This is a genomic window from Microbacterium salsuginis (assembly GCF_012524205.1).
Classification (GTDB): Bacteria; Actinomycetota; Actinomycetes; order Actinomycetales; family Microbacteriaceae; genus Microbacterium; species Microbacterium salsuginis.
The window spans coordinates 1-230,686 of record NZ_JABACI010000003.1; the positions used below are offsets into that span (position 1 = coordinate 1).

Genomic DNA, 230,686 nt, shown 5'->3' on the forward strand with positions numbered 1-230,686 from the left:
GGGGTTGCGGCACCCCCCTATCCCCCCCCCCCGGGGGGGGGTTGGGGGGGGGTGCGGGCCCCCCCGCCCCCGCCACCACTCAGGCCGCCGAGACTCCCGAAGTTCCGGCGATCGACGTGCACGGAACCCCCTCGCGCACACGCCGGCCTTCACTCTATGTACTGGGAGTCTCAAGTCTCAAATCACCGCGGAGCCGTGCGTCATCTGCCACCACGACGATCCGGAAACCGGAGATCCGTCGGGTTTCCGGATGCCGCGGCGCCCAGCATCCGGAAAGTCACGCATAGTCCGGTTTCCGGATCCGGCAACCCGCTGAGGTCAGCAGCATGCTGCACGGCCGAACGCCCCGAGCCACCGTCGATACGGCGGCTCGAGGCGCTCGGTGGAGCGTCAGCCGACCGTGCCGAAGACGCGCAGCTCGGCGACGTTCAGGATCTGGCCGTTCACGAGCCGGATGTAGCGGTACGCGCTCTGCTCAGCGACCGTCCATCGCTGCCACTCGAGGACTTTGGCGGGAGCGGCCGGAGTCAGCCGCGTCCACGTCTGCCGGTCGTTCGAGCCCTCCAGCCGCATGTCGGCGATGCGCGAGGTGCCGTATCCGTCCTGGCGCACGAGGAGCTCGGCGCCTGTCAGCGACACCGCGGCCCCTTCGCCGAAGTCCCACACGTTTCCGTACACGCCCGAGTTCAGGCGGGTGTCGGAGTGGCTGGCAGGGTCGCCGTCGAACATCTTCGCGGTGTACTGCGTCCAGGCGTTGTCGACGACGCCGTCCGGGCGCAGCACCTGGGCGGCGCGGAACGCGTCGTCGATCAGGCCCGCGTCGCTCGAGAGGAACAGCTTCGAGCCGTCGGTCGTCGCCGCGACCGGGTCGGCCGTCCGCCCCTCGGGCGTGGTGAACGTGAGCACGAACCCGACCCCGCCACCCGCCGGCGCACCCGTCGGGATCACTGCCGTCGCGACCCATTCGCCCGGCGCGGGCGAGGTGATCTGCGCCGGCTCACCGAGCACGGTCACCGCGATCGCGGAGTTCTCGGCAGGCCCCGTCATCCGCAGCTCGACCCGGTCACCGGCGACCACGCGGCCGGCGACCGCGTCGGGCGACGACATCACGACGGAGTCTATCGAGCCCACCGCTTCGGTGCGGACTCCGTCGATGCGGACGTCGGCGAGGCACCAGATACCCGGGAATGTCGGATCGGAGGGGACGCCGGGCTCATCGACCTGCAGCTTCAGGAAGCGGAACCGCTGGTCGCGTGTCTCCTCGCGCGTGGCGACCCACTCGATCGACGCGTCCTCACCCGCGTTCGGGCGCTCGGTGAGCAGCGTCCACGTCACCAGGTCGTCGGAGCCGTACACGTTCGTGCCCGCCGAGCGGTTCGAGAACGTGTCGCGCGCCTGGAACCCGAACGCGTCCGCGCTGACCCGGAAGCCTGGACCGAAGTCGAACACGACGCTGCTCACGCGCTGGTCGCCCCAGTGCGTCTGGTTGTCGCCGTCGGCGATCGCGCGCAGCTGCGCCGTGCTGAGTCCGGGGGCGCTCACGATTCCGGTGAAGTCGAGCGATCCATCGGCCAGAAGCGGCGTGAGCGGCTCGAGCTCGGCGATCGCCGTGCCCAGCTGCGCCAGCAGGCCGGCGAACTCCGCGGCATCCGCGGTGCTTCGAGCCTTCTTGATCTCGGCGCGCAGCCCAGCCACGCGCTGCCAGCTGGCCGTCGTGTACATCTCGCGTTCGCCCTCGATGCGATCCTGCAGCGTGCCGATCGCAGCGGCACGCGTCGCCGCGACCGTCAGCGAGACCGGCAGCCCGGTGACCGCGGTGCCATCCGACGCGACCACGAGCATCTCGTGCGCACCCGGCCGCTCCGGAGTCAAGCTCACCGACGCACCCGACAGCACGGCACCGGTCGGTGCGCCTTGCAACGACAGCTGCACATCGCCCGCGGCATCCGTGGCCGCGAACGCTCGCGTCCACGGCTCACCCGCCACCAGCACGGCATCGATCGCAGGAGCGTCGGCGAACATGGGCGGTGTCAGCACGCCGTTCGCCTGCGCGAGCACCGAGGCGACGTCGACGTGCGCGTCCGATCCGGTTGCACGAAGGAACAGGATGTTGTCTCCCACGGCGCCCGGAGTCTTGTCGAGATGCAGGTCGAGCCAGACGTATCGCCACTCCCCGCCGGTGTCGGGCACTACGATCTCGGCGAACGGCGCCTCGATCGTCGTGCGAGCGACCTCGAGGCGCGCGGCGCCGTCGCTGCGCACCTTGACCCCGACGAGCGACGTCTTGGTGCGGTCCGACCAGATGGCGCGCCGTTCCGAGAGCCACGCGTCGTCGGCGGCGGCATCGAGGCGGATGAACTCGGCGCTGTCATCGGCATCGCGCACCGCACCGTCGCCCAGCGGCGTGCCGAACGTGCCGACCGACAGCTCGGCGCTCTCCGCGAGCGGCGCCACCGTGCCTTCGTCGCCGGCGAGCTCCTCCGGGAAGGCGACCCAGTACTCGGCGCCGGTGAAGTCCGATCCGCGGTCGTTCCAGAAGTTCTGGATGCCGGTGCCGTAGTAGTACAGCGGCCCGTCGCGGTCCTCGTACAGCTGGGCGACGTGCGGCGCTTCGGCTTCGACGTCGACACCGGCGACGTAGCGGTACTGGAGGTACAGCTCGCTGAGCGGGTCCTGCAGCCGGCCGCGGTAGGCCTGCGAGATCGCGCCGCCCTCGTTCGCGGCGACGTAAGGGATCTCCTTGCCCATCATGAAGGCGTAGAAGGTGTCGGCGCCGGCCAGGATGCGGTTGTCGAGGAAGTGATACGGCGAGACGGCGTCTGCGGCATCGGACACGGTGCCGTGCACGGGATCGATCTTCGTTCCCTGGTTGTCGACGATGCGGGCGAGAGCGATCAGGATGTCGACGTCCCCCTGGCCGTGCGCCTGGTCGCGCAGCATCTCCATGTGCTGCACGAACGAGGTGCCGGTCGTGTTGCGCGGGTCATCGGCGGGGATCTCGCGGAAGATCGAGGCGAGCGCGCCGTTGACGTCGCCGCCGTAGAGGTCGTGCTCGCTCTCGTATCCGGCGTTGACCGTGAACCACTCGACGCGCTCGGCATACAGCTCGGCGTCGTCGAGGAAGACGGCCGCGGCCACCATGCCGATCACACCGTAGAGGTGCTGGTTCCACAGCCGGTTCGGCGAGAACAGGAATGTGTCCATCACCGGGCGCACGAGGTTGTCTTCGATGCGCTGCTGGTCCGCATCGGTCCATCGCAGGTCATAGCCGTCGAGCTCGGTGTTCACCGGCTCGGTGCCGCGCAGGATCTCGGCGGCGATGACCATGTGGTACAGCGGCACGCCGGTGTGGATGTGCGCGTCGCCGAAGTACGCGTACTTCGCGGGATCCAGGCTGCTCCAGGTCCGCAGCACGTGGAGCGCGTTCGCCCGGTGGCGCTCGTCACCGGTCACGACGTACTCGAGCGCCTGCGCCATGGCACCCAGGCTGTCGCGCAGGGCCATCGAGCGCATTCCGGCGTTCGCATACGCGTCGTTCGTCGGCGTATCCGTGCCGGGCCGCGCGAGCTCCGCGCGGAAGCCGGGCGCCGCGTAGCGCGTCTGCGTCATCGCGTCGTAGTAGCTCGCCCACGGGTCGACTCCCGCGAGCACCTGCGTGCGCATGTTCTCGAGGTGGTCGGCGGTGAAGCCGATCCCCGGATGCTGGAACCCGGCGTCGCTGACCGTGCGGACGATCTCGGGCGGTGCGGGGATCTCTTCCGCGGCGGCGGCGGGGGTGATGGCCACCGCACCTGTGAGGGCGAGCGCCCCCGCGGTGAGGGCCGCGATGAGCGGGCGGATTCGGCGTCGTCGTGCGATCTTCATCGATCCTCTTCTGGGTCTGCGCCGTCGGCTTCGACGGCGGGTGAACGATCGGGGAGAGAGGTGGATAGCGTTTGCCACTCACGATGGCGTGCTCGCGCCGAACCGTCAAGGGGAAGATTCAGGATGCCGCCGCCGGCGTCGAGCGCAGGCTTGCGCGCTCGACATCCACCGTCCAGCCGCGGCTGTCGAGGTCGTCGGCCCGCACGCCGAAGAACAGCCCCGTGAAGCGCAGGGGCGGGCCGTGGTCGTCCGACAGCGTCCACGCGGGATGGACACCGGGCACCGGCATCCACTCCCCCTCTGCGCCCGAGACGGCGAAGATCAGAGCTGGACCGTCGAGCGAGGCGCGCAGCCGCAGCGGCCCGGGCGGCACCGCGATCGGCGAGGATCGGGCGGTCGCGGAGCCGTCGCGTCGCACCACGCGCGCATGGCGTCCGTGCTCGGGGTCGAAGCCCACCTGCAGCCAGATCCAGCCGGCACGGTCGTACCAGGCGATGAGCCCGGCAGCTTCGCGCACGGTGCCTGGCTCGGCGTCGAGCAGCACCTCGAACTCCGTGCGATGCTCCTCGGCGCGGGTCAGGATCATCGATTGGTCGAAGACCGATCCGGGCGAATGTCCGCCGCGCAGGCGCAGCCATCCGGGCCGCGCCGCGAGATCGGCGACCGGCGAAGGCAGCGCGGCGCGCAGGGTCGACCAGCGCCGGTCGTCCAGGCGCGGCGCGTCGAACTCCTCGGTCCACTCGCGCATGCCCGCCGCGGCATCCGTTCCCCCGTCCGGGGCGCCCACCCGCACCTCGACGTGCGCGTGATGCCCGCCGCCCACGAGCCGCAGCCAGCCGTCGCCGTCGAACTCGACCCGCTGCAGACAGGTCTCGCGGCCGAGCGTGCTGTACCGCTCGCCGAGGTGGAGGGTCGGCCGGCTCGCCAGATGCGCGAGCACCCAATGCCCGTCCGGCGTCTGGACCAGCTCACCGTGACCGGCCTTCTGCAGCGGATGCCCGGGCGCGTCCCGCGTCGTCAGCACCGCTTCCTGCGGGTCGCGCTCATAGGGGCCAAGGAGGTGACGCGACCTCGCGGCGGTGATCCCGTGGTTCCAGCCGGTGCCGCCGGCGGCGATGAGCAGGTGGTACCAGTCGCCGATGCGGTAGAGGTTCGGTCCTTCGACCAGGCCGTCCTCGCGGTAGATGACGGCGGCCTCGCCGGTGGTCCGCCGCTCGTCGGGCAGGTACTGCTCGAGGACCAGCCCCGAGAAGGACGCGTGCTCGGGACGATGGTCCCACTGCACCCCCACGATCCAGTGCGTGCCGTCGGTGTCGTGGAAGAACGAGAAGTCGAAGCCGCGCGATCCGAGGTGTACGGGCTCGCTCCACGGACCGGTGATGCTCGGGGCTGTCACGAGGTAGTTGTCGATGTCCTTGTCGTCGCCGTCCATCGTGCGCACGATCGAGTACGCGAGCCAGAACAGGCCGTCGGCGTGCGACAGGCTCGGCGCCCACACGCCGCCCGAGTCGGGCACGCCGCGCAGGTCGAGGTCGAGCGCGTGGCCGATGGTGGTCCAGTGCACCAGGTCGGTCGAGTGGTGGAGCCGCACGGCCGGGTGGTACTCGAACGTGCTCGTCGCGATGTAGTAGTCGTCGCCGACGCGCAGGATCGACGGGTCGGGGTTGAACCCGCGCAGGATGGGGTTGCGGATCACCGGCACAGCACCACCGCGCTCACGGCGCCGGGTTCGCGAAAGGGCGGCCCTCGACGAACCGCTCGACCTCGGCGAGCGCCGCTTGTCCCAGCCGGCGCAGCTCGTTGCCGGTCGAGCCGGCGAGGTGCGGCGTGAGGAACACGTTGGGCAGGGAGTACAGGGGATGGCCCGGCGCCAGCACTTCGGGATCTGTGACGTCGAGGATCGCCCGCAGTCGTCCGCGCTGCAGCTCGGCGACGAGGGCGTCCTGGTCGATGAGCGCACCGCGCGCGGTGTTGATGAGCGTGGCCCCGTCGGGCATCGCCGCGAGCACGTCGCGCGAGATCATGCCCCGGGTCGCGGGCATCTCGGGCGCGTGGACCGACAGGATGTCGCAGCGCCGCGCGAGCTCGGCCAGCTCGCCGACCAGCTCCGCACCCAGCCGCTGCGCGGTCTCGGCGGTGGCGTACGGGTCGTACAGCAGCACGCGCACATCGCTGCCGGCGAGCTTCTCGGCGACGAGCGTGCCGATGGTCGACGCGCCGACGATGCCCACCGTGGCGCCGTACAGCCCGGTGCGCGGCAGCTCGGCCTCGCGGTCGATGAACCGCTGCTCGGCGCAGTACTGCCGGGACGCCCAGAACGCGTCCTTCGCGGCGAGCGTGATCATCGCCTGGGTGAACTCCGCGACCGGGATCGCGTTGGCGGCGCGGGCGGTGGAGATCCGGATGCCGCGGCTCGCGGCCGCCGCGTCGAGCGGACCGATTCCGCCGCCCCAGTGCACGACGGCCCGCAGCGCGGTGAACGGGTCGAGGTCGCCGGGCGCAACGGGCGCGAGTCCCCATCCCGCGATCAGGAGCTCGACGTCGGCCGGCTCGGCGATCGCCGCGAGCGAGGTCACGGCGGGGTCGATCTCGATCAGCTGCAGCAGCCGGGCGCGCTCCGATTCGCCGAACACGAACGGCACGAGCGCCGGCGCCATCGCGAACGCGGCCCTCATGCGCCCGGCTCCGGCGCATCCCGGTCGTTGAGCGGGCGAGGAAGGAGCGAGACGAAGCGCCCTGCACGGCTGTCGTCACCGCGTCCCGGGCGTTTCGTCTCATCGCCGCGCTCCTCGCTCAACGAGCGCAGAGGTTCCACGCCGAGCTCGTCGGTGCGCCATTCGTCACGCCATTCGAGCCGCACGCGGCCGTCCTCGATCCGCAGCGGCAGCCACACCGCCGGCGACTCGGCCAGCAGCTCGGGCGTCCAGCGGTCGCCGACGTAGACGTATCCGTCGCCGACCGGCGCGACGACGCTCACCTGCGACTCGTAGGTGCGCGTGCCGGCGGGGGCCATGGGCTGCCAGTCCGCCCACGGTCCGGTCAGAGCCGGAGCGCTCGTGTACATGTTGTCGTTCATGCTCCACCCGGTGAGGTCCGAACCGAAGAGGTAGTACGTGCCCTCGTGACGCACGAGGGTCGGCGACTCGTAGCCGATGGCCGGGTTCGCCTGCTGACGAAGCGTCGCGACGACGGACTCGACGGCCAGGTAGTCGTCGCGCAGGCGGTAGATGTGCAGGCCGTGGTCGCGGTCCTCCGACAGCAGGTAGCCGACGCCGTCCTCCTGGAAGACCCCGATGTCCCGGCTGATGTTGCCGAGCGGGCGCTCGCTGCCGACGTAGGCGTAAGGGCCCTCGGGTCGGTCCGCGACCGCGTATCCGACGCGCGCGAACGCGTAGTCCGCGGTGTCGATGTGCAGGAGCATCACCCACGTCCCGTCCGGGCGCTGCAGCGCCTTGGGTCGCTCGACGATGCGGTCCGGCCCGATGTCGCCGTCGCCGGCGACGAGCGCGTCGCCCTCGAACGTCCACTGCGCGAGGTCGGCCGACGAGTAGCAGGCGACCGCGGTGAACCGGTCGCCGGCGGTCTTGTCCTCGCCCCACGCCAGCCAGCGCCCGCCCACCCGCTGCAGGCCGATGCCGTGCAGCTGCGCCGTGCGACCGCGATCGTCGACGAACACATGCCCGGGCCGGATCACCCCGCGCTCAGCCACGGGGCACCCGCAGCACTCGGGCGCCGATTCCGGCCGGGGCCGCGATCGTCAGGGCGTCGCCGGCGGCCGAGAGCTCCCACGCCGTGTCGCCCGCCGGGAAGATCGCCTCGGCGCCTGCAGCGCCGGGGATCGTGAAGACGCGGGATGCGGCATCCCGATCCCATACGAAGATCAGGTCGTCGTCTGCTCCGCGCAGGCCGAGGCACACGACGTCGTCGTCCCACGCGGGGAGCCCGAGCGGCCAGAACGGCGTCGCGTGTGCGAGCGCACCGCGCAGCCCCTTGTGCAGCGTGACAGCCTCGGCCATGCGCGCGCGCTGTTCGGGGCGCAGGTCGTCGAGGAAGCCCGACAGGTACAGCCTGCCGCTGAGGCCCGTGACGAGCGTGAACACCGTCTCATCGTCGCTCATCGTCCGCGCCGGATAGGCCCAGTTGCCGCACTGCTCGGGCAGGATCGACACCGGCGCCGACGCCGCGATCGGCGGGTACAGCGTGAAGTCCTGCTGGTCGCTGGTGGACTGCAGGTGCGTGACGGCGAGCAGCGAGTAGTCGGCCCGCATGGCGCCCGAGCTGCAGTTCTCGATGCGCAGCGACGGATGCCGCTCCTGCACCCGCAGCAGCCAGTCGCGGAACGCGCGGGTGTGGGCCAGCAGCCCCTCGCCCGCCGAGGTGGCGTTGCGCTCGGTGCCGGCACCGGGGTTGATGTTGTAGTCCAGCTTCAGGTAGCCGATGCCGTACTCCTCGACGAGGTGGTCGACGGTGGCATCGAGATGGGCACGGGCAGCCGGATGCCGCAGGTCGAGGTGGTAGCGGCGGTCCTCGCGCACGCGCCGGCCGAACCGCTGGAAGAAGGCCTCGTCGGGCAGGGCCGCTGCGGCCGGGCTGTCGATGCCGACGACCTCGGGCTCGAGCCACAGACCCGGCACCATTCCGGCGAGGCGGATCTCGTCCGTCACGCCGCGCAGGCCGCCGCGGAAGCGGGCGGCGGCCTCGCGCCACTCCCCCACGGTCGACCACCAGTCGCCGGCCTCGGGGTCGGCGAACCAGCCGGCGTCGATGCAGAACACCTCGGCGCCCGCCTCCGCGGCCCGCCGCACCAGCGGCAGCAGGGCCTCGGTCGTCGGCTGGCCCATGAGGGTGTTCATGAAGTCGTTGTAGACGACCGGCAGGTCCTGCGCCTGGGCGGTGCCGCGCAGCCAGCGCCGGTAGCGGGTGAGGTGCGCGATCGCGTCGTCGCGTCCGTGAGCGGATGCCGCGAGCGCGACCGGCACGGCGGTGAAGGTCTCACCCGGCAGCAGCTCGGCGGCGAAGTGATGCTCGAGATCGGTCGGTCCGAGCAGCGACAGCACGCCGCCGGATCGGGTCTGACAGAGGTCGACGTGCCAGCCGGCGCTGGTCTCGACCTGCCAGGCCAAGGCCTCGGCCGCGCCGGCGTGCCCGTTCGAGGCCGGGTCGGCCGTGGCATCCGTCGTCGTTCGCACGAGGTAGCCGACGGGCACGTGCTCGCCGCTCGACCACGCGCCGTGGCTCGTGAGGGCGAAGTGACCGCGGCCGTCCTGGCCGTGGAGCGCGAGTGAGATGTCGGGAAGGAGCTCTCGCACCGGCGTCTCGTGCCAGCGGTTCTCGGCGAGCCATTCGCTCTCGGCGCTGCCGAGCACGAATCCGGCGAGATCGGCCTGCGAAGTGCCGAACCCGACGGTGGCCGACGACACCGCCGTCACGACGACCGGCGCGGACCCGGCATTGCGCACCTCGTTCTCGACGCGCACCGCAGCGGTTCCCGCCGGCGTCGTGAGCGTCGTGCGCACCTCGAGGCCGCTGACCGGGTCGCGCTGGTCGATGACGGCGCGGGTCTGAAGGGCATCCGAGACGACCCGCGGCGAGCCGTCCTGCACGCGCAGTCGTTCGCCCACCGACGACCGCCAATAGGCCTGGCTGGTGCGGCCACGCTGCTCGCCCGAGGTGAAGATCTCGACCAGCCCGATCGCGGCGCTGCCGAGATGCGCCGTCGCCACGGAGCGCAGCGCCACCGGAGAGTCGGCGGTCCACGTCAGCTCGAACTGCCCGATGCGGGCGCGCACGGTCGTCGGCGGGGTCTCGACCGGACCCGCGGCGGGGTGCCGGTCGGCGGTCGTTTGGTGGGAGATCTCGGTCACGGAGTCCGTCTCGTCTCGTCGTTCAGGAAAAGCGCAGGGCGTCGTTGCAGATGTGGATGCCGACACCGAGGAGGGCGGGAAGGAACAGGGCGAACGGCGCCCCGATGACGGGCAGAGCCGCGAGCGCGACCCCGAGGCCGAGCATCAGCAGCCAGCTCAGGGCGACGTGCGGGCGCCGGGCGATCGCCTTGGTGGCGGCGGTGAGCAGCTCCACCGGCGACCCGCCGCCGCGCACGGCCGCGACCGCACACACGGCGATCACGAGCGCGAGCACGATTGCGGCCGCGGCCGCGGCGAACAGCAGCATCGCGTCGGAGCCGCCGAAGAGGGCGAGGTCGTAGCCGAGCAGCAGCACGAGGGCGCTCAGCGCGATCGCGGCCCACGCGAGATTCCGTGCCCCTCGCGCGAACGAACGCCAGAACTCGCGGCCGGCGCCCCCGTCCACCCGCTCGGCGAGCAGTCTTCGCGAGCTGCGCAGCAGCGCGTACACGGCGGGAACGAGAGGGAGCAGCGACAGCGCGCCCAGCCACAGCGAGAGATGCGTGGGCTGCCACCCGATCAGCAGCGAGAACACGACGGCGGGGACGAGGCATGCCGCGAACGAGACCGACACCACGAAGTACTGGAACACGGCCAGCATCAGCTGGGCGACGGCACCGTCGAGCGCGAGCACGGCACGCAGGCGTGCGAACCCGCCTACGGGACGGGAAGGGGTGGGCGCGGCGGTCATCCCTTCACCGCCCCGACGGACATGCCCTTGATGAAGTAGCGCTGGAACGCGGCGAAGATCGCGACGGACGGGATGATCGCCAGGATCGCGCCGGTGTAGATCAGCTGCCACTGCGACGTGAGCAGACCCACCATGCGGTTGATCGCGACGTTGATCGTTCCCGCCGACGACGAGTCGAGGAACACCAGCGGGATGAAGAAGTCGTTCCACAGCCCGAGCGCCTGGATGATGACGAACGCCGAGGTGACCGGCAGCAGCATCGGGAAGACGATCGACCAGAAGGTGCGGAACTTGCCGGCCCCGTCGATCGAGGCCGCCTCCTCGACCTCGATCGGGATGCCCTTGATGAAGCTGCAGTAGAGAAGGATGCCGAAGCTCGCCGCACCGCCGAGGTGCACCAGGATCACGCTCGTCAGGGTGCTGTAGAGGCCGACGTCATCGAAGCCCTTGACGAGCGGGATCATCCGCACCTGGAACGGGATCATGAGGCCGGCGATGAAGAGGACGTAGATCCATCGCGACGTGCGGCCGCCGACGCGCTCGATGCCGTACGCGGCCATCGGCACGATGGCGACGAGGAGCACGACCGTGGCGACCGTGATGATGAGGGTGTTCACGAGCGCTTCGCCGTAGTCGGTCTGCTGGAACAGCTGGATGTAGTTGTCGAGCGTGAACTCGGTGGGAAGCCCCATCGGGTCCATCGTGATCTCGGAGTACGACCGGAACGAGTTGAGTAGGGCGTACAGCACCGGGCTCGCGACGATCAGCACGAGCACCGCGAGCACGACCATGACGACGATCTGGCCGGGGGTGAGCTTCTTGCGGGTGCGGTCGCGGCGCGGCTTCTGTCGCTTCTCGCCCGGGGCGACGAGCAGTTCGGTCTCGGTGCTCATGCCTGGATCTCCCTCTTGCGCATGTAGGCGTTGGCCGCCACCGTGCTCACGATCACGACGAGGAACAGCACGATCGCCGCAGCGCTGCCGAACCCCGCGCGGTACTCGCCGAAGCCGACCTTGTAGATGAAGAACGCCATCGTCTCGCTGACGAACCCGGGACCTCCCGAGGTGAGGACCATGACCTGGTCGAAGATCGTCCACCCCGCGATCATCGCGAGGGTCATGTTGACGGTGACCGCACCGGCGAGCATCGGCCATGTCACGTGCCGGAACACCTGCCGGCTGTTCGCCCCGTCGATGCGGGCGGCCTCGATGAGGTCCTGCGGCACCGACTGCAGGTTGGCGAGGTAGATCAGGGTGGTGTTGCCGCCGAGCGTGAAGCACGTGATGAACAGGATGACCCACACGACGATCGAGCTGTCGCCGAGCCAGTCGCGAGCCCAGTCCGGCAGTCCGATGTCGCGCAGGAACATGTTCACGGCACCGAAGTTGTAGTTGAGCAGGTACTTCCAGATCGTCGCGAGGATGAACGCGCTCACGAGGGACGGCAGGTACACGGCGGTGCGGAACAGGCCCTGCCACCGGCCGACCTTGTCGAGCATGAGAGCGACGGCGAGCGAGATGGCGTTGATGATGACGGCCGAGCCGAGCCCGAGGATGAGCGTGTTCTTGACCGCGTTCCAGAACCGGCCGCTGACGAGGATCTCTTCATAGTTGCGGCCGCCGACGTAGTCGTAGTCGGGGCTGATGCCGTCCCAGTTCGTGAAGCTCAGCTGCAGGGACTGCAGCGAGGGCACGATGACCATCAGCAGGTAGATGACCATGGCCGGCGCGATGAAGCCGAGCATCACCCACCGCGCGGCGCGGAACCGGCGCACCCGCCGCTGCTGCGGCTCGGGTCCTCGCGGCAGGAACGGGACGTCGTCCGGGGCGCCCTCCGGCGCACCGTCCAGCGGTCCTTCTCCGCTCAGCCGCACGGCGGCGCCGACGACCTGGGTCTGGCCCGGCAGAGCGCTCTGATCAGTCATGGAGGCCTCCTCGGCTCCGTGGCCGCGGGGGCCCCGGGGGGGGCCCCCGCACCCCGCACCGTTTGGGCAACCCGCCGGCGCACTTTTCGTTTCTGGGGGCCGCGTGGGCTCGGGGCGCGGGTGGCGGGGGCGCGCGGCCGGGGCCCCGCGACGGTTTCGGTCAGCCCGCGGCGACCGTCTTGTCGAACTCTGCCTGGACCTTCGCGATCGTGTCGTCGATCGAGCTCTGTCCGTCCTGCAGCTCGATCCGCGCCTGGCGGAAGAAGGTGTTGAACGCGCTGAACGTCGACAGCTCCGACACGTTCTCGAACCACGCCAGGTTCGGGTTCTCCAGCAGGGCGAAGTAGTCCTCGGCACCCGGGATCGACGTGTTGCGCTCGATCTCGTCGGCCGCGACGATGTTGGGCGCGAGCCAGCCGTTCTCCTCCATGAGGTTCGCGGTGTCGACCTGGTAGAAGAACTCCAGGAACTCCGTAGCCGACGCCAGCTGGGCCTCGTCCTCGGCCGCCTGTGCCGAGATCGCGAGACCGCCGGCGGTGTCGCCGTTCACGGCGTTCTTGAGCACGTTGATCGCGCCGTCCTCGTCCGGGACGATGAACAGCCCGGCGTTGAACTCGGGGTCGACCTTGTTGATGTCGTTGAGCCGACCGATGCCCGCCGACGACGTCGCCATGACGGCCATGTCGTTGACCAGCAGCGTCGTGGTCTGCGCGTCGGCGGTGGACTGCCACCCCTCGAGGACGTACTCGTTGGTGATGTCGACCAGCTCCTGCAGCGGCTCGCGCAGGTCTTCGATCGTCGCGTCGCCCGCGGCCGCCGCGTTCCAGAAGCCGCCCTCGTCGGACCACTCGGCGAAGTACGGCGCGGCCAGCTGCTTCCACAGCTGGTCGCTCGGCCACACCTCGGCCGCGGCGGTCGCCAAGGGCGCCTGCCCGTTCGCCTTGATGTCGCCCAGCAGGTCGAGGAAGTCCTGGTACGTCTCGGGCACCTCGAGGTCGTTCTCCTCGAAGTAGTCCTTGTTGTATACGATGTTGAGCCCGATCTCGCCGTTGAGCGCGCTGTAGGGCACCGTGTAGACGTTCCCGTCCGAGGCGGTGCCGACCGCCTCGGGGTCGATCAGCTCGGTCACCGAGTCGGGAATCGGGGCGAGCTTGCCGGCGTCGACGTAGGTCAGGGTGTCGCGCATGTCGACCACTGCGGGCCAGTTGCCGGTGGCATCCATCGTCTTCAGTGCTGTCGCGTAGTCGCTGCCCGCCGGAAGCGGGTCGAGCTGGACGGTCGTCGTCTCGCTCTGCTCGTTGAACGAGTCGACGACGGACTCGACGACCGAGTTCCAGGTCTCGTCGCCGGTGGCGTAGAGGAAGCGGATCGTCGTCTCCTCGGTGGTGGCGTCACCCTCGTTGCTCGGGGCGGCGCAGCCGGCGAGCGCGAGGCTCGCGGCGGCGATTCCCGCGGCTCCGAGGATCCAGGCCGAGCGGCGGCCCACTCGGGCGCGCACACCTGCCCGCGTCGTTACGTCGTGCATGTGATCTCCCTTGATTCGTGCCGGAACGTTTCCGTCCGGGCGAGCGTACCTCAAAGTGGACAACGTTTGCCACTTGTTTGCGAAATTGCCTCGCGAAGGGCGGAACGGCGCTGTTCAGCGCCCGTCGAGAGGCACGCCATGGAGGATCGGCGTCGCGCTCAGGGCGACGGCATCCCTCCCGTCCGGCTCGTCGAGAACCAGCGCGAGGGCCGCGCCCCCGAACTCCTCGAGCGGCACCTCCACCGTGCTGAATCCGGGCAGCACGTCGCCCAGCATCGGCACGTGGTCGAAGCCGGTCACCTCGATGCCGTCGGGGAACTCCACGCCCAGCTCGCGCAGGCGCGCGATGACGCCGACCGCCATCGCGTCGCTCATCGCGGCGATGACGTCGAAGTCGGGGAGGCGATCGCGCAGCTCGTCCACGGCGCGGTAGCCGCCGTCGCGCGAGAACTCGGTGTGCACGACGTCTCGGTCGTCGACGGCGATCCCCCGCTCGGCGAGGCCCTCGACGAAACCTCCGACGCGCTCGAGCGCGGTGACCTCGGCGTCGGGGCCCGACACGATCGCGAACCGGCGCTTGCCGGCGTCGGCGAGGCCTTGCGCGAGGCGCCGGGCCGCGCCGCGGTTGTCGACGGTCACAGTCGGAAAGCCGAGATCGTTGTCGCCGATCACCACGACCTTCGCGCCGTGCTCGCTCAGCACCGAGAGCTGTTCCTTGACGGATGCCTCGCGCCCGGCGTCGACCGTGCGGCTCGTGGCCATCACGACGGCGAGGTGGCGCTCGCCGCGCAGCTGCGTGAGCAGCTCGATCTCGCGGGCCGAGTCGTCGCGGGTGGTGCGGACGGCGACCGAGACGCCCCGCTCCTCCGCCGCGTGCATCATGCCCGAGATCATGGTCGCCGACCCGAAGTCGTCGATGTCGCCGACGATGAATGCGACCGTGCGCGACCGACCCCCCTTGATCGTCTGAGCCGCCGGACTCACCGCGTAGCCCAGAGTGCGCGCGGCCTCCTCGACGCGCGTGCGCAGCTCGGGCGAGCCGCTCTGCTTGCCGCGGACCCCGCCGTTCAGCGCGCGCGAGGCGGCCGGAACCGACACGCCCGCGAGCCGGGCGACGTCCGCGAGCGTGGCGGGCTTGGCGGTTTTCGACATCGGCTCCCCTGGACTCGTGCTGATAACGCTATCCAGTATCCCCGATGCTCCTCGCCGCCCCGCCGGGACCGCGCTCGGCCTAATCTCGGATCCGGAAACCGGAGAATCGTCCCGTTTCCGGATCCCGGGGGCCTCAGCATCCGGAAACTCGCACGAAGTCCGGTTTCCGGATCCGGCAACCGGGGAACGAGCGACGCACAAGGCCCCGCTCGTTGAGCGAGCGAAGCGAGACGAAACGCCCCGAACCGCCGTCGCACGCCCGGGGGCGTGCGGGACGCGCCGTGGGTCAGCGGACGACGGCGGTCACTGTCGCAAGGCGAGCGAGCACCTCGTGGCTGATCGAGCCGAGCAGGAACCGGGCGAGCACGCCGCGGCCGTGGGAGCCGACGACCGCGAGCCGCGCGGATCCGGCCAAGTCGTTGATCACCTGCGAGGGGTAGCCCCGCTGCACCTTGCGCACGATCTCGAGGTCGGGGTACTGGCCGCGCAGCCCGGCGAGTGCCAGCGCCTGCGCCTCCTCGGTCAGCTTCTCCATGTTGTCGAGATACTCCACCGGGTACACGCCCATGTTGCGCGGGGCCTCCAGCGGGGTCCATACCGAGACGGCGATGAGCGGCTCGCCGAGCCGGTCCGCCTCGGCCGCGGCGAACGCCACGGCCTTCTCCGACACCGGTGAGCCGTCGACCCCGACGACGACTCCCGAGCGGTCCGACACGTCCACATCGGGCACCACGACGACGGGGCAGCGCGCGCCGGCCGCGATCCGCAGTCCGTGCGCGCCGCGAGCGCGCCTGCCGCCTGGCCCGTCGTAGTCGCTGCCGATGACCAGGAGCGACGCGTCGGCCGAGGCATCCGTCAGCACCGCCACCGGGTTGCCGCGGTCGACGCGCATCAGCACCTTCAGCCCGAGACGGGGAAGACCGGATGCCTCGGCTTCCACGCGCTCGCGGGCCTCGGCGACGGCGTGGTCGAGGACGGCGTCTTCGCCCACCGCTCCGATGGCGCCGCCGACGACCTCGATCAGCTTGAGCGGCAGGCGATGCGCGGCGGCGCGCTTCGCCGCCCACTCGACCGCGCGGTGCGAAGCGGGCGCCGACGTGACTCCGACGACGATGGGATCGGCCATGATGGGCTCCTCTCGGATGCCCTCAGAGTAGACCCACGGAGCATCTCGGCACGCCTTCCACACGGCTGCGACGCCCCGGGCCGGAACCGCGTTCTGCGGCGCGGGTCCAGGAATACGAATCCGCAGGTGCGGACGCACCGCACGACACGCCGAGGGTCGGCGCCCCACCCCGGGGTGTCGGCGGGAATCTCCGCACCTGCGGATCCGATTCTCTGCTCGCGGTCGACGGATGCCGTCGGCACCGCTCGCGCGGTGGGTGCGGTCTCGGCAAGGGGTAGCAGCGCGGGCGGCTCCCCGCGCGCAACGGCGCCCCGGGCCTCAGCCCGGGGCGCCGTGCGTGGCGGCGGTGTCGCTAGGTGATCACCGCTTGCCGGTCAGCTCGAACGTGAGCGTCGCGACGTTGCCGGCGACGTCGTACACCTGCAGTTCGTTGGTTCCGACCTCGGCGCCGTACTTGCCGGGCTTGACCGCGTTCAGGTGCGAACGGGTCTTGTTCGGCAGGTCGGTCTCGACGCCGTTCAGCACGACCTTGTCGACCTCGCCGGCATCGAGCAGATCGAAGAAGATCTTGCTGTAGACGCCGTCCTCACCCTTCGACTGCTTGGCGACCGTGATCGTCGGAGCCGTCGTGTCGGGGGCGGGCGGCACCGCGATGTCGGTCCGCTGCGGCGGCAGCTGAGCCTCGTCGCCGAGGTAGAAACTGGCGAAGCCCATCTGGTCGTAGCCGTTGTTCTTGTTGGCCACACCGTTGCGGTACATCGGGTCGTGCATCAGCGTGCGGATGCCGTACTCGGTGGGCGCGAGCGTCGTGACGATGGCCAGGCGGTTGTCGCTCGCCCGCAGGACGAGCTCCTCGCGCCAGTCCCCGAGCAGATCGCCCTTCAGCGTCGGCGTGCTCTTGTTGCCCGTCGACGTCAGACCGGTCGCCAGATACGAGGTCGTCGCGAACGTCAGATCGTCGACGCTGTTGACGGTGGCGCCGTTGACGGCCATGTGCGTCAGCCCGCCCCCGAACCAGATGGCGTTCTGACCCTGGCCGATGCCGCGAGCGGTCGCGGTGGTCGTGAGGATCTCGCCCGTGACCATGCTCCTGACCTCGGTGGTCGCCCCGGCCGAGCCGGCCTGTGCGCCCGGCCAGCGGTTCGAGTAGTTGCCGGCCACACTGCCCTCGTCATCGCTGGCCGCGTAGACGCCGTAGAGAAGCGAGTTCTCGTAGACGACCTCGCCGTTCTCGTCGAGCCGCTTTCCCTTCATCGGGTCGTAGCCCGCGGGCCCGGGGATCCAGCCCAGGTGGTGGCCGGTGCGCATGTCGTCGAGCAGGTGCTCCTCCATGCCGGACCACTCCCGGATGTTGTTCTCCTTGTCCACCGGGAGCAGCGCCCCACGATCGCCGTGGCGCAGCGGCGCCCAGACGTTCAGCGGATTGTTGCGCACCTCGTCGGTGGCGAACTGGAACTGACCGGCGACCGGGGGAACGCTGTTCAGCCCCTCGATCGTGGGCATGATGTCGCCGTTGAGGACCTTGGGCAGGATCTTCGTCTTGTCGGCGTTCAGCCCGAGGACCATCGCCTTCAGCACGACCTCGTCCCACCCGTCGCCGTCGAGGTCGGCCGACTTGGTGTCGTGGTTGCCGCGGTTCTGGTAGTCGTACGCCGTTCCGCCGAGCGACCAGTACTGCTCGTCCGCCGAGTCGAAGCTCGCCTGCAGATTGACCTCGCCGTCCACGATGTTGAAGGCCGCGAGGGTCGTGCGGTGGTAATACCCGCGCTGCGACACGGCGTACTTGTTCACGCCGTCGAGGGCCGCGACGACGCCGACGTAGCGGTTCGCCCGGTTGCCCTGCGCGTCGCCGTACGAGGCCGCCTTCCACGGGTTCTCGAGCCAGTAGGCCTCCTTCTCGGCCATGATCTGCGCCTTGTAGTCGTTCACCGAGCTGCCGGCGCCCGGTCCCGGGAACGCGAGGTAGGAGTAGTTGCCTCGCTGGGTGGCGGGCGTCATGGCCCAGTTCTCACCGTCGACGCTCGCCTTGTAGGTGTGCGGGTACTGCTCGCTGTCGATCAGCGAGCCCACGCCGGCCTCGGCATCCCATTCGAATGCGGAGAAGAACTCCTGATCGTCCTTCGCCGGCCCGATCGGCCCCACGTGGTACGTCTTGATCCACCGCTTGAGGGCGGGGTCGTTCGGCCCGTCGTTGCCGCCGCCGACCGTGGGGCTGCGGTACGAGATCGTGAAGCTGTTCAACAGGGACCAGTAGGTGTCGAGCGCCTGCTCGTCGCCGCTTGCGAAGTACTCCTTGAACTTGTCGGTCGTGGAGTTGAGGCCATCCTCGCCGCCGACGACGCCCGAATCCGGGTAGACGACGGTCTGGGATGCTTCGTCCCAGTTGCCGATGCGCGTGCCCAGGGCGGTCTTGAGCATGAGCTCGGACTTGCCGTCTCCGTCGAAGTCCTCGGCGAACAGCGTCGTCTCGTGGTCGTTGGCCGCACGGACGTTGTAGCCCATGTCGATGCGGAACAACAGCGTGCCGTCCTGCTTGTAGACGTCGATGTACTCGGGAGCGGTGGTGGTGTTGCTGCCGTTGAAGATCGGCTCGGAGTACATCGGATCCTGCTGGGTGCTGCGCCACTTGACGACGATCTCGTACTCTCCGTCGCCGTCGAAGTCGCCGACCGTCATGTCGTGCGTCGAGTACGGCGCGCTCTGCGACGTGTGGATGGCGCCGGTGTCGGTCTTCGCGTAGGGCAGGCTGGTGCCGCTGTCGAGCTGCTCGACGTACTGGATGAACTTGGCCTCGAGCTCGGCGTAGAGCGCGTCGCCGATGATGCCGTCGGCGCCCAGGGTCGCCGTCGGCTGCCATGTCTCCGCGTTGTGGACGTTGAGCTTGTCGACCCACGTGCCGAGGTCGGCCGCGGTGACGGGCGTCTTCTCGGAATGGGGCTCACGGAAGGCGCGGAGCAGATCCATGTCGACGGTGTACCAGTGCTGACCGCCGGTCTCGGGAACGACCATGTTCGCGGCGTTGAGGTTCGTGCCGGGGCCGAACCGCTGGCCGCGGTAGGTGAAGTGCGCGAGCGGCACCGGAGCGGGCGCCGGCTTCAGCGGGATGTAGTGCGCGGCGCCGCGGTTCTCCTGCCCCGGCTGGCCGGCCAGGTTCGAGAGCATCGGCACGCTCATGCCCTGGCGCTGGCCCTCGACGCCGTCGACGACCGGAGCGACTTCGTACATCGACGCGACGGATCCGTCGGGATCGGTGTAGTTCGACGGAGTGACATTCTCCTTCACCACGCCGGGGTTGGTGTCATACGCGCTCTCGGGCTGCACGTCGCGCGGCTCGATGGTCGCGATCTTCGCGAAGTCGGCGGTGCCGTCCTTGCGGTACACGTTCCACGAGAGGCCGTCGGGCTCGTCGCCCAGGAATCGCCAGCTGAGAAACACCCCCTCCGGAACCTGAGCGGCGACCAGGCCGCGAGTCAGCTGCTCGACGGGGCGCAGCTCGGGCTCCGGTGGCGCACCCGCCGCGGGTGGGCTGAAGGCGATCAGCGAAGCGCCGATCGCCAGAGTCAGGGGTAAGGGAACGAATTTGCGCAGTGATGTTCGCACGTGATTCTCCTCGTTGAGCGTTGTCGCCCATCTTTGGGCAACCGCTTTCCCGAGTCATGATCCTCCACCCGTCCCCTTCACGCAAGAGAAAGTTGGATCGTTTCATCGATTCCTCATGGATCGTTTCATCGATCCGCCGGGGCCGAGGCGCGCGCGGAAGCTCGAGGTCGAGAAACCGCGGAGAGGTTGAGACACCTCATGCGGCGCGGTTTCTCAACCTACGCAGGGTTTCTCAACCGGCGTGTGGTGTCTCGCCGGCGCGGGCGGCGGCCTGGGCAGCGCAGTGCGGGCGGCGGTGCGGGCAGCGCAGCGCGGGCACCGCAGACCCAGCACGACGGGCGAGGGAGGAAGAGCGGGGACGGATGCCGGGCGTCAGGGGCGCCACGGCCAGGGCCAGTCGCCGCGAGGATCGGGCTCGGGTTCCGGCTCGGGCTCGGGCTCTGGCTCGGGTTCCGGCTCGGGCTCCGGTTCCGGCTCGGGTTCGGGCGCGGAGCCGGGATCGGGGCCCGGTGCCGGTGCCGGCTCGGGCGGGGGTGCGTGCTGGGGCGTGCCGTCCGAGTCGGGCTGCGACCGTGGGGCCGGCGCCTGCGGACGCTGCTCGGCGGCTTCGCGCAGTCTCGCCTGCTCTTCGGCGAGTCGCGCCTGCTCGCCGCGGAGCGCGACCACCGCTGCCCCATACGACTCCATGGCTGCCAGCGCGGCATCCTCATCGACGGCGACCGCGGCGTCGTGCGCGGCGACGACCACCGCATCCCGCAGCGACGCCCCCGTCAGCGGGTTCTCGGCGACGATCCGCTCGGCGAAAGCGGGCAGTCCGCCTCCGAGAGCCAGGAGCGCCGTACGCAGTGCCGCCGTGCGGTCGTCGAGCGATGCCGCGTCCGCACGCACCGCTGCCGCCGCCGCGGCGAGGCGCTCGGCGTGGTCGCTCGCTTCGCCGGCTGCGGCGAGGAGCGCTTCCGGATCGGCGTCGTCGAGGTCGGCACCCTCGTAGGCGGCCGGTGCTGCCGCGGGCGGCCCGGCCAGCTGCGCGGCGAGGGTGTCGAGCGCGCCCTGAGCGACAGCGCGGGCCGGTTCGTCCGACACACCAGCGAGGGAGGCGAGCACCGGGCCCGTTCGGCCCACGGTCGGTGTCGCGGCAGCGGCGAGGGTGCCGTAGGCGGCGGTCGCGGCATCCGTCTCCTGCTCCGCGGAGGCGACCGCAGCCTCGGCCTCGGCGAGTTCTGCAGCTGCCGCGGTGAGGCGATCGCGCGCCTGCGCCGATTGCACGGTGAAGATCCCGGCGACCGCCATGCCCGAGACGACGACGACGGATGCCGCCGCCACCGCCCACCTCATCCGCCCGTGTCGTCGGCGCGAGGCGATCCACACCGGCGCCGGCACGGGTTCTGGCAAAGGCTCGGGCAGCATCACGCTGTCGAAGTCGGCGGGCTCGGTCACCCGCGCGGCGGCAAGCCCCTCTGTCGAGAGCGCGGAACCGGATGCCGCCGGCACAGCCGGCGCGAACACCTCGGTGAACCCCACGATGCCGTTCACCGCGAGCACCGGATCGGGCGCCTCGCGCGGAACCGCAAGACCCGGAACCTCCGGACGTGGCATCGGGGGCAGAGGCGTGGCATCGGCCTTCACCGTCGCCGAGCCGCCGCCAGGGCTCCGCGGCACGCGCGGTGCCGCAGGGTCGAACGGAGCAGCCGCCCGCGTCGTCACCGCCTGCGGCACCCGCGGTGCCGCAGGGTCGAACGGGGCAGCAGCCCGCGTCGCGTCCGCCCGCGGCGCGCGCGGCACGACGGGTTCGAGTGGAGCGACCGTCGGAGCGGCCTCCGGCAGGGGCGCCGCGGTCGCACCGAAGTGGGCGATCGCGAGGGCGCTGGCGGCGGCGAGCGCCGTCGGGCGCGACCGCTCACCCTCCAGCGGCGGGCCGAAGAGTCGGGCGAGCGCCTCTTCGCGTTCCCGCTCGGCGTGACTCGCTCGATCGAGTTCTGCATGTGGGGCCGACGCACCGCCCCATGATGCGTCGGCCCTTCCCCGGATCCCCATGATTTGCCCCGTCCTGTACCGGACGGGGCCAGCGTACGCGCGAGGACACCCCCGGTCATGGGGGAAAACCCCGCTCCTCCGAAGCCGCCCGTGGGGACCCTGGGGGTGGATGCCGGCGACCCGTCGTGGACGAGGTCCGGCACCACCCGCACCGGTCGTCAGCGGCTCGTCCGGCCGCGGCGCCATCGCGTCGCAGCGAGAGGAGCCGCCGCGTTCATCACACCCGCGCGTCCTTGCGCGGCTTGATGAACGAGCTCGGCTCGCGCTTCTCGCGCTTCGCCGCGCGCTTCTCCTTCATCGACATCTTCGCGACCTTCTTGCTGCCGCGTTCCTGTGGTGACTTGCTCGACATGATGTCCTCGCTTCCCCTTGTCGGCTGGCGGTGAACCTCCGACCATAGCCCCGTTCCACAGGAAGTCAATTCGCCCTCCTGCCCCCGCCGGACGGCCCGTCGAGAGCCTCGCCGAAGCCCTGGCGAAGCCACCGACTTGCCTTTTCCCAGGTCCCGGCTATGGTGAGGGCCATGACCTCGATGCCCCGTCTCGCCGCCTCGGAGGGTCCCTCGGACGCCTCCGTCGTGACGTGGGCTGCCGACATCGCCGGGACCCGGCATGAGGTTCTTCCGCCCCGGCGTGCCGCGGCACGTGGCCGGTTCATCCCTGCCACGTCGCGCGCTGCACCCCCGTAAACCCCTTCCCTCGAAGGGCCATCCCGGTCAACCAGCGCGTCGCATCTGCGGCGCGTTTCTCTTTTTCAGGAGCCGTCATGACGAACACTTCGAACGACGTCCGCGTGCCGGATGTCGACACCACCCGCCAGCAGCTCGAGGAGCAGCTGCAGGAACGACTCGACGTCCTCGCCGAGCTCGCCCCGCGTGCCCTGCCGGGCGTCGACCCGGTCGCCTACCAGGTCGTGGAATCGAACCGCCTGGTCGTCGAGCAGATCGCCGCCGCTCTGAACCGGCTGGAGGCCGGCACGTATGGCCGGTGCACCCGGTGCGGTGGCCCCATCGCCGCCGCGCGGCTGGAAGTCCTGCCGTACGCTGCCGCCTGCATCGAATGCCAGAGCCATGCGGACGCCGCGTAACTCCAAGCCGACCCGGATACCGGCTCGCGCGCCGCTCAGAAGGCGTTCGGCCCGGCCGTCGACGAAGCGAGGAAGACGTTGAGAACGGATGCTGCGCCCGCGGTCGTCCCGTCGACCACACCGATCCGCAGCGCGCTGACCGCGTACTCTCCGTCCGCGACCGGGTACGGCGGCGCGGGCTGCGGCGGCTGATCGGGCTGCGAGTTGACCGTCACCGAGACCAGTTGCGAGATCAGGTCGAGCTCGCCGTCGAGGGCCCCGAGCGCCGTCGTGACGGCGCCGAAGAGCGTCGTGGTCATGGTGCCGATGAGGCCGGTGGCCGGCGCCACCAGGGAGTTCTGCAGGACGCCGGCGAGGGTCGGGAGGAGGTTCTCGACGATCAATCCCTCGAGCGAACTCAGAATGATGGCGACCAGGGCGTTCACCGGCGCGAGAAGGGCACCGAGGATCCCGGTGTTGAGAGCCTCCGCCGTCACGTCGATGTCGGGCGCCGCGTAGCCGTCCTCACCGAGCAGGCCGCCGACGGTGCCATCTATGGTCACGCCGACATCCACCGCGTTGACCGTCACGATCGCGAGCTGGGCGCGAATGATGGCACTCACCTCGATCGACACCGACGCGTCGAGCACCATCTTGGCCGCAGCGCGCTCGAGGTCATACAGCAGCCCGGTCTGCGTCGCGGGATTGCGCAGGAGCAGGCCGACCCGGTCGACGAGTGCCGTCAGCACTTCGGAGCTGAGCACCGAGGTGTTCGGTGCCAGCCCGTTGAGTCCATCGGAGCTCTCGTGAACCTCTCCGACGAGCGTCGCGAGATCCACCGTCACGGTGCCGGCCGTCAGATCCACGCTGACGACCCCGTCGGTGAGCGGCGCATCGAGAAGTGCCTGCAGCGGCGTGGCGTCGACCGCAATGTCGACGCTGTCGATCGTCACCGTCCCGAGCGAGAGCAGCGCGTTGTTGATGAGCCCGGTGAGCAGAGGGCCGAGCCCGGCCACGACGGCGTTGCCGAGCGCAGTCTCGGCCGCACTTACCGTCGTGTTCACTCCGGTCAGCAGCGTCCCGACCGCCGTGTCGGCGGTCGCGCTCAACGCCGCGCCGGCGGGGCTCTCGAATCCGAGGTCGAGTCCGGACACCAAGTAGTCCCGCTGCACCGCGGCGGCCGGCCCGCTCCAGCGTTCTTCGCAGCCGTCGACCGTCGTGCTCGAGGCCACGGCGCCGACGCCGAGCGTGAGGTCGGCGATGCCGCCCAGCGCGGGGCCGATGCCCGGCAGCTGGCTCAACTGGAACGTGCCCATCGAAGGCGCGGTGCCGGCCTGCACCGCGTCCAGGTCGATCGTGCCCTGGTCGGTCACGGCGCCCGCGGCGCCGGTCGACGCGCCGTCGGGCAACGCCTGACCGTATTGCGCGTAGGAGCCGACCCCGGCATCCAGCGGCAGCGTCAGGCCCAGGTCGGCCGAGATCAGTCCGCCGAGCGCTTGCAGCGCGATCGGCGAGACGTACGCGTCCGCACCGAGCGGCGTCGAGCCGGCGGGCTGAGCCGAAGACGTGGCGCCGTCGTTGGCGACGACGATGCCGCTCAGCCCCGCCACCGGATCGAGGCTCTCCCCCACCAGCGATCCCGACAGCACTCGGCCTGTGCCCTGCGACGTCAAGCCTTCCGTCACCGAGCAGTCGAGCGTCCCGATCGCGCCGTTCACCCATTCCGGGTCGTTCCACGCGGCGTCGGTGGCCACGACGGGCACCAGCATCGCGGCCACCAGTCCGGCTGCCGCGACCGCGGCCGACAGCATCCGTCGACGGAGCGATACCCGTGACGCCCGGCGAGTCCGGGAGAACTCAGGCATCGGTCACCCCCCGCACGCTCATGCGACCGGCCAGCACCTGCACGGCGCCCAGGCCGAGCAGGCCGAGCGCCAGCAGCAGCGGGCCGAGCGCGTCGGCGCCGGTGGGCGGGAGCTCGGCTGCGGGAGAGTCGCCGGATGCTGCGAACCCGAAGCCCACCTCACCCTCGAGGCCTTCCAGCCCTGAGTCGGCCGCTTCGGCCGGCGTCGAGATGGTCACGAGGAAGTACCGGGACTGGTCGACGAGCAGCGGGTCCAGCTGCCACTGGTCGCCCGTGGTGGGTGAGGCGACCTCGGCGACGCGCGTGGTGGGCAGCAGCAGCTCGGCAGGTCCGGCGCACGTCGGTTCGGCCGTGAGTCCGGTGAAGGACTGGTCGCATTGCGAGATCGCGATGCGCAGACCCATCGGATCGTCGACGAGAGCGCCGGCCGCACGAAGCGTGAGCGAGAACTCCCGCGAACTCGACCCGTCCAGGGTCGCTCGGATCTGCCAGTGGTACGCCTCGCCGGGGACGATCGGATCGATCAGTTGCGGGGTGTCTCCCCACGCGAGGCGCAGCTGTCCTGGCATCCCGTTCTCGGCGATCGCGGTGAAAGCCGCCGCGGCGTGCGCACCCGAGACAGCCATGCCAGCGGCGAGGAGCGCCGCGCCCAGCAGGCGCAGCGGTCGCCACCACCACGACACCCCGGATGCCGCCATCACATCTCCCGTTCCCGTGCCGGCCACAAGCCCCACGCGATGACGCCGGCAAGCACGAGCGTCATCGCTCCGAGTGCGACCGGCGTCTGCAGGGCGACGAGCGCCGCTCCTGCACCCGGCATTCCGAACAGCACCCGATCGGTCTCGGAGACGACGTAGGGCTGCTGGTCAGGCGTCTCGTTGTCGTCGCCCTGCAGCACGACGCTGCGCTGATCCGCTTCGCCGGCCACAGGATCGATCGCGATGATCCGGTGGGTCACTGGCAGCGCGTCACCGGAACGCTGCACCGTGATGACGTCGCCGATCTGCAGCTCGTCCGCCGAGACGGGCGCGCTGACGGCGGCCGCGCCCTGCGGCAGGGCCGGCGCCATCGATCCCGTGCGGAACACGATGACCGACAGGCCGAGCAGCTGCGAGGCCACGAACCAGATCACCGCCACGAACCCGATGACGCCGACGACCCAGAGGCCGATGTCCTTGGCCCGCTCCCCCGTCGAAGGGCGTGATCCATCGGCGGGGGCAGCGGCGGCGTGACGAGCGCGCGGCCGGAGGCCGGCGGTCGTCATCAGACCGACGTCGAGAGGAACTGCCAGGCGGGTGCGACCGTGCGGCCCTGGAGCGTCTGCGTCAGGGCGTTGTCGGGCAGCGAGATCTCGAAGCAGTAGTAGTGCACGTCATCCCCTCCGCCCGAGATCGGCTGGTCGGGTGCGCCGGCGCTGCCCACGCCGCCCGCGGCGACGATCGGGATGACGCCGGCCGCGTCGAAGAACGCCTGGTCGCACGTCGGCGCCGCGTCCGCGGCCGCCTGGATCTCGAGCGCGACGCGCACCTGCAGGCTCGTCCACAGGGTGCCGGCGGGGTCGTCGATCACCACGCCGGTCGCCGGCAGCGCACCGAGCAGATCGACCGTGCCCGCGATCGAGGCATCCGACGTCTTCAGCGCGACAGGCGCGTAGAAGGTCTCGCCCGGAGTGAGGGCGAGGATGTCGTCGCCCGCCGTGAGCGGAGAGAACACGAGTTCGCCACCGGGGTTGTCGGGCTCTTCGACCCAGCCGGTCGTGCCTTCGCCGTTGGTCGGACTGAGCGTGTTCTGCAGCACGACGAACTCGCTCGTCCCGATGCCGGGTCCCCCGTCGGCGCCGCCCCAGACCCATTCCGAGTCGGTCCAGCTGGCGAGGGTCATGGTGCCGCCGACGCCGAGGACGAGGCCCCCGGCGAGGACGGCGAGGATGCGCCGACGGCGCAGGCTCTTGCTGACTGATGTCGTGCGGTTGAGTGCCACGGGGAAACTCCTTTTCGCGTGCGGAATCGGCACGCGAAGATTCCCCTGTCCGGCGCGAGGTGCCGGGCTGGCGCTCCCCGACGAGTGCCGCTGCGAGGAATGTATAGCGCCGCGAACCGCCCATCTACCGGGGGTTTATCGCCCACCTCGCCCATTGAGGGTTTGCTGAGGAAGCTGTCCGGTCGCCTCGCGTGACGGCGCCCAGACCCGCGCTCTGGATCCACGGGACCTGTCCGGTTCACGCCTGCGGCGGAAATGAGCGGAACCTGAGCCGCACCTCGTTCCTTGAGCGAGGGCACCCCGTTCGTTGAGCGAGCACCCACCCCGGTCGTTGAGCGAGCGAAGCGAGACGAAACGCCCCGAACCACCCGTCCACACCTGGTTCAGGGCGTTTCGTCTCGTCGCTGCGCTCCTCGCTCAACGACCGATCCGGGTTCAGCGCGTTTCGTCCCGTCGCTGCGCTCCTCGCTCAACGACCGGTCCGGCTACAGCGCGAGGCGCTCCCGGACCACGTCGGCCAGTGCCTCCGCGTGGCGCGATGCCTCGTCCTCGGACGCGGCCTCGACCATGACGCGCACCATCTCCTCGGTGCCCGACGGGCGCAGCAGCACGCGGCCCGACAGACCGAGGTCGGCGGAGGCGCGGGCGACGGCATCCTGAACGATCTCGTCACCGACACGCGTGCGGTCGACGCCGCGCACGTTGATGAGCACCTGCGGGTAAACGGTCATGATCGACGCCAGCTCAGCGAGCGTCTTACCGGTGCGGGCCATCTCGGCCACGAGGTGCAGCCCGGTCAGCACGCCGTCGCCGGTCGTGGCGAACTCGCTCATGATGACGTGGCCGGACTGCTCGCCGCCGAGCGAGAAGCCGCCCTCGGTCATGCGCTCGAGCACGTAGCGGTCGCCGACCGCGGTGGTCTCGACGTGGATGCCGTGGGCCGACATGGCTCGGTGCAGCCCGAGGTTGCTCATCACGGTAGCGACGAGGGTGTCGTCGGCGAGCGCGCCGCGCTCCTTCATGGCCACCGCGAGGATCGCCATGATCTGGTCGCCGTCGACCACGCGGCCGGCGGCGTCGACGGCGAGGCAGCGATCGGCGTCGCCGTCGTGCGCGATGCCGACGTCGGCCCCGACCTCGACGACCTTCTTCGACAGCACGTCGAGGTGGGTCGAGCCGACACCGTCGTTGATGTTGACGCCGTCAGGGTCGGCGCCGATGACGGTGACGCGGGCGCCGGCGTCGCGGAAGGTCTCAGGAGAGACTCCGGATGCCGCGCCGTGTGCGCAGTCGAGGACCACGTGCAGACCGTCGATGCGGTGCGGCAGCGATCCGAGCAGGTGCACGACGTAGCGGTCCTCGGCGTCGGCGAAGCGGCGGATGCGTCCGACGTCGGCGCCGGTCGGCTGCAGCTTCGGCAGTTCGAGCGCCGCTTCGATGCGGGCTTCGACGATGTCGGGCAGCTTGACGCCCCCGCGTGCGAAGATCTTGATGCCGTTGTCGGGGGCGGGATTGTGGGATGCCGACACCATGACGCCGAAGTCGGCGTCGATGTCAGCGATCAGGTACGCCGCTGCGGGAGTGGGCAGCACGCCGGCGTCGAGCACGTCGACGCCCGATGAGGCGAGCCCGGCCTCGACTGCGGCGGAGAGGAACTCACCCGAGACGCGCGGGTCGCGCGCAACGACGGCCGTGGGACGACGGCCTTGAGCGCGACGCGCCTCGGCGGAACGGCCCTGGCCCAGGACGACGGCAGTCGCCTGGGCCAGGGTGAGCGCGAGATCGGCGGTGAGGGGGCCGTTGGCCAGCCCCCTCACCCCGTCCGTGCCAAAGAGCGGCATACGGAGCGAGATCCGATCAGCGCTTCGAGTACTGCGGAGCCTTGCGGGCCTTCTTGAGACCAGCCTTCTTGCGCTCGATGACGCGCGCGTCGCGCGAGAGGAAGCCGGCCTTCTTGAGGGTCGGGCGGTTGTTCTCTTCGTCGATCTGGTTGAGCGCACGGGCGATGCCGAGGCGCAGCGCGCCGGCCTGGCCCGAGGGGCCGCCGCCCGAGATGCGCACGATGACGTCGTAGGCGCCGGTGAGGTTGAGCACCGTGAACGGGTCGGTGATCAGCTGCTGGTGCAGCTTGTTCGGGAAGTAGTCCTCGAACTCACGGCCGTTGACGGTGATGGTGCCCGAGCCGGGGATCAGTCGCACGCGGGCGATGGCCTGCTTGCGGCGTCCGACGGCTGCGCCGGGAACCGAGAGCACGGGGCGCTCGGCGGCAACGGCTGCGGTCTCGTCGACCGGGGTCTCGGTCGAGTAGTTGGATTCGGTGGTTTCTTCGATCTTCGCCACGAGTGTGTCCTTGTCTCTACGGCGCTTACTGGGCGACCTGGTCGAAAACGTACGTCTTGGGCTGCTGCGCGGCGTGCGGGTGCTCGGCACCGGCGTACACCTTGAGCTTCGACAGCTGGTTGCGGCCGAGGGTGTTCTTGGGGAGCATGCCGCGGACGGCCTTCTCGACGGCGCGGACGGGGTTCTTCTCGAGGAGCTCCGAGTAGGTGACCGACTTGAGGCCGCCCGGGTAGCCCGAGTGGCGGTAGGCCTTCTTCTGCTCGAGCTTCTGACCGGTCAGGGCGACCTTGCCGGCGTTGATGATGATGACGAAGTCGCCGGTGTCGATGTGGTTCGCGAAGGTGGGCTTGTGCTTGCCGCGAAGGAGCGTGGCGGCGTGCGAGGCCAGGCGGCCCAGGACGACGTCGGTCGCGTCGATGACCAGCCACTCGCGCTGGGTTTCGCCAGCCTTGGGGGTGTAGGTGCGCGTCACAGTAGTGCTGCTTTCTTGATTCGAACGGAGAGGCTCGTGAATCCCGCTCCGGGGTGGTTTCCTGGTCGATGACCGGGGAAACACGCCAGTGGAGGGCTCACGTTCGTGGTGTCGGGTCAGCTGAGCCGCACACCAAACGTCGAGTCTACGGCATCCGGATGGCTCGGCCAAACCGCCCTTCACGTGCCGTCCCCACCGCCGTAGCCTGTGGGTCCCATCCGACTTCGAGGAACGGTGATCGACATGGCGCTCAACCCGGCGATCAAGACTCGGCAGAGCCCCCTGAGCCCCGCCGGCGAGGGCAAGGGCTTCGGGCTGGCGGTTCTCGAGCAGGGCGCGAGGCTCCTGCAGGAGACCACGCCGCTGCACGGTTTCGACGTCTACGTGGTCGGCTTCCATCCCGCGAAGGAGGATCCCGCCATGCAGATGGAAGCTCACCATTACTGCCGCGTGGTCAACGACGACTTCCTGCAGTGCACGATCTTCGACGGCAACGCGCGGGATGCCAACCTCGTCGGCATCGAGTACATCGTCTCGGAGAGGCTCTTCGCGACGCTCCCGGAGGACGAACGCGACTCCTGGCATCCGCACAACTTCGAGGTGCTCTCAGGTCAGCTCGTCGCCCCGGGGCTTCCTGCGGCCGCAGAGCACGCGTTCATGAAGCGGTTGATGAACAGCTATGGCAAGACCTGGCACACCTGGCACACCGGAAGGCACGACACCGGCGGCGGTCACGAGTTGCCGGTGGGCGACGCGATGCTCATGTGGTCGTTCAATCGCGAGGGCGAGTGCGATCCAGCCCTCGCAGCGGATCGCGAAGTGGCGATGGACCTCGATACCGCGAAGACGCGCGAGCAGCGGCAGGACCTCGTCGAACTCGCACACCCGCAACGTGGCGTGGACACCCTGAAGGACCGCTTCACGGGCACGACGTCCGTGCCCGGGGTCGTGGACGCCCACGGCGGGCCGGCCCCGCACGGCGATACCGGCTCCTGAGAGAGGGTGCGTGCGAGCGGGCCTGCGCGCTGACCGGATACAGGAGAGCCCGGGCCGTCGGGGGCCCGGGCTCTCGCTGTGCTCCTCAGACGCTGCGCCGGCGACGAGTGCTGAGGACCCCCAGAGCCCCCAGAACAAGGAGGAGCATCGCGACCAGTAGCCACGCGCCGGCCGAGAGCGCCGCGCCGGTGGCGGCGAGCGGGCCTGGAGCCCACGCGTGGAACGGATCGGAGTCGGTCAGCCGTACGGGTGCGCCGTCGGCATCGGTGACGACGACGGGGGTGCCGTCCTCGCCGAGCTGCGGCTCACCCGTCGGCACGCCGGCCTCGTCGACCGCCGGGATGACCGGGGTGACCTCGACGGTGACGGTGTCGGCGTGACGCTGGTCGTCGGCGAGGGTCAGCGTGCCCTCGGCGAAGAACGAGGCTCCCGGGGGGATGAGCCCGTGCCATGTGCCGTTCGCGACGAAGTCGTACGCCGCGGGCCCGCCGAACGCGCTGAGGTCGGCGGTCCACCTGCCGATGGCGGGGCCCTCCCCCGTGACGTCGGCGAGGTCGATCGCGGTGAGCCACGTGGAGCCCGTGTTCGTCACCACCCAGCGCACGGTGTTGGCGGCGCCGGCCTCGTACTTCACCGCGTGGCCGCGGTCGTTCGCGTCCTGCGCGGCGTCCACGAGCGGCTTCACGGGGGTGATCCAGTCGCCCTCGGCATCCTTCACCGCCGGGTCGGCCTTCTCACCGTCGTACTTGATCACCTGCACACCCGACGTGAACGCGTTGTAGTCGTCGGTGTCGGAGGCGGGGATTCCGGATGCCGCGCCACGCGCGTCGACGGTCGCCCGGTCCACGTGCGGCTCACCGCCGGCGAGCGTGAGTGTTGCCGTGCCGGTGATGACCTCGCCCGGCTGCCACACGGCGTCACCCGTGAAGGTGTCGTCCCACGCGGCCGACCAGACCGCGCCTTCGCGGACGGCGACGAGCTCGTCTCCGTTCGGAAGGGTCCACACCAGCGACTCGATCTGCGCGCCCGAGACGTTGTCGTCGAGCAGGACGACATCGGCGAGGTCTTCGTCACCGGTGTTCGTCACGCGCAGCACGATCGTGCGCGTCTCGCCGTTCTCGTACAGCTCGCCATCGGCCATGGTGTCGGCGTCGTGCGCGATCTCGGTGCCCTCGCCGTCGCCCTTCTCGATGTCGACGTACGGTCCGACGCCGGTCCAGGCGTGGAACGGGTCGTCGTCGTCCACGGTGAACGGCACGCGCTCCTCGGGGTTCTCGGGGTCGGGCACGGTGGCACGCACCGGCTCGGCGCCGTCGAGCAGCGGCTCGCCGTTCGGCGTCGTGCCGTCATCACCGACCGCGGGCACCACGACGGTTCCCACGACGTCGACGGTGTCGGCGTGACGCGTCTCGGCCTCGAGCGTCAGCTGACCCTCGGCGAAGAACGACGCTCCGGGAGGCAGCAGCCCCTGCCACGGGCCGGACTCGGTGAACGAGTAGTCCGCGGGTCCGCCGAACGCCGACAGGTCGGCCGTCCAGTCGCCGGCGATCTGCGGGCCGGCGTCGGTGACGTCGGTCAGCGTGATGTCGGTCAGCCACGTGTCACCGGTGTTGGTGACGACCCAGCGCACCGGGTTGGTCACTCCCACCGGGTACTCGACGGCGTGGTCGATGTCGTTCGCGTCCTGCGCGGCATCCGTCAACGGCTTCTCGGGAATGACCCATCCGTTGTCGTCGGTCACGACGGGGTCCGGTCCCAGGCCGTCGTACTTGATGACCTGGATGTCGCCCGTGAACCCGTTGTAGTCGTTCTGGTCGCCGACGGGGATCCCGGATGCCTGGCCACGAGCCGTCACGGCGGCGCGGTCGACGTGCGGGGCCGAGCTCGCGCCCAGCGTCAGCGTCGCGAGACCGGTGATGGTCTCTTCCGGCTGCCACACGCCGGGCCACGACGCGGTCCACACGCCGGTGGCCTCGTCGAGCGCGGCCGCGAGCGTCGTGCCGTCGGGCAGCGTCCACCCCAGGCCCTGCACGGTGCCGCCCGAGATCGTGGCGTCGGTGAGCACCACGTCGACGAGAGGCTCGTCGCCGGTGTTGGTCACCTCGATCACGACCGTGCGGGTCTCGCCCGGCTGGTACGCCTCGCCGTCGGCAAGGGTGTCGGCCTCGTGCACGATCTGCGCGCCGTCGTCTCCGGCCGTGCCGTCACCCTTCTGGATGTCGACGATCGGGCCGACGCCGGTCTCGGCGTGGAAGGGGTCGTCGTCGTCCACGGTGAAGGGCGAGCCGTCGTCGTTCGTGGCGGGCACGGGAGTGCCGCCATCGAGCGCGGGCTCGTCGGTCGGGATGCCGTCGCCGTCGGTCGCGGGCACCACCACGGTGCCGACGACGTCGACCCGGTCGGCGTGCTGCGTCTCGGCGGGCAGGGTCAGCGTGCCCTCAGCGAAGAACGAGGCGCCGGGAGCGAAGAGCCCCTGCCACGGGCCGTCCTCGGCGAACGAATAGTCCGCCGGCCCGCCGAGCGGGCTGAGGTCGGCCGTCCAGTCGTCGCCGATCGCGGGACCGGCGAGCGTCGTGTCGTCCAGGGTCAGGTTCGTCAGCCACGTGTCGCCGGTGTTGGTGACGACCCAGCGCACGGCGCGCTCGGTGTTCACCGGGTACGAGACCGCGGTCTCGGGCGTGTTGGCGTCCTGTGCGGCATCGGCCAGCGGCTTGGCGGGCACGACGGGCTCGCCGTCCGTGTCGGTCACCTGCGGGTCGGCCTTCTCGCCGTCGTACTTGATGACCTGGATGCCGCCGGTGAAGGCGTTGTAGGGGTTCTCGTCCGCGACGGGCGTGCCCGACAGTGCGCCGACGGCGTCGACGGTGGCGAGGTTCTGGTGTGCACTGTTCCGAAGGGCACCGTCCCCCGCGTCGATCGTCAGTGTCGCGACACCCACGATGACATCCCCCGGCGCCCACGTGGCGGTGCCCGGCTCGAAGGTCGCCGCCCATGTCGCGGTCCACTCGCCGGTCGCCGCGTCGAGCGCGGCCGCGGCGGAGGAGCCGTCGGGGTAGGTGAAGACGAGGTTCTCGACGACCCCGCCCGCGAGGGTGGTGTCGCTCAGCGCGACCTCGCGCAGCGGCTCGGGTCCGGTGTTCTGCACGCGGATCACGATGTCGCGCGTCTCGCCGGGCGCGTACGTCTCGCCGTCGGCGACCGTGTCGGCCTCATGTGCAATGGTGCCCGCGTCCGCGTCGCCGTCGCCCTTGCTGATCGCAACGCTCGGCGTCACGGTCGTCGGGTTGACGATCTCGACCTCGACGACGGTCGCGTCGCCGATGGTGAGAGTGGCGCCGTTGGATGCCGCGACCCCGTCGATGCGCAGCGCCGGGGTGCCCCACGCGGCGCCGGCGGGCAGCCAGCCGGCCGCGGGAGTGACCTCGGTGATGGTCACGACGGTGCCGGCGGGCAGCGCGGGCGAGGTCGTCGTCTGGCCGTCACGGACGCGCAGCTGGCCGTTGCCGGCCGCCGAGGTGTAGTCCACGACGAACTCGGGGTCGCCGATGACGAGCGACTGGCCGGGGCCGGTGACGTCCTTCGCGATCGAGAACTGGCCGTTGAGCGGTGTGGTCGGGTTCTCGAGCAGCACCGCCGCGACCACGTCGTCGACGATCGTCAACGTGGCCGTGCCGTCGCCGTTGTCGACGATGCCCGTGCCGGAGAAGACTGCCGGCGACCACTCGACGTCGGGCAGCGCGGCAGGCGCCTGCTCGCGCAGCAGCACCTCGGTGCCGGCCGGGATATCGGCGGGGCCGATCGCGACCTCGCCGTCGTTGACCGCGGCGAGCGCGGTCCAGGTGGTGCCGCCGTCGATCGAGTACTCGATGACGAACTCGGTCGCAGCCGGCACGCGGCTCGCACCTTCACCGGTCACATCCTTCGTCACGGCGAACCCGCCGGCGAGCTCGGTGGTCGGGTTGGTCAGCGTCACGTCGGCGGTCGTGCCGTCGCCGATCGTGATGACGGCGGTGCCGTCGGCGCGGTCGCCCGTGCTCCAGCTGGGCGTGCCGAAGCCGACGCTGGGGCCGGCCCCGGTGATCGAGAGCTCGCTCAGGGTGACAGGGGTGCCGTACGGGATGGCGGGCGAAGTCGCGGTCCAGTCGTTGCCGGCGTCGAGGGTCAGCTGACCGCCGCCGCCCGCGTAGGTGTACGCGACGGTGAAGGTCGCGTCCGCCAGCTCGGCCGAGTCGAGGTCGAACGCGCCGGTGACGGCCTTGGTCACCTCGAAGGCGCCCGGTGAGAACAGCGTGTTGGTCACGCGGAAGGCGAAGTTCGATCCGGTGCCCTGCAGGCGGTAGAACCCGTCGTGCTCCGCGCCGGCGGGATCGGTGATGGTGACGTCCTTGAGGCCCTCGCCGTCCTCGGTCACGCTCACGCTCGACCCGACGGGCAGGGTGATCGGCGGTGATGTCTCATCCGGGCTCAGCGTGACCGAGCTCGGGTTGAGCGGCAGCGGGTCGCCCCGGAAGTCGCGCGCGGCCAGACCGATGGTGAACTCCTGTGCCGGCGCGGGGTCGCCGCCGTCACCGATGAGCTTCTGCACGGTGAACGCCACGTCGGCGCGGAAGCCGGCGTCGATGGTGTGGTCGTTGTAGCCGGGACCGGTGACGGTGACGGATGCCTCACCCCCGGCATCCGCGTTGGAATCCGTCGTGGTGCTGCCACTGCCCTGCTCGGTGAAGACCGTGTCGGCCCAGTCGACGTCGCCGAAGAGGTCGGCGTTCGGGCCGCGCAGGGCGAGCGTGCCGTCCTCGGGCTTGACGAAGACGACCGTGTAGTCGCCCGAGGGCTCGAAGCCGTCCTCGTCGGAGCGGAAGTAGTACTCGCCGGTGGGGCCGGTCGTGGTCGTGGCCACGACGTTGCCCTCGGCATCGTGCAGTTCGACGATGACGCCTTCGATCGACGGCTCGTCGGCGTCCTGCCCGCCGTCCTGGTCGGCGTCGAACCACACGCGGTTGCCGATCTCGACCGGAGCCTGCTGGGCCAGGAGCGACACCGAGCCGAGGCCGCCGCCCTTCTGGAAGGTGCCGTCGGGGCTCGCGGTGCCGCCGCCGTCGCCGGTCAGCTCGTAGCCTGCGACCGCACGGCCGTCGGTCACGTCGTACCAGGCGAGGCCGGCGAGGCGGATGCCGGTGAGCGGGTCGTACGTGGTGCTCACGACGGTGCCGGTACCGCGCTGGCCGCCGACGCTGCCGAGGGCGATCTCGCGGTGGGTGCTGCCGTTGCCGACGTTGATGCGGTCGTTGTAGAACTCGCGCCCGCCGGGGCCCTCGTTGACGCCACCGGTCGTGCCGGTGCGGTCGTCCGCGACGGCGTTGTTCTCGAACGTGAAGGTGCCGTCGCCGTCCGGCGCGGCGATCAGGATGTCGCCGCTCGAGCCGGTCTCGTACATGCCGCCGATCGACGCCTCCGACGACAAGTTGCGGTTGCCGCCCTGCAGAGCGGTGCGGTCGGTGAAGGCGGCGGTGAGGTAGCCGTCCTCGTCGATGTAGAAGTCGCTCAGCACGGGCTGCGGGTAGATCTGCCACCCGCCGTTGCTCTGCGAGACGCGGCCACCCGACCACGCCCAGGTGTCGGTCCAGGTGTTCCAGCGCTGCGACTGCGGCGCGAGGGTGTTCTGGTAGACGTCGCCCTTGGCGTACCCGAGGCCGACGCTCGCGACATCGGTGAAGGAGCCGAGCTCATCGATCGGCGCGGCGAGCACGTGGGCGCTCAGACCGGCCGCCGCGGCCGACTGCCCGGGCTGCGCACCGGCGTCGGTCTCGCCGCTGTCGACGTAGCCGACGTAGACGCGGTCCTGGGAGATCTCGACCGCCCACGGGCGCTCGCCGACTCCCAGCCCGAGGTCGTACGACTCGTAGCTCGTCGGCGGGGCGTCGATGTCGGAGACGTCCAGCGCGTAGAGCTTCTTGTCATGCAGGTTGACGAAGTACAGCGTGTTGCCGTCGGGGCTGAGCGTCACGCCGCCGAAGCCGATCTTGCCGGTGTGGGCGAAGCCGTGCGCGTCGCGCGTCGGCGTGGTCGGTGAGCTCAGGCCGCGCTGAGTGTTGGTCTGCGCCGCGCCCAGGTCGATGCCCAGGTCGGTGACGTCGAGCCACGGCGTGACGGATCCGGCATCCGACAGCTCGCCGTTCTCGTCGAGCACGTCGCTCACCCGGTAGATCCCGCCGAGGCCGAGCGAGCCGAGGCCGCTCTGACGCTTGTACGTGGCGAAGGCGAGGATGCTGTCGCTCGCCGGCTGGTAGGCGAGCGCGTTGACGGCCCCGACCTCGCCGAAGGTGGCGAGCGTCACGCGATCGGGGAAGCCGCCCGGCTGTGCACCGGTGTAGTTGCGCTCGAACGGCGTACCGGCGATGGCCGGTCCGTCGATCGAGGCGGAGGTGCCGCCCTCGGAGGCGAGCGGTGAGCCGGCGCGCTGGATGGCCGTCACGAGGGGCGCGGCATCCTGCGCGTAGTCCTGGGGCACGTTCAGTGCGAAGTCGACGTCTTCGGCGCCGGCCTCGACGAACTGGACGCTGGTGCCGTTGGTCGCGTCGCCCGCCGCGGTGCCCGAGGGCTCGAAGCCGTCGGGCCACCCCGAGAACTCCACGCGCAGCGGGGTGCCGTCCTCGAGCTCGGTCGTGTCGAGCTGGTACGACCCGTCCGCCGACGTCAGCGCGGTCGCCGTGACGTCGCCACTGCCGTCGACCGCGGTCACCGTCACCCCGGCGATGCCCTCGTCATTGGCGACGCCGCTGCGCCCAGCGGCTCCGCTGTCGAACGCGCCGTTGGCGTTGAAGTCGCGGAAGACCGTGCCGGTCACCTGTCCGGGCGCGGCGTGTGCGGGCGCCGTCGTGACGACGACACCGCCTACGGCGAGCGCGGCCGCGGTGAGGGCGGCCAGTGGCGCGCGCCACCTGCCGCCGTTCGGCTGCGACGTGATCCGGCGTCTGAACGCGGTGCTCATGCGGTGTTGTCCCCCTGGTTGATGCTGCGAATTCGTCCCGAGTCGTCCGCACGCGTCCGGTGCGCGGGGGCGCATCGGACGCGTGCGGACAGTGGTGTGTCTGCCGTCGGGCACGACGTGCACACCTGTGTGCGGGCGGTCTGGTCGTCGGGCACGACGTACAGACCTGTCTTCGGGTGTTGCCATGCTGGCGGCGGGGGCGACGACTTCGTCCAGGGTGGGGCGGATTTCACCCTCGGTTTCACCCTCGGCGTCGACGGTGCTCCATCAACGGCCCAGAACCCGGGGCCTGGCCACCGGGCATGGTTACAATCCCGTCATGCCCTCCTCCCCCGCTGTGCTTCGGCGCGCCCTGGTGACGGTGACCCTCACCGCCGCCGTCGTCGCCGGCGCTGCGGCGTGCGCGCCCGAGCCGGCAGCGGCTCCGGCCACCGTGCGGGTGCCGGGCGATGCCGAGACGATCTCGGCCGCGGTCGAGCTCGTGGCCGAGGGCGGGCTGATCCTCGTCGAGCCGGGCACGTACACCGAGCAGGTGCTGGTCGACAAGGCCGACGTGACGCTCCGGGGCCTCGACCGCAACGAGACCGTCATCGACGCCGAGAACATCCGGCCCTACGGCGTGGTGGCGGTCGCCGACGGCGTGAGCATCGAGAACCTCACCGTGACCGGCGCCACCTTCTACGGCGTGCTGGTGACGGGCATGCACGACGAGTCCGGACCCACGGCGCACGGCGTCGACGGCTACTCCCGGCTGGATCCCGAGCAGTTCCCGCCGGTCCAGCGCTTCGCGATCGACCATGTCACGGCGTACAACAACGGGCTCTACGGCCTGTACGCCTTCGACGCCCAGCACGGCGTGATCCGCGACTCGTACGCGTCGGGTTCGGCAGACAGCGGCATCTACGTGGGCCAGTGCCGTGACTGCGACATCCGCGTCACCGGCAACGTCGCCGAGAACAACGCCGTCGGGTTCGAGAACGCCAACGCCTCTGACAGCGTCGTCGTCGCCGGCAACCGATTCAGCGGCAACCGCGTCGGCATGACGTTCCTCTCGAACTACCAGGAGGCCTTCGCGCCGCAGCGCGGCAACGCGGTGACCGGCAACCTCGTGTCGGGCAATACGGCGACGGATGCCCCGGCCCACGCCGAGGGCGGCTTCGGGGTGGGCATCGGCATCTCGGGCGGCACCGCGAACATGTTCGACCGCAACCGCATCGAGAGCAACCCTCGCGCGGGCGTGGTGCTCTCGAGCACCGAGGATCTCGCGACGCTCGACAACCTCTTCCGCGGTAACGCGATCGCGGGCAACGGCGTGGGCATCGCCAACGCGTCGTCGTCGCGGGCGCCGGCGCGCGGCAACTGCCTCGAGGGCGAGGCGCCGTCCACGCTCCCGCTCGAACTGTTCGCCTCGTGCGCACCGGGCGTCGATCAGCCGACCGCCGACGCCGCTTCGCTGCCGGCACCCGAGGTGCCGCCCGGCGTGAGCTTCATGAAGGTCGCGCCTCCGCCGCCGCAGCCGTCGATGGAAGATCCCGAAGCGCCGGCCCGCGTGCTTCCCGACGTGCTTCCCGCCCTTGATCTCGGAACGATCGAACTGCCCCCAGCGGACTTCCTCGGTGAGCGCTCTCGATGGTGACGCGGGCACATTCCGTTTTCGGCATACGGGTTCTGGGGGCGGTCGCGGCGGCGGTGATGGCGCTGTCTCTCGCGGCCTGCGCGCCCGCCGACGGCGCCGACTTCCCCGCCGGTGACGCACGGCCCCTGACCACGGAAGAGGCGCAGACCCTCGCGGCCATGCGCTTGCGCAACCTCGATGCCGGCACTCGGACGGTCGCCTTCGAGCTCGCACAGACGGACTCCGAGTTGGCGTTCGACGGCTGGTTCGACTACGAGTCCGGCGTCGGCTACGGGCTGACCGCGGGCGCGGCGGACGAGCTGGTGCTGTGGAACACCCGGGCCGTCGGCACCCATCCGGCGACGACGGATGCCGCTCCCCTGCCCATTCCCGACACCGACCAGTTGGCCACGGCGTGGCAGGGCAGCGCCCTCGATCCCCAGGCCTCTCGCCTCGACACGGTGCTCGCGACCATCGGCTCGCTCGGCGCCGACCGGCCCGAGAACCCGCTCCTGCTGCAGCAGAACGGCACGCTGTGGCTCGGCGAGCGCACCGTGGACGGCACCGAGCTGACGGTCTACGCCGGCCCCCCGTCCGATGAGGCACTCGAGCCTGGCGAGACGGCCGATCCGGATGCCGCCACCGTGCGGTACTGGATCGACGACCGCGCGACCCTCCATCGACTGGACGTGCGGCTGGGCGGTGAAGAGGCATGGACCACCGTCCGCTTCGGCGCGGCTGACGACGTGACGCTCGGCGACCCGTTCGCCGACGCCGAGGGCACGGACGGAGCGTCCGGATGAACGACGAGCAGCCGCCCATGCCCACGCCCGCGCCACCCGCGTCGCCGGCGTCCGCCCCGCCGCGCGGCATCAGCCGTCGCGCGCTCCTCCTCGGCGGTGGCGGCCTCGGCCTGGGCGTCGTCGCGACCGCCGTCGCGGTGTCGACGGCCCATGCCCCTTCGGCCGAGCCGGCAGCCAGCGCGACATCCCCCGCCGAAGGCGGCCCCGTTCCCGCGCACGGCGCACAGCAGGCGGGCATCGCGCGCCCCGCGACGCCGCAGCGCAACGGTCTGGTCGTCGTCGCCGACCTGGATGGGAATCCGGATGCTGCGACCGTGCTCGCCGCGCTGGCCGCGGCCGGCGCGGCCGTCGACGCCTGCACCGACCCCGACCGCTTCGACCCGATCGTGCTCCCCGACGGGCCCGGCGATGTCACCGTCACGGTCGGGCTCGGGCCGCGCCTCGTGCGGGCCATCGATCCCACGCTCCCTGGCGCCGACGAGCTCCCGGTGTTCCTCAGCGACCAGGGCCTCGCCGCCGAGGCGACCGGCGGCGATCTGCTGATCGCGGTGTACGCGAGCGACGCCGCGGCGCTGCATCCCGTCGCCGACCGGGTGCTGGCCGCGATCCCTGGCGCTCGCCGACGCTGGGCCCAGCAGGGGGTGCGCGGATCGGGCTCGGGCACGGTCGTGCGCAACCCGCTCGGCTACCACGACGGCATCATCGTGCCCCACACCGAGGACGAACTGGCCGAGAGCGTGTGGATCCCGTCCGGGCCGGCGGCAGGCGGCACCGTGGCGGTGATCCGGCGGCTGCGGCTCGACATCGCCGGGTTCGCCGCACTCGCTCCCGGCGCGCAGGACGCCGTCATCGGCCGCGAGCGCGCCACCGGTGCTCCGCTCTCGGGCGGCTCACGCGGCGATCAGGTCGACCTCGGCGCCAAGACCCCCGAGGGCGAGTACCTCATTCCGGCTCGCGCCCACGCGCGGGCCGCGCACCCGTCGTTCACCGGAAGCCCGCTCATGCTGCGCCGCGGCTACGCCTTCAGCAACGCGGGACCCGAGCGCGACGACGGGCTGCTCTTCGTCTGCTTCCAGAACGACCTGCAGACGTTCGTGCGCACGCAGCATCGCCTCGACGAGACGGACGACCTCATGGCCTTCACGCGCGCGACGGCCAGCGCGTCGTTCCTCATCCCGCCGGGCCGTGTCGGCGGCGCACCGCTCGGCGCGGCGCTCGCCACCGGGGGCGGTTCGTGAGCCGCGCGTGGCCGGCGCGGGTCGTCCTTCCGCTCGCCGCCGTCAACCTCACCGCCCTCGGTGCCCTCACGGCGCCGGTCGTGGCCGGGCTGCCGCTCAAGGTCGCCGCCGCGGTGCCCGACGACCAGCGCACGTCGACGCTCGCCACACTGGTCGCGCTCGGGTCGATCGTGGCCGTGGTGGCGTCACCGCTTTTCGGCGCCCTCTCCGACCGCACACGCGGCCGGTTCGGGCGCCGCATTCCGTGGATCGTCGGCGGCGCGATCGTCGGGCTCGGCACGACGGCCGGGCTCGCGATGTCCACCGACCTCGGTCCGGTCACCGTGTGGTGGATGGCGACCCAGGCCGCCTACAACGCCGTGCTCGCCGGCACGTCGGCGCTCCTCGCCGACTCGGTCACCGAGCGCGAGCGGGCGTCGGCGAGCGGGGTGTTCACCGCGGCATCCTTCGTCGGAACCCTGCCGCCGCTGCTACTGATCGCGGTGCTGCCTCACGAGGTCTCGACCGTCATGTTCGTCATGCCGGTGGCCGCGATCCTCGCAGCCGTCGCGTGCGCCGTGATCGTCCGCGATGCTCCTCTGACGCAACGGCAAGGGACGACGGATGCTGTGGCCCCGGCATCCGCTCATGACATATCCGCTGCCGACACATCCGCCGACGGCACCTCTCCCGACAACATCTCCCCCGACCACGCCCCGAACCCGCGCCCCGGTGCCGCCTTCGTCGCGGTGTGGGTGCAGCGGTTCGCGGTCGGTGTGGCGTTCTCGCTGATCGCGGCGTTCACGCTCTACCTCGTCTCGGACCGGATGACCGGCGACGACGTGGCCGCGGCATCCCCCGCGTCGCTCGCGACCCTGCTCGGCGGCGCCGGAGTCGTCGTGGGCGCCCTGGTCGCCGGGGCGTGGGCGTCGCGCCGCGGCCGCTACACCCCGGCGCTCGTCGCGGGGGCGGTGCTGCTCGCCGCGGCCGGAGTGCTCAAGGCAGTCGCCACGACTCCGGTGACACTGTGGGCGGCGGCGCTGTGCGCGGGGCTCGGTATGGGCTCGATCCTGGCGCTGAACTTCGCGCTCGCGATGCGCAGCGTGCCGGCGGCGCGCACCGGCACCTACCTCGGGGTGCTCAACATCGCCGAGACGCTCCCCCAGCTGATCGTGCCGCTCGTCGCTGCGAGCCTCGTGCGCGTCGGCGGGGTGGATCCGTTCTCGGGCGGCATCGACAACTACGTCACGCTCTACCTCATCGGGGCGGCCGTCGCGCTCGCGACGATCTCCCTGCTCCCGGCGATGCGGGGCATTCTTCGCCAGCGAGCGGATGCCGCGGCGGCGCCGGTCAGCGCAGGTCGTGGGCCGACGGGCTGAGCTCCCACGCGGCCAGAACCGACAGCGCCTCGTCGCGGCTGCCCACCTCGAGCTTGCGGTAGAGCGCGCGCAGCTGCGACTTGACCGTGTTGCGCGACACCGACATCGCCGCGGCGATGTCGTCGAGCGAGCTGTGATGCGCCAGAGTCGCGGCGACCGCCAGCTCGCGCTCGGTGAGGCGCGGTCGTACGCCCCGGCCCCCGATCACACCGGTGTCTCGGGCCCGGCGCAGCAGATCGATGAAGTCGTCGTCGTAGGAGCCGGCCGCGGTGCTCGACATCGCGGCGTTCAGCATCGCATCCACGGCGGCGATCGGCGTGAGCATGACCGGGAGCGTCAGACCTCGGTCCTGCAGGAAGGCGGCCAGGCGCCGGAGCGCGACGTGCACGTGGTCGGCTCGCTCTGATCGCGGCGCGGACGCCTGCGCGAGTGAGATCGCGCCGGCGAGGAGCGCCAGCTGCTCGCCGCGCACCCGCGACGAGACCGCGTCGTCCGCGTCTTCGTCTCCCCAGCCGGTGAGCAGCTGCATCGCCCGTTCCAGGTCTCCGCGCGCCAGGGCGACCCGGGCACGGCCGACCCGACGGCGCGGGCTGTCGGGCGCTTTCGCGAGCAGATCCTCGGCGGCCGTGACGTTGCCGCCGGCGAGCTTGACGAGGGCGCTGGTGTACCGCAGCTCCGCGATCATGTCGGAGTGGACGGCGTGCCGGGCCTTCTGATCGCGCAGCGTCGTGTCCAGGTGCACCTGCGCGGTCTCGGGCGTTCCCTTGAGAAGCGCGATCAGCGCGTCGAGGTCGGCCAGCACGGCCCAGTGCTCGATGGTGCTGCGGTGCCGCTCGAGCGTCGCCAGGTGCTGGGCGGCGGCATCCGGATTTCCTTGTTCCAGCGTGAGGTAGGCGCGCGCCACGACGGCCAGGCTGCCGGGGTAGCCGTCGACCCAGCTGTCGGGCCAGACCCGCGTGCCCGCGTCGGCCAGCACGGTGGTCGCTTCGGGCATGTCTCCCCGGACCGCGAGGGTGCCTGCCTGCAGGGCGAGGCCCTGCAGTCCCGCGAGCAGCCCCTTCGCGTCGCTGACGGCCGTGGACGCGCGGAAGCACTCGAGCGCATCCGCCGACCGGCCGGCGTAGAGTAGGGTCGTGCCGAGCTGGTTGTAGAGGGTGGGCTCGTTGCGGCCGAGCAGATCCCGCTCCGCAGGCCCCATCGTTCTCATGAGGTCCAGGCCCGCCACGGCCGCCGTCAGCGCCGGCGCGGCTCGGCCCGACACGCGATTCGCGGCGCTCTCGATGGTGAGCAGCAGCGCGCGATCGGCGGGCCTGCTGCGGGAGCGCTGCCTGCGCGCGCCGTAGACGGCGAGGGCGAAGTACTCGAGGGCTCGCAGGCGCTGGTTGCCGTTCGCGTTGGCGCTGATCGCGAGCACGATGCTGATCAGCGGTAGGTTGCGCAGGGTCATCAGCGGCACGTCGGCGAAGAGCAAGCCCAATCCGGAACGTCCGCCAATGATCTCGTTCCAGCTCTCGCGCACGATGTCGGTAGCGAGGTCCCAGTCCTTCCAGGCGACCGCGATCCGCATCGCCGGGAACGGACGCCGCGCCGCCAGGTGCCAGCCCGCGATGCGCAGCTCGAGTTCGCGGAGCGTCGCCGGCTGCAGCTCTCGCCGCGTGTAGCGCACGATGATGCGGCGGAACACCGGCGAGAGCTCGAAGCTGCGGATGCCTGACGCGTGGGGCGAGGCGGCGTTCCAGATGCCCAGTCCCTCGCGCTCGGCCCGATCCAGGAGCGCTGCGGCGTCCGGCTCGCCCGTCAGCTCGACGGCGAAGTCCGTGTCGATCGCGTCGGTCAGGGCGATCCGCTGCATGAAGGCGCCGAAGCGTGAGTCCACAGCCGAGTCGTGCAGCCGCAGCAGGGATTCGATGCGCGCCTCGATCGCGGCGGAGCTGTTCTCGGTGCGCGGGTCGGCATCGAGTGCCACCACCCGCGCGACGGCGGGGGTTGCGCCGAACTCGAGCACCTGGCGCACGCGCTCCGACCGCTCGGTCACGCCGAGCACGGCAGCCGTCTCGGCGATCGTGAGCTCGAGGTCGGTGGGTCCGATCCGGGTCACCGCGATGCTGAGCGCCAGCCCCGATTCGGTGAAGGCGTTCGACGTGCGCGTGCTCGTCTTGACCGACAGCTGCGGCAGATCCGCCAGCAGACGCAGGATGCCGCGGATCGTCTTTTCGTCGAGGTATTCGCTCTGATCGATCACGATGGTGAGCCGGCCGCCGATGCGGCGCAGGCCCCGTTCGAGCAGCTCCCACGGGTCCGCGACCATCAGACTCGCGTCCGCATAGGCGAGCGGGTTGCGCTCGTCGATCAGGCCGAAGTCGTCGAGCGCGTGCGCCACCAGCGAGACGAACCGGGCCGGCGCGGCGCTCTCTTCGCGCAGCCGCAACCACACGCCGTCCTCGTCGGTCGTCGTCGCCCACTGCGCGAGGGCGACGGTCTTGCCGTAGCCGGCCGGTGCGTGCAGCACGGTCAGCGGCGCCGCCGAGTCGAGCGCGGTCAGCAGGCGCGGCCGAGCGATGATGCCCGGAGGCAACCGTGGTACCCCGAAGAAGGACATGTCGAAGCACCCCCCAAGGTAACGGCAGTCCGCCGCCACTCTATAGGGCAAGAGAGCTCGTACCGCTCCTTGAGCGGCAACCCCCGCTCGTTGAGCGAGCGAAGCGAGACGAAACGCCCCGAGCCCCCGCTCCTCAGCCCCTCCCGCTCGTTGAGCGAGCGAAGCGAGACGAAACGCCCCGAGCCCCCGTCACCACACCAGCAGCGCAACCCCGATCGCGTTGAACACGACATGCGCGACCACTCCGGCCGCGAGCCGGCGAGTGAGGGCGAACAGGATGCCGCACCCCACGCCCACGAGAAGCGGGACGAGCACCGTGCTCCAGGCGACATTGCCACCCAGCGGCGAGACGTGCAGCGCGACGAAGGCCGCAGTAGACACGGCGATGCCGACGACCGCCGCCATGACCCGGCCGAGCGACGCGCACAGGTCGAGGAGTGCGGCGAGCACGACTCCGCGGAAGAACAGCTCCTCGACCACGGGGGTGATGAGCACCGCACCGATCGCGAACACCACGATGGCAGCCACCGACACGACGCCGAATCCGCCGACCAGGGTGCCGCTCGTCGGTGCGACGAGCTCGATGATCGCACGCATGATCAGGCCGGCAGCCAACCCCAAGACGGCGTCGGTCCACCGCCACCCGAGCACCACGCGGCGGAAGAATCCCCGCGACGCGGCGAGCGTGATCGCGAGCACCGCCGCGGCCACGAGCGGTGACAAGAGCACCACGATGTCGAGCGCCCGCGCGACCCACGGTTCCGCCGCCACGCCGCGCCAGCCGGCGACGACGAGCGCGGCGATGAAGCTGCCCGCAACGGCGAGCAGGAGGGCGACCCATGGCCGCCGGTAGAACGACGATGACCCCGGGCTCGCGCCCGGGGTCATCATGGAGTCGTTCGTCAGTTGCTGGCTGCCGCGCGGCGACGGGCAGCGACTGCGGCGACGGCGATACCGCCGAGGCCGAGGGCGCCGACACCGGCCCAGATCATCGCAGCCGGAACCGAGCCACCCGTTGCGGGCAGTCCGCCGCCGGTGCCGCCACCGGCAGCTGCCACCGTGAGGGTGACCGAGCCGAGGACCTCGCCACCAGGTGCGGTGACGGTGACGACGTACGAACCGGCCGTGGTCGGCGCGGTGAAGGTCGCCGAAGCGCTGCCGTTGACGACAGTCTTCTCGACCGAGGTGCCGGTGCCCGAAGCAGCGACGATGGAGGCGAGCGTGCCCCCGTTGGCGCTGAACGTGACGGTGGCGTAGTCGCCGAGGTCGTTGGCGGTGATGGTCACCGACTGGCCCGGCGTGAGAGTGGTGTCAGAGGCGACAACCGGAGCGTCGGCGGGGTACGCCGTTGCTGCTGCGGCCGAGCCGAACACGAGGGCGGCAGTAATGCCGACCACGCTGAGTACCTTCTTGAACATTTGGTTGACTCCCGACAGTCAGTGAACGATGCGCGGCGAGGTGCCTTGCGTGCGTCTTGTGATGACGAACCCCGGAGGGAGGGGTTGCCTCACCTTGGCCACTCTAACGAGACGCTCAGGTGATTTCCAGGCGGGGCCAGTTACGGCTCTGTAAACATAACCTCACGGGAATGTCCCCCACATGGGGGACATTCCAGACACTCTGCACGTGCCCATCCAGCATGAGCTGGCATTCTGGCAGCTGAAGTCACCGATTCCGTGCAAAACGTCAGCGCTCTGTTTCCCTAGATTTCTTGAACCCCGGCCCGATGAGGGGACTTAAGTCCAGAAGCTGCCCAATATGACGAGCGCGACCCATGTCGCGTTGTACACGGCATGTACAAGAACGGCCGCCCAGATGCGCCCGGTCAGCAACACGAGCGCTGAGCACGTCAGCCCGAGCATCAGCAACGACACCGCTTGATCGACCGGCAGAGCTACGCCGGTCAGCGCGTGCAGCGCGACGAAGATCGCGGTGCTGGCGAGACCGGCCACGACACCGGCGGTCACTTTGCCGAATGGTCGGCGCATGAGCGTGTACAGCGCGACGAGCACGACGGCACGGAAGAAGAACTCCTCGAGCGGAGCCGCGATCACGACGGATGCCACTCCCTCGGTCAGCCACCACGAGGTGGGTATGCGGCCGTCGACGAGCGTCACCGATGGCAGCGAGCCGTCTCCACGTAGTGCTGCGGCGAGCCATCCCTGGACCGCCCGCAGCAGCAAGGCGAGCGCGACCCCATAGAGCAGATCGAGCCAGCGAATGCGCAGCAGTCCGATCGGCCGAGACCTGGTGAAGGCCCACACCACGGGCACCAGCATCCCGATCCAGACCACGGCGAGGGCGGCTGTCGCAGCGAGCGGCGATTCCCAAAAAGTGTCGATCAAGGTTCCCGCGAGCAGTGTGACGCCGAGCGAAATGAGGGCGATCGCGAGCAGGCCTTCCCGCCAGGCACGCACCGTCTGCCCACCGAGCCGCCAGTCGGTGCGCCGCTTGCGAACTCTGCCCGCGCGATGGCCGGTGTGTGTCTCAGGCACGGCTGATCCGGTCGCGGGGTCAGTAGGCTGGTCGAGCACTCGCCCACGTTATCCGACGCGCAGGACGGCTCCCTTGTTCGAGATCCTCACGGTGTGCACGGGCAACATCTGCCGGTCTCCCTTGGCCGAGCACTTGCTGCGCGCACGCTTGGCCCCGTATTCCCCCCTTGTCGCGAGCGCCGGAACGCGCGGTCTCGCGTCCGCGCCGATGACCGACGAGGCCGTACGGCTCGCCGTCGACCTCGGCGTGCCGGCCGAGGTCGCCGCGACGCACCGGTCCCGCTTCCTGCTCGACGCGATGCTCTCCCAGCCCGACCTCATCCTGACGATGACGCGCGATCACCGGCGCGAGGTCGCCGAGCTCGCTCCCGCACGGTTGCGCTCGACTTTCACGATCCGCGAGTTCGCGCGGATCGCCTCAACTATGAGTGACGACGAGCTGCAGACGGCTGCCGCTGACGGCGGCATGGATGCCGCGGCCCGCGTCAGGGCTATGGGCCTAGGAGTTGCGGCGCGGCGCGGGCTGACCATGCCCCCGACGAGTCCCGATCAAGACGATGTGATCGACCCCTATGGGCGGTCGTGGCAGACGTATCAGCTGTCGGCCTCGCAATTGGCGCCTGCCATCGGTCACGTGGTCCGCGCGGTGTCGCTGGCTGTCGCACCAGCCGGCTGAGTCGCGGGCGCCGGGATCCCGTGTGGCGCGTGTGACAAAATGAGCCGCAACCAACGCCCGCGGGGGCCACCGAAAGGCGGACATGGAGCTCACCGACTACATCCGGATCCTGCGCAAGAACTGGGTGATCATCGTCGTCGCGACTCTCGTCGGCGTCGGCGTGGCAGCCGTTTGGTCGCTCACGCGCACGCCCGAGTACGAGGCATCGAGCACGGTTTTCGTGTCGACGCAGTCCGGCGGGTCGATTCAGGAGCTTCAGCAAGGCTCGACCTTCACGCAGGGAAGGGTGCAGACCTACGCCCAGCTGGTCACCACCCCGATCGTCATGAATCCAGTGATCGCCGAACTCGAGCTCGAGACCACTGCCGGCAGCCTCGCCACGCAGGTGACGGCATCCGCAGCCCTCAACACGACCCTGATCACGATCACCGCGACCGACACCGAGCCGGTCCGTGCAGCCGAGACCGCCAACGCGCTCGCCGCGTCGCTGACGGCGGCGGTCGCCGAGATCGAGTCAGTGCAGGGCGCTGACGGAGCGACCACCAGCCCAGTACGGCTGTCGCCGGTCAAGAACGCACTGCCGCCGCTCGAGCCGTCGAGCCCGAACGTGCCGCGCAACCTCGCGATCGGCGCGCTCGTCGGTCTTGCACTCGGCATCGGCATCTCGGTGCTGCGTGCCGTGCTCGATTCACGCATCCGCACACCGCGCGACGTCGAGCAGCTGACCGACCGACCCATCATCGGCACGATCGCATTCGACCCGAAGGCTAGCGAGCGCCCCTTGATCGTGCACGCCGACCCCCTCAGCCCTCGCGCCGAGTCGTTCCGCGTGATGCGAACGAACCTGCAGTTCCTCGACCTCGGCGACAAGTCGTCCTTCGTCATCACGTCGAGCGTCCCCACCGAGGGCAAATCCACCACCACGATCAACCTGGCGATCGCCCTCGCTGACGCCGGCAAGCGCGTCGCACTGCTTGACACCGATCTGCGCAAGCCGAAGGTCGCCGAGTACCTCGGCATCGAGGGCGGTGTGGGCTTGACGGATGTGCTCATCGGCCGCACGCGCATCGGCGATGTCATGCTCCCGTGGGGTGGCCGCCAGCTGTACGTGCTGCCCGCCGGCAAGATTCCGCCGAATCCCAGCGAGCTGCTCGGCTCGGAGCGTATGCGCGCCCTTCTCGAGGTGCTCGAGCGCGACTTCGACGTCGTGCTGTGCGATGCTCCCCCGCTTCTTCCTGTGACGGATGGCGCGATCCTTGCGAAGGCGACGGGCGGCGCCATCGTGATCGTGGCCGCTGGCAAGACCAACCGTCAGCAGCTGGCGGGCGCGCTCGATGCCCTTGAGACCGTTGGCGCCCACGTAGCCGGCGTCGCGATGACCATGGTACCGACGCGCGGTCCCGACTCGTATGCGTACGGCTACGGGTACGTCGCCTATGGGTACGTCGACGACTCCAAGAACGTCAAGTCCGGCAAGACGCCCAAGAAGGCCAAGTCCGCGAAGCCGGCGCAAACCCCGAAGCAGCCGAAGCCGCAGGCTTCCGCGACGGCGGGGCCGCTCCGCTCGTCGACCGCTGCTCCGGCCGCGCCGGCGCCCGCACCCGAGGCGACGCGGAGCGCGTCATTCGCCCCGCAGCCCGTCGCCGCGGCCCCTGCCCCATCGCCCCGCCCGCCTGCGGCTGATCCGGACCCAGACGGCGAGGCGCTGACGATCGACGACATCATCCGAGAGTCCGGCGGTTTCACCAAGCCGTCGGCCTGAGCGGAGCAGCCGCATGAGGTCCTGGGGCGCTTCGCGCTGGATCGCTGTCGCGGCAATCGCGGTGCTTGCCGTCGTCGTCGGCGCCCTTGCCTTCGCGGCATACCAGCGCGCGAACCCGGAGCCGACGCCCGCCGAGCCCGGCCCCGTGCCGTCGTTCGATCTTGGAGTGCAGACGCAGACTCCCACACCGACGGCACCGGCTGCGGTGCCGGTCGCCCTCGACGCGCAACGGTACCTGTCGGTGGGCGGGGAGCAGTGGTGGCGCGCGACCGCCGGCGCGTGCAACGGCCCTGCTCCAGTCGTGGAGCGCTCGCCCGACGGCGGCCAGACATGGGTCGACGTCACACCCACGTACCGCGGCATCGCCCAGGTGCAGTCGCTCGACGCGTTCTCGGCCCAGGACGCCGAGATGGTCGCCGCCCTGGCCGGCTGCGAGACGCAGGCGCTCCGTACGTACACGAACGGGGAGTTCTGGGAGTCGTATCCCGATGTGCTCGCGGCCTCGCGTTACGTGAACCCAACGGATGCCGCAACCGTCGTCCTCCCAAGCGGCCCGGTCGCCGCGCCCTGCGCGCAGGCGTCGGGGCTACGCGCTTCAGGTGACACCGTGGCCGTTCTGTGCGACGGTCGCGCCTGGAACCGGGCTGACACACAATGGCTGCAGCTCGCACCAGAGAACGCCATCGCGCTGACGCTCGACGGCTCCGACGTGATCGTCGCTCATACGGCTCCAGACTGCGCCGGAGTTGCGGTGTCCCGCGCCACGCCCGAGTCGTCGCCCCCGGTCGCCTGCGCCGAGGGCGTGGATGCTGCCGTTCCGACAGCGATCGACCTCGCCGGCTCCGATCTCTACCTCTGGTCCGCCGACTCTCTGGTTACGGTCCCGATCCCCTGAACCGCGTTCGTCGAGCGAGCGAGGTACGAGCGAGACGAGTGCGCCGACAGCTACTCGTTCGTTGAGCGAGCGAGGAACGAGCGAGACGAAGCGCCGCGACGTGAGAACGACTCGGGGCCAATCCCCTGCCCTCCCTCGCTTGACACCACACCACCCAGCGCTCATCATGGCTTCAGCACGGCGTCACTGGGGTCGCCGATCGCATCTGTCCGGATCCTTCCCGCGGATCCGCCTGGGGAGCAGAGGTCACTCATGTTCGGCTCGCGTCGTCGCGTCCGGTTCATCTCGACCTCCCGTCGCGCCGTCTGCGCGCTCCTGCCACGCCCCCGTGCGACTGGCTCAAGCAGCCCGTCTCTCTCGGTGAAGACGCACTAGCCGAGACCCTCATCCGTGCCCACCGCGCTCCCGACAAGCGCGGTGGGCGCACCACCTCGTTCTCCCGCTGGCCCTTGAGCGAGCGAAGGGACCGTGCGTCTTTGGGAATGCGGTAACGTGCGAATCTCAAGATGAGCTCGCTCTCATAATGACCACGCCCTCTGCCGCGCACTGCTACGACGAGGACAAGAATGCCCACCTCGTACATCCCACCGAAACGTTCGACTGGTAACCTGCCGATGCTGGTACAGCACCCCACGGCTGAACGAGAAGGCACTGTGACGTCGAATGCTCCCCTCGACGCGACGACGATGACGCAATCCGACCCCGCCCAACCGGAGGTCTCTGCTTCAGCGCGCCAGCGTCACGTGGCGGTCCCTGGAACGCTGTCCCGCACGCCGACACCTTGGCGGCGCGCGTACGCTCTGCGACTCTGGCTCAGCGATCTGTTCGTACTTCTGTGGGTGGCTTACGGCACGCAACTCTTGTGGTTCGGATTCGGCGACGCGCTAGTAGCGGCCCGGGAGGATGCACGATTTCCTGAGGTGTCCTACTGGCTCTTCTCCGGAGCACTGGTCGTTGTTTGGATGTGGGCTCTTTCCCTGTCCGACTCCCGCGACCACCGCGTCATCGGTGCGGGCACTACGGAGTATGTACGTGTCGCCAGAGCCAGCCTTGCGCTTTTCGGCGCGATCGCGATCATTGCCTTCCTCGTCCGGATCGACATCGCACGCGGGTATCTCCTGATTGCCCTGCCCCTCGGAATCCTGACACTCGTCTTTGAGCGCTGGATTTGGCGCCAGTGGCTGCTCGCGCACCGCACAATGGGTGAGTATTCTGCTCGCGTCATTCTGGTCGGATCGCTTGAGTCCGTTTCTCAGATCGCTCACGAGCTTCAGCGGTCGTGGAGCGCAGGATACGTTGTGGTCGGTGCATGCATCCCGTCCGGCAAAGTTGCCGAAACGATCCCCGGCACAGAGATCCCGATCATGGGCAACGTTGAGAGCATCGAACGTGCTCTCGCGGCGACTGATGCCGATACCGTCGCTGTCACGAGCACTGATGATCTTCCCCCAGCGAAGGTCAAGCAGATCTCGTGGGCTCTCGAGCCGGGGCATCAACACCTCGTTCTCGCCCCTAGTATCACAGATATCGCGGGACCTCGACTGCACACACGCCCTGTAGCAGGCCTGCCGCTCATTCACGTCGAAACACCAAAGTTCAGCCGCGGCCAGCGGTTCGCCAAACGCTCGTTTGATGTTGTCGCCGCGACGCTGCTGATACTGCTCGCCTCACCTGTTCTCATTGCCGTCGGATTGGGCGTCAAGGCGACAAGCCCGGGCCCGCTCCTGTTCCGGCAAGAGCGAGTCGGACTTCGGGGAACGCCGTTCCAGATGCTCAAGTTCCGCTCAATGCGCGTCGGTGCCGATGCCGAGCTGAACGCACTGCTCAAGGCTCAGGGGACGAGCGAGAAGCCCCTGTTCAAGGTGAAAGATGACCCGCGGATCACGCCTATCGGTCGTTTCCTCCGTAAGTACTCGCTCGACGAACTTCCCCAACTCTTCAATGTGCTCAGCGGATCAATGAGCATCGTCGGACCACGCCCACAAGTCGCGGCGGAGGTGGCGCTATATTCGGACGCCGCCCGTCGCCGCCTGCTCGCTCGGCCCGGCATTACGGGGCTATGGCAAGTGAGCGGCCGGTCTGCGTTGGGGTGGGAAGACGCGGTAAAGCTCGATCTTTACTACGTTGAGAACTGGTCGCTCGTGGGCGATGTCGCGATCCTCGCAAAAACGGTGCGAACCGTCCTGTTCCCTGGGGAGACTGCTCACTAGATGCGCCGCCCAGGAACGTCCGTCGAATAGTGACTCGTGATGAACCGGGAGGACCTCCCGGTTGACCAGTGGAGCGGTCTAGTTTTCGCACACGGGCCCGGGAAGATCCTCGTGACAAATACGAACGCTGTCCCGGCACCACGCCGACGTCTTTCGAGCCCTGAGCTCGGGACGCTCATTCGGGTGTCCTGGCACAACATCGAACGCCGCCGCGGCCACTTCCGCGACGTTCTCGCCAGCCGACCTCGAGAATGCGATGCAGGCTTTCCGAGCAGATCGCCAGCAGCTGAGCGAGTTCAAGAGGGCGAACCTCGGTCAGGCCTCCGGCGCTTCAGCGCGAGTCCAACGCCTCGCTTTCTCGCGACGCCACACTCGCCGGTAGTCTGCTATCGAACTCATCAACGGCGGGATGAGACCGTCCAGTCCCGTGAGGAGCGCAAGTTCGATGAGATCGCCTGAAGTGGAAACCGTTCATTGGAACCCTCGAATCCCTGTGGTGGCGGGGCGGATCGGAAAGTTCGTTCCCATCCGCAGGCGGGCGCAGAACTTCGGTGATCTGCTGGGCCCAATAGTGGTTGAAGGGCTAAGACCGCAGGTGCCACCCCCCGCCCGACGGCGGCTTGTGGCAGTCGGTTCGATTCTTCACCTAGCGGAGGATGGCGACGTCGTTTGGGGCACAGGCAGGAATGGCAAGATTCCTGTAGACCGCCACACTTTCCACTCCCTGGACGTGCGAGCTGTCCGAGGACCGCTAACACGAGACTTCCTCCTAGGGCGAGGAATAGAAGTGCCAGAGACGTACGGCGACCCGGGGCTCCTTATCCCGTTCGTGATGCCTGAACTGAGCCAACCGCGCGTGCGTTCGGGTGTGACCGTCATTATGAACTTCAACGATGCGCGCGAGCGCTCTGTCCCCGGGAGTAACATCCCGAGCCAGATCCGCGTTCTGTCTGCTCGGTCGCCAGTCAAGACATGCCTGCGAGCCATCAGCGAGAGCGAGTTCGTGATCGGTTCGTCGCTGCATGCGATCGTTGTCGCAGACGCCTTGGGCATTCCGGCACGGCTCGTACGCTCCAGCCGTGAGCCATTGTTCAAGTACGAGGACTATTTCTCGGGCACACGGCGCGACCTGTCATTCGCCGCGACCATCGGCGATGCGCTACGGATGGGCCCCCACGAGCCACTCACATTCGATCTGAGCGAACTCCTAGATTCCTTTCCGCGCGATCTATGGACACTGGACGGCTAGGGCCGATGCCTCAAGACAACACCGCCAGCGACGGGACTATCCGCGTGTTGCAGTCCGCAAGGAGGCCGCGCGCGCACACAAATCCCTTCATCACGCAACTGATGGCGTCAGCGAACCCCGCGCAGGTCAAGATGATTCCGTTCACCTGGCGTGGGGCCATTTTCGGGCGGTATGATCTCGTCCATCTCCACTGGCCTGAGTACCTCGTCCGCGGAGAGAATGTTGCCATCCGGGTGATAGCCCGAGCCCTCTTTGCCGTCTTCCTCGCTCGCATTCGCATACTCCGAATACCCATCATTCAAACGGTACATAATAAGGACGCGCATGAGACGGGCTCCGCACGCGAGCGCCGACTGCTGACCAAACTCACGGATCGAGTCAGTGCTCGCATTTTCATGGTGCCCGATGGCGATATGGGGCCAACAGATTTCTTCATCCCCCACGGGCATTATCGCGACTGGTTCGCAGAGATCGAAAGCTCGCCGGTTGTGCCAGGCCGCATAGCATTTGTTGGGATAGTTCGTCCCTACAAAGGTCTAGACGAACTCATCCGTGCCTTCGCTGGACTGTCGGGGAAGTATTCACTCACCATTAGCGGGCGGGCCCTCTCTCAAGGTTACGAGGCGGTTCTGCGCGAGCTCGCTTCTTCCGATCGTCGCGTATCCCTAGACATTAGACATATCGATGACGTCGAGTTAGTGAATCGCGTGACTAGCGCTGCGCTGATAGTGCTGCCGTACCGCGACGTATACAACTCGGGTGCACTGCTGCTGGCGCTGTCCCTGGGGCGCCGCGTGCTCGTCAGGTCATCGCCAACAGTCGACGCCCTGGCGCGGGAGGTTGGCCCGGGATGGATTGAGACATTTGACGGACCGCTCTCTCCGAAAGACCTTGAGCTAGCAATCTCAAGACGACCCCAGCGTGCCGACGAACGGCCGAACCTTGACCGAAGAGATTGGCAGGGCATTGCTGAAAGCCATCGGGCCGCGTACACAGCGGTACTTCGACGGCGGTCGATCGGGACCAACTGATCTATCCATCAACCAGAACCTTGGGCACATGTGACCCATGCATGTGGCCGGAACTTTTGTCCGAGTGATCTAGAAAGATTAGGCAAGGAACTAATACCGAGTGACTATCGCAACCCTCGAACGTTTTAGTTTGTCGTCGCCGCTCACTCAACTCCTCGATACGGCGACCGCGAACGGCCTAAGCAACATCTTCAATCCGAGCATCACGACTCATCGCGACGCAACACTGATCGCCTTCCGTGCGGAGAGCTTTCCGGGAGAGCGACCGTTCCGGGCATATCTGATGATTTCCACAAGAGATTCCGTCTCACTAATAGATTTGACAGCAGCATCGGCGAGCGTGGGAATACCTAAGACGGCGGACCCTAAGCTTGTCAATCTGGGCTCAAGCGTGTATGTCACATTCAACACCGGCCATGTGCATACCGGCCAGAACGATATCTACCTCCAGAAGGTGTTTCCAGAATTAGCCGCACCGCAGCGATGCGCGCTCGGACACCGCCGAGATGTTGAGAAGAACTGGGGATTCTTCATCGGCACCGACGGAACCCTGGGCGCGCTCTATTCGCTTTCCCCGTTGAACATCTTGCGTTTGACCACGGGGGAACTGGGCTCCGACGATCAACTCCATTTTGAGATGTTGACTGATGCGCCGCTCGCGAAGCGATTCCCAAACATCCACATCGGCTCACAGCCGATTATTCTGCCGAACGGACACGCAATCGTCGTCGCGAATCAGCAGCGGCCAATCCCGGGCCTACGGCGGAAATTCTACTTCGGCCGGCTTGTCGAGGTCGATCTTGCGGGTGGTTCAATAGCACAGCTAAGCCCTGCACGGCTTATTCACTCCTGGACGTCCATGCGGCCACAGTGGAGACGTCACAATCCCAACCTCATCTCGGCCACATACTTTTCGGGCCTCAGCGTCGCAGGCGATTCCTTCATTCTGAGTTATGGGATCAATGACAAACGTCCCGGTCTCGCACACGTGCCGATCGACTACGCCTGGGGTGCATGAGTGTCGTCGAATGATGATCTAGGACGAAAGTTCGCAGGTTCGGCGGGCTGGGTCTTCGTCGAGCAATGGTCGTCGAAGCTCATCTCGCTTCTACTATTTGCGATACTCGCGCGGCTACTAACGCCGAGCGACTTCGGCCTCGTCGCATTAGCAACAACCTTCGTCGTGTTCTTGCAGGTGCTCGCAAACTCGGGCTTAGCGAACGCGCTTGTCCAAAAGAGGTCCTTGGACGAGAAAGACGCCGCAACCGTCTTCTGGACGTCCCTCGGGATATCCGTGGTCGCGTATGGGTCATTGGTCCTTGTCGCGAATCCACTGGCGGCCGCGCTCGGCGAGCCGCGACTGGGGCCGGTTCTGACTGTGATTGGGCTCTCGGTGCCGATTTCCGCCCTCTCCCGCACCCCGGCCGCGCTCTTGGCGCGGGGCTTTGGATTCAAGAAGCTCTCTCTTCGGACTATCGGAGCCAGCATCGGCGCGGCCGCGGTGGCACTGCCACTGGCGCTCTTCGGGGCTGGTGTGTGGGCGCTGGTGGCCCAGACCGTCACTGAGGCGATCATCGCTGTGGTCCTGCTTTGGGCCTCGACAACGTGGCGCCCGAGCTTCGCCTACTCGCTGACGTCCTTGCGATCGCTCTGGCGGACCGGACTCAGTCTCCTCGGGATCGAGCTACTGGATGCGATCCAATCACAGATCGACAAGTTGCTGGTCGGGGTCTTGTACTCGACCACCGATCTTGGAATCTATTCACTCGCGCAGCGCATCGGTCTGATGCTGCAGGAACTCACCACGACTGTCGTCTCGAGAGTCTCGCTCACGACGTTTTCTCGCGCACAGGAAGATCTCACGCGAGTCGAGAGGATCTTCCGCCAGCTAACCTTCGCCACCGCCACTCTGAGCTTCCCCGTGTTCGCGATGATCGCGGCACTTGCCACGCAGATCGTCCCGTTTGTATTTGGCCCCGGCTGGGATGCGGCGGTACCTCTCATTTGGATCATGGCCGGAGGCTGGGCCTTCGCATCTGTCGCGACGTTCGATCGGGGGGCGCTCGTGGGGACTGGGAACGCTGGCGTCGCCCTCTGGGTGGCCTTGATCCAGAACCTCGCATCAGTCCTGTTGGTCTTCGTTTTCGCTCCCTTCGGCGTTGCAGGAATCGCGTTCTCCCGTTTCGCTCGCATCTTGACGTGGCCTGTTCGGTTATGGGCGCTCCATCGATTTATCGGACTTCACACGTGGCATTACGTCTGGCAAGTCCTGAAGTGTGCGCTCGCCGTAGCTCCCGCAGTTGTCGGCATTGCGATGCTTCAGACGACGCCGTGGGCCAGCGGCGAATCTGCTTTCTGGACTTTCGCTTTGCCGTTGGGCCTGGCTGGGTTCGCGCTCAGCGTAGGCCTTAACTGGGCGCTAGCGGGTGCGGAGAACCGCACCGCACTAGCTCGCCAACTCCGCCTGATTTTCAAGAAGCGAGGTATGTGATGCCTGATGTCGTCCATTGGAACCCTGTTCGGTGGGGCCGCGCAAGCACTTCGGGCCTCGGTCGATGGGTGCCCGTCCGGCGCGGATTCCGCAACTTTGGAGATCTCCTTGGCCCGATGATCGTGGAGAGAATACAGAAGAAGCTTGAGCTCGGGCGTGCAGTGGCACGCAAACCTCGGCTCCTTGCCGTCGGCTCGATCATGCGTCTCGGAGAGCAAGGTGATGTCGTCTGGGGCACCGGAATAAACGGTAAGACAGTCGACTCGGCTGTGTTCCCAAGGTTCGATGTGCGCGCCGTCCGGGGGCCTTTGACGGCGGAGGCATTGCGCAAATTCGGGAACGAAGTCCCCCACGTATTCGGTGATCCCGCTCTACTGATCCCGCACCTTTGGAGCGACCAGGAACTCGGCATTCAGCGAGGAACGGGTGGGACAGTTCTCATGCCGAACTATAACGACGCCGAGAATTGGCCAACTGCGGCCGTCGATCCGCGGGGGAATCCGCACAAGCGCATTCAACTCCTTGCGTCGGCCAACCTCGTGGTTGCGAGTTCTCTACACGCCGTCGTCATCGCCGAAGCGTACGGCGTTCCGACGGTACTCGTTCGGTCTTCCCGCGAGCCTACGTTCAAGTACGAGGACTACTACGAGGGAACTGGCCGACGTCTCCCTGCCATCGCGTCGGACTGGCGCTCGGGCTTAGAGGCGTCGCCCGCGCCGCCAATCGATGGTTGGGACTCGGGCAAGCTAATGTCTAGCTTTCCGTCGGACCTCTGGCTTCCGAGAACGAAGCGGTGAATCGAGCTCGGGGCCGGTTCTGGCACGTCGAGCAGAGGCTTTTCCGCGGAAGGCCAAGCGACACCGCGCTGCCGCTTGCTGCGATGTCAGTGTTATCCGTTCGCTACAAGGCGGTTCGCGGTCCGATGGGCGAACGTCTCAAAATGGAGTCGGCGGTACTTCTGTGCGGCACCCATGTACCCAAGCGCGAAGAACAATAGAACCAGAAACTGCCCCCGCAGTATCCCCCAACCCGTGCCTGCGACTATGAGAATCCCTGGTGTCGCTGCCACCAGAGCAATCGCGTAGCTCTTTGCCGGCGACGAGCCAGGCAGGTTTCGAAGCGACTGCGTCATCAAGAGGATCAGTGGGATTCCAAGCAGGATGCAGCATATGAGGCCAAGCTCAGCAAGTGCCAGGAGGAACGCCGAGTGTACTGGGAGCCCGCCCGCTGCCAGACTGTCGAACCGGCCGACGACCTCGAGATAGTTGTTCGGACCCACTCCGAGCCACAGCGTCTGCGAGATTTGCTCGATCGCCGCGGCCATGAGTCGCGGCCGCGATCCCCCATCCGGGTCGTACTGAGACCGCAGTATGAGGATGTCGACAATCGGGATCGCGACGATTATCGCAACCAGAATGACGGCAACGCGCTTGCTAAATCTGATCCCGGGGCCGAGTACCAGCCATGTACCGATCAGTATTCCAATCGCGACCGTATTGGCGCGGCTGAAAGTAAGCGCGGTCAGGACCGCCGCCGATGAAACAGTAACTACTGCCCATCGCCTCGCTGCCTTATCATCCGAGCGAGTAACGGGTAGAAGAATCATGACCAAGAGCAACATGATCTTCCCCAGGTTGCCCGAATGACCGGCAGCCCCACTCACCCGTGCGAGCTCGGTGATACCGGCCTCTACCGTTCCAACGGCGCGCACGCCCGCAAGTTGCAACACGACGAAAAGAGCGTGCCAGCCGACGATGAAGGCGGCAACAATCGCTATGAAGCGCTCCGTAGGCAGGCCGGACTGAGCCGCTGATTGAGCTACTGCTGCCCCGACACCCCAGGCCAGGACAGCTGCTCCCCAATGTAAAACTCCGCTGAGTGTATGGGCGTCCGTTTGGCCCTGCGCGACCGCGAGCACACCTACAAACGCAAGGAACATCCAGTAAAGAACCGGAACATTCCGAACCGTCTGAACCGGAAGCGCCAGAAGCCCGCCCAGGAGTGCGAGCTGGTATGTCGCCAGCGTGATGGTGGGCGCGGCAATCGCCGTGTTCGCGGTCGCTTGTCCGAACGTAAGGAGATCAATGACGGGCAGACAGACAGCTGAAACTACGACCACAAAGCTCGCTGCGGCGCCACCGGCGCGGTGCCAGACAATGAAAAACAGCGCCACCGCGATCCCGAGACAGATGTACGCGATCATCTAAGAGCAGGTCCCGGCGTCTGGCGGACTCGTGGACTGCGTCCTTCCTTGCCTCTAGTCATTGCGAGCTCGAGCCAGCGCCGTGGTACGAGTCCAATAAGCCCGATGGCGATCGGACCGACCCCCGGAAGACGCCGTCGCTTCCAGATACTTGACAGCACTTCCTTGACGCCCCTGCTTGATCGGGCATTCAACGCGTATCGGAGCGTCTGGGCAGCCGCGAAATCGACGAAGACTCGATCGTCGCGCAGCGCTTGTCTGGCCCAGCTCAAAGAGGACTGCCAGTCCGAGCTCGCCGAGATCGACTGGGAAGACCCTGTTTGGATCCTCACGACGACTTCGGGCACCTGAATAAACGCAACGTCACCGCTCTCGCCTAGGCGGACGAGCCAGTCCCAGTCCTGATGACGGGGAAGATCCTCGCGCCATGGGACCCTTAACGCCAGTTCGCGAGGGCACATCAGCGTCGATGTGTACATGGATGATCGGCGGACGTTTGGTTGCCTATTTCGAAAGAGGTACTCATCGATCGGTTCGTTCGGCGCGATCAACCGCGCCGGACCGGCTTTAGATGGAGACGAGCCGGTGTGCTTCACATGAGCGTGTCGACCGCTGACGACATACAGTCTCGGATCCCCGATGGACTCGAGCGTCTTCAGTTGGAGGCGAAGCTTAGATGGCAACCACTCGTCGTCATCGTCGAGAAACGCAACGTACCGCCCGGCGCTGGCCGCGACACCGACATTCCGTGCGTAGCCGCCGCGTCGACGCCCTCCAGTCCAGAGTGCCACGTCCGTATCGAGCCCAGTAAGGGCTTGTTCGTCTAGGGAGTCGTTCACGACGACGACTTGCACGGTCACATCCGCGTCCTGCGCCCGCACGCTCCGGATGGCACGCTCCAACTCTGGACGTCCAACGGTCGGAATGATGACCGAGACGTCGATATCACTAGCCAACCCGGGACGATTGCTCACCCGCTACCCCCGCCGAATCGCTCAGCCTGTCGCACGTACGCTACGACTCCACCCTCAGCTTATCGTGATGGCCAACCACCTCCACCGAACGATCGGCAACGTGAGGATCCAGAAGCACCTCTTCTGTCTGCTAGGAATGAGTCCGGCCCAGAACTCGATTGGATAAGCATGCGTCTGTCTGTCATCGGTTGCGGATACCTCGGGGCCGTGCACGCGGCAGCGATGGCATCGATCGGGCACGAAGTGATCGGCATTGACGTCGACGAACGAAAGATCGCGACTCTTTCAAGAGGTGAGGCGCCGTTCTTCGAGCCGGGACTGCAGGAAATCCTCACCGACGGCATTGCGTCGGGGCACTTGCGGTTCACGACCGACATGGCCGAGGCATCCGGGGCGGAAGTACACTTCGTCGGTGTCGGAACCCCGCAGCAGAAAGACGGGTATGCGGCCGACCTCTCTTACGTCAACGCCGCGATCGACGGACTGCTACCGTTCCTCTCTCCCGGGGACATCGTGGCCGGCAAGTCGACGGTTCCTGTCGGTACCGCAGCTGACCTGACACCCCGCGTCGAGGCCACCGGTGCGACCCTGGTCTGGAACCCCGAGTTTCTTCGAGAGGGATGGGCCGTTCAGGACACGATCGACCCCGACCGTCTCGTTGTCGGCGTACCCGCGGGTGAACCTGGCGTGACCGCTGCTGGCGTGCTGCGGGAGGTATACCACCCGGCGGTGGCCAAGAACACTCCATTTATCGTGACCGATTTGGCGACGGCTGAACTCGTGAAAGTGGCTGCGAACGCCTTCCTCGCCACGAAGATCTCGTTCATCAACGCGATGGCCGAGATCGCCGAGGTGACTGGCGCCGACGTTACCCAGCTTGCGGACGCGATCGGGCACGACTCGCGCATTGGCCGCCGCTTCCTCGGAGCCGGCATCGGGTTCGGCGGCGGTTGCCTGCCGAAGGACATCCGCGCGTTCTCCGCCCGCGCTGAGGAACTCGGACGTGGCGAGTCGGTGGCGTTCCTCCGCGAGGTCGATGCGATCAACCTCCGTCGGCGCGATCGTGCGGTCGACCTAGTCGTGGACGCGTTTGGGGGTTCCGTCTTCAAGAAGAACGTCACGGTTCTTGGCGCGGCGTTCAAACCGCACAGCGACGACATCCGCGACTCCCCCGCCCTGGACGTCGCGGTGCGACTGCACGGTCTCGGTGCTTGGGTCACGATCACCGACCCCGCGGCTCTCGAGAACGCGGAGCGCATGCACCCGCAGCTGAACTACGTCGCAGACCGCGACGAAGCCCTGCGCGGAGCGGATGCTGTCATCATCGTCACCGAGTGGGACGAGTACCGTCGTCAACTCTCCCCTCAGCACGCGGGCGAGCTCGTGACGGGCAAAGTCATCGTGGACGGGCGGAACTGTCTCGACGCGTCAGCGTGGCGCGCGGCGGGGTGGGAGTACTACGGGATGGGACGGCCATAGCAGCGATATCAAGCGATCGACCGAAGATTGCGCTGGTCAGTGTCGTCGTCGACGTCGTCCTCGCTCGCGGGCAATGGCTCTTCCTGGTCCCGACGGCGAACGATGCGCCCAACTAACAGGCCGACCGCAACGGCGACGACGACCCACACGGCGCCGACGACGATCAGGACTCCCCAGTCCATCTGAACTCCCCAGCCGCTCGGGGGCCCCAGTGTCCCCCAAACGGTGGACATAGCATACGTCGCTCTGCCAGCTCCCGCTAGAGACAACACTCTGCGAGCGGTCCCGCGCCACAACCGCCGCATAGGGCCTTTGCACACCGGCGAGACCTGCGGCTAGCGGTCGTTTCTGGTTGCCGTGCTGGCCCCTTTGTTCGCCATCCTCAAGGCGCTACCTTGTGACCGAAGGCCCTGTGCACGGCGAGACGAAGGATAGACACCATGAAGCAGCGTCCCCTCGGAGTGACCCTCGTCGCGATCATCGCGTGGCTGTCGGGCTTCCTGCAGATCATCGGCTCGATCATCGTGATCATCGCAGGCGTCTTCGTCACCTGGCCCGCCATCCTCGGATGGATCAGCCTGGTGATCGGCGCCGTCACGCTCGCGGTGGGCGTCGGCCTCTGGCGCGGCAACCCCACCGCCCGCACGATCGCGACGATCGTGTTCGTCATCAACATCGTGCTCGAGGTGCTGGGCATGTTCAACGGCGAGAGCCTGTGGTCGGCGATCGCCGGCTCGGCTCTGTCGATCATTGGACTGATCCTGCTCTACACCCGCTCGGCTCGGGAGTACTTCGGCTCGTAGAGGAAGGGCGGGGCGCACGTTTCGTCTCGCTTCGCTCGCTCAACGAACGAAGGTGGGCGCACGCTCAACGACCGGGGGTGGGGGCTCGCTCAACGAACGAAGGGGGGCGCGCGCTCACCGAGCGGACGGGGGGACTCGGTTTCTGGGAACGCTCGGGCGGGCGTCGTAGGGTGGTGCGGTGACCGCTTCTCCGCTGCCTCCTTCTGCGCGCACCGCGGGTCGCATCTTCGCCTGGGTCCTCGCCGGCCTGCTCATCGCCGCCGTCGTCGCGCTCGCGTGGATCGGCGTGCGCGGGGCGCTCGCATACGGACACCTTCGCGATGCGCAGGCCGCAGCATCCGGGGTCGGCGCTCAACTCTCCGACCCGGCAGCCGCCGCCGATGTCGTCGCCGACATCGCACCACACACCGCCGCCGCACGCGGGCTCACCTCCGACCCGGTGTGGAGGTTGGCCGAGGGCGTGCCGTGGGTCGGCCCGCAGCTCTCCGCCGTGTCGAGTGTCGCAGCGTCGCTCGACGAGATCGCCTCTACGGCCCTCGCCCCGCTGGCAGAAGCCGCATCGGGATACTCTGTCGGGGCCCTCAGCCCGCAGGGCGGTCGCATCGACCTGACGGCGATCACGCAGATTCAGGATGCCGCGCGCGCAGCGGCCGACGGAATCGGCGCGGCTGCGGCATCCGTCTCAGGCATCGACCGCGCGCCGCTGCTCTCTCCCGTGCGCGATGCCGTCGACGAGGTCGACACCCTGCTCGCCGAGACCGACGTCGCAACCGGCGCCCTCTCGCGGGCGAGCACGCTGTTGCCTTCCATGCTCGGCGCGGAAGGACCCCGCAACTACCTCGTGCTGTTCCAGAACAACGCGGAGTGGCGCTCGCTGGGCGGGATCCCTGGTGCGATGGCGCTACTGCATACCGACGGCGGGGCGATGAGTCTTGCAGCTCAGGAGTCGTCAAGCGATTACGCGCGCTACGACACATCGGTGCTCCCGCTCGGCGACGAGATCACGCCGATCTACGGCGAGCGTCCAGGCCGCTGGATCCAGAACGTCACCCAGGTGCCCGACTTCGCCGTCTCGGCGGCTCTCGCTCGCGAGATGTGGGCGCGTGAGCACGGCGGCCAGCAGGTCGACGGCGTGATCGCCCTCGACCCCGTCGCCCTGTCATACCTTCTCGCCGCGACCGGCCCCATCGAGCTGCCCACCGGCGACGTGCTGACGGCTGAGTCGGCGGTGTCGCTCCTCTTGAACGACGTCTACCACCGCTACGAGCGCCCGCGCGACCAGGATGCGTTCTTCGCCGCCGCCGCGGCGGCCGTGTTCGACCGGCTTGCCAACGGTGGCGTCGACCCGGCCGCACTCGTTCAGGCGCTCGGCAAGGCCGGCGACGAGCAGCGCCTGCTGCTGTGGAGCGCGCACGAAGACGAACAAGCACTCCTCGCCGACACCACTCTCGCCGGCGGACTGCCGGTGACGGATGCCACCACCGCGCGTTTCGGCGTGTATCTGAACGACGGCACCGGGTCGAAGATGGACTTCTACCAGACCGCTACGAGCACCCTCACGTGGAACGAGTGCCGCGTGGATGCCGCAGGGCTCGCGGTCGGCGATGCCACCATGTCGGTCACGATCGCGAACAACGCTCCGGCCGATGCGGCGAACTTGCCTTCGTATATAACTGGCGGCGGAAACTTCGGGGTACCGGCCGGAGTCACTCGAACAGTCGCGTACGTGTACCTGCCCGAGGGCTGGGAACTGGCCGACGCGACCACGTCGGACGGGTCAGGTTTCGGCGGTGGCATGCACGACGGCCGGCGGGTCGTGAGTCTCTCGGTCGACCTCGCCCCCGGGCAGTCCGTGACCGCGACGATCACTGCCCAGACCACGGCTCCGGGAGCACCGACGGTCGAGGTGGTAGGCACCCCCACGATCACCGCTCCCGCTGAAGTTGCCTCGACCTGCGGCACTCCGTAGGATCAACCTGATGATCGCCACCCGTCTGCGCACCGCTCGCCGCGCCGCCCTTGTTGCCGCGCTCGCGACGATCGCAGTCGTCGGCGCTCCGGCCGCCGCGCAGGCGTCCACGATCTATCCGCCGTCGGGGGCCTGCACCACCAGCCCCGCCACCGCGCAGCCGGGCTCGACCATCGACTTCGAATGCGCCGCCGGCACCTTCTCGAGCAACGAGAGCGTGACCGTCACCGTCACTGGCGAGAACGGCGCAGGCGCCACCATCGGCATGGTGCGCTTCGCGATCTCCACCGCGAGCGAGGTCGTCACATCGCAGACGAACGGCTCGCTCTCCCCGCTCGACATCACGCTTCCGTCGAACGCCAGCGGCACCTATAACATCGCCGCGATCTCATCGACCTCGGCCGGCGGCACCGCAGCCGTCTCGATCACCGGAGCCAACGGTCTGCCCGTGACCGGCCTCGACAGCGGCTCGATGCTCGGCCTGTGGATCGGCGGCGGCGCCCTCGTCGCCGCGGGTGCAGCACTCGGTATCGCCGCCATCGTGCGACGCCGGCGCGACTCCGACTAAGAGCGGCTTCGGCGGTTCGGGGCGTTTCGTCTCGTCGCTGCGCTCCTCGCTCAACGACCGGGGAAGGTAGCTGCGTTTCTCGCTCAGCGCGGAGCTGGTTGGGGCGTCGGCCGTCACCGGTATGGTCGGGGCCATGACGGTCCCCGTGTCGACGTCGCTCGAGCGCACCTACCGGTACCTTCGAATCGGTCTCGCGGGCACGATCGTGGTCATCTTCGTCGCGGTCGGCCAGGCCGCAGCATCCGTCGGCTGGCTCACCTCGGTGAGCGACTACTTCTACACTCCCGCGCGCAACGCCATCGTCGGCGCCCTCGTCGCCGCGACCCTGGCCCTTGTCGCACTGTCGGGCCGCGGGCCGGAACGCGCGCTACTTGACGCCGCCGCACTGTTCGCACCGCTGATCGCCGTCGTGCCCACGCCGGTGGCGGCCGGCGCGATCGTCGGCGTCGTCACCACGTGCACCGAGCGGTGCTTTCCCGCCGAATACGAACCGGATGCCGCCAACGGCGTGGGCACCTACCTCGTGGTCGGCACGCTCACGGTGCTGATCGCCGTGCTGCTCGCGGCGCTGCGGCAGGTCTCGCTCGCAGCGATCCGGTTCTCGCTCGCGATCGCGGTGGTCGTGCTGATCGTCGTAGGGGTGACGTGGGCGTTCGCGCGCAGCGCGTTCCTCGAGTACGGGCACTTCGTCGCGACGGTCGCGTTCTTCGCGCTGTTCGCCCTTGTGGCGGTGCGGAGCGCCTTCCCACGGCGCGGCGTGACGCCGGCGCCGGTCTATCGCGTGCTGTACACCGCGATCGCGGTGGGGCTGGCGATCGTGCTCGTGGCGTACATCCTGCTGCTGGCGTTCGCCGATCCCCGCGGCATCCCGGTCGTGCTCATCATCGAGACGGCCGCGCTGGTGCTGTTCTTCGCATTCTGGGTGGTGCAGGGCGTCGAGAAGTGGGACGAGCCCGACCCGTCGCTGCGGTAGTCGACGCGGCCCGCGGACACGGGCCGGGCGGCGCCGACGGGTCGATCAGAGGTCGAGAGGATCCGTGCTCACGGCCGAGGACTGAAGCTGACGCGCATGAGCCGGCTTTCAGCCCAGTCTTCGAGCCGAGTCGGGCGGATGGTGCCGGGGTCGTGAGGTTGATTGAGATCCGCGACGATCTCCGCCAGCACGGCCCGGCGTTCAGCTGGGTCGGTGACAGGCGTAGCCCGAGCAGGCAGATCCGCGCGAATCCCGTTCTTGAGGTGGAACGTGAAGTCGGGATTGGCGAGAAGGTTCGCGTACCAGCCGGTAGCGGCACCGCCCGCACCGCTGCACAGGTATGTGGCTCCGGCAGCGCGGTAGAAGAAGATCTCGATGCGGCGTGGCCTGCCGGTGCGGCGCCCCTGCGTCGTGATGTCAATGATCCGCTCGCTGGTGCCGGCGGCTGGTGTGAACTCGATGGCTCGCCGGATGCGATCGGGCAGATGTGCCAACGACGCCTCACGCACGGATGCGTTCCATCCGGTCGTGCCTGCAGTGCTCATGCGGCCTCCGCCGGAAGGGCGGGCCCCAGCAGGAGTCCACCGTCGATGACGTACTCCGCCCCCGTGATGAACGATGCGTCGGAGGACGTGAGGAACAGGAGAAGCCGGGTGACATCGGCCGGCTCTCCCAGGCGGGGGATGGCGAACGGTTCGGGTGAATAGAAGTCGGCAATGGCCGCGGCGGCCCCGGCTGCGGGTTCTTGGATGAAGGGGGTCGCGATCACGCCGGGGTGGATCGTGTTCACGCGGATGCGATCCCGGCCCAGCTCGAGCGCCGCCGTTCGGGTCAGGCCACGCACGGCCCACTTGCTCGCGACGTACGGCGCATAGTGCGCCGTGCCACCCAGGCCCATGGTTGAGCCGATGTTGACGACGGCTCCCCCTTTGGCGCGGCGCAGAGCGGGCGCGGCGACCTTGATGCCGAGGAAGGTCCCGGTGAGGTTGATGTCGAGGATGCGCGACCACGTGGCCTGCTCCGTGTTCTCGATCGGCACCGGAGGATTCTGGACGCCCGCGTTGTTGACGAGCACGTTCAGGGCGCCGAAGGCGCTTTCGGTGGCTCGCACAGCGGCAGACCATGAATTCTCGTCGGTGACGTCCAGGTCGGTGAAATGAGCGCGGGTCCCGAGCTCATCAGCGAGAGCTGCGCCGCGTTCGGTATCGATGCCGCCGATCATCACGTTCGCTCCTTCCTGGTGGTAGGCGCGCACGTGGCTCGATCCCTGACCACCGGTCCCACCGGTCACGAGCACGGTCTGGTCGTGGAAACGGTTCATCAGCTGTTCCTTCGGTACGTCTGGGACTGACCGGGCTCGCCGGGGGACGAACGGGACGGACGATGGTGAGTCGGATGACTCACCACTGCCCCGATGCTAGATCGCTGTCGGTGGTGAGTCAAGCCACTCACCTCGTATGCTCGATGCATGAGCAGCGTCGTGCCGACATACCACCAGCGCGTCGCCCAGGAGAAGCGCTCACTGATCGTGGCGGCGGCGACCGTACTCTTCCTCGAGCTGGGTTACGACCGGACGACTCTCGCGCGGATCGCAGAGCGGTCGGGCGTCTCGCGGGCGACCCTGTTCAAGCAGTTTCCAAGCAAGGCCGCCCTGTTCGACGCCATCGTCACCGAGTCCTGGTCGACCGCTGACGACGAGGACGCTCCGCCGACGGGCAACTTCGTCGACGGCCTGAGCACCCTCGGTCGCCGCTACGCCACGCTGTTGAGCCGACCCCAGATGACCGACCTGTTCCGGATCGTCATCGCGGAACTTCCGCGATTCCCTGAGCTTGCCCATGCGCAGTTCTCGCACGGGAAGATGCCCTACTTCGAGTCCGTACGCAGCTATCTCCTTGCTGAGCACGAGGCGGGAGCGGTGCGTATCGAGGACGCCGAGCTCGCAGCCACCCAGTTCCTCGGCATGATCTCCAACTACGTCTTCTGGCCGAGACTCCTCGTCCCGGGCTGGGAGGTGAGCACCGAAGGCGTTACTCAGGTGGTTGACGAGGCCGTCCGCACCATCGCCGCCCGGTACGCCGCGACGGGGCCAGCATCGTCCCTCAACGACTGAGCCGAGTTATCCACAGTTTCGATTTCATCCCGCATGATGTCCGAGGTGTCTCGTATATTCGTTCTATGACAGATCACCTCGCTCCCCTCGCTGCAGCGGTCGATTCCGCGCGCGAACTCTGGGGCGAGCGGGCGATCGAGTCATTGGCGCCGGGAGCCGTGATGAAGCTCATGGAGGGGCTGGCCGAGGCACAACGGCTTCTTGATGCGGGCAGGGCGCGTGTCGCGGCCGAGATCGCCCGGCAGTCACGACCCGAGCTCGGTCCCGCCGGGCTGGCGAAGACGCAGGGTTTCCGCAATCCCACGGCGCTCATCGCATCAGTGACGGGCACAGGGGCGGGCGACGCATCCCGGCTCGTGAAAGTCGGCGAGGCCACCGCCCCGCGCATGACGCTGTCGGGTGAGCAGAAACCGGCGCGGCATCCGTTCGTCGCCGAGGCCCTGGCGGCGGGGCGCATCGGCTCCCCCGCCGCGAGCGCGATCATCACGATGCTCGACCGGGTCGCGCTGCGTGCGACACCCGAGGCTGTCGCCGACGCCGAACGCACCCTCGTCGAGAAGGCGCCGGGTCTCGCCGCCGACCAGTTCGCGAAGCTCGTCACCCGCGCCGAGGCCTTCCTCGACCCCGCCGGCGTCGCACGCCGCGAAGACGAGCTGCGCGCCGACCGCTCCACGCACATGTACGAAGACCGCAACGGCATGCTCGTCGTCAACAGCAAGTTCGACCCCGAGCACGGCGCCCCCGTCAAGGCCTACATCGAGGCGTACGTCACCGCCCAGCTCGCCGCGCAGCGGGATGAGACGGCACCGGATGCTGTGCGCCCGACCATCCCGCAGATGCAGGCCGACGCGCTCGCCCACCTGGCTACGCATGCGCTCGGCTGCGCCAGCAAGGACCTCCCTGTCCAGGGGGCGACCGTGGTGGTGCGCATCGACCACGCCGACCTCGTGAACGAGACCGGATACGCCACCATCGACGGGCTCACCCAGCCGGTCTCGGTCGCCACCGCACGGCGCATGGCGGGTGGTGGGGCAATCATCTCCTGCGTACTCGGTGCGGACAGCGAGGTCCTCGACTGGGGACGCCGCAAGCGCCTCTACACAGAGCCGCAGAAACTCGTACTCGTCGAACGCGACGGCGGCTGCGCGATGTGCGGAGCCCCACCGTCCCATACCAAGGCCCACCACCTCAGATGGTGGGCCAGGGATGCCGGACCCACCGACATCGCCAACGGGGTACTGCTCTGCGAGTCCTGCCATCACCGGATCCACGACAACGGCTGGGACATCCGCATCGAAGGCATCGGAACCCGCGCGAAGGTCTGGTTCATCCCGCCCGCCCACGTCGACGCCGCCCGTACCCCACGCCTCGGCGGCCGCGCCCGCTTCGACTACGCCGCCTGACGCCCCCGCTCGTTGAGCGAGCGAAGCGAGACGAAACGCCCAACCCCCGCTCGTTGAGCGAGCGAAGCGAGACGAAACGCCCCGAACCACCGTCGACCGCGCTCGGGGCGTTTCGTCTCGTCGCTGCGCTCCTCGCTCAACGACCGGGGGCAGTCAGTCTCCTGCTCGACGCCGCACGCGTTCGGCTTTGCTCCAGCCGCTCACAGCCTCTAGGCCTCCGGCGATGAATGCCTCGCGCTTGTCGTGGCTCCATCCTTGGATGCGCTTCTCCCAGCGGAAGGCCTCGTCGATGCGCTCGTACTCACCGCTCCACGCAAGCGTCACAGGCAACCGCCGGCGCGTATAAGCCGAGCCGAAGCCCGCGTTGTGCTGGTCGACCCGCAAAGCCAGATCGCGCGTGCTTCCGACGTAGAACGTTCCGTCGGCGCACCGCAGTATGTACACGTATCCCATGCTGTGAAGCGTGCCGCGCGACGACCGACGTGATCGCATGCCCGCAGAATCTGTGCAGTGCCACGCCCACCCTCGCCGCTGGGGAGGAACCCCGCCCGTTGAGCGAACGCCCACCCCCGCTCGTTGATGGAGCGAATCGAGACGAAACGCCAACCCCCGCTCGTTGAGCGAGCGAAGCGAGACGAAACGCCCCGAACCATCGTCGACACCGCGCTCGGGGCGTTTCGTCTCGTCGCTGCGCTCCTCGCTCAACGAACGACACCGCCCACCCCCAATGCGTTCCTCTCGTCCTCAACGAACGACACCGCCCCACACCCAAGACGTTTTGTCCCGTCGCTGCGCTCCTCGCTCAACGAATGACACCGCCCCACACCCAAGACGTTTCGTCTCGTCGCGGCGCTCCTCGCTCAACGAACGGCACCGCTCGCACCGATACCCGCGCTCGGGGCGCGACACCGCGCTCAGGGGACGGGACGTTGCCGGGGGCGACGGGCCAGCAGCACGATGCCCAGACCCACGGCGGCACCACAGAGGTTCGCGAGGATGTCGCGCAGGCTCGGCGTGCGCTCCGGCAGAAGCACGGCCTGGGCCAGCTCGATCGCGACCGTCGCCACCAGGGTGATCCCGAGCACCAGGGGCGCGCGTCGCGGCAGCACCAGCGCCAGCAGCGCACCCAGCGGCACGAAGAGCACCACGTTCGCGGCCGTCTCGATCAGGTCGTACGTCAGGAACGGCACCGCCCGCGCGATCTCCGCGAGCAGACCCGCCGCCGCACGATCGACAGGCACCGGCCAGAACGCGATCAGCGCAAGAGCCACCACATAGAGCGCGAGCCACAGTCGCGCATCGCGCCACACCCGGGCTCCGGCATCCATCGGGTCATCTCCCTCATCGGGCGCCGCCCCGATGCCGCGCGTGACGCCACGATACCCCGCAACGCCACACGGATCACGCCACGCCGGTCTGCGCCTCCACGATGCGACGAACACCCGCGAGCGGCCGTGCCGTCACGAGGATCGGCAGATGATCGCTCAGCCCCTGCGGCAGCGTCCGCACCCGATCGATCTCGAAGCCGATCGACGTTGCGAAGTCGTAGTGCCCGCGAAAGAACCGGTACCGCGTGTACGTGCGCGAATCGCTGAGGTTCAGCTCGTACCCCTGCTCGCGCACGTGCTGGCTCAGATGCTCCTTGAACACCGGATAGTTGTAGTCGCCGACCATGAGCGACGGCAGTCCCTCGCCCAGCTGCTGCAGCTCGGTGAGCGCCGTGCGGATCTGATGCCGGCGCAGCGAGTTCAGCGCGGTCAGCGGCGCCGCATGGAACGAGGCCACGATGATGTCGAGATTCTCGTCGATGTCATGCAGCCGGACGCCCAGCATCCGCTCCTCCGCCGGCTTCAGCACGCGATCGTGCAGCGACTTCTTCAGCGCCAGCGCCCGCACATCGACCGCGCGATACGTGTTCTCGCGGTAGTACACGGCCAGTCCCAGCCGGTTGCGCTGCGTGGACTCGGCCAGCCGCAGACCCGAGATCTCTTCGGGCAGATCGGAGGTGTCGGCCTCTTGCAGGCAGAGCACGTCGGCTCCGTGACGCTCGACCAGATGGACGAGCTCGCCCACGGCGCGATGCTTGCGCAGGTTGTACGAGATGACCTTCATGTCGGCCACCAGCCTAGGCCGGGCCGGTGTCGAACGGGTGACCGGCCCATGGATACGGCGGGGTCTCACAGTAACCTCATGCACCATCGCGCCCCATTCAACGAGGGACGGTTGTGTACCATCGGGGTACTTGTCGCATGCGTCGGGGGCCGCTGCTGGGGGGCTGGGGCCCGGGGCAGGAGATCGCTCGAGAGGACCCACCGCGTATGACCTCCCCCACCGGTGACCCCCAGACCGCCGTCATCATCGAGGATGACCCCGAGATCCGCCAGATCCTGGCAGAGGTGCTCGAATCGGTGGGGTTCTCCACGGTGTCGGTCGGCAACGGCATCGACGGCGTGCAGGCCGTGCTCACCTACAAGCCGCTGCTCACGACCCTCGACGTGAACATGCCGGGGATCGACGGCTTCGAGGCGGCCAAGCGCATCCGGGCCCAGTCCGACACGTACATCATCATGCTGACCGGCCTCACCGAAGAGGCCGACGTCGTCGCGGGCCTCGGCGCCGGCGCCGACGACTACCTGCTCAAGCCCTTCCGTCCGCGCGAACTGCGCGCCCGCATCGACGCCGCGATGCGCCGAGCGCGTCCCGGCGCCGCCACGGCATCGACGACCGCCCCGCCACAGGGCGACGTCGGCCCCTCCATCCCGGACGCGGGACAGGCGACCACTCGGGTCTCCGGTTCGGCGCCCGGCGCACCCGCACCCGACGCACACGTCGCGGGCGAGGCATCCGGTCCCGCGCTCGACCGCTCCACGGCCGAGACCCCCACGGCCGGCGCGACCGCAGCGACAGGGGCTGCAGCATCCGTCACCGGTCACGCCGGCACGAACGACGGCGACGCGGGCGAATGGCTCGAGCACCGCGGCCTGCGACTGCACCCCGAGAACCGTATCGTGACGATGAACGGCGACGAGCTCGACCTCACGCGAACCGAGTTCGACCTGCTCGCGACGCTGCTGGAGTCCAAGCGGCGCGTGCGCAGCAAGGCCGACCTGACGCTGGCGCTGCGCGGCGAATCCTACGTCACCAGCTACTACGTGGGGGATGCCGACAAGCGAGCCGTCGAGGCGCACATGACGAATCTGCGCCGCAAGCTGGGCGAGAGCGCCGCCCACCCGGTGTACATCGAGACGGTGCGAGGCGTCGGCTACCGCCTCACCTCCGAGACGGCCTGAGCCCCGCGGCCACGCACGAGCAGCGGCCACGCACGACCTGTCAGCGACAGGAAGCCGGAAGAGGAGGCATCCGTTCTCAGAAGACGGATGCCTCCTCTTTCTCCCCCGGCGCCGCGCTCCCCAGCTGGCGGCGCTCCCCGGTATCTGATGCGGTTCGGGTTCGCATCAGACGCTGGACGCGGGTTTTCGACCCGAGTCCAGTGTCATCGACCAAGCGCAACGCCCTGTTGTGGCATCCGCCGCTCCAGCGCAAGGTTCGCGCAAGAGACCCGCAAGGCGCAGGGCAAGCGCTCGCCCTCGCCGCCCATAGAATCGCCACATGGCGACCGGGGGGCTGGCGAAGGCGACGTTCGCCGTGCGCGCGCCTGATCCGCGCACCCGCTCGGTGTGGCTGACGCAGCTGGTGCTGGCCGCGAGCGTCGTGATCATCAACCTGCTCGTGCTGATTCTGCAGCCGGCGGTGTTCGTTCGCTGGAACTACGGGGTCGGTGTCGCCCTCGTGCTGGTCATCACTCTCGCCGCGCTCGCCATCCCGTGGAGCCGGCTTCCTGCGATCTGGGTGCTCGCGGTGCCGTTCGCCGACGCGATCGCGATCGCACTGATGGCCGCGACCACGGACCTGCGGTTCGGATACCTCTGGGTCTTCCCCGTCATGTGGGTCGGCATGCACTTCGGCGTGATCGCCCTCGCGGCGCTGCTCGCCACGGTCGGCGTGGCGCTTCTCGTCGAGACCGTGATGGACCCGGGCGCCGAATCCGCCTTGCGCGTCATCATCGTGCTGCTCTCACTCACCTTCATCGGCATCACGTCCCACCTGGCCCTGCGTCGCACACGGTCGCTGCGACGGCTCCTGGGCCGCCAGGCCAAGCGGCTGACCGTCACGGCGCAGCGCCGCTCCGGCCAGGAGCGTCGCACCGCCGAGATCCTCAACGGCATCGACACCGGCATCGCCCGCCTCGGCGACGACGGCCGCGTCCTCGCCGTGAACGACGCCTACTCCCGCCTGTACGGACTCGACCCGCGTGACCCGCTCCTTCCGGCGCGATCCGTGGAGTACACGGGAATGCGCGGGATGCCGGTGCCCCTGGCCGAGAGACCCTTCACACGCGCACAGCGCGGTGAGACCTTCACCGACGCCTCGGTGTGGCTGTTCACCCCCGAGGGCGAGTGGCGCACCCTGTCGATCACGGCGAAGCGGCTGGGGACCGACGGCGAGGAGGGCTCCGGCATCCTGCTCGTCGTGCACGACGTGACGGCCATCACCTACGCGCAACGGGAACGCGAGCGCCTGACGGCGGTGGCGTCTCACGAGCTCAAGCACCCGCTCACGGTGATGATCGGCAACGCCGAGCTCGCGCTCGAGGTCGACGACCTCACGCCGCGTACGCGCGGACGTTTCGAGGCGATCCTGCACGCGAGCGAGCGGATGCTGGAGATGACCAACAGCATGCTCTCGGCGTCACGCAAAGACCTGAGCGGGCGTGATGACTTCGACGACATCGATCTGCGGTCGATCGTGCTCGACTCCGTCGCGTCATTCCGCCCGACCGCGCGAGCGAACGACGTCGAGCTCGAGGTCGACGCATCCGAGCCGCTGCCCGTGACCGCCGACGGCTTCCGCCTGCGGCAGGTGATCGACAACATCGTCAGCAACGCGATCAAATACACGCCGCCGGCCGGCCGCGTGCGCATCGTCGGGCACGCGGACGGAGACACGATGACGATCACGGTCGCCGACACCGGGATCGGCATCCCCTCCGCCGACCTGCCCCACGTGATGACGCCGTACTTCCGCAGCACGCAAGCGCGCGAGACCGCCACCGGCACCGGCCTCGGCCTCGGGATCACGCGCGAGATCGTCACGGCGCACGGTGGCACCCTGACCATCGAAAGCGAAGAGGGCGCCGGCACCACGGTGACCGTGTCCCTCCCCCGCGGTGCCCACACGGCGCCGGCAGAGAGACCCGTATGACCGACATCCTCGCCGGAGCCGGCCTCGAACTGGGCATCGCCCAGGCGGCGATCACGACGCTCGCCACGATCCTGACCATCGGGATCGCCTTCCTCGTGAGGCCGAGCACGGCCACACTGTACTGGGCGTTCGCGTTCGTGCTCGCCATGGCCGCGACGTACGGCGTCGTGATGGGAGACCTCAGCGACAACGAGACACTGCGCCGCGCGTCGCTCGGCGCTCTGCTGGGTGCACCGGCGCTGCTGTGGTCGGGCTTCCGCGCGCAGTGGGGCCTGCGCCCGCATGTGTGGACCGGACCGGCCCTGGCGGTGGCATCCGCTCTCGCGCTCGCCCTCGCTCCCGACCCGGCATGGTTCGTGTGGGGCTATCGCACCGCCTTCCTCGCGGCATCCGTCTTCGCGGGTCTGTTCCTCGTGGACTGGGCACGGGCTCCTGCGCGCCGCGGCGACCGGCTCGTGCTGCCGCTCGCGATCGCCTCGGCCGCGTTCGTGGTGGTCGGGCTCGCATCGTTCGTCGCCGGGTTCTTCTTCCCGCCGTCGGACGGCGACGACTTCGTGCTGCAGCGCGTGATCTCGTCGGTCGGGATGCTGGCGTACGTCGCCTGTGCACTGGTCGCCGTCGTCGGGCTGCCGACGCGCGACGCCTCGTTCTCTCCCCCGGGCGGCGGCACGTCGACCGAGTGGCAGCGGTTCGAGCGGACGGCGTCGGAGCGCCTGCTGCGCGCGCAGCAGACCGCCGAGGCGTGGTCGGTGGTGTACCTGCGGCTCGACGACGCCGTCGACATCCGCCAGACCGCCGGTGCGAGCGCCTTCGGCCGGCTCTCGACGCGGTTCGAGGAGGAGGTGCGCGCGATATTCCCCGCCGAGTCCGACATCGCCTCACCGTCACCCGGCTCGGTCGTGGCGCTGGTGCCCAGACCGGATGCCACGGTGCGTGAAAGCCTGCGTGCCGCTCTCGAGCGCGTGCCGCAGCTGGATGCCGAGGGCAGTCTGCCGATCCGCCCCACCGCGAGCGCCGGCTGGGCGCCGGCATCCATCCTCGGCTACGACCTCGACGCCCTCGTCTACACCGCCCGCGAGGGCGCCGCGCTCGCCAGCGAGAAGGGCGGCGATCGCTGGGAGCGCGTGGGCGCGACGGTGGTCGACCGGCTGATCAATCGGTCCGAGCACCTGTGAGCGCTTCGGTCGCCGTCTGCGTCGCGGACAGCGGCGTCACTCCCGGTCGCGGCGGGCCCGCGTCTGCTCCGCGCGCTGGGCGAGAAGCTCGTCGGCGGGGTAGCCGACCTCGGTGAGCGTGAGCCCCCGCGCCGCGAGCACCTTCACGTCGGGCACGCGGTCACGCGCGTCGCGGATGTCGACGACATCCTCCGCGTCGAGCCGGCCCTCGCCCACGGCCACGCACGCGCCGACGAGCGCCCGCACCATGCTGTGGCAGAACGCGTCGGCCTTGACGTTCGCGAACAGCACGCCGGCGGCGTCCCGGTGCCAGTCGAACTCGAGCAGCGTGCGGATCGTCGTCGCCTCTTCGCGGGGCTTGCAGTAGGCCGCGAAGTCGTGGAGTCCGACGAGGGCGCGAGCCGCAGCATCCATCGCCTCATGATCGAGGGATGCCCGCACCGAGGTCGTGCGATGACGCTCGAGCGGGTCATAGCCGGTGACCGTGTCGGCGATGCGGTACTCGTAGCGCCGCCACACGGCTGAGAAGCGCGCGTCGAATCCCGGAGCGGCTTCGACGGAACGCGTGACCGCGACGTCGGAGTACGCGCCGACCACGCCCGTCATGCGGGCCGCGAGCGCCGTGACGCGGTCCTCTGGACCCGGCGTATGCCCCGCGCGCGGACGACGGGCGAGCAGCCGGGCGTCCTGCGCGTCATCGAGGTCGACGTGCGCGACCTGGCCGCTGGCGTGGACTCCAGCATCCGTCCGCCCCGCGACCACCAGACGCGGGTCCCCGCCGAGCACACGGCCGAGCGCGGACTCGAGGGTCTCTTGGATGGTGCGCAGCCCGGGCTGGCGGGCCCACCCGCGGAAGTGCGTGCCGTCATACGCGATGTCGAGCCGGATCCGCACGCACCCAGCCTACTTGCGGGTGCCGCACAGACCCTCCGTCGTAGACTTGCCGTTCCCCCCTCGAGAGAACCTATGACGTCGACTGCGCCCGCCGAACGCCCCGCACGGTACCGGGGTCTCGATGGGCTGCGCGCGATCGCGGTGACGCTGGTCGTGGTCTACCACCTGTTCCCGCCGGCGCTGCTGCCGGGCGGGTTCGTGGGCGTGGACGTGTTCTTCGTCATCAGCGGATTCCTCATCACGAGCCTGCTCCTGCGCGAGCACGACACCACGGGACGCATCGGACTGCGCGCCTTCTGGCAGCGCCGCGCCCGCCGCCTTCTGCCCGCGCTCGTGCTCGTCGTGGCGGTGTGCTCGACGCTCGCGTGGCTGATCGGCGGCGACGTGCTCGTGCACCTCGGCGCGCAGGTCTTCGGCGCGGCGACCTTCAGCTACAACTGGGTCTCGATCGCGGGCGGCAGCGGATACTTCGCCGCCGCCACGCCCGAGCTGTTCCGCAACTTCTGGTCGCTCGCGGTCGAGGAGCAGTTCTACGTGCTGTGGCCGCTGCTGTTCCCGCTCTTCCTGCTGCTCCCCCGTGCGTGGGCTCGCGTCGGGGTCTCGCTCGCGCTGGCCGCGGCATCCGCCATCTGGATGGGCACCGCCGTCAGCCGCGGCGACGACCTCACGCGCGCGTACTTCGGCACCGACACGCACGCGTTCGGCATCCTCCTCGGCGTGGCGCTCGCGTTCCTCCTCGCGCCGATGCTCGCGCGACCGGCGGCGGGGTCGGGGGCGGCGCCGTCCGCCGCGGTGGTCACGCAGCCGGCGCTGGATGACACGAGCGTGTCGGCCGGATGGAAGGTCGTGATCCCGCGACTCGGGCCCGGCGCGCCCGCGGGCGGCACGACTCGACCGGCGTGGGTGGACTCGCGCGGCGCCCGCGCCGTCACCGGTGTCGCCGGCATCCTCGCGGCCCTCGGCGTGATCGGCGTGGCGATGCTGCCACCGGCGGACTCGGCGGCCACCTTCCCCGGTGCGCTGCTCGCCGCGAGCGTGCTGACCGCGGTCGCGATCGTGGCCGGAGTGTGGCCGGGCTCGTGGTTCGGCGGCGCGATCGACATCGCGCCGCTGCGGTGGGTCGGCGACCGCTCGTACGGCATCTACCTGTGGCACTGGCCGCTGCTCGTCCTCGCGGTCGCGGCCTTCGAGGGCTCGGGGACCTCGGCGGGCGTGCCCGTGTGGATCGGCCTGGCGGTGCTGGCGACGACGGCCGCGGCATCCGCTCTGTCTTATCGCTTCGTCGAGATGCCGGTGCGTCGGCGCGGCCTGCGCGGATCGGCGCGGGTGCTCGCCGCGCGCCTGCGCAGCGGACCGCGCGCCCGCATCCGGGCGATCGGCATCGCCGCCGCAGGAGTCGTGTTCGTCGCCGGCACCGGCGCCGCGATCGCCGCCGCCCCGCCCGTCTCATCCAGCGAGGCCGTCGTCGACGCGGGCCGCGAAGCGCTCGAGCTGGCCCAGCGCGAAGCCGAGAGCAGCGCCTCGCCCGCGGCGACGGAGACTCCGGGTGCCACCCCGACACCGCAGGCGACGGATGCTGCAGACCCGGCCGCCGTCCACGTCCCGGGCGACCGCATCACCGCCGTGGGCGACTCGGTCATGCTGGCGTCGGCGAAGGGGCTGCTCGAACGGCTGCCCGGCATCGAGGTCGACGCCGAGGTGTCACGGTCGATCTGGGCGGGTCCCGGCATCCTGGAGTCCCTCGCCGCGAGCGGCCGCCTGCGCCCCTACGTGGTCGTCGCGCTCGGGACGAACGGCCCCGTCAACCTCGAGTCGCTCGAGAAGATCGCCGCCGCCGTCGGCCAGGAGCGACATCTCGTGCTCGTGAACGCGTATGCACCGCGGGACTGGATCCCCGGCGTCAACGCCGACCTGCAGGCCTTCGCCGACGGGCGGCACAACGTGAGCATCGCGGACTGGTCGGGGGCGATCACGCCGCGGCTCGATCTGCTCGCCGGCGACCACGTGCATCCCGGCGGCGAGGGCGGGCGGCTCTTCGCCGACACGATCGCCGAGGCCGTCGACGCCGCCGAGCGCGAGCGCCTCGAACGTCGCGCGAATGCCATCCGCAGCATCGAGGCCAACCTCGGCGTCGACCTCACCCCGTAGCCCGCAGGGCGCTCCGCGAGGCGGCCGCATCCCCCGGGTTTGCTCCGATGTCGAGGTTGAGAAACCACACGTAGGTTGAGACACCGTCTCTGCCACGCTTTCTCAACCTACGCACGGTTTCTCAACCTCAACCCCGCGACGAGACGTCGCGGCGACGGGTAAGAGCCCTGCCGCGGCTCACGGCGCACGGCGCACGCCGAGGTCGACGTCGGCGTCCCGGGTGACGACACCACACATAGGTTGAGAAACCACACGTAGGTTGAAACACCACCCGTACCGCGGTTTCTGAACCGATACACGGTTTCTCAACCTCAACCGCCGCGCCAGGACGCGCACCTCCTCGCGCGCCAGGACGCGCACCTCCTCGACAGGCAACGCGCCCCCTCGGCGCGAGGGCGGGGCGGCGCGCACATCACGCCACCCCCACGCACCCTCAACCATCGCCCCAACGCAGCGAGACCCGCGGCCCCGAAGGGCCGCGGGTCTCGCGGGTGCAAGGGATGCCGGAACAGGATGCTCCGGCACGGCCGGGCGGCGACGCCCGGCGGTCCGATTACTCGGACTTCTCCTCGGCGGGTGCCTCGACGGCATCCTCGGCCGCAGCCTCAGCGGCAGCGCCCTCCTCCGGCGACTCCGCGCCGGCGTCGGTGGCCGATTCCTCGGGCGTGGTGTCCTCGATGGGCGCGTCGCTCACGTTCGACTCCTCTGCAGCGTTCTCGTCGGCGGCCGGGGCCTCCGATGCGGCGGGGGCGGCAGCATCCGCCTTCGCAGCCTTCTTGGCGGACGGCTTCTTGGTGACGGGCTCGAGGACGAGCTCGATCACAGCCATGGGCGCGTTGTCGCCCTTGCGGTTGCCGACCTTCGTGATGCGGGTGTAGCCACCCTCACGGTCGGCGACCAGCGGCGCGATCTCGGTGAAGAGCTCGTGCACGACGGACTTGTCGCCGATGACCGACAGCACGCGACGGCGGGCGTGCAGGTCGCCGCGCTTGGCGAACGTGATGAGACGCTCGGCGAGCGGACGCAGGCGCTTGGCCTTGGTCTCGGTCGTCTTGATCGACTTGTGCGTGAAGAGGGCCGCGGCGAGGTTCGCAAGCAGCAGGCGCTCGTGTGCGGGACCGCCTCCGAGGCGGGGACCCTTCGTGGGCTTGGGCATTCTCAGTTACTCCAGTGGGAAAAGTCGGTCGATGTGACAGACGCCTCGGGCCGAGGCATCCGGTCAGACGGTCTCGTCGTCGTAGCCGCCGTAGAAGTGCGCACCGTCGAACCCGGGGACCGAGTCCTTCAGCGACAGGCCGAGCGAGACGAGCTTGTCGCGCACCTCGTCGACCGACTTCTGACCGAAGTTGCGGATGTTCATGAGCTGCGTCTCCGAGAGGGCGACGAGCTCCGACACGGTGTTGATGCCCTCACGCTTGAGGCAGTTGTACGAACGGACAGACAGGTCGAGGTCCTCGATCGGCATCGACAGCTCGTTCGACAGGACGGTCTCGACCGGCGCGGGGCCGATCTCGATGCCCTCGGCCTCGACGTTCAGCTCGCGCGCCAGACCGAACAGCTCGGTCAGGGTGCGACCGGCCGACGCGACGGCATCACGCGGAGCCATCGACGACTTGGTCTCGACGTCCAGGATGAGCTTGTCGAAGTCGGTGCGCTCACCGGCACGCGTCGCCTCGACGCGGTACGAGACCTTCAGGACCGGCGAGTAGATCGAGTCGATCGGGACCTGACCGGCCTCGGCGTACTCGTTGCGGTTCTGCGTCGCCGAGACGTAACCACGGCCACGCTCGATCGTGAGCTCGAGCTCGAACTTCGCGGTGTCGTTGAGGGTCGCGATGACCAGCTCGGGGTTGTGCACCTCGACGCCCGCGGGAGCGGAGATGTCGGCGGCGGTGACCTCACCGGCGCCGGTCTTGCGCAGGTACGCGGTGATGGGCTCGTCGCGCTCGCTGGAGACGACCAGCTGCTTGATGTTGAGGATGATCTCGGTGACATCCTCCTTCACACCCGGGATGGTGCTGAACTCGTGGAGGACGCCGTCGATGCGGATCGACGTCACGGCCGCGCCGGGGATGGACGACAGGAGGCTGCGACGCAGCGCGTTGCCGATCGTGTAGCCGAAGCCGGGCTCCAGCGGCTCGATGACGAAACGGCTGCGGAACTCCCCGACCTTCTCCTCGGTCAGAGTGGGACGCTGTGCGATGAGCACTATGTGTTCCTTTCGATCACGTGCCCGCTATATGACACGTGCGGTGGGTGAGGTGTTGAGTTTTACTCGTGGGATGCCCCGATGGAGGCATCCCGAAACGAACGGTTGCCGGGGCACCAGTGACGGTGCCCCGGCTCCGAGAGATCAGACGCGGCGGCGCTTCGGGGGACGGCAGCCGTTGTGAGCCTGGGGCGTGACGTCCTGGATCGAGCCGACCTCGAGGCCGGCGGCCTGCAGCGAGCGGATCGCGGTCTCGCGACCCGAACCCGGGCCCTTCACGAAGACGTCGACCTTTTTGACGCCGTGCTCCTGCGCCTGGCGGGCAGCGGACTCCGCGGCCATGCCGGCGGCGTACGGCGTCGACTTGCGCGAGCCCTTGAAGCCCACGCCACCCGACGACGCCCAGCTGATGACGGCGCCCGACGGGTCGGTGATCGAGACGATCGTGTTGTTGAACGTCGACTTGATGTGGGCCTGGCCCAACGCGATGTTCTTCTTCTCCTTGCGGCGCGGCTTGCGCGCGGCGGTCTTGGCCTGTGCCATTGCTTTGCTCTCCTAAACCCTGGGGGCCGCGCCTTAGCGCGCCTTCTTCTTGCCGGCGACGGTGCGCTTCGGGCCCTTGCGGGTACGCGCGTTGGTCTTCGTGCGCTGACCGCGCACCGGGAGGCCGCGGCGGTGGCGGATACCCTCGTAGGAGCCGATCTCGACCTTGCGGCGGATGTCGGCGGTCACCTCACGGCGGAGGTCACCCTCGACCTTGTAGTTGGCCTCGATGTAGTCGCGGAGCGCGACGAGCTGGTCGTCGCTGAGGTCCTTGACGCGGATGTTCTCGTCGATCTCCGTCGCCTTGAGGATCTCGTTCGAGCGGGTACGGCCGACGCCGTAGATGTAGGTGAGTGCGATCACCACGCGCTTGTCGCGCGGGATGTCCACGCCAGCAAGACGTGCCATGCGGTTCTCCTAAGGAGTGAGTGGAGGTGTGGAGCAGCACCGGTGCCCGGGCCTCCGCCCGAGGTGTCCCCCGCGCCCCTGTCGGGACGCGGGTTCTGATGCTGCCGTGTGTATTGAGTTATGAGATTCGGGATGCCGCGCGTTGCGGCATCCGTCAGCCCTGGCGCTGCTTGTGACGCGGGTTGCTCTTGCAGATCACCATGACGCGGCCGTGGCGGCGGATGACCTTGCAGTGGTCGCAGATGGGCTTGACGGAGGGATTGACCTTCATGATTTCCTGTTTCGCTGTCTTCGCCGGGCAGGCTTCACCCTGTCGGGCACGCCTGGGGCGTTACTTCTCGACCGGTCTAGCGGTAGCGGTAGACGATGCGGCCGCGGGTGAGGTCGTAGGGGCTGAGCTCCACGACCACGCGGTCCTCCGGGATGATGCGGATGTAGTTCTGCCGCATCTTGCCTGAGATCGTGGCGAGCACCTTGTGTCCGTTGGTGAGCTCGACGCGGAACATCGCGTTGGGCAACGCCTCGGAGATCACGCCTTCGATCTCGATGACACCGTCTTTCTTCGCCATATACTCGCTTACGCTTCTGCAGACCGGCCGGTCTGCGGTGGATGGGGATTCGGTGCGGCGACACGCCAATATAGGCGCAACGCACCAAAGATCAATCATACGTGATAACGGATGCCTCGGCAAACCGGCCCGGCCGCGGCATCCGTTCGAGCTCTTTCCCGCGGTGCTGCGACCGGGTGCGGCGTTGAGAGACCCCGTACCGGTTGAGAAACCGCATAGAGGTTGAGAAAGCCTCCGCGGCGTGATGTCTCAACGTACGCGTGGTTTCTCAACGTCAAGGGCGGGCGGGAGACTGCGCACGTCCGCTCCTCCCCAGCAGGGGCGACGGTCCGTGGGATCCACAGATCGAGCGGCGGTCGGGGACGATGGGATGCCGGGCGCCGAGCATGAGGGAATGACCGCCGTCAGCAGCACCGCGACCACCGCCGGCTCAGCGATGGTGCAGCCGTCGCCGGTCGAGCTGTACGCCGTTCGAGAGACCGCGTTCGGCGCCCCGAGCTTGCGGGATCGGCAGCGGTACGTGCGTGTCCGCGCGGGCGTGTACGCGCCACGCGCCGCGTGGGAGGGGCTCGCGCCATGGGAGAGATACCTCGCACGTGTGCACGCATACGCGCTCGTATCCCCCGGCGCCGTCTTCGCCTACGAATCCGCGGCTGCTCTCCGCGGCATGCCGTTGTTCGGCGAAGCTCGCGACATCCACGTCTTCGCTTCCGAGCGCACGTCCTCGCGCCGGTTCGGTGACGTGTGCGTTCACACGGGTGTCGACGGACGGGTGGTCGAGCGGCTGCAGGGATTCGCACTCACGTCAGCGGCGGACACGGCGATCGATCTGATGCGCGTGCTGCCGCCCGCCTTCGGGCTCGCGGTCGGCGATGCCACCATCTCTCGCGCACAAGACGGTGGCGTCACCACCGAGATGCTCCTGACCCTCGCGGAAAGTCAGGAGTACCGACGCGGACGAGGCCGTCTCGCATTGCTCCTCCCCCTGCTCCACCCGGGCGCCGAGTCCCCCGGTGAGTCCGTCAGCAGGGCAGTGATCCTGTGGTCAGGGTTCGAACCGCCCGAGTTGCAGGTCGTCTTCCGAATGGACGGCTTCAGCGATCGCGCGGACTTCGCGTGGACGAGCGTGCGTGCGATCGGCGAATCCGACGGCTTCGGGAAGTACGTCGGCGAGACCCGCGAGGAGACGATACGCAGGGTGCGGGAGGAGAAGCGGCGCGAGAGTCGCCTGCGTCGCCAGTGCAGCGCATTCGACCGCTGGGAGATGAACGACGCGATGCGGGTGACGCCGCTCGTCGACAGGCTCGACGCCATGCGGATCCCGCGGATCGCACGCCCTCGCACCGGCCTCCTGATCATGACGAACAGCCGGTCCTTCGCCGCCGCCCGTGCTGTCCCCACTCCCGCGCACCCCGGCTCCGACTCGAGGTCGAGAAACCACGTCTAGGTTGAAACACCCCACGCCGGGCGCCTTCTCAACCTACGCATGGTTTCTCAACCTCCGAGTGGTTCCTCGACCACGGAGGGAGACGGATGCCACGACCGACAGCATCCCACCACCCACCACGCGGCCGGACCCGCTGCCACGCTCCCGGCCCCGACTCGAAGTTGAGAAACCACGTCTAGGTTGAAGCACCCCGCGCCGGGCGCCTTCTCAACCTAGGCATGGTTTCTCAACCTCCACGTGGGCACCAGCGACGGCGAGGGGCGAGGAGGGAAGGGAGGAGAGAGGGAGGAGCGCCGCCGGGGTTACTCGAAGAGCGTGGCGAGCTGCCCGGGCTCGGGAAGCTGGCTGTTCGAGATGACCTCGCCGTTCACCGCGACGGTGGGCGTGCCGATGCCCTGCGAACCGGGCTGGATGGGCGTCTGGGGCGTCATCTCGGTGACGTAGCCGGCGAACTTCCCGTCGTTCACGCACGAGTCGATGCCGGTCACGCCGACGCCCGACGCGATCTCGAGGATCTCGTTGTTCGTCAGGCCGCTCGAGCCCTCGGCGGGCTGATTGGCGAACATCGCCTGCAGGAACGGCAGCGACGCGTCGGGGTCCGCCTCGGCGACGCAGTACGCGGCGTTCGCGGCACGCGTGGAGAACTGCGTGCCACGCGACTGGTCGTCGAGGATCGAGATCGGGTGGATGCCGAGCGTGATGCTGCCGTCATCGACCATGCTCTCGATCTCGGCGCCGTACACCTGCTCGAACTGGTTGCAGATGGGGCACATGAAGTCGACGAACGTGTCGAGGCGGTTCTCGCCGTCGCCGACGAGGATCGCGCCGGTCTCGACCTCGATGCCCGCCGAGGTGGGCGGGTTGACGTCGGTCGGCACCGGCTTGGGCGCGGACGCGTTGTTCAGGGTCACCACGAGCACCGCGACGAGCACGAGCGCCACGACGACCGCCGCGCTCACCCAGATCGCGAACCAGTTGACCTTGCGTGCACCCTGTGCCATCTCGACTCCTTGAAACCTGTGATTACGCGAACTCGCGGGGCGTCACGCCGAACGGCGCCAGGCCCGCGGCTCCCCCGTCGGGTGCCGTCAGCACCCAGATGCCGTCATCGTGCACCGCGACACTGTGCTCCCAGTGGGAGCCGGCCGTGCCGTCGATGGTCGAAACCGTCCAGCCGTCGTCCTCGACGAACGTCGCCTGGTCGCCGATGACGACCATCGGCTCGATCGCGAGCGCGAGGCCGGGCCGCACCTCGGGGCCAAGATCGGGCACGCGGTAATTGAAGACCGACGGCGACTCGTGCATCTTGCGGCCGATGCCGTGACCCACGTACTCCCGCAGGATCCCGTAGGGACCGGCATCGGGCGAGTTCGCCTCGATGTACTCCTGGATGGCAGCGCCCACCTCGGCGAGGTGCTTCGCGGTCGCGAGCGCGGCGATGCCGGCCCACAGCGAACCCTCGGTGACGTCCGACAGGCGCTGCCGCTCGGCGACGAGCTCCGGGCGTGCAGCATCCGGAACGACGAACGTGAACGCGGAATCCCCGTTCCAGCCCTTGTACTCGGCGCCCGCGTCGATCGACACGATGTCACCGGGCTCGAGCACGCGGTCGCCGGGGATGCCGTGCACGACCTCCTCGTTCACCGAGGCGCAGATCGTGTGGCGATACCCGCGCACCATCTGGAAGTTCGACTTCGCCCCCCGGGCGACGATGACGTCGGATGCCGCGGCATCCAGTTCCGCGGTGGTGACCCCGGGTGCGATCAGGCCGCGCACCGCATCGAGGGCGGCCGCGGTGATGAGCCCGGGCTCCACCATCGCCCGCAGCTGGGCGGGCGTCTTGTAGATCGAGCGACGCAGCGACACGGCTACGCGGCCGCGGAGCGGGCGAGCCCGCGCGCCTCGAGCGCCGCGATGATGCGGCCGGTGATCTCGTCGAGCGAGCCGACGCCGTCGATCCGGTCGACGATGCCGCGCGTGCGGTACACCTCGAGGATCGGCGCGGTCTCACGCTCGTAGATCGCCAGGCGGTTCGCGATGCCCTCTTCGGTGTCGTCGCTGCGGCCCTGCTCGGCAGCGCGCTGCGACAGGCGGGCGATGCTCTCCTCGCGGGGGACGTCGAGCTCGATCACCGCGTCGAGCGCCTCGTCGCGGCCCTCGAGGAAGTCGTCGAGGCTTGCGACCTGTGCGACGTTGCGGGGGTAGCCGTCGAGCAGGAACCCGCCCGCGGCATCCGCCTGCGCGAGACGGTCGCGCACGACCGCACTGGTCAGCTCGTCGGGCACCAGGTCACCCGATTCGATGATCGCCTTGACCTGCTGGCCGAGCGGGGAGCCGGCCGTGACCGCGGCGCGGAAGACGTCGCCGGTCGAGACGGCCGGGATGCCGAAGGCCTCGGCGATGCGCACGCCCTGCGTGCCCTTGCCCGAACCCTGCGGGCCGACGATGAGAAGCCGCGTCATCGGAGAAGCCCTTCGTAGTGGCGCTGCTGGAGCTGGGCGTCGATCTGCTTCACCGTCTCGAGCCCGACACCCACGATGATCAGGATCGAGGCGCCGCCGAACGGGAAGTTCTGGTTGGCGCCGACCGTCGCGAGGGCGATGAGCGGGATGAGGGCGATGAGACCCAGGTACAGCGAGCCGGGCAGCGTGATGCGCGTGAGCACGTAGTCGAGGTACTCGGCGGTGGGACGACCGGCACGGATGCCGGGGATGAACCCGCCGTACTTCTTCATGTTGTCGGCGACCTCGACCGGGTTGAACGTGATCGCGACGTAGAAGTACGTGAACCCGACGATGAGGAGGAAGTAGACCGCCATGTAGATCGGGTGGTCACCGTTGGTGAAGTACGTCTGGATCCACTGCACCCAGCCGGGGATCGAGTTGTCGGCGCCGGGCTGCATGTTGAACTGCGCGATGAGCGCCGGGATGTAGAGCAGCGACGACGCGAAGATGACGGGCACGACGCCGGCCATGTTGACCTTGATCGGGATGTACGTGTTCGTGCCGCCGTAAGTGCGACGGCCGACCATGCGCTTCGCGTACTGCACCGGGATGCGCCGCTGCGACTGTTCGACGAACACCACCAGCGCGACGACGACGATGCCGACCGCGAGCACGAGGAGGAAGACCTCGAAGCCGCGCGAAGCCCAGATCGCGCCCATGGCGGTCGGGAACGTGGCGGCGATCGAGGTGAAGATGAGGAGCGACATGCCGTTGCCGATGCCGCGCTCGGTGACGAGCTCGGCGAACCACATGATGAGGCCGGTGCCGGCGGTCATCGTGATGATCATGAGCAGCTGCGCCCACCACACGTCGTTGGTGAGCAGCTGCTCGCACTCGGGAACTCCGGTGGTCCCGAAGAGCTGACCGCTGCGGGCCACGGTGACGAGGGTCGTCGACTGGAGGAGCGCGAGGGCGATCGTGAGGTAACGCGTGTACTGCGTCAGTCGCGCCTGGCCCGCCTGTCCCTCCTTGTAGAGGCTCTCGAAGTGAGGGATGACCACGCGCAGCAGCTGCACGATGATCGTCGCGGTGATGTACGGCATGACGCCGAGCGCGAAGATCGACAGCTGCAGCAGCGCACCGCCCGAGAAGAGGTTGACCAGCGACAGCAGGCCCTCGGTGCCCTGTGACTGGTCGAGACACGACTGCACATTCGGGAAGTCGACGAACGGCGCGGGAATGTGGGCGCCGAGACGGTACAGGGCGATGATCGCCAGAGTGAATGCGATCTTCCGCCGAAGGTCGGGAGTGCGGAAGACCCGCGCGATGGCGCTGAACAAGAGGACTCCTCCAGAGGGGATGCCGGCACGCACGGCGACGTGCCGACGTCCAGGGTAACCCAGTGGGGGCCGGAGCAAGCTCCGACCCCCACTGTTGACCGCTTACTTGACGGTGCCGCCTGCGGCGACGATCTTCTGCTCGGCAGAACCCGAGACCTTGTCGACCGCCACGTTGAGCTTCACCGAGATGTCTCCGGTGCCCAGCACCTTGACCTTCTCGTTCTTGCGCACTGCACCCTTGGCGACCAGGTCGCCGACGGTGACGTCGCCACCGGCCGGGTACAGCTCCGCGAGCTTGTCCAGGTTCACGACCTGGTACTCGACGCGGAACGGGTTCTTGAATCCGCGCAGCTTCGGGGTGCGCATGTGCAGAGGCATCTGCCCACCCTCGAAGCCGACCTTGACCTGGTAGCGGGCCTTCGTGCCCTTGGTGCCACGGCCGGCGGTCTTGCCCTTCGAGCCCTCACCGCGACCCACGCGGGTCTTGGGGGTGTTCGAGCCGGGGACCGGACGGAGGTGGTGAACCTTCAGCACGCCGGGGCGCGACGCCGGAGCGTCGGCCTTCGGAGCCGCCTTCTTGGCCGGAGCCTTCTTGGCGGCGGGCGCCTTCTCAGCCTTGTCGGCAGCCGGCTTGGCGGCGGCCTTCTCGGCGGCCGGCTTTGCCGCAGCCTTCTTCGCGGGAGCCTTCTTGGCAGGAGCCTTCGCCTCTGCCTCGACGGCCTCGTTCTTCTCGGCCTTCTCAGCCATCAGTCGATCTCCTCAACCTTCACGAGGTGAGCAACGGTCCGCACGTAACCGCGCGTCTGCGCGTCGTCGGGACGGACGACCGAGTCGCCGATCCGCTTCAGACCGAGCGAACGCAGCGTGTCGCGCTGGTTCTGCTTCTCACTCACCTTGGACTTGACCTGCGTGACCTTCAGACGCGCAGCCATCAGACACCTGCCTTCGCAGCGGCCGCGGCCTCAGCCTCGGCACGGACGAGACGGGCGGGGGCGACCTGGTCGAACTCGAGTCCGCGACGCGCGGCGACCGCACGGGGCTCCTCGAGCTGCTTCAGGGCCTCCACCGTCGCGTGGACGATGTTGATCGTGTTCGACGAGCCGAGCGACTTCGACAGCACGTCGTGGATACCGGCGCACTCGAGGACGGCACGCACCGGGCCACCGGCGATGACACCGGTACCGGCAGCGGCCGGGCGCAGCAGCACCACACCGGCAGCAGCCTCACCCTGCACCGGGTGCGGGATGGTCGAGCCGACGCGGGGCACGCGGAAGAAGTTCCGCTTGGCCTCTTCGACACCCTTCGAGATCGCCAGGGGCACCTCGCGGGCCTTGCCGTAGCCGACGCCGACCACACCGTTGCCGTCGCCGACGACGACGAGCGCGGTGAAGCTGAAGCGACGACCACCCTTGACGACCTTCGACACGCGGTTGATGGTGACGACGCGCTCGAGGAACTGGCTCTCGTTGCGGTCGCGACCCCCGCGCTCACGGTTGGGGTTGCGCTCGCGACCGCCGCGACGCGGCTCGCGCTCGCGCTCGGCGGGCGCCGTCGCGGCGGCGGCCTCTGCGGTGGCGGCCTCGGCCGGAGCCTCGGCAGCAGCCTGCTCGGTCACGATGTTCTCCTTGTTGTCACTCACAGGTTCAGACCTCCCTCGCGGGCGCCTTCGGCGATCGCGGCGACACGACCCGCGTAGCGGTTGCCACCACGGTCGAACACGACAGCCGACACACCGGCGGCCTTCGCGCGCTCGGCGAGAAGCTCGCCGACCTTGCGGGCCTTGGCGGTCTTGTCGTCTTCGGACACGCGCAGGTCGGTCTCGAGCGTCGACGCCGAGGCCAGCGTGTGGCCCTTGCTGTCGTCGACGATCTGGACGAACACGTGGCGTGCCGAACGGGTGACGACCATGCGCGGACGCTCGGTCGTGCCGACCACCTTCTTGCGAAGGCGGGCGTGACGACGCGCGCGGGCGTCGGTCTTCGTCTTAACAGCCATGGTTACTTACCACTCTTTCCGGCCTTGCGCCGGACGACTTCGCCGGCGTAGCGCACACCCTTGCCCTTGTACGGCTCGGGCTTGCGGATCTTGCGGATGTTCGCAGCCGCCTCGCCGACGGCCTGCTTGTCGATGCCGCTCACGGTGAGCTTGTTGTTGCCCTCGACCGTGAAGGTGATCCCGGCGGGCGGCTCGACCAGGACGGGGTGCGAGAAGCCGAGGGCGAACTCGACCGAGCTGCCCTTCTGCGCCACGCGGTAACCCGTGCCGACGACCTCGAGGCCCTTGGTGTAGCCCTGGGTGACACCGATGATGTTGTTGTTGATGAGCGTGCGGGTCAGGCCGTGGAGCGAACGCGACTCGCGCTCGTCGTCGGGACGGGTCACGATGACCTGGCCCTCTTCGACCTTGACTTCGAGGGGACGGGCCACGGTGAGCGCGAGCTCGCCCTTGGGGCCCTTGACGGCGACATCCTGGCCTTCGACCGTGACGGTCACGCCGGCGGGGATGTCGATCGGAAGACGACCGATTCGCGACATGTCAGATCACCACACGTAGGCGAGGACTTCCCCACCCACGCCCTTCTGCTCGGCCTGACGGTCCGTGAGGAGACCGGAGGAGGTGGACAGGATGGCGACGCCGAGGCCACCGAGCACGCGGGGGATCTCGGTCGACTTCGCGTAGACGCGGAGGCCGGGCTTCGAGACGCGCTTGATGCCGGCGATCGACCGCTCGCGGTTCGGGCCGTACTTGAGCGTCAGGGTGAGGGTCTGGCCGACGCGGGCGTCACTGACGTCCCACGCGGCGATGTAGCCCTCCTGCTTGAGGATGTCGGCGATGTGGGTCTTGAGCTTGGAGCTCGGCAGCGACACGGAGTCGTGGTGCGCCGAGTTCGCGTTGCGCAGACGGGTCAGCATGTCTGCGACCGGGTCTGTCATTGTCATGAGTTGATTCCTTTGTTCAGGAGGTTTCGGCTGCCGTTACACGACAGACGACCTTCCATGATGACGATGTTCAGTTGTGGAGATCGGATGCCCCGGCCTGCGCGGCGCGCCGGCCGAGGCATCCGCGAATCACGCCTGGTCTTCGTTGCGGAAGGGGAAGCCGAGGTGGCGCAGCAGCGCACGGCCTTCGGCATCCGTCTTCGCCGACGTCACGACCGTGATGTCGAAGCCGCGGACGCGGTCGATCTTGTCCTGGTTGATCTCGTGGAACACGGACTGCTCCTGGAGACCGAAGGTGTAGTTGCCGTTGCCGTCGAACTGCGAGCCCGACAGGCCGCGGAAGTCGCGGATGCGGGGAAGCGCGAGGTTGACCAGACGGTCCACGAACTCCCACGCGCGGTCGCCACGGAGGGTGACGTGCGCGCCGATGGCCTGTCCCTCACGCAGCTTGAACTGCGCGATCGACTTGCGGGCTTTCGTGACGACGGGCTTCTGACCGGTGATCTTGGTGAGGTCGTCGACCGCACCATCGATCACCTTGCTGTCGCGAGCGGCCTCACCGACACCGGTGTTGACGACGACCTTGACCAGCCCGGGGATCTGCATGACGTTCGGGTATCCGAACTCCTCCTGCAGGGCCTTCTTGATCTCGGTGTTGTACTTCTGCTTCAGGCGCGGCTGGATTTTGCCAGCGGGCGCGGCAGTGGCGGTGCTCATATTCAGAGGTCCTTGCCTGACTTCTTCGCGTAGCGCACGCGGACCGTGCGCTTCACGCCGTCCTTCGTCTGCTCCTCGACGCGGTGGCCGACACGGGTCGGCTTCTTGGTCGAGGGGTCGACGACGGCGACGTTGGAGATGTGGATCGGGGCTTCCATCGTCTCGATGCCGCCCGTCTTGGTGCCGCGCTGGGACTGGCCCACACGGCTGTGCTTGGTGACGTAGTTCACGCCCTCGACGATGACGCGGTTCTGCTCGGCCAGGACCTCGAGGACCTTGCCCTGCTTGCCGCGGTCGCCGCCGCGCTCGGGCTTGGCGCCCGAGATGACCTGAACCAGGTCGCCCTTCTTGATCTTCGCCATGATCAGATGACCTCCGGGGCCAGCGAGACGATCTTCATGAACTTCTTGTCGCGAAGCTCACGGCCGACCGGTCCGAAGATGCGGGTGCCGCGGGGCTCCCCGTCGTTCTTCAGGATGACGGCGGCGTTCTCGTCGAACTTGATGTAGGACCCGTCGGGACGACGGGTCGACTTGACGGTGCGGACGACGACGGCCTTGACCACGTCGCCCTTCTTCACGTTGCCGCCGGGGATCGCGTCCTTGACCGTCGCGACGATGATGTCGCCGACGCCGGCGTAACGCCGGTTCGATCCACCGAGCACACGGATGGTGAGCAGCTCCTTGGCGCCGGTGTTGTCGGCGACCTTGAGGCGGGATTCGTTCTGAATCATTGCTTACTTCGCCTTCTCGAGGATCTCCACCAGGCGCCAGCGCTTGGTGGCGCTCAGCGGGCGGGTCTCGTTGATGAGGACGAGGTCGCCGATGCCGGCGGTGTTGCCCTCGTCGTGCGCCTTGACCTTCGAGGTGCGACGGATGACCTTGCCGTAGAGGGGGTGCTTCACGCGGTCCTCGACCTCGACGACGATCGTCTTGTCCATCTTGTCGCTGACGACATAGCCGCGGCGGGCCTTGCGGTAGCCACGGGCGTCGGCGTCGCGCACGTCGTGCGCGGACGACTCGTGGCCGGCCGCCTGCTCGACGACTGCAGCCTCGGCAGCCTTCTTCTTGGTCTCAGCCATCACTCGGCCTCTTCCTTCGTAGCCTCGTCAGCGGCATCCGCCTTCTTGGCCTTCGTCTTCTTCGCCTTGGTCGCCGTCTCCACGGGGGCGGGAGTGGCACGGATGCCGAGCTCGCGCTCACGGATGACGGTGTAGAGCCGCGCGATGTCGCGCTTGACCGCACGGATGCGGCCGTGGCTCTCGAGCTGGCCGGTGGCCGACTGGAAGCGCAGGTTGAACAGCTCTTCCTTGGCCTTGCGCAGCTCCTCGACCAGGCGCTGGTCTTCGAACGTGTCGAGCTCGCTCGGGGCGAGCGTCTTGGTGCCGATCGCCATTACGCGTCGCCCTCCTCGCGCTTGATGATGCGTGCCTTGAGAGGCAGCTTGTGGATGGCACGGGTCAGGGCCTCACGAGCGAGTTCCTCGTTGACGCCGGCGACCTCGAAGAGGACGCGACCCGGCTTGACGTTTGCAACCCACCACTCCGGCGAACCCTTACCGGAACCCATGCGGGTTTCGGCCGGCTTCTTGGTGAGCGGACGGTCGGGGTAGATGTTGATCCACACCTTGCCGCCACGCTTGATGTGACGGGTCATCGCGATACGAGCGGACTCGATCTGACGGTTCGTCACATACGCGGGCGTGAGCGCCTGGATGCCGAACTCGCCGAAGGAGACCTTCGTGCCGCCGGTGGCCTGGCCGCTGCGACCCGGGTGGTGCTGCTTGCGGTACTTGACCTTGCGGGGGATGAGCATTACGCCGACGCTCCTTCTGCCACGGGGGCCTCGTTGCGGCGGTCGCCGCGCGGACCGCGACGGTCACCGCGCTCGCGCGCCGGCTTCTGGTTCGCCTGCTCGCGCGCGAGCTCCTTGTTGGTGAGGTCGCCCTTGTAGATCCAGACCTTCACGCCGATGCGGCCGAAGGTGGTCTTCGCCTCGTAGAAGCCGTAGTCGATGTTCGCGCGCAGCGTGTGCAGGGGCACACGACCTTCGCGGTAGAACTCCGAGCGGCTCATCTCGGCGCCGCCGAGGCGGCCGGAGACCTGGATGCGGACGCCCTTGGCGCCGGCGCGCTGCGCGCCCTGCAGGCCCTTGCGCATCGCGCGGCGGAACGCCACACGTGCGGTGAGCTGCTCGGCGATGCCCTGCGCGACGAGCTGAGCGTCAGCCTCGGGGTTCTTGACCTCGAGGATGTTCAGCTGGATCTGCTTGCCGGTGAGCTTCTCGAGGTCGGCGCGGATGCGCTCGGCCTCGGCGCCGCGGCGACCGATCACGATGCCCGGGCGGGCGGTGTGGATGTCGACGCGGACGCGGTCACGCGTGCGCTCGATCTCGATGTTGCTGACGCCCGCGCGGTCGAGCGAGGTCGTCAGCAGGCGACGGATCTTGATGTCCTCGGCCACGTAGTCGGCGTAGCGCTGTCCCGGCTTCGTCGAGTCGGAGAACCAGCGGGACACGTGGTCCGTGGTGATGCCGAGGCGGAAGCCGTACGGGTTTACCTTCTGTCCCATTACTTGCTCGCCTTCTTGGTCTTGGCAGCCGGGGCCGACTCAGCGACCTCGGGCGTCGAGAGCACGACCGTGATGTGGCTCGTGCGCTTCTTGATCTGGAATGCGCGACCCTGGGCGCGGGGGCGGAAACGCTTGAGCGTCGTGCCCTCGTCCACGTACGCGTTCTTCACGTACAGGTCCTGCTCGTCCAGGAACTCGCTGTCCTTGTCGGCCTTCACGCGAGCGTTCGCGATCGCCGAGGCGACGAGCTTGTAGATCGGCTCGCTCGCACCCTGCGGCGCGAACTTGAGGATGGCCAGGGCCTCCTCGGCCTGCTTGCCCTTGATGAGCGCGACGACACGACGAGCCTTCTGAGGGGTCACGCGGATGTGTCGCACGCGTGCGATGGACTCCACCATTTCTCTCTCCTCTTGCGTCGCCTTAGCGGCGACGGCCCTTCTTGTCGTCCTTCACGTGGCCGCGGAAGGTGCGGGTGGGCGCGAATTCGCCCAGCTTGTGTCCGACCATGGTCTCGGTGACGAACACGGGGATGTGCTTGCGACCGTCGTGCACGGCGATCGTGTGACCGAGCATGGCCGGCACGATCATCGAGCGGCGCGACCAGGTCTTGATGACGTTCTTGGTACCGGCTTCGTTCTGGACGACGACCTTGCGAAGCAGGTGCTCGTCGACGAAGGGGCCCTTCTTAAGGCTACGAGGCATCTTCCTCTACTCCTACTTGCGCTTCTTGCCGGCGTTGCGACGACGGACGATGTACTTGTCACTTTCCTTGTTCGCGTGACGGGTGCGGCCTTCGGCCTGGCCCCACGGCGAAACAGGGTGACGACCACCGGAGGTCTTGCCCTCGCCACCACCGTGGGGGTGGTCGACGGGGTTCATCGCGACACCGCGGACGGTCGGGCGGATGCCCTTCCAGCGGTTGCGGCCGGCCTTGCCCCAGTTGATGTTCGACTGCTCGGCGTTGCCGACCTCGCCGACGGTCGCGCGGCAGCGCGCGTCGACGTTGCGGATCTCGCCCGACGGCAGACGCAGCTGGGCGTAGGGACCGTCCTTGGCGACGAGACGCACCGAGACACCGGCCGAACGCGCCAGCTTGGCACCGCCGCCGGGGCGGAGCTCGATCGCGTGGATCACGGTACCGGTGGGGATGTTCTTCAGCGGCAGGTTGTTGCCCGGCTTGATGTCAGCCGAGGCACCCGACTCGACGATGTCGCCCTGCTGCAGCTTGTTCGGCGCGAGGATGTAGCGCTTCTCGCCGTCGAAGTAGTGCAGGAGCGCGATGCGCGCGGTGCGGTTGGGGTCGTACTCGATGTGAGCGACCTTCGCGTTGACGCCGTCCTTGTCGTTGCGACGGAAGTCGATCACGCGGTACTGGCGCTTGTGGCCACCACCGATGTGACGCGTGGTGATGCGACCCTGGTTGTTGCGGCCACCGGTCTTGCTCAGCGGGCGGAGGAGCGACTTCTCAGGCGTCGATCGGGTGATCTCGGCGAAGTCGGCCACCGACGAGCCGCGGCGACCCGGGGTCGTGGGCTTGTACTTGCGAATAGCCATATCTCTAGTCCTCTATCCCGACCGTCAGCCGACTGCCGTGAAGATGTCGATGGTGCCCGACTTCAGGGTCACGATGGCGCGCTTGGTGTCCTTGCGCTTGCCGGTGCCGAAGCGGGTGCGACGGGCCTTGCCGACGCGGTTGATCGTGTTGACCGCGGCCACCTTGACGCCGAAGATCTTCTCGATCGCGAACTTGATCTCGGTCTTCGAGGCGCGCGGGTCCACGAGGAACGTGTACTTGCCCTCGTCGATGAGCCCGTAGCTCTTCTCCGACACGACCGGCTTCAGGATGATGTCGCGCGGGTCCTTGTTGACGGCGATGTTGCTCATGCCGAGACCTCCTCGGTGGCGCCGGTCTTCGACGCGACGAACGCGTCGTAAGCGGCCTTGGTGAAGACGATGTCGTCCGAGACGATCACGTCGTAGGCGTTCAGCTGGTCGGAGTACAGCACGTGCACGTACGCGAGGTTGCGGACGCTCAGCGTGGTGAGCTCGTCGTCGCGATCGATGACGACCAGGACGTTCTTGGTCGCGCCGAGCGCGGTCAGCACCGTCGAAGCGACCTTCGTCGAGGGGGCACCCTCGATGCCGAAGGACTCGACGACGTGCAGGCGCTCGCCACGAGCACGGTCGCTGAGCGCGCCCAGCAGGGCGGCGGCGATCATCTTCTTGGGCGTGCGCTGCGAGTAGTCGCGCGGCTTCGGGCCGTGCACGATGCCACCGCCGGTCATCTGAGGCGCGCGGATCGAGCCCTGGCGGGCGTTACCCGTGCCCTTCTGCTTGAAGGGCTTGCGGCCGGCGCCCGAGACCTCACCGCGACGCTTGGTCGAGTGGGTGCCCTGGCGAGCCGCCGCGAGCTGCGCGACGACGACCTGGTGGATGAGCGGGATGTTCGTCTTGACGTCGAACAGGGCGGCGGGCAGCTCCACGGAGCCGGCCTTCTTGCCGTCTGCCTTCACGACGTCGAGCGCGAGAGTCGAGTCAGCCATGAGTTCAGGCACCCTTCACTGCGTTGCGGACGTAGACGATGCGGCCACGAGCACCGGGGACGGCGCCCTTGACGAGCAGCAGACCCTTCTCGGCGTCGACGGCGTGCACCGTGAGGTTGAGAACGGTCACGCGCTCGCCGCCCATACGGCCGGCCATGCGCATGCCCTTGAAGACGCGGCTCGGGGTCGACGAGGCGCCGATCGAACCGGGCTTGCGGTGGTTGCGGTGCGCACCGTGCGAAGCGGAGACGCCCTTGAAGTTGTGGCGCTTCATGACACCCGCGGTGCCCTTGCCCTTGCTGGTGCCGACGACGTCGACCAGCTGTCCGGCCTCGAACGTGCCGTCCACCGTGAGCTCCTGACCGAGTGAGTAGTCAGCAGCGTCCGCGGTGCGGACCTCGGTGAGGTGACGACGCGGGGTGACGCCGGCCGCTTCGAAGTGAGCGGTCGCGGGCTTGTTCACCTTGCGGGGGTCGATCTGCCCGTACGCGATCTGCACGGCCTTGTAGCCGTCCTTCTCGGGCGTGCGAACCTGGGTGACCACGTTCGGGGCGATCTCGATGACGGTGACGGGAACGAGCTTGCCGTTCTCGTCCCAGACCTGGGTCATGCCGAGCTTGGTGCCGAGCAGGCCCTTGGAAACCTTGTTGTTGATGTCAGCCATGTCGAACCTCAGAGCTTGATCTCGATGTTCACATCGGCCGGGAGGTCGAGACGCATGAGCGAGTCGACTGCCTTGGGCGTCGGGTCGACGATGTCGATCAGACGCTTGTGGGTGCGCATCTCGAAGTGCTCGCGGCTGTCCTTGTACTTGTGGGGGGAACGGATCACGGCGATCACGTTCTTCTCCGTCGGGAGGGGCACCGGGCCCACGACCGTCGCGCCCGCACGGGTCACGGTGTCGACGATCTTGCGTGCCGACGAGTCGATGACCTCGTGGTCGTACGACTTCAGGCGAATGCGGATCTTCTGTCCCGCCATTGTCTGCTCACTCTCTTTCCGCGTCATACCTCTCGGGCATTGGACGCACGGGGCGCTTGCGCGCCGGGCACTTTCTCCTCGCGGGTGCGCGAGGAATGCTGCACCGCTGTTCTGCTGTCAATCCGGATGCCGCGCCGAAGCGCCGCTCCCGGCATCCGTTCTCCGGACCGCACGCGGAACAGTGCTCCGCGATATGGGGAAGGATTCGAGATGTGGTGGTTCTGCTGCCCGCGGCCTAGGACCCTGCGAACTCGAGGAGTTCGCCGCCTATGCACTGCCCTGGCAGTGATCCGGTGCACGCCGAAAGGGGCGCCGGAATGTGGAACCTCATTAGTCTACGTGCAGCCCGGGCGTGTCGCAAACTCGGGCGTGTCGCGGGGCGAGTATGCTCGGCGGCTTCCCAGCCTGGCACGTGCGCCGGGGAACGCCAGAGGCGGCCGCGCCCTGCGCGCGACCGCCTCCGTCTGTGATTGCGTCCCTATTAAGAGGCGACCCGGCGTCGGTACGCCACGATCGCGAGGGCCGCGAGGCCCATCAGCAGCGCAGCGCCGCCGGCGATCGGCAGGATGGGGCTCACGCCGCCACCGGTGACGGCGAGGGCCGGCGGTGCGGACGGCGTCGAAGCCGGCTCGTCGCCTCCGCCGATCGGCGGGTTGGCGCACAGCGCCGTCGCCTCGGGGTAGGTGATCGCCGTCTCGTAGTCGGGGTTCACGTGGAACTCGACCGTGACGCCTTCGCGCGTCCACGCGTAGTTGCCGTCGGTTTCGACGTACTCGCCGTCGACGAGCGCCCAGCCCGGCCACATCTTCGGCGCGCTCGCCGAGGCGCCCGGCCACAGGAGCGTGCCCGCGAGCGGCTGGTTCTCGACGACGTAGTCCTCGCCGTCGGGGTTCACGAAGGTGATCGTGACGGGCGTCTCGCTGTCGACCTCGTAGCCCTCCGGCAGCGACACCTCATAGCCGAGGTACGGCACGTCGCCCAGACAGACCGACTCGATCTCACCGGGCACGAGCGGGCACTCGGCCAGCTCCTCCTGTGTCAGATCGCGGGTCCGCGTCTCGGTCACGACCGTCGGCTCACCGATCGGGTTGCCCTGCCAGTCGACGAGGGTCGTGGTGACCTCGCGCGTCTGCTCGACGGTCGTGTCGCCGCACTCCCAGACGCCGTCCTCCCACTCGGTCGTCACAACCGTGGTGTCAGGCGGGCAGTCCTGCTGCTCCTCGTCGGTGAGCGGACGCTCGGTGACCACCGGCTCGGCGACGACGGGGGTGCCGAGCACCCACTTCTGCGCCTGCTCGTCCCACACGTAGGGCGTGGTCGTGGTGGTCGTGGTCACGGTCGCGACGTCGGTCTCGCAGTCGAAGGTCGTCTCGACCTTGTCGGACTTGAGCGGTGCGGGCTGCTCCGGCTCCTGCTCGGGCACGTCGCCCTTGCACACGATCCAGTGCGACACCTGCGCTTGCTGGCCGCCATTGTTGATCGGCGACGCGTACGCGGTGCCTGCAACCGGGTTCTCGATCACGTTGTTGAGGTTGCCCGACTTGACGACGAGCACCACCCACTGGTTGCCCCACCAGGAGTCGTCGTACTCGTTGAGGGTGACGGTCAGACCACCGTTGGTGAGCTTCCCGTGCGAGTTGTTGATGTCGTTGCCTTCGTGCTTGTAACACTTGGCATCGAACTCGGAGAACTCCTGCTCCCAGTAACTCGTCTTGTTCTGCTCCTGTCCCGCGTCCTGAATCACTCCGACCTTGCCCACCAGAGCGGGCTCTTCGGCGGAGGCCGCGGATCCGACGAGCGGAGCCACGATCAGGGATGCGGCCAGAGCCACACCCGCCAGAACAGTGAACGACTTCGATTTTTTGCGCGCGTAAGGCACAGCGTTCCTTCCCCAGTCGGCGCGCGCGAGCGCGCCGTTCACCGACGCGCCGAGGCGCGCCGTCATCCCAGCGGCACACGAGGTGCCGTCTTCCCAGCGGCGCGCGATACGCGCCGTACTCCCAGCAGTGCGCGAACGCACCGTATTTCCCATACCGACGCGCGGGGGCGCGTCGTCCCTTGCCCCAGGGGGCAGTTCCGGCCGTCTTGATGTGCGGGTGACACACGGCCAGCCCGAACGCTCTTCGGGTGAGCGCACGGACGACGGCGAACCGTCGCTCGTGCACACTATCGGCTCACGCGCGCGCACCGCTACCCGAATCACCGATTCGTTACGGATGCCGCCGGGCCGCGGCATCCGTCACCGCTCACGGGCGGCGCGCACACGCGAGCCCCTCGCCGTCGGGGGCGAAGGGCTCACGCGCCCGGTGTGACCCGGGAGCGGGAGAGAGCGGACCTTGGGGGCCACCCGCCCTCTTCCGCGGCTCAGAGCTGAGCGGCGGCCTCCCCTCGGCGGCGCCGAGCCACGACGAGGGCGGTCGCACCCGTCAGCATGGCCAGCAGTCCCATGACGACCAGGATTGGGGCGGGCTGTCCGCCACCGGTCGCCGGCAGCACCGGCGGGACGGGCGGAGCCGGAGGCGCCGGGGGCGCCGGGCGGACCGGCACCTCCACCGTCGAGCAGTCGTTGTCGGGGTTGCGGTCCAGCTCCGTCGCGACGCACGCGGTGTTGACGATGGTGCCGCCGGCCTTCGCCGCCACCACCTCGACCGTCACCACGATCTCGGCCACGTCGTCCACACCGAACGCGGGAACGCGGACGCTCAGCACGTTGTCGGCATCGACGAGGTCGGGCGCGTTCTCGTTCACCCAGCCCTCGGGCATCGCCACGGCGGTCACCTTGAGACCCTCCGGGATCTCGTCGCGGACGATCGCGTCGACCGCGTCGCGGGTGCCGTTGCTGGTCACGGTGAGCACGTAGTCGAACGTGTCGCCCGGCTTCACCGTTCCCCCCTCCGGCAGGCTCGAGGCGGTCTTCTCGATGTCGAGGTCGTCGTAGTGCACGGTGCCGCACGCGTCATCCGTGTCGGAGTGCTCGCCGGCCGTGACCGTCGCCGTGTTGACGATGCCGATGCCGTCCCCGCCCTCCTCGCAGGGGCCGGCCTGGACGGCGGGCGCGTGCACTTCGAGGTCGACGACCACCGTGTACACGTCCTGGCTGCCGTCCACGCGAGGCGCGAGCTCCTGGCCCACGGCGAGATCGGCCGTCAGAGAGCTGTCCAGGTCGAACGAACCGGACGTCGGCCCGGTCCAGCTCGCCGAGGTGTACTCGATGCCCGGAACCTCATCGAGCGTGTCGATGAGGTCGTACTCGACGGGGACGACGACGCTGTTGTTGCGCACGATGATCTCGTACGTCACCGTCCAGCTGCCGTCCTCGTTCTGCACGGAGCCGACCAGCTCCTTGTCGAACTCGATGCCCTGATCGACGTGCTCGTTCACGATGGTGCAGACCACGTGCTCGCCCTTGTCGAGACCGCGCAGCATCGCTGCGCCCGGCTCGCTGTCGGTGAGCGCGATCGCTCCGCTGTCGTCAGACACGCACGACCACATGCCCATCTCGAACTCGTCGAGACCAGCCATGTCGCCGATGACCTCCTCGGTCAGCGCGAACGGGTCGCCCGGCAGCACCGGCGTCGGTGCGACATCGCCGCCCGCCGGGTTGGTGACCACGTCACCCTCCTCGGGAGTGCCGAACAGCTGCCAGTTCGTGTCGGACACCGGGGCGCCGTCTACGACCTTCACCAGCGACAGCGTCGGACGTTCCGCCGTGTTGACGAACTCGCACCAGACGATCTCGTCCGGCATCGTGAAGCTGCCCTCGCGAGCGTCGACATCCAGCACGACCGTGTCGCCTTCGGTCCAGCACATCAGTCCGGAGGTGTAGTCGGCCGGATCGCCGGCGACAACCTCGATCAGCTCTTCGACCGTCACCTCCGAACCGATGGTGGCGTCGGCGACGATGGCGTTGGCCACGTCGGTGAACTCCCCCACGGTGCCCGTCGACGTCGAGGTGTCGGTCACCGTCGTGTCGGCGTCGATCGAGAGCTCGGCGGTGTCGCCGGCCTGACCGTTGACCCAGGTCTTGACCAGGTGCACCTTCGCGGTCTGCGACTCGTTGACGAACCAGCACTCGATGTCCTGATCGCCGGTGACCTCGAGCTGGAAGCTCCGGTTCGTCGGGTCATCCGAGGTCGTCGTGCCGTACTCGCAGGCGAAGGTGCTGACGTACACGCCGTCACCCTCGACCACCTCGGCCATGTCGACGACGTCGCCGACACGCACCTCGACGGTCACCGCGTTCGCCGTGTCGGTGAACGTGGGGCCGGTCTCGGCGATGACCGTCGAGACGTCGCTCGCCGAGTCGCCCGTCGCCGGGTCCGCCGAGAGGGTGGCCGTGTCACCGGTCAGGCCGTCGATCCACTTCTTGTAGAGCGTCACGTCCACCGTCTTCGCGGTGTTCGTGAAGGTGCAGACCACGTCGGCGTCGACGGCGGTGAAGGTCGCCGACAGATCGGTGACCGTCTCGTCCGCCCCGGTGCACGCGATCATCGTGTCGTACATGCCCTGGTTGTCGCCGAGCACCTCCGACACCGTGACCTCGTCGCCGATGCGGACCGTCTCGGTCACGACGCCGGCATCCGTCTCGGAGCCCGCGACGCCCGTCGCGATGCTCTCGCCGGTCGTGCCGTCGATCGACAGCGTGGCCGAGTCGCCTGCGAAGGCGTTCACCCACACCTTGTCGACCGTGACGTCGATCTCCTTCGCGGTATTGACGATGGTGCAGGTGACCGGCCCGGTGACCGTGATCTCCGGGATGCTGGTGCCCGTGCCGTTGGCGTTGTCCGAGCACGACCACGTCGAGCTGTACTCGCCGGTGTTCGTGTTCGGCAGCGACTCCGAGAGCGTCACCTTCTCGCCCAGCCGGACCGTCACGGTCGCGGCGTTCGCGTTGTCGGTGCTGTTGCCCTCTGTGGCGACCGAGGTCGAGGCATCCGTCGCCGCTCCCGTGATCGAGAGGTCGGCCTCATCGCCGGCGAACGCGTTCACCCACTGCTTGATCAGCGTGATGGTCGCCTTCTGGGCCGCGTTCGTGAACGTGCAGACCACGTCCGAGTCCGGGACGGTGAGGCTGAACGACCGGCCGGTGCCGTCGCCGGTCGTTCCCTGAACGGTGCAGGCGTACGTCGACGTGTATGTGCCGATGCCCTCGACCGTCTCGCTCATGGCGACGGTGTCGCCCACCCGGACGGGGATCGTCACGACGTTCACGCCATCGGTGAAGGTCGGTCCGGTCTCGGCCGTGACGGTGGAGACATCGGTGACGGGGTCGCCCGACGCGAGGTCGGCAGACAGCGTGGCCGAGTCGCCGGTCACCCCGTCGATCCACGCCTTCTCGAGCGTCACGTCCACCGTCTTCGCGGTGTTGGTGAAGGTGCAGACCACATCGCCGTCCGGTGCGGTGAAGCTCGCCGAGAGGCCGTCGACCGTCTCTTCGACTCCGGTGCACACGATCGACGTGTCGTACGTGCCCTGGTTGTCGCCGAACACCTCACCGACCGTCACCTCGTCGCCGACGCGCACGGTGGCGGTGACGACGTCGGTGTCGAGCTGCTGCATCACGCCCGTGGCGATGCTCTCGCCCGTCTGGCCGTCGATCGACAGCGTGGCCGAGTCGCCCTCGAAGGCGTTCACCCACTTCTTGTCGACCGAGACGTCGATCTCCTTCGCCGTGTTGACGATGGTGCACGTGACATCCTGCGAGACCGTGATCTCGGGGATGCTGGTGCCGGTGCCGTTGGTGTTGTCCGAGCACGACCATGTCGTGGTGTAGTCGCCGGTGTTCGTGTTCGGCAGCGTCTCGGACAGCGTGACCTTCTCGCCCAGCCGGACCGAGACGGTCGCGGCGTGCGCGTTGTCGGTGCTGTTGCCCTCGGTGGCGACCGAGGTCTCGGCATCCGTCTTCGCTCCCGTGATCGAGAGGTCGGCCTCGTCGTTCGCGAACGCGTTCACCCACTGCTTGACGAGGGTGACCGTGGCCGCCTGTGCGGTGTTCGTGAAGGTGCAGACGACGTCTTCGTTGGGCACGGTGAGGCTGAAGGACGTACCGGTGCCGGTGCCCGTCGTCGTGCCCGCGGAGCACTCGTAGACGGACGAGTACGTGCCCGTTCCGGCGAGAATCTCGCTCAGCGCGACCGAGTCGCCGACGCGGACCGTGGCCTCTGCCACGTTCACGATGTCGGTGACGGTGCCGGGTGCGCCGGTCGCCGTCGAGGTGGCGACGTCGCCGCCCGCGTTCAGCTCGGCGGTGTCGCCCTCGATCGCGTCGACCCAGCGCTTCTGCAGCGTCACGGTCCGCTCGACGGCGGTGTTGGTGAACGTGCACTGGACGCCGTTCTGCGACGCCGGGTAATCCGGCACCGAGATCGCGCCGGCCGTGCCGGTGTTGTTCGACACCGTCGCTCCGACGCAGGAGAGCGTTGACGTGTACAGTCCGGCGTTCGTGCCCGCCAGGGTCTCGGCGAGGGTCAGGTCGGAGCCGGGCGCGACCGCCACCTGAATGACCGGCCCGTTCGTCGGGGCGGTCGAGGTGCCGTTCGCTGCGGCGTCGCCGCCGATCGCGATGTCGGCCTGGTCTCCGGCGAACGAGTTCACCCAGACCTTCGTCAGTGTGACGCTCGCGAACGGAGTGTTCACGAACGGCGTCTGGATCGACGGATGCGGCGCCTCCTGCGTGATCGAGAACGCCTTGGGCGTCGGATCGAGCACGTAGTTGGCGGGTGCCGCGGTCTCTGCGACCGAGTAGTCGCCGGTCGGCAGGTCCTCGACGAGGATCTCGCCGGCGTCAGGGTCTGCGTCGTTCAGGCCGTTGTCGACCACCGTCATCGGGAAGTCGTCCGCCCACGGGGCCGCCGCGGCTGCGCCGCCGGTCGCGGTGATCGCGAACGTCGCCCCGCCGAGCAGCTGCCCTGCGCGATCGTGCTTGAGCCACGACACGCTTCCGAGCGGGTCGACGAACGTCACGGTCTTCGACTCCGCATCCCCGAGCGTCACGACCTGCGGCGTCGTGTCGAGCAGATAGCCCGGGGGCGCCGCGGTCTCGGTGATCGTGTACTGACCCGGCAGCACATTGCCGCTGAAGACGATCTCGCCCTTGGCGTTCGTGGTTCCCGTCGTCGAGCCGGTGCCCGTGACCGGGTTGGGCGAGATCGAGAACTCGGCACCCGCCAGGGGCCCGCCGTCCGGATCGGTCTTGAAGATCGTCAGCGTCGCGCATGTCGACGGCACGTTGACCGAGATCGGCGCGACCCAGTCGGAGAGCGCCGAGGTGTCCTCGGGCGAAGCGCTCGACCGGACGTTCAACACACCGAAGTTGCCGCTGCAGCCCTCTCCCTCGAAGAGGTCGGTGATGTTGATGGCGATCTCGGCGAACGTCCCCGCCTCACGGACCTCGCCGGACAGGTTGTCGATGTCGCCCTGATTGACCTGTCCGACGAATCCGCCGGTGGAGCCGAGCGACTCCCAGCTGTCGCCGTCCCACACCTCGGCGTCGACGAGCGCGATGGTGTTGTTGCCGGTCTGCTCGATGGTGAGCCGGAGATCCCCGACAGTGCGGTTCGGCACGGGGCCGAACGAGTTGGCCAGCTGGTTCAGTTCGACGTGATACGACACCGAGCCCGTGTTCTCCGCACGCTCGAACCCGAGGTAGGCGTAGATGTCGCCGCCGACGGTCTGCGTGTACGCGTAGACGTTGCCGATGTCGCTCTTGCCCTGGGCGTTCTGCCCCTGTGTCTGCGCGAGAGTCCAGGGCCAGTCGTTCTCGCTGGCTCCCTGAGTGAACTGGGTCGAGTCGTCGTAGCCGTCATCCGCAACCGGCTGGCCGCCGACGGTCGCCCAGTCGAGTGTTCCGTCGCCGTCGAGACAGAGGTTGCCGTCGATCTCGAACCCCGCGACGGGCGATCCTGCGACGGGCCATCCCTCACAGGGCAGCGCCAGCAGTCCGATGTCCTCCGCAGCGAGCGTCTGCACCTCGGGTGCGACCTCGGGGGCGGCATCGGCCTGCTTCGCGGCATCCGTGACTTCCGTCTCGGTCTCCGTCGGCTCAGTCGGTGGAGCCGGGTCTTCGGCCGGCGGTGCTTCGGCAGCGGGCTCCTCGACCGCGGGCTCCTCGGGAGCCGGTGTCGTGGCATCCGGTGCCGTCTCTTCCGTAGGCGCAGCCTGTTCGGTCGTCGCGGTGTCGCTCGGGGTCACCTCCTCGGCCACAGCCGGCGAAACGCCGGTGAAGACGAGTGACCCTGCGACGATCGCCGCAAGTCCCCCCACCCACCAGCGCTTCTGAAGAGCGATCTTCCGCTCGGTTGTCCGCTGCTCGCGCAGGCCGCGGCGCACTCCCCCAGAAGTGCGCACAAATGTACGACTGAACATCAACTTCACCCTTGGTCGAAACGACGCAGGGTGCCCCAAGTCGGAGCCCCTCCCCAGCACGTCTCGACTCGAGGTACGGCGGATCTTCCCCAGAAGATCGGTAAATTCCCCAACACGAACCGAAACGTGTTCCCGGGGTCAAGCTATGCCTGGAGTGCGGTCCCGTCAAGTACCCCCGTGGACAGTTTTGATCGCCCGAGTATCGGATATATGTCCTCCGCGGACATGCCTCTGAGCCCCTCGTCACGGACGAGGAGCTCAGGCACTCGGGTGTACCCGAAGGAGAAGGAGGGGGGAGATCTTGGAGGTTTCCACCCCCTCCCGCTGTCACTCCGTAGGCGCCTCCTCACCACGTCTGCGCTGCGTGACGAGGAGCGTCAGCGCTCCCGTCAGCATGGCCAGGAATCCGAGCCCCAGCAGGAGCGGCGCCGACTCGCCACCGCCCGTGACCGCCAGCGCGGGCGGGCCGTCCGGTGCCGGAGGTGCCGGAGGTGCCGGCGGAACGGGCGGTGCCGGCGGCGGCGGAGGCGGCGACTTCTTGACGTTCACGAACGGCATGCCCAGCGCCGGGTTCGGCGTCGCATCCGAGATGGTGAACATCTGCGCGCCCGCGGCGAGGTCGTACCCCGCCGGGGCGACGGTCTCGACGACCGAGTAGGTGCCCGTCGGCAGGTCGGTGACAAGGAACTCGCCGGCGTCGGCGTCCGTGTCGCGACCGGTGTATCCGGGCTGCCCGGTGTTGTCGAGCACCGTGATGGGGCCGGCATCGAGCTCCCAGGGAGCACCTGCCGCATCGCCGCCCGTCGCGGCGATCTGGAACGTCGCTCCACCGAGCAACGCCCCCTCACCATCGTGCTTGAGCCAGGTCACACTGCCGAGCGGGTCGACGAACGTCACCGTGACGTCCTGTTCAGACCCGACGGCCACCTGCTGGGAGGCGGACGCCGGCAGCAGGTATCCGGAGGGCGCATCGGTCTCGGTGACGGTGTACACCCCGTGCAGGACGGTGCCGTCGAAGCTGAAGGTTCCGTCGTCGCCCGTCGTGACCTCGAGGCTCCCCTCACCGGTGAGCGGGTTCGGCGAGATCGTGAATGTCGCTCCCGCGAGCGGCGCACCTGCCGCCGACCTCTTGACGATCGTCAGCGAACCGGGCTTGTCAGGAATCTCACCGATGCAGACGATCCAGTGCGACACCGTCGCCTGGTTCCCGCTCGGGTTCGGCGGCGACGCGTACGCCACACCCGACTCCGGGTTCACGACGACGTTGTTGAGGTTGCCACCCTTGATGATCAAGGCGACGAAGCCCTCACCGTCCCACATCTCGTCGAACGGGTTCAGCGTCACCGTCAGTCCGTCATCGGTCACACTGCCGTAGATGCTGTCTTCGTTGCCGAACTTGAAGCACACGGCGTCGAACTCGGCGTACCGGTCCTCCCAGTACGTCTCGTTGTTCGCCTCGTTCGTCGCGGGTTCGAGCACCCCGACCACGCCGACCAGCGGCGCTGGGGCCTCGGCCTGAACCTCCAGCGCCTGGACCGCGGGCGCAGCTTCCGGCTCGACCGGTGCGTCCGCGACGGGGACTGCGTCCTCCGTGGTCGCGGCCGGGTCGGATGTCACCGGCTCTTCGACAGCGGGCTCCGTTTCGACGGGCCCCTCCGTGACCGGCTGCTCCTCGACCGCCGGCTCGATCGGTGCCTCTGCGGGCGCTTCGACCGGCTCTTCGACAGCGGGCGCTTCGGCCGGCGGCGGCGCGGGCGCTTCGGCTGCGGCATCCGGTGCCGGCTCCTGCTGCGCGATCTGCGCCTGCTCGGTGCCGGGCGTATCGGGCGGTGTGCCCTCGTCGGCCGAAGCCGGCGCGACGCCGGAGAAGACGAGCGCACCCGCCAGCAGCGCGGCGAATCCCCCCACTCCCCAGCGGTTGCGGAGCGCGATGCCCCGCTCGGTTGCCCGCGATCCGCGCAGGCTGCGGCGCATGTCCCCAGTGTTCGAGGCGCGCACGAAAGTACGACTGAACATCATCTTCACCCTTGGTCGAAACGACGCAGGGTGCCCCAGGTCGGAGCCCCTCCCAGCACGCTCCGACTCGCGAACAGATACATCCGCTGAACTCGGGTGGATCCCACATCCCCCGAAGTTCGGCTATCTCCCCAACACGAACCGAAACGTGTTCCCAGGGCTAACGGTAAGCCTGCCTTTCCCGGGCGTCAAGCATTCGCGGCATTCCTCTCGGGCCCGCGCCAACGCAGAAGCGGCCCGGGATCACCCGGGCCGCTTCGTGACGGAGTGCTTCTACTCGTTGCCGACTGCCTTGTCGATGTTGTCGCGCACGCCGTCGACGTGCTGGTCGATGCTGTCGGGGGCGACCTTCTTGACGAAGTCCGCGGCGGCGTCGAGCACGTTGTCGCTCACACCCTCCGCCTGCTCGGACTTGATCACGTCGTCGATCTTGTCTTTGTTCTGCTCCAGGAAGTCCTTGCCCTGGTTGACGAGGTCGTCGATACCCATGTCTGCTCCTTCTCCGCCCCCGAGCGGGGCATCCCCCGCCATTCTGTCGTGACGAGCGGACTGCGCAACAGATGGGGGCGCTCGACGACATCAGCGGATGCCGCACGCCGCGGTGTCGGGCGCGCACCGGACACCGACGGATCGAGTCCAAGATGATTCACCCGGCCCGGGAGGGAACGCGAAAGGGGCCGGGCCCGAAGGCCCGACCCCTGTCGGTGCGGATGCCGTGGGCACCCGGAGAAGAGAATCCGAAGTTACTTCAGGATCTTCGTGACCGTGCCGGCGCCGACGGTGCGGCCACCCTCACGGATCGCGTAGCCGAGGCCCTCCTCCATGGCGATCGGCTGGATGAGCTCGACCGTCATGTCGGTGGTGTCGCCGGGCATGACCATCTCGGTGCCGTCGGGCAGCGTGATGACGCCGGTGACGTCGGTGGTGCGGAAGTAGAACTGCGGACGGTAGTTCGTGAAGAACGGGTTGTGACGGCCGCCCTCCTCCTTGGACAGGATGTACGCCGTGCCCTCGAAGTTGGTGTGCGGGGTGACCGAACCGGGCTTCACGACGACCTGGCCGCGCTCGACGTCGTCACGCTTGGTGCCGCGCAGGAGCAGACCACAGTTCTCGCCGGCCCAGGCCTCGTCGAGCTGCTTGTGGAACATCTCGATACCGGTGACGATCGTCTTCTGCGTCGGGCGCAGACCCACGATCTCGACCTCGGAGTTGATGGCCAGCGTGCCACGCTCGGCGCGGCCCGTGACGACCGTGCCACGGCCGGTGATGGTGAAGACGTCCTCGATGGGCATGAGGAACGGCTTGTCCTTGTCACGCACCGGGTCGGGGATGGACTCGTCGACGGCCTCCATGAGCTCGAGAACGGACTGCGTCCACTTCTCGTCGCCCTCGAGGGCCTTCAGGCCCGAGACGCGGATGACGGGAGCGTTGTCACCGTCGAAGTCCTGCGACGACAGCAGCTCGCGGACCTCGAGCTCGACGAGCTCCAGGATCTCCTCGTCGTCGACCATGTCGGCCTTGTTCAGCGCGACGAGCAGGTAGGGAACGCCGACCTGCTTGGCGAGCAGAACGTGCTCACGGGTCTGCGCCATCGGGCCGTCAGTGGCCGCGACGACCAGGATCGCGCCGTCCATCTGGGCGGCACCGGTGATCATGTTCTTGATGTAGTCGGCGTGACCCGGGGCGTCGACGTGGGCGTAGTGACGCTTCGGGGTCTCGTACTCGACGTGCGAGATGTTGATCGTGATGCCGCGCTGGCGCTCCTCGGGAGCGGAGTCGATCGACGCGAAGTCGCGCTGCACGTTGGTGGCCGACGGGTACTTGTCGGCGAGCACCTTCGAGATCGCGGCGGTGAGCGTGGTCTTGCCGTGGTCGACGTGACCGATCGTTCCGATGTTCACGTGCGGCTTGGTGCGCTCGAACTTGGCCTTAGCCACTGGGTCCTCCTCAGGACGTTCGTGTAGAGATTTCCGGACGCTGGTGTGCGCCGGTTCTCTACGGGGATTTCTCTAGCTTAGTAGAGAGGTTTCTGTTGGTTCTGTGTGAAGTTGTGCTCCGGGATGCCTCGTCTCGGAGGCATCCCGGAGGTCAGGGCTACTCGCCCTTGGTCTTCTGGACGATCTCGTCCATGACGTTGCGCGGGACCTCGGCGTAGCTGTCGAACTCCATGGAGTAGACGGCACGGCCAGAGGTCTTCGAACGCAGGTCGCCGATGTAGCCGAACATCTCGGACAGCGGCACGTTGGCACGGACCACCTTGACGCCGGCGGCGTCCTCCATCGACTGGATCTGGCCACGACGCGAGTTCAGGTCGCCGATGACGTCGCCCATGTACTCCTCGGGCGTACGCACCTCGACGGCCATGATCGGCTCGAGGATGACCGGGTTCGCGCGGCGGACGGCCTCCTTGAAGCCCATCGAGCCGGCGATCTTGAACGCCATCTCGGACGAGTCGACGTCGTGCGACGCGCCGTCCAGGAGGATCGCCTTCACGCCCACCATGGGGTAGCCGGCGAGCACGCCGACGTTCATGGCGTCCTGGAAGCCCTGGTCGGTCGGGCTGATGTACTCGCGCGGGATGCGGCCACCGGTGACCTTGTTCTCGAACTCGTACGTCTTGTCGGCCGTGACCTCGAGAGGCTCGATCGTGAACTGGATCTTCGCGAACTGACCCGATCCACCGGTCTGCTTCTTGTGGGTGTAGTCGTGCTTCTCGACGCTCTTGCGGATCGTCTCGCGGTAGGCCACCTGGGGCTTTCCGACGTTGGCCTCGACCTTGAACTCGCGCTTCATGCGGTCCACGAGGATGTCGAGGTGAAGCTCGCCCATGCCCTTGATGACCGTCTGGCCCGTCTCGGAGTTCTGCTCGACGCGGAACGTCGGGTCCTCTTCGGCGAGCTTCTGGATCGCGAGACCCAGCTTCTCCTGGTCGGCCTTGGTCTTGGGCTCGATCGCGACCTCGATGACCGGCTCGGGGAACGTCATCGACTCGAGGACGACCTGGTTGGCGCTGTCGGACAGCGTGTCACCGGTGGTGGTGTCCTTGAGGCCGATCACGGCGTAGATGTGACCGGCGGTGACGGAGTCGACCGGCATCTCCTTGTTGGCGTGCATCTGGAAGATCTTCCCGATGCGCTCCTTCTTGCCCTTGGTCGCGTTGACGACCTGGGCGCCGGAGTCGAGGTGACCCGAGTACACGCGGATGTAGGTGAGGCGACCGAAGAAGGGGTGCGTCACGATCTTGAACGCGAGCGCCGCGAACGGCTCCTCACGGTCGGCGTGACGCTCGATGATCGTCTCTTCGTTCTTCGGGTCGCGCGCCTCGATGGCGGGCACGTCGAGCGGCGACGGGAGGTAGTCCACGACCGCGTCGAGCATCGGCTGCACGCCGCGGTTCTTGAACGCCGAGCCGCAGAGCACGGGGTAGAGCTCCGAGTTGATCGTCATCTTGCGGATGGCGGCCTTGATCTCGGCGACCGTGAGGCCCTCGCCGCTGAAGTGCTTCTCGAGGAGCACCTCGTCGGACTCGGCGACGGTCTCGAGCAGCATCTCGCGGTACTCGGCAGCCTTGTCGGCGAGGTCCGCCGGGATCTCCTGGATCTCGTACTTGGCGCCCATGGTCACGTCGCCCTTGGCGTCGCCGGGCCACACCAGTGCGCGCATCTCGACGAGGTCGACGACGCCGACGAAGTCGTTCTCGGCACCGATCGGCAGCTGCAGCACGAGCGGCTTGGCCTTGAGGCGGTTCACGATGGTGTCGACGGTGAAGTAGAAGTCCGCGCCGAGCTTGTCCATCTTGTTGACGAAGCAGATGCGGGGGACGTCGTACTTGTCGGCCTGGCGCCACACGGTCTCGGACTGGGGCTCGACGCCCTCCTTGCCGTCGAAGACGGCGACCGCACCGTCGAGCACGCGGAGCGAGCGCTCCACCTCGACCGTGAAGTCCACGTGGCCGGGGGTGTCGATGATGTTGATCTGGTTCTTGTCCCAGAAGCAGGTCACGGCGGCAGACGTGATCGTGATGCCGCGCTCCTGCTCCTGCTCCATCCAGTCGGTGGTGGCGGCGCCGTCGTGCGTCTCGCCGATCTTGTGGTTGACGCCCGTGTAGAAGAGGATGCGCTCGGTCGTCGTCGTCTTGCCGGCATCGATGTGCGCCATGATGCCGATGTTGCGGACCTTGTTGAGGTCGGTGAGCACTTCTTGTGCCACGGGGGTGTCCTTACGTGTGGTGACGGATGTCGTGGGCCCGCCGCTCCCGTGGATCCACGGGAGCGGCGAGCTGCTGGCTTACCAGCGGTAGTGAGCGAAGGCGCGGTTCGACTCGGCCATCTTGTGGGTGTCTTCGCGGCGCTTGACCGCGGCACCCAGGCCGTTCGAGGCATCCAGGATCTCGTTCTGGAGGCGCTCGGTCATCGTCTTCTCACGGCGGCCCTTGGCGTAGCTGACGAGCCAGCGCAGGGCGAGCGTGTTGGCGCGGTGAGGCTTGACCTCGACCGGCACCTGGTAGGTCGAGCCACCCACGCGGCGGCTCTTGACCTCGAGCGTCGGGCGCACGTTGTCGAGCGCCTTCTTGAGCGTCGCGACGGCGTCCTGGCCGTTCTTGGCCTCGACGCCGCGCAGGGCGGTGTAGACGATCGACTCGGCGATCGACTTCTTGCCGTCGACGAGGATCTTGTTGACGAGCTGGGTGACGACGGGGGCGCCGTACACCGGATCGTTGACGACGGGGCGCTTGGGGGCCGGTCCCTTACGAGGCATCTAACTCAACCCTTCTTCGCGCCGTAGCGACTACGGGCCTGCTTGCGGTTCTTGACGGCCTGGGTGTCCAGGGCGCCGCGAACGATCTTGTAGCGGACACCCGGGAGGTCCTTCACACGACCGCCGCGCACGAGCACGAGCGAGTGCTCCTGCAGGTTGTGGCCCTCGCCGGGGATGTACGCGGTGACCTCGGTGCCGTTGCGGAGCTTGACACGGGCGACCTTGCGCATCGCCGAGTTCGGCTTCTTGGGCGTGGTCGTGTACACGCGGGTGCAGACACCCGCCTGCTGCGGGTTCGCCTTGAGCGCCGGCGCCTTGGTCTTCGAGACCTTGGGCGAGCGACCCTTGCGAACCAACTGCTGAATGGTTGGCACGTTCTCTCCTATGTTGTGCTGCACGGTGACAGCGTTCGTGTCTCCCCCGCTGCATCCGGATCTTGCGATTCGTGACGCGGCGGGCTCACATTCATCCACCGGCGCGGCAGGATGGTGCCGAGCGTTACGTGGGTGGATATGCCGTGGGGGTGACCTGTTCGCAGGCCGGTCCCTGAGATGTGGGCGAGCAGCGTTCCGCCCGCATTCCTCGGCTAGCGCCCAGGCACGGCGGACGGAGCGCGTGAGCGCACACCCGATCCATGATACGTGCGTTTCGCGGGCCGGGCAAACGAGCGACGAGATCCCCGGAGGACGCTCAGCCAGAGACGAGGACGGCGACGAGCGACACGACCGCCACGAGGGCGACGACGGATGCCGCGGCCACCACGATCACCGCCAGTCTGCGGTCGCGACGGCGCGCGGCTGCGGGGTCGCCGAGGCCCTCGATCCCGGCGTTCGGGGCGTGTGCGCGGGCCGGCGCGCGCTGCACGCTCGGCGGTACGGCGCGCGGCGTGTAGACGGCATCCGCGGCCGGCGCCACGGCCGCACGCGCGGGCGCGACCGAGGCGGCGGACTCCGTGACAGCCGGCTCGGCGGGGGCGTCCGTGGCCGGAGCGGCTTCCGCGCGGCGGCGGGACTCGCGGCGCACGACGATCGTCGAGCCGTCGTCGGGATCGACGGGGGCCGGCGCCTCGCCGGATCGGCGCGGGCCGGCGGTTCCTGTCGCGTGGCTCTGCGGGCGTGGCACGGCATCCGTCGTCCGCGCGCTGCTGCGCTTGACGGACAGCACGGTGCCGTCGTCGAAAGGCTCGGGCTCGGTCGGCGCGAACCGCCGCTGCGACAGGACGGTGGACTCGTCGTCCGGGTCGAGGTCGGTGGCGCGACGGGGCGACACCGTGGTCGACTCGTCGACCGGGTCGGGAGCGACCGCACGGCGCGGGGTCAGGACGGTCGCGTCGTCGAAGGGCTCCGGCTCGGCCGGCGCGGCCCGTCGCTTCGACAGCACCGTGGACTCGTCGACCGGGTCGGGATCGACCGCGCGGCGTGGCGATAACACGGTCTCGTCGTCGAAGGGCTCCGGCTCGGCCGGCGCTGCCCGTCGCCTCGACAGTCTCGTCGACTCGTCGACCGGGTCGGGATCCGCGGCGCGGCGCGACGAGAAACGGGTGGCTTCGTCGAGGGGCTCCTCGTGTCGCATCCGCCGTGCGGGCTGCGTGCGCTCGTCGGGCGCGTCCGTCACGTGTCGCTCCGCACGAGGCGCACCTCGGCGTCGCCCAGCAGGAACCGGTCACCCGCCTCGACCTCGACCCCGGGCGGGGCCTCGACCTCGGTGCCCATGAGCGTCGCGAACAGCACGCCGTTCGTCGAGCCCAGGTCGGTCACGTACCAGCGATCGTCGCGCAGCTGCAGGCGCGCGTGGGTCTTCGAGACGGTCCCGTCCTGGATCGGAATGAGCTGCGCTCCCGGATGAGCCGGGTCCGGCGCGGGCCGGCGGCCGAGGATGACGACCTCGGAGCCGATCTCGACGGGGTTGCCGGTGGGCGGCACGAGCGACCAGTGCGTGCGACGGCGACGGGCGATGATCGTCTCGTCCATGACGTCGTCGTCGTCCGGGATCTCGGGCCGGGCGTGCTGCGCCGAGACCGACGCGCGCGCCGAGCGCGGTCCACCCGCGTCGGGCGCTCCTGCCACGGCCGAGACGGGACCGGAACTCTCGGCGAAGGCCTCCGGCTCGCTCAACGGCGATCGCGCAGGGGCCCACGGCTCGGGGTTCTGGTCGACGGGGGCGCCGCGCGGCACACGCACCACCGGCGGACGGGTCAGGCCCCCGACGGGGTCGCCCGTGGCGGATGCCGGTGGCGACGAGGCGCCCACCTCGTCGGAGGCCAGCATCGCGGGGATCGGCGGCACGGCGGGCTCCGCGGGCACGGCCGACCTCGGAGCCGGCGCACCCGGGATCGCGCCCGTGACCTCACTGCTGAGATCACCGGCATCGGCCGCGAAGCCTTCCCAGCCCTCGCCGGAGGTGCTCGAGACCGGAGCGGGGGCCGCACCGGAGTCCTGCCCCGACGCGCTGCCGGGGCTGGGCAGCGGCGGCGGGGCCCACCCGCCCGCGGGTGCCGTGAACTCCGCGGTCGGGGCGGGGGTCGGAGCAGGGGCGGGCGAGCTCGCCGCCGGAGCGGGCGAGAACGAGGCGGGTTGCGCGGGAGAGAATCCGGCGGGCGAGGCAGGGGTGAATCCGGCCGCCCCGGGGGGCGGCGGCGCCGAGCTGGGCGGCGCCGGCGCGAACGAGGGCAGCGGTGGGAGCGTGGGCGGGGTGTCGCTCGAGCGCCGCGGGCCGGAGCCCGCCCGTGAGGCGTGGGCGACCGGCGCATCCGACTCCCGGCCCACCCAGCGGGCGCTTCCGAAGCCGACGATCGTCGCCCACACGGGCAGCAGCAGCACACCGAGCACGGTCATCCCGATGCCGAAGCCGAACGCGACGTTGAGGCGATAGATCGCCAGGGCGAAGACGACGATGAACGCGATCTGGACGACCGGCACGAAGGCGAGCACGACCAGCCACGGCGAGAGGCCTGCGAGCTGCAGCAGCACGACGGTGTTGAGGATCGGCACCCACGCCTTCCACGGCTCGACCCCCGACTTGCGGAACACAGCGGAGAGCGCGAGCCCGACCCACACGTAGAGGGCGGCGACCAGCAGGAGGCTGAGGAGCATCCCGAAGATGACTCCAGAGGCATCGGTGGCGTTCATGGCATGGGACGCGCGGGCTCTGCCCGTCGTCTCCCCCTCTCGGCGATTCGCAGGCCGGCACCGGATTCGGATGCCAGCGGACGGAGCAACGATCTCAACGATACGGTCGCGAGCGCCCCGCGCCAGAAACCGCGCTCGCGTCGCAGTGCGCGTCGTTCGGCGTCGACAGTGCGCCAGTACTCCTCGGCCTCGGCGGGGTCGAGCGTCGCCGACGAGAAGACGGCGCGGTCCGCCGCTGTCGCGAGGGCCGCACCCGACGGCGAGGCGAAGGCCTCGGCGAGCTCGCTCCGCGTGAAGGCGCGCGGGGCTTCGCGCCCCGAGTCGACCGCGGCATCGACGTACTCGTCCCAGCCGCCGGCGATGCGGGATGCGGGAACCGCAGCCCGTCGCCGCGACCGCCGTCGCGACGCCTTGGCGCCCAGCACGATCAGGAACGGCCCGAACGCCAGTGCGAGCACCAGCGTGACCACGCCGGTGATCCGCAGCACCGGCCACAGCCACGCCAGATCGACGGCGGCCTCCTCCTCGGCGGCGCGATCCGACGCGGAATCCTCCTGCGTGGGATCGGGGGGCACCACTTCTTCGACCGAGTCGGGGCGCACTTCGGTGACGTTCTCGGGGTCGCGCTGCTCGGTCACATCCAGGCTGGGCGACTGGTCGTACTGCGGCGTCACGTCGACGGCGACCCACTCGCCGTCCGCGGACTGCACTTCGGTCCATGCCGCGAGATCGCCGGCACGGCAGGCGCCCTCGTCGCAGGCCGACAGCTCCGCGTCGGACGCCTCGAGCCGTGCCCCGAGCACGACCCGTGCCGGGAATCCGAGCTCGCGCGCCATCAGCGCCGCTGCCACGGCGAACTGCTCGTCGTCACCGACGGCGGCGACGAAGTTGCCGGACGCCTCGGCACGAGGATCGGTCTCGCGCTCGAGCAGCCGCGAGAACATCGTCTCCACGCGGGCCAGCGAGTGCCCCGACGCGCTCGGCTGGAACGAGTAGTCCGACAGCTGGGTGGCCCATGCCGGAAGTGCGTCTTCCTCGCCGGATGCCAGGCCGTGGCTGAGGTAGCCGCGCTCGCGCATGAGCGAGACGAGGCCGTCCAGCCGCGCTCCGCCGGTGCCGGTGCCGTGCCGGTCCATCCACGTGCGCAGGCTCTCGGGGGTGGCGACACCGCCGGGCGGACCGCCCGGCGCCTCGAGCTCCGACAGCTCGGCGGCAGCCGGCTCCACGCCGTTCAGGACGAACCGGTCGCCGGGCTGCAACCCGCCGCCGGCGGTCTGCACGCCGGCTGCCGCGGTGGCGTTGTAGTAGAACCGATCGGCGAGCGTCGCGGCCCGGGGCCCGCCGAAGTCGACCGTCCGCAGACGCCCGGCTGTCGGCATCCAGATCCCGTCCCATGCCTCGATCGAGATCGCGGCGCCGACCGGCTCGCCCTCACCCGCGTCGAGCGCGGACGGCACGCGCACGAAGCGTCCGGCATCCGCGGTTCCGTCTCCGCCGCCGGGGCGGTACACCTCGCCGTCGTAGGCATCGAGCGTCGCCAGGCGGACGCGGTCGGGAAGGGCCGCCCCGTCGACGGGGTCGACGCGGAACAGCAGCTCGCCGACGCGCTCGTCGCCGAACAGCGCGCGGTACTGCGCGAGTGGGCTGACCTCTGCCGACAGGTCGATGTCGGGCCCGATCGCGGAGCGCAGCACGTCGCGGTCGGCGCCCCGTGCGGCGAACGGCACGACCACGACCGCGATCGTGAGCGCCACGGCCGTCAGCCCCGCGCCCAGCAGCGTGCGGCGGCGGTCGGCCGGCGACGTGCGGCGCGAGACGCGGACGCCGCTGGATGCCGCAGCCCGCTGCAGCGCCCGCACGCGCTGGTCGTGCGTGCGCCACGCCAGCCACAGCAGGCACGCCAGCAGTGCGGCCACGCCGATCGCCGTCTCGACCGGGGCGTACAGGGCCACCGGGCCGAGCCGCAGTGGCGCGCTCACCGTCGTGCGACCGAAGAACAGCCCGAACGACACCATGCCCAGCGCCACCGGCACCGCGGCGTACGCGGCACGGTTCTCGCGCCACGCCAGGAGGAGGACGACGCACGTGCCGACGAGGAACACCACCAGCGCGGGCACGAGCAGGTTGCGATACGAGCCGACCGGGAGCTCGACCGTGACGAGGTCCTTCCAGCCCAGCACGAGCCCGCTCGCGAGCTCGCCCAGGCCCCGCAGCAGCTGGTCGGGAGCACCCAGGCGCGACGGCACCGCGAGCGGAACACCCAGCAGCAGGACTGCGACCGCGAGGGCTCCGGCGACGATCCAGCCGTTCCACCGCCAGCGCCACGCGGCCGACGCGATCAGCGCCGCGACGCCGGCACCGACCGCGACCAGCACGAGGAGGCTGGTCGAGCGGTAGATCGGCCACGCGGCGACGGCGGCGATCGCCACGATGACGGCGGCGAACACGGCTCCCGCCGCCACTCGAGGCACGAACCGGGGCGGCCGCACACGCGGCGAGACGGCGGGCGGCGTCGGGGCGCTCACGAGGTCGCCCCTCTCAGCAGCAGGCCGGCGAGATCGTCGAGCGTTCCGACGGTGAGCACCGACAGCCCCGACAGCGTCTGCATGCGCGGGTGCGCGCTCTCATCGCAGATGACCCCGATGACGGCGGTATCACTGGGGAACGCCAGCGCCGCCTGCTGCAGGCGCGTGAGGGTCACGCGCGAACCCACCACCACGAACGCGATGGAGAGCCGCTCGCCGGACTCGGTGGTGAGGCGGCAGACCTCGCCCACCGGCATCGTGTTCTCGAGCAGCTCGACCGAGCTGAACCCGTCGAGCATCGGACGCGGTGCGGCGGCCGGCACGCGGCGGATCGCGCGCAGCCGGCCCCGCACGACGCGGGGGATCTCGGAGCCCGTCACGATCGTCACGTCACGCGCATCGTGCACGGCGCGCAGGCCGAGCGACGCGGCGCACGACACGGCGAGCTCGAACTCATCCGCGTCGGCGTACTCCGCCTGGGACGCAGCGAGCACGACGGCCATGCTCGAACGGCGCGACTCCTCGTACTGGCGGACCATGAGCTTGCCGGTCTTGGCCGTCGAGCGCCAGTGGATCTGGCGACGCGAGTCGCCGGGGGCGTACTCGCGGATCGCGTGGAACGACATGTCGGCGTCGACGAGCCGGCGCGTCGGGCTGCCCTCCAAGTCGCGGATCAGGCCCGCGCTGGTGGACGGCAGCAGCGTGGTACGCGGGTGCACGTACACCTCGTGCACGTCCTCGAACGCGTGCTCTCGGCGCAGCAGCCCGATGGGATCACTGCGGACGGTGGTCGCCGGGCCGACGGTGACGACGCCGCGGCGCAGCCCCGGGATGTCGAGGGGCTGCGCGACGGTGTGCCCGGGGCGCAGCAGCGGAACGCCGAACTCCACCAGTCCGGCGCCGACCGGGATGTCGATGCGGCCGGGCAGCGCGATCCGGTGACCGTCATTGCGCACCACGATCTCGCCTGTGACGCCGTCGCCCGCGACGACGCGCTCGTGCGTGAGCGAGAGGTCGACATCGTATGCGCGGGCCCCGAAGAGGAACGGCACGGCGGTGACCAGAAGGACGACGGATGCCGCGCCCGCGACCATCCACTCCACCCAGCCGAACACCAGACCGAGCACGAGACCCGCGGTCGCCGCCACCGCGACGAGCGTGCCCGCGGGACGCACGGTGCGCGAAGCCCAGGTCGCCGCGGCCGCGATCGCCGCCCCGGTCGCCCGCGACGCGCTCGTCCACCACACCGCGGCGCGCACGAGCGCGCGTGCGCGGGGCGACGCGACGCTCGTGGCGGTCGCGTGCGTGCGCCCGGTCATCCCACTGGACTGGACCGTGCGTGTCAGACGCGACTCGGTGAGGCTCATGCGGCTCCGGCTCAGACGGCGGCTTCGCGACGGGCGGGGGGTGCGACGTCGAGCAGCACCTGCCCGACCACGGTCTCCTGGGTGACGCCGTCGAACTCGGCCTCGGGGTGCAGGATCAGGCGGTGCGAGAGCACCGGCACAGCGAGCGCCTTCACGTCGTCGGGCGTCGCGTAGGTGCGCCCCTGCGACGCCGCGCGCGTGCGCGTGGCCTTCGAGAGCGCGAGGGCTCCGCGGATGCTGACGCCTAGCCGCACTTCGTCGGCCGCCCGTGTGGCGTCCACCAGCCGGGCGATGTAGTCCAAGACCAGCGCGTCGACGTACACCTGGGTGGCGAGGTCGGCCATGCCGACGAGCGCCTGCGGCGTGATGATCGGCGACAGGTCGGCCGTTGCCACGGCTGCACCGTCGAGGATGCGGACGGTCGCTGCGTGGTCGGGGTAGCCGAGCGACGTGCGCATCATGAAGCGGTCGAGCTGCGCCTCGGGGAGGCGGTAGGTGCCCGCCTGCTCCACCGGGTTCTGCGTGGCGAGCACGAGGAACGGCACGCCGACCTGACGCGAGACGCCGTCGATCGTGACGCGCCCCTCCTCCATGACCTCGAGCAGAGCCGACTGCGTCTTGGGGCTCGCGCGGTTGATCTCGTCGGCCAGCACGATGTTGGCGAAGATCGGGCCGGCGTGGAACTCGAACACGCCCTCCTTCTGGTCGTACACACTCAGACCCGTGATGTCGCTCGGGAGCAGATCGGGCGTGAACTGGATGCGCGTGTTGACGCCCTGCACCGACTGGCCCATGGCGCGGGCCAGCGAGGTCTTGCCGGTTCCGGGGACGTCCTCGAGCAGGACGTGACCGTCGCTGAGCATCGCGGTGAGGACCAGCTCGACCACGTGGCGCTTGCCCAGCAGGGCGCGCTCGACGTTGTCGGCGATCTGCCCGAACGTCTGGGCGAACCAGTCGGCCTGATCCTGAGTGATGGTCATGTCGTGATGTCCTTGCTGTTCTGGCTTGGAGGCGAGGGCGGGTCGGCTGGAGCGGCTCCGGCTCAGGGGGCCGGTGCAGGCCCGGGTGGCGTGCCAGGGTCGGGTTGCGTGCCTGGGTCGCATGCCCTCTTCGGCAGGGTCTGGGAGGCCGGATCGAGGTTCCACGCCGCGTCCCAGCCGGCGCTGACGGTGACACCTTCGACGCTGACCGCGCCGGCCGGCACCGTCCACGAGCCCGCGGTGTAGGGCAGCGCCGCGTTGTTCTCGTCGCGGAAGACGATGCCGGCGTCCGACCACGTGAACGAGGCGTCGCCGTTGCTGGACTGCGAAGTGCGCTGCAGCGAGGTGCCGGCGGTGCAGGACTGGATCGACCAGCTCGCCTGCACCTGGTACGGGGCGCTCCCGGCCGCCGGGACGACGGGCGCACGCGCCGACTCATTGCCCCAGAACTTGTGCCGGTAGTACACATTGATGCCCGGGTCCCGGTCGTACACCGGCGTCCCGTCGTTCCAGCCCTCGAAGTGCACCTCGTTGCTGCGCGGCGGGTTCTCGGTCGAACTGGGCGTCCCGGTGATGCGCCACTGCGCCTGCTGACCCTGGACCACGGGACGGCGATCGACGACGAACGTGTATCCGCGGGGCGCCGCGCCGCTCTGGGTCGCCCGGACGCTCGCCTCGGCGCTGCCTCCGCCGTACACGGCACCGCCGTACCAGGATTCGACGCACACGAAGAAGCGGTACTCGTCGCCGTCCTCGAGCCCCGGGAAGGACGCGTTCGCTCCGCCTGCCACAGGGTCACAGCGGTGCCGGTCTTCGTATTGGACGATGTGGTAGCGCAGCTCCGAACCGGTGCCGTTGGGCTGGGCGGTGGCCACGGCGTTCACCGTCGCGAATCCGTCGCCGGTGGACTGCGAGCTGAGCGACAGGGTCACGTTCTGGGGCGCGCCCACGCCGTTGGCTTGGACCGTGACGGTTTCGCCCGACGGCCGCCCGCCGAGGCCGGGAGGCAGCGAGAACCGCGAGTACGGGGTGATCGAGACGTTCGTGAGCGAGTTCGAGCCGACCCGGAAGCGGGGCACGTCGACGCGCTCCGAGTTGCCCACCGGCACGCGGACGGTCTCGCCGGCGGGGCTCGAGATCTCGAGCGTGCCGGTCTCGGCGCCGTCGACGCCGTGGATCGCGAGCGAGATGACACCGCCATCGCCGTCGGTGACGACCGGCGACCACTCGACGCGCGACGGACTGCCCGGGGTGTCGTACGCCCACGCGACGGTGCGGACGCTGCCGCGCGACTCGCCCACGCTGTTGATCGCCCATGCCTCGTAGGTGCGCTGCTCGCCGTTGGGCGCCGGGATCGGCGGGCACACGCCGTCCGCCCCGCAGCGCGCGACCTCGGCGCCGCCCGAGCGCACGACGAACCCGCTCAGCGACGGATAGGCCTGCCGCGCCTCGCCCGGGTCGACGCGCAGCGTCACCGTGCCGTCGGCGTAGCCGGTCTGCGCGACGCTCGACGGCGTCTTGGGGTAGCCGAGCAGGTCGAGCATCACACGTCCGTCGCGCTCGGAGCTGGTCACGCGGCCCTGCGCGTCGCGCACCGAGAACGCGGCGGTGCACGTCGCGCCCGGGGCATCCCCCGTCCACGATGCCGTCACGTTCGTGTCCGAGGCGACTGCGAAGGCCACCCCGACGCACGCGCCGGTCGGTCGCACGCCGACGACCTCGAGGGGTGTGCGCGGGAGCGGGTTGACCTCGCCGCCCGCGCCGATCACCGAGAAGCTGCACGACGAGCCGGAGCTCTGCGAGCACTGCTTGACCACCGAGCCGCCCTGCGGCAGCGTCGACGGCGCCGCGCCGACGCGCAGGATCAGCCGCGCGGGTGCCACCGCAGGATGACTGGTGACCGAGACGAGCGCGGCCTCCTCCGACCCGGGCACCGCGGCGTCGGCGCCGGTGACCGTGAGCACGGAGCCTTCCTGAGTCACATCGAACGATCCGCCGCCGTGCTCGACGGCGTACTGGATGCCGTCCCAGTCCTCGCGCAGCTGCCACGTCGTCATGTTGCGCAGGTCGAACGTCGCCGTCTCGCCCGGCCCGACCGTGATCGATCCCGGCCGCAGCACTGGCTGCGGGTCCTGCGGCTGCACCGTGACCGGCACCGACAGGTACGTCCAGTCGTCCTTGCCCGCGATGCGCACCGGCACCTGACACGCGTCGACCCAGGGCGCTCCGGCGCCCGCGTCGTAGCGCACCACGGTGCCCGACTCCACGGTGCAGGCGGCCTCCGCTCGCGCCCCCGAGACGCGCACGTCCGGTCCGACCTCGATGCGGCTGCCGCGCGGACGGGCCACGAGCTCGGCCATGTCGAACGTGGTCGACTCGGTCTCGCGCACCTCCGGCGACGCTGCGCCCGCGCGCAGGGTCAGAGCCAGATCGTCGTCGCCGGGGACCTTGAGGAATCCGTAGGTGGTCACCGTCTCGGACTCGTCGCCCGCCTGGGCGCTCTCGCCCGTGACCGCGAACGGGATGAGTCGCGTCGTCGCCGGCAGCTCGCCGCGCAGCTCGGTGCCGTCGACAGTCACACCCTCGGGCTCGCCCCACAGCGACACCTCGAGATCCGAGATGTCGCCGCCGGACCACGTGACCTTGCCGTCGAGCACATCCACGCCGCGAGGGAAGTCCTCGCGGGACTCCACCGTGAGGATCGTGTCGGAGACGATGGGGTAGTCGGGCACGCTCTCGCGCACGACCCGCACCACGATGAGCCCGCGCCCAGTGTTGCCCGACGTCGACTCGACGTCGTAGAGGAACGACATCGTGCCCGGCTCGGCGCCGGCCTCGATCACGACGGTGGCATCGTCGACCGTCTGGATGCGGTCATCCAGGCGGGCATACTCGGGGTTCTCGCTGCCGTCGACGAGAGACGCCGGCACGTCGGGGCGGATGTCGGTGACCTTCAGCGCACCCAGCGTCGGGTCGAGGTCGTTCGACAGCGGGCTGACCCGGATGGTGTTGCCCTCACCAGCCTGCACCTGCACGTAGTCGGTGAACGTCACCGGACTCGGGTTCGCCTCGCCGTCGAGCACGCCGACGCGCACCGCGCCCTCCGCGGTCTCACCGAAGGCGTCCACCACCCGGTAACGGAAAGAGACCTGTCCGCTGTCGCCCGGCACGCTCGAGTAGAGAATGGATGCCCCATCGGCCGAGATCGTCGCGGAGCCCCGCTCGGGCTGCTCGACGATGCGGTCGAGCGTGACGACATCCCCGTCGGGATCCATCCCGAAGCCGTCGAAGTCGACCAGCGCCGATTGCCCGCTCAGCACGCGGCCCTCGAGCGTGTCGGCGGAGGGCGCCCGGTTGGCGTCATCGTCGATCACGCGGACGCGCACCATCGCGGTGTCGGCGAGCGCGGGGGCGCCGGTCGTGAACACCGAGTAGTCGATGCCGTACTCCCCCGGCTCGGAGGGCGCGAGGTAGCGGAGCACATCGCCTGCCGCGAACGCGAGCGCGGCATCCGTCGACGACGTCACCTGGGACGCATCGAGGGTCGGACGACCGCCGGCGGGCGAGATGTCGTTGTCGAGCACCGGGATGTCGATCTGCGCGCCGGCGCGGACGACCACCGTGTCGTCGATCGCGATCGGCGACAGCTCGGGAGCCGGCGGCAGCAGGTAGACCGTCGCCTCGCCCTGCACGCGGGAGCCCTCGTCCTCGGTGCCGTCGCTCACGACGTACGACACCGTGCCCAGGCGGCCCGGCCCGCCGTCGGGCGTGGTGCCCGACACCCGGAGGTAATTCTGACCCACCGCGTCCACCGACAGGGTGGCCCCGGCATCCGCCGTCGCGACGACGTCACTGAGCAGCAGCACGCGGTGCGTCGGGTTCGAGACCGCGTCGAACACGTCGAGCGTCGCGTCCTGCTGCGGGTGCACGAAGGCCACGACGGGCGACGTCGCCAGCTGGGCGGGAGCGTCGGCGGGGAGGAGGGTGATGCGCGCGGTGCCGGTGGCGTTGCTGGTGCCGTCGGTGACCGTGAAGTCCACGCGGTACGTGCCCGCGGTCTGGGCGGCGAAGTCGAACGACGTCGAGCCGCCGATGACCGTGGCCGTCGCCGCGGCGTCGTCGAGCACGCGCACCGAGTCCAGCGACAGGGTGCCCGCCGTCCCGGTGACGTGGTCGGCCACATCGACCGTGATGCCCGAGACGGCGGTGTCGACGACGGCGAACGACTGCGCGGCGAGCTGGGGCTGCGGCGAGACCCTCACCACGAGAGACTTCACCGCGGTCTGCCCGAAGGTGTCGGACACGGTCACCGCCAGCTCGATCTGCTGCTCGCCGCCCTCGCCGGTGTCGCTGTGCTGGTAGACGACGTCGCCGCCGGGGGTCGCGGCGACGCTTCCCACGCCGGTGACGTTCTGCACGCCCAGGAGCAGCAGCGGATCACCCTCGGGGTCGACCCATCCGGGCAGCACCGGCACCGTCACCGTACCGCCGCGTGCGACCTCGGGCTCGGGCCATTCCACGAGGCAGCGGTCCACACCGCACCACTCCGGCGCGCTGTTCACGGACGGCGCCGTCACCGAGAGCGTCACCGTCGCCGGCTCGGAGATCAGCCCGTCCTGCGCCGTGCCGTCCGAGACGACGTACGAGAACGTCGCCGACCCGCTGGCCTCGGGGTCCAGCCGCACCGCGAACCGCTGGCCGTCGTCGGTCACGGTCACCGTGCCGAATCGAGGGTCGAGTCCGCTGACCGACCGGGGATCGATCGCGAGCACGTCCTCGTTCGGGTCGTGGTCGTTCATGAGCACCGGCAGCGACGCCAGGCTCCCGGCGCGCACGCCGAACGAGTCGGGCTCGGCGATGGGCGGCTTCGGGTCGAGGACGACCTGCAGCTGCTCATCGCTCGGCACGGCGTCGGGGTCGGTGCGGTCATCGAGCGACCAGTCCTGACTCGAGGCGATCAGCTCGCCATCGGGCACCGACCATGCCCATCCCGACCGTGTCTCGTTGAGGATCATCGCCGAGCCGGTCGCGACGAAGATCGGCCGTCGCTCGTCGGGCATCGACTCCTCGCCGTAGGCCAGCGGGATCGTCTCGCCGCCGGAGCGCCACAGCGTCCCGCCGGTCTCGCCCTGCGGCAGCCACGCCGCATAGACGTCGCCGTCGTGCGGCACCGGCTGGGCAGGCGTGCCGAGCACGGCGCCGGTACCGGTGCCGACCTCGACATCCATGTCCGAGCCATCGACCGGCACGCGCACGAGCGACGTCTCGTCGGCGAGGTACACGTCGGAGCCGGTCGCGTCCGGCGCGCCCACGACGACAGCGCCGGTCGTGGGAGCGGATGCCGCAGCATCCGTCCCCCGCAGCCAGACGTCGCCGTCCTCGGTGTCCACGACCGCCCACGTGTCGCCCGCGGCGGTGATCGCGGGCTCCGTGATGCCGTCCGCGTCGAGCGGGTCGCGGCCGCGCACGGCCGCGTCGTCGATGTCCCAGCGCAGCACCGAGCCGTCGGCGCGCGAGTAGCTGAAGAGCACGCCGCGCTCATCGACCGCGATCGCGTCGGCGGCGTACTGCGGGGCATCCTCCTCGTCGGACGGGAACGGATCGAGCTGAGCCGCCCCGCCGGCCGAGAGCAGCCCGGCGAAGACGGCCCCCGAGTCGGTGAGGTAGGCGACGTAGTCCCCCGCCGTCACGACGTCGGTGGTGCCGGCCGGGGTCGAGGTCGACGCCTGCAGCGCCTCCTCGTCGAGGTCGGTCGGCTGCGCCTCGTCGATGCGCGTCACCTTGCTGAAGCTGTCGCTGAAGAGGTACGCCGCGTCGCCGGTCTGCACGACCTGGTCGGGGTTGCTGATGCTGCGGACGGTGTCGAGCTCGCCGATCGAGGTGTTCACGCGCGCGTAGCGGCGGCCCTCGCCGGTCTGCAGCGCCCACACCGCTGTGTCGACCTCGGGCGTCTCCTGGGCATCCAGGCCCGGCCACACCACGCTGACGCCGATCACGACCGCGACGGCGGCACCCGCCGCGACCAGTCCGGCGATCGTCCTGCGCCGCATCACAGCACGCCCGCCACGAAGAGGGTCGCCACGACAGCAACGGCCCCGAGCACGAGACCGGCTCCGATGCCTGCGACCCACGGCAGGGCGCCGCGCCGCCGTGCGGCCGGAGCCGAGATGTCGGTGTCTTCATCGCGGGCCAGCGCCGCCACGCCGGTGCCCGAGCGCACCTTGCGGGTCGAATCGCGCTCGACGCGCGACCGGGCCGGGCCCCGCAGCGCCGAGTCGCCGAAATCCACGGGGGCGGATGACGGAGACCAGTCCGCGTCGGGAACCTCGAGCGGCGTCGGGTGCTGGCCGAGCTCGGCCTGCACCTGGCGCAGCGCCTCGCCGAATGCACGGGCGGACGGCTGCCGGCTGCCCGGATCGCGGCTCATCGCCGTGGCGAGCACGCGCTGCAGCGACGCCGGCACGTCGGCGCGCGGAATCTCGACGTATCCCGCGCGGGCGATGCGTCGCCGCAGCAGCTCCTTGGTGTTCTGGCCGCGCTCGCGTCGCTCGAACGGACTGTGGCCGGCCAGCAGCGAATACACCGTCGCCCCAAGGCTCCACACCTCGCTGCTCACCGTGCCGGCCGTCTGCTCGGCGACGACCTCGGGCGCGCTCCACGGGATCGACATCGCCAGCACCTCGTCCGCGGTCCGCCGCAGCAGCGACGACGAGATGCCGAAGTCGGCGAGGACGGGAGTGCCGAAGGTCGTGATGAGGATGTTGCTCGGCTTGACGTCGCGATGCACGAGGCCCGCGCGATGCGCCGACTCGAGCGCGCTGGCCATGCGCACGCCGATCGCGAGGACCTCCTCGACCGGGATCCGCTCGACCCGGTACCGCTGCGCGAGCGATCCCGGGCAGTACTCCATGACGATGTACGGGCGGCCGTCCGCTGAGATGCTCGCCTGGTACACGGTCACGATGGAGGGGTGCGCCGACAGGTGCGCGAGGACGTCGGCCTCGGCGTTGAACATGCGGCGCAGCTCGGGATCGCGCACATCGCTGGGCATCACCTTGACCGCGACGTTGCGCCGGGGCATGTCCTGCTCATAGAGGAAGACGTCGGCGAAGCCACCTGATCCCAGTGGGCGTATATAGGCGAGTCCGGGCAGGATCGGAGGCGCCGAAGGAAGCCGTGTGGCCACCTCACCTCCAGCTGCCGACGATGGGCCCGTGGGCCTATGCCAAGGACGACTCCTGCCGAGAAGCGGCAGCAAACTCGGCAATGCTAACAAAGCCACCTGCGAGAGTGCCGCGCACACCCCTCCCGTCGCCCCTCACACCATGCCCCTTGTACCCGGCGGCGTCGATGCGAAAACACCAGTGCGTCACCCGACACGCCGGGCCCAAGCATCCGTCACCGGCGCGCCGTCGTTACGGACTGGTGTTTTCGCACCCAGGTGAGGCAGCAGGGCCGTGAGCCGGGACAGACGACGGATGCTGCGTCCCGCGGCCCGCGCCTTTGCCGGCCCGCTTGCGAAAACACCAGTGCGTCACCCGGCGCGCCGGGCCGAGGCATCCATCACCGGCGCGTCGTCGTTACGGACTGGTGTTTTCGCACCCGGGTGAGGCAACAAGGGGCGCCGAGCCAGCAAGGGAACGACGGATGCCGCGGGCCGCCCCGTCGCGAAGCCCACGCTCCCCGCGGCCCGCCGCTCTCCCCCGGCCCGCTTGCGAAAACACCAGTCCGTCGCGCGACACGCCGGGCCGAGGCATCCGTCACCGGCGCGTCGTCGTTACGGACTGGTGTTTTCGCACCCGGGTGAGGCGGCAAGGGGCCCCGAGCCAGAACAGACGACGGATGCCGCGGCCCGGCCGGTCACCAGGTGAGGCCGGCGATGCTCCGGTGAAGATTGCGGGCGACCGCCGCGAGGATCGCGCTCTCGACGAGCTCCCAGTCGTGGATGATCAGCGCATAGTCCAGTCGGAGCGTCACGAACCCGAGAGCCATGGCCGCGGCATCCCGAACGCGATCGCGGTGTCTGGCCGGTCCGTCGTGGGTGCCACCGTCGGCCTCGATGATCAGGCAGTCGCCGAGCACGAAGTCCACCCTGCCCACGCCGGGTATCTCGACCTGGCTCGCGACGGAGATGCCGTGCCGATGCAGTCGGAGGCGGAGCAGCGACTCGAGACCGCTGTCGGCGTCGCTGCGGGCGAAGTCGACCAACCAGCGCCACTCCTCGGGTACGAGGCCGCGAAGTCTCTCCCGTCCCGAGCGATCGAGGAGCCGTTGCCGGCGTGCGGATTCGAGGGCGGCGAAGAAGACTTCACGCCCCCTGCACCGAAGGATCTGAAGAAGGCACTGGATGACGCCCACTCAGTCCAATGCGAGGTCGTCGACCGGGATGTCGCGGTGGAACACGCAGCACGACTCCCCCTCGAGGTCCGGATCGATGACCAGCCGTGTCGGATGGTGGCCGGGGCGCACCCACGTATGGACCCGTTCGCCCTCGTCATCGTCATCCTCATCGTCGTCGTCCAGGATCCACAAGCCCCACGCCCGCCCCGCGCTGACGCACGCCACCCGCCCTCGATGGCTGAGCGCTTCGATGACCGCGGGTGTGGTGTCAGGGAGTGCGTAGACGCCGTTCCGCGGTCGGAGCAGCCGCCCCTCCCGTACAGCGTGCGTGAGGTCGCTGCGGCCGACGCCCGGCCTCACCAATTGCGACGTCCGCGCAGTGCCGCCCAGAGCGCGGACGGCCTCGACGGCTGATTCGACCGACATGACGACGAGCCTGCTCGCGCCCGGATCATGGTGGTGCGGCTCGGCCAGATCTGTGCAGAAGTCCCGCCGTACACCCCCTGTGGAGGAGCCGATCGCCGCGCCAGGAGTCTCGCGTGCCTTGCCCGGTTGCGAAAACACCAGTGCGTCACCCGACACGCCGAGCCCTGGCATCCGTCGTCGGCGTGTCGTCGTTACGGACTGGTGTTTTCGCAACCGGCCCGGAGGGGTGAGCGGCCGATCGGGCTGAGGGCGCGGGGCAGGCGCGAGGCAGGTGCGGGGCGGGTGGGGCGAACGAAGGACGACGGATGCCGCGCCTCAGGGCAGCTGCGGATCGTTCGGGTCGAACGGGGCATCGAGAGAGCGCGTCAGCTCGGCGAGCATCGCCTCGATCTGCGGCTCGACGAACTCGGTCACCGCCGCCTGGATCCGCAGCCGGTGGTGGAGCAGAATCGTGCAGACCTCGCGCCCGACCATGTTGGCGTAGTCGTCGGCGAGGCCGACCTCCTGCCGCAGGGCCGCCTTGGCCTCCTCGGTCAGCGGCGGAAGCGCCGGAATTCCGGCGGCCGCCTCTTCTGCCATGCCCGCGATCGTGAACAGGAACGGCGCACCGGGCACGGGATCGGGATCGAGCGGCAGACCCTCGAACTCGGGGTCGAGGCCCTCGGCCGGCCGGTAGCTGCGCGCGCGGTTGCGCGCCGCCTGCTGGTCGAGCTCGGCCTGCAGCATCGGCAGGTTCAGCGACGTGTACTCGGCGACCGCCCGGTCGACGATCGTCTTGATGCGGGTCGAGAGTCCGTGTTGCACACCGTGCGGCACATCGGCGCCGAGCCCTGCGGCCGACAGCACCGGCGATCCGAAGCAGCGGCGGCACGGCGCCACCCGCCCACGGTGCGTCGCGGGCTCCCAGCGGGGAAGCCACGCGAGCCAGGCGTCCACCGCCTGGCTGACCTGGGTCTCGAGCGACCGCTCCACGGCTCCACGGTAGCCTCCCCCCGGTTCGTTCGTCACAGATGTACGCGGAATCGGGCGATTCGCGTGCACATGTGACGAACGAACCGCAGGGTTGCGGGGGCTAGGAGGCGTCCTCCCAGGGCCAGCGGGGGCGGTGGGCACGGGTGCGCACGAGCGCGATGCCCGACCACGAACACACGAACGCGGCGGCTGCGACGGCCACGCCGAACCACGAGGTCGCGAGGCGCCCGGCGACGGCGGTCGCGACGGCCAGGTCCGCGCCGGTCACGAGCGCCGCGAGCCATACGCCGCCGACGTACGCCACGAAGCAGGCCAGCGTCGTCCACGCGGAGCCCCAGAACGACGGATGCCCCGGCCGGGCGCCCCGACCAGGGCCCGAGCCGTCTTCGCCCCGCGGAGACCTCGGGGCTTCCGCGGCTGCCGGGGTCGCGGCATCCGTCCGGTCCGCCCTTCCGATCGCGGCCCACAGCCCGCCGGCGAAGGCGAGGGTCGCCAGCGCAACACCGGTCGCACCCGGGATCTGCCCGAGGCCCGGGGTCGCGATGACGTCCTCGCTGGTCGCGAGGCTCGTCATACCGAGACCGAAGATCGCGAGCGCCACGAAACCGATGGTCGCGAACGCGAGCGCCGTGAGCGGGCGGACGGGACCGCCTTCACCCTGCGGCGACTCGCTCATCTACATCCGCGACGGCTACTGGCGGACGAGCTGCGGGCCGGCCTCGAGCGTGCGCTCGTACTCGCGCTGCGCCTCGATGTTGAGTTCGGTGACCCGCTTGCCGCGGGCGGCGACCCACGCGCCGAACCAGATCGTCAGCTCGCGGCCGATCACGAACGCCGCGATCGCGAGCGGCGCCAGCAGTTCGGCCTCGACCAGCTCAGCCCCCTCGCGCGCGGTGAGCATCCAGAACGGCGCCTGGAACAGCGCGCCCAGGATGTGGCCGCCGTACGCGGCGATCCCCACCAGCAGGCCGAACACGACCCACGCGCCCCAGCGGCCGCGGTTGATGATCGCGCCGAGCAGCCAGAAGGCCAGGAAGAACACGATCACCGGGATCCACAGCGACCAGGTGCCGAGCGCCTCGAGTGCCGTGGTCGCCACGTTCTCTCCGGTGACGTCGCCGGCGAGCGCGCCGAAACCCATCCACGCGGCGAAGTACAGCACGGCGAACGCGAGCGCGGCGAGCAGGCCGATCGCGCCGGCCGCACCACGATTGCCCCGCGGGCGAGGCGCCTCGGGAGCCTGCACGAAGATCGGCTGCGGAGCGAAGGCGGCACTGCCGATCGCGCCCTCGGAGACGGGCTCGCTCGGCGTCACCACCGGGGCGTCGACGACGGTCGGTGCGTGGTCAGTGCCGGCGGACGAGTACACGGCCGTGTCGGACGGCGTGCTGCGGTAGTCGAGGGATGCCGCTTCCTCGGACTCCCACGGGTCGGGCTCTGCGGGGGTGCTGTCGGCGGCACGGGCGTCAGCGGTCGACGCGGCGGTGCCGGGAGCCGCCGAGGCGACGTCGGGCTCGGAGCCGGAGGCGTCGGAACCGGCGGTGCCGGTGGTGTCGGGCGCGTCCGTCTCGGCGGACGCGGCGGAGCGCGCGGCGGCATCGCGCCGGGCGGCCTCCGCCTCGGCGAGGCCTTCGTTGGCGCGACCGACGACGTCGTCGACGTTGCCGGGCTCTTCGACGGGCTCGCCGTAGGACGACTTGGGGTCACTCATCGCAGGCACTCCTCACGCGGGGACAGTTCCCGCAGTGCGAGAGTAGCCGCCGCTCCCGCGCACACGTCGGAGGCGTGCCGTGAGATTCCGGCGCGGTGCAGCAGGTGTGCAGAGCGGATGCCCCTACCCTGGCGCCATGGCACTCCGAGCATCGCGGCTCGCCGCAGCCGCGGCATCCGTTCTCGTCGCCGCTCTGCTCTCGGCGTGCGCCCCCGACCCGGGCGGCGCCGACCCCGATGACACCGGCCGCGCGAGCTCGTCGCCCACGTCGTCGGCGTCCGGCACGGCGTCGCCCGGCGCGACACCCACCCCCTCTGCGACGGCGAGCGCCGACATCCCCGACGACTGCCTCGCGATCGTCGACGACGACGTGCTGTCGCAGCTGGACGGCATCCCGCTCAACGCGGCGGCCTTCGCCCCCACCGGGCCGCAGTCCGACGGCAGCCTGATCTGCGTCTGGCGCGACCCCGCCGCCGACACGACCGGCCTCATCACGACCATCTCGTACCTCTCGCGAGGGCCGGAGCTGGACATGCTCAACCAGCTCGCGGACGAGGAGGGCTTCACCTGCTACACGCCGGACGGCGGCACGCGCTGCGAGAAGACCTGGCAGAACGAGACGTATCCGGTCACCGACGGCCGCACGCTCTTCTGGCGCGACGACATCCTCGTCGACACGCGGTTCTCGAACCTCGCACCCACGGGGTACACGGCCTCGATCGTCGAGAGTCTGTTCGGCTAGCGGCGGAGTCCGCTCAGTCCCACACGTTGCCGTCCAGCCGGGGACCGTAGTCCTCGGGATGCCAGGGCGACTCGACGCTCGCCAGCCACAGGTCGTCGCGCAGGGTGTGCTCCTCGAGCACCTCGCCTCGCGTCCGCGTGCACACCAGAGCCCCGTCCGACGTCGTGCACGAGAACCCCTGCCCCGCGAAGGCTGCCTCGGCGATCGGCCGCGCGTCGGCCGGCACGCGCGACAGGGTCGTGACGATGCTGCCCGAGGCGAAGTTCCACTCGCATGTGACCAGCACGTCGGGCGTCACCGCCTCCACGAGCGAGGCGGCTTCGGTCGCGGGCGGCGTCGCTGTCTGATTCAGCAGCGATCCGCCCCGCCAGGTCAGCTCGTTCCACAGGTCGTCGGGGTACAGCGTGCGGCAGTCGATCGCGCCGCCTTCGGCGGCCTGCATCGCCGCCGAGGGCTCGGATGTCGTGGCGGGCGCGGGCGATGTCGCGCGCCGCAGCGTCTCGCCGATCCACGCCACCGTGACGGGCACCATGGGCAGCGACAGCCACACCAGCGCACCGACCACCGCCGCGCAGATCACGCCGGCGGGCACGGCGATCCACGAGTTGCGCCCCCCGATCCGCGCCATAGGCCCCCACCTCCGGTTACACGGTAAGCCGCGACGACGGATGCCCCGGCGCGGCGCGCAGCGAGTGCCCCGTGTCGGCCGCGGGAAGCGGATGATACTGCCCGGTGCCGCCGGAAAGAACCCCCTCGGTCGGGCGACGGTGAGCGGCGACGGTATCGGGACGACGCGCACCCGGTCAGGCCTCCCCCGATCGGTCCACGGCGTCGGCACGAGCAAAGGAGCACGAGATGACAACGCAGGAGATGGGATCCACCGCGGGTGGCGAGAACGCCGGCGGCCCGCGCGAACGCGCCGTCGAGACCGTCGCCGAGGTCGACGCCGCCGCGATGCACGTGGCGGAGGTCGCGGGCGACGAGGCGGGCCGGGTGGCCCGGGACGCGAAGGAAGCGGCGCGCGGATTCTTCGACGAGACGCGGATGCAGCTCTCGGAGCAGGCCACCGCACAGCAGCAGCGAGCGGCGGAGGCCCTCCGCTCGACCGGCGATGAGCTGTCCGAGATGTCGCGGTCCTCGTCCGGGAGCGGTCTGGCGACCGGCCTGGTGCGCAGCCTCGGCGATCAGACGAAGTCCGCGGCGTCGTGGCTGGAGCAGCGCGAGCCGGGCGATCTGGTGCGCGAAGTCCGCGGATTCGCACGCCGGCACACCGGTGTCTTCCTCGTCGCCGCGCTGGGCGTCGGGCTGGTCGCCGGCCGGCTGACGCGGGCGCTCCTCTCGGACGGAGACGGTTCGGGCGGGGCATCCGGCTCAGCGGCCGGTGCCCAGGGTGGCGCCCCCCGGGCTACACCGGTGGGCGTAGCAGGAGCGACGGGCACGGGCGGAGCGACGGGCACCGGAGCATCCATGCCGGCCGGCACCGAGGCGGCCACCGGCTCGGCCACAGGCACCGGCGCGCCGCTCGGGGGAACGCCGATCGGCGACTCCCTCGCCGCGGGCGCGAGCGACGCGTCCACCGTGCGGCGAGGCATGAGCCGGCCCGACGTGCCTCAGACGGGTACGGGCACGCAGGACGAGTGGTCGCCGAGCGGCGGGGCGCAGCGATGACCGACATGCCGACGCCGTCTCAGCAGAAGGCGGCGACCACATCCGTCGGCGAGCTCGTCGGCGAGGTGTCGCGCGACCTGTCGGAGCTGATGCGGAAGGAACTGGAGCTCGCGAAGGCCGAGCTCGCGGATTCCGCCAAGAAGGCCGGCGCGGGCGCGGGGCTCCTCGGCGGGGCGGGCTACGCGGCGATGATGACGCTGCTGTTCCTGTCCATCGCACTGTGGTGGGCTCTGGGCACCCTCGTCGGCGGCGGATGGTCCGGCGTCATCGTGGCGGTGCTGTGGGCGATCATTGCCGGCGTCCTGTACGCCGTGGGCATGAAACGCATCAAGTCCGTCCGCGGGGCGCCCCGCACCGTCGAGACCGTCAAAGAGATCCCCGAAGCACTGAAGAGGAACGAGGAGAACCGATCATGAGCAACACCGAACAGATCCGTGCCGACATCGAGGTCACGCGCGACGAGCTCGGACGCGACGTCGACGCCCTGGCCGACAAGGTCACGCCGAGCAAGGTCATGGAGCGGCAGAAGACCCGGCTGCGGCGCGCCGTCGACGACGTCAAGAGCCGCGTCATGGGCGTGGCGGAGGACGTCGGCGACTCGGTGGCCTCGGCCACCGACTCGGCGGCGCACGGCATCGGGGATCTTCCCGGCGCCGCGGCGAGGAAGGTGCAGGGCGCGCCGCTCGCCGTGGGCCTCGCCGCGCTGGCCCTGGGCTGGGTCGCCGCGTCGCTGGCACCGCCCACCGACAGCGAGCGGCGGATCGCCCGCTCGCTGCGTGACGCCGCGCAGCCCCTGGTCGACAGTGCGGCAGAGAGCGCCCGCGAGCTGGCGGCCGGGCTGGAACAGCCGGCGCGGGATGCCGTCGAGCAGGTGAAGGCGAGCGCCGAGGACGCGGCGAACGAGGTCAAGGAGGAGGCGCGCGTCGCCTCCGACCACGTGAAGGAGAACGTCGGCCCGTCGAGCGGCGGCTCAGCGAGCGGCGGATCAGCCGGCGGTGACTCGTCGAGCGGCGGATCGACGACCGGTGCGGCCGGCGGCCAGTACGGAGGGTCGCAGCCGGCGGGCTGAGGCATCCGTCCACACACGACGAAGGGCCCCGGTGAACCGGGGCCCTTCGTGCAGGCATCGAGATCTCGATACGCTTGCTGGCGCTCGTTACTCGATCTAGACCCGCCTCGGGTCAACGCTGGCTAGCGCTCGCATTGACCCGAGTCGCGTCTAGTTGTAGTCGGTCGTGAAACCGTCGGTGGAGAAGCTGTCGAAGTCGACGTAGCTCAGGTCGGCATCCGAGTAGGCGCCGTCCGAGGCGAAGATGCGGTTGGGGTACCGCTCGCTCTTGGCCTCCTCCGTCGCCTCGACCGTGACGTTGCGGTACTTCGCAAGTCCGGTTCCGGCGGGGATGAGCTTTCCGATGATGACGTTCTCCTTGAGGCCGACGAGCGGGTCGCTCTTGCCCTCCATCGCCGCCTGGGTGAGGACGCGCGTCGTCTCCTGGAACGACGCGGCCGACAGCCACGACTCCGTCGCGAGCGACGCCTTCGTGATACCCATCAGCTCCGGACGACCCGACGCCGGGCGCTTGCCCTCGGCGACAGCCTCGCGGTTCATGTTCTGGTAGCGCTTGAAGTCCACCAGCTCACCCGGCAGCAGCGTGGTCTCGCCGTGGTCGACGACGGTGACCTTGCGCAGCATCTGACGGACGATGACCTCGATGTGCTTGTCGTGGATCGGCACACCCTGCGAGCGGTACACGCCCTGGACGCCGTTCACGAGGTACTTCTGCACCTCGCGGGCACCCTGCACGCGCATGACCTCCTTGGGGTCGAGCGTTCCGACCTGCAGCGGCTGGCCGACCGTGACGTGCTGGCCGTCCTCGACCAGCAGCGTCGCGCGCTTGAGCACGGGGTAGACGTGCGGCTCGTCGCCGTTGTCGGGCGTGAGGATGACCTTCTTGCTCTTCTCGGTCTCGTCGATCGTGATGCGGCCGTCGGCCTCCGCGATCGGCGACGCGCCCTTGGGGGTGCGGGCCTCGAACAGCTCCTGCACGCGGGGAAGACCCTGCGTGATGTCATCCGCCGACGCCGAACCACCGGTGTGGAAGGTACGCATCGTCAGCTGCGTTCCGGGCTCACCGATCGACTGGGCCGCGATGATGCCGACGGCCTCGCCGATGTCGACGATCTTGCCGGTGGCCAGCGAACGGCCGTAGCACTTCGCGCAGACGCCGACCGCCGACTCGCACGTGAGCACCGAGCGCACCTTGATGGACTCGACACCCGCGCCGACCAGCTTGTCGATGAGCACGTCGCCCACGTCGTCGCCGGCAGCCGCCAGCACGTCGCCGTTGGGCGCCGTGACGTCGGCCGCGAGCGTGCGGGCGAACACCGAGTTCTCGACGTTCGCGTCGCGCACGAGCTCGCCGTCCGCGCCGGGCGCGGCGATGGTGAACTCCAGGCCCTTGGCCGTGCCGCAGTCCTCCTCGCGGATGATGACATCCTGCGAGACGTCCACGAGACGACGCGTGAGGTATCCCGAGTCGGCCGTACGGAGGGCCGTGTCGGCCAGACCCTTACGGGCACCGTGCGTCGCGATGAAGTACTCCGCCACCGACAGACCCTCGCGGTACGAGGAGATGATCGGACGGGGGATGATCTCACCCTTGGGGTTGTTCACCAGGCCTCGCATACCGGCGATGTTCCGGATCTGCAGCCAGTTACCACGAGCACCCGACGACACCATGCGGTTGATGGTGTTGTCCTCGGGGAAGTTCTCGCGCATCGCGGCCTGGACCTTGTCGGTCGCCTCGGTCCAGATCTTGATGAGCTCCTGGCGACGCTCGGCGTCGGTCGTGAGACCCTTCTCGAACTGAGCCTGAGCCTTGGCGGCCTGCTTCTCGTACTCCGCGACGATCTCGCCCTTGTTGGGGGGCGTGAGGATGTCGCTGAGCGCCACCGTGACACCCGAACGGGTGGCCCAGTAGAAGCCGGCGTCCTTGATGCGGTCGAGGGATGCCGCGACCTCCACCTTGGGGTACTCCTCGGCCAGCTTGTTCACGATCTGCGACAGCTTGCCCTTGTCGGCCTGCTCGCGGACGAACGGGTAGCCCTTGGGGAGCGTGTCGTTGAAGATCGCCTGGCCGAGCGAGGCGTCCACGAGACCGTGGCGCTCGTAGCCCTCGGGGGCTTCGCCCTCGAGGAAGGTCAGGCCGGGGACGCGGATGCGGACCTTGGCCTGCAGGTCGAGAGTGCCCTCGTCCTTGGCCAGGATCGCCTCGCCGACCGAGCCGAACACGCGGCCCTCACCGGCTGCGCCCTCCTTGACCGTGGTCAGGTGGTGCAGGCCGATGATCATGTCCTGCGAGGGCAGGGTCACCGGGCGGCCGTCCGACGGCTTCAGGATGTTGTTCGAGGCGAGCATCAGGATGCGGGCCTCGGCCTGGGCCTCGACCGACAGCGGCAGGTGCACGGCCATCTGGTCGCCGTCGAAGTCCGCGTTGAAGGCGGCGCAGACGAGCGGGTGCAGCTGGATGGCCTTGCCCTCCACGAGCTGCGGCTCGAAGGCCTGGATACCCAGACGGTGCAGCGTGGGCGCGCGGTTGAGCAGCACGGGGCGCTCGCGGATGATCTCCTCGAGCACGTCCCAGACCTCGGGACGCGTGCGCTCGACGGCGCGCTTGGCGGCCTTGATGTTCTGCGAGTGACCGAGGTCGATCAGGCGCTTGATCACGAACGGCTTGAACAGCTCCAGCGCCATCTGCTTGGGCAGACCACACTGGTGCAGCTTCAGCTGCGGACCGACGATGATGACCGAACGGCCCGAGTAGTCCACGCGCTTGCCGAGCAGGTTCTGGCGGAACCGGCCCTGCTTGCCCTTGAGCATGTCGCTCAGCGACTTCAGCGCGCGGTTGCCGGTGCCCGTGACGGGACGGCCGCGGCGGCCGTTGTCGAACAGCGCGTCGACGGCCTCCTGCAGCATCCGCTTCTCGTTGTTGACGATGATCTCGGGAGCACCGAGATCGATCAGGCGACGGAGACGGTTGTTGCGGTTGATCACGCGACGGTACAGGTCGTTCAGGTCGGAGGTCGCGAAGCGGCCACCGTCCAGCTGCACCATCGGGCGCAGCTCCGGCGGGATCACCGGGACGACGTCGAGCACCATCGAGGCCGGGCTCATGCCGGTCTGCAGGAACGAGTTGACGACCTTCAGGCGCTTGATCGCACGGATCTTGCGCTGGCCCTTGCCCTCGGAGATCTGCAGGTGCAGGCTCTCCGACTCGGCGGCCAGGTCGAACGCCTCGAGGCGACGCTTGATCGACTCCGCACCCATGTGGGCCTCGAAGTACTGACCGAAGCGGTCCTGCAGCTCGTGGAAGATCTCGTCTTCACCCTTGAGCTGGCCGACCTCGAGCGTGCGGAAGTCCTCCCACACCTTCTCGAGACGGATGATCTGGTCGTCCGCGTTCTTGCGGATCTGAGCCATCTCCTTCTCGGCGGCGTCCTTGACCTTCTTCTTCTGGTCGGCCTTGGCACCCTCCTCCTCGAGCGCGGCGAGCTCCTCCTCCAGCTTCTGGAGGCGGGCTGCGACACGCGCGTCGCGGCGGTCACCGAGCGTCTTCAGCTCGAGACGGATGTTGTTCTCCTGCGTCGCGAGGTCGCGGTGACGCGCGTCCTCGTCGACCGAGATGACCATGTACGCGGCGAAGTAGATGACCTTCTCGAGGTCCTTCGGCGCCATGTCGAGCAGGTACCCGAGGCGCGAGGGCACACCCTTGAAGTACCAGATGTGGGTGACCGGCGCGGCGAGCTCGATGTGGCCCATGCGCTCACGGCGGACGGAGGACTTGGTGACCTCCACGCCGCAGCGCTCGCACACGATGCCCTTGAAGCGCACGCGCTTGTACTTGCCGCACGCGCACTCCCAGTCGCGGGAGGGCCCGAAGATCTGCTCTCCGAAGAGGCCGTCCTTCTCGGGCTTCAGGGTGCGGTAGTTGATGGTCTCGGGCTTCTTGACCTCACCGTACGACCAACGACGGATGTCGTCAGCGGTGGCCAGGCCGATGCGAAGCTGATCGAAAGTTGTTGATTCGAGCACTAGTTCTCAGTTCTCCTGTGTCGGAATTCTGTCGTTGCCTGGCCGGGTCAGATCTCGTCGATCGACGAGGACTCGAAACGGCTGGAGATGTTGATGCCGAGCTCTTCAGCGGCGCGGAAGGCCTCGTCGTCGGTGTCGCGCAGGTTGACCTCCGTGCCGTCGGCCGAGAGCACCTCGACGTTCAGGCAGAGCGACTGCATCTCCTTCATGAGCACCTTGAAGGACTCGGGGATGCCGGGCTCCTGGATGTTCTCGCCCTTGACGATCGCCTCGTACACCTTGACGCGGCCGAGGATGTCGTCGGACTTGATCGTGAGGAGCTCCTGGAGCGCGTACGCGGCGCCGTAGGCCTCGAGGGCCCACACCTCCATCTCACCGAAGCGCTGACCGCCGAACTGCGCCTTACCACCGAGCGGCTGCTGGGTGATCATCGAGTACGGGCCCGTCGAGCGCGCGTGGATCTTGTCGTCCACGAGGTGGTGCAGCTTCAGGATGTACATGTAGCCGACCGAGATCGGAGCCGGGAACGGCTCGCCGGAGCGGCCGTCGTACAGCAGCGTCTTGCCCGTCGAGTCGATGAGCCGGTCGCCGTCGCGCGTCGGGTTCGTCGAGTCGAGCAGACCCGCGATCTCCTCCTCGAACGCACCGTCGAACACCGGGGTCGCGACCTTCGTGCCGGGCGCGGCCTCACGAGCCTCCTCGGGCAGGCGCGCGGCCCACTCCGGGTTGCCCTCGACCTTCCAGCCCTGCTTGGCGATCCACCCGAGGTGGGTCTCGAGGACCTGGCCGAAGTTCATTCGACCGGGGATGCCGAGCGGGTTGAGGATGACGTCGACCGGGGTGCCGTCGGCGAGGAAGGGCATGTCCTCGATGGGGAGGATCTTCGCGATGACGCCCTTGTTGCCGTGGCGGCCGGCGAGCTTGTCGCCCTCGGTGATCTTGCGCTTCTGGGCGATGTAGACCACGACGCGGCGGTTGACGCCCGAGCCGAGCTCGTCGTCGCCGTCCTCGGCGTTGAACTCCTTGACGGCGATGATCGTGCCCTGCTCACCGTGGGGCACCTTGAGCGACGTGTCGCGCACCTCGCGGCTCTTCTCGTTGAAGATCGCGCGGAGCAGACGCTCCTCGGCCGACAGCTCGGTCTCGCCCTTGGGCGTGACCTTGCCGACGAGGATGTCGCCGGGGCGAACCTCGGCGCCGATGCGGATGATGCCGCGCTCGTCGAGGTCCTTCAGCAGGTCGGGGCTCACGTTGGGGAGGTCGCGGGTGATCTCCTCCTTGCCGAGCTTCGTGTCGCGGGCGTCGACCTCGTACTCCTCGATGTGGATCGAAGAGAGGGTGTCGTCCTTCACGAGGTCCTGGCTGAGGATGATCGCGTCCTCGAAGTTGTGACCCTCCCACGTCATGAACGCGACGAGGAGGTTCTTGCCGAGCGCGAGCTCGCCGTTCTCCGTGGCCGGTCCGTCGGCGATGACCTCGCCCTTCTCGACACGGTCGCCCGCCGAGACGATGACGCGCTGGTTGTAGCTCGTGCCCTGGTTGGAGCGGTCGAACTTGCGCAGGAAGTAGTCCTGCGTGCCGCCCTCGTCCAGCTGCACGGTCACGACGTCGGCCGAGACCTCGATGACCACACCGGCCTTCTCGGCGGTGACGACGTCACCGGCGTCGATCGCGGCGTAGCCCTCCATGCCGGTGCCGACCACAGGCGACTCCGAGCGCAGCAGCGGGACTGCCTGACGCTGCATGTTGGCACCCATGAGGGCGCGGTTGGCGTCGTCGTGCTCGAGGAACGGGATCAGCGAGGTCGCCACCGACACCATCTGGCGCGGCGAGACGTCCATGTAGCCGATCTCCTCGGCGTGGAACAGGTCGACCTCGCCACCCTGGCCGCGACGTGCGAGGACGCGGTCCTGCGCGAAGCTGCCGTCGGCCTTCAGCTCGACACCGGCCTGCGCGACGATGTAGTCGCTCTCTTCCGAGGCCGTCAGGTAGTCGATCTGGTCGGTGACCTTGCCGTTGACCACGCGACGGTACGGCGTCTCGATGAAGCCGAACGCGTTGATCCGCGCGAACGAGGCGAGCGATCCGATGAGGCCGATGTTCGGGCCTTCCGGCGTCTCGATCGGGCACATGCGGCCGTAGTGCGAGGGGTGGACGTCACGGACCTCGACGCCCGCGCGCTCACGCGACAGACCACCGGGGCCGAGCGCCGACAGGCGGCGCTTGTGGGTCAGACCCGCGAGCGGGTTGTTCTGGTCCATGAACTGCGACAGCTGCGAGGTTCCGAAGAACTCCTTGATCGCGGCCACGACGGGGCGGACGTTGATCAGGGTCTGCGGCGTGATCGCCTCGATGTCCTGCGTGGTCATGCGCTCGCGGACGACGCGCTCCATGCGCGACAGACCGGTGCGGACCTGGTTCTGGATGAGCTCGCCCACCGCGCGGATGCGACGGTTGCCGAAGTTGTCGATGTCGTCGATGTCGAGACGGATCTCGGCCGTCTTGCCACCGCGCACGCCGTCGAACGTGACGTCGCCGCGGTGCAGGCGCACCAGGTACTTGATGGTCGCGACGATGTCGTCGACGGTGAGCACCGAGTCCGACAGCGGCTTGTCGAGGCCGAGCTTGTGGTTGATCTTGTAGCGACCCACCTTGGCCAGGTCGTAGCGCTTCGGGTTGAAGTAGAAGTTGTCCAGCAGCGCGCGGGCGGCCTCGGCGGCCACCTGCTCGCCCGGACGCAGCTTGCGGTAGATGTCGCGCAGCGCGTCTTCCTTGGTGAGGATGGTGTCCTTCGACAGCGTCTCCTCGATGGACTCGAAGCCGGCGAACTCGGTGAGGATCTCTTCCGAGGTCAGGCCCAGCGCCTTGAGGAACACGGTGACGGACTGCTTGCGCTTGCGGTCGATGCGCACGCCGACCTGGTCGCGCTTGTCGATCTCGAACTCGAGCCATGCACCACGGCTGGGGATGACGCGCGCCGACACGATGTCCTTGTCGGAGGTCTTGTCGGGGGTCTTGTCGAAGTAGACGCCGGGCGAACGGACGAGCTGCGACACGACGACACGCTCGGTGCCGTTGATGATGAACGTGCCCTTGCCGGTCTGGAGCGGGAAGTCGCCCATGAAGACCGTCTGGGTCTTGATCTCACCGGTCTGGTGGTTCATGAACTCGGCCTCGACGTAGAGCGGGGCCGCGTACGTCTTGCCGCGCTCCTTGCACTCCTCGATGGAGTACTTCTCGGGCTCGAGGTACGGGTTCGTGAACGAGAGCTGCATCGTCTCGCTCAGGTCCTCGATCGGCGAGATCTCCTCGAAGATCTCCTCGAGACCGCTGACCTCGGGCACGTCGGTGCGACCGGCGGCCTTCGCGTCCGCGACGCGCGCCTTCCATGCCTCGTTGCCGACCAGCCAGTCGAACGACTCGGTCTGCAGCGCGAGAAGGTCGGGGACCGTCAGCGTGTCGGAGATCTTGGCGAACGAGAGGCGGGATGCTCCGCGTCCGTTCTTGAGGGTGGTGGTGGGGTTGGATGCGTTGCGCGCAGCAGCCAAGGGGATTACCTCCGTGGGCCCGGTGGGGCTCGTTTCCTTGTCGTCAGGTGGAGTGCTCTGGTCCCCGAAACCCGCGCGGCACACCTCGCGATGAGCAAGGGGGCGCAGGCACAGCCGACCACCATATGAGGGCAGGGGGAATCCAAGAGCGCAAGGACCCACTATACGCCCGATGACGCGCCGTGTCCACTTGATTCTTGAAAAGTTCCGGATGCTGCGGTATAAGCCCGCTCCACGGCCCGCGCCTGCGTGCACGGCGCCCCTGCCGTGCACGCAAGCGGAGTGCTAGTGCCCTGCGTTGCCGCGGCAGGCGAGCCCGGGGTTGACCCCGACGTCGATGCCGGCGCTCACGAACATCCCGTAGCTCTGGATGCCGTGGTAGCCGTGCTTCTGGTTGCCCCGCATCGCGAGGGCGTCGTCGTCGAAGCCCTCCGGGTTCCCCTCGACGGAGTCCACCGTGTCCTGTCCGCTGAACGCGCACTCGGACGAGGCGTGGGATGCCCCTTGCGCCTCGCCGCCGTTGCCGGTGGCCTCCCCTGCGTTCGCCGCGCCGGCTCCTGCCAGCACGAGCCCCAGCGCGAGAACGCAGCCTGTGACCAGTCGCTTCATGTTCCTACCTCCCAGATTCGGAGCCGCGGATGCGGCCCTCCCCGGCGCACAAGCTACGCCCTCCCGCTCCCCGCGGGAAGACCCGCTCTCGCGGCGCGCGTCAGGGAACGGGGACGAGGGCCACCAGTCGCACGTCGGGGCCCTCGAAGTAGCAGGTCTGCAGGATGACCGCGGCGCCGAAGCCGGCGGTGGCCTCTGCCGCGTTCTGACCGGGGCGGCCATCCCTGCTCCCGGCGACCGCGTAGCGGCCGTCCAGCCCCTGACCGGCGAGGTCGACGAGCTGGCCCGGCTCGAGCCCGAGCACGACGTCGCCGCCGCAGTTGTTGTGGGCGCCGACGATGGGGGCGCTTGCGCCGGCCAGATCCATGCGCACCCACAGGCACTGGTCGAGCTCGGCTTGGTAGCCGCTGGTGTGGATGCCGATCGTGTGGACGGCCGGGGTGATCGGCAGCGGCGCGGGAGGCGACTCCACCGGCGGCGGCGAGGGGACCGCGGGCGGTGCGGCGAGCGCGTCCGGGGTCGGCGGCGTGGCGGCATCCGGTCCCGCCTCCACCGGGGCGACAGCATCCGGATCCGTCCCTACTGGCGCTGTCTCGCCGGCAGCGGGCCCGGGCGCCGGAACGGTATCGACGGCCGCCGCCGTCGCGGCAGGCTGCGCGGTCACGGACGACGGCGAGGCGGCCACGGCACCGGGCAGGATCCACCCGGCGGCGGCGATCGCCGAAGCGGCCAAGCCGACCACGAGCCCGCGGACGGCCACGCGCCGCCGGTTCGCGCGATGCACGTCGCGGAACGGATCGGCCGGGGCGCTCATCCTGCCGCCAGCGCGTACGAGTTCGCCATGGCGGCGACGTCGTCGACGTAGACGTCGAGATGGTTGTAGCTGAAGATCGCCGTGCGCCAGCCGTCGACGCTCGACATCTCGCCCGAGTGGCACAGGTACCTGGCCGCGGCGAGCGCGGCGTCGTCGATCTGATTGGGATCGCTCGCGCCGTCGCCGTTGGCGTCGGCCCCCCACCGCGACCACGTGTCGGGGATGAACTGCATCGGACCGACGGCGCGGTCCCACACCGTGTCGCCGTCCCATGCGCCGCCGTCGGTGTCGGCGATCGCGGCGTTGCCGTTGCCGTCCAGCTGCGGGCCCCGGATCGCCGGCATGGGGTAGCCCTCGTCGCCGAGCACCGCACCGCCGTGGCGGCCGTGGTCGGTCTCGATCGCGCCGATTCCGGCCAGGGTGTTCCAGCCGACGCCGCACCCCGGCTGCTCGGCGTCGATGACGAGCTCGGCGGCCGCGTAGGCGTCCAGAGCGCGGCGCGGGATGCCGGTGGCGGACGCGACGCGGCTGCTCCACGCGTCGTCGACTCGCACGCGCACTGCGGCGGGCGCCGGCGCCGCCTCGGAGGATTCGGCGCCTGCTCCGGAACCGACCTCGCCCGACACCTCTATCGCGGTGGTCGGCGCCTCGACCGGCTCCGATCGCTGGGCCATCGACACGCGGCTGAGGTTGGTCAGCCACACCGCGGCCACGAGGACCAGAGCGATCCCGACGGCCACGCCGGCCCTCGCCAGCACACGGGTGGAGCCTGCGCGGTTGCCGCTCACGACCCGTCTCCCCCACTCCCCGGCGGTGTCGCCTGTCCGGTCGGCGTCGGGCTCGCCTCGGACAGGATCAGCGTAACGCGCACGCCCAGCCTCAGCACAGCCCCGGCGCCCGGTTCACTGCGCATCACCAGGGTCGAGCCGGCGGCGCCGGGGGTCGTCCCGGGGGTCTTGACGGACAGGAGGATGGCGGGAACGGTCCCACAGGGTCCATGATGTGCACATGACTGGGGTACGGCACCCCGTGATCCGCACTCCCGACCAGCGGCTCCGGGTGTTCGTGAGCTCGACGTTGCGCGAGCTCGCTGAGGAGCGCGAAGCGGTCAGGGCGGCCATCGAGCGGCTGCGGCTCGCGCCGGTGATGTTCGAGCTGGGGGCGAGGCCGCATCCGCCGCGGGAGCTGTATCGCTCCTACCTCGCGCAGAGCGACGTCTTCGTCGGCATCTACGGATCGAGCTACGGGTGGATCGCGCCCGACGAAGAGGTGTCGGGACTCGAGGACGAGTACAACCTCGCGCCGCGCGCGATGCCCAAGCTCATCTACGTCAAAGCCGCCGAGCAGCGCGAAGAGCGCCTCGCCGGGCTCATTGCCCGTATCCAGGCCGACGACACCGCCGCGTATCTGCACTTCGAGCGCGCCGAGGACCTCGAGGATCAGGTCGCGGCCGATCTTGCGATGCTGCTCGCCGAGCGCTTCGACGAGTCGCGACTGGCCGAGATCGACCCGCCCGAAGCGGGGGGATCTCTCGTCGGGAAGGTGCCTGTCCCGTACACGACCACGATCGGGCGGGATGCCGACATCACGGCCGTACGCGATCTGCTGGCTCGCGGCACGGACCGCGTCGTGAGCCTCATCGGCCCGGGCGGCATCGGCAAGAGCCGGCTCGCCATCGAGACCGCGCTCGCATGCGAGGAGCTCTACCCCGACGGCGTGTACTTCGTGCTGCTGGAGGGCGTGCTCGAGGCAGGCCTGCTGCTGCCGACGATCGCCTATTACCTCGGCATCCGCGACAACGGCGAAGCCGCGCTCGAGGAGCGCATCGCGCACGCGCTCGCCGAGCGCAAGGTGCTGATCGTGCTCGACAACTTCGAGCAGATCGTCGAGGCGGCGCCCGCGCTGGTGCGCCTGTACAACGTCGCGCCGACCGCGACCTTCCTCGTGACGAGCCGCATCGTGCTGCGCATCCGCGGCGAGCGCGTGTACGAGGTGCCGGCGCTCACGACGCCGGTCGGCCACGCGCCGGCCAGTCTCGACCCCGACACCCGGACGGCCGCCGTCGCCCTCTTCGTCGATCGCGCACAGGCGATCGACCCGGCGTTCGGGGTCACGGCCGACAACGCGGGTGCGCTCGCCGACATCTGCCGCTCGCTGGAGGGACTGCCGCTGGCGATCGAGCTGGCGGCGGCGAAGGTGCGCATCCTGAGCCCCGCGGGTATCGCGGAACGGCTCGGCGAGAGCCTTCCGCTCCTGACGGCGGCGGTGCGCGACCTTCCCGAGCGCCACCGCACCATGCGCGCCACGATCGACTGGAGCGTCAGCCTGCTGCCCGAGGAGCAACGGGATCTGCTGGAGGACCTCGGCGTCTTCGCGACGCGCTTCACGCTCGACGCAGTCGAGGCGATCGGCTCGGGCCGCTCATGGGACGGTCAGGCGATCGACGCTCTGGCGGCGCTCGTGGACGGCTCGCTGGTCAAGCAGCACGACATGGGCGGCCGTCGTGTCTTCGCGCTGCTCGCGATCGTGCGGGAGTACGCCCTCGGCCGGCTCAAAGCGCGCGGCGATGCCGACCGCGTCCGGCTCGCGCACGCCGACCACTACTGCCGCCTCGTCAAAAGCGTCGCACCCGACCTCGGCGGTCTCGGTCAGGCCGAGGCCGTCGCGCGCCTCGGCCTGGAGCTGCCGAACCTCCGCGCCGCCGTGCGCCACCTCGTGTACACGAACCGGCTCGACGACGCCGGGGACTTCGCGTGGAGCCTGCTCATCTACTGGTGGATCTCGGGCTTCTTCGCCGAGGTGCGGCTGTGGATGCTCGAGCTGCTCGAGAAGCAGCATGAGCAGCCCATCACACAGCACACCCGGGCCGTCGCCTGGTTCTTCGCGCTGTGGGGCGAGATGTGGCAGCGCCCGAGCGAGCAGGTGGTCGCCGGCCTCGGCGAGTGCGTGCGGCTGTTCACCGAGAGCGGGGATCAGGATGCCGCTGCCATGGCGCTCGCGGCGCGCGCGACGGCGCGTGTGCAGCTGTCCGACCCCGACGCCGACAAAGCCGAGGCAGAGCTGCGCGCCGCCGTGACGAAGCTGCGGGAGCTGGGGAACGGGTGGGCCGAGGCGATCACCGAGGTCTCACTCGGGCGCCTCGCGTGGGTGCGCGGCGCGACCGACGACGCGCTGGCCCACTTCGATCGCGCGACCGAGGTCGCCGAGGCCGGCGACGACCTGTTCACGACATCCGTCGCGGGCAATCTGCGCTCACGCCTGAACTTCCAGCTCGGTCGCATCGAGCGGGCCGAGGAGGAGTTCGTCCACACGCTGCTGCTGTCGATCCGGTTGCACTACGACGAAGGCGTCGCGTACGGACTCGAGGGCGTGTGCGCGGTCGCGGCGGCGCACGGCGAGGCGTGGCGCGCCGCCGCGCTCGCGGTGGCCGCGGGCGAGATCCGCCGCCGCATCGGCATCTTCGACGTCGAGGCGTTCACCGTGCACACCCCGTACCTCGAGATCCTCCGTGGCCGCGATCCGGCGAGCGTCGAGGCCGGCGAGGCCGCCGGCGCCGAGCTGACGCTCGCCGAGGCCGTGCACCTCGCGCTGCCGGCATCCGTCTACGCAGAGGTCGCCGACGCGCTGCGCACCTGGTGACCCCTCTCGGCCTCACTCTCAAAGGCGGTTCGTTCGCCACCTGTGTACACGAATCGCCGAGATCGGCGTACATAGGTGACGAACGAACACCGGTGGGGGAAGCGACGGGACGGGAGCGCGGGCGGTCAGGCGGGTGGGCGGGCGTGGCGGAACCGGATGCGGGTGCCCGGCCGGGCCTGCGCGATCAGGTCGAGCGCAGCATCCGTCACCACCGCGATCACGGGGTAGCCGCCGGTCACCGGGCCGTCGGCGAGGAGGATCGTCGGCCGGCCGCTCGGCGGAACCTGCAGCGCACCGGGGACCATCCCCTCGCTCGGCAGCTCGTCGTCGCGCGTGCGGGCCAGTCCGGGACCGTCGAGGCGCACGCCGACCCGGTCGGCGTCGTTCGACACGGTCCAGACCGCCTCGAACAGCGTCTCGAGCGCTGCCGCGGTGAACCAGTCGGCGCGCGGACCGGGAGCCAGCGCGACTTCGAGCTCGTCGTCGTGCGGTGCACTCCACAGGCTGGGCGGCGCGACGGGGATCGGACCGACCGCGTCGGGACGGATGCCGACGATATCGCCGCCGCGCAGCGCCCGCGGCCCGAGCCCCGCCAGCAGGTCGGTCGAGCGCGATCCGAGCGCCTGGCGCCCGTCGAACCCGCCCCGCACCGCGACGTACGCCCGCACGCCGTGCGCGAGCCAGTCCACGTGCAGCTCGGCGCCGGCGGGCCATTCGTGCGCCTGGTACGGGTCTATCTCGTGCCCGTCGAGTCTCAGCGGTCCCCACGCGCCGACCACCGCGACCCACAGGTCGCGCTCGGCGATCGCGCGCAGCCCGCCCATGGTCACCTCGATCGCGGCGGCGTCCTCGGGATTGCCCAGCAACCGGTTCGCGGTGCGCAGCGCTGCGCGGTCGAGCGCTCCCGACACCGCCACGCCGACCGACCCGGCACCCGGCCGTCCGAGATCCTGCAGGGTCGCGAACAGGCCCGGTTCGACGATGCGGATGCCGGGAGTCACGCCCGGCTGCAGGTCAGCTGCCGCTCGAGGTGCGTCGACGACAGCTGATCCGCCACGAGGGCTGCCGACAGCCTGCGGCCGGGCACGACTCTCGTCACGTCGAGAGGAGAAGCGCACGCGGGTGCCGGGGGCGAGCAGGGCCGGGACCGCCGCGTCCGGGTCGAACAGCCGGGTGCCGGTGGTGCCGATCAGTCGCCACCCACCCGGCGTCTCACGCGGGTAGGCGCCGGTGAAGGCGCCGGCCAGGCCCACCGCACCGGCCGGCACGCGCGTGCGCGGCGACGACAGCCGCGGCACATCGAACGGCCACTCCGGGCTCACGAGGTAGCCGAAGCCCGGCGCGAACCCGGTGAACGCCACCGTCCACTCCGCCGCCGCGTGGCGCCGCACGAGCTCGTCGGCGCTCACGCCCAGCAGCGCCGCCGTCTCGGCGAGGTCGGCACCGTCGTACACGATGTCGAGTTCGACGATCGGCTGGTCCGCCGCCGCCGTGGGTCCGGCGTGCGCGGCCGCGGCGGTCGCCCATGAGCGCGCCGCCGGCACCGCGAGCACGCGCGGATCGACGCGCACGAGCACCGTCCGCGCGGCGGGCACGATGTCGATCACGCCATCCGGTCGCGATGCCTCGAGTGCGGCGCGGACCGCCAGCACCTCCTCGAGAGACGCGACCTCGAGGAGGAGCGCGCGCTCCCCCATCGGCCGCGCCGTCACACTCACCACGGCGCCCGCACCTCCACCCCGGCGCCGTCGAGCGCTGCGCGCACCGCGCGGGCCATGGCCACGGCGGCGGGCGAGTCTCCGTGCAGGCACAGCGACGCGGCCGCGGTCGACACGAGGGTCCCGTCGACGGCCTCGACCTCGCCCGTGAGCGCGAGCCGGACGGCGCGCGCGGCCACCTGGTCGGGATGGTCGAGCAGGGCTCCCGGCTCGGTCCGGGGGACGAGCCCGCCATCGGGCCGGTAGCCGCGGTCGAGGAACGCCTCGTACAGGAAGGGAAGGCCGACGGATGCCGCGGCCCGCGCCATCTCGCCGCCCAGGCCGAGAACGGGCAGCGGCCGGCCGAGGGCGCTCGAGATTCCGGCGATCGCGCGGGCGACGGCATCCGCCTGCTCCTGATCCCCGATGACCGCGTGATAGAGCGCGCCGTGCGGCTTGACGTAGCGCAGGTCGGCGCCGGCCAGGCGAAGGGCGTCGAGCTGTGCGGCGACCGTGGCGGCGAGGGCGGACGGGTCGATCGCGACCGGCACGCGGCCGAAGTTCGCGCGATCCGGGTAGGAGGGGTGAGCTCCGACGGAGACGCCGAACCGCGCGGCCAGGGCGATCGCCTCGTGCATCGAGGCGGCATCCCCCGCGTGCCCGCCGCACGCGATGCTGGCGCTCGAGATGACGGCGAACATCGCCTCGTCGTCGGCCGTGGGCACGCCGTCGACGGTCTCGCCGAGGTCCGCGTTGAGGTCGATCGCCGCCATGCCACCACGGTATCCCCGGCCGCCGCCCCGCCGCCGCGGCCTGCGTCCGCGACGCCGCCCGTCCCGCCGCCGCGGCCTGCGTCCGCGACGCCGCCCGTCCCGAGCGCGCGGCGGCCGCACCCCACTCCGTTCGTTCGTCACCTGTGTACGCGAATCGTGCGGTTCTGCGTACACAGGTGACGAACGAACCCCGGAGGTCCGGCGGCGCCCCGGCCGCCGCGGGGTCATTTCGCCCAACGAAAACGGTCACGCGTTACGGATGCGTAAAGGCTGGCGGGGAAGCGGTGCGCAAAGAGCCCTCGGCAGGCAGGATGGAGCAATGGCCCGAAACACTGAACGTCTCGCGGCCGGGGCGCCGCTGCTCCAGGTGCGCGACGTCGCCGTCCAGTTCCAGACCATCGACGGTCCGGTGCACGCCGTCGAGGGCGTCGACCTCGACCTCGCCGCGGGTGAGACGCTCGCGATCGTCGGCGAGTCCGGTTCGGGCAAGTCCACCACGGCGATGGCCGTCATCGGGCTGCTGCCGGGCAACGGCAAAGTCACCCGCGGCAGCATCATGTTCGAGGGCGAGAACCTCGTCGGCGCCTCCGAGGGCGTCATGCGCAGCATCCGAGGACGCTCCATCGGTCTCGTGCCGCAGGACCCGATGTCGAACCTCAACCCGGTCGCCAAGATCGGCACGCAGATCGCCGAGACGCTGCTGGCCCACGGCCTCGCGACCCGCAAGGACGTCGACCGCAAGGTCGTCGAGACCCTCGCCGCCGCCGGGCTGCCGAACGCCGAGGACCGCGCCAAGCAGTATCCGCACGAGTTCTCGGGCGGCATGCGCCAGCGCGCGCTCATCGCGATCGGCCTGGCCTGCGATCCGAAGCTGCTGATCGCCGACGAGCCCACCAGCGCCCTCGACGTCACCGTGCAGAAGACGATCCTCGACCAGCTCGAGCGCATGACGAGCGAGCGCGGGACCGCGCTCATGCTCATCACCCACGACCTCGGGCTCGCCGCCGAGCGCGCGTCGCGCGTGGTCGTGATGAACCGCGGCCGCATCGTCGAGCAGGGGCCGGCCCGGCAGATCCTCGAGGACCCGCAGCATCCGTACACGCAGGCACTCGTCAAGGCGGCGCCGTCCGTCGCGGCCGTGCGGCTGCGTCCCGAGGCGTTCCGCAAGCCGGCGCCGCAGCCCGACATCGCGCCTGAGATCCCGTCGGAGACGGCACCGGATGCTACGGCGGCAGCGATCACCGAGCCCCGGGTCACCGAGCCCGGCGCCGCCGCAGCCGCCGTCGACAACATCGTCGAGGTCGAGGGGCTCACGAAGATCTACAAGATCCGCGGGCAGAAGGAGGACTTCGCCGCCGTCAAGGACGTGTCGTTCGCGATCCCGCGCGGCGAGACCGTCGCGATCGTGGGCGAATCGGGCTCGGGCAAGACCACGACGGCGCGCATGATGCTGAAGATCATCGAGCCGACCGAGGGCGCGATCCGCTTCGACGGACAGGACGTGGCGACGCTCAAGGGTCGCGAGCTGCGCGAGTTCCGCCAGCGCGTGCAGCCGATCTTCCAGGACCCGTACTCGTCGCTGAACCCGATGTTCTCGATCGAGCGGATCATCTCCGAGCCGCTCGAGTTCTACAAGCGCGGCTCGTCGAAGGAGCGCTCGGCCCGCGTGCGGCGGCTGCTCGACGACGTCGCTCTGCCGCAGACGATGCTGAGCCGCTACCCGTCGGAGCTGTCGGGCGGCCAGCGTCAGCGCGTCGCCATCGCTCGCGCCCTCGCGCTCTCGCCCGATCTCATCGTGTGCGACGAGCCGGTGTCGGCCCTCGACGTGCTCGTGCAGGACCAGGTGCTGACGCTGCTGCGCGACCTGCAGCGCGAGTACGGCCTCAGCTACCTCTTCATCTCGCACGACCTCGCGGTGGTGCGCCTCATCAGCGACTACGTGTGCGTCATGAAGGACGGCGCGCTGGTGGAGGCGGCATCCTCCGAAGAGATCTTCACCAACCCGCGCGATCCCTACACGCGGCGCCTGCTGGCGTCGATCCCCGGCAACGAGCTCGACATCGCCGTCTGACCCGGGGTCTGACCGGCCGCAATGCGGGCCGTCAGCGCGCGCGGGTGCGGGGGTCCATCGCCTCGCGCAGAGCCTCGCCGAAGAGGGTGAAGCCGAGCGCGGTCACGGTGATGCAGATGCCCGGCAGGAACGCCAGCCACGGCGCGATCGCGAGCTCGAGCTGCGCGTAGGTGAGCATGCGGCCCCACTCGGCCGTCTGCGGCACGTCGCCCCCGAGGCCGAGGTACGACAGCGCGGCCGCCTCGATCACGGCGGTCGCCAGCGACAGCGTGCCCTGCACGATGACGGGTCCGACAGAGTTCGGCAGCACGTGACTCATCGTGATCGTGCCGCGGCCGAGGCCGAGGGTCTGCGCCGAGAGCACGTAGTCGGCGTTGCGCTGCTGCAGCATCGACGCGCGCAGCAGTCGCGCGAACACCGGCACCTGCACGACCCCGATCGCGATCATGACGGATGCCTGGTTCTGGCCGATCACGGCTGCGATCGAGACGGCCAGCAGCAGCGAGGGGACGGAGAGCAGGATGTCGACGATCCGCATGATCAGGGTGTCGACCCAGCCGCCGAACATGCCGCACAGGAATCCCAGGATCATGCCACCGACCAGGCCGATCGCGGTCGATATGACGCCGATGAGGAGCGTCGCCCGCGCGCCCCAGATGAGCTTCGACAGGACGTCGCCGCCGAAGCGGTCGAGCCCGAGCGGGAACTCGGGGATCTCGCCGGGACCGGGGATGTGCGTCGGTGTGATGAAGCGCTGACCGGGCAGCTCGGTCGGCCCGTACGGCGCGAGCCACGGCGCCAGCAGCGCCACGAGCAGGAACACCGCGATGATCGCGGCACCCACCCACGCGCTCGGGTTGCGGCGCAGCCGGCGGAACACGGCGCGCCAGAACCCGCCGCCGCCGGTCCTCGCGCCGAGCAGCTCCTTGTCGTCGACGGAGGTGTCGTCGACGGGCCCGCCGCTCGGGGCGGGGGGAAGCATGGCGGATGTCATGAGACCCTCACTCTCGGGTCGATGAAGCTGTACGACACGTCGACCGCCAGGTTGATCACGGCGTAGCCGATCGCGATGAAGATGATGAAGCCCTGCAGCACCGGATAGTCGCGCGTGAAGATGGCCCGGGCCAGGAACGAGCCGATCCCCGGATAGGCGAACACCGTCTCGGTGAGCACCGCGCCGGAGATCAACAGACCCACCTGCAGACCGACCGTCGTGATCACCGGCAGCATCGCGTTGCGCAGGATGAACCGCGTGCGGATCGTCGAGCGCGAGATGCCCTTGGCCATGCCGGTGCGCACGTAGTCCGAGTTCTGCACCTCGAGCACCGATGCCCGGGTGATGCGAACGATGATCGCGAGCGGGATGGATGCCAGAGCCACCGCGGGCAGGATCAGGTGCAGGAACGCGTCCCACGCGGCATCCCATTCCCCCGTGATGATGCCGTCGAACACGTAGAAGCCGGTGTAGTGCGTCGCGTCGATGCGAGGGTTCTGGCGTCCTTCCGAGGGCAGCCAGCCCAGCTGCACCGCGAAGACCCACTTGAGCATGAACGCGAGGAAGAAGACGGGGATGGTGATGCCGAGCAGGCTCGCGCCGACGAGGATGTGGTCGGACGCGCGCCCGTGGCGGCGGGCAGCCAGATACCCGAGCGGGATGCCGATTCCCACGGCGAGGATGATCGCCAGGAAGCTCAGCTCGAGGGTGGCCGGCAGGCGCCGCAGGAACTCGTCGATGACGGGCTGGCGTGTCTGCAGCGAGGTGCCGAAGTCTCCCGACAGCAGCTGGCCGAGCCACGTGAAGTACTGGACGAACAGGGGCTCGTTGAAGCCGTACTGCTCATTGATCCTCTCGACGGCCTCGGGCGTGGCGCGTTCGCCGAGCAGCGCGACGGCGGGGCCGCCGGGCAGCGCGCGAACCCACAGGAACAGCAGGACGGACAGGCCGAGCAGGGTCGGTATCAGCAGGAGCAGCCGGTGGCCGATGGTGCGTAGCACGGGGTGAATCTCCGGGGGAGGACGGCGGCGCGGAGCCGCGGGACGTCACGAGGGAGGCGGCGGGATGCCCCGGCCCGGCGTTCGGGCACCGGGCCGGGGCATCCGTCTCCGTGCTACTCGCTCAGCTCGACCAGGTTGTAGACCTCGTCCTGGACGGGGCTGGCCGGGTACGAGGTCACGCGCGGCGCGAACGCCAGCGTCGGGACCGGGTGGGCCAGCGGCACGCCGGGCAGGAACTCCATGATCTGCTCGTTGACGTCGAGGTAGGCCGCCTCCTGCTCCTCCTCGGTGGCAAGGCCACGGGCGTCGGTGAGCGCCGAGGTCAGCTCGGCGTTCTCGAAGCCCCACTCGTTGCCGGCGGTGGCGAAGAACGTCCCGACGAAGTTGTCGGGGTCGTTGTAGTCGCCGGTCCACCCGAGCAGGTGGATGCCGTGATCGGTGCCGCCCTGGATGCGGTCGAGGTACGTGGGGTTCCAGTCCTCGCCGACCGGCGTGAGCACGATGCCGACGGCTTCGAGCTGCGACGCCAGGTTGGTGTAGATCTGCTCCGGGTTGGGCATGTACGGACGCGACACGTTGACGGGGTAGTTGAACTGCAGCGTCAGCGGGTTCGCCTCGTCGTAGCCGGCCTCGGCCAGGAGCGCCTGAGCGGCCTCCGGGTCGTACTCGTACGTCGTGACGTCCTCGTTCCAGCCGATCACGGCGGGCGGCATGAACTGCGAGGCCACCTCGGTGCCCTCGGGCAGCACCTGCGTCACCAGCTGATCCTTGTCGATCGCGTGGGCGATCGCCTGGCGCACCCGGATGTCGGCCAGCGCCGGCACGGCCTGGTTCATGGCCAGGTAGAGGATGTTGAACGGGTCGCGGTTGACGAGGTTGAACCCGTCCTCCTCGAGTGCGCCGAGGTCGGCGGGAGCGACGAGGTCGTACCCGTCGATCGAGCCGGATTCGAGGGCCTGACGACGAGCGGTGGTGTCGCCGATCACCTGGAAGATGACCTCCTGCACCTGGCCCTGCTCGCCCCAGTAGTCCTCGTACGCGCTGAGCGTCACGGACTCGCCCGGCGCCCACTCGTCGAACTTGAACGGGCCGGTGCCGACCGGGTGGCCCTGTGCGTACTCGCTGAGCACGGGCGCCTCGGCGGTGCCGCCGACCTCGTCGGCCGCGAACTCCTCGAGCGCCGCGGGGCTCTGGATCGCGAACGACGGCAGCGACAGCGCGGGGATGAAGCCGGCGAACGGCTGGGTCAGGGTGATCGTCGCCTCGGTCTCGCTGGTGGCCTCGCAGCCGCCGTAGATCGAGGTGCCGGTCTCGGCATAGCCGCGCATGAGCTTGCCCCAGTAGTACGAGAGGCTCTCGGTGGCGGCCAGGCCGGTGAAGTTGTTCATGCGGTCGAAGTTGAAGCAGACCGCCTCGGCGTTGAAGTCCGTGCCGTCGTGGAAGGTCACGCCTTCCTTGAGCTGGAACGTGTACGACAGGCCGTCCTCGGACTGCTCCCAGCTCTCGGCGAGACCCGGAGCGGGGTCGGCCGTGCCCGGCTCGACGCCGACCAGACCCTCGAAGATCTGACGCGAGACGCGGAACGTCTCGCCGTCGTTGGCCATCGCCGGGTCGAGACCGGCGATGTCGCCCGACGCGCCGAAGATGAACGTGGAGTCGACGTCGCTCGGCTCTTCCGTGCCGCCGCCCTCCTCGCGCTGACTCGCGCAGGCGGTCAGGACGACCGCACCGATTGCGACGGCCGCGGCGCCGGTGAGCCAGCGCCTCTTGGCAGTGTGGAGCATGTGCTGTGCACCTTCCATATCGTGTGGGCCTTGCTGCACGTCATCGTGGAGCAGAGGTGCGCGCAGCCCTCAGCAGGGTGTGATGCCTCGACGCTACCCGGCGACAGCGGTCCGCACGATTACGCGTGTGTCTCGATTGTGTTTCGACACGACCGGATGCCTCGGCCTGAGCGATCTGCACGCGGTTCGGCGTCTGCTCGTGCAGAAGTGCTCGGTTTCGGCGTTTCGTCTCTCTTCGCTCGCTCAGCGACCGGAGCGCCCCGCCCGACGGCTAACGTTGAGGCCATGGCGCGAGGGCGGAGTGACGAGACGGCGCCCTCCGCCCGGCTGTCGGACGGCACGCTCGCACGGGTCGTCCCGTCGGCCTTCGGCGGCGGGTTCGAGCTCGACGTCGACGGCACGCCCCAGTCCCACGTCGACCTCGACGATCCCACGCACCTGCATTTCGAGTACGTCGCCCGCATGGGCGCGGTCATCGACAGACTCCGGATGCCGGGGCAGCCGCTGACCGCGATCCACCTGGGGGCGGGGGCCCTGACCGTTCCGCGGTACGTCGAGGCGACTCGTCCCGGCTCGCGGCAGCAGGTCGTCGAGCTCGAGCCGGCGCTGTGGGACCTCGTGCGCGAGCACTTGCCGTTGCCCCGCGGAGCATCGATCCGCGTGCGCATCGGCGACGCGCGCGAAGTCCTCGGCCGGCTGCCCGCGGGACTCGTGGGCGCCGCCGACCTCGTCGTGTCGGACGTGTACTCGGGCGCGCAGACGCCCGCGCACCTCACGACCGTGGAGTTCTTCACCGCGGCAGCGCGCTTCCTCGCGCCCGACGGCGTGCTCCTGGTCAACGTCGCCGACGGCGCCGGGCTGGCCTTCGCCCGCCGGCAGGTGGCGACCGTGCAGGCCGTGCTGGAGCACGTCATCGTCCTGGCCGAGGTGCAGACGCTGAAGGGCCGGCGCTTCGGCAACCTGGTGATCGCCGCATCCCGGTCCCCCCTGCCCACGGAGTGGCTGCCCCGGCTGCTGGCGGCCGGGCCGCACCCGGCCAAGGTCGCGGAAGGCCGCGAGGTCGACGACTTCGCGCGCGGCGCGCGCGTGGCCACCGACGCCGACGCGACGCCCTCCCCCCGGCCCGCGGCATCCGTCTTCGACCGCTGACCGGCGTGGCACGCCCCGAAGGGCAGGGACGCGGAGGCACACTGGAGGGGCGACCGGCAGCGCGTGTGAAGGGAGTCTTCGTGAGCTACATCAAGGGATACGACCCCGACACACTTCGCGAGAAGGTCGACCCGCGGCAGTGCAAGGAGCGGCTCGACGAGATCGGCGACCAGCGCAGCCTGCCCGCGCTCCTCGAGCGGGTGTGGCTGCTGAAGGTGCTCGATCGCAGCGAGGACGCCCTCGTCATCTCGGAGCAGTCCGTGCGCGTCGCGCGCATGGCCGGCACCCGCAAGGATCTGCTGCGGGCCCGCATCCTCCACGCCACGGTGCTGCAGTCCCGGGGCGCGTACGCCGCGGCCGAGCAGGAGCTCACGACGTGCGCCGAGGAGGCGGAGGGCCAGGGCTGGGCGAGCATCGCCGCCTTCGCGTACCAGCACCGCGGCAAGGTCAACTTCGATGACGGCGATTTCGAGTCCGCCCGCAAGGACTTCAAGCGCGCGCTGTTCCTGCGCCAGGAGTCGGGTGCAACCGAGGATCAGCTCGAGTCCACGCTGCTCGCGATCGACGCGGCGGACCGGCGCCGGGCCGCAGCATCCGTCGCCAGCTGACGGTGGCCGCCCGCAGCTCGAGTGTCGTAGATACGTTCTAACCTGTCGCACATGTCGGAACTGCATCGCGTGCGCCACTGGGCCGAGGCCCTGATCGACGCCCATCTCGACTCGTCCTGGACGTTCGCCTTCGACAACGCCAAGCGCCGCGCGGGACTGTGCGATTACACGCACAAGCGCATCAGCGTGTCGCGGTACCTCGCCGCGCGCTACGACGACGACACGAACCACCAGACCCTGCTGCACGAGGTGGCACATGCCCTCGCCGGAGCGGGCGCCGGTCATGGCCCGCGATGGAAGGCCGTCGCGCGCGAGCTCGGATACGTCGGCGGCACGACGCACGGCGGCGAGACGGCGACCGAGCTCGCGCCCTGGATCGGGGTCTGCCCGTCCGGGCACGTCGCGTACCGTCACCGCAAGGCGGTGCGACCCACGTCGTGCGCGAAGTGCGCGCGGGTGTTCGACGAGCGCTTCCTCTTCACATGGACCCGTCGTGAGATCACGCCGGCCGCGCGCCTCGCCGCGATGACACCGCGGTAGCGGGGCGTCAGGACGCGACGAAGGCGCCCTGGCTCAGGACCGGGACGACGGTCGCCGCATCCAGCGCCGCGGCCGCGAGCACCTCGTCGCGCCGGCCGAGGGTCACGAGCTCCTGCCCGGAGCCGCTCGCGGTGAGCAGGTGCCGCACCGCGCCGCGAAGGCCGCGGAAGGACTCGCACGCCGCGGCTGCCTCTGGCGAGGTGTGGTCGATGCCGAACGCACCCAGCGCGTCGATGATCGCGCCGGCGCCCAGCTGGTCCTCCACGGCGAACCGCAGCGGCGACCCCGGGTCGCGCCCCGCGAGCTCGCCCGCGGCGATCACCGCGATGCTGGTGCGCTCGCCGCGCCGCTGCTGCTCGGCGAGCACGGCCCCGGCGACGGCGCCTGCATTCCGCAGGCAACCCAGCAGGACGACGGATCCGGATGCTTCGGCCGCCGCAGCGACAGCCGCACCGTTGAGCGACACGGCGTGGGCGGCGTCGTCGAGCGGCACGGACTCGCCGCGGGCGACCGCCATCGCCACCGTGGTGGAGAAGCGCAGCACATCGACCACCACGACGACGTCAGCGGCAGCGAGCCGAGCCAGCCCTGCGGCGCCCCATTCGAAGCGGACCTGATAACGGTGCTGATCGAACGGGCCCTCAGACATCCCTCCAGCGTACGACGGACGCCTCTCGCGACATCCGGGGCGCGTCACAGAAGCCCCGGGGTCGCGGCCCCCGAGGGGGCGGGAGCTGTGACATCCCCGCCGGGTGCGAGACTGGAGCATGCGGATCATGCTGAAGTTCGTGATCGACTGCGACGCCGACGCGGCCTGGCGGGCGGTGCACTCGCCCCGCGCGGTAGCGGAGCTGTACGGTCCCCTGCTCGACCTCCAACCCCTCGTGCCGAGCGGGCTGCCCACGGCCTGGAGCCCGGGCGACGACATCCCGGTCCAGCTGTCGGCGTTCGGCGGCCTGCCGATGGGCCGGCAGCTCATCCACGCGAGCGAACGCACCGTGCCGGGCCCGGATGGGCCGGTGCGGATCTTCCGTGACAGCGGCATCCCGCTCACCGGTCCGCTCGCGAGCCTCGACGTGTGGGATCACCAGATGGCTGTCTCCCCCGCCCCGGGAGAGCCGGGCAAGACCCTGTGGCGCGACCGGCTCGTCATCGGCGGGCCGACGGCGCCGGTGCTGTGGCCCGTGCTGTGGAGCATGTGGCAGTGGCGCGGCGCCCGGATCCGCGCGCTCGCGCCGACCTGGGCGCACGACCCCGAGCCCGTCGACCCGGCGGCCCACGGGCCTCAGTCCTGTGGGATCACCGTCAGCACGCGTGCCGTGTAGTCGAGGAACTGCCTCATGAAGGTGCGGAGGAAGTCCTCGGTCGACGAGACAGTGACAGTGCCGTCGGCCTCGATCAGCCCCGGCGTGAAGTGGATGTACGCTTCGGGCGCGGTCATCTGCCGGGTGTTCAGGTAGCTGAGCGTACCGCGCAGCGACTGCTGTCCGACGGCGGTGCCGATCTGCCCGGATGAGGCGCCGATGACGGCTGTGGGCTTGTCGGACCACGCGTTGTCACCGTAGGGTCGGCTTCCCCAGTCGATGGCGTTCTTCAACGCCCCCGGGATCGAGCGGTTGTACTCGGGGGTCACGAACAGCAAGGCATCGGCGGAGCGCACTGCATCCTTGAAGTCCAACGCGACCTGCGGATAGTCGGCGTCCGCATCGCGATTGTAGATGGGCAGATCGGCGTACGAGATCTCGAAGAACTCGAACTCCGGCGGCGCGACCCGTTTCAGCGCCTCGGCAAGGCGACGGTTGATGGACTCGCGCGAGAGGCTGCCCACGATGACACCCACGCGGTACGGCGGTTCATGCTGCATGATCTCGATCTCCATGAGGCCCAGCGTGCGCTCGGCCGACCGGATCCGCACCCCCCTTGCGCGCCGGTGACGAATGGTTCCGGGCACGTCCGCGCGTGCTCCGGGTTGAGAAACCACACCCGGGTTGAGAAACCACACTGCGCGCGGTTTCTCAACCTCCACGCGGTTTCCCAACCTCCACGCGGTTTCTCAACCTCGACATGGTTTCTCACCCTCAGTCGGCGAGCGCCTCGACCGGCACCACGCGGGTGGCGAGCCGTGTCGGCACCACGGCGGCCACGAGCGTCAGCACCGCGGTGGCGACCACGATGATCGCGACCGGGAGCCACGGGACGGCCGGGGCCACGAGGGTCGGCGCCGAGAACGACGGCGGCATGGGCACCGCGCCGAGCAGCGACTGCGCACCGGCCCAGCCGTACGCGATGCCCAGCACCAGGCCGGTCGCGGTCGCGGCGATCGTGATGTGCGCGGCCTCGAGCAGCACCATGCGGCGCACCTGCCCCGTCGAGACGCCCAGCGCACGCAGCAGGCCCAGTTCGCGGCGGCGCTGCACGACGCCGATCGTCAGGAGGTTCACCAGCCCGACGGCGGCGATCGCCGCCGACACGGCGACGAGCCCCATCATGATGGCCGCGAACGTGTCCATCAGGGTCGTCATGTCCTCGGGCAGCGGGCCGTCGGCCGAGGCCGCGAACACCGCCTTGACGGTCTCGAGAGCGACGGCGAACATCGTGACCAGGGTGACGCCCATCACCACGCCGATCGCCATGCGGCTCGAGCGCTCGGGATAGCGCAAGGCGTTCTCGGCCGCCAGCCGCGCGGTCGCCGAGCGGCCGAACGCCTTGCCCACCAGCCGCAGCACCGGCGGCATGACGAGCGTCGCGCCGAGAGTGAGTCCGGTGAACGAGAAGATGCCGCCGAAGAAGGCGACGATCACGCCCAGCGGAGTGAGCAGCCCGAGCGCGATCCCCGCCGCCAGCAGCACGCCGCCGATCGCGAAGAGCGTGATCGCGACGCCGTTGCGGCCGCGGCGCCCGGTGAACGCATCGTGGGATGCCTCGACCGAGCCGCCGAGCGCCTGCAGCGGCGTGACGGTCAGCACACGGCGGGAACCCGCCCAGGCTGCGGCCCAGGTCGTCAGCGCGACGACGACCGCGGGGATGATCAGCACCGGCTGCACGACCGCGTACTCGACGCCCTCGACGGCGAGCGCCGCTTCGGCCAGGAGCACACCGGCCCACGAGAGCAGCGTGCCCGCGACCAGGCCGAGGGCAGCGCCGATGACGCCGACGACGAGACCCTGGCGAGCGATCTCGGAGCGCTGCGAGCGCGCCGACGCGCCGATGAGGCGCATGAGCGCGATGCGGCGCGTGCGCCCGGCGACGACCGTCGCGAACGTGTTGGCCGTCACGATCGACGCGACGTACACCGCGACTCCGACCAGGATCACCGACATGATCGCGAGGACGACGGCGAGGGTGCCGCTGTCGCCGATGTACGGGTCGGCGCGCATGAGCGCGGCGATGTAGCCGGTGGCGCTCAGCAGCACCGCGCCGAAGGCGCTCGAGATCCCGGCGACGAGGATGCTCGCCCCCATGCCCCGTTCGCGCAGCCAGGCCAGCGGCGCCGTACGCGACGACGAGGGGGTTCCGGATGCCGCAGCCCGCGGCATCCGTTCGTCCGTTCTCTCCGCGACCGCGCTCACGACGCCACCGCCACGGCCGGGGCGGAGCCGAGCTCGGAGGCCAGCATGTAGGCCGCGATCTCTTCGGGGCTCTGGCGGGGCTTGTCGGCGACGATGCGGCCGTCGCCGAGGAACAGCACCCGGTCGGCGTGCGACGCGGCGACCGCGTCGTGCGTGACCATCGCGATGGACTGGCCGTGCTCTCGGCTGGCGGTGGCCAGGAGTCCCAGCACCTCGCGGCCGCTGCGGGAGTCGAGGTTGCCGGTCGGCTCGTCGGCGAAGACGAGGTCCGGCGCGGTGGCGAGGGCGCGGGCGATCGCGACGCGCTGCTGCTGACCGCCCGAGAGCTGGTGCGGGCGGTGGCCGAGACGCGCGGTCAGCCCGAGCGTCTCGACGAGCCCGTCGATGCGCGAGCGCTCCAGCGCCGTGGGCCGGCGGCCGTCGAGGTCGAAGGGCAGCAGGATGTTGCCGATCGCGTCGAGCGTCGGCACGAGGTTGAACGCCTGGAAGACGAAGCCGACGCGGCGGCGGCGCAGGATGGTGAGCTCGAGGTCGGACAGCCCGGTGATGTCGGTGTCGCCGATCCACGCGCGACCGGCGGTCGGAGCATCCAGGCCCGCCATGATGTGCATGAGCGTGGACTTGCCCGAGCCGGACGGCCCCATGATCGCGGTGAACTCGCCGCGACGGATGCCGACGCTCACGCCGTCGAGCGCGCGCACCGCGCTCTCGCCGGTGCCGTAGGTCTTGGTGAGCTGCTGCACCCGGGCCGCCAGGCCCAGGTCGGTCGATGAAATCTCCATGCCTTCGACGCTACGAACCGGCGCGCACCCACCGCGTCGGCCTGCCGGGCCATCCCACGTACATCGCAAGGATGATCCTCGCGACGCCCGCTCCCGGCTCGGGCTCAGGCGGCGTCGGGGGATGCGGCGGCATCGGAGGTCAGCAGGACCACGTTGCCGTCGGGATCCTCGACGAGGGCGGCGTACGGGCCGACCGTGCGAGTGGGCGGCATGCGCCCCGTGTAGCCGGCCCCGACGAGGTCGGCCCAGGTGCTGTCGACCACGTCGTCGTCGCCGACGTAGAACTCGAGCATCTGCGAGTAGCCGCCGCCCGAAGGCGGCGCCCAGGTCGGGTCGTAGCGCGACGCGAACGCCGTCGTCAGCAGCAGCGTGACGCCGCTGCCCATCCGGTGCGCGACGACGGTGCCGCCCGCGACGGGATCGGGCATGTCCAGCCCGAGGCGCCGGTAGAAGCGGAGCGACGCGTCGATGTCGGCCACTTCGAGCACCACCATGCTCAGCTGCAGTTCCATGCCCCGATTGTGCCCTGCTAGGCCAGACCGTGCTCGAAGGCGAAGACGACCAGCTGCACCCGGTCGCGCAGCGAGAGCTTGGTGAGGATGCGGCTGATGTGGGTCTTCACCGTGGCCTCGGAGAGGAACTCCCGCGCGGCGATCTCGGCGTTGGACAGGCCACGCGCGGCCAGCGCGAAGATCTCGCGCTCCCGCTCGGTCAGGTCGGCGTAAGCGGGCGGGACGGGCCGCGGCGCAGCATCCGTGAATCTCTCGAACAGCTCGCGGGTGGCGGATGCTGCGATCACGGCCGATCCCGCATGCACGGTGCGGATCGCCGCGAGCAGGAACTCGGGGTCGGCGTCCTTGAGCAGGAACCCGCTCGCGCCCTGCCGGATCGCCCGGGCGGCCGCCTCGTCGAGGTCGAACGTGGTGAGCATCACGATGCGCGGAGCCTGCGCTCCCGGCTCCTGGGCGTCGGTGAGCAGCTCGGCCGTCGCGGCCAGTCCGTCCATGACCGGCATCCGGATGTCCATCAGCACGACATCGGGACGACTCGTGCGCACCGCGGCGAGCGCTTCGCGACCATCGGATGCCTCGGCCACGACCTCGAGGTCGGGCTGCGAGTCGACCAGCATGCGGATGCCCGCGCGGAACAGCGCCTGGTCGTCGACGAGCGCGACGCGGATCATGCCGCACCTCCGATCGGGATGACGGCAGAGACGACGAAGGAGCCCGCGGGGTCGGCGCCGGCCTCGAGCCGGCCACCCACGAGCTGAGCGCGCTCGCGCATGCCGATGATGCCGTGGCCGCGGACCGGGTCGGAACCGGTCTGCGGACGTTCGGCGAGTCCGTTGCGGACGGCGACCTCGACGCGGTCCGGCAACCACGACAGGCGCAAATCCACCGCTCCGCCCGGAGCACCGTGACGCAGCGCGTTCGTGAGCGCCTCCTGCAGGATGCGGTAGACCGCGAGCTGCGCCGCGGCCGGCGGCGTGCCCGGCGGCGCGGGGTCGACGTCCACCCGCAGCGGAACACCGGCGGCGCGCACCTGGGCGTACAGTTCCTCGAGATCGGCGAGAGTCGGCTGGGGTCCGTCGCTCTGGCTGTGGCGCAGCTGCGTGAGCAGCAGCCGCACGTCGGCGAGGGCCGCGCCGGCGGTGCTCGAGATCGTCTCGAGGGCCGTCGCCGCGGCGGTCGGGTCGGAGGCGGCCGCATAGCGCGCCCCGTTCGCCTGCGCGATCACGACGGTGAGGGAATGCGCCACGACGTCGTGCATGTCGCGGGCGATGCGCACGCGCTCCTGCTCGGCGTACGCCTCGGCCTCGGCCGCCTCCTGCGCTCGGCGGTTCTCGCGCGCCCGCACGGCGGTGCGCACCAGGGCGCCGACCGTCCACGACAGCCCCAGGGCGAAGGCTGCGGCGACGAGCAGCGACAGCGCGGACGGCAGGGTCTCCCACGACAGGCCGCCGCCCACGTTCAACGGCCCGGTCGTGAGGTACACCGCGATCACGACGGCACCCAGCAGCGCCGAGGCGAGCCCCGCCCGCGACACCCACCGCGAGCCGTAGGCGGCGGTCGCGTAGAGCACGCCGAAGATGGCGACGTCCGAGAAGCTGGGCGGGCGACCGAGACCCACCTGCAGCAGTGCCCCCGCCCACGAGAGCGCGAGAGCCAGTGCGGGAGACACCCGTCGGAGCGCGAGAGCCCCGCTGAACAGCGCGGCGATCACGAACGCGGCGAGCGCCGGCAAGACGAAGGCGGGGCCGCCCAGGCCCGACGACCCGGCGACGAGCACCGTCTCGACCGGCCACGCGATGAGGAGGAAGAGCACCGCGAGCCCGATGTCGACGACGAGCTGGTAGGGCTTCAGGCGGCGGAACACCGTTTCACGGTACGCGAGACCGGATGCCGCGGCATCCGTCTCGGGATGTATCCGGTCCTGCCGCTAAAGGTCTGCCGAGCCGACCATTGCCTCGCGGGGCCGCAGGCTTTACTGTCGCGTCACAGGGCGAAACCGACGGGAAACGTCGGATCGACAGGATCAGAGAACGGGGCTGCTCCATCGATCCGACCCCGCAGGTCCACCCCGAGGGACCCAGCCAAGGACGGACGGAGAACCATGACCACGGTACGCGCGGCCATTTCGCAGACCACCTGGACCGGCGACAAGGAGTCGATGCTCGACAAGCACGAGGGCTTCGCGCGGGAGGCCGCCGCGCAGGGCGCGCAGGTCGTGTGCTTCCAGGAGCTGTTCTACGGCCCGTACTTCGGGATCACGCAGGACAAGAAGTACTACCGCTTCGCCGAGCCGGCCGACGGCCCGATCGTGCAGCGGTTCGCGGCGCTCGCGAAGGAGCTCGGGGTCGTGATGGTCCTGCCCATCTACGAGGAGGCCGAGACCGGGGTGTACTACAACACCTCCGTGCTCGTGGACGCCGACGGCACGATCCTCGGCAAGTACCGCAAGCACCATCTGCCACACCTCGACAGGTTCTGGGAGAAGTTCTACTTCCGTCCCGGCAACCTCGGCTACCCGGTGTTCGACACCGCGGTCGGGCGCGTCGGGATGTACATCTGCTACGACCGCCACTTCCCCGAGGGATGGCGCGAACTCGGCCTCGCCGACGCCCACATCGTGTTCAATCCCAACGCCACCAAGCCGGGACTGTCGAACCGGCTGTGGGAGGTGGAGGGTCCCGCTGCGGCCGTCGCCAACGGCTACTTCGTGCTGCAGCCGAACCGCGTCGGACGGGAGGACAACGAGTACGGCGACCTCGCCGTCGACTTCTACGGCACGAGCCAGGTCATCGACCCGCGCGGCAACTTCGTCGGCGAGCGAGGATCGGGCGAGCACGAGGAGCTGCTCGTCCGCGACCTGGATCTCGAGATGGTGCGCGAGATGCGCGACGACTGGCAGTTCTACCGCGACCGTCGTCCCGACTCCTACACCCGGATCGCGAAGCCGTGACCGCCCACGCGGATCGCCCGTCCCGTTCGTTGAGCGAGGGAGCGCAGCGACCGAGACGAAACGCGCGCAGCCAGCGTGACACGGCGGATCGAGGCGTTTCGTCTCGCTTCGCTCGCTCAACGACCGGTGGGAAGTAGGAGGAGACCATGACCACCACACTCATCAAGGGCGGAACCGTCGTCTCGGCGACCGGGCGCGGCGAGGCGGACGTGCTCATCGACGGCGAGACCATCGCCGCCGTGCTCGCGCCGGGCTCGCAGCTGCTGGGGACGGATGTCGCGGCCGCTGTCGACACCGTGATCGACGCCTCCGGCAAGTACGTGATCCCCGGCGGCATCGACGCCCACACGCACATGGAGCTGCCGTTCGGCGGGACCAACGCGTCCGACACCTTCGAGACGGGCACGCGCGCGGCGGCGTGGGGCGGCACGACGTCGATCATCGACTTCGCCGTGCAGCGCTACGGCGAGCGCGTGCAGGACGGCCTCGCCGCGTGGCACGAGAAGGCGCGCGGCAACTGCGCGATCGACTACGGCTTCCACCAGATCGTCGGCGGGGTCGACGACGACTCGCTCGCCGCGATGCGCGGCCTGCTCGACGAGGGCATCTCGAGCTTCAAGCTCTTCATGGCCTACCCGGGCGTGTTCTACTCCGACGACGCCCAGGTGCTGAAGGCCATGCAGGTGTCGGCCGAGACCGGGCTGCTCACGATGATGCACGCCGAGAACGGGCCCGCGATCGACGTCCTCGCCGCGCAGCTCGCCGAGGCCGGCAAGAAGGCGCCGTATTACCACGGCATCGCCCGCGCCTGGCAGATGGAGGAGGAGGCCACGCACCGCGCAATCATGCTCGCCAACCTCACCGGGGCGCCGCTGTACACGGTGCACGTCAGCGCGAAACAGGCCGTGGACCAGATCGCGTGGGCGCGCGACCAGGGCTGGAACGTGTTCGGCGAGACCTGTCCGCAGTACCTGTACCTGTCGCTGGAAGAGCAGCTCGGCGGCTTCAGCGAGGAGTGGGGGCAGTTCGAGGGCGCCAAGTGGGTGTGCTCGACGCCGCTGCGCAGCCACAAGGAGGGCCATCAGCACCACATGTGGCAGGCGCTGCGCACCAACGACATCCAGATGGTCTCGACCGACCACTGCCCCTTCTGCATGAAGGGCCAGAAGGACCTGGGCCTGGACGACTTCCGCGCGATCCCGAACGGGATCGGGTCGGTCGAGCACCGCATGGACCTCATGTACCAGGGCGTCGTGACCGGCAAGATCACACTCGAGCGGTGGGTCGAGCTCACGTCGACCACGCCGGCGCGCATGTTCGGCCTCTACGGCCGCAAGGGAGTGATCCAGCCCGGGGCCGACGGCGACGTCGTGGTCTACGACCCGAACGGGCACACCTCGATCTCGGCCGCCTCGCACCACATGAACATGGACCATTCCGCGTGGGAGGGCTTCGAGATCGACGGGCATGTCGACACCGTCATCTCACGCGGCAAAGTCATCGTCGACGACGGCGACTACCTCGGCGCCAAGGGCGACGGCCGGTTCCTCAAGCGCGGCCTGAGCCAGTACCTGATCTGAGGGAGAATCCATGGACTTCGGCGTCGTTCTGCAGACCAACCCGCCCGCCGCGCGCACCGTTCAGCTGGCGAAGCTCGCCGAGGCGCACGGGTTCAGCCACGTGTGGACGTTCGACTCGCACCTGCTGTGGCAGGAGCCCTACGTCATCCACTCGGCGATCCTCGCCGAGACCAACCGTGTCACCGTCGGCCCGTTCGTCACGAACCCGGCCACGCGCGACTGGACGGTCACGGCATCCGTCTTCGCCACGCTCAACGAGATGTACGGAAACCGCACGGTCTGCGGCATCGGCCGCGGCGACTCCGCCGTGCGCGTGACCAACGGCAAGCCCACCACGATCGCCGAGCTGCGCGAATCGATCCACGTCATCCGCGAGCTGGCCAACTCGCGGCCCGTCGAATACAACGGCGCGACGCTGCAGTTCCCATGGAGCCGCGGCTCAGAGCTCGAGGTGTGGGTCGCGGCCTACGGTCCCATGGCGCTGAAGCTGGCGGGAGAAGTCGGTGACGGCTTCATCCTGCAGCTCGCGGACGTCGACATCGCCGCGTGGATGATCAAGACGGTGAAGGATGCCGCGGCCGCCGCCGGCCGTGACCCCGAGTCGCTCGCCTTCTGCGTGGCCGCGCCGATGTACATCGGGGAGGACTGGCAGCACATGCGCGACCAGTGCCGCTGGTTCGGCGGCATGGTCGGCAACCACGTCGCCGACATCGTGGCGAAGTACGGCCACCACAGCGCCGTTTCACAAGCGGGCGCCGGTTCGGCGAGCGGAGCGATTCCCGCCGCGCTCACCGACTACATCGAGGGCCGGAAGGGCTACGACTACAACACGCACGGACGGGCCGAGAACGACCACGTCGACTTCGTTCCCGACGAGATCGTGGAGAGGTTCTGCATCCTGGGCACCGCCGACGAGCACATCGCGAAGCTCGAGCAGCTGCGGGCGCTCGGCGTCACGCAGTTCGCCGGCTACCTGCAGCACGACAACAAGGAAGAGACGATGCGGGTCTACGGCGAGACCGTCATCCCGGCGCTCTCGGCTCACGTCACGGCGAAGGCATGACGGCACCCTCTACCGCCGAGCCCGCGGTCACGCGGCCGCCCGCGCCGGGTGATCCCGCTCATCCGGCCAGGGCGCCCCGCCGACGTTCGCACCGCTCGGGAGCGGCGTGGCTGTGGGGCATCGTCGGCGTCGCGATGGTCATGGTCGCGTGGGAGCTGTACAAGCTCCTGGCGCCCGAGGACGGCGTGCTCGTCGCAGGCGTGCGCATCCTCCCGCGCCCGACCGATCTGGCCATGCCCCACGTGTGGGACATGGCCGGCCGCCTGCTCGCGCCGGTCACCCGGCAGGAGGGGTCTCCCCCGCTGTGGGGCGTCATCGCCCTCGGCGCGCTCACGACGCTCGGCATCGCGGCGGTGGGCTGGCTCGTCGGAATGATCGTGGGCTTCGCCTTCGCCCTCCTCATGCAGCGCTGGCGCCTCGCCGAGTGGGGGCTCCTCCCGTGGATCATCCTCAGCCAGACCGTGCCGCTCATCGCCTTCGCCCCCATCGTCAAGAGCTGGGGCTCCCGCATCCAGATCGGCGGGTTCGAATGGCAGGACTGGATGTCGGTCGCACTGATCGCGTCGTATCTCGCGTTCTTCCCCATCGCGGTCGGGGCGCTGCGCGGGCTGCAGTCGCCCGACCGCATCCACACCGAGCTCATGCACACGTACGCCGCCGGGTACTGGCCGACGCTGATCAAGCTGCGACTGCCCGCATCCGTGCCGTACCTGCTCCCCGCGCTGCGCCTCGGCGCTGCCAACGCCGTCGTCGGCGCGGTGGTGGCCGAAGTCTCGACAGGCCTGCAGGGCGGAATCGGGCGGCTGCTCATCCAGTTCGCGGGGCAGGCATCCGGTGACCCCGCCAAGGCGTGGGGCCCGATCTTCGGGGCCATCGCGCTCGGACTGGTCGCCGCCGGCTCGGTGGCGCTGCTCGGACTGTTCCTGAAGGACTACCGGCGAGGAGAGGCAGCGTGATGACACTTCGACAGGCCGAGGGCGCGGAATCCGGCGCGGCGGACGCGGCAGACACCGCGGCGGTGAGCGTCCGCTCGGCCTCGAAGGTCTTCCCGTCCAAGAACGGTGATGTGACGGCGCTCGACGGCATCGACCTGACGGTCCGCGAGGGAGAGTTCGTCTCGCTCATCGGCCCGTCCGGCTGCGGCAAGTCGACGCTGCTGCGGCTGATCGCCGACCTCGACAGCCCGTCGTCGGGCACCATCCAGGTGTTCGGCAAGCCCGCGGCCCGTGCCCGCCGCGACCAGGACTACGGCATCGCGTTCCAGCAGGCGGGTCTCCTTCCCTGGCGCACGGTGGCGGCCAACATCGCGGTGCCGCTCGAGCTCCACGGCGTCCCAGCGGCGCAGCGGAAGGCCCGCGTGGCCGCGCTCGCCGATCTCGTGGGGCTGTCGGACTTCGCCGACCGGCATCCCGATCAGCTCTCGGGCGGCATGCAGCAGCGCGTCGCGATCGCCCGCGCACTGGCGGAGCAGCCGCGGCTGCTGCTGATGGACGAGCCGTTCGGAGCCCTCGACGAGATGACCCGCGAGCGCATGCAGGCGGAGCTGTCGCGCATCGCCGCCGAGACCGGCGCCGCGGTCGTCTTCGTCACGCACTCCATCCCCGAGGCGGTGTTCCTGTCGGACCGCGTCGTGGTGATGTCGCCGCGGCCCGGCCGCATCACCACCGTGATCTCGACCGGATTCAGCAGGGACGCCGCGCGTGCCGACGCACTGCGCGAGACTCCGGCGTTCTTCGCCCGCGTGACGGAGGTGCGCGAGGCGCTGCACGGCGCCCCGGTCCCCGGTGCGGGCCGGGAGCAGCGATGACGACCGTCCGGCAGGCTCGGCGGACCGAGCGTTCTGCCCGACCGGCTGCCGCGGCCGCGCGCGGTGGGAGCCCGGCAGCCGAACGCCGCCTGCGGGTCATTGCTCCGATCGTCGTCGGGCTCGTGGGACTCGCGCTGTGGCAGTTCCTCGTCAGTGTCGTGGGTGTCTCGGACTACCTGCTGCCGAGCCCCGCCGCCATCCTCGAGCAGCTCGTGGAGTTCTCGTCCGCCATCCTGCAAGCGACGCTCATCACCGGCGCGAACGCGCTCGTGGGGCTCGTCGTCGGTACGGTCCTGGCGGTCCTGCTCGCCGCACTCGCCGCCCGCTGGCACGCGATCGACGGCATGTCGGCGCCCATCGTCGCGTCGCTCGCCGTCGTTCCGATCGTCGCGCTGGCTCCTGTGCTGAACTCGATGTTCGGGGCCGACAGCCAGTTCGGCCGCCAGGCGATCGCCGCGCTCGCCGCCTTCGTCCCGGTCTTTCTCAACACCTTGCGGGGGCTGCGGCAGACCCGGCCGGTGCACCGCGACCTGATGCGGGTGTACGCCGCCACCGGCGCCCAGGCGTTCCGCGTGGTGACACTGCCCACCGCCGTGCCCTACCTCATGACCGGCATCCGCATCGCGAGCTCGCTCGCCGTCATCTCGGCCCTCGTCGCGGAGTACTTCGGTGGTCCGCGCGGAGGCCTGGGCACGTTCATCGCGACCTCCGCGGCGACGAGCGCGTACGCGCGGGCGTGGGCGTACGTCGCCGCGGCGATCGCTCTCGGACTCGTCTTCTATCTCGCCACCGCGCTGCTCGAGTGGCTCGTGCTCCGCCGCATCCCCTCCGGGGGCGCAGGATGACGCGCGCCGCTGCTCCCTCGTCCTCGTTCCGCGAGGCCGGCTCTGCACCACTCAGCGAAACCCCGTGAGGGGTCTGAAAGGAACGACATGAGACACAGCACACGTCGCGCGCTCGCGACAGGCGCGTTCACCCTGTCGGCCGCGGTCCTGCTGGCCGGATGCTCCGGCGGCGGCACCCCGACCGGGGGCGGCGATCCCGAGGCAGGGGAGCTCACTCCGGTGAAGCTCCAGCTCCAGTGGCTGCCCCAGGCCCAGTTCGCGGGCTACTTCGCCGCGATCGATCAGGGCTATTTCGAGGAGGAGGGACTGGAGGTCGAGATCATCCCGTCCGGCGGCGACATCGTGCCGCAGGACGCGCTGGCCAACGGCGACGTCGACTTCGCGATCGCCTGGGTCCCCAAGGTCCTCGGCTCGATCGAGGCCGGGGCGAACCTCACCGACATCGCGCAGATCTTCCAGCGGTCGGGCACCCTCCAGGTGTCGTGGGCGGACTCCGGCATCGAGTCGGTCGCCGACTTCGAGGGCAAGACGATCGGCTCGTGGGGATTCGGCAACGAGTGGGAGATCTTCGCGGCGATGGCCGCCGAGGGACTCGACTCCACGACCGTGCAGATCATCACGCAGGACTTCAACATGAACGCGTTCCTGCAGGGTGACATCGACGCCGCTCAGGCGATGACCTACAACGAGTACGCGCAGCTGCTCGAGACGACGAACCCCGACACCGGCGAGCTGTACCAGCCGGAGGACTTCAACGTCATCAGCTACCAAGACACCGTCGGCGCCATGCTGCAGGATGCGATCTGGGCCGACACGGCGCGGCTCGAGAGCGACGAGGAGTACGCCGACACGGCGGTCGCCTTCCTCAAGGCCGTGGTCAAGGGCTGGATGTTCGCGCGCGACAACCCCGAGGATGCCGCCGAGATCACCCTGGCCAACGGGTCCGCATGGGGCCCGAGCCACGAGCTGTGGATGATGAACGAGATCAACAAACTGATCTGGCCCTCTCCCGACGGCATCGGCATCATCGATGAGGCCGCGTGGCAGCAGACCGTCGACGGCGCTCTGGAGGCCGTCAACGAGACCGGCGCCCACCTCATCACCGAGGAGCCGCCGCCCAGCGCGTGGTCGAACGAGTACATCCAGCAGGCGCTGGACGAACTCGAGGCGGACGGCGTCGACCTCACCGGCGACGGGTTCACGCCGATCGAGGTCGAACTCCAGGAAGGCGGAAACTGACCCGAGTCGGACGTTCCGTCCTGCTTCGACCGCTCGGCGGCCGGGTTGCCTGTTGACCCCCGGTCGCCGAGCGACGAGCGTAGCGGAGAGCGCTGCGACCAGTCCTGCGCCCCGGAAGGAGAGTGCGCCATGACGACCGACGACCTCGACGCCCGCGCGAAGCAGCTGGACAGCGACCACGTGTTCCACTCGTGGTCGGCGCAGGCGGGCCTCGACCTGCCGGTGATCGCCGGCGGCCGGGGCACAGTGGTGTGGGACCATGCCGGCCACCGCATGCTCGACTTCGCCAGCCAGCTCGTGAACGTCAACATCGGCCACCAGCATCCGGCCGTCGTCGCGGCGATCCAGGCGCAGGCGGCCGAACTCGCGACGATCGGTCCCGCGACGGCGAATCTCACGCGCGGCGAGGCGGCGGCGCGCATCCTGTCGAAGGCCCCGGACGGATTCGCCAAGGTGTTCTTCACCAACGGCGGCGCGGATGCCGTCGAGAACGCGATCCGCATGGCCAGGCTCCACGCTTCTCGTCAGAACCCCGGCCGCGACACCGTCCTCTCGACGTACCGCTCGTACCACGGCAACACCGGGGCGGCGATCGTCGCGACCGGCGACTGGCGACGGATGCCGAACCAGTACGCGCGCGGACACGCGCACTTCTTCGGGCCGTACCTGTACCGCAGCGAGTTCTGGGCCACCACACCCGAGGAGGAGTGCGAGCGCGCGCTCCACCACCTGGAGCGCGTGATCCAGTCCGAAGGCCCTTCGACCATCGCGGCGGTCCTGCTCGAGTCGGTGCCGGGAACGGCGGGCATCCTCGTGCCGCCGCCCGGGTACCTCGCCGGGGTCCGGGCATTGTGCGACCGCTACGACCTGCTCCTCATCCTGGACGAGGTCATGTGCGGCTTCGGCCGCACCGGCCGCTGGTTCGCATTCGACGGGCACGACGTCGTGCCCGACCTCGTCACGTTCGCGAAGGGCGTGAACTCCGGCTACGTGCCGGTCGGCGGCGTGATCATCTCCGACCCGATCTCGAAGACGTTCGACGATCGGGTCTTCCCCGGCGGACTCACGTATTCCGGGCATCCCCTGGCCGCGGCATCCATCGTCGCCTCGATCGACGCGATGCAGGACGAGGGCATCGTCGACAACGCCCGCCGCGTGGGGGAAGAGGCGATCGGCCCGGGCCTGCGCGCACTCGCCGAGGACCACCGCCTCATCGGGGAGGTGCGCGGCGAGGGCGTCTTCTGGGCCATCGAGCTGGTCACCGACCGTGAGACCCGCGAGCCCGTGGGCGCCGACGTGATCGGGCGGCTCAAGAAGGAGCTCACTTCGCGCGGGCTGCTGCCCTTCACCGCCGAGAACCGCATCCACGTCGTGCCGCCCTGCGTGGTCACGGCCGGGGAGGTGGATCAGGCGATGTCGATCTACCATGAAGCTCTGACGAGCGTCGAAGCGGATCTCGCCTGATGTCCCCTTACGAGGGGGACTTCCAAAGGAGGAAGACAACATGACAGACACCACGACAGTGGCCCCGCCCACGGCGGATGCCGAGACCTCGGTCCTCGATCACTGGGTCGGCGGCGCACCGTGGACCGGAGAATCCGACCGCACCGGACAGGTGTTCAACCCCGCGCTCGGCACCGTGCAGAAGCAGGTGCGGTTCGCCTCCACGGCGGACGTGGACCATGCGGTCGGCGTCGCACACACAGCATGGGCGAAGTGGCGCGACACCTCCATCGCGAAGCGCCAGGCGGTCATGTTCGCGTTCCGTGAGCTGCTGAACCAGCGCAAGGACGAACTCGCCGAGATCCTCACGTCCGAGCACGGCAAGGTGCTCTCGGACGCACTGGGCGAGATCGCCCGAGGCATGGAGGTCGTCGAGTTCGCGTGCGGCGTCGGCCACCTCACCAAGGGCGCCTATACCGAGAACGCCTCGAGCGGCATCGACGTCTACACGATGAAGCAGCCGCTCGGCGTCGTGGGCATCATCAGCCCCTTCAACTTCCCGGCCATGGTGCCGCTGTGGTTCTTCTCCGTCGCACTCGCGGCCGGCAACGCCGTGATCCTGAAGCCCTCCGAGAAGGACCCGACCGCCGCCAACTGGATGGCGGCGCTGCTCACCGAGGCGGGCCTGCCGGCCGGCGTCTTCAACGTGGTGCACGGCGACAAGGAGGCCGTGGACGCTCTGCTGGAGCACCCCGACGTGCGCGCGATCTCGTTCGTGGGCTCGACCCCGATCGCGAAGTACGTCTATGAGACGGCCACCTCGCACGGCAAGCGCGTGCAGGCGTTCGGCGGGGCGAAGAACCACATGCTGGTGCTGCCGGATGCCGACCTCGACCTCGCAGCGGACGCCGCCGTCAACGCCGGCTTCGGCTCGGCGGGCGAGCGCTGCATGGCCATCTCGGTCGTGCTCGCCGTCGACACGGTGGCAGACGAGTTCGTGCGCAAGGTCTCGGAGCGCATGAAGACGCTCCGCACCGGCGACGGCATGCGCGGCTGCGACATGGGGCCGCTCATCACCGGACAGCACCGCGACAAGGTCACCTCGTACATCGATGTCGCCGCGTCGGACGGCGCCGCGGTGGTCGTCGACGGCCGCGACGTCGAGATCGACGGCGACCCGAACGGCTTCTGGCTGGGCCCGACGCTCATCGACAACGTGCCGACGACCTCCTCGGTGTACGCCGACGAGGTATTCGGCCCGGTGCTCTCGGTCGTGCGCGTCGAGGGCTACGAGGACGGCCTCGACATCATCAACTCCAGCCCGTACGGCAACGGCACCGCGATCTTCACGAACGACGGCGGCGCCGCCCGGCGCTTCCAGCACGAGGCCACGGTCGGCATGATCGGCATCAACGTGCCGATCCCGGTGCCGGTCGCGTACCACTCGTTCGGCGGCTGGAAGGCCTCGCACTTCGGTGACACCAAGGCCTATGGCCCCCACGCGTTCGAGTTCTTCACCGCCGAGAAGGCCGTGACCTCGCGCTGGCTCGATCCGTCGCACGGCGGCCTGAACCTGGGCTTCCCCCAGCACACGTGACCGACCTCGGTCGTTGAGCCAGCTCGTTCGCGGTTCCTGAGTAGCGACGAAGGAGCGTTTCGAGGAGGCTCAACGACCGGGCCGCGGTGGCACGAAGACCGTCACCGCGCGAGGGACGGCGACGCAGCGCAACGTGAACTCGTCGCCCGGTTCTTCCTCGAGTTCGCCGTCATGGACGAAGACCGACGGATGCCCCGGCCCAGGGCGGACGGTCAGCTCGAAGTCCGAAACGACCAGGCGCTCCACGTCGGACCGCGGCGGCATGAGGCGCAACGCGCGCAGCACGGCGGCGGTTCGCCGGCCGAAGGCGAGCGACGCGATCGCCCGCAGCCGGGTGCCGCGGGCATGGTGGATCCGCACATCGAGCACGGGCTCCTCGAGGTGCGCGCGCTGCATCGTGGCGACCCGGCGCGGGTCGTTGCGACCGACCCCGACGAACACCGACCACACACGCGCGCGGCGGCCCTCGCGCACGACGATCAGGGGCTCCGCGTCGCGAAGGGCGTGCCACGCCGCCACGACCCCGCCGAGCCACTTGCCGAGGCGGGGCCGGTGCCGCTCGCGCTCGTCGATGAGCTCGGGGTAGGCGCCGACCGAGACCGCGTTGAGCGCGAGGATCGCCGTGCCGTCCGCCACAGTCACCTCGACCGCGCTGACCTCGATCGTGGTCCCGGCCTGGAAGGCGTCGATCGCGGTCGCCACATCAGTGAGCCCGGCCGATCCCGCGAAGTGATTGAACGTGCCCCCGGGCAGCACCAGCAGCGGCCGTCGGTAGCGCCGGGCGAGCTGCGCCATGCGCGAGACCGACCCGTCGCCCCCGTACACGCCGAGGACGGCGGGGGCTGCCGCGCCCCGCTCCATGGCCTCCTCGACGATCGCGTCGAGGTCGTCTCCCTCACCGAGCTCGCGGACGACAGCCTCGGGCAGTCTCTCGGTGAACAGAGCCGCAGGATCGCTGCGGATCACCGCAGTGCCGGACTGCGCGTTGCGCACGATCAGGACACCACGGCCGTCGGCGGCGGGCGGCACTGACACCGTGCCTGGCTCCATGCTCCGAGGGTACTCGCGAGACACCGCCGCTCACGCCGGAAGGATCGGCCGGTTCTCGTAGAACGTCTGCAGCACGACCGTCGTACGCGTGTTGACGGACGCGGCCAGCCGGATGTCGCGGATCAGCGACTCGAGATGCCGCGGCGAAGCCACACGCGCGAAGAGCATGTAGCTCGCGTCACCCGCGATCGAGTGACACGCCTCGATCTCGGCGAGGTGCTCGAGCAGTTCGGGAGCGTTGTCGGGCTGCGCCGGATCCAGTGGCGTGATCTCGATGAAGGCCGACAGCGGCTTGCCGACCGCCTCGGGGTCGACCGCGGCGCGGTAGCCGGTGATCACACCGCGCGTCTCGAGCCGCCGCAGCCGCGTCTGCACGGCCGAGACCGACAGACCGACCGCGGCCGAGAGCTCGGCGAGCGTGGCCCGGGCGTTGAGTGAGACCTCGCGCACGATCCGTTGATCGACAGCATCCTCCATACGTGGAAGAATATCGGTGATTGCCTGCTATTGCCGGAAATCTTCCCGTACACGCCCTCTTCCTCGAAGATCGGAGGTTCCCATGCACCGCACTGAGCCTGTCGAAGTGTCCATGACCGCGCACCACGCGAGGTCCATCGTCGGAGAGCCCGAGGTTGTCGAGGACGCCGCTCTCGAGGACGCCGTCCTCGAGGACCACCCGGCGTGGCTGTCGCTCAAGGCCGCGGCGACGGCGCTGCAGGCACTGCAGGTGCAGGACGGATCGATTCCGGATGCCGCGTCCCACGCCGCCGCCCGGACGCACGTCGCCGCGATCACCGGGGCCATCACCGAGCTGCGGCCGCTCTTCCCCCACGACGACACCTATCTCGAAGCATCCGTCCGCGACTTCGAGCGCTGGGCCGACGGGGGGTTCGGCGTGCCGGACTTCCTCGAGTCGCTCGTGGCGTTCCAGCCGCAGCAGCACCGGATCGACGGCATCCGTCATCTCGTCATCTTTCCGATGTACACGCAGAACGGCTCGTCCAACCGGTTCGTCGAGGCGGTGCTCGTCGAGGTGATCTGGCCCGAATTCATCGCGCAGCTCGAGACCGAGTACACGAACCGGCTGTTCGTGTCGCTGCGGTTCCTCGACTTCACGCCCGGCTACGACACCAACAGCGCCGTGCTGTTCCCCGAGACCGTCGGCATGCGCGAGATCCCGCCGTTCACGTGGGGCGCGATCTTCCAGGACCGCGAGGCCGCGCGCTACCGTCGCGTCGTCCGCGCAGCGGCTGAGATCACCAAGCTCGACCTCCCCGCCGACGCCGCGCGCATGCTCGACGACCAGGCGCTCACCGAGAAGACGTTCGTGATGTGGGACATCATCCACGACCGCACGCACATGCGCGGCGACCTGCCGTTCGACCCGTTCATGATCAAGCAGCGGATGCCGTACTTCCTGTATTCGCTCGAGGAGCTGCGGTGCGACCTCACGGCGTTCCGCGAGTGCGTCGCCATCGCGACGCGCCTCTCGGCGCGGGACGACCTCGGCACCGTCGAGCGCGAGACGCTCGAGCACGCGAAGCTCGTACAGTACGCGGTGATCTTCGACCGGATCTTCCGGTTCGCGATCACCGGCTCGCGTGTGCGCAACTACGACGGGCTCGGCGGTCAGCTGCTGTTCGCGTGGCTGCACCAGCGTGGCGTGCTGCACTGGACCGACACGTCGCTCGCGTTCGACTGGGACGAGGTGCCGGCCGCGGTGGTCGCTCTCGCCGACGCGATCGACGAGCTGTACTGGCGCTCGATCGACCGTCCGAAGAAGGCGCACTGGCTGGCGGCGTACGAGCTGGTCCGCTCGACTCTGACGCCGAATCCCGCGTCGGCGTGGGCCCGCGGGCTCGGCGACGACGTCCTCGCTGGACCGCCGAAAGGCTACACCGACGCGGTCCTGGACGACGAGTTCCCGCTGTCGATGTTCTACGAGGCGCTCGAGAAGAAGATGAAGCCGATCATCGAGTCGACGGCGGCATCACGGGGCGCGCGGATGCATGAGGCCGGTCGGCTCTCGGGTCGATCTGCGCTCGCCGAGGACGCGGGCCGCCGACGCCGATAGCGTGGTCGTTCGGCGAGAACGCGCGTCTCGGACGCGGGAAGGCGAGGAGACATGAGTGTGAGCGGCAAGCTGGTGGTGCTGGCGGGCGCGACGAGCGCCTCGGGGCTCGCCGCCGCGCGCGTCCTCTCGGGCGACGGCGCGCGGGTCGTCGCCGTCGGCCGTCACCGCTCCAAATTGGCCGCCCTCGCCGAGGAGGTGCCGGACGCGCGCCTGGAGGTCTGCGACCTCACCGACGAAGCGGAGGTCGGCGCCCTCGCCGAGCGCATCCACGCGACCGACGGCAGGGTGGACGGGGTGCTGCACCTCGTCGGCGGATGGCGGGGCGGCGGCGGGCTCGGCGGGCAGACCGACGCCGACTACCGAGAGCTCGAGGGTTCGTTCACCGCGCTGCGTCATGTCAGCCGCGCTTTCGACGAGGACCTGCGCGCATCCGACGCCGGGCGCCTCGCCGTGGTGTCCTCCACCGCGGTGACCCGTCCTCTCGCCGGCGGAGCCAACTACGCGGCGGTCAAAGCCGCGACCGAGGCGTGGGCGCGCGCGGTCGCTCAGGGCTTCGCGAAGGCGGCACGGGACGCGGAGCAGCCGTTGCGCGCGGCATCCGTCATCTTCCGGGTCAAGAGCCTGTCGGGACTCGAGGATGCCCTCGCGCAGCGATTCGCCGACCTGTTCGTCTCGCAGGCCGACGAGATCAACGACACCGTGGTCGAGCTGACCGACCCCTCGCTCTGACCCCGCCCCTCGGCGGGTGAAGCGCTCCCGCCGAACTAGATTGGACATCCGTGACCACACTCCACGACCCGAACCTGCGCGGCTTCGCCTCAGACAACTACTCCGGCATCCACCCCGAGGTGCTCGCCGCGATCGCCGCCGCGAACGACGGCCACCAGGTCGCGTACGGCGACGACATCTACACCGAGCGGTTGCAGGAGGTCTTCGCCCGCCACTTCGGCGAGGGCGTCGAGGCCTTCCCGGTGTTCAACGGCACCGGGGCGAACGTCGTCGGCCTGCAGTCAATGCTGCCGCGCTGGGGTGCCGTGGTCGCCGCGGGCACGGCGCACATCAACGTCGACGAGGGCGGGGCGCCCGAGCGGGTCGCCGGCATCAAGCTGCTGACCGTGCCGACCGACGACGGCAAGCTCACACCCGAGCTGATCGACCGCGAGGCCTGGGGATGGGGCGACGAGCACCGCGCGCAGCCCCTCGCCGTCTCGATCACGCAGTCGACCGAGCTGGGCACGCTCTACACCGTCGACGAGGTCTCGGCGATCGCGGACCACGCGCACCGGCTCGGGATGAACGTCCACATGGACGGGTCCCGGCTCTCCAACGCCGCGGCCTCCCTCGGCGTGCCCTTCCGCGCGTTCACGCGTGACGCGGGCGTCGATGTGCTCAGCTTCGGCGGCACCAAGAACGGCGCGATGCTCGGCGAGGCTGTCGTGGTGCTCAACCCCGAGGCGTCGACCGGCTTGAAGTTCCTGCGCAAGCTCGACATGCAGCTCGCCTCGAAGATGCGGTTCGTGTCTGCGCAGCTGATCGCGCTCCTCGAGGACGACCTGTGGCTGCGCAACGCGTCGCACTCCAACGCCATGGCGCGGCGACTGCGTGCGGGCGTCGAGGCGGGCATCGCGGACGGTTCCATCCGCGGCGTCGCGTTCACGCAGCCGACGCAGGCCAACGGCGTGTTCGCAACGCTGCCCGACGGAGTCGCCGACCGGCTGCGCGAATCGTTCCGGTTCTACGACTGGGATGCCTCGAAGAACGAGGTGCGCTGGATGTGCAGCTTCGACACGTCCGAGAACGACATCGACGCGTTCATCGCCGCGATCGCCCGCGAGACCTCGGCGGCCTCCTAGCGCCGCCCCCTGCCCGGCGGGTCCCGGGCGATCCGCCGGGACCCGCGCGCGGGCTCAGGACTCGGTGCGCTCGACCTCGTCGTTCGCGTCGTCCTCGGAAGCCTCCGCCTCCGGATCGGCCTCGGCCCCGGCTGCCTCGACGAGTTCCGCCAGTTCGGCGTCGACGTCGTCGAGCGTGACCTCCTCGAGCGAGCCTGCCTCGGCGGAGTCGTCGGCGGGTTCGTCGGAGCCCGCCTCGTCTGGTTCGTCGGCGGAGTCGGCCGGCACGGACTCGGCCTCATCGTCCGGGGATGCCTCGTCGTGCTGCTCGGCGTCCTCCGAAACCTCGGCTACGGTCTCCACGTCGGTCTTCACGGTCTCGGCCGGCTCGGTGTCCGGGGCCCCGTCGTGCTGCTCGTCGGCATTCGCGTCGGCCTCTGCCTGCTCGTCGTCCTCGGCGGCATCGACCACCGCTGTGCGAGGCGCTTCGGGACGGATGAGCTCCTTGACCTCGGCCATGAAGCTGGTGAGCTGATGCTGCTGCCACCGCAGCTGCCGCGTGCGGTCCTCGGCGTCGCGCAGCACGGCCTGCGAGTGCGTGGTGACCAGCTCCATGATCCGCTCGGCCTTCGCCCGCGCCTGGTCGAGGTGCTCGCGAGCGCGGAGCCGCGCGTCGGCCTCGATCTGCTGGGCCTGCGCCCGCATCAGCCGTTCGAAGTCCTCGGCCTTGCCTGCCACACGCTGAGCGTGCTCCAGCGACGCCGAGACCTGCTCGTTGGCGTCCTGCGTGATGCGCTCGGCGTGGGCGACGGCCTGATTGTGCAGCACCAGGAACTCCTGGTGCGCGTCGTCCTGACGGCGCGTGAGCGAGGCCTCGAACTCGAGAGCGCGCACCCGCAGCTCGCGCACGGCCTCTTCGGCCTCGGAGCGGTCGCGCGCCGTCTCGCGGGCGACCATCGACCGCAGCGCGGCGGCTCCCTTCTCGGCCTCGGAGCGGATCGCGGCCGCCTCGCGCTCAGCCTGCGACAGCTTCTCGGCGGCGTGGGCGCCTTCGCGCTCGAGCCGCGCCTCGTGCGCCGTGAGCTCGGTGTCGACGCGGAGCCGCACCTGCTGCGCCTCGTGCTGGGCCTGCGAGATGATGCTGTCCGCCTCGGCCTGCGCCGACCGGCGCCGGTTCTCGATCTCTTCGCGAGCCGCTTCGAGCAGTCGGTCGCCCTGCACCGTCGCGTTGCGGATGAGCACGCTGGCCTGCTCCTCGGCGACGCGCAGCACCTCTTCGAACTGGTGGCGGTTGGGCGAGTCGGTGGGGGCCGCCGCGAGCTCCTCCGACAGCGCCTGCACCTGGGCCTCGGTGTTCGCGAGGCGCGCGTTCGCGGCGGCGAGCTCGGCCTTGAGCTGCTCCGCCTCGTCGGCGCCGTGCGTGCGAGACGCCGCGGCCTCCGCCCGGAGTCGCTCGATCTCGGCGCCGAGCCGCTGGACCTCGTCACGATGACGAGCCTCTGCGCCCGCGAACTGCGCCTCGAGCTCGGCTCGCGCCTCGGCTGCCAGCCGCTCGACCTCGCCGCTGCGCTGGGCACGGGCCGCCTCGAGCTCGGTCTCGAGCCGCTCGGCCTTCGCCCGGCTCTGCGCGACGGCCGCGCCGGCGCGCCGCTGGTGCTGCTTGAGCTGCGTGATCTCGTCGTTCGCCGTGCGCACGCGTGCGTTCAGACCGGCGATCGCCGCGTCGACCTCTTCTCTGTCGTAGCCGCGGAACGCCGTGGCGAAGCCCGCGTCCGTCGCGGCGACGGCGGCGTCGCCGATGAGGCTGTCGAACGCGCTGGTGTCATCCGCCGGGTTGTCTTCGGCCGGTGCGTGGTCGGACATCGTGTGTCTCCGATTCCTGGGTCAGCTGTGTCGGCGTGCGCCGTCGCGCCGCGATTCCGCCGGCGACCAGGTGGTACGACGGCAGCGAGAACCGCGGAAGATCACATCGCCCTCGACGACACCGGGGGGCTGTGTCGTGGGGATGACTGCGCATCCGGGGTAGTCGAACAATACCCTCCCCGTCTAGGTGCGGGGAACAGCGACTTCGGTACTCGCCTCGCCCAGCCACTCCTGGTACGCCTCGAACGAGTACGGGCGGCCGAGGAACGCCTCGACGAGGTCCTTCGCGTCCTGTGACCCACCGGGCTCGAGCACCAGGTGCCGATAGCGGGAGGCATCCGTCTCGTTCATCAGTCCGCCTGCGAAACCGGTGAGCAGGTCGCGAGCGATCACGAGACTCCACTGATACGTGTAGTAGCAGGCTCCGTACCCCGTGAGGTGCCCGAATCCCGCGTACGGGTGCAGCCCCGGCAGAGGCTGCACCGGGCTGGTGGAGGCGTAGAGCCGCTCGACCTCGGCCTGCAGGTCGGCCGGACGGTGGATGTGCAGCTCGTACGAGACGTTCGCGTGGCCCAGCTGCCGTCGCACCTCGAGAGCGCGCCCGAAGGCGTCGGCTGTGCGCATCCTGCGCACGAGATCCGCCGGGATGGGGTGACCGTCGGCGTTCGCGGTGAACGACGCGAGCACCTCGGGATCCCACGCCCACTCCTCCAGCAGCTGGCTCGGCGCCTCGACGAAGTCCCACTCCGCCTGAACGCCCGCGAATCGGGCGAAGCGCTGGCGGCCGCCGAGGATCTCATGCACCAGGTGACCGAACTCGTGGAAGAACGTCACCACCTGGTCGTGCTCGAGCAGTCCTCGCGAGAAGTTGCACAGCAGGGCAGCCTCGGGAAGAACCCGGTCCGCGATTCCCGGCGCGATCGGGAAGCAGGCAGCGTGACTGAACTTGCCTTCCCGCGGGTGCAGATCCAGATGGATGCGGCCGAGCCTCACGCCGTCCCGCACCACGTCGTACGACCGCACGTCGTCGTGCCACGCGTCGGCATCGACCGGCTGGTACTCGACCTGCATCAGCCGTCCGGTCACATCCAGGACGCCCGGCAGCACCCGATCGAACGGGAAGTACGAGCGCACCAGCTGCGGGTCGACGTCGAACCGCTCGGCCTTGATGGTGCTGAGCAGGTGCCAGAAGTCGGCGATCGTGACGACATCGGCGGTCGGCACGTCGCGCTGCAGCCGCTCGACGAGGACCGCGTACTCCGCCTCTGCGGCGGCGAGGGATGCCTCGTCCAGCCGTGCCAGGAACGTCCGGATCTCGGCTCCGCTGCCGATCATGCGCGTCTCGGTCTCGAAATCCGCCCAGTCCGCGTAGCCCAGCAGCGCCGCCCGCTCGGCGCGCACCGCGAGCAGCTCGGCGAGCACCGGCTCGTTCTCGGGCCACGCCAGGTCGTTGTACGCGCCGACGAGCGCGTGCCGGGTGGCGCGATCCGTCGCGTACTCGCGGACGGGCATCAGGTCGGGGTAGTCGGTCGACAGCGTCACCATGCCGTTCTCATCGGCAGGATGCGCGTCGACGAAGTCCTGCGGCATGCCGGCCAGCCCGGAACGCGGCACGGTGATCTCACGGCGGCCGTCGCGGATGTTGCGTGAGAAGGTGAGCGAGAGCTCGGTGTCACGGTCGGCGAGCCACCGCGCGCGCTCGCGCTCGGTGGCTTCGAGGTGCACTCCGCCGCGGCGGAAATCGCGCAGCAGGTGCGCAAGCAGCCGCGTCTCGTCCGGATCAAGACCGTCCCCGGATGCCTCCGAGAACGCTGCCCACAGGTCGCGGTCGAGCAGTCGCTGCGACGTGAGCGACTCGACCGCCTGCACCTGCGTCTCGGCGAGCTCGCGCACCGCCGCGTCGGGGTGCGCCTCACTGAGCACGTACGCCTCGCTGAGCGCCTGCTGCAGCGCGATCTCGGCATCGTTCCAGAGGGCCAGCCGCTCCCGTGCCGAGATCACCGACCCGGACTTCAACCGCGCATCGACCTCGTGGACGCGCGCGATCCGCTCGGCAGGGCGCTCAGTGGCGAAGGCGGCCCACCCGGCCGCATCCGTGGGGAAGGAGAGGGGCTCGATGCTCACGGGTCGAGCCTAGAGCCCCCGATCCGGCGGATGGACGGATGCCGCGGACCGGGGAATCCGTTCCGTCAGCGCAGCGCGCCGACGCTGGCCAGCGCCATGCGGATCAGCGTGCCGCGGCCGCCTTCCATCTCGGCCGAGAGCGCGTCGGATGCCGCTTCGTCGGGCGACATCCACGTCACCTCGAGCGCGTCCTGACGCGGCTCGCAGGTGCCCGTGACGGGCACGACGAACGCGAGCGAGACGGCGTGCTGGCGATCGTCGTGGAACGCGCTGACACCGGGCATGGGGAAGTACTCCGCGACCGTGAACGGGGTCGGCTGCGTGGGCAGCAGCGGAAAGGCCATCGGTCCGAGGTCGTTCTCGAGATGCCGGAACAGCGCGTCGCGCACCGTCTCGGCGTAGCGCACGCGCCCCGACACGATCGTGCGGGTGATCTCGCCGAGCGGCGTCGCCCGCAGCAGGATGCCCACCTCGATGACCTGCCCCATGCCGTCGGTGCGGACGGGGACCGCCTCGACGTAGAGCATGGGAAGGCGCCGGCGGGCCTCCTCGAGCTCGATGTCGCTCAGCCACGCCGGGTTCGAGACGTTGCCCGACGGCGGGCCGAACGGCTCGTCACCGGAGGGTTCGGGGTCGGGAGTTCTGACGGACATGACTCCTGTATACCCTCCTCGCCCCGACGCACCACCGATTCCCGCGTGCAAACCGGCGCCGATCGGTACGCTGACCCACAGATCTCAGAGGAGCGCCATGTCGGAGTATCCCCCGCAGACGCGGCTCAGCCGCATCCAGGACATCGTCGGCGTCTTCGTGCTGTCGATCACGGCGGTGCTCACCGCGTGGTGCGGCTTCGAGTCGTCGAAGTGGGGCGGCGAGATGTCCATCTCCTTCAGTCAGGCATCGTCGGCACGGATCCAGGCGGCGAGCGCGGAAGGAGAGGCGCGAGCGGCGCAGCAGTTCGACCTCACGGTCTACGCGCAGTGGGTGCTCGCGACGGCGGACGGCGACACCGAGCTCGCTCAGTACGTCCAGGACCGCTTCAGCCCGCATCTCACGACCGCCTTCGACGCGTGGCAGGCCGACGGGATGCACGACAACGGCCCGTTCGTGCGCGAAGAGTATTTGCCGCCCGGCGAGGTCGAGGCCGCCGAGCTCAACGACCGCGCCGACGCGAAGTTCGCGGAGGCGCTCGAGAGCAACCAGCGCGGCGACAACTATTCGCTGCTGACGGTGCTGTTCGCGCTCGTCTTGTTCCTGACGGCGATGTCGCAGCGCGACATCAGGACGTGGATCGGCCGCGTGCTGCTCGGGCTCGCGCTCGTGGTCATGGTCGTGGCGATCGGCATCCTCCTCACCTTCCCGATCAAGATCTGACCCCCTCGCGCTCGTCGGGCGGGGCAGGATGGAGTGGTGAGTTCCCACCAGCCCCTGGATTCCGACACCGTCCTGTGGTCGGCCGACGCCGGGGACCGCGCCGGCAGGCCCCTCCTGGTGCTGCTCCACGGCTACGGCTCCGACGAGCGAGACCTCTTCGGCCTGGTGCCGCACCTGCCGGAGGAGTTCGTCATCGCCGCGGTGCGGGCGCCGCTCGCGCCGCCGTTCCCGACGCCCGGCTACTCGTGGTACGCGATCGACGGGCTCGAGAGCCGCGACCCCGTCCACGTGACGGCGTCGGCGCACCGGCTGCTGGCATGGACGGATGCCGTGGCCGGCCGCCTCGGCGAAGGCCCGGGGGCGACACATCCGGCCGTCGGCCTCCTCGGATTCTCGCAGGGCGGTGCGGTGTCGCTGCAGGCGATGCGCCTGGACCCGCACCGGTTCGCGTTCGCCGTCAACCTCTCGGGCTACGCGACGCCCGGAGCCCTGCCGCGGGACGCCGAGCTGGCCGAGGTGCGGCCGCCGGTGTTCTGGGGCCGCGGCACCCACGACGACGTGATCCCTCCCTTCCTGGTGGAGCACACCACCGAGTGGCTTCCACGCCACGTCGAGCTGAGCGGTCGCGTGTATCCGGGGCTCACGCACAGCGTGTCGGAGCAGGAGCTCGCCGACGTGCGGGTGTTCCTCGAGAAGCGGCTGGCCGACGTCGGATCCGCAGCCGATTGAGCGAACGTGGAGACATCGGCCGACGGCATCCGCTATGGTGTCTCTCGGCTTTGTTCCCGACGTGAGGAAATCCGTTGAAGCTCATCGACGCGACCGCGCTGTAATCGCGCTGCTCCGTCGACTCTCGACGTCAGCGCATCCGATTCCGCGCTGACCGTCGATCTGCCGCCTTCCTGTGGCCCCGCGCTTTCGAGCGCCGGAGCATCCGGGCACCCGCGGCCTCGGTGTCAGCGCATGACTGACACAGGAGGCCCACATGCCTGCACACACCTTGACCCCTGCCATCCTTCTCGACCGGGTCACGTTCTCGTGGCCCGACGGCACCACCGCACTGTCCGACGTCTCGGGCTCCTTCGGCACCGGCCGCACCGGCCTGGTCGGCCGCAACGGCTCCGGCAAGTCGACGCTGCTGCGCCTGATCGCCGGCGAGCTCTCGCCGACGGCGGGGAGCATCGTCACGACGGCGGATGCCTCGTACCTGCCGCAGCGGCTGACGCTCGACGTCACGCGACCCGTGGCCGACCTGCTCGGCGTCGGTGCGACGCTTCGCGCCTTGCGCGCCATCGAGTCCGGCGACGCCGACCCGCGTCACTTCGACGCGGTCGGCAGCGACTGGGACATCGAGGCCCGGTCGCACGCAGCCCTGGCCGAAGCGGGGCTGGCGCCCGACATGCTCGACCGCAGCGTCGGCCAGCTGTCAGGGGGCGAAGCGGTGCTCACGGCGATCGCCGGCATCCGGCTGTGCAGCGCGGATCAGCAGAGTGCTCCCATCACGCTGCTCGACGAGCCGACCAACAACCTCGACCGCGAAGCGCGGGCGCGACTGTACGACATGGTGCGCTCGTGGCGCGGGGCTCTCGTCGTGGTGAGCCACGACATCGCCCTGCTCGAACTCATGGACGACACCGCCGAGCTCTACGACAACGAGCTCTCGGTGTTCGGCGGCCCCTACTCGGAGTGGCAGGCGTGGCTGCAGGCCGAGCAGGATGCGGCCCGCCAGGCCGAGACCACGGCCGCGGCGGCGCTGCGCCGCGAGAAGCGCGAGCGCATCGAGGCCGAGACCACGCTGTCGCGCCGAGCAGCGATGGGCCGCAAGGCGCAACTCGAGAAGCGCGTGCCGAAGATCATCGCGGGCGGGCGCAAGATGGCGGCCCAGGTGTCGGCCGGCAAGCTCCGAGGGGAGAAGGCCGACCGCGAGGCGAATGCCCGCGCCGCACTGGACGCCGCCGAGAGGCGGGTGCGCGATGACAACAAGGTCAAGATCGACCTGCCCGACCCCGGCGTGCCCGCGGGTCGCCGGATCGCCACGCTCGGCGACGGCGAGCGGTCGTGGACCATCCAGGGTCCGGAGCGCGTGGCTCTCATCGGGCCCAACGGCGCCGGCAAGACCACGCTGCTGGAGCGGCTGGTCTATTCATCGCTCGGCGGAGTCCGGAATTCAGTCCCGGCGCCGGCGGACGGCGGAGTGAACCCCGGAATCACGGGGGACGTTGGCGAGTTCGGTTCGCGCAGACTGAATTGCGAACGGGCGGAGGCTCACACCGACCGTGTCGGGTACCTGCCGCAACGTGTGGACGGCCTCGACGAGTCCGCCTCGGTGCTCGAGAACATCGCCGCCGCCGCGCCGGGCGTGGGCACCGTCGAGCTGCGCAACCGGCTCGCGCGATTCCTCATCCGAGGGGCCGCCGTCGACAGGCCCGTGTCGACGCTGTCGGGCGGCGAGCGCTTCCGGGTGGCACTCGCTCGGCTGCTCCTGGCCGACCCGCCACCGCAGCTGCTGGTCTTCGACGAGCCGACGAACAACCTCGACCTCGACACGGTCGCGCAGCTCGTCGACGCTCTCGCGGCCTATCGGGGCGCGGTGCTCGTCGTCAGCCACGACGACGCGTTCCTGGAGCGCATCGGCGTCGACCTGGTGCTCGAGCTCGACCGGGAGGGCACGTTGACCGAGCGATGACCGCGGGCCGCGGCATGGCCTGCGCTGCCTGAGGCTCCGCTCGACGCACCTGGGCCCACGCGGCCGGAGGCTCCGCTCGACGCGCCAGCGGCGAGTGGAGGGGCCGTGGGGACGCCGCGCGGCGGCCGTGGGGACCGTCGGGCCACCCGTGCCTCTCGGATGCCGCTGCCCCCGCGCGGTCTCGGGGGCCTTCCCCCGTGCGCCCGAGGCCGCCGGGCGGGAGGATGGATGCATGAACCAACTCGTACGGCCCCAGCGGGGCAGGTGGATCGCGGGCGTATGCCTGGCGGTCGCCAACAGATTCGGCTGGAGCGTCGCGCTCGTCCGCATCCTCGCGATCGTCGCGGTGGTGTTCTTCGGGCTGTCGCTGTGGGCCTACATCCTGCTGTGGATCGTGGTCCCGCCCGAGCGCTGAGCGCGGTCGGACGCGGTCACGGGTTCTTGGGCTCCTTGGTCTTGCCCGGTGCACTTCCGCTTCGACCCGGGGCGTCGGGCTCAACGGCCGCCGGCGGCGACTGGATCTGACTCGGCGCGGGGGCGGGCTCGATGACGGGCTCGCTCGCGCCCGGCTCGACGCGACCGTCGTCGGGCGCGGCATCCGTCGTCTCCTCGCCCGCATCCACGGTCGGGGGCGGGGAGCGCGTCAGGGTGGGAGCGGGACTCGGCGTCGATCGCATCTCGGTTGCCGGCGCGGCGGGGAGCGGGGACGGCGACTGCTGGGCCGCCGCGAAGATCGTCGTCACGACGACGACGAGCGACAGGCCGAGCGCACCGACGAGGGCTCCGAGCGCGAACGTCTGCACGCGGCGCGAGCGCATACGGATGAGGACTGCGTCGAAAGGGGCGGCGAGGCGGGCAGGCCCGGCGGTATCGGTGAGCGGCGTCGGCGTCTCCGACCCGCTCGAGGACATCGGCTCCATGACGCTCCTCGGGGGCGACCGTGTGCGGGGGGACACACGCGAGGCGAGTTTACGGGACGGGCTTCCCGCAGTCTCTGGCCCCATGTCGGAGATCGCGACGAAGATGGAGGGGTGAGCGACGTCCTCGAGCGGTTCGGTCCTGCCACGCAGGACTGGTTCCGCGGCGCCTTCGCCGCTCCGACGAGCGCGCAGATCGGCGCGTGGGAGGCGATCTCGGCCGGCAAGCACGCGCTCGTGGTCGCCCCGACCGGGTCGGGCAAGACCCTGTCGGCGTTCCTGTGGGCGATCGACCGCGTCTTCCACGAGAAGGCGGTGGCGCCGGCTGCGTCTCCGAGAAGCCGGGCTCGCGGCGCGACGCCGCCCTCGGCGACCCGGATCCTCTACATCTCGCCGCTCAAAGCCCTCGGCGTCGACGTCGAGCGCAACCTGCGCTCGCCCCTGGTGGGCATCGGCCAGTCCGCCCGGCGCCTCGGCGTGACGGTGCCCGAGGTGACCGTCGGCGTCCGGTCCGGCGACACCACCTCGAGCGACCGCCGCAAGCTGGTCACAGCACCGCCCGACATCCTCATCACGACGCCGGAGTCGCTGTACCTCATGCTGACGAGCCAGGCCGGCGAGACCCTGCGCGATGTGCACACGGTGATCGTCGACGAGGTCCACGCCGTCGCAGCCACCAAGCGCGGGGCGCACCTCGCGGTCAGCCTCGAGCGGCTGGACGCACTCCGGCGCTCGTTCTCGCCCGAGGCGGCGCCCGCGCAGCGCATCGGCCTGTCGGCGACGGTGCGCCCCATCGACGAGGTGGCGCGGTTCCTCGGCGGGGCGGAGCCGGTCGAGATCGTGGCGCCGCGGGCGAGCAAGGCGTTCGACATGAAGGTCGTCGTGCCGATCGACGACATGCTGAACCCGCCGCCCCCGCCCAGCGCGTGGACGAGCGCGGACGGCGACGCGGATGCCTCGGCCGAGGCCGTCGACGAGGACTGGTTCGCCGACGGCTCCGGGGGCCCACGCGCGAGCGGTGCGGGTGAGACCGAGATGACCGGGTCGGTGTGGCCGCACGTCGAAGAGGCCATCGTCGACCGCATCCTGCAGCATCGATCGACCATCGTCTTCTGCAACTCGCGTCGACTCGCCGAGCGGCTCACCGGCCGGCTGAACGAGATCTACTCCGAGCGCCTCGGCCTGGATCTGCCCGACGCCACTGTGCCCGCGGCCATGATGGCCCAGGCCGGTGCGACGGCGGGTGCAGAACCGGTGCTGGCCAAAGCGCACCACGGCTCGGTCTCGAAGGAGCAGCGCTCCCAGGTGGAGGAAGAGCTCAAATCGGGCATCCTGCGGTGCGTGGTCGCGACGTCGAGCCTCGAGCTCGGCATCGACATGGGTGCGGTCGATCTCGTGATCCAGGTCGAGGCACCGCCGAGCGCCGCATCGGGCCTGCAGCGCATCGGACGCGCCGGACACCAGGTCGGCGAGGTCAGCCGGGCCGCGCTCTTCCCGAAGCACCGCGGCGATGTGCTGCACACCGCCATCGTCACCGAGCGCATGCTCGCCGGGCAGATCGAGGCCATCGCGGTTCCCCAGAACCCGCTCGACATCCTCGCCCAGCACACCGTGGCCGCGGCCTCCATCGCTCCGGTCGACGTCGAGGACTGGTACGACACGCTCAAGCGCAGTGCGCCGTTCCGGTCGCTGCCGCGGTCGGCGTACGAGGCCACGCTCGACCTGCTCGCGGGCAGGTTCCCGTCGGACGAGTTCGCCGAGCTGCGCCCGCGGGTGGTGTGGGACCGCGACCTCGGTGTGCTCACGGGCCGCCCCGGGGCGCAGCGCATCGCCGTCACCAGCGGCGGGACCATCCCGGACCGCGGCCTGTTCGGCGTCTTCGTGGCGGGCGAGTCGCAGAACGCCCGCGTCGGCGAGCTCGACGAAGAGATGGTCTACGAGTCGCGCGTGAACGACGTCTTCACACTCGGCACGACCAGCTGGCGCATCGTCGAGATCACGCACGATCGGGTCAACGTTCTGCCGGCTTTCGGGCAGCCCGGAAAGGTGCCGTTCTGGCACGGCGACGGGATCGGCAGGCCGGCAGAGCTCGGCGAGGCGCTCGGCAAGTTCTCGCGTGAGGTGTCCACGGCGGCACCCGAGAAGGCCGAGTCTCGCCTGCGCGACGCGGGGCTCGACGACAATGCGCAGGGCAACCTGCTCGCCTACCTCGCGGAGCAGCGCGAGGCGACCGGCACGCTGCCGACCGACCGACAGCTCACCGTCGAACGCGGGCGCGACGAGGTCGGCGACTGGCGCGTGATTCTCCATTCCCCGTACGGCATGCAGGTGCATGCGCCGTGGGCGCTGGCCGTCAACGCCCGCATCCGCGAACGGCTCGGCGTCGAGGGGTCGGCGGTCGCGAGCGATGACGGCATCATCGCGCGGATTCCGGATGCCACGGCCGAGCCGCCGGGCGCGGAGCTGTTCGTCTTCGACCCCGACGAGCTCGAGCAGATCGTCACGGAGGAGGTCGGCGGCTCCGCCCTCTTCGCGTCGCGGTTCCGTGAGTGCGCCGCCCGCGCGCTCCTCATGCCCCGGCGGAATCCCGGCAAACGCACGCCGCTGTGGCAGCAGCGGCAGCGATCGGCGCAGCTGCTCGAGGTCGCACGGCGCTACCCCACCTTCCCGATCATCCTCGAGACCCTGCGCGAGGTGCTCCAGGACGTGTACGACGTGCCGTCGCTGCTGCGCATCGCCCGCAGCATCGGGGACCGTCGCATCCGGCTGGTCGAGACCGAGCCCGCGCAGCCGTCGCCGTTCGCGCGCGACCTGCTCTTCGGATATGTCGGCGCGTTCATGTACGAGGGGGACTCACCTCTCGCGGAGCGCCGGGCCGCTGCCCTCTCCGTCGACCCGGCGCTGCTGAGCGAGCTTCTCGGCAAGGTCGAGATGCGTGAACTGCTCGACCCCGCCGTCATCGCGCAGTTCGAGCGCGAGGTCCAGCGCCTCGACCCCGAGCGCCGCGTCCGCGGCGTCGAGGGCGTCGCCGATCTGCTGCGACTCCTCGGCCCGCTCGATGCGGCCGAGGTCGCCGCACGGCTGGACCCCCCGGTCGACGGGGCCGAGCACGCCACCGAGGCGGAGGCGACCGCTCTGCTCGAGGAACTCGTCACGGCGCGTCGGGCCGTCCCCGTGACGATCGCCGGCCAGGCGCGCGTGGCCGCGATCGAGGACTCCGGGCGACTCCGCGACGGACTCGGGGTCGCACTCCCCGTGGGCATTCCCACGGCGTTCCTCGAGCCCCTCGCCGATCCGCTCGGCGACCTCGTGGCGCGGTTCGCCCGCACCCATGGACCGTTCACAGCGGATGCCGCGGCGGATCGCCTGGGCATCGGCGTGGCCGTCGCTCGTCATACCCTGCAGCGCCTCGAGTCGCAGGGCCGCGTGAGCAGCGGCTACTACCTTCCTGAAGGGTCGGCTCCGCCGACCGGCTCCGCGTCTCTCCTCGGGCCCCCCGAGGCCTCGGCCGACACACGCGCCGGCTCGGACGATCTCGAGTGGTGCGACGCCGAGGTGCTGCGGCGGCTGCGGATGCGGTCGCTCGCGGCGATCCGCGGCAGCGTCGAGCCGGTCCCGCCCGACGCGTACGCGCGCTTCCTCCCCGTGTGGCAGCACGCGACCCGACCGCTCGAAGGCATCGACGGGGTCGCCGCCGTCGTCGAGCAGCTCGCGGGCGTGCCGATCCCCGCCAGTGCGTGGGAGTCGCTGATCCTGCCCGCACGCGTGGCCGACTACACCTCCAGCATGCTCGACGAGCTCACCGCGACCGGCGAGGTGGTGTGGTCGGGGCACGGGAGCCTGCCCGGCCGGGACGGCTGGATCGCGCTGCATCCCGCCGACGCCCTGCCGCTCACGCTCGCTCCGCCCGACGAGGCGGACGAGCCCGCGCCGGGATCGCTCGACGCGCAGGTGCTCGCCGTGCTCGACGGTGCTGGCTCAGGCGGCGGCGCCTTCTTCGCCGCACAGTTGCGGCAGCTCACCGGCGCCGAGAACGAGCAGTCGGTGATCGAGGCGCTGTGGCGCCTCACGTGGGCCGGGCGCGTGACCAACGACACGTTCGCCCCGGTCCGCACGCTCGTTTCGGGAGGGTCGCAGGCGCACCGGGTCAGCCGGCGCGCGCCGCGGGCCCGGATGTACCGGGGAGCAGCCACGCGAGCGGTCGCGGCATCCGTCCCCCCACGTCCGCCCTCGATCGGGGGCCGGTGGTCGATGCTTCCCTCCCCCGAGCCGGACGCGGCGCTGCGAGCCACGGCGACGGCGAGCCTGCTGCTCGATCGGTACGGTGTCGTCACCCGCGGCGCGGTGCAGGCCGAAGGCGTGCCGGGCGGTTTCGCGCAGACATACCGCGTGCTCGCGGGCTTCGAAGAGGCCGGTCACTGCCGACGCGGCTACGTCATCGAGAAGCTCGGCGCGGCGCAGTTCGCGGCATCCGCGACCGTCGACAGGCTGCGCGAATTCGCCGCCGTGGCCGACCCGCCGCCGCTGCGGGCCGTCGCCCTCGCCGCCACCGACCCCGCGAACGCCTACGGTGCCGCGCTGGCCTGGCCGCCCCTCGAGGGCATCGGGCATCGGCCCGGCCGCAAGGCGGGGGCGCTCGTGGTGCTCGTCGACGGTGCGCTGACGCTGTACCTCGAGCGCGGCGGCAAGTCGGCCCTCGCGTTCACCGACGCCGAGCCGGTGCTCGAGGCCGCAGCCCGCGAACTCGTCGCGACGGCGCGGACGCGTCGGCTCGACACTCTGACGATCGAACAGGTCAACGGCGCGTTCGTATACGGCACAGCGGTCGGTCGGTCGCTGCGGGATGCGGGATTCGTGGAGTCGCCCCGCGGTCTCACGCTCCGCCGGTTGACGGCCGGCGACGCGCTCCGCCAGGGCGCGCGTGCCTGAAACCATGCAGAGAATCGGAGAACATCGGCGGCCCGCCGCGCGCCACGCGGCCCCGCCGGCGTGTCGCGCAGAACCTCCGATTCTGCGCCCGCGAGGGCTGGAGCGGATCTGTGCCTGAGGGAGACAGTGTCTACCGTGCCGCGCTGAAGCTCGACCGGGCGCTCCACGGGGCCACGGTGACCCGGTTCGAGCTGCGCGTGCCGCAGGCAGCGACGATCGATCTGCGCGGCCAGATCGTGCACGAGGTCGTGCCGCGCGGAAAGCACATCCTGCATCGCATCGGCGCGTACACGCTGCACTCGCATCTGAAGATGGAGGGCGAGTGGCACGTCTACCGGCGCGGCGAGCGCTGGCGGGCTCGGGCGTTCAAGGCGCGGGCGGTGATCGGCGCGACGGCGCCCGACGGCACGGAGTGGGAGACCGTCGGCTTCGACCTGGCCGACATCGCCGTCGTTCCCACCACGGACGAAGACACCCTCGTCGGGTACCTCGGCCCCGATCCGCTCGCCGACTCGTGGGACGCGGCCGAGGCGGCGCGGCGGCTCGCCGCAGATCCTCGCCCCGTCCATGTCGCGCTCCAGGATCAGCGCAACATCGCCGGATTCGGCAACGAATACGTCAACGAGATCCTCTTCGTGCGCGGGGTGCTGCCCACGACGCCTGCATCGCAGACGGATGCCGCGGCCCTCGTCGACGTCGGTGCGCGCATGATCCGCGCCAACCGTGACCGCCCCGGTCGCACCTTCACCGGCGACAGCCGGCCCGGCCGGTCGACGTGGGTGTACCGTCGCGAGGGAAGGCCGTGCCGCCGGTGCGGCACAGCCATCCGGGGCGGGTCGCTCGGTGCCGATCCGACCCGCGAGCGCATCGTGTTCTGGTGTCCGGACTGCCAGCGCTGACCTGAACGCCGCGCCTGTACAGCCGCAGGCGCACGAGCCTGCCGGACCCGAAGGAGGGCAAGGTGAACGGGGCAACGGACGATCTGTCGCAGCTGGCCGCGGCATCCGCTGCCGGTCGTCGTGTCCAGCCCGAAACGCCGCGGTTTCCTGACCGTTACACAACTCCGGACGATCTGTCGGCGGGCCCCAGTGCAGGCCGCGGATCGTCCGGTTCGCCTCGCGCCGCATTGCGGCGCCGGCCCCGCGCGCTATTGAATACCTCACACATTCGACCCGATCGCGCACCGTCGCGCGACGGTGACCAGGAGGACCCCACGAGGTGACGATGTCCACAGGCACGGCGACCGACGCGGAGAGCGCTCCGACCATCAGCTCCGGCTCGAGCGAGGGCGAGGATCAGCGCGGCGGCGTGGTGCTGTCGGGGATCACCAAGCTCTACGGGGACCAGGCGGCCGTCGACGATCTGTCTCTCACGATCCAGCCAGGCGAGTTCATCTCACTGCTCGGGCCTTCGGGATGCGGCAAGACGACGACGCTGCGCATGATCGCCGGTTTCGAGCAGCCGGATGCCGGAGACATCCGCATCTCGGGTCGCCCGGTACGCGGCATCCCGCCCTATCGCCGTGACGTCAACACGGTGTTCCAGGCGTACGCGCTGTTCCCGCATCTGTCGGTCGCCGAGAACGTGGCGTACGGACTGCAGCAGCGCCGCACGCCCAAATCCGAGGTGCGCGACCGCGTGACGCAGGCGCTCGACCTGGTGCAGATGCGGCGATTCGGCGACCGCAAGCCCACCCAGCTCTCGGGCGGTCAGCAGCAGCGCATCGCGCTGGCCCGCGCACTCGTGAACCGCCCGGCCGTGCTGCTGCTCGACGAGCCCCTCGGCGCGCTGGACCGCCAGCTGCGGGAAGAGATGCAGCTCGAGGTGAAGCTGCTGCAGTCGCGTCTGGGAATCACGTTCGTCTTCGTGACGCACGATCAGGGCGAGGCGCTGTCGATGAGCGACCGGATCGCGATCATGCGCGCGGGCCGCATCGAGCAGCTCGCCGACGCCGACACCGTGTACGCACGTCCTGCGTCGGCGTACGTCGCCGCCTTCGTCGGCCAGCAGAACTTCTTCCGCGGCGCCGTGGCCGAGGCGGGCGCGGCGATCACGTCGCCGCACGCGCTGGTGCGTGCTGCCGCACCGGTGCTGACGACCACGAACCTCGGCGAGGCGGCGGTACGGCCGGAGTACATCCGGATCGACAAGGATGACCCGTCGGCACCCCCCGGCGAGGCGAACACGACCCGCGGCGACCTGATCGGCATCTCGCACCTCGGCGACACCATGCAGTACCTCGTGCGCCTGGGCGACGACCAGAGTCTCATCGTGCGCCGACCGACACCGGACGCCCCGGTGCTCGAAGTGGGCGACGCCGTGGTGTGCAGCTGGGCCGCCCACCATGTGCTGCTCTTCCCCGCCGACGACGCCGCGCAGGAGGGCGGTTACGTCCCCCCGCCCACACTGTGAGCGAGCGGATGCCGCGGCTCGCGGCATCCGGATCCCTGCTTCATCCACCGAACCGCATCGACCACCGTCACCCGCCTCACCGGCTCCCGACCCGAACCCAGGAGACACCGATGACCCACTCCCGCAGCCCTCTTCGCATCCTCGCCTCCGAGGCCGCCGCGCCGGTGATCCTCCGCGAACTGTCGCGTCGGCGCTTCCTCAGCCTCGCGGCACTCGCCGGTGGCGCGACCGTTCTGGCAGCCTGCTCGCCGGGCGGCGGAGGGTCGCCCGCGCCGCAGGCGACCGGCGGCGACCTCGAGGGCAACCTCTCGATCTACACGTGGGGCGACTACGACTCCCCCGACGTCGTCTCGGCGTTCACCGCCGACCTCGGGCCGAAGGTCACGCTCGACTCGTATTCGTCGAACGAGGAGCTCATCGCCAAGCTGGTCGCCGCGAAGGGCACCTCCGGCTACGACATCGTCGTGCCGACGGGCGTCTTCATCCCGCAGATGATCGAGAACGGCCTCCTGACGAAGTTCAACAAGGACCTGCTGCCCAACCTGTCCAACATGGACCCGGCCTACCTCGGCCGCGCGTGGGACCCCGATAACGACTACTCCGTGTGCAAGGCGTGGGGCACCACCGGCTTCGTCTACGACAAGAACGTCATCACCCGGGAGCTCGCGACGTGGGGCGACTTCTTCGACGCCGCGCAGAATGAGGCCAGCGGAAGCACGTCGATGTCGGATGATCCCGCCGGCATCATCGGCGCCTACTTCTGGGCGAACGACATGGACTGGAACACCGAGGACCCCGACGAGCTCGAGGCGTGCCGCCAGTTCCTGGTGGAGACGATCGCCCCGCACATCTCGGCCTTCGACTCGTACCCCGGCACGAACGCCATCCCCCAGGGCACGCAGACGCTCATGCAGTCGTGGAACGGCGACGCGCGCCTCGGGCTCATGGAGTCCAGTGAGCCCGAGCGCTGGCAGTGGGTGCTGCCCGGCCCGCAGACCGAGCTGTGGATGGACAACTGGGCGATCGCCGAGGGCGCGCCGCATCCCGAGGCCGCGCACGCGTTCATCAACTTCTCGATGACGCCCGAGAACCTCTACCTGAACCTCGACTACATCGGCTACAACGTCGGCGGCAAAGACATGGAGGGCGCCGCCGCCGACGCGGGCCTGGCGCTGCCCGAGCTCATCTTCTTCACGCCCGAGCAGCTCGAGACGATGCACGAGCAGGAGCTCAACGATTCGCAGACCGTGCGCGTGGAGATCTGGAACGAGATGAAGGCCGCCGCTGGTGCGTAACCGCTCGGCCGGGGCCGCGCTCGCGATTCCCGCGTGGGCGTGGCTCCTCCTGTTCTTCGTCGCCCCCGTGGCGATGGTGGTGTGGTTCAGCTTCGGCTACAAGCCCGGAGTGTTCGGCACGCACGCGAACGACATCCTGTCGTTCGACAGGTACGTCGAGGCGTTCTCGCCGACGTTCTTCTCGACGTTCCAGAACACGCTGTGGGTCGGCATCATCGGCACGGTGCTGTGCTTCCTCATCGGCGCTCCGGTGGCGTACTGGATGGCGTTCAAGGTGAAGCCGCAGCGCCGGGGCATCCTCATCGCGCTCGTGCTCGTGCCGTTCTGGACCAACTTCCTGGTCCGCACGATCGGCTGGCAGGTGATCATGGCGCCCGAGGGCTGGCTGTCGTCGCTGCTGCAGGGCATCGGCGTGCTCGACGGACCGCTCGACCTGCTCTACACGCGGACCGCGGTCGTCATCGGCGTGGTCTACAACTACCTGCCGCTCATGATCCTGCCGCTGTTCGTCGCGTTCGACCGCGTCGGCCCCGCCCTCCGCGAGGCGTCGAAAGACCTCGGTGCAGGCAAGCTCGCGACCTTCTTCCGCGTCACGCTGCCGCTGTCACGGCCGGGCATCATCGCCGGCGTGCTCCTGGTGTTCATCCCGCTGATGGGCGACTACATCACCGCCACCGTCCTCGGTGGCGCCAAGGGCAACATGGTGGGCCAGCTCGTCGCGAGCCAGTTCCAGACCGCCCAGAACTGGGCCCTGGGTTCTGCGATGGCGGTGCTCCTGATGCTCGTCATCATGCTGACGATCGGCGTCGCCGCGGCGCTGATCTGGCTCGTGACACTGCCGTTCCGTGCGCAGAATCGCCTCGTGCTCGGGCCTGCGGTTCCCGCGAAGACGGATGCCCCCGCCACGACCCCTGCGGAGGTGACCTCATGACTCCCCCCGAAGCCATGACGCAGACCGAGACGATCCTGCGCGCACGCCCGACTGCCACGGGTCCTTCGGGAGCCGGTGGCGCGCCCCGCCGGGGCCGCGCCCATCGGTCGTGGTCGGACGTCGCGTTCACGGTCTGGGGCGTCCTGGTGATGCTCTTCCTGTTCCTGCCGATCATCGTGATCGTCATCTACTCGTTCAACACGGGACGCCTGCTGGTCTCGTGGGACGGGTTCGGCTTCGACGCCTTCCGCACGATCATCGAGAAGCCCGCCATCCAGAACGCCGTGCGCGTCTCGATGATCACCGCCTTCATCGCGGCGATCATCGCGACCGTGCTGGGCACGCTCGCCGGCATCGCGATGGCTCGGTACCCCGGCAAGTGGGTGTGGTGGTTCCTCAGCCTGCTGCTGCTGGTCTCGGTCACGCCTGAGATCGTCGACGCCGTCGCGCTCCTGCCCTTCTTCGTCCTGCTCGGACAGGATTTCGGCGTCGGCATGTTCAACGACGGCATCGTGCGCCTGTCGGTCGGCTCGTCGCTGTTCGCGACGGCGGTGGTCTCGTACATCGTGCGGGCGCGACTGGTGGGTCAGGACGCCAACCTCGAAGAGGCATCCGCCGATCTGTACGCCAAGCCGATCACGACGTTCCGGCGGATCACGCTGGCTCTCGCGATGCCCGCCGTGCTGGCCGGGTTCCTGCTCGCCTTCACCCTGAGCCTCGACAACACGATCGTGGCAGCGTTCGTACAGGTGTCGGGCACGACACCGTGGCCGGTGTACGTGCTGTCAGCGGTGCGGTCCGGCCTGCGCCCCGAGATCGCCGCCGTGTCGACGATCATGCTGCTGCTGACGCTCGTGGCGCTGGCGCTCGTGGCCCTCGTGCTCAAGCGCGCCGGCGACTCCGCGACCCAGATCGCCCGCACGATGACCGGCGGCTGAGCCGCGGCATCCGTCCCCTCCGTCCCCGTCCGGGCGAAAGGAAAGCCATGCCCCACGCCGACCTCGTCTTCACCGGCGGCCCCGTCTTCACCGCGAACACCGTGCGCTCCCGTGCGCGGTCGGTCGCCGTCAAGGACGGGCGGATCGTCGCGGTCGGCGGCGATGAGATCGGCGACCTCGTCGGGCCGTCGACCGAGATCGTCGACGTGCACGGACGGATGCTGATCCCGGGCTTCCAAGACGCTCATGTTCACCCGGTGTGGGGTGGGCTGGACATGCTGCGGTGCGACCTCGCCGAGCTCGCGACGGCGCCGGAGTACCTCGACGCGATCGGCCGGTACGTCGCCGAGCGCCCCGCTGAGGAGTGGATCCTCGGCGGCGGCTGGCAGATGTCGGCGTTCCCCGGCGGCACGCCGACCGCAGAGGCCCTGGATGCCGTGACGGGAGACCGCCCGGCGTTCTTCCCGAACCGCGATGGGCACGGCGCATGGGTCAACTCCGCGGCCCTCCGGCGGGCGGGGATCGATCGGCACACCCCCGACCCCGCCGACGGCCGCATCGAGCGCGACGCGGACGGCCGGCCGTCGGGGACGCTGCACGAGGGCGCGATGGCGCTGGTGAACCGCCTGCTCCCCGAAGAGCCGCTCGAGCGGCTGACCGAGGCCCTGCTCGTCGGTCAGCGCTACCTGCACTCCTTCGGCATCACGGCCTGGCAGGACGCGATCGTCGGGTCGTACGGGGATGCCGGAGACCCGGGCCCCGCATACCTGGCGGCCGCCGCCGACGGGCGTCTGACGGCGCGCGTCGTGGGCGCGATCTGGTGGGACCGCACCGCCGGGCTCGAGCAGATCCCGTCGATCCTCGAGCGCCGCGAGCGGTACCGAGGCGGGCGTTTCGCCGCGACATCCGTCAAGGTCATGCAGGACGGCGTCGCCGAGAACTTCACCGCGTCGATGCTGGAGCCGTACTGCGACGGGCATGGGCACTTCACCGACAACTCGGGCATCTCGTTCGTCGCGCCCGAGACCTTGAACGAGGCAGTGCCGATCCTCGACGCCGAGGGATTCCAGGTGCACTTCCACGCGATCGGCGACCGCGCGGTGCGCGAGTGCCTCGATGCGGTCGAGCAGGCGATCGCGCGCAACGGCCGTCGCGACAACCGCCACCACATCGCCCATATCCAGGTCGTGCATCCCGAAGACATCGCACGCTTCCGCGAGCTCGGCGTCGCCGCGAACATGCAGTCGCTGTGGGCCACGTACGAGCCGCAGATGGTCGATCTCACCCTCCCCTTCCTGGGCGAACCGCGCAGTGCGTGGCAGTACCCCTTCGGCGACCTGCTGCGCGCGGGTGCGGTGCTCGCCGCCGGGAGCGACTGGTCGGTGTCGACGCCCGACCCCATGGCCGCGATCCACACCGCGGTCAACCGCAAGGCCGCGCCGGGGCACGAGGAGGGCGAATACGATGCGTTCCTGCCCGAGCAGGCGATCGATCTCGCGACGTCGCTCACGGCGTACACGGCGGGCTCGGCGTGGGTGAATCACCTCGACGACACCACCGGCACGATCGAAGTGGGCAAGCTCGCCGACCTCGCACTGCTCGACCGCGACCCGTTCGCCGGACCCGCAGACCAGATCGGGGCGACGCGCGTGCTGCAGACCTTCGTCGAGGGCGAGCGCGTCTACGCCGCCCCCGACGCCTGACCCGGTCCCGCGACGTCGACGCCCGATCCTCCGGCGCCTGACGGCGATCTTCTCCGGTTTCAAGTCGCGCACTTTGCAACCTGGACGCCGGCCAACGTGCAAAGTGCGCAATTCGAAAGCCGTGGTGCGGTCCTAGGCTGGTGCGGTGACCCGGCTGCTGCTCCTCATCGACATCCAGCGCGACTACTTCCCCGGCGGGCGCCAACCGCTGGTGGGGACGGATGCCGCGGCCGACGCCGCCGCTGGGCTGCTGGCCGGATTCCGCACCGCGGGCGAGAAGGTCGTGCACGTGCAGCACGTGTGGGATGCCCCGGACGCCGCGTTCTTCGCGCCCGGAACGCCCGGCGTCGAGTTCGACTCCCGCGTCGCACCGGACGGCGAGGAGCAGGTCATCGTCAAGCACCGCCCGAACGCATTCCTCGGCACGGGCCTGGAGGCCCTGCTGCGCGCCGCCGACCCGGACGAGCTCGTGGTCGCCGGGATGATGTCGAGCATGTGCGTGGACGCGACGGTGCGCGCGGCATCCGATCTGGGCTTCTCGGTGGCGGTCGCCCAAGATGCGTGCGCCGCGCCCGACCTCGAGTTCGCCGGTGCCACCGTGCCCGGCGCGCAGGTGCATGCGGCCTTCATGGCCGCCCTGGACGGCAGCTACGCCCGCGTCACCGACGTCGACGCTCTGCGGCCCGACGCCGGCGCGCGCTGAGCCGCCCGACAGCCTGTCCGGCGATCACGGCAACTTCCGACACCGACCGGATGCCACCGCCCCGCGCCGCGCGCGAGGATGGAGCAAACCATCGCATCGGAGTTGATACCCGTGGGCACGACCGTCTTCGAACGACAGCGGCCGGCAGCATCCGTCGTCCATCGATCCCTCGCAGAGGCCAGGCACTCGGTGTTCTGGCGCGACGACCTTCCCGCGGGCCTGCTCCCCGACCGGCCGCCGCTGGTCGGTACGCACCGGGCCGATCTGGTCGTCGTCGGCGGCGGGTACACCGGCCTGTGGACGGCGCTGCTCGCGACGGAACGCGACCCCGGCGCGAAGATCGTGATCGTCGAGGCCCAGCGTGTCGGCTGGGCGGCCTCGGGCCGCAACGGCGGGTTCTGCGAAGCCAGCCTCACGCATGGCCATGAGAACGGGATGGCGCGGTGGCCTGCCGAGATGCCGGTGCTCGAACGACTCGGCAGGGAGAACCTCGACGCCATCGAGGCGGCCGAGGCCCGCTACGGCATGGACTTCCATTTCGAACGCACCGGGCAGCTCTCGCCCGCGCTCGAGCCGCACCAAGTGCAGTGGCTGAAGGACTGGGCGGCCGAGGGTGAAGAGGGCGTGGTCTATCTCGACGAGGCCGAGGTGCAGGCATCCGTCGCCTCGCCTACGTACCTCGCGGCCGTGTGGGAGCAGCGCACGTGCGGCCTGCTGCACCCCGCACGCCTGGCCGCCGAGCTCGCGCGGGTCTGCGAAGAGCGTGGCGTCGAGATCTTCGAGCGCTCGCATGTCACGGGGCTCGACTCCTCCGGCCCGGGCGTCGTCGTCGTCACCGATGCCGGCCGCGTCGAGGCATCCCGCGCCGTGCTCGCGACCAACGTCTTCCCGTCGCTCCTCAAGCGGAACCGGCTCATGACGGTGCCGGTGTACGACTACGTGCTGATGACCGAACCGCTCACGACAGAGCAGACGGCGAGCATCGGCTGGCGTGACCGCCAGGGCATCGGCGACATGGCCAACCAGTTCCACTACTACCGGCTGACCGCCGACAACCGCATCCTCTTCGGCGGCTACGACGCGATCTACCACTACGGTCGCGCGGTACGTCCTGAGTACGAGCACCGTCCGGTCACGTGGGAGAAGCTGGCCGGGCACTTCTTCACCACGTTCCCGCAGCTGGAGGGGCTGCGGTTCACCCACAAGTGGGCCGGCGCGATCGACACGTCGACGCAGTTCACGGCCTTCTTCGGCACCGCCCGCGAGCGCCGCGTCGCCTATGCCGCCGGCTTCACCGGGCTCGGCGTCGGGTCGACCCGCTTCGCCGGCGAGGTCATGCTCGACCTGCTCGACGGCATCTCGAACGAGCGCACCGGGCTCGAGATGGTGCGCAAGCGCCCACTGCCGTTCCCACCTGAGCCGGCCGCCGCGATCGGCATCAACGCCACGCGCTGGTCGCTCGACCGCGCCGACCACAGCGAGGGCCGGCGCAACCTGCTGCTGAAGACGCTCGACGCACTCGGATTGGGTTTCGACTCGTGAACCCCGGCACGGTGACGGATGCCGCGGGCCTGGCGCCCGCAATGACGCCGCTGCCTGCCGGCCAGGTCGTTGCCGGCTCGCCCGCGACGGGTCTGGTGGAACTGACCGACACGATCGGAGTATGGGACCACACGCCCGGCACGTCGACCGACGTCGAGGCGGACGAGGTCTTCGTCGTGCTGTCGGGCTCGGCGACGGTGTCGTTCGAGGAGCCGGCCCTGCCTGCGATCGAACTGCGTCCTGGTTCGATCGTGCGGCTGACGGCAGGGATGCGCACGGTGTGGACGGTGCGCGAGACGCTGCGCAAGGTCTACATCGCCGGCTGACCGGTGACGGCAGGGAGCCGGATGAGAGGATGTCGCGGTGCGAGCCGTTGTCTACGACACCATCCGCGGGACCCCTGAGGTTCGCGACGTTCCGGTTCCGGCCGCACCGGGCGGTGGGGTCGTCGTGCGAGTGCACGCGACGGGACTGTGCCGCAGCGACTGGCACGCATGGGCCGGCCACGACGACATCGCGCTCCCGCATGTGCCAGGGCATGAACTCGCGGGCGTGGTCGCCGAGGTCGGCGCGGGGGTCGAGCGCTGGGCGGTCGGTGATCGCGTGACCGTTCCGTTCGTGTGCGGATGCGGGACATGCGAGTGGTGTCTGCGTGCCGAGGCACAGGTGTGCCCGGACCAGCAGCAGCCCGGCTTCACGCACTGGGGTTCGTTCGCCCAGTACGTCGTGCTGCATGCGGCCGACACGAACCTCGTCGCGCTTCCGGAGTCGGTGAGCTTCGAGGCGGCGGCCGGCCTCGGCTGCCGCTTCGCCACCGCCTACCGTGCGCTCGTCGGCCGTGCTCGGGTCGCGCCGGGCGAATGGGTGGCGGTCGTGGGCGCCGGAGGCGTGGGACTCAGCGCCGTCATGATCGCGACGGCGCTCGGAGCGCGTGTCGTCGCGGTCGACCGGAACCCGGCAGCCCTCGATGTCGCCCGGTCGCTCGGAGCCGATCACGTCGTCGAGGCGGATGGCCGTGACATCCCCGCGGCCGTCCACGAGCTCACGGGCGGTGGCGCACACGTCGCGGTCGACGCGGTCGGCAGCGAGCAGACGTGTGCCGACGCGATCCACAGCCTCCGCCGCCGCGGCCGGCACGTGCAGATCGGGCTGCTGCCCCCGGTCGAGGGGCACCCGCGCGTTCCGATGGCCCGCGTGATCGCGTGGGAGCTCGATCTGGTCGGCAGCCACGGCATGGCCGCCGTCGACTATCCCGGCATGCTCGCGCTCATCGAGAACGGCATCCTCCGGCCTGACCGCCTCATCGAGCGCGTGGTCGATCTCGAGGGGGCCGCGCGGATGCTTCCCACGTTCGACCAGGCGAGCCCGGCGGGCATGACGCTGATCGACCCGCAGCGCGGCTGACGCGGTCGCCGGTCAGCGCCCGGCGGATCGGCGAACGAGCAGCGCGAGGTGCAGCGCGGTCTGGGTCTCGCCGTCGTCGAGGTCGAGCCCGAGCAGCTCCTCGATGAGCGCGATGCGCTGGTAGAACACCGAGCGCGACAGATGGGATGCCGAGGCCGCCGCCGTGCGATTGCCCGGGTGAGACAGCATGGCCTCGAGCACGTCGAGCAAGTCGCCGGAACGGCTGAGGTCGTGCGCGATGAGTGGTGCCAGCATGCGTTCGCCGTGCTCGAGCACGCGATGGTCGTCACGCAGCGCGGTCACCAGCGGGACCAGGGGGCGGTTCTCGGCGCGGCGCAGGTGCGGACCACGACCGGCGCGGCGCCGGCGCCCGCGGGCGAGGTCGACGGCCTCATGCAGAGAGGCGAGTGCGGAGTCGAGTCCGTCCGCGCCGCGTCCGATCGACACCGTCGCACGATCGATGTCGGCGGGATCGACGACCGCCCGGGCGAAGGCGCGGACGGCGTCGTCGTCGAAGACGGCGCCTGCCGGCAGCGAGAGCAGCATGGCCGACGCCGGAGCGGCCACCCCATCCGGGGCCGAGCCTGCCAGGACGCGTCCGCGCAGCGCGCGGGCCGCGGCATCCGCTCGCTCCGACGCCACGGTCGCGCCCGACACGACCATCCCGAACAGTCGCGCGTCGCGCAGCGGCAGTCCCGCGGCCTCGAGTCGCGCGCCCGCACCGCCGATCCCCGCGAACCTCCCGGCGAGCAGCCCGTCGACCAGTCGCCGTCGCCCGATGCGCGCCCACTCGTCCGCCTCGCCGTCGGCGAGCCGCCCCACCGCGAGCGCGATCGCGCCCTGCTCGAGCACAGCGGTGCGTCCGGCGGGATGCTCCGGGCCGGGCAGCGCGACGAGATTCCCCCAGCGGATGCCGCGTGCCTCGACCGGCACGATGAGCCAGTCCTCGCTGCCGGCCGCGGTGCCGCGCTCGCGGCGGTACTCTGCGCGCCGGTGCGCCGACCGCGATCGCAGCTCCCACTCGGTGAAGAGCTCCTCCTCCATCGCGAGCGGCACCTCGGCGGCCACGACCTCGTAGGCGAGGTTCTCGAGCACGACCGGTGCGCCGAGCGTCTGCGCGAGCTGGTGAACGATGAAATCGGCCGGCGATCCGCGCAGCACGAGGGCGGTGAACCGCTCACGCACCTCGTCGCGGGCCCGTAGCGCGTCGGTCTGACCGCGGATGATGCGGTTGTGCACGGCCTCCGTGAGAGTGACGAACTTCACCTCGCGGTGCAGCACGACCAGCGCCAGCCCGCGCTCGCGGGCGGCCTCGACGACGACGGCGGGCACGTAGCGGTAGTGGGTGCCGAGCTCGAGGACGAGACCGGACGCTCCGGCGTCCGCGAGCTCGTCGATGAAGCGCCGCAGGTCGGCGGGTTCGGCGGGCCACGACGACCCGGTCGACAGCAGCAGCTCGCCGCCGTCCAGAAGCCGTGCGACGCCGGCGCTGTCGGACACGTGCAGCCAGCGCACGCGCGCGTCAAGCGATTCGTCGCCGACGAGCACCTCCGGAACACCGTTCGCGACCGCCTCGAGAGCGATCACCTCCCGCACGGTGGGGAGCGTTTCATCGGCCGACAGATCGGCCGGACGATCCGTTTGGATCGCCCGATCTTCGCGACGGTCGACCACCGTTACCGCCTCTGCTGCTCTGACACACTGGGACGCGTTCAGCCTATGCGATCGCCGCACGATCTGTCCGGAAGCCGTCAGGAGCCCCATGAGCATCGCCGCCCCCGCCGCCGATTCCGTCGAGGCGGACGGCGACACGCTCACGCGCATCCAGCCCGACCCCGAGACCGATGCACGGGTGCGCGCCGACGACCGCGGCCACGTCTTCCACTCGTGGAGTGCGCAGGCGCTCATCGACCCGCTGCCGGTCGCGGCGGGCCAGGGCGCGACGTTCTGGGACTATGCGGGCAACGCCTACCTCGACTTCAGCTCGCAGCTGGTGAACCTCAACCTGGGGCACCAGCATCCGGATCTCGTCCAGGCGATCCAGAGGCAGGCGGGGCGTCTCGCGACCATCCAGCCGTCGATGGCGAACGATGTGCGCGGCGAGCTCGCCCGCCGCATCGCCGAGGTGGCGGGGGACGGGTTCGAGAAGGTGTTCTTCACCAACGGGGGTGCCGACGCGAACGAGAACGCTGTGCGCATGGCTCGCCTGGTGACAGGGCGTCGCAAGGTGCTGTCGATGTACCGCAGCTACCACGGCAACACGTCGACGGCGATCGCGCTGACGGGCGACCCGCGCCGCTGGCCCAACGAGCCGGCCGACGGCTCGGTGGCGAGGTTCTTCGGGCCCTACCCGTACCGCTCCCCGTTCCATTCATCGAGCATCGAGGAAGAGACCCAGCGCGCCCTGGCGCACCTGGAGCAGACGATCGTGCTCGAGGGGGCCTCGACGATCGCCGCCATCGTGATCGAGACGATCGTCGGCACCAACGGGGTGCTCGTGCCGCCGCCCGGGTATCTCGCCGGCGTGCGCGAGCTGTGCGACCGCTTCGGCATCGTGTTCATCGCCGACGAGGTCATGGTCGGATTCGGCCGCGTGGGCGAGTGGTTCGCATTCCAGGCCTTCGATGTCGAGCCCGATCTCATCACCTTCGCGAAGGGCGTGAACTCGGGCTACGTGCCCCTGGGCGGTGTCGTCATCAGCGACCGGATCGCCGCGCACTTCGACACCGTCGCCTTCCCCGGCGGCCTCACCTACTCCGGACATCCGCTGGCGTGCGCGGCGGGCGTCGCGACGTTCGAAGTCTTCGAACGCGACGGCATCCTCGAGCGGGTGCGAGACCTCGGCTCCCGCGTCGTCGAGCCTCGCCTGCGCGAGATCGCGACGCGGCATCCGTCCGTCGGCGACGTGCGCGGCATGGGGCTGTTCTGGGCGATCGAACTGGTGAAGGATGCCGGCACCCGCGAGCCCCTCGTGCCGTTCAATGCCGGCGGCACCGATGCCGCGCCGGTGACCGCGGTCGCTGCGGCTTGCAAGCGAGACGGCGTGTGGCCGTTCACCCACTTCCACCGGATGCACATCGCGCCGCCCCTGGTGATCTCCGAGGACGACCTCGTGCGTGGGCTGGACGTCATCGACCGGGCCCTCTCGATCGCCGACGAGCACGCCGCCCGCTGACGCGATTCGAGCGGCCGCCGCCGCACGCAATCCGCCGGCTACCTCTCCTCCGAACAAGATGCAACCCCGTTCCTCGAATCGATCCGATGCGCGGGAATGAAATAACCGGCACGGAGGTTGTTTCTTTACTCGGCACAGAACAGTGCCGCAGGAGGGGACAGTGGGCAAGAACTACGTCGACATCGAGAACGACCGAGGCGAGATGCTGCGCTATCGCAAGCACGTCAACGGCCGCGGCCTGGTTGCGCATGGAGCGAAGGTGCACCCGAGCGCCATCGTCGAAGCGGGGGCGTATGTCGAACCGGGCGTTCAGATCGCCGCGGGCGCGCATGTCGGCCGCGGCGTGTGGGTGGAGTCGGATGCCGTGATCGGCCCGGACGCCGAGATCGCGCCCCACGCCCACATCGGTCCGCGCGCCGCCATCGGCCCGCGCGCGAAGATCGGCGTGCGCACCCAGGTCGGCAGTGAAGCCCGCGTCGCGGGTGGCTCGCTCATCGGCGACGACGAGACGATCGCCGACGGCGAGCGCGTCGCGACCGACCGCCGGGGCTTGCGGCTCGCCGCCTGAGCCGGCACGCCCGGTCGCGGCATCCCGCCCCGCCACTCTGCGAAAACACCCATCGGTCACGCGACACGCCGGGCCGACGCCACCTGCTCCGGCGTGTCGCCACGGCGGACTGGTGTTTTCGCACACGACGGTGACGGACGGGCTCCGGCAGCCAGGGCGCCGGGGCGCGGCATCCCGCCCCGCCGCCCTGCGGAAACACCCATCGGTGACGCGACACGCCGGGTCGATGCCACCTGCTCCGGCGTGTCGCCGTGACGGACTGGTGTTTTCGCACACGACGGTGACGAATGGGGCTCTGGCAACCGGCACGCCCGGTCGCGGCATCCCGCCCCGCCGCCCTGCGAAAACACCCATCGGTGCCGCGACACGCCGGGCCGACGCCACCTGCTCCGGCGTGTCGCCGCGACCGACTCGTGTTTTCGCACACGACGGTGACGGATGGGGCCCCGCAGCCTGTGGAGAACGGGCCGGGCGGCGGGGTTGATCTGGCTAGCCTGGCGCGGTGAAAGACGACTTCGGCACCCGCCGTCCGCGCCGGCGGCGCGACCTGGAGCTGCTGCTCGTGGTGGTGGCCGGTGTCGTGGTCTTCGTCGTCGCGATGGTGTGGCGCGGAACGTCGGGACTCGACGACGGGACGTGGGGCTTCGACGTCGGGCGACGGGGCATCAGCGTCGACCTGGATCGCCGGCTGAACGAGATGCTGCCCACGCCGACACCGCAGAAGACCGAGGAGCGTGACCCGCCGACCACCGGCATCCCGTCTCGCCCGTCCGACGCCTTCCCGCTCACGGTCACCTATGTCTACGACGGCGACACGATCGAGGCGCGGGTGCACAGCGCGAATGGCGTCGTCACGAGCGAGAGCCCGATCCGCATCCGTCTCATCGGCGTCGACACGCCCGAAGGCACGCCGTCACCCGAGTGCTGGGCCGACGAGGCGCGCACGCACCTGGCACAGCTGCTGCCAGAGGGCTCGACGGTCTGGGCGGCACCTGATGTCGACACGTGGGACGACTACGACCGGCGACTCTTCTATCTGTGGACCGACGACGGCCGGTTCGTCAACCACGAGCTCGTCGCCGCGGGTGACGCCGAGGCGATGCGGGTGTGGCCCAACGTCGAGCATGAGCAGCTGCTGGCCGACGCACACGCGCAGGCGGAGGCATCCGGAACCGGCCGCTGGGGCGCGTGCGACTGACTCAGGCGAACAGAACCAGCACGAACCCGATGAGCGGCAGCGTGCCCTGGATGAGGGCCGGGCGCAGGTACTTCATGCCGGTGGTCAGCAGCACCAGCGCCGCTGCCACCATCGAGCCGAGGCTGAACAGCACCAGCGCCAATCCCGCCGCACGCAGACCGGCGTCGGCCAACCCTGCCAGGAACAGGACGATGCCGATCACCGTGCCGATCGCGAGGAAGAGGTTGTAGAAGCCCTGGTTGTAGGCCATCGGCTTGGTCGTCTCGGCGGCAGCCTGGTCGGCGACGCCGAACCGCCGCCAGATGCGCGGCTGCGTCCACTGCACGCTCTCCATGACGAAGATGTACACGTGCAGCAGAGCGGCGAGGGCGGCGAACACGGTGGCGAGGATCGCGAGCATGAGCGAACGATAGCGCCCCGGCTACCCTGAGGGATATGGCGAAGGGCAGGGCGGGCGGCGGCCGCGGCGGAAGACCGCGACGGGATGCCCCGACCCGCCGCACGGCGAAACCCAAGGGCTCGCCGCCAGCAGGCAAGGCCACGGCCGGCCGGCAGCAGCGCACGCCGAAGCCGTCGCCCGGCCCTGCGCCCGCCCCGCCTGGGTCGGAGCCGGCAGGTCCGTTCCGGCTCGGCGCGATCCCCGGGGCGACGCCCGGCAAGTGGATCGACACATGGCACGAACGGATGCCGCGCACGGCGCTCGAGCTCGTGGCCCTGGCAGTGGCCGACCAGCGTCGTGCCCTCGTCGAGGGCGAGGTCGATGCTGCGCTGGTGCGGCTGCCGATCGACAAGGACGGGCTCAACGTCATCCCGCTCTACGACGAGGTGCCGGTCGTGGTGTGCGCGCGCGACTCTCATCTGACCGTGGCGGAGGAGCTCGACGCGGCCGACCTCGACGGCGAGGTGCTGATCGTTCCGCTCGACGACGTGCTCGGTGTCGAGATTGCGGGGACCGTCCGGCCGGCGTTCGCCGCCCCGGCCGATACCGCCGAGGCGATCGCGACGGTCGCCGCGGGCGTCGGGATCGTCGTGGTGCCGATGTCGCTCGCGCGGCTGCACCAGCGCAAAGACACCGAATACCGGCCTCTCCACGGCGGCCCGGCATCGACGGTCGCTCTCGCGTGGGTGCCGGACCGAACGACAGCGGAGGTCGACAGCTTCGTCGGGATCGTGCGGGGCCGCACGGCGAACTCCTCCCGCTGAGCACCCACCCGGAGTGTGCGGGGGATGCCGCCGACCCGGGTCGTGCGGCATCCCCCGTGGAGTCCACTCGAGAGACCGTGCGCCCCAGACGCTCCCCGGGCGGGTCTCACGCTCCCAGCATCCGGCGCCCCCAGGTGCCGGACCGCGACGAGCGGCTCCGATCACCTGGAGTCGCGAGCCGCGGCGCTGATACATCGCCGGGGTGATTTCTTCGCGAACCGGGCTCTCAGAAGCCGGCGCCGTGCACTTGGAACGGGGCGACGATGCCGGTTCGCTCGGATGCCGCAGCCAGGGCTTCGGACGGTGATGAACCGGCCGCGAGACCCTCGTGCATCGCCCCGAGCAGTTCGCATGCGACATCGTCCGCGACGATGACGGGCGCCGCCACAACGCTGTGGGTGCCGGCATGCAGCCAGATGCGAGTCATCCCGATCGCCTCTTCGCCCCATCGCACCGACGAGCGGCCGACCTCGCATGCCGAGAGCACCACGGTCCCGGGTACCTTCTCGATCAGGTCTATGTCATAGCCGAAGAGCGTCCCGTCGAAGAGTTCGAGGCCCGAGAACATCGGGTTGTCCGCGGTGTGCCGTCCGTGAGCAGCGATGTGGAGCAGGTCGACGCGTGAAGCGAGCGCCGTCACCCGATCAACAGACGCGGACTCCGCGAGCAGGAGCGCAGCATTGGGCCACGCGGACGCCGCGACCCGGACCTCTTCGTCGCCTCGCGCGACTCGTGGCCCGACGGCGAATCCCGCAGCTTGGCCCGAAACACTGCTGCGTGCGCGCGCCTGGGACCAGCGGGTCGCCGAGACGGCGAGAGTGAACACCCTTCCCCGCATGGCAGGCAGCATGGCCCAAGGGATGGAGTTCAGCAGCCCCGGAATGGTGAGGACCAGCCGACGGTCGCCCGCGAGCTGGACTGCTCGCGCGAGCAGGGTCTCGGAGAGGGAGCGGAGTCGCTCCTCCAGCGTGCGACGCACGACTGCTTCCATCGGTGGAGTTCGTATCAGTGCCGCCATGTCGAGATCCGCGCGCAGCCCCGAGAGCAGTCCGCGCACGGACTCCGCAGAAGCCACGGGGATCACGGTCGTCATGCGGCCCGTGCAGACGAGGGCGACGAGGGCCGTTCCCGAATACACGTAGGCGATCAGCGCCGCATCGTCCGCGAGGTCGCCTCGAAGGCCCTCGAGGTCCAGACGTCGTTCCCCGTCACGAGCCAGTGTGGAGGACCACTGGCGCCCGCGTGCCTGCTCGCGCAACGCCGCGGCGCGTGGCGAGGAGAGCCAGTCCGCTCCGGGGTTCTCTGCGCGCAGAATGCGCAGTTCGGCGAGCTCGGCGGCGAGGTCGGGGTCGGGAGGCGGACGCAGTGGGACAACATGCTGGCTCAGATGTCGTGCGCGCTCGGACCACTCGAACAGCACGTCCGGCCGCCCCGAACGCACGGCCGCCTCGAGACCGGCGAAGATCAGGTTGGCGCCGTGCATCGCAACCGAGGTCTGCAGGTCGATGCTGCCGAACGAGCTCTGCCAGCTGCTGAGCATGTCCAGTCCGCGCGCCGCATGGCGCCGGGCCTCAGCCCCTCGACCTGCCGCGGCAGCGCGTGTCGATCGCAGTTCCGCGGCGAGTAACTGCACCTCCATCGGCGACGAGGCGGGCACGCGGATGCCCCGTCCGGCAGGTTCGCCACGTCGAGTCCGCGCCAGCGCTCCGGCGATCCGCAGGGCAGCGGCCTCGCCCGGAAACCCGTTCTTGTCGAGCGCGCTGCTCACGGCATCGACGTCGGCCTGTGCAGGAAGGCGACGGCTGCGGGAGGTGCCGGTGTAGGGCTCGACGCGCGCTCCGCCGAGCAGCGCTCTCAGACGAACCCCGTCGGAGCGCGCCGCCCAGGTGGCATTCTGCAATGCACGGAATCTTGCGGCGGCTGTGCGCGCGGTCTTCGCGGCGCGGCTGCTGTCGTGCGACAGTAGGGATCGAGCGAGGTGGAACTCCGCCTCTGCCCGCGACTGCGGCATCCGATGCAAGCCGAAAGTTGCGGCAGCGTGACCGAGGATCAACTCGGCCTCCGTCGTGAGACCCGCATCCCTGAGCACTTCCGCTCGATCCATATCGCCGATGGCTCTGCCCACGGGACTCGACGCCGCATGTGGACGCGCCGCGAGCATCTCCTGCAGAGCCGACACCAGATCGCCTGCGAGCAACGCGGTATAGCCCAGGTTGTGACGTGCCTGCGCCTCGTCGGTCGTCAGACCGTGACGCTCGAACGTCGATGCCGCGACACGGAGATCGTCTGCGGCGTCGGACAGGCGGCCAAGCTGCATGCGCACGAGGCTGCGGTTGACGCGGACCCTGGACGCGGCGACGTCGTCGTCCACCAGACTGTCGACCGCACGCGACAACCATCGCTCGGCCTCGTCGAGCCGGCCTCCATAGTTCGCGATCGCGCCCAGTTGACCCAGCAGGATGGCCTGCGTGCTGGGAGCGAGATCGGCCACGCCGATCACTCCTGTCAGAAGCTGCTCGGCCTCCCGTGGGTACCCCGTCCGCTGAAGCGCCAGGGCACGAGTGCCGACGATCCTTGCTCGAAGATCAGGATCATCGGTGCGGGCCTCGGCTTGCGCGAGAACGCGCTGCGCCAACGCATACTTGCCGTCGATGCAGAGGTCGACCGCGCGCTGGTGTAGCTCCGTCGCACTGCGCGTCACCCGTTCATCATGGCGCACGCGGGCGACGGGGGTCAGGCTGGCGCGCGCCGGTGTCCGTTCCACTCGCGCAGCACGTGAGTCCCCGCCTCGTGGAGCGCCTTCACCCGAGCCTTCACGGTCGGCTTCGACCGCCCATCCATCATGTCCGTCCCGACGATCTCGGCGACGGTCCCGGCGATGTACGGTGCGGCGAACGACGTGCCGCTCCAGACGACGAATCCGCCGGTGAAGTCGTCGGGATCGATCGTCTCTCGCCGCAGCCCGAACCGGTCGTTGCGCGTTCCCGCCTGAATTCCACCGTTCAGCGGCGGAGCGGAGCTCACCACAGCAACGCCTGGGGCATAGACGCGGACCCAGCCTCCGACATTGCTGAACAACGCGAGCGACTTGCCATTGGGATTCAGCGCACCCACCGATACGTGCGGTGCCGCATCCGCCGGATCCTCGACCTCGAACTCCGCGTCCGGCCATGCCCACAGCGCTGCCGGGAACGCCGGACGATCGGTCGCGTCGTTGCCGGCCGAGCAGACGATCGCGCATCCGTGCCGACGGGCGGCAACGAGATACTTCGCAAGCGTCAGATCGAAATGGCCGTCTTCAGGCGTCTCGTGGTAGTAGCTGAGCGAGAGGTTCAGGACATCGATCGGGCGCCCTCCCTTGTTCTTCGCCCAACGGATGACCAATACGGCGACCGCCCGCACCGCTTCGAGGAACTCGCCTTCGAGCAGCGACCCCTGACTGTCGGCGACGCGGATGGAGATGAGGTCGGCGTCGGGACAGACCTGCCGCACGATCCCTGCCACGAACGTGCCGTGCCCCGCTGCACCATCGAGGAACCCGTCATACGGACCCGCCAGGTCGCCGACGGATTCAGGGTCGGTCGCCGCGGATGAGATGCCGATCGGTACCCCGTCGAGCTCGGGATGCCGATCGACGATCGAGTCGGGCAGCCATGGGTGCTCGCCGCATCCGGTGTCCATGAAGGCCACGACGGGTCGTCGGCCCTTCACTGCTGCGTCGTCGCGCCGAGGCGGGTCGCCGACGTAGGACACGACTTCTCGCCCTCCCGACCCCGGGTACGCGTATGCGCCCGGGCCCGGAGCGTTCGTCGAGCCGTACGGATTCGTGGAACCATACGGGTTCGTCGAGCCGTAGGGATTCGTCGACCCGTACGGATTCGTCGACCCGTAGGGATTGGTCGAGCCATACGGGTCCACCGTGATCACGTGATCCAGCCCGACGGCCGACAGGTCTGCCTCGCCACGCGCCCGGGCTCGTTGGAGCAGCCGCCACGCGTCGATCGGCGGGACCGGCTGATCATCGCGGTCGTCCCGCGGCTGCGGGAAGATTCGTGCGATCAAGACGATCGGGAGCCCGAACTCCCGCTCCGCCTCGCCAGCGCGCTCGGCCGCCTCCTCGTCGGAGAGAGCGTCCCCGCGAACGGTCGTGACCCGGACTCCCCATCCGAAGTCGGCCCCGGCCATGCGGAGCGCCTCGAGAGTCTTCGGAAGCTCGGTGCCGTCGCTGACGAGAAGGTGATCCAGGGCGTAGGCGGTGGGGTACGCGTCCACGCCCTCTACCGGTTCACTCGCGGGGTCTAGAGGGACCCCTCGCGGCTTCGCCGCATCGATCCGGTTGCGCCAGCCTGACTTCTCACCGGGCTCAGCCATACTCCACGTACCTCCTGGTCATCTTGGACCCCGGCCCCCAGGCCGCGGCATCCGGATTCCTACACTTCGAACTGCGGGGTCTGGAAGTCGCGCAGGGCGCCGTCGGCGGCGCGCACCACGAGGCGGAGCCGCGCCATTCCGGGCGTGACCTCGTCGAAGGCGAAGCGGCCGTGCTCGCCCGGATCTGCCGGCCATTCGCGCTCGCCCTGCACGAGGCGGATGGCGAGGGCCGAGGCATCGACCCACCCGTCGACACGGCGGCCACCGTCCTCGGTGACCGTCACGTGCAGCAGCACGCTGGTCTCGCCGTCACTGAACTGCAGCGTCGCGCTGTCGCTCTCACCACGGACGGCGGCGAGGGATGCTTCGACCAGCGTGAGCAGCGCATACTCACGCGAGAGGTCCTCGACCGCGACGGCGGCGACCATGCGATCGACGAGGTCGGCGGGCGCCGGGTCGACCTCCTCCCACATCCGCCGCATGCGCGCGAAGAGCGCCGCGTCGGCGGCGAAGTCCGCGTTCTGGTCGGTCTCCATCGTCACCTCTCCTCCCCCGCGCCTTCGAGGACGGCGCGGAGCTTCGCGAGACAGCGCTGGCGTGTCGGCCCGATCGATCCGACCGGCATCGCGAGGTCCTGCGCGATGCGTGCGTAGTCGGGGCGGTCATCGAACGCGACGATCCGCAGCAGGCGCTGGCATCGTTCGTTGAGCGTGGCGACGGCGACCCACAGGCGACGGGTCTCGTCATCCGCGACCGCCGTCTGCTCGGCGGATTCATGGACGGGCAGACGGGGCTCGAGCGACTCGACCTCCGTCGGATCGGCCCGCCGCTGCTGCCGGCTGACGCGCCAGGCCTCGCGACGCGCGCACATCGTGAGCCACCCCGAGATCGCCCGGGCGTCGTTGACGCTCGAATGCCGGCGCACCAGCGTGAGCCACGTCGTCTGCACGACGTCCTGCGCGAGGGCATGGTCGAGCCCATACGCGCGCACGACGTGCCACAGCGTCGGCGTCATGAGCCGCACGAGTTCGTCCATCGCGCGACCGTCACCCTCTCGCCACCGCAGGAACAGCGCGGTGGCCCGCTCCCACCGCGGCAACTCGGCAGGGTCGACGGTCTCCGCCGCCTCCTCGCGTGCCGCCGACGCGTCCTCCGGGTCGTCCGGCAGCGGCGGCCCGGCCTCGGCGCTCGCATGCGTCATAGCGCCCATTGTGTCCACACCTGACAGAGAGCGGTAGAGCGCGCCTGATACATGTCGCCGCGGCATCCGTCATCCGACCCGGAAGTCAGCCCCGCGTGGACGTAGAATTCCGGGATGACGACCGCGCCGCTGCTCTATGTCTGCGTGCGGCCGCAGCAAGGCGCGGCGGCCGCCGAATACGAGTCGTTCCGGTCGGCGATGCGGGTCGACGAGGGCGAACTTGCACGACATGACCTGGTCCACGACCCGCTGCCGCCGGATGTGTTCGATCGCTTCAGCGGCTTCGTGATCGGCGGCAGTCCGTTCAACGTCGCGGATCCCGAGTCCACCAAGACCGACGCGCAACGGCGGCTCGAGGCCGACCTCGAGCGGATCGCCGCCCGTGCCGCCGAGGGCGATGGACCGGCGGCGATGTTCACCTGCTACGGCATCGGCGTCGTGACGCGGCTGCTCGGCGGCCGCGTCAGCCGCGCGTTTCCCGAAGACACCGGTCCCGTCGCGATCGAGCTGACGGAGGCGGCGGCGTCCGATCCCGTCTTCGGTGGCATCGCGAACCGCTTCACGGCGCTCACCGCCCACAAGGAAGGCACCGAGGCCCTGCCGTCCGGCGCCGTGCAGCTCGCGACGAACGAGGCGTGCCCGGTGCAGGCGTATGTCGTGGGCGACCGGCTGTACGCGACCCAGTTCCACCCCGAGCCGACCACGCAGGCGTTCACCGAGCGCATGGCGGTCTACCGCGACGACGGCTACTTCGAGTCCAGCGCCTACGACGCGATCGCCGCCCGGGTGCTCGCCGCATCCGTGACCGAGCCCGCCCGTCTGCTGCGCGCATTCGCGGGCCGCTTCCGGCCGACCGCGGACTGAGTGTCGCGGCAGTGGGGCGGATGCCTCACTCGGCGTTGCGCACCTCATCCGACCACCGCAGCACCATGCCGACGAGCGGCACCAGCAGCACGACGCCCGCCGCGACGAACGCGGTGATGCCGATCGCGGCGTTCGCCGGCTCGAATGCGAGCCGCCCGACGCCGACCCACGTCAGTCCCCACGCCATCGCGAGTCCGGGAGCGATGCGCCAGCCGCTCGCCCACGCGATCGCGACACCGATGAGCGCCACCACGATGAGCACCGCGATGCCCCACGTCGTTGCGGCTTCGCCCCACGACTCCGGGACGACACGAGTGAGCCACGCGGCGGTGTTCGCGACCGTGGCCAGCGCCACCCAGCCGAGGTGCAGGCCTGTCACTCCGTCGATCAGCATCGCGTCGACGATCCCTCGGCCAGGGAGCACGACCGCGCGGCGGAACGTCACGCCCAGCAGCACGAGCAGCACGATGATCGCCAGCACGGTGAGCGGAAGCGTCGCGAACTGGGCGGTGACCAGCCACAGTCCGTTCAGCACCATCGTGCCCGCGATCAGCCAGCCGAGCGCGCGCTGCCGGTCCCGCCCACGCTGGGCGGGGAACGCCTGCCACACCGTGTAGGCGAACAGGCCGACGTAGATGACCGTCCAGATCGAGAAGGCCGGGCGCGCCGGAGCCAGATAGGAGCCGTCGGCGTCGAGCGCCCCCTCCTGAAGGTCCTGCACGGGCGTGCCGCCGAACAGACCGGTGCCCACCATCGCAGCGATGATCATGAAGCAGAAGGCGCTGATCACCGCGATCTGACGGACGAGATCCCTGGTGGCTGGCATCCCCTCACGCTAGGGCGAGGCGCGCACCGGTGACACCCCGTTGACAGCGAGGCGCGCGGCCCCTACCCGCGCGGATTCACGAGCCGGCCGGCGGCGCGAGCAGCAGCGCCACCCGCTCGTCCAGATACGCCGCGAGGGGCATGTATCCGCCGGCGGCGCTCCAGCGTACGCTCGGGACGCCGCCGACGAGCGCCAGGGGGCCGCTTGCCTCGGCCCTGTCGACAGCCGTGGGGTCCAGCATCCGCCATCCGATGTGCACGGTCTCGCCCTCGTCGAACCCGCCCCGCCGGGCGGCGGCCGCCAGCGCCGCGCGCTGCCGCTGCGACTCGGCGGTGTATCCGCGGCGGGCCTCCTGGCGCGCGCGGACGACGTCGCCGGTCGCGAGCACCGCGTCGTCGGTGAGCAGAAGCACGCCCAGATGCCACGCCGATCCCCGGCGGACGATGCGCGCGGCGCGTGCGAAGCCGAGCACGCGGCGCGGTTCGATCAGCTCGCCCAGCGCCTCGCGCGGCGCGCCGCCGAGCCGGGCGCGCGCCGCGTCGAGGAACGAGGTCGTGCTCACGCCATGTCGTCCTGGAGAGCGCCGCCGCGTACCCGCTCGCCCCGCAGTGTCATGCCCAGCAGCGGGAAGAGCAGCACCGACAGCATGCCCGTGGCCACCAGCACCGCGTGCTGCCACGACGTGAGGATGCCTTCCTCGACGCCGATCGCGGTGACGGCGACGATGATCGGCAGGCCGGTCGCGCCCATCAGCGCGATCGACAGACGGTCACGACGCGTGGACCCCTCCGGCGCCGACAGCATCGACGGCAGCCCGCGGATGACGAACAGCGCGACCAGACCGACCGGGAGGAGCAGGAAGAGCACCGGGTCGTCGAGGAGCGCCTGAAGATCGAACGTGACGCCCGTGTAGATGAAGAACACCGGCACCAGGAAGCCGAACGCGACGCCCTCGATCTTGCTCTCGACGGCTTCGCGGTCGTGCTCCGACGCGTCGCGCATGATCAGACGCCAGATGATCCCGGCGGTGAACGCCCCGAGCAGCAGGTCCAGGTCGAGCACGATGCTCAGGGCCACCAGGGCCGCGAGGATCAGGAACACGACGCGGATCGCGAACTGGCCGGACGTGTGCAGGGTCGAGTTGACGAACGCGTGCATCGCGCCCCGCGGCAGCCGGAAGGCCAGCCAGATCGCCAGCGCGGCCACTGCGGCGAAGACGCCGAGGATGACCGTCGACAGCCCGGGCTCGCGGCCTCCGAGGAAGATGGAGATCGCGATCAGCGGTCCGAACTCGCCGACGGCGCCCAGTGCCGCGACCGCCTGACCGAACGGCGTGCGCATCTCTCCGGCATCCCGCAGCATCGGCAGCAGCGTGCCGAGCGCCGTCGAGCACAGCGCCACCCCGATCACGATGGCCGCCTCGCCCGGGGCCAGGAGGAAGCCCGCCGCCACGCCCGCGGCGAGGCTGATCAGCCATCCCAGCGACGCCCGGCGACCGAGCCTGCCCCGGAACGCCCCGAACTCGATCTCGGTGCCTGCGACGAAGAAGAGCATCGCGAGTCCGAACTCCGACAGGGTGTCGACGAACTCGCTCGGCACGGCCCAGCCGAGCACCGCCGGACCGACCAGGATGCCCAGCACGAGCTCGAAGACGACCACGGGCACGCGCACCCACCGCCCGAGACCTCGTGCGAGCAGCGGCGCGAGCACCGCGAGGAGAGGTATCACCAGCAGCGTCGGCTCGAGGTCGTCCACGGGAGAAGACTACCGACGCGCCGGCGCGGCTCACGCGACGGGTTGCACCTCGCGCGCCGCCTCGAGCTGCTCCTCGGGCGGGGTCAGCTCGGCACGAGTGCGGTGGTGGCCGATGAGGGCGAGCACCACGCCGCCGATGAGCCAGGCGAGCAGTGTCAGCCAGGCCACCGCCGTCGACGCATCCGGGAAGTAGGTCACCGACCGCAACAGCGTCGCGGAGGCCCCTGGCACGAAGAACTGGCCGATCGCGCCCCACGGTTCCAGAAGGAACTGCGGCGGCGTCGCCGCGGCGGCGATCGGGTTCGCGATGAACATCGTGATGACCGCCCCCACCCCGATCCCGGCCGGACCCATCAGGGCAGCCAGCCCGACGATGAGCGCCGACGTCGCCGTGACTCCGAGACCGATGACGGCGGCGTTGAGCAGCCAGTCTCCGGGAAGCAGTCCGAACCAGGTCTGCATCACGAGCGTGATGAGCGCACCGGCCGCGATCCCGAAGATGAGCAGGCCGACCAGCCGCCGGACCACTCCCTGCACCAGCAGCGTAAGCAGGATTCCGCCGAGCATCCCGCCCAGGACGAGAGGGAAGACGGATGCTGCGAGCCCGGCGCCGGTCGCATCGCCCTCTGTCAGCGGCACCAGGTCGGTCACCGTCACCACCGGGATCTCGGGCTGGCCAGCCGGCCCGCCTTCGGGGAGCTGCGGACGCTGACCCGCCTGGAGCGCGCCGACGAGGGCGGTGAGCTGCTCGGTGAGGGTGGACTTCGCGCGGTCGTCGATCTGCGCCTGCAGCTGTCCTGCGACCCCGCGCAGCGCCTGCGCGGCCACCGGACTCGCGGCGGTCGCGACCAGCACCTCGGGCTCGTCGCCGAGGAGGATCGCCCCGTACAGCTCGCGCGACTCGATCCGGGTCGCGGCGTCGTCGCGCGAGTCGACCTCGTGCAGGACGAAGGGGGCGGGATCCTGCTCGGCCAGCACGTTCTCGACGGCCGTGACCGCCTCGGCCGGACCCGAGATCCCGACCGGGAGGTTCTGCGCCTGCGAGGTCGCCGCCGGCCAGACGAAGGCCATGACGATGACGGCGACGATGAGGGATCCTGCGACACCGAGCAGCGCGGCGATCCTCCAGCGCGTGGGGCGCAGCCCGGTGTCTTCCTGGGTGGCGTTCATGGCGACTCCTAAAAGAGAATGATGGTTCTGTTTGTGACAATAACAGAATCGGTATTCTGTTTCCATGCCGAAGGTGACAGAGGCCTACCGCGAAGCCCGCCGCGACGAGATCGCCCGCGCGGCGCTGCGCTGTCTCGAGCGCAAGGGCGTGCGCGACACGTCGATCGCCGACATCGTCGAGGAGTCGGGGCTGTCGACGGGCGCGATCTACTCGCACTTCTCGAACAAGGCGGAGCTCGCGCGCTACATCGTCGGCCGCTTTCTCATCCCGCGTCTCGATGCACTCGAGTCGACCGCGGCGCGGGGCCGGATCCTCGCGCCGTCAGAGGTGCTGCGCGGCATGCTCTCGGTCTTCCGTCACACCGGACTGCCGCCATCACTGGTCGTGCAGTTCTGGGGCGAGGCGATGGTCGAGCCGGACCTCCACACAGAGATGCTCAACACCGCCGGCCGCCTGCGCACCTCCCTCACGACGGCGATCACGCCGTGGGCACGCACGCGCACGGAGTCAGATGCCGAGGCGGACGCGCTCGCGGGACGCCTGTCGCGGACGATCGCCGCCCTCGCACAGGGCTACGTGTCGAACACCGCGGTGTTCGGTCCTCGCGACATCGACGAGTACGTCGACGACGCCATCATCGTGCTGGGCACCTGAGAGCAGGAGGCGCTACACCGGACGGGCGCTCGGCGGGTCTGCGGCGGGGCCCACGCGGCCGGAGTCTCCGCCCAAGGCGTCGGCGGCGAAGCGCGGGGTCGTGGGGACCGTCGGCGGATCCACCGGCGTCGCCACCTCGAGCTCGCGAGCGGGAATCACCCTCCCGCCGGAGCTGCCCGGTCCGCCGCCGCCGCGGATCGCCCGGTGCAGGCGCTCCATGCGCTCGTCGAGCTCGGCGGCGGTGTCGGCCGCGTCCTTGAGGCTGGCGAGCAGCTCGTCGGGCACGAGAGTGTCGTACTTGTAGTAGATCTTGTGCTCGAGGCTCGCCCAGAAATCCATCGCGATCGTGCGGAACTGCACCTCGACGGGCACCTCGATGCGGCCGGTCGACAGGAACACCGGCACCTCGATGATCGCGTGCAGGCTCTTGTAGCCGTTCGCCTTCGGCTCGGCGATGTAGTCCTTCACCTGGATGAGGCGCACGTCGTCCTGGGCCGTCAGCAGGTCGAACAGCCGGTACACGTCGGCGACGAAGCTGCAGGTGATGCGCACGCCGGCGATGTCGGTGACATGGCGGCGGATCGTCGCGAAGTCGCCCTCGATGCCCTTGCGCTGCACCTTCTCGACCAGGCTGTCCGGCGACTTGACGCGGCTCGATACATGCTCGATCGGGTTGTAGTCGTGAGTGAGCAGGAATTCGTCGCGCAGGATCCCGATCTTCGTCTCGACCTCCTGCAGCCCGAACCGGTACTCCATCAGGAACCGCTGCAGCCCATCCCGCATCTCTCGCAGCTCTGCGGCCGAGACGGTGATCTCGGTGTCGTCGGCGGATGTCGTCACAGGCACCAGGGGCGCGGGGTTCGGCATGCCCCCACGCTAGGGAGGGCGGCTACGAGAGTCCTGTGAGAACCGGATGCCGTGGCGCAGGGCCGGACGGAGTCAGGCGCGCGTCACGCGTCGTCGAGGGCGCGCTGGGCCCGCTGGGCTTCCTTCGCGGCTTCGCGCGCCTTGCTCGCTGCTTCGGCCCGCTCCCCCTCGATGGCTTCGAGCTTGGCCGTGGCGGCGGCCTCGTCCTCTTCGAGCCGGGCGAGGTCGCGGCGCAGGTCGTCGATGCGCTCGCGGACGTGGTCGACCCGTTCCTGGGCCTTGGCACGGCGGTCGTCGATGCGCGCGAGCACGCGCTCGGTCTCGTTCGCGAGGCGCTCGGCCTCGCGGGCCGCCTTCTCGGCGGCCTTGCGCGCACGGCGTTCGGCGAGGTCGTCGCGCGCCACGGGTGCCGGGGCTCCGGGGAGTGAACCGCCGACCGCGTCGGCGAGCGCCTCGGGTTCGATGTCGCCGGCTTCGAGCGGCTTGACGAGGCGGCCGGTCATGACGGCGGCGGCTGCTGCGGCATCCATCACCGCCGCGTTGATCGTCTTCTCGACATCCTCGCGCGCGGCCGCGCTCACGGTGACCCCGGCATCCTTCGCCAGCTCCACGGCCTCTTTCGCGAGGGCCGCGACCAGCTGCCGGCGCTGGCGGCCGAGCCGCGACATCTCGGCGGCGTCGAGGTCGTCCTGCGCCTCGCGCAGCGCGGCAGAGAGTTCCAGCGCCTCGCCGAGCTGGCCTTGGCGGGCGAGCAGGTTGACCGCCCAGGCCGCGACGGTGGGCTTGCGCAGCGCCTTCACCTCACGCGCGACGACTCCCCCGGCCATGCCGGCCCGCGCATTGCGGGTCTTCGTGAACTCGTCGGGAGGCAGGGCGTACAGCTCAGCGGCGATCTCGTCGAGCTGCTCCGTCGCGTCGGCCTGCGGCATCCGCCCATTCTTGCGCGTCTCGCCGCCCGTCACACGATCTCGTAGAACCTCCACAACCCGAACTCCGGCACCAGGATGTCGATATCGGTCCATCCCGCCGCGCGTGCATACTCGCGCAGAGTGTCGGGACGCATCACTGTCCCTGTCGCCGCGCTCGGCCGATGCGACATCCCGTCCGGCAGGCACACGAAGAGGCTGAACCCGTAGAGCAGCCGCTCGAGGTCCGACGCGTCCGGTGCGAATCGATCGGCTGCGGCCTCGTCCATGACGACCACGACGCCGCCCTCGGCGACAGCCGCCTTCGCGGCGGCCAGCACCTCGACCGGATGCGGCATGTCGTGGAGGCATTCGAAAGCGAAGACGCCGTCGAAGGGACCGTGCTCGGCCAGCAGCGCGGCGTCGGCGAGCAGGAAGACGACCCGATCGGACACTCCGGCCTCAGCAGCGTTCACTCGTGCGGCCTCCACCGACGCTTCGTCGATATCGAACCCGACGACTTGGAGCTGCGGATAGCTCTGCGCGAGCGAGATCGCCGACCATCCCGCACCGGCGCCGATGTCGGCGATCCGCGCACCGGGGCGCCGCAGAACCGTGTGAATCCGCTCGACTCCGCCGAAGACCCGCGGCAGCTGCTCGAACCAAGGGCGGTTCATGTCGGCCTGCGCCTCGCGAGCATGGATTCCGAGCTGTTCCCAGCTGACCCCTCCACCCTCACGGTAGGCGTGGAGCAGAGCGGGCAGCTGCTCGGCCGCCGCAGCGGCCATGCGTGCCAGGGGCTCGAGGTACGACAGGCTGGTCCGATCCAGCAGCACCTCGCCGACGCCGGGCGCCAGCGAGAAACGCCGGGACGCGGCATCCGCCCGCTCATCCTCGACCACGAGGATCCCGCCGGCAGCCTGCTGCTCGAGCCATTCACGTGCGTAGCGCGGATCGGTCCTCGTCCGCGTGGCCAGTTCTTCCGCCGTCGAGCCGCTTCGCTCCTCCAGCGCGGCGTACCAGCCCAGCTGCGATCCCAGATGGATGGCCATGACGTCCATCCAGCCGAGCGTCGCCGCCATCATGCGATCAGCGAAGGCCGCGGTCGCATCCGCCGACGTCTGCGTGAGGGTGGTGGTCATCTCGTGTCTCCTTGGTCGAGGGTCCTGGTGCGCTACGACGCTACGGACGAGGCGGGATCCGCCGCGTCGGTCGAACGGCGCAGATCGGCGGTCGGCATCTGCATGATTCGGTGCAGGAGCGGGACGCCGTCAATGGATGCCGCCACCGTGCTGGTACTCGTGCCACCACGCCGCCGCCGCGGTGCGCGACCCCACGCCGAGCTTGACGTAGACGTTCGCCAGGTGTCGGCCGACCGTCTTCTCGCTGATGTAGAGCTCGCCGGCGATCTGCCTGTTGCTGCGACCCGCGGCCGCCAGCTGAACGATCTGCCGCTCCCGCGGGGTGAGAGGACCGGCGTCGGTCGCTCTCGGGACTGTCGGCACCGGGAGCGGAAACGCTCCCAGCCGCGAGAAGATGGCCTGCGCATCGGAGCGCAGCTGGTCGGCGGCGGTGTGCTCGTGCAGCGCGTCGTGTGCACAGGCGATCCAGCACATGACCTGCGCCTGCTCCCAGGGCTGAGCAAGCCGCCGGAACCGGTCCAGCGCTCGACGAAGGGGGAGCATCGCCGCGCGGGGATCGCCCGCGCCGAGCGACACCATTCCCCTCGCGTGATCGGCCCACGCGATGAAGCCGTCGCTCGCATAGTCGACCGCTGCTGACTCGAGCTCGGCGAGCATCGTCCGCGCCTCGTCCAGCAGCTTCAGCGAGAGGGCGATCTCGATGCCGGCTCGAAGGAGCCGTGCGCGCGCCATGCGATCCCGCTCGCCGAGAGATGCCGCGATCAGGCTGCGAGCACGCTCCGGTTGGCCTTCGGCCAGCTCCAGCAGCGCCTCGCCCGGCGCGGGGTCGATCCCGGATTCGCGCGCCCGCCCGTAGGCCGCACGAGCACCGGTGCCGTCGCCTCGCAGTCTGCGGATCTCGCCGAGCTGGTACCAGCCTTCGCCCGCGACCCAGGGGTTCTCGGAGACGAGATCGTCGCATGCCCGCTGGAGGGCTTCTTCGGCGGCATCCCACTCGCCGGCGGCGGACTGCAGTTCCAACCGGTGAACGCGACACACCCCCGCGAAGAAGAGGTCGGCGCCCAGTGAGGCACACCAGTCCTCGGTGGCGCGGGTCCAATCCGCCATCCGCCGGAAGTCGGCCAGCTCGTGACAGACGTGGATCGTCGTGCAGAGCACATCCCCCGCCCACGCGGCCTCCAGCCGGCCCGAGATCACGCACAGCATGGCCTCATCGAGGAAGGCGAAGCCCTCCGCGGTGCGACCGGCGCGGATTGCGTGCATTCCTTCCACGACCGACGTCAGGGCCGACACGGCCGGAGACCGCAGGAGCGAATCCAGCTCGCGCATGCGGACCACGCTCTGCGCAGCCCACAGCTCACCCGTCCCCTCCAGATCCATGCTTGTCACGAGGTACGTGAGGTAGGCGTGCGCCGGCGCGTCTGGGAGATCGGCGATCATCCGTCCGGCCCGGCGGGCCCACGCGGTGCCGACGGTCACGTCGCCGCGGGTCAGTCGGATCAGTGCGCTGACGAGCGCGACCTCAGCAGCCGCGACATGGGCGCCGGCGTCCTGGTGCGCGCGAAAGGCCGCATCGAGGTCATCCAGGCACGCCCGCTGATCGCCCAGCCACCAACGACACGCAGCGAGATTCCTCAGGTCCTCGCCCGTCGCGAGGGCTCCATCGCGGGCAGCCTCGTATCCATTCCGGGCTGCTTCCCAGTCGCCGCGCCGGTACGCCGCCCGGGCGCCATCCAGCACGGCGGTCAGCTCCGCCATGCGCGAATGCTATCGGCTATCGGCGGCGGTCGTCAGTGCCCTGACCGTCACCCGTGTAGCCGGCGGATCGCGTCCGACGGCGCACCACGGTGAAGAGCCCCAGCATCACGCCCATCGACACCAGGTAGAACCCGTGGAGTACCCAGATCGGACCCCATGGAAGGCTCAGGACATAGAACGTGTACACGACGTTCCCCATGTTGCCCACGACCAACGCAGTCCCGCTGTACGAGCGGAGATCGCGCGTGCGGACGGCCTTGACGACCATCGGCAGGTTCGCCGCCGCGAACAGCACCGTGGAGGCCGCGCCCGCGACCATGGGGAGGTCCATGACACCGACGGTAGGCGCGACGGCGCGGGCGGGCATCGGCTGATCCATGCATCTTGCGGCGCGGTCTGCATGGTTCGACCCATGAGCGCCGGCCGTGGGTGGCCGCTGCCGCGTCAGGCGGAGAGGACGGATGCCGCCTGCCGGGCGGCGCCCAGCGCGACGTACTCTCCCGGCTCGGGCACCTTGACGGCGAGCCCGAGAACGAGCGGCGCGATCTGCCGCACCGCCTCGGACTGCGCGCCTCCGCCGATGAGGAGCGCGCGCTCGAGCGGCACGCCGAGCCCGCGCAGGGCCTCGAGGCCGGCCGCCAGGCCGGAGAGCATGCCCTCGACCGCGGCGCGCGCGAGGTTCTCGCGGGTCGTCGAGGCCAGCGTCATGCCCGTGAGCGATGCGGTCGCGTCGGGCAGGTTCGGGGTGCGCTCGCCCTCGAAGTACGGCACGAGCGTCAGGCCGCCGGCGCCGGGAGCGGTGTCGAGCGCCAGACGCGACAGCTCGGCGTGGTCCACGCCGAGCACGCGCGCGATCGCGTCGAGCACCCGCGCGGCGTTGAGGGTCGCGACGAGCGGCAGGAACCGGCCGGTGCAATCCGCGAAGCCTGCGACCGTACCGGTCGGGTCGATGGTCCGTTCCTCACTGACGGCGAACACGGTGCCCGAGGTTCCGATCGACACGACGACGTCCCCCGGCCCGGCACCGAGCCCGAGGGCTGCGCCCGCGTTGTCGCCGGCACCTCCGCCGACTCGCCGGCCGTCAGCATCCGTCACCCACTCCTCGGGTCCGAGCACCCGCGGCAGCACCGCGTCATGGCCGAGCGCGGCGCCGAGCAGCTCGCGGTCGTAGCCGCCCGTCGCGGGGTCCCAGTAGCCGGTGCCCGAGGCATCCGACCGGTCCGTCACGAGCTCGTCGAGCACCGGCCCTCGCGGCGACTCACCGGCGGGACCGAACCCGCGCAGCCGCCACGTCAGCCAGTCGTGCGGCAGCGCGACCGCGGCCACCCGGGCCGCGTTGTCGGGCTCGTGGTCACGCAGCCAGCGCAGCTTGGTGATGGTGAAGGATGCCACGGGCACGAGTCCCGTCCGCCGCGCGAGGTCCTCGGCGCCGAACTCGGTGGTGAGGTCGGCGGCGGCCTGGGCGGAACGCGTGTCGTTCCACAGCAGCGCGTCGCGGATCACCCGGCCCTCGGCGTCGAGCACGACCATGCCGTGCTGCTGCCCGCCGATGGCCCACGCCTCGACCGCGTCGAGTCCGCCGGCATCCACGATCGCTGCCTGCAGCGCCTGCCACCACGCCTCGGGATCGACCGAGGTGCCGTCGGGGTGCGCCGCACGTCCGGTGCGCACGACCGTGCCGGACGCCGTATCCGTGATGACGACCTTGCACGACTGCGTCGACGAGTCGACGCCCATCACGAGGCTCACGTGCTCTCCTATCGTTCGGCCCACCACCCACCATCACCCGTGAGACGTCACCTGACTGCCGAGACCGTGGGGGTCACCCAGAGTCTCAGCAGCCAGATGAAGTCTCACCGCCCGGGAAGGGCGCGGGGGAGGTGGATGCGAGGGGGTATCAGCGGGCGCCGAGCAGGTGCTCGGTCGCGA

Annotated in this window: 198 protein-coding genes (1 of these 198 cut by a window edge); 72 read left to right on the forward strand and 126 right to left on the reverse strand. The window is 69.8% G+C overall.

Going from position 1 to position 230,686, the window contains the following annotated elements; all coding sequences use genetic code 11:
- Positions 1 to 390 precede the first annotated feature (390 nt).
- From HF576_RS10530 to HF576_RS20600, 14 genes are all read right to left on the reverse strand, one after another.
- Positions 391 to 3,864 carry an alginate lyase family protein gene (locus HF576_RS10530; protein WP_168912803.1) on the reverse strand — a complete coding sequence of 1,158 codons (3,474 nt, stop codon included), beginning with the start codon at positions 3,862 to 3,864 and terminating at the stop codon, positions 391 to 393.
- Between the two features lie 118 nt (positions 3,865 to 3,982).
- Positions 3,983 to 5,560 carry a glycoside hydrolase family 43 protein gene (locus tag HF576_RS20765; RefSeq protein ID WP_343234238.1) on the reverse strand — a complete coding sequence of 526 codons (1,578 nt, stop codon included), beginning with the start codon at positions 5,558 to 5,560 and terminating at the stop codon, positions 3,983 to 3,985.
- Between the two features lie 19 nt (positions 5,561 to 5,579).
- Positions 5,580 to 6,539, reverse strand: a complete 960-nt coding sequence (locus tag HF576_RS10540; RefSeq protein ID WP_168912805.1) for a hydroxyacid dehydrogenase — start codon at positions 6,537 to 6,539, stop codon at positions 5,580 to 5,582.
- Positions 6,536 to 7,573, reverse strand: a complete 1,038-nt coding sequence (locus tag HF576_RS10545; protein ID WP_343234239.1) for a family 43 glycosylhydrolase — start codon at positions 7,571 to 7,573, stop codon at positions 6,536 to 6,538. The genes HF576_RS10540 and HF576_RS10545 overlap by 4 nt, the downstream gene beginning before the upstream one ends.
- Positions 7,566 to 9,728 carry an alpha-galactosidase gene (locus tag HF576_RS10550; RefSeq protein ID WP_343234240.1) on the reverse strand — a complete coding sequence of 721 codons (2,163 nt, stop codon included), beginning with the start codon at positions 9,726 to 9,728 and terminating at the stop codon, positions 7,566 to 7,568. The genes HF576_RS10545 and HF576_RS10550 overlap by 8 nt, the downstream gene beginning before the upstream one ends.
- Positions 9,729 to 9,750: 22 nt before the next feature.
- On the reverse strand, positions 9,751 to 10,458 hold the full coding sequence (locus tag HF576_RS10555) for a hypothetical protein (protein WP_168912806.1): 708 nt from the start codon (positions 10,456 to 10,458) through the stop codon (positions 9,751 to 9,753).
- Positions 10,455 to 11,351 carry a carbohydrate ABC transporter permease gene (locus HF576_RS10560; RefSeq protein WP_240948858.1) on the reverse strand — a complete coding sequence of 299 codons (897 nt, stop codon included), beginning with the start codon at positions 11,349 to 11,351 and terminating at the stop codon, positions 10,455 to 10,457. Before HF576_RS10560 ends, HF576_RS10555 begins: the two co-directional genes overlap by 4 nt.
- A complete protein-coding gene (locus tag HF576_RS10565) occupies positions 11,348 to 12,382 on the reverse strand; it encodes a carbohydrate ABC transporter permease (RefSeq protein ID WP_168912807.1) in 1,035 nt (344 codons plus the stop codon). Before HF576_RS10565 ends, HF576_RS10560 begins: the two co-directional genes overlap by 4 nt.
- Positions 12,383 to 12,542: 160 nt before the next feature.
- Positions 12,543 to 13,907 carry an ABC transporter substrate-binding protein gene (locus tag HF576_RS10570; RefSeq protein WP_205835172.1) on the reverse strand — a complete coding sequence of 455 codons (1,365 nt, stop codon included), beginning with the start codon at positions 13,905 to 13,907 and terminating at the stop codon, positions 12,543 to 12,545.
- Between the two features lie 114 nt (positions 13,908 to 14,021).
- Positions 14,022 to 15,059, reverse strand: coding sequence for a LacI family DNA-binding transcriptional regulator (locus tag HF576_RS10575; protein ID WP_168912808.1), 1,038 nt, complete (start codon positions 15,057 to 15,059; stop codon positions 14,022 to 14,024).
- A gap of 286 nt (positions 15,060 to 15,345) precedes the next feature.
- Entirely contained in the window at positions 15,346 to 16,185 is an 840-nt protein-coding gene (locus tag HF576_RS10580; protein ID WP_168912809.1) for a universal stress protein, read from the reverse strand.
- 360 nt (positions 16,186 to 16,545) lie between these two features.
- Positions 16,546 to 19,785, reverse strand: a complete 3,240-nt coding sequence (locus HF576_RS10585) for a rhamnogalacturonan lyase family protein (RefSeq protein WP_168912810.1) — start codon at positions 19,783 to 19,785, stop codon at positions 16,546 to 16,548.
- A 372-nt stretch (positions 19,786 to 20,157) separates the two neighbouring features.
- On the reverse strand, positions 20,158 to 21,819 hold the full coding sequence (locus HF576_RS10590) for a hypothetical protein (protein ID WP_168912811.1): 1,662 nt from the start codon (positions 21,817 to 21,819) through the stop codon (positions 20,158 to 20,160).
- Between the two features lie 217 nt (positions 21,820 to 22,036).
- On the reverse strand, positions 22,037 to 22,171 hold the full coding sequence (locus HF576_RS20600) for a hypothetical protein (RefSeq protein ID WP_277348862.1): 135 nt from the start codon (positions 22,169 to 22,171) through the stop codon (positions 22,037 to 22,039).
- A gap of 171 nt (positions 22,172 to 22,342) precedes the next feature.
- Here HF576_RS20600 and HF576_RS10595 point away from each other — a divergent pair, with 171 nt between their 5' ends.
- Together HF576_RS10595 and HF576_RS10600 are read left to right on the forward strand one after the other, a co-directional pair.
- Entirely contained in the window at positions 22,343 to 22,507 is a 165-nt protein-coding gene (locus tag HF576_RS10595; RefSeq protein ID WP_168912801.1) for a hypothetical protein, read from the forward strand.
- 77 nt (positions 22,508 to 22,584) lie between these two features.
- The gene (locus HF576_RS10600) at positions 22,585 to 22,905 is read left to right on the forward strand and encodes a TraR/DksA family transcriptional regulator (protein WP_168912812.1); all 321 of its coding nucleotides are present in this window, start codon (positions 22,585 to 22,587) and stop codon (positions 22,903 to 22,905) included.
- Positions 22,906 to 22,940: 35 nt separating this feature from the next.
- On the opposite strand, the gene HF576_RS10605 is transcribed toward HF576_RS10600, so the two are convergent.
- The 7 genes from HF576_RS10605 to rplM form a co-directional block, all read right to left on the reverse strand.
- On the reverse strand, positions 22,941 to 24,749 hold the full coding sequence (locus HF576_RS10605) for a choice-of-anchor G family protein (protein ID WP_168912813.1): 1,809 nt from the start codon (positions 24,747 to 24,749) through the stop codon (positions 22,941 to 22,943).
- Positions 24,742 to 25,473 carry a hypothetical protein gene (locus tag HF576_RS10610; RefSeq protein WP_168912814.1) on the reverse strand — a complete coding sequence of 244 codons (732 nt, stop codon included), beginning with the start codon at positions 25,471 to 25,473 and terminating at the stop codon, positions 24,742 to 24,744. Before HF576_RS10610 ends, HF576_RS10605 begins: the two co-directional genes overlap by 8 nt.
- Positions 25,446 to 26,012 (reverse strand): signal peptidase I, encoded by a 567-nt coding sequence (locus HF576_RS10615; protein ID WP_168912815.1) that lies wholly within the window; start codon positions 26,010 to 26,012, stop codon positions 25,446 to 25,448. The genes HF576_RS10610 and HF576_RS10615 overlap by 28 nt, the downstream gene beginning before the upstream one ends.
- A complete protein-coding gene (locus HF576_RS10620; RefSeq protein WP_343234241.1) occupies positions 26,012 to 26,728 on the reverse strand; it encodes a SipW-dependent-type signal peptide-containing protein in 717 nt (238 codons plus the stop codon). The genes HF576_RS10615 and HF576_RS10620 overlap by 1 nt, the downstream gene beginning before the upstream one ends.
- Before the next feature lie 485 nt (positions 26,729 to 27,213).
- Positions 27,214 to 28,569 carry a phosphoglucosamine mutase gene (gene glmM / locus HF576_RS10625; RefSeq protein ID WP_168912816.1) on the reverse strand — a complete coding sequence of 452 codons (1,356 nt, stop codon included), beginning with the start codon at positions 28,567 to 28,569 and terminating at the stop codon, positions 27,214 to 27,216.
- A 16-nt stretch (positions 28,570 to 28,585) separates the two neighbouring features.
- A complete protein-coding gene (gene rpsI / locus HF576_RS10630) occupies positions 28,586 to 29,068 on the reverse strand; it encodes a 30S ribosomal protein S9 (RefSeq protein ID WP_168912817.1) in 483 nt (160 codons plus the stop codon).
- 25 nt (positions 29,069 to 29,093) lie between these two features.
- The gene (gene rplM / locus HF576_RS10635) at positions 29,094 to 29,540 is read right to left on the reverse strand and encodes a 50S ribosomal protein L13 (RefSeq protein WP_168912818.1); all 447 of its coding nucleotides are present in this window, start codon (positions 29,538 to 29,540) and stop codon (positions 29,094 to 29,096) included.
- Between the two features lie 243 nt (positions 29,541 to 29,783).
- Between rplM and HF576_RS10640 the strand changes: the two genes are divergently transcribed.
- On the forward strand, positions 29,784 to 30,536 hold the full coding sequence (locus HF576_RS10640; protein WP_168912819.1) for an OBAP family protein: 753 nt from the start codon (positions 29,784 to 29,786) through the stop codon (positions 30,534 to 30,536).
- Between the two features lie 85 nt (positions 30,537 to 30,621).
- On the opposite strand, the gene HF576_RS10645 is transcribed toward HF576_RS10640, so the two are convergent.
- Positions 30,622 to 37,524 carry an SdrD B-like domain-containing protein gene (locus HF576_RS10645; protein WP_168912820.1) on the reverse strand — a complete coding sequence of 2,301 codons (6,903 nt, stop codon included), beginning with the start codon at positions 37,522 to 37,524 and terminating at the stop codon, positions 30,622 to 30,624.
- A gap of 319 nt (positions 37,525 to 37,843) precedes the next feature.
- On the opposite strand from HF576_RS10645, the gene HF576_RS10650 reads away from it, so the two are divergent.
- Genes HF576_RS10650 through HF576_RS10665 form a run of 4 tightly spaced genes read left to right on the forward strand, consistent with a single transcriptional unit; the run spans position 37,844 to position 42,538 of the window.
- A complete protein-coding gene (locus HF576_RS10650) occupies positions 37,844 to 39,160 on the forward strand; it encodes a right-handed parallel beta-helix repeat-containing protein (RefSeq protein WP_168912821.1) in 1,317 nt (438 codons plus the stop codon).
- A gap of 56 nt (positions 39,161 to 39,216) precedes the next feature.
- Positions 39,217 to 39,942: a hypothetical protein gene (locus HF576_RS10655; protein WP_168912822.1), complete on the forward strand. Its 726-nt coding sequence runs from the start codon at positions 39,217 to 39,219 to the stop codon at positions 39,940 to 39,942.
- Positions 39,939 to 41,180: a Dyp-type peroxidase gene (locus HF576_RS10660; RefSeq protein WP_205835173.1), complete on the forward strand. Its 1,242-nt coding sequence runs from the start codon at positions 39,939 to 39,941 to the stop codon at positions 41,178 to 41,180. Before HF576_RS10655 ends, HF576_RS10660 begins: the two co-directional genes overlap by 4 nt.
- Positions 41,177 to 42,538 (forward strand): MFS transporter, encoded by a 1,362-nt coding sequence (locus HF576_RS10665; protein ID WP_168912823.1) that lies wholly within the window; start codon positions 41,177 to 41,179, stop codon positions 42,536 to 42,538. The genes HF576_RS10660 and HF576_RS10665 overlap by 4 nt, the downstream gene beginning before the upstream one ends.
- On the opposite strand, the gene HF576_RS10670 is transcribed toward HF576_RS10665, so the two are convergent.
- From HF576_RS10670 to HF576_RS10685, 4 genes are all read right to left on the reverse strand, one after another.
- Complete coding sequence (locus tag HF576_RS10670; RefSeq protein ID WP_168912824.1) at positions 42,510 to 45,137, reverse strand: LuxR C-terminal-related transcriptional regulator; 2,628 nt, start codon at positions 45,135 to 45,137, stop codon at positions 42,510 to 42,512. The genes HF576_RS10665 and HF576_RS10670 overlap by 29 nt on opposite strands.
- Before the next feature lie 189 nt (positions 45,138 to 45,326).
- Positions 45,327 to 46,028 (reverse strand): CPBP family intramembrane glutamic endopeptidase, encoded by a 702-nt coding sequence (locus HF576_RS10675; RefSeq protein WP_168912825.1) that lies wholly within the window; start codon positions 46,026 to 46,028, stop codon positions 45,327 to 45,329.
- Positions 46,029 to 46,039: 11 nt separating this feature from the next.
- The gene (locus HF576_RS10680; protein WP_168912826.1) at positions 46,040 to 46,534 is read right to left on the reverse strand and encodes a hypothetical protein; all 495 of its coding nucleotides are present in this window, start codon (positions 46,532 to 46,534) and stop codon (positions 46,040 to 46,042) included.
- Positions 46,535 to 46,873: 339 nt separating this feature from the next.
- The gene (locus HF576_RS10685; protein WP_168912827.1) at positions 46,874 to 47,632 is read right to left on the reverse strand and encodes a CPBP family glutamic-type intramembrane protease; all 759 of its coding nucleotides are present in this window, start codon (positions 47,630 to 47,632) and stop codon (positions 46,874 to 46,876) included.
- Between HF576_RS10685 and HF576_RS10690 the strand changes: the two genes are divergently transcribed.
- The 9 genes from HF576_RS10690 (at position 47,514) to HF576_RS10730 (ending at position 58,743) form a co-directional block, all read left to right on the forward strand.
- Positions 47,514 to 48,308: an arsenate reductase/protein-tyrosine-phosphatase family protein gene (locus HF576_RS10690; protein WP_168912828.1), complete on the forward strand. Its 795-nt coding sequence runs from the start codon at positions 47,514 to 47,516 to the stop codon at positions 48,306 to 48,308. The two genes, HF576_RS10685 and HF576_RS10690, sit on opposite strands and share 119 nt — an antisense overlap.
- An 82-nt stretch (positions 48,309 to 48,390) precedes the next feature.
- Positions 48,391 to 50,070: a tyrosine-protein kinase domain-containing protein gene (locus HF576_RS10695; RefSeq protein ID WP_168912829.1), complete on the forward strand. Its 1,680-nt coding sequence runs from the start codon at positions 48,391 to 48,393 to the stop codon at positions 50,068 to 50,070.
- A 13-nt stretch (positions 50,071 to 50,083) separates the two neighbouring features.
- The gene (locus tag HF576_RS10700; RefSeq protein WP_168912830.1) at positions 50,084 to 50,965 is read left to right on the forward strand and encodes a hypothetical protein; all 882 of its coding nucleotides are present in this window, start codon (positions 50,084 to 50,086) and stop codon (positions 50,963 to 50,965) included.
- Between the two features lie 566 nt (positions 50,966 to 51,531).
- Complete coding sequence (locus tag HF576_RS10705) at positions 51,532 to 53,175, forward strand: sugar transferase (RefSeq protein ID WP_240948859.1); 1,644 nt, start codon at positions 51,532 to 51,534, stop codon at positions 53,173 to 53,175.
- A 445-nt stretch (positions 53,176 to 53,620) separates the two neighbouring features.
- Positions 53,621 to 54,424 carry a polysaccharide pyruvyl transferase family protein gene (locus tag HF576_RS10710; protein ID WP_168912831.1) on the forward strand — a complete coding sequence of 268 codons (804 nt, stop codon included), beginning with the start codon at positions 53,621 to 53,623 and terminating at the stop codon, positions 54,422 to 54,424.
- Positions 54,425 to 54,429: 5 nt separating this feature from the next.
- Entirely contained in the window at positions 54,430 to 55,455 is a 1,026-nt protein-coding gene (locus tag HF576_RS10715) for a glycosyltransferase (RefSeq protein ID WP_168912832.1), read from the forward strand.
- A gap of 100 nt (positions 55,456 to 55,555) precedes the next feature.
- The gene (locus HF576_RS10720; RefSeq protein ID WP_168912833.1) at positions 55,556 to 56,473 is read left to right on the forward strand and encodes a hypothetical protein; all 918 of its coding nucleotides are present in this window, start codon (positions 55,556 to 55,558) and stop codon (positions 56,471 to 56,473) included.
- On the forward strand, positions 56,474 to 57,946 hold the full coding sequence (locus HF576_RS10725) for an oligosaccharide flippase family protein (protein ID WP_168912834.1): 1,473 nt from the start codon (positions 56,474 to 56,476) through the stop codon (positions 57,944 to 57,946).
- Positions 57,947 to 58,062: 116 nt separating this feature from the next.
- Positions 58,063 to 58,743 carry a polysaccharide pyruvyl transferase family protein gene (locus tag HF576_RS10730; RefSeq protein WP_240948860.1) on the forward strand — a complete coding sequence of 227 codons (681 nt, stop codon included), beginning with the start codon at positions 58,063 to 58,065 and terminating at the stop codon, positions 58,741 to 58,743.
- Between the two features lie 92 nt (positions 58,744 to 58,835).
- Here HF576_RS10730 and HF576_RS10735 read toward each other — a convergent pair whose 3' ends face one another.
- Both HF576_RS10735 and HF576_RS10740 read right to left on the reverse strand, forming a co-directional pair.
- Positions 58,836 to 60,149: an O-antigen ligase family protein gene (locus tag HF576_RS10735; RefSeq protein WP_168912836.1), complete on the reverse strand. Its 1,314-nt coding sequence runs from the start codon at positions 60,147 to 60,149 to the stop codon at positions 58,836 to 58,838.
- Positions 60,146 to 61,105, reverse strand: a complete 960-nt coding sequence (locus tag HF576_RS10740) for a glycosyltransferase family 2 protein (RefSeq protein WP_168912837.1) — start codon at positions 61,103 to 61,105, stop codon at positions 60,146 to 60,148. Before HF576_RS10740 ends, HF576_RS10735 begins: the two co-directional genes overlap by 4 nt.
- Positions 61,106 to 61,291: 186 nt before the next feature.
- Between HF576_RS10740 and HF576_RS10745 the strand changes: the two genes are divergently transcribed.
- Positions 61,292 to 62,602: a UDP-glucose dehydrogenase family protein gene (locus HF576_RS10745; RefSeq protein ID WP_168912838.1), complete on the forward strand. Its 1,311-nt coding sequence runs from the start codon at positions 61,292 to 61,294 to the stop codon at positions 62,600 to 62,602.
- Positions 62,603 to 62,610: 8 nt separating this feature from the next.
- Here the strand turns inward: HF576_RS10745 and HF576_RS10750 are convergent, their stop codons facing one another.
- A complete protein-coding gene (locus tag HF576_RS10750) occupies positions 62,611 to 62,784 on the reverse strand; it encodes a hypothetical protein (RefSeq protein WP_168912802.1) in 174 nt (57 codons plus the stop codon).
- Between the two features lie 258 nt (positions 62,785 to 63,042).
- Between HF576_RS10750 and HF576_RS10755 the strand changes: the two genes are divergently transcribed.
- The 4 genes from HF576_RS10755 to HF576_RS10770 all read left to right on the forward strand — a co-directional run bounded on the left by HF576_RS10755 (position 63,043) and on the right by HF576_RS10770 (position 66,915).
- Positions 63,043 to 63,405, forward strand: a complete 363-nt coding sequence (locus HF576_RS10755; RefSeq protein WP_168912839.1) for a hypothetical protein — start codon at positions 63,043 to 63,045, stop codon at positions 63,403 to 63,405.
- Positions 63,406 to 63,583: 178 nt separating this feature from the next.
- Positions 63,584 to 65,374, forward strand: a complete 1,791-nt coding sequence (locus tag HF576_RS10760; RefSeq protein WP_343234242.1) for a DUF4012 domain-containing protein — start codon at positions 63,584 to 63,586, stop codon at positions 65,372 to 65,374.
- 10 nt (positions 65,375 to 65,384) lie between these two features.
- Positions 65,385 to 65,942, forward strand: coding sequence for a cell wall protein (locus tag HF576_RS10765; RefSeq protein ID WP_205835175.1), 558 nt, complete (start codon positions 65,385 to 65,387; stop codon positions 65,940 to 65,942).
- Positions 65,943 to 66,075: 133 nt separating this feature from the next.
- The gene (locus HF576_RS10770; protein ID WP_168912840.1) at positions 66,076 to 66,915 is read left to right on the forward strand and encodes a hypothetical protein; all 840 of its coding nucleotides are present in this window, start codon (positions 66,076 to 66,078) and stop codon (positions 66,913 to 66,915) included.
- A 68-nt stretch (positions 66,916 to 66,983) separates the two neighbouring features.
- Here HF576_RS10770 and HF576_RS10775 read toward each other — a convergent pair whose 3' ends face one another.
- The gene (locus HF576_RS10775; protein ID WP_343234243.1) at positions 66,984 to 67,424 is read right to left on the reverse strand and encodes a nitroreductase/quinone reductase family protein; all 441 of its coding nucleotides are present in this window, start codon (positions 67,422 to 67,424) and stop codon (positions 66,984 to 66,986) included.
- Positions 67,425 to 67,456: 32 nt separating this feature from the next.
- A complete protein-coding gene (locus HF576_RS10780) occupies positions 67,457 to 68,236 on the reverse strand; it encodes a glucose 1-dehydrogenase (protein ID WP_168912842.1) in 780 nt (259 codons plus the stop codon).
- Between the two features lie 147 nt (positions 68,237 to 68,383).
- Between HF576_RS10780 and HF576_RS10785 the strand changes: the two genes are divergently transcribed.
- Both HF576_RS10785 and HF576_RS10790 read left to right on the forward strand, forming a co-directional pair.
- Positions 68,384 to 69,028 carry a TetR/AcrR family transcriptional regulator gene (locus tag HF576_RS10785; RefSeq protein ID WP_168912843.1) on the forward strand — a complete coding sequence of 215 codons (645 nt, stop codon included), beginning with the start codon at positions 68,384 to 68,386 and terminating at the stop codon, positions 69,026 to 69,028.
- Between the two features lie 65 nt (positions 69,029 to 69,093).
- Entirely contained in the window at positions 69,094 to 70,431 is a 1,338-nt protein-coding gene (locus HF576_RS10790; protein ID WP_240948861.1) for an HNH endonuclease, read from the forward strand.
- A 153-nt stretch (positions 70,432 to 70,584) separates the two neighbouring features.
- On the opposite strand, the gene HF576_RS10795 is transcribed toward HF576_RS10790, so the two are convergent.
- From HF576_RS10795 to HF576_RS10805, 3 genes are all read right to left on the reverse strand, one after another.
- Positions 70,585 to 70,884 carry a GIY-YIG nuclease family protein gene (locus HF576_RS10795; RefSeq protein ID WP_168912844.1) on the reverse strand — a complete coding sequence of 100 codons (300 nt, stop codon included), beginning with the start codon at positions 70,882 to 70,884 and terminating at the stop codon, positions 70,585 to 70,587.
- Between the two features lie 461 nt (positions 70,885 to 71,345).
- Positions 71,346 to 71,759 (reverse strand): VanZ family protein, encoded by a 414-nt coding sequence (locus HF576_RS10800; RefSeq protein ID WP_168912845.1) that lies wholly within the window; start codon positions 71,757 to 71,759, stop codon positions 71,346 to 71,348.
- 73 nt (positions 71,760 to 71,832) lie between these two features.
- Positions 71,833 to 72,543 (reverse strand): endonuclease/exonuclease/phosphatase family protein, encoded by a 711-nt coding sequence (locus HF576_RS10805; RefSeq protein WP_168912846.1) that lies wholly within the window; start codon positions 72,541 to 72,543, stop codon positions 71,833 to 71,835.
- A gap of 206 nt (positions 72,544 to 72,749) precedes the next feature.
- On the opposite strand from HF576_RS10805, the gene HF576_RS10810 reads away from it, so the two are divergent.
- The 3 genes from HF576_RS10810 (at position 72,750) to HF576_RS10820 (ending at position 76,868) form a co-directional block, all read left to right on the forward strand.
- The gene (locus tag HF576_RS10810; RefSeq protein ID WP_168912847.1) at positions 72,750 to 73,721 is read left to right on the forward strand and encodes a response regulator transcription factor; all 972 of its coding nucleotides are present in this window, start codon (positions 72,750 to 72,752) and stop codon (positions 73,719 to 73,721) included.
- A gap of 319 nt (positions 73,722 to 74,040) precedes the next feature.
- Positions 74,041 to 75,693 (forward strand): sensor histidine kinase, encoded by a 1,653-nt coding sequence (locus HF576_RS10815; RefSeq protein WP_168912848.1) that lies wholly within the window; start codon positions 74,041 to 74,043, stop codon positions 75,691 to 75,693.
- On the forward strand, positions 75,690 to 76,868 hold the full coding sequence (locus tag HF576_RS10820) for a hypothetical protein (protein WP_168912849.1): 1,179 nt from the start codon (positions 75,690 to 75,692) through the stop codon (positions 76,866 to 76,868). The genes HF576_RS10815 and HF576_RS10820 overlap by 4 nt, the downstream gene beginning before the upstream one ends.
- 36 nt (positions 76,869 to 76,904) lie before the next feature.
- On the opposite strand, the gene truA is transcribed toward HF576_RS10820, so the two are convergent.
- Positions 76,905 to 77,762 carry a tRNA pseudouridine(38-40) synthase TruA gene (gene truA / locus HF576_RS10825; RefSeq protein WP_168912850.1) on the reverse strand — a complete coding sequence of 286 codons (858 nt, stop codon included), beginning with the start codon at positions 77,760 to 77,762 and terminating at the stop codon, positions 76,905 to 76,907.
- 72 nt (positions 77,763 to 77,834) lie between these two features.
- On the opposite strand from truA, the gene HF576_RS10830 reads away from it, so the two are divergent.
- The gene (locus HF576_RS10830) at positions 77,835 to 79,910 is read left to right on the forward strand and encodes an acyltransferase family protein (protein WP_168912851.1); all 2,076 of its coding nucleotides are present in this window, start codon (positions 77,835 to 77,837) and stop codon (positions 79,908 to 79,910) included.
- Positions 79,911 to 80,463: 553 nt separating this feature from the next.
- On the opposite strand, the gene rplQ is transcribed toward HF576_RS10830, so the two are convergent.
- From rplQ to infA, 6 genes are all read right to left on the reverse strand, one after another.
- Complete coding sequence (gene rplQ / locus HF576_RS10835) at positions 80,464 to 81,066, reverse strand: 50S ribosomal protein L17 (RefSeq protein WP_168912852.1); 603 nt, start codon at positions 81,064 to 81,066, stop codon at positions 80,464 to 80,466.
- 63 nt (positions 81,067 to 81,129) lie between these two features.
- Positions 81,130 to 82,119: a DNA-directed RNA polymerase subunit alpha gene (locus tag HF576_RS10840; protein WP_168912853.1), complete on the reverse strand. Its 990-nt coding sequence runs from the start codon at positions 82,117 to 82,119 to the stop codon at positions 81,130 to 81,132.
- Between the two features lie 144 nt (positions 82,120 to 82,263).
- On the reverse strand, positions 82,264 to 82,662 hold the full coding sequence (rpsK, locus tag HF576_RS10845; protein WP_056117708.1) for a 30S ribosomal protein S11: 399 nt from the start codon (positions 82,660 to 82,662) through the stop codon (positions 82,264 to 82,266).
- Between the two features lie 33 nt (positions 82,663 to 82,695).
- Positions 82,696 to 83,070, reverse strand: coding sequence for a 30S ribosomal protein S13 (rpsM, locus tag HF576_RS10850; protein WP_168912854.1), 375 nt, complete (start codon positions 83,068 to 83,070; stop codon positions 82,696 to 82,698).
- A 154-nt stretch (positions 83,071 to 83,224) separates the two neighbouring features.
- A complete protein-coding gene (gene rpmJ, locus HF576_RS10855; RefSeq protein ID WP_005050492.1) occupies positions 83,225 to 83,341 on the reverse strand; it encodes a 50S ribosomal protein L36 in 117 nt (38 codons plus the stop codon).
- A 76-nt stretch (positions 83,342 to 83,417) separates the two neighbouring features.
- Complete coding sequence (gene infA, locus HF576_RS10860) at positions 83,418 to 83,639, reverse strand: translation initiation factor IF-1 (protein WP_028496510.1); 222 nt, start codon at positions 83,637 to 83,639, stop codon at positions 83,418 to 83,420.
- Between the two features lie 394 nt (positions 83,640 to 84,033).
- Between infA and HF576_RS10865 the strand changes: the two genes are divergently transcribed.
- Positions 84,034 to 85,086, forward strand: coding sequence for a hypothetical protein (locus HF576_RS10865; protein WP_168912855.1), 1,053 nt, complete (start codon positions 84,034 to 84,036; stop codon positions 85,084 to 85,086).
- 302 nt (positions 85,087 to 85,388) lie between these two features.
- Here HF576_RS10865 and HF576_RS10870 read toward each other — a convergent pair whose 3' ends face one another.
- The 44 genes from HF576_RS10870 to HF576_RS11085 form a co-directional block, all read right to left on the reverse strand.
- Complete coding sequence (locus HF576_RS10870; protein WP_168912856.1) at positions 85,389 to 86,087, reverse strand: DsbA family protein; 699 nt, start codon at positions 86,085 to 86,087, stop codon at positions 85,389 to 85,391.
- 22 nt (positions 86,088 to 86,109) lie between these two features.
- The gene (gene map, locus HF576_RS10875) at positions 86,110 to 86,952 is read right to left on the reverse strand and encodes a type I methionyl aminopeptidase (protein ID WP_168912857.1); all 843 of its coding nucleotides are present in this window, start codon (positions 86,950 to 86,952) and stop codon (positions 86,110 to 86,112) included.
- A 2-nt stretch (positions 86,953 to 86,954) separates the two neighbouring features.
- Positions 86,955 to 87,548 (reverse strand): adenylate kinase, encoded by a 594-nt coding sequence (locus HF576_RS10880; protein ID WP_168912858.1) that lies wholly within the window; start codon positions 87,546 to 87,548, stop codon positions 86,955 to 86,957.
- Positions 87,545 to 88,870, reverse strand: coding sequence for a preprotein translocase subunit SecY (gene secY, locus HF576_RS10885; RefSeq protein ID WP_168912859.1), 1,326 nt, complete (start codon positions 88,868 to 88,870; stop codon positions 87,545 to 87,547). The genes HF576_RS10880 and secY overlap by 4 nt, the downstream gene beginning before the upstream one ends.
- A gap of 102 nt (positions 88,871 to 88,972) precedes the next feature.
- Positions 88,973 to 89,617 carry a 50S ribosomal protein L15 gene (gene rplO, locus HF576_RS10890; RefSeq protein WP_168912860.1) on the reverse strand — a complete coding sequence of 215 codons (645 nt, stop codon included), beginning with the start codon at positions 89,615 to 89,617 and terminating at the stop codon, positions 88,973 to 88,975.
- Positions 89,617 to 89,802, reverse strand: coding sequence for a 50S ribosomal protein L30 (rpmD, locus tag HF576_RS10895; RefSeq protein ID WP_018171461.1), 186 nt, complete (start codon positions 89,800 to 89,802; stop codon positions 89,617 to 89,619). Before rpmD ends, rplO begins: the two co-directional genes overlap by 1 nt.
- On the reverse strand, positions 89,802 to 90,509 hold the full coding sequence (gene rpsE, locus HF576_RS10900; RefSeq protein WP_168912861.1) for a 30S ribosomal protein S5: 708 nt from the start codon (positions 90,507 to 90,509) through the stop codon (positions 89,802 to 89,804). Before rpsE ends, rpmD begins: the two co-directional genes overlap by 1 nt.
- Positions 90,506 to 90,865 (reverse strand): 50S ribosomal protein L18, encoded by a 360-nt coding sequence (rplR, locus tag HF576_RS10905; protein WP_168912862.1) that lies wholly within the window; start codon positions 90,863 to 90,865, stop codon positions 90,506 to 90,508. Before rplR ends, rpsE begins: the two co-directional genes overlap by 4 nt.
- 2 nt (positions 90,866 to 90,867) lie before the next feature.
- Positions 90,868 to 91,404: a 50S ribosomal protein L6 gene (gene rplF / locus HF576_RS10910; RefSeq protein ID WP_168912863.1), complete on the reverse strand. Its 537-nt coding sequence runs from the start codon at positions 91,402 to 91,404 to the stop codon at positions 90,868 to 90,870.
- Between the two features lie 6 nt (positions 91,405 to 91,410).
- Positions 91,411 to 91,809, reverse strand: coding sequence for a 30S ribosomal protein S8 (gene rpsH / locus HF576_RS10915; protein WP_168912864.1), 399 nt, complete (start codon positions 91,807 to 91,809; stop codon positions 91,411 to 91,413).
- 129 nt (positions 91,810 to 91,938) lie between these two features.
- Complete coding sequence (gene rplE, locus HF576_RS10920; RefSeq protein ID WP_168912865.1) at positions 91,939 to 92,526, reverse strand: 50S ribosomal protein L5; 588 nt, start codon at positions 92,524 to 92,526, stop codon at positions 91,939 to 91,941.
- Positions 92,527 to 92,528: 2 nt separating this feature from the next.
- Complete coding sequence (gene rplX, locus HF576_RS10925) at positions 92,529 to 92,888, reverse strand: 50S ribosomal protein L24 (RefSeq protein ID WP_168912866.1); 360 nt, start codon at positions 92,886 to 92,888, stop codon at positions 92,529 to 92,531.
- Positions 92,889 to 92,890: 2 nt separating this feature from the next.
- Positions 92,891 to 93,259, reverse strand: a complete 369-nt coding sequence (gene rplN, locus HF576_RS10930; RefSeq protein ID WP_168912867.1) for a 50S ribosomal protein L14 — start codon at positions 93,257 to 93,259, stop codon at positions 92,891 to 92,893.
- Positions 93,260 to 93,262: 3 nt separating this feature from the next.
- A complete protein-coding gene (rpsQ, locus tag HF576_RS20605; RefSeq protein ID WP_168912868.1) occupies positions 93,263 to 93,607 on the reverse strand; it encodes a 30S ribosomal protein S17 in 345 nt (114 codons plus the stop codon).
- A complete protein-coding gene (gene rpmC, locus HF576_RS10940; protein WP_019181721.1) occupies positions 93,607 to 93,921 on the reverse strand; it encodes a 50S ribosomal protein L29 in 315 nt (104 codons plus the stop codon). The genes rpsQ and rpmC overlap by 1 nt, the downstream gene beginning before the upstream one ends.
- Complete coding sequence (gene rplP / locus HF576_RS10945; protein ID WP_018171451.1) at positions 93,921 to 94,340, reverse strand: 50S ribosomal protein L16; 420 nt, start codon at positions 94,338 to 94,340, stop codon at positions 93,921 to 93,923. The genes rpmC and rplP overlap by 1 nt, the downstream gene beginning before the upstream one ends.
- Positions 94,340 to 95,095: a 30S ribosomal protein S3 gene (gene rpsC, locus HF576_RS10950; protein WP_168912869.1), complete on the reverse strand. Its 756-nt coding sequence runs from the start codon at positions 95,093 to 95,095 to the stop codon at positions 94,340 to 94,342. The genes rplP and rpsC overlap by 1 nt, the downstream gene beginning before the upstream one ends.
- Positions 95,095 to 95,493 (reverse strand): 50S ribosomal protein L22, encoded by a 399-nt coding sequence (gene rplV, locus HF576_RS10955; RefSeq protein ID WP_168912870.1) that lies wholly within the window; start codon positions 95,491 to 95,493, stop codon positions 95,095 to 95,097. The genes rpsC and rplV overlap by 1 nt, the downstream gene beginning before the upstream one ends.
- A gap of 22 nt (positions 95,494 to 95,515) precedes the next feature.
- On the reverse strand, positions 95,516 to 95,797 hold the full coding sequence (gene rpsS / locus HF576_RS10960) for a 30S ribosomal protein S19 (protein WP_168912871.1): 282 nt from the start codon (positions 95,795 to 95,797) through the stop codon (positions 95,516 to 95,518).
- Positions 95,798 to 95,809: 12 nt separating this feature from the next.
- A complete protein-coding gene (gene rplB, locus HF576_RS10965; RefSeq protein WP_168912872.1) occupies positions 95,810 to 96,649 on the reverse strand; it encodes a 50S ribosomal protein L2 in 840 nt (279 codons plus the stop codon).
- 24 nt (positions 96,650 to 96,673) lie between these two features.
- On the reverse strand, positions 96,674 to 96,979 hold the full coding sequence (rplW, locus tag HF576_RS10970; protein WP_168912873.1) for a 50S ribosomal protein L23: 306 nt from the start codon (positions 96,977 to 96,979) through the stop codon (positions 96,674 to 96,676).
- Positions 96,976 to 97,638, reverse strand: coding sequence for a 50S ribosomal protein L4 (gene rplD / locus HF576_RS10975; protein ID WP_168912874.1), 663 nt, complete (start codon positions 97,636 to 97,638; stop codon positions 96,976 to 96,978). Before rplD ends, rplW begins: the two co-directional genes overlap by 4 nt.
- Before the next feature lie 4 nt (positions 97,639 to 97,642).
- Positions 97,643 to 98,302 carry a 50S ribosomal protein L3 gene (gene rplC / locus HF576_RS10980; protein WP_168912875.1) on the reverse strand — a complete coding sequence of 220 codons (660 nt, stop codon included), beginning with the start codon at positions 98,300 to 98,302 and terminating at the stop codon, positions 97,643 to 97,645.
- 8 nt (positions 98,303 to 98,310) lie between these two features.
- Entirely contained in the window at positions 98,311 to 98,619 is a 309-nt protein-coding gene (gene rpsJ / locus HF576_RS10985) for a 30S ribosomal protein S10 (protein ID WP_106816553.1), read from the reverse strand.
- A gap of 481 nt (positions 98,620 to 99,100) precedes the next feature.
- On the reverse strand, positions 99,101 to 100,564 hold the full coding sequence (locus HF576_RS10990) for a hypothetical protein (protein WP_168912876.1): 1,464 nt from the start codon (positions 100,562 to 100,564) through the stop codon (positions 99,101 to 99,103).
- Between the two features lie 419 nt (positions 100,565 to 100,983).
- Entirely contained in the window at positions 100,984 to 106,983 is a 6,000-nt protein-coding gene (locus tag HF576_RS10995) for a SpaA isopeptide-forming pilin-related protein (RefSeq protein WP_168912877.1), read from the reverse strand.
- Between the two features lie 327 nt (positions 106,984 to 107,310).
- Entirely contained in the window at positions 107,311 to 108,957 is a 1,647-nt protein-coding gene (locus HF576_RS11000; RefSeq protein WP_168912878.1) for an MSCRAMM family protein, read from the reverse strand.
- A 315-nt stretch (positions 108,958 to 109,272) separates the two neighbouring features.
- On the reverse strand, positions 109,273 to 109,488 hold the full coding sequence (locus tag HF576_RS11005; RefSeq protein WP_168912879.1) for an Rv0909 family putative TA system antitoxin: 216 nt from the start codon (positions 109,486 to 109,488) through the stop codon (positions 109,273 to 109,275).
- A 254-nt stretch (positions 109,489 to 109,742) separates the two neighbouring features.
- Positions 109,743 to 110,936 (reverse strand): elongation factor Tu, encoded by a 1,194-nt coding sequence (tuf, locus tag HF576_RS11010; RefSeq protein ID WP_168912880.1) that lies wholly within the window; start codon positions 110,934 to 110,936, stop codon positions 109,743 to 109,745.
- A 157-nt stretch (positions 110,937 to 111,093) separates the two neighbouring features.
- Positions 111,094 to 113,208 carry an elongation factor G gene (gene fusA, locus HF576_RS11015; protein ID WP_168912881.1) on the reverse strand — a complete coding sequence of 705 codons (2,115 nt, stop codon included), beginning with the start codon at positions 113,206 to 113,208 and terminating at the stop codon, positions 111,094 to 111,096.
- Between the two features lie 78 nt (positions 113,209 to 113,286).
- Entirely contained in the window at positions 113,287 to 113,757 is a 471-nt protein-coding gene (rpsG, locus tag HF576_RS11020; protein WP_019181739.1) for a 30S ribosomal protein S7, read from the reverse strand.
- A 5-nt stretch (positions 113,758 to 113,762) separates the two neighbouring features.
- The gene (rpsL, locus tag HF576_RS11025) at positions 113,763 to 114,131 is read right to left on the reverse strand and encodes a 30S ribosomal protein S12 (protein WP_018171438.1); all 369 of its coding nucleotides are present in this window, start codon (positions 114,129 to 114,131) and stop codon (positions 113,763 to 113,765) included.
- Positions 114,132 to 114,447: 316 nt separating this feature from the next.
- The gene (locus HF576_RS11030) at positions 114,448 to 115,371 is read right to left on the reverse strand and encodes a hypothetical protein (RefSeq protein WP_168912882.1); all 924 of its coding nucleotides are present in this window, start codon (positions 115,369 to 115,371) and stop codon (positions 114,448 to 114,450) included.
- Positions 115,368 to 116,885: a DUF5684 domain-containing protein gene (locus HF576_RS11035; RefSeq protein WP_168912883.1), complete on the reverse strand. Its 1,518-nt coding sequence runs from the start codon at positions 116,883 to 116,885 to the stop codon at positions 115,368 to 115,370. Before HF576_RS11035 ends, HF576_RS11030 begins: the two co-directional genes overlap by 4 nt.
- The gene (locus tag HF576_RS11040) at positions 116,882 to 119,410 is read right to left on the reverse strand and encodes a transglutaminaseTgpA domain-containing protein (RefSeq protein ID WP_343234244.1); all 2,529 of its coding nucleotides are present in this window, start codon (positions 119,408 to 119,410) and stop codon (positions 116,882 to 116,884) included. The genes HF576_RS11035 and HF576_RS11040 overlap by 4 nt, the downstream gene beginning before the upstream one ends.
- On the reverse strand, positions 119,407 to 120,777 hold the full coding sequence (locus HF576_RS11045; RefSeq protein ID WP_168912884.1) for a DUF58 domain-containing protein: 1,371 nt from the start codon (positions 120,775 to 120,777) through the stop codon (positions 119,407 to 119,409). Before HF576_RS11045 ends, HF576_RS11040 begins: the two co-directional genes overlap by 4 nt.
- A gap of 11 nt (positions 120,778 to 120,788) precedes the next feature.
- Positions 120,789 to 121,757: an AAA family ATPase gene (locus HF576_RS11050; RefSeq protein ID WP_168912885.1), complete on the reverse strand. Its 969-nt coding sequence runs from the start codon at positions 121,755 to 121,757 to the stop codon at positions 120,789 to 120,791.
- Between the two features lie 62 nt (positions 121,758 to 121,819).
- On the reverse strand, positions 121,820 to 127,807 hold the full coding sequence (locus tag HF576_RS11055; protein WP_168912886.1) for an Ig-like domain-containing protein: 5,988 nt from the start codon (positions 127,805 to 127,807) through the stop codon (positions 121,820 to 121,822).
- Positions 127,807 to 128,943, reverse strand: coding sequence for a protein kinase domain-containing protein (locus HF576_RS11060; RefSeq protein WP_168912887.1), 1,137 nt, complete (start codon positions 128,941 to 128,943; stop codon positions 127,807 to 127,809). The genes HF576_RS11055 and HF576_RS11060 overlap by 1 nt, the downstream gene beginning before the upstream one ends.
- Before the next feature lie 674 nt (positions 128,944 to 129,617).
- Entirely contained in the window at positions 129,618 to 129,965 is a 348-nt protein-coding gene (locus HF576_RS11065; protein WP_168912888.1) for an endonuclease domain-containing protein, read from the reverse strand.
- Positions 129,966 to 130,115: 150 nt separating this feature from the next.
- Positions 130,116 to 130,523 (reverse strand): type IV toxin-antitoxin system AbiEi family antitoxin domain-containing protein, encoded by a 408-nt coding sequence (locus HF576_RS11070; RefSeq protein ID WP_168912889.1) that lies wholly within the window; start codon positions 130,521 to 130,523, stop codon positions 130,116 to 130,118.
- Between the two features lie 315 nt (positions 130,524 to 130,838).
- Positions 130,839 to 131,495: a spermidine/putrescine ABC transporter substrate-binding protein gene (locus tag HF576_RS11075; RefSeq protein WP_168912890.1), complete on the reverse strand. Its 657-nt coding sequence runs from the start codon at positions 131,493 to 131,495 to the stop codon at positions 130,839 to 130,841.
- 100 nt (positions 131,496 to 131,595) lie between these two features.
- A complete protein-coding gene (locus HF576_RS11080; RefSeq protein ID WP_168912891.1) occupies positions 131,596 to 132,171 on the reverse strand; it encodes a hypothetical protein in 576 nt (191 codons plus the stop codon).
- Positions 132,172 to 132,186: 15 nt separating this feature from the next.
- The gene (locus HF576_RS11085; RefSeq protein ID WP_168912892.1) at positions 132,187 to 133,206 is read right to left on the reverse strand and encodes an ABC transporter; all 1,020 of its coding nucleotides are present in this window, start codon (positions 133,204 to 133,206) and stop codon (positions 132,187 to 132,189) included.
- A gap of 136 nt (positions 133,207 to 133,342) precedes the next feature.
- Between HF576_RS11085 and HF576_RS11090 the strand changes: the two genes are divergently transcribed.
- Positions 133,343 to 133,948 (forward strand): hypothetical protein, encoded by a 606-nt coding sequence (locus tag HF576_RS11090; protein WP_168912893.1) that lies wholly within the window; start codon positions 133,343 to 133,345, stop codon positions 133,946 to 133,948.
- A gap of 13 nt (positions 133,949 to 133,961) precedes the next feature.
- Here the strand turns inward: HF576_RS11090 and HF576_RS11095 are convergent, their stop codons facing one another.
- Positions 133,962 to 134,576 carry a hypothetical protein gene (locus tag HF576_RS11095; RefSeq protein WP_168913044.1) on the reverse strand — a complete coding sequence of 205 codons (615 nt, stop codon included), beginning with the start codon at positions 134,574 to 134,576 and terminating at the stop codon, positions 133,962 to 133,964.
- A gap of 227 nt (positions 134,577 to 134,803) precedes the next feature.
- On the opposite strand from HF576_RS11095, the gene HF576_RS11105 reads away from it, so the two are divergent.
- From HF576_RS11105 to HF576_RS11115, 3 genes are read left to right on the forward strand one after another with little or no spacing between them, the layout of a single operon-like run.
- A complete protein-coding gene (locus HF576_RS11105) occupies positions 134,804 to 135,616 on the forward strand; it encodes a hypothetical protein (RefSeq protein WP_205835176.1) in 813 nt (270 codons plus the stop codon).
- Positions 135,613 to 136,032 carry a phage holin family protein gene (locus HF576_RS11110; protein WP_168912895.1) on the forward strand — a complete coding sequence of 140 codons (420 nt, stop codon included), beginning with the start codon at positions 135,613 to 135,615 and terminating at the stop codon, positions 136,030 to 136,032. The genes HF576_RS11105 and HF576_RS11110 overlap by 4 nt, the downstream gene beginning before the upstream one ends.
- Entirely contained in the window at positions 136,029 to 136,685 is a 657-nt protein-coding gene (locus tag HF576_RS11115) for a DUF3618 domain-containing protein (protein WP_168912896.1), read from the forward strand. The genes HF576_RS11110 and HF576_RS11115 overlap by 4 nt, the downstream gene beginning before the upstream one ends.
- A gap of 150 nt (positions 136,686 to 136,835) precedes the next feature.
- Here the strand turns inward: HF576_RS11115 and rpoC are convergent, their stop codons facing one another.
- The 5 genes from rpoC to HF576_RS11140 all read right to left on the reverse strand — a co-directional run bounded on the left by rpoC (position 136,836) and on the right by HF576_RS11140 (position 146,467).
- A complete protein-coding gene (gene rpoC / locus HF576_RS11120; RefSeq protein WP_168912897.1) occupies positions 136,836 to 140,708 on the reverse strand; it encodes a DNA-directed RNA polymerase subunit beta' in 3,873 nt (1,290 codons plus the stop codon).
- A 47-nt stretch (positions 140,709 to 140,755) separates the two neighbouring features.
- Positions 140,756 to 144,256 carry a DNA-directed RNA polymerase subunit beta gene (gene rpoB, locus HF576_RS11125; RefSeq protein ID WP_168912898.1) on the reverse strand — a complete coding sequence of 1,167 codons (3,501 nt, stop codon included), beginning with the start codon at positions 144,254 to 144,256 and terminating at the stop codon, positions 140,756 to 140,758.
- 285 nt (positions 144,257 to 144,541) lie between these two features.
- Positions 144,542 to 144,865, reverse strand: a complete 324-nt coding sequence (locus HF576_RS11130; RefSeq protein WP_168912899.1) for a hypothetical protein — start codon at positions 144,863 to 144,865, stop codon at positions 144,542 to 144,544.
- Positions 144,866 to 144,965: 100 nt separating this feature from the next.
- The gene (locus tag HF576_RS11135) at positions 144,966 to 145,679 is read right to left on the reverse strand and encodes a hypothetical protein (protein ID WP_168912900.1); all 714 of its coding nucleotides are present in this window, start codon (positions 145,677 to 145,679) and stop codon (positions 144,966 to 144,968) included.
- A complete protein-coding gene (locus HF576_RS11140; protein WP_343234245.1) occupies positions 145,676 to 146,467 on the reverse strand; it encodes a lytic transglycosylase domain-containing protein in 792 nt (263 codons plus the stop codon). The genes HF576_RS11135 and HF576_RS11140 overlap by 4 nt, the downstream gene beginning before the upstream one ends.
- Before the next feature lie 220 nt (positions 146,468 to 146,687).
- Between HF576_RS11140 and HF576_RS11145 the strand changes: the two genes are divergently transcribed.
- Positions 146,688 to 149,318, forward strand: a complete 2,631-nt coding sequence (locus HF576_RS11145) for an ATP-binding protein (RefSeq protein WP_168912901.1) — start codon at positions 146,688 to 146,690, stop codon at positions 149,316 to 149,318.
- Between the two features lie 125 nt (positions 149,319 to 149,443).
- On the opposite strand, the gene HF576_RS11150 is transcribed toward HF576_RS11145, so the two are convergent.
- On the reverse strand, positions 149,444 to 151,039 hold the full coding sequence (locus tag HF576_RS11150) for a 5-oxoprolinase subunit B/C family protein (RefSeq protein WP_343234246.1): 1,596 nt from the start codon (positions 151,037 to 151,039) through the stop codon (positions 149,444 to 149,446).
- Complete coding sequence (locus HF576_RS11155) at positions 151,033 to 151,788, reverse strand: 5-oxoprolinase subunit PxpA (RefSeq protein WP_168912902.1); 756 nt, start codon at positions 151,786 to 151,788, stop codon at positions 151,033 to 151,035. Before HF576_RS11155 ends, HF576_RS11150 begins: the two co-directional genes overlap by 7 nt.
- Before the next feature lie 319 nt (positions 151,789 to 152,107).
- Here HF576_RS11155 and HF576_RS11160 point away from each other — a divergent pair, with 319 nt between their 5' ends.
- Complete coding sequence (locus HF576_RS11160; protein ID WP_168912903.1) at positions 152,108 to 153,859, forward strand: ABC transporter ATP-binding protein; 1,752 nt, start codon at positions 152,108 to 152,110, stop codon at positions 153,857 to 153,859.
- A gap of 31 nt (positions 153,860 to 153,890) precedes the next feature.
- On the opposite strand, the gene HF576_RS11165 is transcribed toward HF576_RS11160, so the two are convergent.
- From HF576_RS11165 to HF576_RS11175, 3 genes are all read right to left on the reverse strand, one after another.
- Complete coding sequence (locus tag HF576_RS11165) at positions 153,891 to 154,853, reverse strand: ABC transporter permease (protein ID WP_168912904.1); 963 nt, start codon at positions 154,851 to 154,853, stop codon at positions 153,891 to 153,893.
- Positions 154,850 to 155,854: an ABC transporter permease subunit gene (locus tag HF576_RS11170; RefSeq protein ID WP_168912905.1), complete on the reverse strand. Its 1,005-nt coding sequence runs from the start codon at positions 155,852 to 155,854 to the stop codon at positions 154,850 to 154,852. The genes HF576_RS11165 and HF576_RS11170 overlap by 4 nt, the downstream gene beginning before the upstream one ends.
- 113 nt (positions 155,855 to 155,967) lie before the next feature.
- The gene (locus tag HF576_RS11175) at positions 155,968 to 157,638 is read right to left on the reverse strand and encodes an ABC transporter substrate-binding protein (RefSeq protein ID WP_168912906.1); all 1,671 of its coding nucleotides are present in this window, start codon (positions 157,636 to 157,638) and stop codon (positions 155,968 to 155,970) included.
- A 285-nt stretch (positions 157,639 to 157,923) separates the two neighbouring features.
- On the opposite strand from HF576_RS11175, the gene HF576_RS11180 reads away from it, so the two are divergent.
- From HF576_RS11180 to HF576_RS11190, 3 genes are all read left to right on the forward strand, one after another.
- A complete protein-coding gene (locus HF576_RS11180; protein WP_168912907.1) occupies positions 157,924 to 158,787 on the forward strand; it encodes a spermidine synthase in 864 nt (287 codons plus the stop codon).
- 80 nt (positions 158,788 to 158,867) lie between these two features.
- Positions 158,868 to 159,395: a tetratricopeptide repeat protein gene (locus HF576_RS11185; protein WP_168912908.1), complete on the forward strand. Its 528-nt coding sequence runs from the start codon at positions 158,868 to 158,870 to the stop codon at positions 159,393 to 159,395.
- A 51-nt stretch (positions 159,396 to 159,446) separates the two neighbouring features.
- A complete protein-coding gene (locus HF576_RS11190) occupies positions 159,447 to 159,935 on the forward strand; it encodes a SprT-like domain-containing protein (RefSeq protein WP_168912909.1) in 489 nt (162 codons plus the stop codon).
- A gap of 7 nt (positions 159,936 to 159,942) precedes the next feature.
- Here HF576_RS11190 and HF576_RS11195 read toward each other — a convergent pair whose 3' ends face one another.
- The gene (locus HF576_RS11195) at positions 159,943 to 160,584 is read right to left on the reverse strand and encodes a 2-phosphosulfolactate phosphatase (protein ID WP_168912910.1); all 642 of its coding nucleotides are present in this window, start codon (positions 160,582 to 160,584) and stop codon (positions 159,943 to 159,945) included.
- A gap of 127 nt (positions 160,585 to 160,711) precedes the next feature.
- On the opposite strand from HF576_RS11195, the gene HF576_RS11200 reads away from it, so the two are divergent.
- The gene (locus HF576_RS11200; protein WP_240948863.1) at positions 160,712 to 161,260 is read left to right on the forward strand and encodes a hypothetical protein; all 549 of its coding nucleotides are present in this window, start codon (positions 160,712 to 160,714) and stop codon (positions 161,258 to 161,260) included.
- Here HF576_RS11200 and HF576_RS11205 read toward each other — a convergent pair.
- The 6 genes from HF576_RS11205 to HF576_RS11230 all read right to left on the reverse strand — a co-directional run bounded on the left by HF576_RS11205 (position 161,221) and on the right by HF576_RS11230 (position 166,662).
- Positions 161,221 to 161,814: an NADPH-dependent FMN reductase gene (locus HF576_RS11205; protein WP_168912911.1), complete on the reverse strand. Its 594-nt coding sequence runs from the start codon at positions 161,812 to 161,814 to the stop codon at positions 161,221 to 161,223. The two genes, HF576_RS11200 and HF576_RS11205, sit on opposite strands and share 40 nt — an antisense overlap.
- Before the next feature lie 199 nt (positions 161,815 to 162,013).
- Entirely contained in the window at positions 162,014 to 163,471 is a 1,458-nt protein-coding gene (locus tag HF576_RS11210) for an ABC transporter permease (RefSeq protein ID WP_168913047.1), read from the reverse strand.
- 29 nt (positions 163,472 to 163,500) lie between these two features.
- The gene (locus tag HF576_RS11215) at positions 163,501 to 164,286 is read right to left on the reverse strand and encodes an ABC transporter ATP-binding protein (RefSeq protein ID WP_168912912.1); all 786 of its coding nucleotides are present in this window, start codon (positions 164,284 to 164,286) and stop codon (positions 163,501 to 163,503) included.
- A gap of 104 nt (positions 164,287 to 164,390) precedes the next feature.
- Positions 164,391 to 164,798, reverse strand: coding sequence for a VOC family protein (locus HF576_RS11220; RefSeq protein WP_168912913.1), 408 nt, complete (start codon positions 164,796 to 164,798; stop codon positions 164,391 to 164,393).
- Between the two features lie 17 nt (positions 164,799 to 164,815).
- Positions 164,816 to 165,469, reverse strand: a complete 654-nt coding sequence (locus HF576_RS11225; RefSeq protein WP_168912914.1) for a response regulator — start codon at positions 165,467 to 165,469, stop codon at positions 164,816 to 164,818.
- Positions 165,466 to 166,662, reverse strand: coding sequence for a histidine kinase (locus HF576_RS11230; RefSeq protein ID WP_168912915.1), 1,197 nt, complete (start codon positions 166,660 to 166,662; stop codon positions 165,466 to 165,468). Before HF576_RS11230 ends, HF576_RS11225 begins: the two co-directional genes overlap by 4 nt.
- A gap of 237 nt (positions 166,663 to 166,899) precedes the next feature.
- Between HF576_RS11230 and HF576_RS11235 the strand changes: the two genes are divergently transcribed.
- The 9 genes from HF576_RS11235 to HF576_RS11275 all read left to right on the forward strand — a co-directional run bounded on the left by HF576_RS11235 (position 166,900) and on the right by HF576_RS11275 (position 177,322).
- Positions 166,900 to 167,748 carry a nitrilase-related carbon-nitrogen hydrolase gene (locus HF576_RS11235; protein WP_168912916.1) on the forward strand — a complete coding sequence of 283 codons (849 nt, stop codon included), beginning with the start codon at positions 166,900 to 166,902 and terminating at the stop codon, positions 167,746 to 167,748.
- 146 nt (positions 167,749 to 167,894) lie between these two features.
- Entirely contained in the window at positions 167,895 to 169,328 is a 1,434-nt protein-coding gene (gene hydA, locus HF576_RS11240) for a dihydropyrimidinase (RefSeq protein WP_168912917.1), read from the forward strand.
- 10 nt (positions 169,329 to 169,338) lie between these two features.
- A complete protein-coding gene (locus HF576_RS11245) occupies positions 169,339 to 170,391 on the forward strand; it encodes a TIGR03842 family LLM class F420-dependent oxidoreductase (RefSeq protein WP_168912918.1) in 1,053 nt (350 codons plus the stop codon).
- A complete protein-coding gene (locus tag HF576_RS11250) occupies positions 170,388 to 171,347 on the forward strand; it encodes an ABC transporter permease (RefSeq protein WP_240948864.1) in 960 nt (319 codons plus the stop codon). Before HF576_RS11245 ends, HF576_RS11250 begins: the two co-directional genes overlap by 4 nt.
- The gene (locus HF576_RS11255) at positions 171,347 to 172,198 is read left to right on the forward strand and encodes an ABC transporter ATP-binding protein (RefSeq protein WP_168912919.1); all 852 of its coding nucleotides are present in this window, start codon (positions 171,347 to 171,349) and stop codon (positions 172,196 to 172,198) included. The genes HF576_RS11250 and HF576_RS11255 overlap by 1 nt, the downstream gene beginning before the upstream one ends.
- Entirely contained in the window at positions 172,195 to 173,043 is an 849-nt protein-coding gene (locus tag HF576_RS11260; protein WP_168912920.1) for an ABC transporter permease, read from the forward strand. The genes HF576_RS11255 and HF576_RS11260 overlap by 4 nt, the downstream gene beginning before the upstream one ends.
- An 87-nt stretch (positions 173,044 to 173,130) precedes the next feature.
- Positions 173,131 to 174,282: an ABC transporter substrate-binding protein gene (locus tag HF576_RS11265; RefSeq protein ID WP_168912921.1), complete on the forward strand. Its 1,152-nt coding sequence runs from the start codon at positions 173,131 to 173,133 to the stop codon at positions 174,280 to 174,282.
- Positions 174,283 to 174,411: 129 nt separating this feature from the next.
- Entirely contained in the window at positions 174,412 to 175,746 is a 1,335-nt protein-coding gene (locus HF576_RS11270; protein ID WP_168912922.1) for an aspartate aminotransferase family protein, read from the forward strand.
- 40 nt (positions 175,747 to 175,786) lie between these two features.
- On the forward strand, positions 175,787 to 177,322 hold the full coding sequence (locus tag HF576_RS11275; RefSeq protein WP_168912923.1) for a CoA-acylating methylmalonate-semialdehyde dehydrogenase: 1,536 nt from the start codon (positions 175,787 to 175,789) through the stop codon (positions 177,320 to 177,322).
- Positions 177,323 to 177,391: 69 nt separating this feature from the next.
- Here HF576_RS11275 and HF576_RS11280 read toward each other — a convergent pair whose 3' ends face one another.
- Positions 177,392 to 178,372, reverse strand: a complete 981-nt coding sequence (locus HF576_RS11280) for a diacylglycerol/lipid kinase family protein (RefSeq protein WP_168912924.1) — start codon at positions 178,370 to 178,372, stop codon at positions 177,392 to 177,394.
- A 30-nt stretch (positions 178,373 to 178,402) separates the two neighbouring features.
- A complete protein-coding gene (locus HF576_RS11285) occupies positions 178,403 to 178,849 on the reverse strand; it encodes an Lrp/AsnC family transcriptional regulator (protein WP_168912925.1) in 447 nt (148 codons plus the stop codon).
- Between the two features lie 82 nt (positions 178,850 to 178,931).
- Here HF576_RS11285 and HF576_RS11290 point away from each other — a divergent pair, with 82 nt between their 5' ends.
- From HF576_RS11290 to HF576_RS11300, 3 genes are read left to right on the forward strand one after another with little or no spacing between them, the layout of a single operon-like run.
- Positions 178,932 to 180,446, forward strand: a complete 1,515-nt coding sequence (locus tag HF576_RS11290) for a DUF6421 family protein (protein ID WP_240948865.1) — start codon at positions 178,932 to 178,934, stop codon at positions 180,444 to 180,446.
- 51 nt (positions 180,447 to 180,497) lie between these two features.
- Positions 180,498 to 181,175 (forward strand): SDR family NAD(P)-dependent oxidoreductase, encoded by a 678-nt coding sequence (locus HF576_RS11295; RefSeq protein ID WP_168912926.1) that lies wholly within the window; start codon positions 180,498 to 180,500, stop codon positions 181,173 to 181,175.
- 50 nt (positions 181,176 to 181,225) lie between these two features.
- Positions 181,226 to 182,299: a beta-eliminating lyase-related protein gene (locus tag HF576_RS11300; protein ID WP_168912927.1), complete on the forward strand. Its 1,074-nt coding sequence runs from the start codon at positions 181,226 to 181,228 to the stop codon at positions 182,297 to 182,299.
- A 54-nt stretch (positions 182,300 to 182,353) separates the two neighbouring features.
- Here HF576_RS11300 and HF576_RS11305 read toward each other — a convergent pair whose 3' ends face one another.
- The 3 genes from HF576_RS11305 to HF576_RS11315 all read right to left on the reverse strand — a co-directional run bounded on the left by HF576_RS11305 (position 182,354) and on the right by HF576_RS11315 (position 186,918).
- Entirely contained in the window at positions 182,354 to 184,141 is a 1,788-nt protein-coding gene (locus tag HF576_RS11305; RefSeq protein ID WP_240948866.1) for a coiled-coil domain-containing protein, read from the reverse strand.
- Between the two features lie 183 nt (positions 184,142 to 184,324).
- Entirely contained in the window at positions 184,325 to 186,265 is a 1,941-nt protein-coding gene (locus tag HF576_RS11310; RefSeq protein ID WP_168912928.1) for a M3 family metallopeptidase, read from the reverse strand.
- A gap of 65 nt (positions 186,266 to 186,330) precedes the next feature.
- Positions 186,331 to 186,918: an NUDIX hydrolase family protein gene (locus tag HF576_RS11315; RefSeq protein ID WP_168912929.1), complete on the reverse strand. Its 588-nt coding sequence runs from the start codon at positions 186,916 to 186,918 to the stop codon at positions 186,331 to 186,333.
- 97 nt (positions 186,919 to 187,015) lie between these two features.
- On the opposite strand from HF576_RS11315, the gene HF576_RS11320 reads away from it, so the two are divergent.
- The 4 genes from HF576_RS11320 (at position 187,016) to HF576_RS11335 (ending at position 190,740) form a co-directional block, all read left to right on the forward strand.
- Entirely contained in the window at positions 187,016 to 187,639 is a 624-nt protein-coding gene (locus HF576_RS11320; protein WP_168912930.1) for a hypothetical protein, read from the forward strand.
- Between the two features lie 36 nt (positions 187,640 to 187,675).
- Positions 187,676 to 188,368, forward strand: a complete 693-nt coding sequence (locus HF576_RS11325; protein ID WP_168912931.1) for an alpha/beta hydrolase-fold protein — start codon at positions 187,676 to 187,678, stop codon at positions 188,366 to 188,368.
- A 256-nt stretch (positions 188,369 to 188,624) separates the two neighbouring features.
- Positions 188,625 to 190,325 (forward strand): ABC-F family ATP-binding cassette domain-containing protein, encoded by a 1,701-nt coding sequence (locus HF576_RS11330; protein ID WP_168912932.1) that lies wholly within the window; start codon positions 188,625 to 188,627, stop codon positions 190,323 to 190,325.
- A gap of 232 nt (positions 190,326 to 190,557) precedes the next feature.
- Entirely contained in the window at positions 190,558 to 190,740 is a 183-nt protein-coding gene (locus HF576_RS11335) for a PspC domain-containing protein (protein ID WP_168912933.1), read from the forward strand.
- A 16-nt stretch (positions 190,741 to 190,756) separates the two neighbouring features.
- Here the strand turns inward: HF576_RS11335 and HF576_RS11340 are convergent, their stop codons facing one another.
- Positions 190,757 to 191,245, reverse strand: coding sequence for a hypothetical protein (locus tag HF576_RS11340; protein WP_168912934.1), 489 nt, complete (start codon positions 191,243 to 191,245; stop codon positions 190,757 to 190,759).
- 111 nt (positions 191,246 to 191,356) lie between these two features.
- On the opposite strand from HF576_RS11340, the gene HF576_RS11345 reads away from it, so the two are divergent.
- From HF576_RS11345 to HF576_RS11395, 11 genes are all read left to right on the forward strand, one after another.
- Positions 191,357 to 196,171 (forward strand): ATP-dependent helicase, encoded by a 4,815-nt coding sequence (locus HF576_RS11345; RefSeq protein WP_168912935.1) that lies wholly within the window; start codon positions 191,357 to 191,359, stop codon positions 196,169 to 196,171.
- Between the two features lie 110 nt (positions 196,172 to 196,281).
- Positions 196,282 to 197,070 carry an Fpg/Nei family DNA glycosylase gene (locus HF576_RS11350; protein ID WP_168912936.1) on the forward strand — a complete coding sequence of 263 codons (789 nt, stop codon included), beginning with the start codon at positions 196,282 to 196,284 and terminating at the stop codon, positions 197,068 to 197,070.
- Positions 197,071 to 197,395: 325 nt separating this feature from the next.
- Entirely contained in the window at positions 197,396 to 198,583 is a 1,188-nt protein-coding gene (locus HF576_RS11355; RefSeq protein WP_168912937.1) for an ABC transporter ATP-binding protein, read from the forward strand.
- Between the two features lie 110 nt (positions 198,584 to 198,693).
- Positions 198,694 to 199,878, forward strand: a complete 1,185-nt coding sequence (locus tag HF576_RS11360; RefSeq protein WP_168912938.1) for an ABC transporter substrate-binding protein — start codon at positions 198,694 to 198,696, stop codon at positions 199,876 to 199,878.
- The gene (locus HF576_RS11365; RefSeq protein WP_168912939.1) at positions 199,871 to 200,809 is read left to right on the forward strand and encodes an ABC transporter permease subunit; all 939 of its coding nucleotides are present in this window, start codon (positions 199,871 to 199,873) and stop codon (positions 200,807 to 200,809) included. The genes HF576_RS11360 and HF576_RS11365 overlap by 8 nt, the downstream gene beginning before the upstream one ends.
- Positions 200,806 to 201,747 carry an ABC transporter permease gene (locus HF576_RS11370; RefSeq protein WP_168912940.1) on the forward strand — a complete coding sequence of 314 codons (942 nt, stop codon included), beginning with the start codon at positions 200,806 to 200,808 and terminating at the stop codon, positions 201,745 to 201,747. Before HF576_RS11365 ends, HF576_RS11370 begins: the two co-directional genes overlap by 4 nt.
- A gap of 47 nt (positions 201,748 to 201,794) precedes the next feature.
- Positions 201,795 to 203,450 carry an amidohydrolase gene (locus tag HF576_RS11375; protein ID WP_168912941.1) on the forward strand — a complete coding sequence of 552 codons (1,656 nt, stop codon included), beginning with the start codon at positions 201,795 to 201,797 and terminating at the stop codon, positions 203,448 to 203,450.
- 145 nt (positions 203,451 to 203,595) lie between these two features.
- Positions 203,596 to 204,153 carry an isochorismatase family protein gene (locus HF576_RS11380; RefSeq protein ID WP_168912942.1) on the forward strand — a complete coding sequence of 186 codons (558 nt, stop codon included), beginning with the start codon at positions 203,596 to 203,598 and terminating at the stop codon, positions 204,151 to 204,153.
- A gap of 111 nt (positions 204,154 to 204,264) precedes the next feature.
- A complete protein-coding gene (locus tag HF576_RS11385; RefSeq protein ID WP_168912943.1) occupies positions 204,265 to 205,695 on the forward strand; it encodes an FAD-dependent oxidoreductase in 1,431 nt (476 codons plus the stop codon).
- Positions 205,692 to 206,021 carry a cupin domain-containing protein gene (locus HF576_RS11390; protein WP_343234247.1) on the forward strand — a complete coding sequence of 110 codons (330 nt, stop codon included), beginning with the start codon at positions 205,692 to 205,694 and terminating at the stop codon, positions 206,019 to 206,021. Before HF576_RS11385 ends, HF576_RS11390 begins: the two co-directional genes overlap by 4 nt.
- A 37-nt stretch (positions 206,022 to 206,058) precedes the next feature.
- Positions 206,059 to 207,099 carry a zinc-binding dehydrogenase gene (locus tag HF576_RS11395; RefSeq protein WP_168912944.1) on the forward strand — a complete coding sequence of 347 codons (1,041 nt, stop codon included), beginning with the start codon at positions 206,059 to 206,061 and terminating at the stop codon, positions 207,097 to 207,099.
- A gap of 12 nt (positions 207,100 to 207,111) precedes the next feature.
- On the opposite strand, the gene HF576_RS11400 is transcribed toward HF576_RS11395, so the two are convergent.
- On the reverse strand, positions 207,112 to 208,773 hold the full coding sequence (locus HF576_RS11400) for a PucR family transcriptional regulator (protein ID WP_343234248.1): 1,662 nt from the start codon (positions 208,771 to 208,773) through the stop codon (positions 207,112 to 207,114).
- A gap of 88 nt (positions 208,774 to 208,861) precedes the next feature.
- Between HF576_RS11400 and HF576_RS11405 the strand changes: the two genes are divergently transcribed.
- From HF576_RS11405 to HF576_RS11415, 3 genes are all read left to right on the forward strand, one after another.
- A complete protein-coding gene (locus HF576_RS11405; RefSeq protein WP_168912945.1) occupies positions 208,862 to 210,274 on the forward strand; it encodes an aspartate aminotransferase family protein in 1,413 nt (470 codons plus the stop codon).
- Between the two features lie 160 nt (positions 210,275 to 210,434).
- Positions 210,435 to 210,842 (forward strand): transferase, encoded by a 408-nt coding sequence (locus HF576_RS11410; protein WP_168912946.1) that lies wholly within the window; start codon positions 210,435 to 210,437, stop codon positions 210,840 to 210,842.
- 502 nt (positions 210,843 to 211,344) lie between these two features.
- A complete protein-coding gene (locus tag HF576_RS11415) occupies positions 211,345 to 212,040 on the forward strand; it encodes a thermonuclease family protein (protein ID WP_168912947.1) in 696 nt (231 codons plus the stop codon).
- Between the two features lies 1 nt (position 212,041).
- Here the strand turns inward: HF576_RS11415 and HF576_RS11420 are convergent, their stop codons facing one another.
- A complete protein-coding gene (locus HF576_RS11420; RefSeq protein WP_168912948.1) occupies positions 212,042 to 212,440 on the reverse strand; it encodes a DUF1304 domain-containing protein in 399 nt (132 codons plus the stop codon).
- A 35-nt stretch (positions 212,441 to 212,475) separates the two neighbouring features.
- On the opposite strand from HF576_RS11420, the gene HF576_RS11425 reads away from it, so the two are divergent.
- Positions 212,476 to 213,243 (forward strand): LysR substrate-binding domain-containing protein, encoded by a 768-nt coding sequence (locus tag HF576_RS11425; RefSeq protein WP_168912949.1) that lies wholly within the window; start codon positions 212,476 to 212,478, stop codon positions 213,241 to 213,243.
- 226 nt (positions 213,244 to 213,469) lie between these two features.
- Here HF576_RS11425 and HF576_RS11430 read toward each other — a convergent pair whose 3' ends face one another.
- Complete coding sequence (locus tag HF576_RS11430) at positions 213,470 to 215,143, reverse strand: CHAT domain-containing protein (RefSeq protein ID WP_240948867.1); 1,674 nt, start codon at positions 215,141 to 215,143, stop codon at positions 213,470 to 213,472.
- Between the two features lie 138 nt (positions 215,144 to 215,281).
- On the opposite strand from HF576_RS11430, the gene HF576_RS20360 reads away from it, so the two are divergent.
- Positions 215,282 to 215,923, forward strand: a complete 642-nt coding sequence (locus HF576_RS20360) for a hypothetical protein (RefSeq protein ID WP_240948868.1) — start codon at positions 215,282 to 215,284, stop codon at positions 215,921 to 215,923.
- A gap of 53 nt (positions 215,924 to 215,976) precedes the next feature.
- Here the strand turns inward: HF576_RS20360 and HF576_RS11435 are convergent, their stop codons facing one another.
- The 3 genes from HF576_RS11435 to HF576_RS11445 form a co-directional block, all read right to left on the reverse strand.
- A complete protein-coding gene (locus HF576_RS11435; protein WP_343234249.1) occupies positions 215,977 to 217,515 on the reverse strand; it encodes a S8 family peptidase in 1,539 nt (512 codons plus the stop codon).
- 158 nt (positions 217,516 to 217,673) lie between these two features.
- Complete coding sequence (locus HF576_RS11440) at positions 217,674 to 218,150, reverse strand: hypothetical protein (protein WP_168912952.1); 477 nt, start codon at positions 218,148 to 218,150, stop codon at positions 217,674 to 217,676.
- Between the two features lie 2 nt (positions 218,151 to 218,152).
- A complete protein-coding gene (locus HF576_RS11445; RefSeq protein ID WP_168912953.1) occupies positions 218,153 to 218,815 on the reverse strand; it encodes an RNA polymerase sigma factor in 663 nt (220 codons plus the stop codon).
- A gap of 114 nt (positions 218,816 to 218,929) precedes the next feature.
- Between HF576_RS11445 and HF576_RS11450 the strand changes: the two genes are divergently transcribed.
- A complete protein-coding gene (locus tag HF576_RS11450) occupies positions 218,930 to 219,679 on the forward strand; it encodes a glutamine amidotransferase-related protein (RefSeq protein WP_168912954.1) in 750 nt (249 codons plus the stop codon).
- Positions 219,680 to 219,704: 25 nt separating this feature from the next.
- On the opposite strand, the gene HF576_RS11455 is transcribed toward HF576_RS11450, so the two are convergent.
- From HF576_RS11455 to HF576_RS11470, 4 genes are all read right to left on the reverse strand, one after another.
- Positions 219,705 to 220,505 (reverse strand): tryptophan-rich sensory protein, encoded by an 801-nt coding sequence (locus tag HF576_RS11455; RefSeq protein ID WP_168912955.1) that lies wholly within the window; start codon positions 220,503 to 220,505, stop codon positions 219,705 to 219,707.
- A 76-nt stretch (positions 220,506 to 220,581) separates the two neighbouring features.
- Positions 220,582 to 221,067, reverse strand: coding sequence for a glutaminase (locus tag HF576_RS11460; protein WP_168912956.1), 486 nt, complete (start codon positions 221,065 to 221,067; stop codon positions 220,582 to 220,584).
- Positions 221,064 to 222,260 carry a cation:proton antiporter domain-containing protein gene (locus HF576_RS11465; RefSeq protein WP_168912957.1) on the reverse strand — a complete coding sequence of 399 codons (1,197 nt, stop codon included), beginning with the start codon at positions 222,258 to 222,260 and terminating at the stop codon, positions 221,064 to 221,066. Before HF576_RS11465 ends, HF576_RS11460 begins: the two co-directional genes overlap by 4 nt.
- A gap of 30 nt (positions 222,261 to 222,290) precedes the next feature.
- Positions 222,291 to 223,430 (reverse strand): hypothetical protein, encoded by a 1,140-nt coding sequence (locus HF576_RS11470; protein WP_168912958.1) that lies wholly within the window; start codon positions 223,428 to 223,430, stop codon positions 222,291 to 222,293.
- Between the two features lie 64 nt (positions 223,431 to 223,494).
- Here HF576_RS11470 and HF576_RS11475 point away from each other — a divergent pair, with 64 nt between their 5' ends.
- The gene (locus tag HF576_RS11475; protein WP_168912959.1) at positions 223,495 to 224,085 is read left to right on the forward strand and encodes a TetR/AcrR family transcriptional regulator; all 591 of its coding nucleotides are present in this window, start codon (positions 223,495 to 223,497) and stop codon (positions 224,083 to 224,085) included.
- 12 nt (positions 224,086 to 224,097) lie between these two features.
- Here HF576_RS11475 and HF576_RS11480 read toward each other — a convergent pair whose 3' ends face one another.
- The 7 genes from HF576_RS11480 to xylA form a co-directional block, all read right to left on the reverse strand.
- Entirely contained in the window at positions 224,098 to 224,952 is an 855-nt protein-coding gene (locus HF576_RS11480) for a GTP pyrophosphokinase (RefSeq protein WP_425522991.1), read from the reverse strand.
- An 83-nt stretch (positions 224,953 to 225,035) separates the two neighbouring features.
- The gene (locus HF576_RS11485; RefSeq protein WP_168912960.1) at positions 225,036 to 225,881 is read right to left on the reverse strand and encodes a transposase; all 846 of its coding nucleotides are present in this window, start codon (positions 225,879 to 225,881) and stop codon (positions 225,036 to 225,038) included.
- A gap of 29 nt (positions 225,882 to 225,910) precedes the next feature.
- Positions 225,911 to 226,999, reverse strand: a complete 1,089-nt coding sequence (locus HF576_RS11490) for a class I SAM-dependent methyltransferase (protein WP_168912961.1) — start codon at positions 226,997 to 226,999, stop codon at positions 225,911 to 225,913.
- 129 nt (positions 227,000 to 227,128) lie between these two features.
- The gene (locus HF576_RS20610; protein ID WP_277348914.1) at positions 227,129 to 228,757 is read right to left on the reverse strand and encodes a LuxR C-terminal-related transcriptional regulator; all 1,629 of its coding nucleotides are present in this window, start codon (positions 228,755 to 228,757) and stop codon (positions 227,129 to 227,131) included.
- A 16-nt stretch (positions 228,758 to 228,773) separates the two neighbouring features.
- Positions 228,774 to 229,088 carry a hypothetical protein gene (locus HF576_RS11500; RefSeq protein ID WP_205835179.1) on the reverse strand — a complete coding sequence of 105 codons (315 nt, stop codon included), beginning with the start codon at positions 229,086 to 229,088 and terminating at the stop codon, positions 228,774 to 228,776.
- A gap of 113 nt (positions 229,089 to 229,201) precedes the next feature.
- The gene (gene xylB, locus HF576_RS11505; protein ID WP_168912962.1) at positions 229,202 to 230,506 is read right to left on the reverse strand and encodes a xylulokinase; all 1,305 of its coding nucleotides are present in this window, start codon (positions 230,504 to 230,506) and stop codon (positions 229,202 to 229,204) included.
- Between the two features lie 148 nt (positions 230,507 to 230,654).
- Positions 230,655 to 230,686: the final stretch of a xylose isomerase gene (gene xylA, locus HF576_RS11510; RefSeq protein ID WP_168912963.1), read on the reverse strand. The gene runs 1,156 nt beyond the window's last position; only the last 32 of its 1,188 coding nucleotides appear in the window; its start codon lies off the right edge, out of view; its stop codon occupies positions 230,655 to 230,657.

Excerpts from the sequence above, each read along its gene's own strand:
- HF576_RS11215 (WP_168912912.1), bottom strand. The coding sequence starts at position 164,286 with ATGGAGATTTCATCGACCGACCTGGGCCTGGCGGCCCGGGTGCAGCAG.
- rplC (WP_168912875.1), bottom strand. The coding sequence starts at position 98,302 with ATGGCTGACATCAACAACAAGGTTTCCAAGGGCCTGCTCGGCACCAAG.
- HF576_RS11180 (WP_168912907.1), top strand. The coding sequence starts at position 157,924 with ATGGCGCGAGGGCGGAGTGACGAGACGGCGCCCTCCGCCCGGCTGTCG.
- HF576_RS11210 (WP_168913047.1), bottom strand. The coding sequence starts at position 163,471 with ATGCCGCGGGCTGCGGCATCCGGAACCCCCTCGTCGTCGCGTACGGCG.
- HF576_RS11050 (WP_168912885.1), bottom strand. The coding sequence starts at position 121,757 with ATGACCATCACTCAGGATCAGGCCGACTGGTTCGCCCAGACGTTCGGG.
- rpmJ (WP_005050492.1), bottom strand. The coding sequence starts at position 83,341 with ATGAAGGTCAATCCCTCCGTCAAGCCCATCTGCGACCACTGCAAGGTC.
- HF576_RS11105 (WP_205835176.1), top strand. The coding sequence starts at position 134,804 with ATGACAACGCAGGAGATGGGATCCACCGCGGGTGGCGAGAACGCCGGC.
- HF576_RS10675 (WP_168912825.1), bottom strand. The coding sequence starts at position 46,028 with ATGATGACCCCGGGCGCGAGCCCGGGGTCATCGTCGTTCTACCGGCGG.
- HF576_RS11450 (WP_168912954.1), top strand. The coding sequence starts at position 218,930 with ATGACGACCGCGCCGCTGCTCTATGTCTGCGTGCGGCCGCAGCAAGGC.
- rpsQ (WP_168912868.1), bottom strand. The coding sequence starts at position 93,607 with ATGGCTGAGACCAAGAAGAAGGCTGCCGAGGCTGCAGTCGTCGAGCAG.
- HF576_RS11355 (WP_168912937.1), top strand. The coding sequence starts at position 197,396 with ATGTCCACAGGCACGGCGACCGACGCGGAGAGCGCTCCGACCATCAGC.
- HF576_RS11035 (WP_168912883.1), bottom strand. The coding sequence starts at position 116,885 with ATGAACGCCACCGATGCCTCTGGAGTCATCTTCGGGATGCTCCTCAGC.
- HF576_RS10650 (WP_168912821.1), top strand. The coding sequence starts at position 37,844 with ATGCCCTCCTCCCCCGCTGTGCTTCGGCGCGCCCTGGTGACGGTGACC.
- HF576_RS10990 (WP_168912876.1), bottom strand. The coding sequence starts at position 100,564 with ATGACGGCGCGCCTCGGCGCGTCGGTGAACGGCGCGCTCGCGCGCGCC.
- HF576_RS11455 (WP_168912955.1), bottom strand. The coding sequence starts at position 220,505 with ATGCCAGCCACCAGGGATCTCGTCCGTCAGATCGCGGTGATCAGCGCC.
- HF576_RS11085 (WP_168912892.1), bottom strand. The coding sequence starts at position 133,206 with ATGAGTGACCCCAAGTCGTCCTACGGCGAGCCCGTCGAAGAGCCCGGC.
- HF576_RS10580 (WP_168912809.1), bottom strand. The coding sequence starts at position 16,185 with ATGGCCGATCCCATCGTCGTCGGAGTCACGTCGGCGCCCGCTTCGCAC.
- HF576_RS11405 (WP_168912945.1), top strand. The coding sequence starts at position 208,862 with ATGAGCATCGCCGCCCCCGCCGCCGATTCCGTCGAGGCGGACGGCGAC.
- HF576_RS10575 (WP_168912808.1), bottom strand. The coding sequence starts at position 15,059 with ATGTCGAAAACCGCCAAGCCCGCCACGCTCGCGGACGTCGCCCGGCTC.
- HF576_RS10615 (WP_168912815.1), bottom strand. The coding sequence starts at position 26,012 with ATGACGACCGCCGGCCTCCGGCCGCGCGCTCGTCACGCCGCCGCTGCC.
- HF576_RS11225 (WP_168912914.1), bottom strand. The coding sequence starts at position 165,469 with ATGATCCGCGTCGCGCTCGTCGACGACCAGGCGCTGTTCCGCGCGGGC.
- rplP (WP_018171451.1), bottom strand. The coding sequence starts at position 94,340 with ATGCTCATCCCCCGCAAGGTCAAGTACCGCAAGCAGCACCACCCGGGT.
- rpmD (WP_018171461.1), bottom strand. The coding sequence starts at position 89,802 with ATGGCTGCGCGTCTGAAGGTCACGCAGGTCAAGTCCAAGGTGAGTGAG.
- HF576_RS11485 (WP_168912960.1), bottom strand. The coding sequence starts at position 225,881 with ATGCCGCAGGCCGACGCGACGGAGCAGCTCGACGAGATCGCCGCTGAG.
- HF576_RS11130 (WP_168912899.1), bottom strand. The coding sequence starts at position 144,865 with ATGAAGCGACTGGTCACAGGCTGCGTTCTCGCGCTGGGGCTCGTGCTG.
- HF576_RS10710 (WP_168912831.1), top strand. The coding sequence starts at position 53,621 with ATGAGATCGCCTGAAGTGGAAACCGTTCATTGGAACCCTCGAATCCCT.
- rpsM (WP_168912854.1), bottom strand. The coding sequence starts at position 83,070 with ATGGCACGTCTTGCTGGCGTGGACATCCCGCGCGACAAGCGCGTGGTG.
- HF576_RS11315 (WP_168912929.1), bottom strand. The coding sequence starts at position 186,918 with ATGTCCGTCAGAACTCCCGACCCCGAACCCTCCGGTGACGAGCCGTTC.
- HF576_RS11375 (WP_168912941.1), top strand. The coding sequence starts at position 201,795 with ATGCCCCACGCCGACCTCGTCTTCACCGGCGGCCCCGTCTTCACCGCG.
- HF576_RS11370 (WP_168912940.1), top strand. The coding sequence starts at position 200,806 with ATGACTCCCCCCGAAGCCATGACGCAGACCGAGACGATCCTGCGCGCA.
- HF576_RS10655 (WP_168912822.1), top strand. The coding sequence starts at position 39,217 with ATGGCGCTGTCTCTCGCGGCCTGCGCGCCCGCCGACGGCGCCGACTTC.
- HF576_RS10670 (WP_168912824.1), bottom strand. The coding sequence starts at position 45,137 with ATGTCCTTCTTCGGGGTACCACGGTTGCCTCCGGGCATCATCGCTCGG.
- HF576_RS10690 (WP_168912828.1), top strand. The coding sequence starts at position 47,514 with ATGAGGGCGATCGCGAGCAGGCCTTCCCGCCAGGCACGCACCGTCTGC.
- HF576_RS10820 (WP_168912849.1), top strand. The coding sequence starts at position 75,690 with ATGACCGACATCCTCGCCGGAGCCGGCCTCGAACTGGGCATCGCCCAG.
- HF576_RS10540 (WP_168912805.1), bottom strand. The coding sequence starts at position 6,539 with ATGAGGGCCGCGTTCGCGATGGCGCCGGCGCTCGTGCCGTTCGTGTTC.
- rplO (WP_168912860.1), bottom strand. The coding sequence starts at position 89,617 with ATGGCTGAGAAGGCCGAGAAGAACGAGGCCGTCGAGGCAGAGGCGAAG.
- HF576_RS10700 (WP_168912830.1), top strand. The coding sequence starts at position 50,084 with ATGAGGTCCTGGGGCGCTTCGCGCTGGATCGCTGTCGCGGCAATCGCG.
- HF576_RS10805 (WP_168912846.1), bottom strand. The coding sequence starts at position 72,543 with ATGAAGGTCATCTCGTACAACCTGCGCAAGCATCGCGCCGTGGGCGAG.
- infA (WP_028496510.1), bottom strand. The coding sequence starts at position 83,639 with ATGGCGAAGAAAGACGGTGTCATCGAGATCGAAGGCGTGATCTCCGAG.
- rpsJ (WP_106816553.1), bottom strand. The coding sequence starts at position 98,619 with ATGGCGGGACAGAAGATCCGCATTCGCCTGAAGTCGTACGACCACGAG.
- HF576_RS10570 (WP_205835172.1), bottom strand. The coding sequence starts at position 13,907 with ATGCACGACGTAACGACGCGGGCAGGTGTGCGCGCCCGAGTGGGCCGC.
- HF576_RS11420 (WP_168912948.1), bottom strand. The coding sequence starts at position 212,440 with ATGCTCGCGATCCTCGCCACCGTGTTCGCCGCCCTCGCCGCTCTGCTG.
- HF576_RS11115 (WP_168912896.1), top strand. The coding sequence starts at position 136,029 with ATGAGCAACACCGAACAGATCCGTGCCGACATCGAGGTCACGCGCGAC.
- HF576_RS10560 (WP_240948858.1), bottom strand. The coding sequence starts at position 11,351 with ATGAGCACCGAGACCGAACTGCTCGTCGCCCCGGGCGAGAAGCGACAG.
- HF576_RS11000 (WP_168912878.1), bottom strand. The coding sequence starts at position 108,957 with ATGCGCCGCAGCCTGCGCGGATCGCGGGCAACCGAGCGGGGCATCGCG.
- HF576_RS11275 (WP_168912923.1), top strand. The coding sequence starts at position 175,787 with ATGACAGACACCACGACAGTGGCCCCGCCCACGGCGGATGCCGAGACC.
- glmM (WP_168912816.1), bottom strand. The coding sequence starts at position 28,569 with ATGCCGCTCTTTGGCACGGACGGGGTGAGGGGGCTGGCCAACGGCCCC.
- HF576_RS10645 (WP_168912820.1), bottom strand. The coding sequence starts at position 37,524 with ATGAGCACCGCGTTCAGACGCCGGATCACGTCGCAGCCGAACGGCGGC.
- rpsC (WP_168912869.1), bottom strand. The coding sequence starts at position 95,095 with ATGGGACAGAAGGTAAACCCGTACGGCTTCCGCCTCGGCATCACCACG.
- HF576_RS20610 (WP_277348914.1), bottom strand. The coding sequence starts at position 228,757 with ATGGCGGAGCTGACCGCCGTGCTGGATGGCGCCCGGGCGGCGTACCGG.
- rpsS (WP_168912871.1), bottom strand. The coding sequence starts at position 95,797 with ATGCCTCGTAGCCTTAAGAAGGGCCCCTTCGTCGACGAGCACCTGCTT.
- rplR (WP_168912862.1), bottom strand. The coding sequence starts at position 90,865 with ATGGCTGTTAAGACGAAGACCGACGCCCGCGCGCGTCGTCACGCCCGC.
- HF576_RS10605 (WP_168912813.1), bottom strand. The coding sequence starts at position 24,749 with ATGCCTGAGTTCTCCCGGACTCGCCGGGCGTCACGGGTATCGCTCCGT.
- HF576_RS11305 (WP_240948866.1), bottom strand. The coding sequence starts at position 184,141 with ATGTCCGACCACGCACCGGCCGAAGACAACCCGGCGGATGACACCAGC.
- HF576_RS10785 (WP_168912843.1), top strand. The coding sequence starts at position 68,384 with ATGAGCAGCGTCGTGCCGACATACCACCAGCGCGTCGCCCAGGAGAAG.
- HF576_RS11145 (WP_168912901.1), top strand. The coding sequence starts at position 146,688 with ATGACTGGGGTACGGCACCCCGTGATCCGCACTCCCGACCAGCGGCTC.
- HF576_RS11335 (WP_168912933.1), top strand. The coding sequence starts at position 190,558 with ATGAACCAACTCGTACGGCCCCAGCGGGGCAGGTGGATCGCGGGCGTA.
- HF576_RS10870 (WP_168912856.1), bottom strand. The coding sequence starts at position 86,087 with ATGGCACAGGGTGCACGCAAGGTCAACTGGTTCGCGATCTGGGTGAGC.
- rplE (WP_168912865.1), bottom strand. The coding sequence starts at position 92,526 with ATGAGCACCGCCACTGCCGCGCCCGCTGGCAAAATCCAGCCGCGCCTG.
- rplF (WP_168912863.1), bottom strand. The coding sequence starts at position 91,404 with ATGTCGCGAATCGGTCGTCTTCCGATCGACATCCCCGCCGGCGTGACC.
- HF576_RS11475 (WP_168912959.1), top strand. The coding sequence starts at position 223,495 with ATGCCGAAGGTGACAGAGGCCTACCGCGAAGCCCGCCGCGACGAGATC.
- HF576_RS11340 (WP_168912934.1), bottom strand. The coding sequence starts at position 191,245 with ATGGAGCCGATGTCCTCGAGCGGGTCGGAGACGCCGACGCCGCTCACC.
- rplN (WP_168912867.1), bottom strand. The coding sequence starts at position 93,259 with ATGATTCAGAACGAATCCCGCCTCAAGGTCGCCGACAACACCGGCGCC.
- HF576_RS10790 (WP_240948861.1), top strand. The coding sequence starts at position 69,094 with ATGACAGATCACCTCGCTCCCCTCGCTGCAGCGGTCGATTCCGCGCGC.
- rplW (WP_168912873.1), bottom strand. The coding sequence starts at position 96,979 with ATGAGCAACATCGCCGTCAACAAGGACCCGCGCGACATCATCCTGAAG.
- HF576_RS10660 (WP_205835173.1), top strand. The coding sequence starts at position 39,939 with ATGAACGACGAGCAGCCGCCCATGCCCACGCCCGCGCCACCCGCGTCG.
- HF576_RS20600 (WP_277348862.1), bottom strand. The coding sequence starts at position 22,171 with ATGTCGAGCAAGTCACCACAGGAACGCGGCAGCAAGAAGGTCGCGAAG.
- rplB (WP_168912872.1), bottom strand. The coding sequence starts at position 96,649 with ATGGCTATTCGCAAGTACAAGCCCACGACCCCGGGTCGCCGCGGCTCG.
- rpsG (WP_019181739.1), bottom strand. The coding sequence starts at position 113,757 with ATGCCTCGTAAGGGACCGGCCCCCAAGCGCCCCGTCGTCAACGATCCG.
- HF576_RS11290 (WP_240948865.1), top strand. The coding sequence starts at position 178,932 with ATGCACCGCACTGAGCCTGTCGAAGTGTCCATGACCGCGCACCACGCG.
- rpmC (WP_019181721.1), bottom strand. The coding sequence starts at position 93,921 with ATGGCGATCGGCACCAAGACGCTCGCCCCGAGCGAGCTCGACACGTTC.
- HF576_RS11155 (WP_168912902.1), bottom strand. The coding sequence starts at position 151,788 with ATGGCGGCGATCGACCTCAACGCGGACCTCGGCGAGACCGTCGACGGC.
- HF576_RS11045 (WP_168912884.1), bottom strand. The coding sequence starts at position 120,777 with ATGAGCCTCACCGAGTCGCGTCTGACACGCACGGTCCAGTCCAGTGGG.
- HF576_RS10715 (WP_168912832.1), top strand. The coding sequence starts at position 54,430 with ATGCCTCAAGACAACACCGCCAGCGACGGGACTATCCGCGTGTTGCAG.
- HF576_RS11270 (WP_168912922.1), top strand. The coding sequence starts at position 174,412 with ATGACGACCGACGACCTCGACGCCCGCGCGAAGCAGCTGGACAGCGAC.
- HF576_RS11005 (WP_168912879.1), bottom strand. The coding sequence starts at position 109,488 with ATGGGTATCGACGACCTCGTCAACCAGGGCAAGGACTTCCTGGAGCAG.
- HF576_RS11285 (WP_168912925.1), bottom strand. The coding sequence starts at position 178,849 with ATGGAGGATGCTGTCGATCAACGGATCGTGCGCGAGGTCTCACTCAAC.
- HF576_RS10735 (WP_168912836.1), bottom strand. The coding sequence starts at position 60,149 with ATGATCGCGTACATCTGTCTCGGGATCGCGGTGGCGCTGTTTTTCATT.
- rplD (WP_168912874.1), bottom strand. The coding sequence starts at position 97,638 with ATGGCTGACTCGACTCTCGCGCTCGACGTCGTGAAGGCAGACGGCAAG.
- HF576_RS11160 (WP_168912903.1), top strand. The coding sequence starts at position 152,108 with ATGGCCCGAAACACTGAACGTCTCGCGGCCGGGGCGCCGCTGCTCCAG.
- HF576_RS11280 (WP_168912924.1), bottom strand. The coding sequence starts at position 178,372 with ATGGAGCCAGGCACGGTGTCAGTGCCGCCCGCCGCCGACGGCCGTGGT.
- HF576_RS11330 (WP_168912932.1), top strand. The coding sequence starts at position 188,625 with ATGCCTGCACACACCTTGACCCCTGCCATCCTTCTCGACCGGGTCACG.
- HF576_RS11200 (WP_240948863.1), top strand. The coding sequence starts at position 160,712 with ATGCTGAAGTTCGTGATCGACTGCGACGCCGACGCGGCCTGGCGGGCG.
- HF576_RS10750 (WP_168912802.1), bottom strand. The coding sequence starts at position 62,784 with ATGGACTGGGGAGTCCTGATCGTCGTCGGCGCCGTGTGGGTCGTCGTC.
- HF576_RS11470 (WP_168912958.1), bottom strand. The coding sequence starts at position 223,430 with ATGAACGCCACCCAGGAAGACACCGGGCTGCGCCCCACGCGCTGGAGG.
- HF576_RS10810 (WP_168912847.1), top strand. The coding sequence starts at position 72,750 with ATGACCTCCCCCACCGGTGACCCCCAGACCGCCGTCATCATCGAGGAT.
- HF576_RS10780 (WP_168912842.1), bottom strand. The coding sequence starts at position 68,236 with ATGAACCGTTTCCACGACCAGACCGTGCTCGTGACCGGTGGGACCGGT.
- HF576_RS10640 (WP_168912819.1), top strand. The coding sequence starts at position 29,784 with ATGGCGCTCAACCCGGCGATCAAGACTCGGCAGAGCCCCCTGAGCCCC.
- HF576_RS11220 (WP_168912913.1), bottom strand. The coding sequence starts at position 164,798 with ATGGAACTGCAGCTGAGCATGGTGGTGCTCGAAGTGGCCGACATCGAC.
- HF576_RS10995 (WP_168912877.1), bottom strand. The coding sequence starts at position 106,983 with ATGTTCAGTCGTACATTTGTGCGCACTTCTGGGGGAGTGCGCCGCGGC.
- HF576_RS10600 (WP_168912812.1), top strand. The coding sequence starts at position 22,585 with ATGACGAACACTTCGAACGACGTCCGCGTGCCGGATGTCGACACCACC.
- rplV (WP_168912870.1), bottom strand. The coding sequence starts at position 95,493 with ATGGTGGAGTCCATCGCACGCGTGCGACACATCCGCGTGACCCCTCAG.
- HF576_RS10865 (WP_168912855.1), top strand. The coding sequence starts at position 84,034 with ATGACCGCCGTCAGCAGCACCGCGACCACCGCCGGCTCAGCGATGGTG.
- HF576_RS10705 (WP_240948859.1), top strand. The coding sequence starts at position 51,532 with ATGCCCACCTCGTACATCCCACCGAAACGTTCGACTGGTAACCTGCCG.
- HF576_RS10880 (WP_168912858.1), bottom strand. The coding sequence starts at position 87,548 with ATGACGCGGCTTCTCATCGTCGGCCCGCAGGGTTCGGGCAAGGGCACG.
- HF576_RS10815 (WP_168912848.1), top strand. The coding sequence starts at position 74,041 with ATGGCGACCGGGGGGCTGGCGAAGGCGACGTTCGCCGTGCGCGCGCCT.
- HF576_RS10795 (WP_168912844.1), bottom strand. The coding sequence starts at position 70,884 with ATGGGATACGTGTACATACTGCGGTGCGCCGACGGAACGTTCTACGTC.
- HF576_RS11195 (WP_168912910.1), bottom strand. The coding sequence starts at position 160,584 with ATGTCTGAGGGCCCGTTCGATCAGCACCGTTATCAGGTCCGCTTCGAA.
- HF576_RS11320 (WP_168912930.1), top strand. The coding sequence starts at position 187,016 with ATGTCGGAGTATCCCCCGCAGACGCGGCTCAGCCGCATCCAGGACATC.
- HF576_RS11110 (WP_168912895.1), top strand. The coding sequence starts at position 135,613 with ATGACCGACATGCCGACGCCGTCTCAGCAGAAGGCGGCGACCACATCC.
- HF576_RS11070 (WP_168912889.1), bottom strand. The coding sequence starts at position 130,523 with ATGTCGGTCGAATCAGCCGTCGAGGCCGTCCGCGCTCTGGGCGGCACT.
- HF576_RS11480 (WP_425522991.1), bottom strand. The coding sequence starts at position 224,952 with ATGCCGAACCCCGCGCCCCTGGTGCCTGTGACGACATCCGCCGACGAC.
- HF576_RS10530 (WP_168912803.1), bottom strand. The coding sequence starts at position 3,864 with ATGAAGATCGCACGACGACGCCGAATCCGCCCGCTCATCGCGGCCCTC.
- HF576_RS10755 (WP_168912839.1), top strand. The coding sequence starts at position 63,043 with ATGAAGCAGCGTCCCCTCGGAGTGACCCTCGTCGCGATCATCGCGTGG.
- HF576_RS11295 (WP_168912926.1), top strand. The coding sequence starts at position 180,498 with ATGAGTGTGAGCGGCAAGCTGGTGGTGCTGGCGGGCGCGACGAGCGCC.
- HF576_RS11165 (WP_168912904.1), bottom strand. The coding sequence starts at position 154,853 with ATGACATCCGCCATGCTTCCCCCCGCCCCGAGCGGCGGGCCCGTCGAC.
- HF576_RS10745 (WP_168912838.1), top strand. The coding sequence starts at position 61,292 with ATGCGTCTGTCTGTCATCGGTTGCGGATACCTCGGGGCCGTGCACGCG.
- HF576_RS11445 (WP_168912953.1), bottom strand. The coding sequence starts at position 218,815 with ATGACGCATGCGAGCGCCGAGGCCGGGCCGCCGCTGCCGGACGACCCG.
- rpsH (WP_168912864.1), bottom strand. The coding sequence starts at position 91,809 with ATGACAATGACAGACCCGGTCGCAGACATGCTGACCCGTCTGCGCAAC.
- HF576_RS11205 (WP_168912911.1), bottom strand. The coding sequence starts at position 161,814 with ATGGAGATCGAGATCATGCAGCATGAACCGCCGTACCGCGTGGGTGTC.
- rplX (WP_168912866.1), bottom strand. The coding sequence starts at position 92,888 with ATGGCGAAGATCAAGAAGGGCGACCTGGTTCAGGTCATCTCGGGCGCC.
- HF576_RS11235 (WP_168912916.1), top strand. The coding sequence starts at position 166,900 with ATGACCACGGTACGCGCGGCCATTTCGCAGACCACCTGGACCGGCGAC.
- HF576_RS10830 (WP_168912851.1), top strand. The coding sequence starts at position 77,835 with ATGACGTCGACTGCGCCCGCCGAACGCCCCGCACGGTACCGGGGTCTC.
- HF576_RS11265 (WP_168912921.1), top strand. The coding sequence starts at position 173,131 with ATGAGACACAGCACACGTCGCGCGCTCGCGACAGGCGCGTTCACCCTG.
- rplQ (WP_168912852.1), bottom strand. The coding sequence starts at position 81,066 with ATGCCCAAGCCCACGAAGGGTCCCCGCCTCGGAGGCGGTCCCGCACAC.
- HF576_RS10565 (WP_168912807.1), bottom strand. The coding sequence starts at position 12,382 with ATGACTGATCAGAGCGCTCTGCCGGGCCAGACCCAGGTCGTCGGCGCC.
- rpsK (WP_056117708.1), bottom strand. The coding sequence starts at position 82,662 with ATGGCACAGGCCAAGACCGCCGCGCGCAAGCCGCGCCGCAAGGAGAAG.
- HF576_RS11090 (WP_168912893.1), top strand. The coding sequence starts at position 133,343 with ATGGCACTCCGAGCATCGCGGCTCGCCGCAGCCGCGGCATCCGTTCTC.
- HF576_RS11175 (WP_168912906.1), bottom strand. The coding sequence starts at position 157,638 with ATGCTCCACACTGCCAAGAGGCGCTGGCTCACCGGCGCCGCGGCCGTC.
- HF576_RS11255 (WP_168912919.1), top strand. The coding sequence starts at position 171,347 with ATGACACTTCGACAGGCCGAGGGCGCGGAATCCGGCGCGGCGGACGCG.
- HF576_RS10595 (WP_168912801.1), top strand. The coding sequence starts at position 22,343 with ATGACCTCGATGCCCCGTCTCGCCGCCTCGGAGGGTCCCTCGGACGCC.
- HF576_RS11260 (WP_168912920.1), top strand. The coding sequence starts at position 172,195 with ATGACGACCGTCCGGCAGGCTCGGCGGACCGAGCGTTCTGCCCGACCG.
- HF576_RS10770 (WP_168912840.1), top strand. The coding sequence starts at position 66,076 with ATGACGGTCCCCGTGTCGACGTCGCTCGAGCGCACCTACCGGTACCTT.
- HF576_RS11135 (WP_168912900.1), bottom strand. The coding sequence starts at position 145,679 with ATGAGCGCCCCGGCCGATCCGTTCCGCGACGTGCATCGCGCGAACCGG.
- HF576_RS11425 (WP_168912949.1), top strand. The coding sequence starts at position 212,476 with ATGGCGAAGGGCAGGGCGGGCGGCGGCCGCGGCGGAAGACCGCGACGG.
- HF576_RS11190 (WP_168912909.1), top strand. The coding sequence starts at position 159,447 with ATGTCGGAACTGCATCGCGTGCGCCACTGGGCCGAGGCCCTGATCGAC.
- HF576_RS10730 (WP_240948860.1), top strand. The coding sequence starts at position 58,063 with ATGATCGTGGAGAGAATACAGAAGAAGCTTGAGCTCGGGCGTGCAGTG.
- HF576_RS10765 (WP_205835175.1), top strand. The coding sequence starts at position 65,385 with ATGATCGCCACCCGTCTGCGCACCGCTCGCCGCGCCGCCCTTGTTGCC.
- HF576_RS11440 (WP_168912952.1), bottom strand. The coding sequence starts at position 218,150 with ATGGAGACCGACCAGAACGCGGACTTCGCCGCCGACGCGGCGCTCTTC.
- HF576_RS11080 (WP_168912891.1), bottom strand. The coding sequence starts at position 132,171 with ATGAGCGAGTCGCCGCAGGGTGAAGGCGGTCCCGTCCGCCCGCTCACG.
- HF576_RS10555 (WP_168912806.1), bottom strand. The coding sequence starts at position 10,458 with ATGACCGCCGCGCCCACCCCTTCCCGTCCCGTAGGCGGGTTCGCACGC.
- HF576_RS11500 (WP_205835179.1), bottom strand. The coding sequence starts at position 229,088 with ATGGACCTCCCCATGGTCGCGGGCGCGGCCTCCACGGTGCTGTTCGCG.
- HF576_RS10695 (WP_168912829.1), top strand. The coding sequence starts at position 48,391 with ATGGAGCTCACCGACTACATCCGGATCCTGCGCAAGAACTGGGTGATC.
- HF576_RS10590 (WP_168912811.1), bottom strand. The coding sequence starts at position 21,819 with ATGGGGATCCGGGGAAGGGCCGACGCATCATGGGGCGGTGCGTCGGCC.
- HF576_RS11490 (WP_168912961.1), bottom strand. The coding sequence starts at position 226,999 with ATGACCACCACCCTCACGCAGACGTCGGCGGATGCGACCGCGGCCTTC.
- HF576_RS10800 (WP_168912845.1), bottom strand. The coding sequence starts at position 71,759 with ATGGATGCCGGAGCCCGGGTGTGGCGCGATGCGCGACTGTGGCTCGCG.
- HF576_RS11360 (WP_168912938.1), top strand. The coding sequence starts at position 198,694 with ATGACCCACTCCCGCAGCCCTCTTCGCATCCTCGCCTCCGAGGCCGCC.
- hydA (WP_168912917.1), top strand. The coding sequence starts at position 167,895 with ATGACCACCACACTCATCAAGGGCGGAACCGTCGTCTCGGCGACCGGG.
- HF576_RS11055 (WP_168912886.1), bottom strand. The coding sequence starts at position 127,807 with ATGCGGCGCAGGACGATCGCCGGACTGGTCGCGGCGGGTGCCGCCGTC.
- HF576_RS11095 (WP_168913044.1), bottom strand. The coding sequence starts at position 134,576 with ATGGCGCGGATCGGGGGGCGCAACTCGTGGATCGCCGTGCCCGCCGGC.
- HF576_RS11245 (WP_168912918.1), top strand. The coding sequence starts at position 169,339 with ATGGACTTCGGCGTCGTTCTGCAGACCAACCCGCCCGCCGCGCGCACC.
- HF576_RS11250 (WP_240948864.1), top strand. The coding sequence starts at position 170,388 with ATGACGGCACCCTCTACCGCCGAGCCCGCGGTCACGCGGCCGCCCGCG.